127 protein-coding genes, 2 tRNA genes, 2 pseudogenes and 2 riboswitches are annotated in these 169,663 nt (G+C 60.8%); of the genes and pseudogenes, 81 read left to right on the forward strand and 50 right to left on the reverse strand.

Annotated features, from left to right (window positions below):
- Positions 1 to 77 precede the first annotated feature (77 nt).
- The gene (locus FPK30_RS05940; RefSeq protein ID WP_144085730.1) at positions 78 to 1,010 is read right to left on the reverse strand and encodes an ABC transporter ATP-binding protein; all 933 of its coding nucleotides are present in this window, start codon (positions 1,008 to 1,010) and stop codon (positions 78 to 80) included.
- A 157-nt stretch (positions 1,011 to 1,167) separates the two neighbouring features.
- Here FPK30_RS05940 and FPK30_RS05945 point away from each other — a divergent pair, with 157 nt between their 5' ends.
- Both FPK30_RS05945 and FPK30_RS05950 read left to right on the forward strand, forming a co-directional pair.
- Positions 1,168 to 1,860, forward strand: coding sequence for a response regulator transcription factor (locus FPK30_RS05945; RefSeq protein ID WP_015022157.1), 693 nt, complete (start codon positions 1,168 to 1,170; stop codon positions 1,858 to 1,860).
- Positions 1,861 to 1,909: 49 nt separating this feature from the next.
- On the forward strand, positions 1,910 to 2,815 hold the full coding sequence (locus FPK30_RS05950; protein ID WP_198199098.1) for a sensor histidine kinase: 906 nt from the start codon (positions 1,910 to 1,912) through the stop codon (positions 2,813 to 2,815).
- Positions 2,816 to 3,005: 190 nt separating this feature from the next.
- On the opposite strand, the gene FPK30_RS05955 is transcribed toward FPK30_RS05950, so the two are convergent.
- The 9 genes from FPK30_RS05955 to FPK30_RS05995 form a co-directional block, all read right to left on the reverse strand.
- Positions 3,006 to 4,055 (reverse strand): NAD(P)-dependent alcohol dehydrogenase, encoded by a 1,050-nt coding sequence (locus FPK30_RS05955; protein WP_101432632.1) that lies wholly within the window; start codon positions 4,053 to 4,055, stop codon positions 3,006 to 3,008.
- A 267-nt stretch (positions 4,056 to 4,322) separates the two neighbouring features.
- Positions 4,323 to 5,348 carry a threonine aldolase family protein gene (locus FPK30_RS05960; RefSeq protein ID WP_144085731.1) on the reverse strand — a complete coding sequence of 342 codons (1,026 nt, stop codon included), beginning with the start codon at positions 5,346 to 5,348 and terminating at the stop codon, positions 4,323 to 4,325.
- Positions 5,349 to 5,429: 81 nt separating this feature from the next.
- Entirely contained in the window at positions 5,430 to 6,839 is a 1,410-nt protein-coding gene (locus tag FPK30_RS05965; protein ID WP_144085732.1) for an NAD(P)(+) transhydrogenase (Re/Si-specific) subunit beta, read from the reverse strand.
- Positions 6,836 to 7,204 (reverse strand): NAD(P) transhydrogenase subunit alpha part 2, encoded by a 369-nt coding sequence (locus tag FPK30_RS05970; protein ID WP_045924660.1) that lies wholly within the window; start codon positions 7,202 to 7,204, stop codon positions 6,836 to 6,838. Before FPK30_RS05970 ends, FPK30_RS05965 begins: the two co-directional genes overlap by 4 nt.
- The gene (locus FPK30_RS05975; protein WP_144085733.1) at positions 7,201 to 8,391 is read right to left on the reverse strand and encodes an NAD(P) transhydrogenase subunit alpha; all 1,191 of its coding nucleotides are present in this window, start codon (positions 8,389 to 8,391) and stop codon (positions 7,201 to 7,203) included. The genes FPK30_RS05970 and FPK30_RS05975 overlap by 4 nt, the downstream gene beginning before the upstream one ends.
- Before the next feature lie 556 nt (positions 8,392 to 8,947).
- Entirely contained in the window at positions 8,948 to 9,856 is a 909-nt protein-coding gene (locus FPK30_RS05980) for a hypothetical protein (RefSeq protein WP_144085734.1), read from the reverse strand.
- Positions 9,857 to 10,137: 281 nt separating this feature from the next.
- Positions 10,138 to 10,210, reverse strand: a tRNA-His gene (locus FPK30_RS05985).
- Between the two features lie 559 nt (positions 10,211 to 10,769).
- On the reverse strand, positions 10,770 to 11,339 hold the full coding sequence (locus tag FPK30_RS05990) for a DNA-deoxyinosine glycosylase (RefSeq protein ID WP_144085735.1): 570 nt from the start codon (positions 11,337 to 11,339) through the stop codon (positions 10,770 to 10,772).
- Positions 11,336 to 12,334, reverse strand: coding sequence for a YwiC-like family protein (locus tag FPK30_RS05995; RefSeq protein WP_144085736.1), 999 nt, complete (start codon positions 12,332 to 12,334; stop codon positions 11,336 to 11,338). Before FPK30_RS05995 ends, FPK30_RS05990 begins: the two co-directional genes overlap by 4 nt.
- Before the next feature lie 112 nt (positions 12,335 to 12,446).
- On the opposite strand from FPK30_RS05995, the gene FPK30_RS06000 reads away from it, so the two are divergent.
- The 10 genes from FPK30_RS06000 to gmk all read left to right on the forward strand — a co-directional run bounded on the left by FPK30_RS06000 (position 12,447) and on the right by gmk (position 24,749).
- On the forward strand, positions 12,447 to 12,815 hold the full coding sequence (locus tag FPK30_RS06000) for a DUF488 domain-containing protein (protein ID WP_144085737.1): 369 nt from the start codon (positions 12,447 to 12,449) through the stop codon (positions 12,813 to 12,815).
- A 540-nt stretch (positions 12,816 to 13,355) separates the two neighbouring features.
- The gene (gene rpsL, locus FPK30_RS06005; protein WP_015022141.1) at positions 13,356 to 13,727 is read left to right on the forward strand and encodes a 30S ribosomal protein S12; all 372 of its coding nucleotides are present in this window, start codon (positions 13,356 to 13,358) and stop codon (positions 13,725 to 13,727) included.
- Between the two features lie 3 nt (positions 13,728 to 13,730).
- Positions 13,731 to 14,201, forward strand: coding sequence for a 30S ribosomal protein S7 (rpsG, locus tag FPK30_RS06010; protein ID WP_015022140.1), 471 nt, complete (start codon positions 13,731 to 13,733; stop codon positions 14,199 to 14,201).
- A 26-nt stretch (positions 14,202 to 14,227) separates the two neighbouring features.
- On the forward strand, positions 14,228 to 16,354 hold the full coding sequence (gene fusA / locus FPK30_RS06015; RefSeq protein ID WP_045924656.1) for an elongation factor G: 2,127 nt from the start codon (positions 14,228 to 14,230) through the stop codon (positions 16,352 to 16,354).
- A gap of 195 nt (positions 16,355 to 16,549) precedes the next feature.
- On the forward strand, positions 16,550 to 17,749 hold the full coding sequence (gene tuf / locus FPK30_RS06025; protein ID WP_101432623.1) for an elongation factor Tu: 1,200 nt from the start codon (positions 16,550 to 16,552) through the stop codon (positions 17,747 to 17,749).
- A gap of 236 nt (positions 17,750 to 17,985) precedes the next feature.
- A complete protein-coding gene (gene efp / locus FPK30_RS06030) occupies positions 17,986 to 18,549 on the forward strand; it encodes an elongation factor P (protein WP_144085739.1) in 564 nt (187 codons plus the stop codon).
- Positions 18,550 to 18,571: 22 nt separating this feature from the next.
- Positions 18,572 to 19,252 carry a transcription antitermination factor NusB gene (gene nusB / locus FPK30_RS06035; protein ID WP_144085740.1) on the forward strand — a complete coding sequence of 227 codons (681 nt, stop codon included), beginning with the start codon at positions 18,572 to 18,574 and terminating at the stop codon, positions 19,250 to 19,252.
- 196 nt (positions 19,253 to 19,448) lie between these two features.
- On the forward strand, positions 19,449 to 20,660 hold the full coding sequence (gene carA / locus FPK30_RS06040) for a glutamine-hydrolyzing carbamoyl-phosphate synthase small subunit (RefSeq protein ID WP_415873693.1): 1,212 nt from the start codon (positions 19,449 to 19,451) through the stop codon (positions 20,658 to 20,660).
- Positions 20,653 to 24,027, forward strand: coding sequence for a carbamoyl-phosphate synthase large subunit (gene carB / locus FPK30_RS06045; protein WP_144085742.1), 3,375 nt, complete (start codon positions 20,653 to 20,655; stop codon positions 24,025 to 24,027). The genes carA and carB overlap by 8 nt, the downstream gene beginning before the upstream one ends.
- Positions 24,028 to 24,125: 98 nt before the next feature.
- The gene (gene gmk / locus FPK30_RS06050; protein ID WP_144085819.1) at positions 24,126 to 24,749 is read left to right on the forward strand and encodes a guanylate kinase; all 624 of its coding nucleotides are present in this window, start codon (positions 24,126 to 24,128) and stop codon (positions 24,747 to 24,749) included.
- 79 nt (positions 24,750 to 24,828) lie between these two features.
- Here the strand turns inward: gmk and ilvD are convergent, their stop codons facing one another.
- Positions 24,829 to 26,688, reverse strand: a complete 1,860-nt coding sequence (gene ilvD / locus FPK30_RS06055) for a dihydroxy-acid dehydratase (RefSeq protein ID WP_101432618.1) — start codon at positions 26,686 to 26,688, stop codon at positions 24,829 to 24,831.
- Positions 26,689 to 26,866: 178 nt separating this feature from the next.
- Here ilvD and rpoZ point away from each other — a divergent pair, with 178 nt between their 5' ends.
- The 10 genes from rpoZ to FPK30_RS06105 all read left to right on the forward strand — a co-directional run bounded on the left by rpoZ (position 26,867) and on the right by FPK30_RS06105 (position 38,389).
- On the forward strand, positions 26,867 to 27,151 hold the full coding sequence (gene rpoZ, locus FPK30_RS06060; protein WP_015022131.1) for a DNA-directed RNA polymerase subunit omega: 285 nt from the start codon (positions 26,867 to 26,869) through the stop codon (positions 27,149 to 27,151).
- A 61-nt stretch (positions 27,152 to 27,212) separates the two neighbouring features.
- Positions 27,213 to 28,433: a methionine adenosyltransferase gene (metK, locus tag FPK30_RS06065; protein ID WP_144085743.1), complete on the forward strand. Its 1,221-nt coding sequence runs from the start codon at positions 27,213 to 27,215 to the stop codon at positions 28,431 to 28,433.
- A 92-nt stretch (positions 28,434 to 28,525) separates the two neighbouring features.
- Positions 28,526 to 30,829: a primosomal protein N' family DNA-binding protein gene (locus FPK30_RS06070; RefSeq protein ID WP_144085744.1), complete on the forward strand. Its 2,304-nt coding sequence runs from the start codon at positions 28,526 to 28,528 to the stop codon at positions 30,827 to 30,829.
- Between the two features lie 101 nt (positions 30,830 to 30,930).
- Positions 30,931 to 31,635: an HAD family hydrolase gene (locus FPK30_RS06075; RefSeq protein ID WP_045924649.1), complete on the forward strand. Its 705-nt coding sequence runs from the start codon at positions 30,931 to 30,933 to the stop codon at positions 31,633 to 31,635.
- Positions 31,636 to 31,680: 45 nt separating this feature from the next.
- Positions 31,681 to 32,655: a methionyl-tRNA formyltransferase gene (gene fmt, locus FPK30_RS06080; protein WP_144085745.1), complete on the forward strand. Its 975-nt coding sequence runs from the start codon at positions 31,681 to 31,683 to the stop codon at positions 32,653 to 32,655.
- Positions 32,656 to 32,720: 65 nt separating this feature from the next.
- Positions 32,721 to 34,298, forward strand: coding sequence for a proteasome ATPase (arc, locus tag FPK30_RS06085; protein ID WP_144085746.1), 1,578 nt, complete (start codon positions 32,721 to 32,723; stop codon positions 34,296 to 34,298).
- Positions 34,295 to 35,803: a depupylase/deamidase Dop gene (gene dop / locus FPK30_RS06090; RefSeq protein ID WP_144085747.1), complete on the forward strand. Its 1,509-nt coding sequence runs from the start codon at positions 34,295 to 34,297 to the stop codon at positions 35,801 to 35,803. The genes arc and dop overlap by 4 nt, the downstream gene beginning before the upstream one ends.
- A gap of 90 nt (positions 35,804 to 35,893) precedes the next feature.
- A complete protein-coding gene (locus FPK30_RS06095) occupies positions 35,894 to 36,730 on the forward strand; it encodes an inositol monophosphatase family protein (protein WP_144085748.1) in 837 nt (278 codons plus the stop codon).
- Between the two features lie 24 nt (positions 36,731 to 36,754).
- Positions 36,755 to 36,958 carry a ubiquitin-like protein Pup gene (locus tag FPK30_RS06100; protein ID WP_144085749.1) on the forward strand — a complete coding sequence of 68 codons (204 nt, stop codon included), beginning with the start codon at positions 36,755 to 36,757 and terminating at the stop codon, positions 36,956 to 36,958.
- 3 nt (positions 36,959 to 36,961) lie between these two features.
- Complete coding sequence (locus tag FPK30_RS06105) at positions 36,962 to 38,389, forward strand: proteasome accessory factor PafA2 family protein (protein WP_144085750.1); 1,428 nt, start codon at positions 36,962 to 36,964, stop codon at positions 38,387 to 38,389.
- 97 nt (positions 38,390 to 38,486) lie between these two features.
- Here FPK30_RS06105 and FPK30_RS06110 read toward each other — a convergent pair whose 3' ends face one another.
- The 12 genes from FPK30_RS06110 to FPK30_RS06165 all read right to left on the reverse strand — a co-directional run bounded on the left by FPK30_RS06110 (position 38,487) and on the right by FPK30_RS06165 (position 50,793).
- Entirely contained in the window at positions 38,487 to 38,774 is a 288-nt protein-coding gene (locus FPK30_RS06110) for an HU family DNA-binding protein (protein ID WP_015022121.1), read from the reverse strand.
- Positions 38,775 to 38,943: 169 nt separating this feature from the next.
- The gene (locus FPK30_RS06115) at positions 38,944 to 41,415 is read right to left on the reverse strand and encodes a lysylphosphatidylglycerol synthase transmembrane domain-containing protein (RefSeq protein ID WP_144085751.1); all 2,472 of its coding nucleotides are present in this window, start codon (positions 41,413 to 41,415) and stop codon (positions 38,944 to 38,946) included.
- A 2-nt stretch (positions 41,416 to 41,417) separates the two neighbouring features.
- Entirely contained in the window at positions 41,418 to 42,863 is a 1,446-nt protein-coding gene (gene purB, locus FPK30_RS06120; RefSeq protein WP_144085752.1) for an adenylosuccinate lyase, read from the reverse strand.
- 72 nt (positions 42,864 to 42,935) lie between these two features.
- Positions 42,936 to 44,363: an alpha/beta hydrolase gene (locus FPK30_RS06125; protein WP_144085753.1), complete on the reverse strand. Its 1,428-nt coding sequence runs from the start codon at positions 44,361 to 44,363 to the stop codon at positions 42,936 to 42,938.
- Positions 44,360 to 44,689 carry a hypothetical protein gene (locus tag FPK30_RS06130; RefSeq protein ID WP_144085754.1) on the reverse strand — a complete coding sequence of 110 codons (330 nt, stop codon included), beginning with the start codon at positions 44,687 to 44,689 and terminating at the stop codon, positions 44,360 to 44,362. The genes FPK30_RS06125 and FPK30_RS06130 overlap by 4 nt, the downstream gene beginning before the upstream one ends.
- Positions 44,690 to 44,816: 127 nt before the next feature.
- On the reverse strand, positions 44,817 to 45,350 hold the full coding sequence (locus FPK30_RS06135) for a DUF6466 family protein (protein WP_144085755.1): 534 nt from the start codon (positions 45,348 to 45,350) through the stop codon (positions 44,817 to 44,819).
- Entirely contained in the window at positions 45,347 to 46,375 is a 1,029-nt protein-coding gene (locus tag FPK30_RS06140; RefSeq protein ID WP_144085756.1) for a vWA domain-containing protein, read from the reverse strand. The genes FPK30_RS06135 and FPK30_RS06140 overlap by 4 nt, the downstream gene beginning before the upstream one ends.
- Positions 46,372 to 47,448: a vWA domain-containing protein gene (locus tag FPK30_RS06145; RefSeq protein WP_144085757.1), complete on the reverse strand. Its 1,077-nt coding sequence runs from the start codon at positions 47,446 to 47,448 to the stop codon at positions 46,372 to 46,374. Before FPK30_RS06145 ends, FPK30_RS06140 begins: the two co-directional genes overlap by 4 nt.
- Positions 47,445 to 47,978 (reverse strand): hypothetical protein, encoded by a 534-nt coding sequence (locus tag FPK30_RS06150; RefSeq protein WP_144085758.1) that lies wholly within the window; start codon positions 47,976 to 47,978, stop codon positions 47,445 to 47,447. Before FPK30_RS06150 ends, FPK30_RS06145 begins: the two co-directional genes overlap by 4 nt.
- The gene (locus FPK30_RS06155; RefSeq protein ID WP_101432601.1) at positions 47,975 to 48,907 is read right to left on the reverse strand and encodes a DUF58 domain-containing protein; all 933 of its coding nucleotides are present in this window, start codon (positions 48,905 to 48,907) and stop codon (positions 47,975 to 47,977) included. The genes FPK30_RS06150 and FPK30_RS06155 overlap by 4 nt, the downstream gene beginning before the upstream one ends.
- Positions 48,904 to 49,959, reverse strand: coding sequence for an AAA family ATPase (locus FPK30_RS06160; protein WP_144085759.1), 1,056 nt, complete (start codon positions 49,957 to 49,959; stop codon positions 48,904 to 48,906). The genes FPK30_RS06155 and FPK30_RS06160 overlap by 4 nt, the downstream gene beginning before the upstream one ends.
- Positions 49,960 to 50,004: 45 nt before the next feature.
- On the reverse strand, positions 50,005 to 50,793 hold the full coding sequence (locus FPK30_RS06165) for a uracil-DNA glycosylase (protein ID WP_232341819.1): 789 nt from the start codon (positions 50,791 to 50,793) through the stop codon (positions 50,005 to 50,007).
- 149 nt (positions 50,794 to 50,942) lie between these two features.
- On the opposite strand from FPK30_RS06165, the gene FPK30_RS06170 reads away from it, so the two are divergent.
- From FPK30_RS06170 to groL, 3 genes are all read left to right on the forward strand, one after another.
- Complete coding sequence (locus FPK30_RS06170) at positions 50,943 to 51,584, forward strand: LytR C-terminal domain-containing protein (protein ID WP_144085760.1); 642 nt, start codon at positions 50,943 to 50,945, stop codon at positions 51,582 to 51,584.
- 169 nt (positions 51,585 to 51,753) lie between these two features.
- The gene (locus FPK30_RS06175) at positions 51,754 to 51,957 is read left to right on the forward strand and encodes a cold-shock protein (RefSeq protein ID WP_045924634.1); all 204 of its coding nucleotides are present in this window, start codon (positions 51,754 to 51,756) and stop codon (positions 51,955 to 51,957) included.
- 317 nt (positions 51,958 to 52,274) lie between these two features.
- On the forward strand, positions 52,275 to 53,894 hold the full coding sequence (gene groL / locus FPK30_RS06180; protein WP_101432598.1) for a chaperonin GroEL: 1,620 nt from the start codon (positions 52,275 to 52,277) through the stop codon (positions 53,892 to 53,894).
- Between the two features lie 195 nt (positions 53,895 to 54,089).
- Here the strand turns inward: groL and FPK30_RS06185 are convergent, their stop codons facing one another.
- Positions 54,090 to 54,383: a WXG100 family type VII secretion target gene (locus tag FPK30_RS06185; protein ID WP_024626574.1), complete on the reverse strand. Its 294-nt coding sequence runs from the start codon at positions 54,381 to 54,383 to the stop codon at positions 54,090 to 54,092.
- A 69-nt stretch (positions 54,384 to 54,452) separates the two neighbouring features.
- On the opposite strand from FPK30_RS06185, the gene FPK30_RS06190 reads away from it, so the two are divergent.
- The 6 genes from FPK30_RS06190 to FPK30_RS06215 all read left to right on the forward strand — a co-directional run bounded on the left by FPK30_RS06190 (position 54,453) and on the right by FPK30_RS06215 (position 62,231).
- Entirely contained in the window at positions 54,453 to 55,244 is a 792-nt protein-coding gene (locus tag FPK30_RS06190) for a TPM domain-containing protein (RefSeq protein ID WP_186279414.1), read from the forward strand.
- 4 nt (positions 55,245 to 55,248) lie between these two features.
- Positions 55,249 to 56,007 carry a response regulator transcription factor gene (locus FPK30_RS06195; protein WP_144085762.1) on the forward strand — a complete coding sequence of 253 codons (759 nt, stop codon included), beginning with the start codon at positions 55,249 to 55,251 and terminating at the stop codon, positions 56,005 to 56,007.
- Entirely contained in the window at positions 55,997 to 57,931 is a 1,935-nt protein-coding gene (locus tag FPK30_RS06200) for a sensor histidine kinase (protein ID WP_260804472.1), read from the forward strand. Before FPK30_RS06195 ends, FPK30_RS06200 begins: the two co-directional genes overlap by 11 nt.
- An 86-nt stretch (positions 57,932 to 58,017) precedes the next feature.
- The gene (locus tag FPK30_RS06205; RefSeq protein WP_101432595.1) at positions 58,018 to 58,407 is read left to right on the forward strand and encodes a cold-shock protein; all 390 of its coding nucleotides are present in this window, start codon (positions 58,018 to 58,020) and stop codon (positions 58,405 to 58,407) included.
- 68 nt (positions 58,408 to 58,475) lie between these two features.
- The gene (locus FPK30_RS06210) at positions 58,476 to 59,480 is read left to right on the forward strand and encodes a DUF3027 domain-containing protein (protein ID WP_144085763.1); all 1,005 of its coding nucleotides are present in this window, start codon (positions 58,476 to 58,478) and stop codon (positions 59,478 to 59,480) included.
- A gap of 102 nt (positions 59,481 to 59,582) precedes the next feature.
- Positions 59,583 to 62,231 (forward strand): ATP-dependent Clp protease ATP-binding subunit, encoded by a 2,649-nt coding sequence (locus tag FPK30_RS06215; RefSeq protein WP_144085764.1) that lies wholly within the window; start codon positions 59,583 to 59,585, stop codon positions 62,229 to 62,231.
- Between the two features lie 417 nt (positions 62,232 to 62,648).
- On the opposite strand, the gene FPK30_RS06220 is transcribed toward FPK30_RS06215, so the two are convergent.
- Positions 62,649 to 65,093 (reverse strand): energy-coupling factor transporter ATPase, encoded by a 2,445-nt coding sequence (locus tag FPK30_RS06220; RefSeq protein ID WP_260804465.1) that lies wholly within the window; start codon positions 65,091 to 65,093, stop codon positions 62,649 to 62,651.
- A gap of 21 nt (positions 65,094 to 65,114) precedes the next feature.
- Positions 65,115 to 65,741 carry an ECF transporter S component gene (locus tag FPK30_RS06225; RefSeq protein WP_045924627.1) on the reverse strand — a complete coding sequence of 209 codons (627 nt, stop codon included), beginning with the start codon at positions 65,739 to 65,741 and terminating at the stop codon, positions 65,115 to 65,117.
- Positions 65,726 to 65,860, reverse strand: a riboswitch (FMN riboswitch). It overlaps the preceding gene by 16 nt.
- 165 nt (positions 65,861 to 66,025) lie before the next feature.
- Between FPK30_RS06225 and FPK30_RS06230 the strand changes: the two genes are divergently transcribed.
- The 7 genes from FPK30_RS06230 to FPK30_RS06260 all read left to right on the forward strand — a co-directional run bounded on the left by FPK30_RS06230 (position 66,026) and on the right by FPK30_RS06260 (position 73,580).
- On the forward strand, positions 66,026 to 66,676 hold the full coding sequence (locus FPK30_RS06230) for an RNA polymerase sigma factor (RefSeq protein ID WP_186279415.1): 651 nt from the start codon (positions 66,026 to 66,028) through the stop codon (positions 66,674 to 66,676).
- A complete protein-coding gene (locus tag FPK30_RS06235; RefSeq protein ID WP_144085767.1) occupies positions 66,663 to 67,526 on the forward strand; it encodes a hypothetical protein in 864 nt (287 codons plus the stop codon). The genes FPK30_RS06230 and FPK30_RS06235 overlap by 14 nt, the downstream gene beginning before the upstream one ends.
- A 34-nt stretch (positions 67,527 to 67,560) precedes the next feature.
- Positions 67,561 to 68,418 (forward strand): ABC transporter ATP-binding protein, encoded by an 858-nt coding sequence (locus FPK30_RS06240; RefSeq protein WP_260804466.1) that lies wholly within the window; start codon positions 67,561 to 67,563, stop codon positions 68,416 to 68,418.
- Between the two features lie 88 nt (positions 68,419 to 68,506).
- Positions 68,507 to 69,706, forward strand: coding sequence for a hypothetical protein (locus FPK30_RS06245; RefSeq protein ID WP_222102864.1), 1,200 nt, complete (start codon positions 68,507 to 68,509; stop codon positions 69,704 to 69,706).
- A 13-nt stretch (positions 69,707 to 69,719) separates the two neighbouring features.
- A complete protein-coding gene (locus tag FPK30_RS06250) occupies positions 69,720 to 70,436 on the forward strand; it encodes an ABC transporter ATP-binding protein (RefSeq protein WP_260804473.1) in 717 nt (238 codons plus the stop codon).
- Positions 70,437 to 70,621: 185 nt separating this feature from the next.
- The gene (locus FPK30_RS06255) at positions 70,622 to 72,493 is read left to right on the forward strand and encodes an FtsX-like permease family protein (protein WP_222102865.1); all 1,872 of its coding nucleotides are present in this window, start codon (positions 70,622 to 70,624) and stop codon (positions 72,491 to 72,493) included.
- A gap of 61 nt (positions 72,494 to 72,554) precedes the next feature.
- A complete protein-coding gene (locus tag FPK30_RS06260) occupies positions 72,555 to 73,580 on the forward strand; it encodes a glycosyltransferase (RefSeq protein WP_442859984.1) in 1,026 nt (341 codons plus the stop codon).
- Positions 73,581 to 73,592: 12 nt separating this feature from the next.
- Here the strand turns inward: FPK30_RS06260 and FPK30_RS06265 are convergent, their stop codons facing one another.
- Together FPK30_RS06265 and FPK30_RS06270 are read right to left on the reverse strand one after the other, a co-directional pair.
- The gene (locus tag FPK30_RS06265) at positions 73,593 to 74,366 is read right to left on the reverse strand and encodes a histidine phosphatase family protein (protein ID WP_144085772.1); all 774 of its coding nucleotides are present in this window, start codon (positions 74,364 to 74,366) and stop codon (positions 73,593 to 73,595) included.
- Positions 74,367 to 74,418: 52 nt separating this feature from the next.
- A complete protein-coding gene (locus FPK30_RS06270; protein ID WP_144085773.1) occupies positions 74,419 to 75,198 on the reverse strand; it encodes a nitroreductase family protein in 780 nt (259 codons plus the stop codon).
- A 168-nt stretch (positions 75,199 to 75,366) separates the two neighbouring features.
- Here FPK30_RS06270 and ppgK point away from each other — a divergent pair, with 168 nt between their 5' ends.
- The 4 genes from ppgK (at position 75,367) to FPK30_RS06290 (ending at position 81,211) form a co-directional block, all read left to right on the forward strand.
- Positions 75,367 to 76,137: a polyphosphate--glucose phosphotransferase gene (ppgK, locus tag FPK30_RS06275; RefSeq protein ID WP_144085774.1), complete on the forward strand. Its 771-nt coding sequence runs from the start codon at positions 75,367 to 75,369 to the stop codon at positions 76,135 to 76,137.
- A 75-nt stretch (positions 76,138 to 76,212) separates the two neighbouring features.
- Entirely contained in the window at positions 76,213 to 77,394 is a 1,182-nt protein-coding gene (locus tag FPK30_RS06280; protein WP_144085775.1) for a pyridoxal phosphate-dependent aminotransferase, read from the forward strand.
- Positions 77,395 to 77,525: 131 nt separating this feature from the next.
- The gene (locus FPK30_RS06285; RefSeq protein WP_101432570.1) at positions 77,526 to 78,902 is read left to right on the forward strand and encodes an MFS transporter; all 1,377 of its coding nucleotides are present in this window, start codon (positions 77,526 to 77,528) and stop codon (positions 78,900 to 78,902) included.
- Positions 78,903 to 78,973: 71 nt separating this feature from the next.
- Positions 78,974 to 81,211 (forward strand): exo-alpha-(1->6)-L-arabinopyranosidase, encoded by a 2,238-nt coding sequence (locus tag FPK30_RS06290; RefSeq protein ID WP_144085776.1) that lies wholly within the window; start codon positions 78,974 to 78,976, stop codon positions 81,209 to 81,211.
- 18 nt (positions 81,212 to 81,229) lie between these two features.
- On the opposite strand, the gene FPK30_RS06295 is transcribed toward FPK30_RS06290, so the two are convergent.
- A complete protein-coding gene (locus FPK30_RS06295) occupies positions 81,230 to 83,488 on the reverse strand; it encodes a hypothetical protein (protein ID WP_144085777.1) in 2,259 nt (752 codons plus the stop codon).
- A 50-nt stretch (positions 83,489 to 83,538) separates the two neighbouring features.
- Between FPK30_RS06295 and FPK30_RS06300 the strand changes: the two genes are divergently transcribed.
- The 3 genes from FPK30_RS06300 to FPK30_RS06310 all read left to right on the forward strand — a co-directional run bounded on the left by FPK30_RS06300 (position 83,539) and on the right by FPK30_RS06310 (position 90,817).
- Positions 83,539 to 86,970, forward strand: a complete 3,432-nt coding sequence (locus FPK30_RS06300; protein ID WP_232345923.1) for a tetratricopeptide repeat protein — start codon at positions 83,539 to 83,541, stop codon at positions 86,968 to 86,970.
- Positions 86,963 to 89,551: an NAD-dependent DNA ligase LigA gene (gene ligA, locus FPK30_RS06305; protein ID WP_144085778.1), complete on the forward strand. Its 2,589-nt coding sequence runs from the start codon at positions 86,963 to 86,965 to the stop codon at positions 89,549 to 89,551. Before FPK30_RS06300 ends, ligA begins: the two co-directional genes overlap by 8 nt.
- Before the next feature lie 69 nt (positions 89,552 to 89,620).
- Complete coding sequence (locus FPK30_RS06310; RefSeq protein WP_144085779.1) at positions 89,621 to 90,817, forward strand: Mrp/NBP35 family ATP-binding protein; 1,197 nt, start codon at positions 89,621 to 89,623, stop codon at positions 90,815 to 90,817.
- 44 nt (positions 90,818 to 90,861) lie between these two features.
- Here FPK30_RS06310 and FPK30_RS06315 read toward each other — a convergent pair whose 3' ends face one another.
- From FPK30_RS06315 to FPK30_RS06335, 5 genes are all read right to left on the reverse strand, one after another.
- On the reverse strand, positions 90,862 to 92,208 hold the full coding sequence (locus tag FPK30_RS06315; protein WP_186279419.1) for an MFS transporter: 1,347 nt from the start codon (positions 92,206 to 92,208) through the stop codon (positions 90,862 to 90,864).
- Positions 92,209 to 92,410: 202 nt separating this feature from the next.
- The gene (gene glnA, locus FPK30_RS06320) at positions 92,411 to 93,847 is read right to left on the reverse strand and encodes a type I glutamate--ammonia ligase (protein WP_144085781.1); all 1,437 of its coding nucleotides are present in this window, start codon (positions 93,845 to 93,847) and stop codon (positions 92,411 to 92,413) included.
- A gap of 143 nt (positions 93,848 to 93,990) precedes the next feature.
- Positions 93,991 to 94,725, reverse strand: a complete 735-nt coding sequence (locus FPK30_RS06325; RefSeq protein WP_144085782.1) for a DUF4191 domain-containing protein — start codon at positions 94,723 to 94,725, stop codon at positions 93,991 to 93,993.
- A gap of 48 nt (positions 94,726 to 94,773) precedes the next feature.
- Positions 94,774 to 96,261 carry a dihydrolipoyl dehydrogenase family protein gene (locus tag FPK30_RS06330; protein WP_144085783.1) on the reverse strand — a complete coding sequence of 496 codons (1,488 nt, stop codon included), beginning with the start codon at positions 96,259 to 96,261 and terminating at the stop codon, positions 94,774 to 94,776.
- A gap of 139 nt (positions 96,262 to 96,400) precedes the next feature.
- The gene (locus FPK30_RS06335) at positions 96,401 to 97,027 is read right to left on the reverse strand and encodes a DUF3043 domain-containing protein (RefSeq protein WP_144085784.1); all 627 of its coding nucleotides are present in this window, start codon (positions 97,025 to 97,027) and stop codon (positions 96,401 to 96,403) included.
- A gap of 66 nt (positions 97,028 to 97,093) precedes the next feature.
- Here FPK30_RS06335 and FPK30_RS06340 point away from each other — a divergent pair, with 66 nt between their 5' ends.
- From FPK30_RS06340 to FPK30_RS06350, 3 genes are all read left to right on the forward strand, one after another.
- Positions 97,094 to 98,470 carry a dipeptidase gene (locus FPK30_RS06340; protein ID WP_144085785.1) on the forward strand — a complete coding sequence of 459 codons (1,377 nt, stop codon included), beginning with the start codon at positions 97,094 to 97,096 and terminating at the stop codon, positions 98,468 to 98,470.
- Between the two features lie 3 nt (positions 98,471 to 98,473).
- Positions 98,474 to 98,589: riboswitch (TPP riboswitch) on the forward strand.
- 49 nt (positions 98,590 to 98,638) lie between these two features.
- A complete protein-coding gene (locus tag FPK30_RS06345; protein ID WP_144085823.1) occupies positions 98,639 to 99,313 on the forward strand; it encodes an ECF transporter S component in 675 nt (224 codons plus the stop codon).
- Between the two features lie 10 nt (positions 99,314 to 99,323).
- A complete protein-coding gene (locus FPK30_RS06350; protein ID WP_144085786.1) occupies positions 99,324 to 101,819 on the forward strand; it encodes an ATP-binding cassette domain-containing protein in 2,496 nt (831 codons plus the stop codon).
- A gap of 109 nt (positions 101,820 to 101,928) precedes the next feature.
- Here the strand turns inward: FPK30_RS06350 and FPK30_RS06355 are convergent, their stop codons facing one another.
- Positions 101,929 to 102,549, reverse strand: coding sequence for a superoxide dismutase (locus FPK30_RS06355; RefSeq protein ID WP_015022073.1), 621 nt, complete (start codon positions 102,547 to 102,549; stop codon positions 101,929 to 101,931).
- Between the two features lie 235 nt (positions 102,550 to 102,784).
- On the opposite strand from FPK30_RS06355, the gene FPK30_RS06360 reads away from it, so the two are divergent.
- From FPK30_RS06360 to FPK30_RS06450, 21 genes are all read left to right on the forward strand, one after another.
- Positions 102,785 to 103,705 carry a TrmH family RNA methyltransferase gene (locus FPK30_RS06360; RefSeq protein WP_144085787.1) on the forward strand — a complete coding sequence of 307 codons (921 nt, stop codon included), beginning with the start codon at positions 102,785 to 102,787 and terminating at the stop codon, positions 103,703 to 103,705.
- A 69-nt stretch (positions 103,706 to 103,774) separates the two neighbouring features.
- Positions 103,775 to 104,842: a phenylalanine--tRNA ligase subunit alpha gene (gene pheS, locus FPK30_RS06365; protein WP_144085788.1), complete on the forward strand. Its 1,068-nt coding sequence runs from the start codon at positions 103,775 to 103,777 to the stop codon at positions 104,840 to 104,842.
- Positions 104,843 to 104,849: 7 nt separating this feature from the next.
- On the forward strand, positions 104,850 to 107,456 hold the full coding sequence (pheT, locus tag FPK30_RS06370) for a phenylalanine--tRNA ligase subunit beta (RefSeq protein ID WP_144085789.1): 2,607 nt from the start codon (positions 104,850 to 104,852) through the stop codon (positions 107,454 to 107,456).
- Between the two features lie 25 nt (positions 107,457 to 107,481).
- Positions 107,482 to 108,090, forward strand: coding sequence for a DUF4190 domain-containing protein (locus tag FPK30_RS08155; protein WP_186279420.1), 609 nt, complete (start codon positions 107,482 to 107,484; stop codon positions 108,088 to 108,090).
- A 23-nt stretch (positions 108,091 to 108,113) separates the two neighbouring features.
- Positions 108,114 to 108,707, forward strand: a complete 594-nt coding sequence (locus FPK30_RS08160; protein WP_186279421.1) for a DJ-1/PfpI family protein — start codon at positions 108,114 to 108,116, stop codon at positions 108,705 to 108,707.
- A gap of 104 nt (positions 108,708 to 108,811) precedes the next feature.
- Positions 108,812 to 109,903, forward strand: a complete 1,092-nt coding sequence (gene argC, locus FPK30_RS06380; RefSeq protein WP_144085791.1) for an N-acetyl-gamma-glutamyl-phosphate reductase — start codon at positions 108,812 to 108,814, stop codon at positions 109,901 to 109,903.
- Positions 109,900 to 111,069, forward strand: coding sequence for a bifunctional glutamate N-acetyltransferase/amino-acid acetyltransferase ArgJ (gene argJ, locus FPK30_RS06385; protein WP_144085792.1), 1,170 nt, complete (start codon positions 109,900 to 109,902; stop codon positions 111,067 to 111,069). The genes argC and argJ overlap by 4 nt, the downstream gene beginning before the upstream one ends.
- A gap of 71 nt (positions 111,070 to 111,140) precedes the next feature.
- Complete coding sequence (argB, locus tag FPK30_RS06390) at positions 111,141 to 112,088, forward strand: acetylglutamate kinase (protein ID WP_144085793.1); 948 nt, start codon at positions 111,141 to 111,143, stop codon at positions 112,086 to 112,088.
- A gap of 7 nt (positions 112,089 to 112,095) precedes the next feature.
- On the forward strand, positions 112,096 to 113,370 hold the full coding sequence (locus FPK30_RS06395) for an acetylornithine transaminase (RefSeq protein ID WP_144085824.1): 1,275 nt from the start codon (positions 112,096 to 112,098) through the stop codon (positions 113,368 to 113,370).
- A gap of 47 nt (positions 113,371 to 113,417) precedes the next feature.
- Positions 113,418 to 114,392 carry an ornithine carbamoyltransferase gene (gene argF, locus FPK30_RS06400; protein WP_144085794.1) on the forward strand — a complete coding sequence of 325 codons (975 nt, stop codon included), beginning with the start codon at positions 113,418 to 113,420 and terminating at the stop codon, positions 114,390 to 114,392.
- Entirely contained in the window at positions 114,392 to 114,928 is a 537-nt protein-coding gene (locus tag FPK30_RS06405; protein ID WP_144085795.1) for an arginine repressor, read from the forward strand. Before argF ends, FPK30_RS06405 begins: the two co-directional genes overlap by 1 nt.
- A 59-nt stretch (positions 114,929 to 114,987) precedes the next feature.
- Positions 114,988 to 116,223, forward strand: a complete 1,236-nt coding sequence (locus FPK30_RS06410) for an argininosuccinate synthase (RefSeq protein WP_045924607.1) — start codon at positions 114,988 to 114,990, stop codon at positions 116,221 to 116,223.
- Positions 116,224 to 116,240: 17 nt separating this feature from the next.
- Positions 116,241 to 117,686, forward strand: coding sequence for an argininosuccinate lyase (argH, locus tag FPK30_RS06415; protein ID WP_144085825.1), 1,446 nt, complete (start codon positions 116,241 to 116,243; stop codon positions 117,684 to 117,686).
- A gap of 93 nt (positions 117,687 to 117,779) precedes the next feature.
- Complete coding sequence (locus tag FPK30_RS06420) at positions 117,780 to 118,511, forward strand: SGNH/GDSL hydrolase family protein (RefSeq protein WP_144085796.1); 732 nt, start codon at positions 117,780 to 117,782, stop codon at positions 118,509 to 118,511.
- Positions 118,512 to 118,757: 246 nt separating this feature from the next.
- A complete protein-coding gene (tyrS, locus tag FPK30_RS06425) occupies positions 118,758 to 120,089 on the forward strand; it encodes a tyrosine--tRNA ligase (RefSeq protein ID WP_144085797.1) in 1,332 nt (443 codons plus the stop codon).
- Between the two features lie 23 nt (positions 120,090 to 120,112).
- Positions 120,113 to 122,245: a helicase gene (locus FPK30_RS06430; protein ID WP_144085798.1), complete on the forward strand. Its 2,133-nt coding sequence runs from the start codon at positions 120,113 to 120,115 to the stop codon at positions 122,243 to 122,245.
- On the forward strand, positions 122,245 to 123,309 hold the full coding sequence (locus FPK30_RS06435; protein WP_144085799.1) for an HAD-IIA family hydrolase: 1,065 nt from the start codon (positions 122,245 to 122,247) through the stop codon (positions 123,307 to 123,309). The genes FPK30_RS06430 and FPK30_RS06435 overlap by 1 nt, the downstream gene beginning before the upstream one ends.
- Before the next feature lie 182 nt (positions 123,310 to 123,491).
- Positions 123,492 to 123,635 (forward strand): hypothetical protein, encoded by a 144-nt coding sequence (locus tag FPK30_RS08165; protein WP_186279422.1) that lies wholly within the window; start codon positions 123,492 to 123,494, stop codon positions 123,633 to 123,635.
- Positions 123,632 to 124,441 (forward strand): TlyA family RNA methyltransferase, encoded by an 810-nt coding sequence (locus FPK30_RS06440; protein WP_144085800.1) that lies wholly within the window; start codon positions 123,632 to 123,634, stop codon positions 124,439 to 124,441. Before FPK30_RS08165 ends, FPK30_RS06440 begins: the two co-directional genes overlap by 4 nt.
- Positions 124,442 to 124,547: 106 nt before the next feature.
- Positions 124,548 to 124,621: transfer RNA gene (locus FPK30_RS06445), tRNA-Arg, on the forward strand.
- A gap of 2,713 nt (positions 124,622 to 127,334) precedes the next feature.
- Positions 127,335 to 127,529 (forward strand): hypothetical protein, encoded by a 195-nt coding sequence (locus FPK30_RS06450; protein ID WP_144085801.1) that lies wholly within the window; start codon positions 127,335 to 127,337, stop codon positions 127,527 to 127,529.
- A 1,740-nt stretch (positions 127,530 to 129,269) separates the two neighbouring features.
- Here FPK30_RS06450 and FPK30_RS06455 read toward each other — a convergent pair.
- The gene (locus FPK30_RS06455; protein WP_144085802.1) at positions 129,270 to 130,244 is read right to left on the reverse strand and encodes a helix-turn-helix domain-containing protein; all 975 of its coding nucleotides are present in this window, start codon (positions 130,242 to 130,244) and stop codon (positions 129,270 to 129,272) included.
- Between the two features lie 175 nt (positions 130,245 to 130,419).
- On the opposite strand from FPK30_RS06455, the gene FPK30_RS06460 reads away from it, so the two are divergent.
- From FPK30_RS06460 to FPK30_RS06475, 5 genes are all read left to right on the forward strand, one after another.
- Positions 130,420 to 132,438 (forward strand): ABC transporter ATP-binding protein, encoded by a 2,019-nt coding sequence (locus FPK30_RS06460; RefSeq protein WP_144085803.1) that lies wholly within the window; start codon positions 130,420 to 130,422, stop codon positions 132,436 to 132,438.
- The gene (locus tag FPK30_RS06465; RefSeq protein WP_186279423.1) at positions 132,439 to 134,196 is read left to right on the forward strand and encodes an ABC transporter ATP-binding protein; all 1,758 of its coding nucleotides are present in this window, start codon (positions 132,439 to 132,441) and stop codon (positions 134,194 to 134,196) included.
- Between the two features lie 442 nt (positions 134,197 to 134,638).
- A complete protein-coding gene (locus tag FPK30_RS08170; RefSeq protein ID WP_186279424.1) occupies positions 134,639 to 134,788 on the forward strand; it encodes a hypothetical protein in 150 nt (49 codons plus the stop codon).
- 473 nt (positions 134,789 to 135,261) lie between these two features.
- Entirely contained in the window at positions 135,262 to 135,408 is a 147-nt protein-coding gene (locus FPK30_RS08210; RefSeq protein ID WP_222102866.1) for a hypothetical protein, read from the forward strand.
- Positions 135,409 to 135,732: 324 nt separating this feature from the next.
- Positions 135,733 to 136,500, forward strand: coding sequence for an LOG family protein (locus tag FPK30_RS06475; protein ID WP_144085804.1), 768 nt, complete (start codon positions 135,733 to 135,735; stop codon positions 136,498 to 136,500).
- 18 nt (positions 136,501 to 136,518) lie between these two features.
- On the opposite strand, the gene FPK30_RS06480 is transcribed toward FPK30_RS06475, so the two are convergent.
- The 3 genes from FPK30_RS06480 to FPK30_RS06490 form a co-directional block, all read right to left on the reverse strand.
- Entirely contained in the window at positions 136,519 to 137,196 is a 678-nt protein-coding gene (locus FPK30_RS06480) for an O-methyltransferase (protein WP_186279425.1), read from the reverse strand.
- 73 nt (positions 137,197 to 137,269) lie between these two features.
- Positions 137,270 to 138,352: a succinate dehydrogenase/fumarate reductase iron-sulfur subunit gene (locus FPK30_RS06485; protein WP_260804475.1), complete on the reverse strand. Its 1,083-nt coding sequence runs from the start codon at positions 138,350 to 138,352 to the stop codon at positions 137,270 to 137,272.
- A gap of 207 nt (positions 138,353 to 138,559) precedes the next feature.
- Positions 138,560 to 140,461, reverse strand: coding sequence for an FAD-dependent oxidoreductase (locus FPK30_RS06490; protein ID WP_144085807.1), 1,902 nt, complete (start codon positions 140,459 to 140,461; stop codon positions 138,560 to 138,562).
- Between the two features lie 78 nt (positions 140,462 to 140,539).
- Between FPK30_RS06490 and FPK30_RS06495 the strand changes: the two genes are divergently transcribed.
- Entirely contained in the window at positions 140,540 to 140,884 is a 345-nt protein-coding gene (locus FPK30_RS06495) for an MGMT family protein (protein WP_024626499.1), read from the forward strand.
- Here FPK30_RS06495 and FPK30_RS06500 read toward each other — a convergent pair.
- From FPK30_RS06500 to FPK30_RS06515, 4 genes are all read right to left on the reverse strand, one after another.
- Positions 140,800 to 142,461 carry a DNA-processing protein DprA gene (locus tag FPK30_RS06500; RefSeq protein ID WP_232341816.1) on the reverse strand — a complete coding sequence of 554 codons (1,662 nt, stop codon included), beginning with the start codon at positions 142,459 to 142,461 and terminating at the stop codon, positions 140,800 to 140,802. The genes FPK30_RS06495 and FPK30_RS06500 overlap by 85 nt on opposite strands.
- 1 nt (position 142,462) lies before the next feature.
- Positions 142,463 to 144,049: a YifB family Mg chelatase-like AAA ATPase gene (locus tag FPK30_RS06505; protein ID WP_144085808.1), complete on the reverse strand. Its 1,587-nt coding sequence runs from the start codon at positions 144,047 to 144,049 to the stop codon at positions 142,463 to 142,465.
- Positions 144,049 to 144,567 (reverse strand): YraN family protein, encoded by a 519-nt coding sequence (locus FPK30_RS06510; RefSeq protein WP_144085809.1) that lies wholly within the window; start codon positions 144,565 to 144,567, stop codon positions 144,049 to 144,051. Before FPK30_RS06510 ends, FPK30_RS06505 begins: the two co-directional genes overlap by 1 nt.
- Before the next feature lie 701 nt (positions 144,568 to 145,268).
- Positions 145,269 to 146,165 carry a pyridoxamine kinase gene (locus FPK30_RS06515; RefSeq protein ID WP_144085810.1) on the reverse strand — a complete coding sequence of 299 codons (897 nt, stop codon included), beginning with the start codon at positions 146,163 to 146,165 and terminating at the stop codon, positions 145,269 to 145,271.
- 266 nt (positions 146,166 to 146,431) lie between these two features.
- Here FPK30_RS06515 and FPK30_RS06520 point away from each other — a divergent pair, with 266 nt between their 5' ends.
- The 3 genes from FPK30_RS06520 to FPK30_RS06530 all read left to right on the forward strand — a co-directional run bounded on the left by FPK30_RS06520 (position 146,432) and on the right by FPK30_RS06530 (position 151,542).
- Positions 146,432 to 147,751 carry an O-acetylhomoserine aminocarboxypropyltransferase/cysteine synthase family protein gene (locus FPK30_RS06520; RefSeq protein WP_121914310.1) on the forward strand — a complete coding sequence of 440 codons (1,320 nt, stop codon included), beginning with the start codon at positions 146,432 to 146,434 and terminating at the stop codon, positions 147,749 to 147,751.
- 195 nt (positions 147,752 to 147,946) lie between these two features.
- On the forward strand, positions 147,947 to 148,837 hold the full coding sequence (locus FPK30_RS06525) for an ABC transporter ATP-binding protein (RefSeq protein ID WP_232345922.1): 891 nt from the start codon (positions 147,947 to 147,949) through the stop codon (positions 148,835 to 148,837).
- Between the two features lie 11 nt (positions 148,838 to 148,848).
- On the forward strand, positions 148,849 to 151,542 hold the full coding sequence (locus tag FPK30_RS06530; protein WP_183129724.1) for an ABC transporter permease: 2,694 nt from the start codon (positions 148,849 to 148,851) through the stop codon (positions 151,540 to 151,542).
- A gap of 160 nt (positions 151,543 to 151,702) precedes the next feature.
- Here the strand turns inward: FPK30_RS06530 and FPK30_RS06535 are convergent, their stop codons facing one another.
- Positions 151,703 to 151,897, reverse strand: coding sequence for a hypothetical protein (locus FPK30_RS06535; protein WP_121914279.1), 195 nt, complete (start codon positions 151,895 to 151,897; stop codon positions 151,703 to 151,705).
- 88 nt (positions 151,898 to 151,985) lie between these two features.
- Here FPK30_RS06535 and FPK30_RS06540 point away from each other — a divergent pair, with 88 nt between their 5' ends.
- From FPK30_RS06540 to FPK30_RS06545, 3 genes and pseudogenes are all read left to right on the forward strand, one after another.
- Positions 151,986 to 152,870 carry an ABC transporter ATP-binding protein gene (locus FPK30_RS06540; protein WP_144085811.1) on the forward strand — a complete coding sequence of 295 codons (885 nt, stop codon included), beginning with the start codon at positions 151,986 to 151,988 and terminating at the stop codon, positions 152,868 to 152,870.
- Between the two features lie 58 nt (positions 152,871 to 152,928).
- Positions 152,929 to 153,576 (forward strand): annotated as a pseudogene (locus tag FPK30_RS08360) (ABC transporter permease); the annotation flags it as partial.
- 99 nt (positions 153,577 to 153,675) lie between these two features.
- Complete coding sequence (locus tag FPK30_RS06545) at positions 153,676 to 155,550, forward strand: FtsX-like permease family protein (protein ID WP_260804471.1); 1,875 nt, start codon at positions 153,676 to 153,678, stop codon at positions 155,548 to 155,550.
- A 19-nt stretch (positions 155,551 to 155,569) separates the two neighbouring features.
- Here FPK30_RS06545 and FPK30_RS06550 read toward each other — a convergent pair whose 3' ends face one another.
- The 6 genes and pseudogenes from FPK30_RS06550 to FPK30_RS06575 form a co-directional block, all read right to left on the reverse strand.
- Positions 155,570 to 156,259: a response regulator gene (locus FPK30_RS06550; RefSeq protein ID WP_144085813.1), complete on the reverse strand. Its 690-nt coding sequence runs from the start codon at positions 156,257 to 156,259 to the stop codon at positions 155,570 to 155,572.
- A gap of 383 nt (positions 156,260 to 156,642) precedes the next feature.
- Complete coding sequence (locus FPK30_RS06555) at positions 156,643 to 159,375, reverse strand: sensor histidine kinase (protein ID WP_144085814.1); 2,733 nt, start codon at positions 159,373 to 159,375, stop codon at positions 156,643 to 156,645.
- A gap of 619 nt (positions 159,376 to 159,994) precedes the next feature.
- A complete protein-coding gene (locus tag FPK30_RS06560; RefSeq protein ID WP_420809430.1) occupies positions 159,995 to 160,978 on the reverse strand; it encodes a ribokinase in 984 nt (327 codons plus the stop codon).
- A gap of 54 nt (positions 160,979 to 161,032) precedes the next feature.
- Positions 161,033 to 162,070, reverse strand: coding sequence for a LacI family DNA-binding transcriptional regulator (locus FPK30_RS06565; protein ID WP_198199097.1), 1,038 nt, complete (start codon positions 162,068 to 162,070; stop codon positions 161,033 to 161,035).
- Positions 162,071 to 162,542: 472 nt separating this feature from the next.
- Positions 162,543 to 165,597: pseudogene (locus FPK30_RS06570) on the reverse strand (RCC1 domain-containing protein).
- Between the two features lie 511 nt (positions 165,598 to 166,108).
- On the reverse strand, positions 166,109 to 169,663 hold a 3,555-nt coding region (locus FPK30_RS06575; protein WP_476695619.1), incomplete at its 5' end, for an RCC1 domain-containing protein.

Genomic DNA, 169,663 nt, shown 5'->3' on the forward strand with positions numbered 1-169,663 from the left:
TGCCATAGTGGCAATGAGCAGAATCAGCATGCCGATGGATCTCCGCTGCCTGTAAAAGTCGGCCCTGATCTGGTTAATCATTGTTGTTTCCTCGACTCTTGAGAATCCTTGTTGAGCAGATCTGTGAAATATTCCTCCAACGATCCCTTCTGCTGGCTGATTTGATTGACCAGGATACCTTCCTGAATCAGAAGTCTGTTGATGGGGCCCGGCTCCAGGTTCTCCTGCCTGATCAGAATCTGATGGTCGTCAAGGACTTGGAAGGGGCCGATTCCCCGGCGATCCAGAATCATGGCGGCCCTGGAGCTCTGGTCCACGTCTATCAACAGTCCATTTTGATTGATCCGGTCCAGTTCATCCTTGTTTACTTCCTTGATCAGGCGACCGTGGCTGATGAACCCAAACCGGGAGGAGACCAGGTAGAGTTCGCTCAGAATGTGACTGGAGATGAGGATGGTCGTCCGGCGCTCCTTGTTGAGCCTGTCCAGGAGTGTTCTGAATTCCATGATTCCTCCCGGGTCCAGGCCGTTGATGGGTTCGTCCAGAATCAGGAAATCGGGTCGTGTGAGGATGGCCATGGCCAACCCCAGGCGCTGACGCTGGCCCAGAGAGAGGTGACCGGCACGAGTCTTGGCCTTTTCGCTCAGGCCGACGAAGTCGATGGTCTGAGCGATGGCCTTGTCGTCGGTCAGCCCGTGCTGGATGGCTGTCAGTTCCATGTTCTGGCTGACGGTGAGTTTTTTAAAGGCGGCCGGAGCCTCAATGATCGAGCCTATTCTGCTTAGTATCCGGCTGTCCTTGCCAATTGTGTGCCCCATCAGCCTTATGGTTCCCTCCTGGATGGGGGAGAGCCCGGTGATCAGACGCATAAGAGTGGTTTTGCCGGCGCCGTTCTCACCGATCAGCCCGTAGACCTCGCCCTTGTTTATGGAAAGGCTGACATCGTCCAGTGCCTGAAAGCGTCCGAACCGTTTGCTGGCATGGCTAATATCCAGAATGGTATCGTCCATGGGGTTCCTTTCTCTATGTCGCTATCAGAGAATCTAAAGTGCCTTTCTTAATTGCATGGCTAAGAAATCATTAAGAATTGCATAAATCCGCTTGGGCGAGACCGGCCTCGTTAGGTGGCTTCAGTAACATGAGAGTGACCTGCGAAAGGAAGACAGTATGCCGACGATTCTGGTCGTGGAGGATCAGGAGGACATCCAGTCCCTGCTCAAGGATGTGCTGGGCGAGACCTACAGGATTATCCAGGCGACGACGGGCGCCCAGGCCTTGGCCCGCTTTCAGCAGGAGGAACCCGACCTGATCCTTCTGGATCTGATGCTCCCTGTAGTCACCGGGGACAGCGTCCTCAAGGCCATTCGGCATATGTCGTCGGTGCCGGTCATCATCCTCACGGCCATTCAGGATAAGACCAGAACCGTCAGCCTCCTGGAGCAGGGCGCCAATGATTATGTGACCAAGCCTTTCGACATTGACGAGCTCCGCGCTCGTGTCCAGGTCCAGCTGCGCCAATCCGGGGCACTGAAAGCCGATGCGGATGCAGCAGGTGAATCCGACGCCAAGATTTGTTTTCAGGGGATCGAGCTGGACCGGATGGAGCACACGGTCAGCGTTGATGGGCACAGGGTCGAACTGGCACGCAAGGAATTCGCCATCCTTGAGCTTCTGATGGACCATCCACATCGGGTCTTCGAGAAGGAGGACCTCTACAGGCAGGTTTGGAACCAGCCATACATCAATGCCGAGAATACTCTCAATGTGCACCTGAGCACCTTGCGGACCAGTCTGAACAGATACGCCGGCAGTCAGCGCTACATCGTGTCGGTCTGGGGCATCGGCGTTCGCCTGGTCTGAATTCGGATGGAAGAAAGAACGATGAATAAGGGTCGTCGGAGGTGAATTCGTGAAGGTGGCCGCACTTGTTTTGGGTCTTGTCGCCCTCGCCCTGGCGATTGGCCTGATAATGCTGATTGTCGACCTCAAACGGATCAGTGACGATCTGGACTTCATCAACCATGCCGACACTAACGCCTTGGTAACCACTGGGTCCAATATCGGGCTCATCCGCACTCTGGCGGATAGGATCAATGCCGTTCTGAACAAGACCAGACGGCTGCAGATCACCCAGGCTGAGCAGAACAAGCAAGTCCGGCAGATGCTGACCAACCTAACCCATGACATCAAGACCCCGCTGACCGTGGCCAGGGGATACGCCCAACTGCTCAAGGAAGGATCGGCTGATCAGGAGCAATTGAGCAGGATCCTCAATAACCTGCAGTCGGTGGATCACTATCTGCATTACCTGATGGATTTCAATCTGATACAGGAAAAGAGCGTGAGCCTGGATCTGACCAGGGTGAACCTATCGGCATTGGTTCAGCAGGAGCTCTTCAATGCTTTCGATTCTCTGACTGCGCGGTCCGTCACGGTGGAGCCCAGAATTCAAACTGGTGTGGAAATTACGACGGATCAGATCATGATGAGTCGAATAATTCAGAACCTGATCGGTAACTGGCTCAAGTATGCGGAGGAATCAGCCTGGGTGGACCTATGCAAGAGTGAAGATGGACGAATCCATCTGGACTTCGGCAACAAAACTACGAGTGGAGCAGTCGATGTGGACAGGTTCATGGAACGGTTCCAGACAGAGGACCAATCACGAACCAAGATCAGAAGTACAGGTCTGGGTCTCAGTATTGTCGATTCCCTGGTGGATTCGCTGGGTGGCTCCATGCGGCTGGAATCCGCCAACGGTATTTTCTTGGTCCACTTGCTGCTGAGTGATGCTCCGCAATCGAAGGAGCTGTAAATAACTAAGATCCGAGGCAGCTTGGTGAGATGCTGTGGCCTGTCACGGCCTTCATGACAAGACCGTGACAGGCCACAGCGCATGTAGGCGGAGAAATGGGGTCAGGACATGAATCTGACAGTACCTAAATCTGATCGTGCTTAAACCCGGCCGACAGATGAGTCGCTTCTCCGCCAACAATCAAGGAAAATCAAGCCTTGGTGTGGGGGACTATGACGGCCCTGGCTGAGAGCTTGTTGTCGACCAGCTTGTGGTAGGCATCCAGAGCGTTGTCCAGCGAGTAGGTTTCAATCTCGGTCTGGATCTGGCCGTGGCGATACATGTTGGCCACATCGTAGAGCTCAGGAATGGAGCCCCAGTACACGCCCAGCAGCTCCTGCTCCCAGGGCTTGGAGTACCAGTCGTATTCCGCCTTGCCGCCGGCGATGCCGACCACGGTCACCCTGGATCCCGGGCCGCCCGAAGCCTGTGCGGCAGCAATGGTCGGGGCCACACCCACGAAATCGAAGGCAGCATCCACGCCCTCGCCATGGGTGATCTTCCTGATGTTCTCCACCTGGTGCTCGTCGCTCATAACGGGAATGGCACCCTTGGCCTCAGCCTTGGCCAGAGCCTCCGGCTTGGTGTCAGTGGCGATCACGGTAGCGCCGGTCAGCGCGTGCAGAATCTGAATGGCGATCTGGCCCAGCCCGCCCAGGCCAATGACCAGAGCATACTTTCCACCACCGTTCAGGTGAGGCATGGCAGCCCGGATGGCATGGTAGGGAGTCAGAGCCGCATCAGCCAGGGGTGCTGCGCCGATTGGATCCGCATCGCCCAGGGGCACCAGGTTGCGGGCAGGGACAGTCATGTACTCAGCCATGCCGCCATCGCGTCCCAGTCCCAGGGCCAGTGACTTATTGGTCGCGGCGCTGGAGCAGTAGTTCTCCTGGCCGGCCACGCAGTGAGGGCAGTGGCCGCATCCGGTGGGCCCGTAGACGATGTAGGCATCGCCCTTCTTGAAGCCCGTGACGTCGGGTCCTACCTCTTCGACCCAGCCGGTGGTCTCGTGCCCCAGAATGAATGGCGGCTTGGTGTGGCTACCAGTTTCTGGTGTGTAGTCCTGGAAGACGGATACGTCGGAATGGCAGCAACCTGCTCCGGCCACCTTGAGCAGAACTTCGCCGCTCCCAGGGGTCGGCTCCGGCACTTCCTTGAGGGTGGGGAAGGTATTGAATTGTTCGAAAACAACGGCTTTCATAAGCTTCCTTTCATCGTTGAAACATTTCGACCCCCTATGCTCAGGGCGGGGGTGTGTGCATCAGCATTGTTGCAATAAAGATCTTACTGAACGAGAGCTTTGCACTCACCCGAACGAGTGTGATATGTCCAACAATGTGGGATTGGTCGTGTTTGCAGGGCGGATGAAAAGTTCACGTACATATGCGAATACCCCTCCCTAAGGAAGACCAGCAGGGGAGGGGTAGCAGGATGACCGTGGTTTGTCTTGGTTGAGCTCGGAGGGCCTTTACAGCAAATTGATCAGAGCTTGGGTGTCCTCAACAGTCGTCGCCCATGAGGTGGCCAGTCGGATCACGGTGTGGGTGGCATCGCTGCGTTCCCAGAAGTCGAAGGCGACCTGCTTGGATAGCTCTTCCATGCGCTCATTGTCCAAGCGGACGAAGGTCTGATTGGTGGGGGAGTCCATGACAATCTGATACCCCTTCTCATGCAGGGCCTTCTTGATCATCGCTGCTGTCTGGATGGCGTTTCGGCTGATTCGTGAATAGAGGTCATCGGTGAAAAGAGCGTCGAACTGCACACCCAAGAGTCTTCCCTTGGCCAGAAGGGCACCTCTTCTTTTGACCATGGTGCTGAAATGCTCGGGAGCGTTCCCTCTGGGGAAGACCACCGCTTCCCCACAGAGTGCTCCGACTTTGGTCCCTCCGATGTAGAAGACGTCGCAAAGACGGGCTATGTCCGTCAGATCGACGTCGGTTCCGGGGGCCACCAGTCCGTACCCCAGCCTGGCCCCGTCCAGGTAGAACGGAATCTTGTGTTCCCGACAGGTCTGCGAAAGGTCTTCCAGCTCCTCGCGGGTATAGAGGGTTCCATACTCGGTGGGATGGGAGATGTAGACCATGCCGGGGAAGACCATCTGCTCATGGTTTTCGTCGGCGTAGAAGCCTTCCAGGAAGGCCTTAAGGTCCTCGGCGCGAATCTTGCCCTGTTCGCCGGGAATGGTCAGAACCTTATGGCCTACGGCTTCAATGGCGCCGGCCTCGTGGACGTTGACATGGCCCGTATCTGCAGCGACTACTCCCTGGTAGGACTCCAACAGACAGGAAGCGACGACCTGGTTGGTCTGGGTCCCTCCGGCCATGAAAAAGACCTGGGCCTGGGGGCAGTTACAGGCTTGGGCGATCTTCTGAACGGCGGAGAGGCAGTACCGATCCTTGCCATAGCCGGGAAGGTGCTCCATGTTGGTGTCGATCAGCCGCTGCAGGACTGCGGGGTGAGCGCCCTCGGAATAGTCGTTGACGAATGACAGCATGTGGGTCCTTCCGGTTCGACGATAATTGGCTCCGGACCAGCCAAGCCGATCCGGAGCCAGGGTACTCACTACAGCATATGCTCAGGCGATGAGTTCCTTGACGGAGGCGATGATCGCTTGCAGGCTGGCCTTGGCATCATTGAAGAGCATCTGCGTGTTCGGGTTGAAGTAGAGCTCGTTCTCGATGCCGGCGTACCCCTTGCCCCTGCCTCTCTTGAGGACGACAACATGCTGGGCCTTGTCAACGTCCAGGATGGGCATGCCAGACACCGCGGTCCCCGGTCGGCGTGCAGCCGGGTTGGTCACGTCATTGGCGCCCACTACCAAGGCGACGTTGGCTGAGGGGAACTGGGGGTTGATGTCATCAAGGTCAATCAATTCCTCATAGGGGACGTTGGCCTCGGCCAAGAGGACGTTCATGTGTCCGGGCATACGTCCAGCCACGGGATGGATGGCATAGGAGACCTCCACGCCTCGGCCCTTGAGCAGCTCGCCCAGGTCGGCCAGTTCGCGCTGGGCCTGGGCCTGGGCCAGACCGAAGCCGGGGACGAAGATGACCTTGTCGGCATAGACCAGCTGGACGGCCACATCGTCGGGTGTGGTCTCCTTCATGGTCCCCTGGGTACCTTGATCCTGGCTGGCGCTGACAGAGGAACCGCCGAACCCTCCGGCCAACACGCTCAGGAGCGGCCTGTTCATGGCCTGGGCCATCAGGACGGATAGAGTGGCACCTGCTGCACCAACCAAAGCGCCTGCCACAATCAGAGCCACGTTGTCGATGGCCAGGCCGTTCATCGCGACAGCTGTGCCGGTGCAGGCGTTCAGGACGGAGATGACCACGGGCATGTCGGCACCGCCAATGGGGATGACAAAGACCAGTCCATAGCCCAGGGCGAAGATGGCCGTGAGGATGGCCCATAGGGTTCGATTGCCGGGATTCAGGCAGAGCATGACCAGGCTGAGGACCGTCAACAGGGCGAAAAGCACATTCCAGACGGCCTTTGCTGGTAGTTTCAGATTTTTGATCAGGCTGATGCCCTGGAGCTTGCCGGCAGCTATCAGGGAGCCGGTGAAGGTGATGGAACCGATGACCACGCCCAGGCCGGCGGTGATCAGCACCACCAGAGTCGGGGTGCCCTCGGAAGTCAGTATGTCGTTCAGGGCGACTAGGGCTGCAGCGCCGCCGCCGACCGTGTTGAAGACGGAAACCAGCTGAGGCATGTCCGTCATTTTGACCTTCCTGGCCGAGTAGACCCCTGCTGCGGATCCGATCAGGATACCAAGCACGAGCAGAACGATGGCCAGGGATGAGGTGAAACCGGTGGCGAACAGGTGGATGAAGGCCATGGCCACGGCGATGACCATGCCTGCTGCCGAAATTCGGTTACCTGTACGGGCCGTCTTGGGGGAATTCATGTAGTGCAGGCCCATGACGAACATGACCGAGGAAAGGAGATAGACGAACCAGGTGATGATATCGAGGGTATTCACTTGTCGGCTCCCTGGTCCTTAGCGCTCTCGGTCGTGAGGGACGAAGCCTGTTCGTCCTGGCTGGCCTTATCCTTTCCCTTGTCGGGTTTGGAGGACTTGAACATCTCCAGCATCCTGTCGGTCACCACGTAGCCGCCTACCACATTCATGGCGCCGAGGACGGCAGCCAGGAATATGAGTACATAGGAAAGCGGGGAGTGAGCCTCTGCCGCGATGATGACTACTCCGACGATCACAATGCCATGAATGGAGTTGGCGCCTGACATGAGCGGTGTGTGAAGCGTGGCCGGAACCTTGCCGATCACCTCCACGCCGATCAGCAGGGCCAGAATGAAAAGCGTAATTGCTATAACCACAGAATTCATTGCTCTTGACCTTTCTCTTCGGTCTTTTCGGCATCTGGGGTATCAGCGCTTCCTTGCGCGCCGGAATCGGATGCATTAGATACAACCAGTGCTTGATCGATCTCGTCGTCTGCTTTGATGCTGAGCGCGCCATCACGAAGGAAGTGCACCAATACGTCCGCTACATTTCTGGACAGGAGGTTGGAGGCCGTCGTGGCTACACCGCTGGCCAGGTATGGTGCCCCGATCATGATGACCCCCTTGTCGGTGGTCCTGGTTCCCACCTGTGATCCCTCGACGTTGCCGCCCAGATCGCTGGCGGCGCAGTCCACGATCACTGCTCCGGGGTGCAGATTGGCCACACCCTTGGCGCTCAGGAGGCGAGGAGGCTTTCCGCCTGGAACCTTGGCCGTGGTGATGACCACATCGAAGCCTGCTGCTTTGGCATCCACCGCAGCCTGCTGCTGGGCCTGTTCCTGGTCGGTCAGCTGCCGTGCATAGCCGCCCTGGCCCTGTCCCTTGGAGAAGTCCAGCCCCAAGTCGAGGAACTTGGCTCCCAAGGATTCCACCTCCTGCCTGGAAGCGGGCCTGACATCATAGGCGGTGACCACGGCTCCCAGACGTTTTGCGGTCCCGATGGCCTGCAGGCCTGCAATCCCCGCACCCAGGACCAGGACCTTGGCTGGTCGAATGGTTCCTGCTGCAGTGGTCATCATGGGGAAGAAGGATCCATAGGCATCGGCAGCCACCAGGGCCGCCTTGTATCCCATGACCGAGTTTTGTGAGGTCATCTCATCCATGGACTGGGCCGAGCTGAGCTGTCGGGGGAGCCGCTCCATGGCGATTCCCGTAAGCCCGGCCGCTTCCAGGGATTTGATGTAGTCCCTGTCGCTCAAGGACCCCAGCATGCCGATGATCCATGTTCCGGCTGGAATCCTCTTCAGCAAGGAGCTATCCGGTCTGTTGACGAAACCCAGGACTTCTGATTTGGATAGGACGGTATCCCTGTCGGTGACTGTGGCTCCCGTCCGCTGGTAGTTCTCATCCCGGAAGCCGGCTCGAGCCCCGGCCCCGGACTCCAATAGGCAGGTGATGCCTTGCCTGGTCAGCCGGGTCGCGATGTCTGGCGTTAGGGCCACACGAGACTCTTCCTCGTTTGTCTCTTTGAGGACCCCGAAGGTTACGGGAGATTGTTCTGGTCCACTCATGTCTTTCCTTTTTCAAACACAACTGTGTGTGAGCAATTTCACCATTGATTCTAGTTGCTGCACCTTGCTGTTGGGAGGTTAGCGCAGCCTGTATGTGCTTGCGCTTTATAAGTATCAGTCGAGAAGGGACCAACCTCAAGGTATTTTTCGAATGTGGACGAGAAATAGAAGGAGCATGAAGCTGTGCCCGCATAGTTGCACCCGCGCAACCTATGCAATGTCTGAAGAGTTGTAACGTCCGAAAAATGGGCTCACGGTTTTGTTACCGAATTTTTTGGGAGCCGGTCGGCATAGCACATGGCATCGCAGCCCTGTCCATCCGACAGTTTCCAGCTATGACCAGCTACGGCATGTGGGTTGATCATGCTAGGGTGCCGCGCGTCTTCAAGAATGATACGCGGCACCATGAGATGCAAAACATCAATGAGCACAAGACCTTGGCGACAGAACGACTTGGTGAGCTGATTTGTTCGTCTGCTGAGGCGGTCTCACATTGACGGCCAGTCCGCCTTTCTGGACTTGTGTGTCATCTCTGATTGATGTGCGCTGTGGCGCCTTATTCCCTTCCCTCATGCTTGTCGTTTGCCGCGGAATCCTTGGGCTTGGACTGCAGGGGATTGTGATGGTAGATAAGGGCGAAGGCAGCCAGGGTCTCGATCATGCTGGCGATGATCCAGGTGATCACGATGGCGTTCTGGTGTTTGCCGACTGTTCCCATTCGGGTGAAGATGAAGACATCCATGATGAAGGTCTGCAGCACCAGAAGGACCGTCGCCACGACTACCGTCCTGGTATGCCTGTCCGTCTCCGTTCCCTCTCCCTCCGGCTTGCCGGGAGACTTGAAGCTGGCATAGGAGAGGAGCCAGATACCGATTCCGAAGAGGACGGCGGCAAGAGGCAGGGAGAAGAAGATCGGCATGGTGCTCAGGCTGAGGCCCAGAGCTGCGACCAGGACTGCCGAGGCTAGGCCCAGATAGAAGGAGTCATGGTTCTTCGCCTTGGGTGGTTTGGGTACGCTGGCAACGTTCATCGGCTGAGACGGCTTATCGACAGGTTTACTAGGTTGGTTCGGCTTATGATCATGGGAAGGGTCATGGCCGCTGTCTGGATGGCCGGCCTGCGAATGATCGGCGGTTGGTGCCTGTTCCTGCTTATGTTGTGCTTCAGGCCTGTCATGATCAGCGTCCTTGGTGGATGAATCTCTGCCTTCCTTCTCGCCTGTTTGTTCAGATGTAGGCTTCGGCTTGGGTGAATTTTCTACTTGGTTCTCTTTTCTGGCCTCGGCATCGTCCACTGGTTTTGGCATGTGGTTTTTGCTGTTCATTGTTGTCTGTTGGGAACTTCCCCGAGTGCTGTTGCTCTGTGAGGAGTTGCCCTCATGCCTCTTCTGCTGGTTGTCGGGCACCCGCGATTCCTCATGCTTGCCTTGGTTCTTATTCGCTCGTTCGTTTCGATTGTTGCTCATCTGACCCTCCAAGCTTGTTCTTCCCTGATGCTTGCGGCAGGTCATTTGGCGGCCCACCTACTTTTAGGAAGCAACCTCCGTTGAGGCCAGTCTATGTGTGCTTTTCTCGTACAAGTGGCATTGACCGGCATCAAGCCAATATCGTTCCGCTATTGACCTTTATGTGATAAGCAATCGTGCACTGTATACCCGCAATGGAGCTTTTTCAGGCCGGTGGCTTCATAGGCGAAGCAATTCAATGTAATAGCTCATAGGAAATTTGGAAGCATACGAACAAAACGGGTGGCTAACGCGGCTCGAACGCGCGACCTCCTGAACCACAATCAGGTGCTCTACCGACTGAGCTATAGCCACCATGGTGAATCGACCCGCATGGCGGATCAATGCAACAGATGAAACTATACACGATGGCATGACATGGCACGCCGGTGAAGCCTGACCCATGTGGCAAAGGTTGTGCTTCGCCTTTGGGCTTTCAGTTCACGACCATGGCCTCTATGTAAAGTCTCTGGCACAACTGGGCTCTGGTTGTCGACTTGAAGTCCGGATCATTCAACGCTTGTCGCGCGCTCTTTGACATGCAGAATATGAGCCTTGCGCCAATTCATCAGACTTTTATAGCCTTCTCCTTCATGCAGAACATGCTGCCACGTGACCAAACCCGGTCGGGTTACCTTCACCGAGGCATATCTAAGGACGGCGGCTGGCTGGTCATCTGAGTTCACTAGAACCGTTCGTCGGTCGGAGTAGGGCAGTGATTCATGATCGTGGATGTACTCTGCATCAGGCAGGCCATAGCAGTTTCGCGCCCATTCAGAATTGCGTTTACCAGCCGATTGCGTTCTGGACCCGGGAGGCGAATCCATCTTTGGGAAGGTTCCCAACATTTCCGGCTTTGACCGTCGGTATTTGTCTACTTGCCAAAGTCGATGCGAGTGTCTTGCCTATTGGGCTCTTCGTCGTCCAGCACTTTTCTTATTGGGTGGTAGGCCTTGATTAGATCAGCCAGATTCATGGCGGCATTGGCAGGGCTGGTGGATGGCAGATTGATCATGGTCGGTCGATACCCCTTTTTCTCCAGATTCGGCAGGCAGTAGCGACGGTAAAGCTGTCCGGCCTTTCGTCCTGTAGTGAATACGGTGCCGATGGGCGCACGGTCCAGCAGGCCGGCGATGTCGGTAGGCACGACATTGGTGATTGAAGCGTCAGAGGCACCATGGATGTCGCATTCCTGAATGACATCCCAGAGGGCAATGCGGTGATTGAGCGCAAACTTGGCGCGGACAGCCGGATCGGGCTCTGGAACAGGCTGGTCGAAGAGCGCGGCCAGCACGGGCCAGAAGCGGTTGCGCGGAAACATGTAGTAGAAGCCAGCCTCACGCGAGCTCGGGCTGGGAATGGATCCCAGGATCAGCGCACGAGACCGGTCATTCCAGACAGGCCCGAACTCATGAGTGACGTGTGAGGACGAACCTGCAGTCATGCGCCGAGCAGGCTTGTCAGAGCCGCAGTCATCACGTCAGCCTGAGCGATCACCAGGATGAAGACCAGCAGGCTGGTGGCGCATTCGACCAGTCCCACATACAGAATGGGGATGCGGCGCCGACGGGAGATTGCGGGCAGCAGGGCCGCGCGCACCAACAGAACTAGGGCGGTCAATAAAGGCCACCATCCTGCGGTGCGTATCATGGCGACCCCGATCAGGCAGAGGGCCAGGTTCCAAGCCAGCGAAAGCAGGTAGCACCAGGTCTTGCCGCGCTCGCGGATCATGGTCTTGACGAAGATGACCGAACCGAATTGGGTCACGGCGAAGACCGCTGCACTGACCACTCCAACCGATGGCAGGGCGGCACTTGGCAGGAATCCGCTGGCGAAACAGTCCACAGCAGGATTTGGTTGGCATCCGAAGTAGCCAGAGTTGGCTCCTTCCAGTCCTGATCCAGGCTTTTGGAATCGTGACCCTAGGGAGACGGCGATCAGACAAAGCGTGCAGGCCGCAGTCACGGCCACCGTATCGTTCCACCAGGAGCGTTCCGTTCGCATCCAGGCGGCGGCAAAGTTCAGCACACCCAGCACCAGGTAGAGCGGGGCCCATCGCAGGAGCCCAGGGGTACCGACCAATAGGATTAGCCCGGTAACGGCCGTGAGCAGGGCGTATCCCAAAGCCGGTGGTGCGAATCTGGCAGCTCGGTGCGAAACCATCCACCGTGAACCGGTGAATTCAAAGCAGTAGCAGAAGGCCCAGGCGACCATGAGCAGCAGGCTCCTCCAGGTCGGGCCTCCGACCAGCAGCCCAGCCAAGCCCGGCATCAAGGCCATGGCCCAGCCGCCTATCTGGTCGGGTATCCATAGGCGCCGCCACTGCCGTCCCTTGGATCCTGGTCCGGTCGGTTTTGCCGAATTGCGGGCTTGAGGGCTTGGTCTGCTGCCGTTTGATCCGGCTGCCTTGCCCTTGTCTGCGTCTGTAAGCATACTCATCAGCCTACGCCCTGGTATGGCAGTCGCTGCCTCTTCCGTAATGCCGATTCCGTCAATATCATGGTTCAAGGAGACATGAATCACACGGGTCCTTGGTTTCAGGAGGCAGATGATGGGTCAGGTGGATATCAAGCGCGTATACGAGCAGGCCGCTGACGAGGACGGGATCCGCATTCTGGTCGACAGGCTCTGGCCGCGCGGCGTCAGCAAGGAGCGGGCAGCCCTGTCCGGCTGGATCAAGGATGTCGCACCCAGTTCGGATCTGCGGCGTTGGTGGCATCATGGTCCGGACCGTTTCGAGGAATTCGCCCGCCGCTACCGCACTGAGTTGGATGACAATCCCGCCTTGGAGGATCTGCTGAGCATTGTGCGCGAACACGATCGGACGACACTGGTCTATGCGGCCAAGGATCCGGCCGTCAACCATGCCCTGATCCTGCGCGACTACATTCGCCATGCTCTTGAGAAGGACAATAAGTAGACGGCCGGCCACCCACGAATCCCAGGGCATCCCCGCACGCTGATGCTTACGTGACCGAACGCAGGCATTGATGTTTCTGGCATCTCTATTTGCTGATACAGATATGCTATGTCTTTTCCGACACCTGTATATTAGGAAGCTGTTATAGGCGGGCGCCCGTTCCTTTATTGGAATCTGTGAGCGGTGCATGCAAAAGCCAGCCAAAGGTCTCTTGCAAGGGGCTTCGTATCGACGGTTCCGGCGCGGCATCACAGTGAGCAAAGCTCAGAGCATACTTCCGAGTGCTAGACGTGGCCGTGTCTGCCCCGGTGATATACTTTTCCTCGTGTGTGCCGACAGCATGCCTTATGTTACAGGTGAGCTTGTCGGGATATCCCCGAATCCGAAGAATGCAGGCAGCAATGCCCGGCAGGAGGATCAGGGGCCATCGGGCCGGTGGACAGTGGCTGATCTCTCCTCCTGGGAGCGACTGCGGCTGCGGTGCGGCGGTCTCGCAGTGCAAACGAAGACAAGTTCATCGAAGGAATCGGAGAGAGTCAGTTGCCAACAATTGAACAGCTCGTCCGCAAAGGGCGCAAAGCCAAGCCTCGCAAGTCGAAGACTTTGGCACTCAAGGGCAGCCCGCTGCGTCGCGGCGTGTGCACCCGTGTCTACACCACCACCCCCAAGAAGCCGAATTCGGCTCTGCGGAAGGTCGCCCGTGTCCGTCTGAGCTCCGGCATCGAGGTATCCGCCTACATCCCCGGCGAGGGCCACAACCTGCAGGAGCACTCCATCGTGCTGGTGCGCGGCGGACGTGTCAAGGATCTGCCCGGCGTGCGCTACCACATCGTGCGCGGTGCGCTGGATACCCAGGGAGTCAAGGATCGCAAGCAGGGCCGTTCCCTGTACGGAGCAAAGAAGGCCAAGTAACACATGTCACGCAAAGGACCAGCCAAAAAGCACCAGCTCCTGCCCGATCCCATCTACGGTTCCACCGTGGTGGCCCAGCTGATCAACAAGATCCTGCTGGACGGCAAGAAGTCCATCGCCGAGAACATCGTCTACACTGCTCTGGAGCAGGTCAAGGAGAAGACCGACCAGGAGCCTGTGGCCGTGCTCAAGCGCGCCCTGGACAATATTCGTCCCAGCCTGGAGGTCCGCAGCCGTCGTGTCGGCGGCGCCACCTACCAGGTCCCCGTCGAGGTCAAGCCGAACCGCGCCAATACGCTCTCGTTGCGGTGGCTGACCGATTACAGCCGTGCCCGTCGCGAGAAGACCATGTCGGAGCGGCTGGCCAACGAGATCCTTGATGCCTCCAACGGCCTGGGTGCTGCGGTCAAGCGCCGCGAGGACACCCACAAGATGGCCGAGGCCAACAAGGCGTTCGCCCACTATCGCTGGTAATCCCAAGAGAGCGAGAACAAGGAATTATGGCACAAGACGTGCTCACGGACCTGACCAAGGTCCGCAACATCGGCATCATGGCCCACATCGATGCCGGCAAGACAACGACGACCGAGCGTATCCTCTACTACACCGGCGTCAACTACAAGATCGGCGAGACCCACGATGGCGCCTCCACCATGGACTGGATGGATCAGGAGAAGGAACGTGGCATCACGATCACCTCCGCCGCCATCACGGCCTTCTGGAACCGCCAGTCCCACGATCCTGAGGACCGCTACCAGATCAACATCATCGACACCCCCGGCCACGTGGACTTCACCGCCGAGGTGGAGCGCTCCCTGCGCGTGCTCGATGGCGCTGTGGCGGTGTTCGACGGCAAGGAGGGCGTGGAGCCCCAGTCCGAGACCGTCTGGCGTCAGGCCGACAAGTATGGCGTGCCCCGCATCTGCTTCATCAACAAGATGGACAAGCTGGGCGCCGACTTCTACTACTCGGTGGACACCATCAAGGACAAGCTGGGCGTCAAGCCGCTGGTCATGCAGCTGCCCATCGGCGCTGAAAGCGACTTCCACGGCGTGGTCGACCTGGTGCGCATGGTGGCCTACTACTGGAAGGACGAGGCCGACCTGGGCGCCAAGTACGAGACCATCGACATCCCCGATGATCTCAAGGACAAGGCCGAGCAGTACCACACCGAGCTGCTCGAGGCCGTGGCCGAGTCGGACGAGGATCTGCTCGAGAAGTACCTGGGCGGCGAGGAGATCTCCCAGCAGGAGATCCGCACCGCTGTGCGCAAGATGACCATCGAGCAGTCGGCCTTCCCGGTCTTCTGCGGGTCCGCCTTCAAGGACAAGGGCGTGCAGCCCATGCTGGACGCGGTCGTGGACTACCTGCCCAGCCCCGAGGACGTGCCGGCCATCAAGGGCTACAAGATCGGCGACGAGTCCGTCGAGATCGATCGCAAGCCCACCGTGGACGAGCCTTTCTCGGCTCTGGCCTTCAAGGTGGCCACCCACCCCTTCTACGGCAAGCTGATCTACGTGCGTGTCTACTCCGGCAAGGTGGCCCAGGGCGAAACGGTTCTGGACTCCACCAAGGACAAGAAGGAGCGCGTCGGCAAGCTCTTCCAGATGCACTCCAACAAGGAGAATCCGGTCGACGAGGCCATCGCCGGCAACATCTACGCCTTCGTCGGGCTCAAGAACGTCACCACTGGTGACACCCTGTGCGACGAGAAGGCGCCGCTGGTGCTGGAATCCATGACCTTCCCCGATCCTGTGATCGAGGTGGCCGTGGAGCCCAAGACCAAGGCCGACCAGGAGAAGATGGGCATCGCCCTGCAGAAGCTCTCCGAGGAGGATCCCACCTTCCAGGTCAAGACCGACGAGGAGTCCGGCCAGACCCTGATCTCCGGCATGGGCGAGCTCCAGCTGGACATCCTGGTGGACCGCATGCGCCGCGAGTTCCACGTGGAATGCAACGTGGGCAAGCCTCAGGTGGCTTACCGCGAGACCATCCGCAAGCCCGTCATGAACCAGGAGTACACCCACAAGAAGCAGACCGGCGGTTCCGGCCAGTTCGCCAAGGTGCTCATGAACTTCGAGCCTCTGGACACTTCCGAGGGCGAATCCTACATCTTCGAGAACAAGGTCACCGGCGGCCACATCACCAAGGAGTTCATCCCCTCGGTCGATGCAGGTGTGCAGGAGGCCATGGAGTCCGGCGTGCTGGCGGGCTTCCCGGTCGTGGGCGTCAAGGCGACCCTGACCGATGGCCAGATCCACGAGGTCGACTCTTCGGAGATGGCCTTCAAGATCGCCGGCTCCATGTGCTTCAAGGAGGCCGCTCCCAAGGCCAAGCCCGTTATCCTCGAGCCCATCATGGCTGTCGAGGTCCGTACTCCCGAGGAGTACATGGGCGACGTCATGGGCGACATCAACTCCCGCCGTGGCTCCATCCAGTCCATGACCGACGCCACCGGCGTCAAGGTCATCGACGCCAAGGTGCCCCTGTCGGAGATGTTCGGCTACATCGGCGACCTCCGGTCCAAGACCCAGGGGCGCGCCATGTTCACCATGCAGATGGACTCCTACGCTGAGGTTCCCAAGGCTGTCAGCGACGAGATCATCAAGGCCCAGCGGGGCGAGTAATACCGGTCCGGTCCGCCGCCATGGCGGGCCGCCGCCAAAAGGCTCTTCTGTCACAAGTCGGCGTTACACTCTTGTAGCGCTGACTGGGCGGAGGGCAAAAGTGGCAAAGAACCCGATAACCCAGTAATATGTAGCGAGTGCTCTGTGCGTGGTTCGTGCAGGCAACCTACGAGACGTCCAGGAGGACAAAATACAATGGCAAAGGAAAAGTACGAGCGGAACAAGCCGCACGTTAACATTGGCACCATCGGCCACGTCGATCACGGCAAGACCACCCTGACCGCGGCCATCTCCAAGGTGCTGCATGAGGAGTACCCGGACGTCAACCCCGAGTACGATTTCGCTCAGATCGACGCTGCTCCTGAGGAGAAGGAGCGCGGCATCACCATCAACATCGCGCACATCGAGTACCAGACCGCCAAGCGCCATTACGCCCACGTGGACTGCCCCGGACACGCCGACTTCGTCAAGAACATGATCACCGGCGCTGCTCAGATGGATGGCGCCATCCTGGTGGTCGCCGCCACTGACGGCCCCATGGCCCAGACTCGCGAGCACGTGCTGCTGGCCCGCCAGGTCGGCGTGCCGAAGATCCTGGTCGCCCTGAACAAGTGCGATATGGTCGACGACGAAGAGCTGATCGAGCTGGTCGAGGAGGAAGTCCGCGATCTGCTGGATGAGAACGGCTTCGACCGCGACTGCCCCGTCATCCGCACCTCCGCCTACGGCGCCCTGCACGACGATGCCCCTGACCACGACAAGTGGGTTCAGACCATCAAGGACCTCATGGATGCCGTCGACGACTACATCCCCACTCCGGTCCACGACCTGGACAAGCCCTTCCTGATGCCCATCGAGGATGTCTTCACCATCTCCGGCCGTGGCACCGTGGTGACCGGTCGTGTCGAGCGCGGCAAGCTGCCCGTGAACACGAACGTGGAGATCGTCGGTCTGCGGGACACCCAGTCCACCACCGTCACCTCCATCGAGACCTTCCACAAGCAGATGGACGAGGCCGAGGCTGGCGACAACACCGGTCTGCTGCTGCGCGGCATCGGCCGTGAGGACGTTGAGCGCGGCCAGGTCGTGGCTGCTCCCGGCACCGTGACCCCTCACCACAAGTTCGAGGGCGAGGTCTACGTGCTGACCAAGGACGAGGGTGGACGCCACTCGCCGTTCTTCTCCAACTACCGTCCGCAGTTCTACTTCCGGACTACCGACGTCACCGGCGTCATCACCCTGCCCGAGGGCGTGGAGATGGTTCAGCCCGGCGATCACGCCACCTTCTCCGTCGAGCTGATTCAGCCCGTCGCCATGGAGGAGGGCCTGACCTTCGCTGTTCGTGAAGGCGGCCACACGGTCGGCTCAGGTCGAGTCACCAAGGTCATCGAGTAGGATTGCCTGTCGCTTATCGGCACAATTCAATGACGGGGCCCGGAATCCTTCCTGTGATTCCGGGCCCCGCCCATATCCGGCCAGATTCGCCACTGAGCCGATTGCGGTGTTCATGCGCCGTGGCATAATAGGCGAGGATTTATCGCGAGCGGGCCGGATCCTGTGTGGCCCGGTGCTTTCGGCAGATGGCCAAGAGCCCTCCGAAGGAACGTTCATCAGAATGAGGTGGTATCAAGGTGGCACAGACTTCCAACGACATCAAGAACGGATCGGTCATCAACCTGGACGGCAAGCTGTGGACCGTCATCAAGTTCCAGCACGTGAAGCCGGGCAAGGGGCCGGCCTTCGTGCGCACGACCATCAAGGACGTCCTCTCGGGCAAGATAGTGGATCGCACCTTCAACGCAGGCATGAAGATGGACTTCGAGACCGTCGACAACCGGACCATGCAGTACTCCTACCGGGACGGCGACTCCTTCGTCTTCATGGACATGAGCACCTACGAGCAGGTCAACATCTCCGAGGCCCTGGTCGGCGATCAGGAGCGCTTCCTGCTCGAGGGCACCGACTGCATCATCAGCTTCCATGACGGCAACCCCCTGTCTGTGGAGCTGCCCGCATCCGTGGTGCTGACCGTGACCGAAACCGAGCCCGGCGTCCAGGGCAACCGCTCCAACGCCGGCACCAAGCCCGCCACCGTGGAGACCGGGGCCGAGATCCAGGTGCCCCTCTTCGTAGGCGAGGGCGAGAAGGTCAAGGTGGACACCCGCGACGGCTCCTACCTGGGCCGCGAGAACTGAGCAAGGCGGAAACCACACATCCATGGCACGTTCCACAGCCCGCAAGCGGGCCTTGAACACCCTGTATGAGGCCGATGAGAAGAGCCAGGATTTCCTCTCCCTGCTGGAGGAGCGCAAGGTTCGGCCGGGGGCGCAGACGCCTTTGCCCGCCTATGCCGTGACCCTTGTTGAGGGTGTGGCGGAGCATCGTCGAGATATCGATGAGGCTCTGCAGACCCACTCCACCCGGTGGCCGTTGAGCCGCATGCATGCCATCGACCGCAACATACTGCGTATCGCCGCCTGGGAGATGCTCTACAACCCTGACGTTCCCGACAAGGTGGCCATCGATGAGGCCCTGTCCTTGGCCAAGACCCTCTCGGATGCCGATGCCCCCTCCTTCATTCACGGCGTTCTGAGCGCCCTGGAGCAGGAGAAGGACGAGCACCAGGCTCGTCGTCAGCAAGCCGATCGTATCGCTGCCTTGGCTGATGCCGAGGCCGATGCGGACGTTTCGGATGATGAATCAGATAAGGCAAAAGCGGAGGTCGCATCCGCAGAGTCTGTCTCCTCTGGGGATGCCCATGCTGACAGCGATTCGGAATCGGCAACGAGCAGACCTGAAGATGGGGGTTCCGATCAGTCCGCCCCTAGTCTGGACCAGCTGAAACTGACCATGCCGGAGGAACTGGCCCCGGATGCGGATCACCCGTCAGGAAACTGAGCAATGATCTATGTAAAGGCCGACCGATGTCCGCTGGCTGTCAGGGCATCGGGTCGGCCTTTTGCCATATGCAGACCGGGAGATCAGCTGGGCTCGCGGCAAGAGCTGCTCAACCGTTCTTTGAACAATCCGTTCGGCATGATCCATGGGGGTCATTAATATGAGTGCGAATATCCACGGCAAACAAGGGGGTTCGGTGAACCTGAAGGACACCAACGCCATCGCCTCCGATCGTCGTTTCTCCGATTCCGCCATCCTTCTGCTGGAGGACGGCCAGGTCTATAAGGGGAAGGCCTTCGGGGCACTGGGCAGCACTATCGGTGAGGTCGTATTCGCCACGGGGATGACCGGATACCAGGAGACCCTGACCGATCCCAGCTATGACAGACAGATCGTAGTCCAGACATTTCCCCACATCGGCAATACCGGCGTCAACGGGGAGGACGGCGAGTCGTCACGGATATGGGTGGCCGGATATGTGGTCCGGGAGCCCAGTCCCACTTTCAGCAACTGGCGGGCTACTGGCGGTCTCCAAGGGGAGATGATCGACCAAGGCATCGTCGGCATCAGCGGCATAGACACTCGCCGGCTCGTGCGGCACCTGCGTTCTGCGGGCGTCATGCGGGCCGGTATTTTTTCTGGCTCGGCCTTGGACGATGCCAGCATCCAGAGTCTCTTGGATCAGGTCAGACAGGCGCCGACCATGGGCGGCTCCCACCTGACCGGCGAAGTCAGCACAGAGCACATTTACACGGTGGAGCCTTGTGGTCAGTACCAGGATCAGGAGCCGCTCTGCACGGTGGCTGCCGTCGATCTGGGCATCAAGGCCATGACCCCTCATCGGCTGGCCGAACGCGGATGCCGGGTCCACCTGCTGCCCGTGGGCACCACCATGGAGACCGTCCGCTCGCTCAATCCTGATGGCGTCTTCTTCTCCAACGGTCCCGGCGATCCCTCTACGGCCGACCAGGAGGTGGCCCTCCTGCGCCAGGTGCTTGATGCAAGGCTGCCCTTCTTCGGCATCTGCCTAGGCAACCAGCTTCTGGGCCGTGCCCTGGGCTTCGAGACCTACAAGCTGAAATTCGGTCATCGCGGCATCAATCAGCCGGTCATGGATCTGAAAACTCGCAAGGTTGAGATCACTGCCCATAATCACGGATTCGCAGTCAAGGCGCCCAAGGGGGATCCAGTGCCCTCACCCTATGGTGAAGGCCGCTATGGTCGTGTCCGGGTATCTCACGTCGATCTCAACGACGGCGTGGTCGAGGGTCTGGAGTGCCTTGATATTCCGGCCTTCTCCGTTCAATACCATCCGGAGGCGGCGGCTGGTCCGCACGATGCCTCCTACCTGTTCGACAGGTTCGTCACTCTGATGCAGGACGCCAAGGAAGGGAAGGCACATGCCTAAGCGGCAGGACATCCATTCGGTCATGGTCATCGGCTCGGGGCCCATCGTCATCGGACAGGCGGCCGAGTTCGACTATTCGGGGACCCAGGCCTGCCGGGTGCTGCGCGAAGAGGGGATTCGCGTCATCCTGGTCAATTCCAATCCCGCCACCATCATGACGGATCCAGAGATGGCCGATGCCACCTACATCGAGCCCATCGCCCTGCCCTTCCTGGAGCGGATCATCGCCAAGGAGCGTCCGGATGCGCTGCTGCCCACCCTGGGCGGCCAAACCGCTCTGAACGCTGCCGTGGAGCTGGGCAAGGCCGGCGTGCTGGAGCGCTACGGGGTTGAGCTGATCGGTGCTTCGCTGGAGGCCATCGACAGGGGAGAGGACCGCGAGCTCTTCAAGCAGGTGGTGGACCAGGCCGGTGCCGAGTCGGCCAGGTCCCGCATCGCCCACAGTCTGGATGAGGCCGAGGCAGTAGCTGCCGAACTGGGCTACCCTCTGGTTGTTCGTCCTTCCTTTACCATGGGCGGCCTGGGCTCTGGAATCGCCCATGATCGCGAGGAGCTGAGGCGGATCGCCGGTGCAGGAATCCACTATTCGCCCACCGATGAGATACTTCTGGAGGAGGGCATCGAGGGGTGGAAGGAGTATGAGCTGGAGCTCATGCGCGACCGCTTGGACAATGTGGTTGTGGTCTGCCCCATCGAGAATGTGGATCCGGTCGGCGTGCACACCGGCGACTCCATCACCGTGGCCCCGGTCTTCACTCTGACCGACCGGGAGTATCAGCGGATGCGTGACATCGGCATCGCCATCATCCGCGGCGTGGGGGTGGACACTGGCGGCTGCAACATCCAGTTCGCCGTCAACCCGAAGAACGGACGGATCATCGTCATCGAAATGAATCCGCGTGTTTCGCGCTCCTCGGCTCTGGCCTCCAAGGCCACCGGCTTCCCCATCGCCAAGATCGCGGTCAAGCTGGCCCTTGGATACACCTTGGATGAGATCGAGAACGACATCACCCGTTCAACGCCTGCCTCCTTCGAGCCGACCATCGACTATGTGGTCACCAAGATCCCGCGCTTCACCTTCGAGAAATTCCCCGGGGCGGACACGACCCTGACAACCTCGATGAAGTCCGTGGGCGAGGCCATGGCCCTGGCCGGCAACTTCCGCGAGTCCCTGGGCAAGGCCATGCGCTCCATCGACAAGCGGCATATGACCTTCTCCTGGGATGGTCCCCGGCCCGACCAGGCCGAGACGGACCAGCTGCTGGAGGCCATGCACACTCCCACAGAGCACCGCTACCTGCAGATTCAGCGGGCCTTCTGGGGCGGAGCCACCGTTGAGCAGGTCCACCAGGCCACTAGGATCGATCCCTGGTTCCTGGAGCAGATCAGCATGATCAATGACCTGGCCCTGCAGGTGCGTCAGTCCGAGGTCCTGGACGAGGACCTGCTGCGCCGGGCCAAGCAATCGGGGCTGAGCGACCTGCAGATCGCCCACCTGCGTGGCATGGGCGACCAGGGCGAGGCAGTCGTCAGGGAGCTTCGCTGGGCTTTTGGTCTTCATCCTGTCTACAAGACTGTGGACACCTGTGCAGCTGAGTTCGATGCGGTCACGCCCTACTACTACTCCTGCTACGCCGACGAGTCCGAGCTGCGCCCCCGCCAACGCGAGGCAGTCATCATCCTGGGTTCCGGGCCCAACCGGATAGGCCAGGGGGTGGAGTTCGACTACACCTGCGTGCACGCCGTCCAGGAGCTGGGCAAGGACTATGACACCATCATGGTCAACTGCAATCCCGAGACGGTCTCCACCGACTATGACATGTCGGACAGGCTCTATTTCGAGCCGCTGACCTTCGAGGACGTTCTGGAGATCTACCGGGCTGAGAAAGCCATGGGACCGGTCAAGGGGGTCATCGTCCAGCTGGGCGGTCAGACACCCCTGTCGCTAGCAGCCAGGCTCAAGGCGGCCGGGGTGCCCATTCTGGGAACCAGTCCCGAGTCCATCGACCTGGCCGAGAACCGCGAACTCTTCGGCCAGGTGCTCAGCAAGGAGCATTTGAACGCCCCCCGGTACGGCACTGCTCTTTCCCTGGATGAGGCCAGAGATGCGGCACATGCCATCGGCTATCCGGTTCTGGTCAGGCCCTCCTATGTGCTGGGCGGACGAGGCATGGAGATCGTCTACGATGACCAGCAGCTGGGCACCTACGTGGATCGCGCCCTGGAGGAAGCCAAGGCCGATACGGTGGTCTCTGGCCGCCTGCCCTCGCCCCTGCTGATCGACAAGTTCCTCCAGGATGCCATCGAGATCGATGTGGACGCCCTTTATGACGGCCAGGAGCTCTATATTGGCGGGATCATGGAGCACGTAGAGGAGGCAGGCGTCCATTCCGGTGATGCCGCCTGCACCCTGCCGCCCTCGACGCTCTCTGACGACCAGATCAACCGGTTGCGGCAGGCCACCCTGGCAATCGCCCAAGGGTGCGGGGTCCAGGGGCTGATCAATGTTCAGTATGCCTTCATGGCCAACACCCTCTATGTGATCGAAGCCAACCCCCGCGCATCCCGGACCGTCCCCTTCGCCTCCAAGGCCACGGGTACGGCGCTGGCCAAGGCCGCGGCGCGGATCATGGTGGGGGAGTCCATCGCACAGCAACGAGCCAATGGCCTGCTCCTGCCTGTCGGCGACGGCGGCATGGTCCGTGTCGGCCAGCCTGTGGCGGTCAAGGAGTCCGTTCTGCCCTTCAAGCGCTTCCGCACTCCAGTGGGTCGTACCGTGGACATTCTGCTGGGCCCGGAGATGCGTTCCACGGGAGAGGTCATGGGCTTCGATCGGGACTTCCCCCACGCCTTCGCCAAGAGCCAGCTGGCCGCCTACCAAGGAGGTCTGCCCACCAGCGGGGTCGTCTTCCTGTCGGTCAATGACGCGGACAAGCGGCAGCTGCCCATGTTGGCAGCGCGTCTGCTGGAGCAGGGCTTCAGCATCTGCGCCACCCGTGGCACGGCCTCTGTCCTGCGTCGGTACGGTTTTGATGTGGCCGTTGTCGACAAGATCAGCGATGCTGAAGAGCCGGGTCAGGCCTTCACAGATGCCGACGGAGTAAGGCATATGGGCCGAAATCCTGTCCAGTTGATTGAGGATGGGGCCATTGACATGATCCTCAACACGCCCAGCTCCAGGGGTTCGCGCTCCGACGGCTATCTGATCCGGGTGGCCGCCATTGCCGCCGATCTGCCGCAGTTCACTACCATCACCGAATTCTCAGCCGCTCTGATGGCCATTGATGTGGTCAAAAAGGACGACTACGAGGTCATGAGCATACAGGAGCACGCGGCCCGGCTGCTGGAGCTGGAGAAGGCCAGGTAGGTGCTCGCTATATGATTGACCCATGTTCCGGTCCAGCTAGGCCGGAGGGTGACCTTTAAGGAAAGGAAGTGGCCGTGTCAGCGATCAACGGTGCCGACATGTCGATTCAGGACTCTTCGGGAGAGCAGACCGGGGGGCCAGGGAAGACGGGTGGCCGGCTGATCGTGTTGACGGGGCCTACGGCAGTTGGCAAGGGCACTGTGGAGGCGGCCCTGCGTCATGCCCACCCGGAGGTCTGGGTCTCCGTCTCGGCCACCACCCGCGCTCCGCGTCCGGGCGAAAAGGACGGCATCACCTACTGGTTCATGGACGAGCAGGAGTTTGCCCGCAGGGAGGCAGCCGGAGATTTTCTGGAGACCGCCCTGGTCCATGGCATGTCCCACTATGGCACCCCGTTGCAGCCGGTCCTGGATCATTTGGCAGCAGGGGTGCCCACGATTTTGGAGATTGACCTGCAGGGGGCGCATCGTGTCCGCCAGCGGGCGGGGGAGCTGGGCCTGGAAGTGTTTTACGTCTTCCTGGCGCCGCCGTCATTCCAAGACCTGGTCACCAGGCTGAACATGCGGGGCACCGAAAATGAGGAGCAGCGGGCCCGCAGGCTGGAGACCGCCAAGGTGGAGCTGGCCTCCGAGGGGCAGTTCGACCAGGTCATAGTCAACGACAATGTGGATAAGGCCGCGCAGGCGCTCTGGTCGGTAATCGCCAAGGAATACGGCCTCTGAGCACCTTCCTAGGCTCTGCCTCAGCAGAGTCAAAAAATCCCCCAATTGAGTGAGAGCCGGATTGGGGGATTTTGGTCTATCAGTCCAGCCCCGACAGTCGGTTGATCAGGTCGGGGTCGCGGGTGGCGCCCTTGTCTGCTGAGCGGGCGAAGGCGGCGTAGGCCTTCAGTGCCAGGGAGACCTTGCGGTCCCTGTGGGCCACATAGCCTTCGCCGGCCTCCAGTTCAGCGCGGCGCTGGGCGAGTTCCTCATCGCTCAGCTCGACGTCTACACGCCGGTTGGGGATATCGATGCGGATCATGTCGCCGTTGCGGATCAGGGCGATGGGGCCCTTGTTGGCTGCTTCAGGAGCGATATGGCCGATGGCCAGGCCTGATGAGCCGCCGGAGTAGCGGCCGTCGGTCAGCAGGGCCACGTCCTTGCCGATGCCCTTGCCCTTGACGAATGAGGTGGGGTAGAGCATCTCCTGCATGCCAGGGCCACCCTTGGGTCCCTCGTAGCGGATGACCAGGGCTTGGCCCTTGTGCAGGGTGCCATTGAGTATGACCTCCACAGCCTGCTCCTGCGATTCGACCACCAGGGCCGGTCCGCGGAAGTTCCAGATCTCCTTGGGTACGCCTGCGGTCTTGACCACGCAGCCATCGGGGGCCAGATTGCCGCGCAGTATGGCCAGACCGCCTTCGGAGACGGCCGGGTGATCCAGGTCGTGAATGGCACCATTGACGCGGTCGGTGTCCAGATCCTCCCACTCCTTGGACTGGTTGAAGGGCTCGGGGGAGGTGATGTGGCCGGGCGCTGCGTGGTAGAGATCCTTGGCCTGGTCCAGGCAGGTGGGGCGCATGATGTCCCAGTCGTTGAGCTTGGACTCCAGATCCGGGTAGTCGATGGAATGCGTGTCCTTGTGCAGCACTCCGCCACGGTCCAGCTCACCCAGAATGCCGCAGATGCCGCCGGCCCGATGGACGTCCGATATCTCCCAGTCTCCGGAGGGAGAGGCCTTGCAGATGCAGGGGACCGTGTGTGAGATGCGCTCGATGTCGTCCAGGGTGAAGTCCACATCCGCCGACTGTGCGGCGGCAAGGATGTGTAGGACGGTGTTGGTTGATCCGCCCATGGCCACATCCATGGTCATGGCGTTTTCGAAGGCCTTCTTGGTGGCGATGGAACGCGGCAGGACTGAGTCGTCATCATCCTGGTAGTACCGGTTGGCAATCTCCACGACCAGCTTGCCGGCCCGCTCGAAGAGCATCTTCCGGGCCGTGTGCGAGGCCAAGGTGGTGCCGTTGCCGGGCAGGGCCAGACCCATGGCCTCGGTCAGGCAGTTCATGGAGTTGGCCGTGAACATGCCGGCGCAGGACCCGCAGGTGGGGCAGACCGTCTTCTCCAGGGCCAGCAGACCCGCATCATCGATGCTGTCATCCGCTGAAGCGTACATGACGTCGATCAGATCCGTGCTCTCCTGGACTGTCCCGTCGGGCATGACCGTCCGTCCGGCCTCCATGGGGCCGCCGGAGACGAAGACCGTGGGAATGTTCAGACGCAGAGCGGCCATGAGCATGCCAGGGGTGATCTTGTCACAGTTGGAAATGCAGATCAGCGCATCGGCGCAGTGGGCGTTGACCGAGTACTCCACAGCGTCCGCAATCAGGTCACGGCTGGGCAGAGAGTAGAGCATGCCCGTATGGCCCATGGCGATGCCGTCGTCCACGGCGATGGTGTTGAACTCGCGGGGGATGCCGCCCGCTTCCTTGACGGCCTTGGAGACCAGGCGCCCCACCTTGTTCAGGTGGACGTGGCCGGGCACGAACTCGGAGAAGGAATTGGCGATGGCCACGATGGGCTTGCCGAAGTCCTCACCCTTGACGCCAGCGGCACGATAGAGAGCACGGGCGCCCGCGAACTCTCGTTCCTTCATTAATTTGGCTGATCGCATCTGCATAGTTTTATTCAAGTGATCGCAGGCATCAACGGTTCGAACATGACCACATGTTGGAATTTCTGAGGTTTCCGCCTTGCTTTCCCCAGCAGAGAAGTATCCCAGGCTAAAATCGAGCCCGGGCGGTAAAATCATTCAGATTGAATGAATGGTTCATCCAGTTGAATTGGAGAAACATCTTATGGCATTCGGTACCGAGCCCCATCCGCAGGGATTTGCGAATCCTCCCATCGACGACCTCATGAAGCACGCCGATTCGAAGTATGCGCTCTCTATCTTCGCGGCCAAGCGGGCCCGTCAGATCAATTCCTATTTCACACAGCTCAATGAGGGCCTGCTGCAGAACGTCGGTCCGCTGGTTGAGTACCAGAACCAGGAGAAGCCCCTGTCCATCGCCTTCCGGGAGATCAATGAGGGCCTGCTTGAAGAGACCCTGGGCGAGGACGATCTGAGCGAAGGCAACTGAGCTTTCGACTCTCAGTGCAGGGTCCTCGGACGGTGACGGTTTCTAGACAAAGGTGAATGAAATGACAGAGCGACGGCTGATTTCGGCTGAATCAGTGACCGAGGGCCATCCAGACAAGGTCTGCGACCAGATTTCCGATGCCATTCTGGACGATCTGATCGCCCAGGATCCGCATTCGCATGTGGCTGTGGAGACCTCTGCGGCCACTGGCCTCTTCTTCGTCTTCGGAGAGGTCTCATCCCAGGGCTACACGGACATTCAGTCCCAGGTCCGGTCGGTGCTGCGCAGGATCGGCTACACATCGTCAGAAATTGGTCTGGACGCGGATTCCTGCGGCGTGACCGTGGCTCTGAGCGAGCAGAGCAAGGAAATCAACCAGGGTGTGGAACGGCTGTCGGCCAGCCAGGAGAGTGCTGCCACCCGTGAGGAGCGTTACCAGTCCCAGGGGGCCGGCGACCAGGGCGTCATGTTCGGGTACGCCTGTGATGAGACCGACACGCTCATGCCCCTGCCCATCTATCTGGCCCATCAGCTGGCCTTCCGGCTGGCACAGGTGCGCAAGGAGGGGATCATCCCCCATCTGCGGCCCGACGGCAAGACCCAGGTCACCATCGAATACGATCAGGATGACCGTCCCCGCCGGGTGGACACGGTCCTCATCTCCACTCAGCACGATCCCGAGGTGGGTCATGACTGGCTGCAGGAGCAGTTGATGGAGCATGTCCTCACGCCCGTGCTGGATCGCGTCTGCGGCCAGGCCGTCGAGCACCAGGGCTACCGGGTGCTGGTCAATCCTACCGGTTCCTTTATTCTGGGCGGCCCCGCGGCTGACGCAGGACTGACCGGGCGCAAGATCATTGTGGACACCTACGGAGGTGCGGCCCATCATGGAGGCGGCGCCTTCTCCGGCAAGGATCCCAGCAAGGTCGACCGGTCCGCCGCCTACGCCGCGCGTTGGGTGGCTAAGAACATCGTGGCCGCTGGACTGGCGCACAAGGTCGAGGTCCAGGTGGCCTATGCCATTGGAGTGGCCGAACCGGTCAGCGTCAACGTGGAGACCTACGGCACCGAGCAGGGGGTCAGCCGGGAGCAGATCCAGGAGGCTGTGCGCGAGGTCTTCGACCTGCGGCCTGCTGCCATCATCGATGAGCTGGATCTGTTGAGGCCCATTTACGCCAAGACTGCAGCCTATGGGCACTTCGGCCGGGAGGATCCCGACTTCACCTGGGAGCAGGTGGACAAGGTGGGCGAGCTCAAGGCCGCCATCGGCATGACCAGGTAGCAGCTGTTCATCAAGAGCCGCGGCGGTTTCCCGGGTCATCGACTGGGGAATCCGCCGCGGCTCTCTTCATTGTAAAAGCGAGGGGAGGAGCCATGGATTCGCAGGACGTCAGTCAGCCCGCCCTGGACGGTCTCGCTCCGCGCCGTCGTTCGAGCAGCAGTCGAAAGAAACCTCCGCGCCGACCGGCCGATGAACTCCCTGTGGCACGGGTGGTGCTGGACGTGCAGGCCACTCATCTGGGCGGGACCTTCGATTATCTGGTGGATGCGGACCAGGACGATCATGCACAGCCGGGATGCCTGGTTCGCGTCAGGTTCGGAGCGCGCAGGGTCAACGGCATCATCTGGGAACGTGTGGCAGACAGCCAGGTTCCCCGCGCCTCCCTGCGTTTCCTGGAGCGAGTGGTGCTGGATCGCAGCCTGATCTCACCTTCCCTGCGCGCGGACATCACTGCTATCGCCAAGGCCTACGGGGGAACCGAGGCCAACATTCTGCGGCTGGCTTTGCCCCCTCGTGTGGCCCGCATCGACAAGGAGCAGCAGCTGGTTCCCGGTCAGCCTCGGTTGGCCTCTGACCCCGCCTGGGTGGCCGGGCTGGACCAGCGGCAGCGGGATCTGAAACAGAGGCTTGATTCGGGCTATCAGGGGCTGGAGAAACTGGATCAGTCACTGGAAGAGGATACGTTCACCGCCTATCTGATCGACATTCTGCCCGGTATGGACCAGGCCGCACTCCTGGCTGCCAGGGTGCTGATAGGTGCCCTGCTGGCCGGACGGTCGGCAGTTATGGTGCTGCCAGGCACCCGTCAGGTGGCCCATCTGTCCGCAGTCCTTCAGCAGCTGGGGTTGCGCCCCTTCGGTCCATCTGTTGCCGCCGGTCCTGGTCAACAGGAGGCTCACGGCTGGTCTGGTGATTTCGCCATTCTGGACAGCGGCATGGCTCCTGCCGAGCGCTACAGGGCCTACCTTGCGCTGGCCTCCGGCCAAGTCCGCTGCGCTATTGGGCTGCGGGCAGCCATGTACGCCCCGGTGGAGGGTCCCGCCCTCTTCGCTCTGATGGACGATGCGAGCTACCAGTACGCCGATGGGATGATGCCCTACGCCAACGCCCGCGGAGTGCTGAGGTTGCGGGCACGCGCCCACGGCGGCGTCTTCCTGGCCATGGCGCGTGCCAGAAGCGTGCGTTCTCACTGGGAGAGTCAGCCAGAGGCCACCGAAGCGGACTCTGGCGTGACCGGTCCAGGCACTGCTCTGACACTTGATCGGTCTGCAGTGACGACCCTGCTGCCCTGGATCCGTTGGCTGAACAGGGAGGAGCTGAGCCATCTGGCCGACCCGACCATGGGCGCCCGGGTTCCTCATACCGCCGTCGCTGTCATCAACAAAGCCTTGGAGCGTGGTCCGGTTCTGCTGTCCATCCCGCAGGATGGCATCTTCGAAAGCCTGAGCTGCGCTCGCTGCCATCATCAGGCTCGTTGCCCGTGTTGCACCGGACCTTTGCGGGCCAGGCGGCCTGGCGCGCCCCGATGCGCTTGGTGCGGGGCTGCGGCTACGGACTGGTCCTGTCCTGACTGCGGGGGTTCACGGCTTCGGGTGGTCAGGGTAGGCGCCGCTGGGACGGCCCAGGAGCTGCGCATGCTCTTCAGAAATGTGCCCATCGTCATCTCTTCGCCCAGTCAGCCCCGCGGGGTGGTCGAGCGTGTACAGGATCGTCCCAGTCTGGTTATCGCCACTCCAGGTGCCGAGCCCAGAGTGGTCGCCCCGAGTATGGAAGGCAACAACAAGGGCACCAACGATTCGGATCTGCCCCGGTTGTCGCGAGGATACCGGGCCGTGGCCATTCTGGATGCCTGGACCAGTCTGTATGCCCCTGGCGTCGATGCGCGTATGGATACCCTGGGAGCTTGGATGCGCGTGTCCTCCTTCTGTCGCTCCCGGGCCCAGGGCGGTCAGGTGCTCCTGCTGGGGGAATGCGATCCCCAGCTGGCCCAGGCGCTGATGACCTGGCAGGGGCCGGTACTGGCCGCTGCCGATCTGGAGGATCGTCGGCTGACGGCCATGCCCCCTGCGGTCGGTATGGCTGCAATATGGGGTGAAAGGGAGGCCGTCGTCTCGATGCTGGACGCCGTCGGGATTGCACCGGGTCAGGAGGCAGTAACCGATGCCGGTCCTGAGTCTGTTCCTGCCCTGCTTGGGCCTGTGCCCATACCGGCGCCATCCACACTGAAAGCCGGCTATTTGGAGGGAACCCAGGATAGGGTCCAAGCTCTGGTTCGGGTACCCATCAGCTCCAGGGATAAGCTGGCTGATGATCTCAAGCAGGCTCAGGCCAGGTACGTGGCCGGCCGCGGGCGAGGGGAGTTGCGCTTCCGGATGGATCCCAAGGATCTGACCTGATTGTCGCTCCAAGCGAATATCTGCAGGGTCTATGCGGCGTGGTTTCATGAGAGGGCGCAGGCAGAGGCGCAGATGAACGAATTCGGGAAAGGCGGAGAGCCATGAAGGGCTGGCCGGGCGAGGTCCAGATTGAAGCAGATGTGATCCAGGCTGAGCAGGAAGCAGCTCAGTGCCAGGGTCAGCCCATTGAACAGGTCATCTTCGACTTCGGCAACGTCCTGATTCGTTGGCAGCCCGAGATGGCCATGGTGGCCCGGTACGGGCGCAAGAGCATCGAAGCCATGCTGGATGACAGCCGTTCCGGCTTTTACCGGGCCAACGACATGATGGACGGCGGAGCCACCTGCGCCCAGGCCCGTGACTGGGTGGCCGCCAACTGCGGATCCCCCTGGGATGCCATGTTCGCCTACTACTGTGACCACTTCGTCGATTCGCTGGCCGGCCCGGTGCCTGGTGCCCGCATGCTGGTGGAGGATCTGAAGGCGGCAGGCCTGGGTGTCTGGGGGTTGACCAACTGGGGTGCCGAGCTCTTCCATCACGCCTGGGACGGCGACTCCTTCCTGCATAGGCTGGACGGGGTGGTGGTCTCCGGGCCCATCCACATGCGCAAGCCTGACCCGGCCATCTACCGGTACGCCCTGGATCAGTTCGGAATCCAGGCTGGCAGGACCCTCTTCGTGGATGACAAGGGTATGAATGTAGTCGGCGCCAACAAGGCCGGCATCCGCAGCTTGCGATTCAGCAACCCCTACGGGCTGCGCACTGCCCTGATTGAGGCAGGGGTGAACATTCCTCAGGTCCAGTGAAGGCGCGGAGGTCCGAAGCCGTCAGATGAAAAGGAGATTGCCGATATGGTCATGACATTGCTGTTTGCAGGCACACCCCAGGTCGCCTTGCCATCGCTGAGACTGCTGGCGGCCGATCAGGAGCATTTCCGGGTTGCTGCCGTGCTCACCAGACCCGACGCCCCCCAGGGGCGTGGAAGGCATCTGCATCCCAGTCCGGTCAAGGCTGAGGCCCTCAGGCTGGGGATCCCCGTTCTTGAGAACAATCCATCCGATCCGGATTTTCCGGCGCGGCTGCAGGATACAGGCGCCAGATGTGCGGCCGTCGTGGCCTACGGACGGATCCTGCGTCAGCCGGTCCTGGATGCCTTTGATGGTGGATGGTACAACCTGCACTTTTCCCTGCTGCCGCAGTGGCGGGGGGCAGCTCCGGTCCAACGGGCCATCTGGGCCGGGGATACCATCACTGGCGCCACGGTCTTCAGGCTGACGGCCGGCATGGATGAGGGGCCCGTCCTGGCCCAGTCAACGGTGGAAATCGGGCCGCACGAGACATCGGGCGAGCTGCTGGATCGCCTGGCCGAGGATGGGTCCCACCTGCTGGCTGCCAGCCTGGAGGCCCTTGCGGAAGGTCGGATTCAACCCAAGGAGCAGACGCAGGGCGCCTACCAGGTGGCCGCCAAAATCACCCACCAGGATGCCCACATGCGTTTTGATGTGCCCGTCTTTGCCCTGGATCGGCAGGTTCGGGCCTGCAGCCCGGAACCGGGAGCCTGGTGTCTGTATCGGCAAGGCGATGACCCGCAGGACAGGCAGACAGGGCTGACCGTGCTCAGGGCGGCTCCGGCCCGAGGGGATGAGCCTGGTCTTCCCTCGCATCTGGAGCCGGGTCGGCTGGCAATGGATCGTCGCCACCTCTGGGTGGGCACCAAGACCCTGCCTCTGGAGCTGCAGGTGGTCAAGGCTGCCGGCAAGCGCGCCATGCAGGCCATGGACTGGGCCCGTGGCGCTCGCTTGGAAGACGGGGCCCGCTGCAGCTGAATTCTTCCACCGGCTGGCTGTCCAGGCCATGCGGGGATTCCAGGGGCGAATGAAGGAGGAAAGCCATGCAGTCTGATGATGCTGACCAGGCCGACAAGGAGCAGGCCGAGGATGCAAATGACCAGGATCTGGCCGGGGATCGGCGCAACCGTGCGCTGGCTGCGGCGCTGACCAGGGCTGCGAAAGAGCTGTCCAAGGCCAAGAGCCAGCTGGCCCAGTTGGCTCAGCCGCCCCTGACAATCGCCCTGGCCTTGGGGGTGGATTCTGTGGCCTACGACAGCCAGGGGGTGCAACAGGCCCGGCTGCTGATCCTGAACGGCTCGCGTCGGATGGTGGTGCCCCTGGCGCCCAATATCCACGCCGAGCGGATCAGGGCCGGCCAGGAGGTTCTGCTCAACGCCGACATGGTGGTGGTGCGTGTGGGCGATCAGCCGGTGACCGGGCAGGTCCGCACGCTGCGGGAGACCTTGGAATCCGGTGCTCTGCTGGTGGAAGACCCCTCCGGGCAGACCCGCGTCGCTGCGCGTGCGGGCTCTCTGCAGGACCAGCCCATTGAGGCGGGCAGTGCCTTGCTCATGGACGAAAGCTGTTCGATGGCCCTGGCTGTGCTGCCTGAGTCGGACCAGTCCGACATGCTGCTGGAGGAGACTCCTGACGTGGACTTCTCTGATATTGGCGGCCTGGACAGGCAGATCGAGCGCATCCGTGATGCGGTCCAGCTGCCCTTCCAGCATGCCGATCTGATGCGTCGTTATGGGCTTCAGGCCCCCAAGGGTGTTCTGCTTTACGGGCCGCCCGGCAATGGCAAGACCATGATCGCCAAGGCCCTGGCCCGCGCCCTGGCCCAGGAGAGCGACGGTCACGGGGTCTTCCTGTCGGTCAAGGGCCCCGAGGTGCTCAACAAGTTCGTGGGCGAGTCGGAACGGCTGATCCGCCGCCTGTTCGCGCGAGCCCGCAGCCTGGCAGGCCAGGGTGGACCAGTGGTGGTCTTCATCGACGAGATGGATGCCCTGCTCCGCACCCGAGGATCGGGCATCTCATCGGATGTGGAGACCACCATCGTCCCCCAGTTCCTGACCGAGCTGGACGGTGTCGAGTCCCTGGACCAGGTCATGGTCATCGGCGCCTCCAACCGCATCGACATGATCGACCCGGCGGTTCTGCGCCCAGGACGGCTGGATGTCAAGATCCGCATCGATCGGCCCGACAGGACCAGGTCGGCCGCTATCTTGGGCAAGTACCTGGGCTCCGACATGCCCATGCAGGATGATGCCGGGCCGGAGGAGCTGATCCAGGTGCTGGTTGACGGACTCTTCGCCCGGGATGATGACCACCTGCTGGGCAAGGTCATGGATGCCACGGGCCGCTGGCAGCCGCTCTACCTGGAGTCTGTGGTCTCCGGCGCCATGCTGCACAACCTGGTTGATCGGGTCAAGACCATGGCGGTCAAGGCCTCCATCGAACAGGGTCGACAGGTGGGTCTCGACCGTGGATTCTGCTTGAGGGCGGTCCGTGGGCAGTACGAGGACACTCTGGAGGAGCTCAGCGGACAGGATCCGGACCGGTGGGCCGATCTGGCAGGACTGCGCCCCGGGCAGGTTCAGGAGGTTCGCCCGGTAGACGGGCCAGGGGAGCGATCATGAATGCCGGGCGGGTTATGGGTACCGAGACGGAGTACGCCATTGCCGACCCCCAGGATCCCGGCGCTGATCCACGTGCTCTGGCTCTGCGTCTGGTAAGGGCTGCCGCCCAGCCGGCCTTGGCGCACATCCGCTGGGACTATGGGGAAGAGGACCCGGTCAATGATGCCAGGGGAGGTCGGCTGCCGCGTTCCGCTGCCGCTCCGAGCATGCTCACTGATGCGCCCGGCGCCCGGCTGATCGATGTGGCAGCTCCCAATGGCGCGCGGATTTACGTGGATCATGCCCACCCAGAGTATGCCTCGGCGGAAACGGTGAATGCCTTCGACGCGCTGGTTCAGGATCGTGCGGGTGACCGTTTGATGGCCCAGGCCGCGGAAAAGGCTGGAGGTCTGGCTCTCTACAAGAACAACGTGGACGGCAAGGGCGCCGCCTGGGGATCCCATGAGAACTATCTGATGGACAGGGCGGTGCCCTTCGCCAGGGTGGCGGCCCTGATGACCATTCATTTCGTCACCCGCCAGATCTACACCGGCTCGGGCAGAGTGGGCCTGGGGCCCAGGAGCGAGGAGGCCGGCTTCCAGCTCAGCCAGCGCGCCGACTATCTGACCAGCCGGATTGGACTGCAGACCACCTTCGGGCGGCCAATCATCAATACCCGGGACGAGTCACATGCTGGGCCGGGCAGCCGTCGCCTCCACGTGATCGTGGGTGATGCCAACCGGCTGGATGCGCCCCTGGTCCTCAAGCTGGGGACCACTGATTTACTGCTGGGCCTCTTGGAATCCGAGGACGATTCGACCCGTCAGATCGATGAGCTGTTGGATCGCTGGACGCTGGATGATCCGGTGGCGGCCCTGCACACGGTCTCCCGTGATGTCGCTCTGACCAAGCCGCTGGCCTTGGCAAACGGGGGGTTCGCCGATGCGCTGACCATCCAAAAGGCATTGCTGGATGCGGCCCGCCAGGCCAGAAGGGGTATCGACCGGCCAGGTTGTGCCGACGATCGGGTTCTGAACCTCTGGGACCAGGTGCTCGCGGATCTGGCTGCCGTGCGTTCGGGCGACGAGGAGGCTCGTCTGGCCATGCACGATCAGGCAGGCAGGTTGGAATGGCTGCTCAAGTGGCAGCTCTTGGAGCGACTGCGCCGCCGCCGTGCCATGCCCGACTGGTCGGATCCCCGTCTGGCGGCGCTGGATCTGGCCTGGGCACGGGTGGACCCCGGCCGTGATCTGCCATGGCGACTGCAAGGATCTATCCAGCGACTGGCTGATCCCGACCAGATCACCAGGGCCATGGACCAGGGGCCGGAGCAGACTCGTGCCTGGTGCCGTTCCCAGCTGCTGCACCGCTGCCCTGATGCGGTCAAAGCCGTCTCCTGGAGTCGTGTCATTCTTGAGGAGCAGGGATCGGAGGGGGAGCCTCAAACCAGGATGGTGGACTTGTCCGATCCGCTGGGTCACACACGGTCTTCCTGCCGGGATGGCCGCGACATATACTGCAGATAGCGCAGAAAACAGTCCGATATCCAACCGGACGACCACCGGTGGACCACAGTTGGCAATGCCTCGACCACCCGTTTGAAAGAGAAGAGAAGTATGGAATTGCGCGATTTGGCCATGCAAGCCGCCACCATTGCTGTGGAGGCCGGCCGTCATGCCCTCCAGGACCAGATCAATCCCCACGATCCCCGCTCCACCTCAGCCATCGGCCAGGGCACCCAGTTTTCGCCGGGCATTGACACGCGGCTGATTCGTTACTGCCGGACCAAGATCGCTGCCCTGGACCCTATGGACGGCTTCTGGGAGGAGGAGGCCGGCAACCGTCGTCCGGGCGGCCGCTACTGGTGCCTGGGCCACATCGACGGTCCGGTCAACTATGTGCGCAACATGGCCGAGTGGACGCTGACCATTTCCCTCTTTGCCGTGGACGAGAAGGGCCACGCTTCACCGGTCCTGGGCATCGTCCATGCACCGGTCCTGGGCCTGACCTACCTAGCCGCCAAGGGCGAAGGCGCCATCAGGATCCGACGGACCATTGTGGGCGACAAGCGTGAGAAGATCATCCCCTCCACGATGACCACCCTGAACGGGTCAGTGATCAGCTTCGGCATGTCCTACTTCCCCAACGAATCCGAAAAGGTCCTGCAGATTGTTTCGCGCATGGCCGGCAAGCCTGCCGACATCAAGCGTGTCGGTCCGGTCTCGCTGGATCTGTGCCGGGTGGCGGACGGCAGCTACGATGCCTACTTCGAACCGGCCCTGCACTCCTGGGACATCCCTGCTGTCTCTGCGGCGGCTGTCGTGGTCCGGGAGGCCAAGGGTACCCTCTGGCGCTGGGACGGCGGGCACGTGCGCTGGGAGGGCAGCAACGACGTGGTGGCCACCAACGGGCTTATCGCCGAGGATTTGAACACGTATCTGAGCGGGCGCTGATCCGCGCCGGAAAGGAGGGCGACCATGGCTGAGGCATCCCAGCAGGGACGGCATGTGGCAGCCGGGCAGCGGCAGGAGCAGGAAGAGAATCTGCCGCAGACCGGGGCGCATAAACAGGGTCAGACGGCTGAGTCCGACCTGGATGCGGTCCTTGATGACATCGAGACCACCCTGGAGACCAACGCCAAGGAGTATGTGCAGGGCTTTGTCCAGAAGGGCGGCCAGTGATCCATGGCGGACGGGCAGGGGGCTGACTCGGACTTTCGCAGGATATTCGGCATCGAGACCGAATACGGACTGAGCCTGACCGGCGCCAGTGGACCCTACGCTGCCGGCCGGGTCGCCATGGCCATGTTCCGCCCTCTGATTGAGAAGCACGGGTCAACCAACATCTATCTGCCCAATGGCGCCCGACTCTACCTGGACGTGGGCTCCCACCCGGAGTATGCCACGGCGGAGGCCCGCGATCCGCTGACGGCCCTGACCCAGGTGCTGGCCGGTGAGCGGATCGTGACCGACCTTGCGGAGCGCGCCGGGAAACGCCTGGCGGAGGACCTGGGCAGGCCGGTGAAGGTTCACCTCTTTGCCAACAATGTGGATGCCCAAGGCCATGCCTTCGGCTGCCATGAGAACTATTTGCTGGACCGGCGAGTCCCCCTGGACATGATCGGAGCCTGCCTGGTCCCCTTTCTGGTCACCCGACAGCTGATCACCGGGGCGGGTCGTCTGAGTCCCGATGGGTTCCAGCTCAGCCAGCGGGCCGATTTTCTGGACGAAGGGGTCTCCTCGGCCACCACCCGTGCCCGTCCTATGGTCAACACCCGTGACGAGCCGCTGGCTGATCCTGAACGATGGCGGCGTCTGCATGTGATCGTTGGGGACACCAACCGGTCGCCCTTGGTCACTTGGTTTAAGATGGCCAGCACCCACCTGGTCCTGAACCTGATCGAGCAAGCCTGCCGCCGGGACCGACGGCCGGATCTGGCCGACTGGGCCCTGGCTGATCCTGGTGCAGCGGTCCGAGCCGTCAGCCGGGATCGGACTGGCCGGGTCACCCTGGATCTGCAGGCTTCCACGAAGACGGGCGGCATCAGCGCTCTGGGTCTGCAAGAGGCCTATTGGTCGGCCTGCAAGGCCTTGGTGGACCAGCAGGAAGATATAGGCATCGACCGGTCCCAAGCACTGCGGGCCCTGGAACTGTGGAGAGCGGCCTTGGATGCGTTGGATGCGGGGCGTTGGCAGGATCTGGCTGACTGGGTGGACTGGGCCGCCAAGCTGCGGTTGCTCCAGGGCCTGAGTCGGCGAGGCGCCGGACGGGATCTGGACAAGGCGCTGGACCTGGACTATCACGATCTGAGCGCGGGAAGGTCCTTCCCTGGCCTGGTCAGGCATGGGCTCATGCACTCGCCGGTCGACGACTCTGAGATACGTCGCGCCATGGATCAACCTCCAGAGGATACCCGGGCCCGTCTGCGTGGCAATTTCGTCCGTGCCGCGGACCGGGGAACGCGCACCTGGTCTTGCGACTGGAGCCACCTGGTCCTGGGCGGCTCTCACCGCGTCGAGGTAACCCTGCCTGACCCCTTCGACCATCTGGGCCCACCCCGATACCACTCCCTGATGGATTTCCTGAGAGGTACAGCGGAGCCGCATGCCTAGGGATGGTTTGCATATGGGACATCGGTCAAGTCTGCTGTAAAAAGAAGGGCCCCGGCATCCGTGGATGGATGCCGGGGCCCTTGCAGAAAGGCTGGTTTCACTTCTTGTTGGTGACGGCCTTCTTCAGCAGCGAGCCGGCAGAGATCCGCACGCCATAGCTGGCCGGAATCTTGATGGTCTCACCGGTGCGGGGGTTGCGTCCGGTGCGGGCGGCACGCTTGACGCGCTCGGCCGAGAACAGACCGGTCAGCTTCAGACCCTCACCGGACTTCATGGCCTCGACGAAGACATCCTGGAAGGCGTTGACAGCAGCTTCCGCCTGAGCCTTGGTCAGGTTGGACTTCTGCGCAATCTTCGAAACGAGATCAGACTTGTTGTATGCCATAGAACATCCTTCTTTCGGGGGCCTCCCACTGCTTGATTTGGGGAAAGCCCAACGGTCAATGACTGATATTAGCGCAGATTAGGCCCAAACACCGCATTTTCCGGGGGTTTTCGACATTTCACCACGCGATTTTTGAGGCCCTTGGGAATGAAAGTGTCCGAGGGGCCCTTTAGATGCGATTATGGTTGCTCAGCCAGCGCATGGCCAAGGCTCCCAAGGGGATGCGCAGCCAATAGGTGGCCACCCGGAAGACCAGAGTGGCCGAGATGGCTACGCCCGAGGGAACGCCTGCCAGGCGGAAGGCGGAGAAGAGCACCGCCTCTATGGCTCCCAGGCCGCCGGGTGTGGGGACAGCCGAACCCAGCGTATTGGCCAGGAGGAAGACGAAGGTGGTCTCGAAAACGTTGGTCCGGCAGCCGAAGGCCATCAGGGCGGCCCAGAAACTCATGCCCAGGGCGGCTGACTGCATCACAGCCCCAAGCACGGCCACCACCAGCTGCCTGGGCTGAGTCAGAATCTCTATAAGGTGGCGGGCGTAGGAGGCCACGATGGGCATCAGGCGTTCCATGACCAGTCGCCGTGTGTAAGGCACGGCCATGATCAGGGCTGCGATGATGGCCACTGTCCCGATGACGATGACCAGGGTGTTGGTGGGGATCATCCCGGATAGGGTGTTGCGCCCGGTGAACAGCCCGATGCCGATCAGCAGACAGAAGGTGGTAGCGAACTGGACGGCCACCACGGCGCTCATGATGGCCGTGGCCATGGTGTTGTCATAGCCGTCCCGCCGCAGGAACTGCAGGTTGACGAAGGCCGGCCCCACCCCGGCGGGCATGGAGACCGAGGTGAACGAGGAGGCCACCTGGGATAGGAAGATGCCCTTAAAGTCGCGCTTGGCCGGGTCGATGAAGACTCCTAGGGTAATGGCGCAGCCCACCCAGGACAGTGATCCCAGCAGGAAGGAGAGGCCAGCCATCCAAGGGTTGGCATTGCGGACGGCGCTGATGACCTGGGGCAGATTGAACTGGGTGACGATGACGGCGACAGCTACTACCAGCAAGGCCAGGGCCACGAAGCTGCGCAGACTGAAACGTGAGAGGGTTACCTGGCCGGTATCAGCCACCGACTCAGGAGGAGCCAAGGTCTGCAGCTGTTTGCGCAGATCAGTCAGAATCTGTCGATTCCAGCCAGGCAGGGCCTGGGTCTGTGACGGAATGGCCACCATCTGGCAGAATGGCGATAGCCCCGCCAGGGTCTTGACCCCCCAGGAGGCGCGGGCAGCTGTGATGGCTTGGTCCACGCCGATCATCGCGGCGATCAGGGCGAGAAGCTGGACCCGGTCCAGGGCGATGTTGGCCTGGGAGCTGGCGCTGTCGCCGTTCTCCCAGCCGGCGATGACCGCGGAGCCTGACTGGTCCACGGCCAGAGTCTCTGGGCGTATGCGGCGGTGTGTGAAGCCGCGCTCGTTGGCCCGGCGAAGATAGTCCATCAGCTGCTTGGCCCTGTCGGCGTCCAGGTTCTCAGGTTCCAAAGGCCCAAGATGGACATCATCCTCAAGGACCAGAATTGAGGATTCGGCGCTCTCCGCCAGACCATAGGGGTGCAGGGTGGTCAGTCCCAGGTCCCGCAATTCAGTCAGCATGGCCATATGGTGTTGCATGGAGTTTCTGACCGACCGGTCCCGGCGCATGGAGACTCCGGACAGTTTGATCCACTGCCAGAGCTGCATCAGATAGCCCATGGTGTGCAGCTGGCCGTCCATGACCGAAACCGTGTAGGTGCGGCCATCCCTGTCACGGGCCCTGTAGATGCGGGAGGCCTCGATAAGGTCGTCGTCGAGGGCGGGCAGTGGCTGGCCATCGTTGTCTAGACTGGGATCCTGACGCTCCAGGCTGGCGGCATGGATGCCGATGGAGGCTATGGCCTGCACCACGCCCTGCCCCCAAGCGCCCTTGTTCTGTGTGCCCGCCAGGTATCGGACGACCATGCCCATGATTCGGCCAAGGATCAGCGAGACCAGAACCCCGCTGGCCGAATTGGAGGATATGGCGACCATGATGATGGCCACGACGTATAGAGCGTTCCATCCCCACTTGACCGAGCTGCGTAGTCGACGGGGTCCTGCTGCACTCAGGAAGGCAGCCAGACCGGCATAGAAGTCAGGCAGCAGGACGGGAGACCCTATGGCGTTCTGGGAGCTGAATGAGGCGATCAGGGTCGGGTTGCCCGCCTTCAGGATCAGGTTGGAGGTCAGCATGACCAGCCCGAAGCCCAGGAACATGGCCAAGGGGGCAGTGATGGCCTGGATCCATTCCCTGTTGACCAGCAGATGGACAAGCACCGCCAGGACGACGGTCACGGTCACTGCTTGCTGAAGGAAGGCCGTGGGCACGTCCATGAGCCAGTCCATGGCATTGCCGGCCTGGCGCATGTCCGACTCGACCCCGGCGGCTATGCCCTTCAGATAGACAGCTGCCAGAGTGACCAGGATTCCCAGGATCAGTGCTGCCAGGGCTCGAAGCAGGTCTTCGGCATCATGAACCCGCTGGGGTGGGGTATCCCGAATGACGACCTGGTCTTCCTGCACAGGGTCGGCGGAATCGGTGTCCTCGGGGGTGATGGTCGACTGGGACGGGGTCATGGTCAGTCGCGATCGAAGTCCACCAAGGTTCCGGCTGCACCGGTGTAGGTTGCCGGCGTCAAGGCCTTGAGCCGGCTCGCCGTGTCCTGGTCCAGGTCCAAGCCGTCGATGAAGTGCTCGACATCCTCCCGGCCGATCCTCTTGCCCCTCATCAGCTCCTTGACCTGCTCATAGGGGTGATCCATGCCTGAGCGTCCAGCCAGTCCGGCGGCCCGCATGGCCGTCTGTATGGGCTCGCCCAGGACCTCCCAGTTGCTGTCAAGCTCGTGGGCCATTAGGGCCTTGTCGGGGTGGATGGTCTGCAGGCCGCCGTCCAGGTTGTCCAGAGCCAGCAGGCTGTAGCCCAGGGCCGAACCGATGTTGCGCTGGGTGGTGGAGTCAGTCAGGTCCCGCTGCCAGCGGGTTTCGGTCAGGGTGGTGGCCAGGGTGTCCAGCAGGGCTCCTGAGATCTCCAGATTGGCTTCGGCGTTCTCGAAGCGTATGGGGTTGACCTTGTGGGGCATGGTGCTGGAGCCGGTGGCGCCTTTGACGGGTTCCTGGGCGAAGACGCCGCGGGAGATGTACATCCAGACATCCACGGCCAGGTTGTGCAGGATCCGGCCTAGGTGGGCGATGTTGCCGAAGAGCTCGGCCTGCCAGTCGTGGGACTCGATCTGAGTGGTCAGTGGGTTCCAGACCAGGCCCATCCGTTCTGTGACGAAGGCCCGGGTCAGATCGATCCAATCCACCTGCGGCAGGGCGGCCAGATGGGCGCCAAAGGTTCCAGTGGCGCCATTCATCTTGCCCATGTAGTCCTGATGGCGGATCCGATCCAGCTGCCGGTGCAGCCGGTGGACGTAGACCGCCATCTCCTTGCCCAGGGTGGTGGGTGTGGCAGGCTGGCCGTGGGTCAAGGCGAGCATGGGCAGATCCCGGTATTGCTCCGCCATGGTCGCCAGATGGCTCTCGATTCGGGTGGCCTTGGGGAGCCAGACCTGTTCGACCCCGCCTCGGATGCAGCGGGCATAGGCCAGATTGTTGATGTCTTCGCTGGTGCAGGCGAAGTGGACCAGGGGTGTCAACCCGGGAAGTTGGGACTCAGGGCCAAGGGCTGTGGCTGAAGCCTCCAGACGGCGGTCGATGTAATATTCCACAGCTTTGACGTCGTGGTGGGTCTGAGCTTCAATGCCTGCCAGTTCGGTGATGCCATCGGCATCGAAATCCTCGGGGATGGCTCGCAGGTAGGCCTGTTCTGTCTCTGTCAGAGGCTCTACGCCCGGCAGGACCGGGTGCTGGCCGTTGCCCTGGTAGCCGTTGGCCAGCATGATCATCCATTCGACCTCGACCCGCATACGCTCGCGGTTCAAGGCAGGTTCGCTCAGATAGTCCACCAGATCGGCGGTCTGCCTGCGGTAACGTCCGTCCAAGGGATTGAGGGGGATGACTGGGGTGATTCGGCTCAGGTTCATGCCTCCAGCCTAGACGACCGGGTCAACCAGCAGGAATCGATATGGGTGCTCTTGGGGGTCCGCGTGTCCCGCTCATCGGCGTAGCCTGCCGCGGTAGTAGCGGGTCTCCTGCAGATCGCCCTCGATGGCATGGGCGAAGTGGTTGTCCTGACGTCGTACTGCTGGTGAGTTCTGATCTCGGGCATCGGCCCAGGCCGCCCGCTGGTAGGCCATGCCATGGGTGGATTCCTTGCCGGATCCGGCAGTGGTCACTGTCCGGCCAGTTTGGCTGCCGCCTGGAGGGGGAGATCCGCCTGCCCTTCCCCTGACGGTCAGTTGATTGGGCCGTGAGGGGTTGTCGGCTCCATCGAGGCTGGAGACCAGCTCTTCGCGCATTTCCACGCTGGTGACCCAGGTGCTTGACCCTATCTGGCGATGGGCGATGGGCGATCCGACGGTCACGATGTGGTCGAAGTGGTAGCGGTTGGAAAGATCCGAGGCCATGGTGGCGGCCACGATACCGCCCTGGGAATGACCCACCAGGCTGACCGGATCGTCCGGGCGCACCCCAGCCTCGCGCATGGCCTGGTCCACCAGACGCAGCGAGGCCGCCCTTTCGCGTACTGAAGCCTTGTCGCTCATGAGCTGGATGTTTTGGAACCAGCCGATGGGGGAATCGAGATGGGAGCTGGTGCCGGGTATGTAGACCAGCCAACGGTCCCTGCCGTCCGCCTCCCGATATCGTTGTACAGCGATGGTTGCGTAAGGAATGCCGTCCTGGCAGGATCCCAGGCTCTCCAGATTTTGCAGGGCGGTGGCAATGTCATGAGCCTCGCCCAACCCCTTGCCCTGTGGCTGTATAGGATCCATCGTGAGCTGGTCACCCTGAAGATGAGCGAGGATGAAGGGCACCAGCAGGCCTGGATCGGTGACCAATCTGCCAATAGGATCGCGGTGGTCCGAGGTCAGGTCGGATGCGGCGGCGGCCAGCAGAGGCTGATGGATGCCGGCCGTAGTTTCCAGAAATTCCTGGAATTGCGAGGCATCCAGTTTGCCGGTCAGTTTAGCTGCTCCCAGGCTCAGACCGATGGTTCCCAACATATACGGGGCGATGGGCTGAAAGAGGGTCACGGCCGTGGATATCAGGGAGTCCATCAGCTTTTCCATGAATGATTCCGCCTGCGAGTACAACCCATAGGCCTTGGTCAGCCGATCGGCCACAGACTGGAGCTTGGTGCGTAGGTCTTCGCAGGCCTGAGCTTGGTCACTGCAGAAGGTCACCATCAGGTCCAGGGGCAGACGGGCGTGACCTGGCGGCGGCACGGCAGCCTGGGTGCAGGGGAGGGCGGGCAACCCTGGCATGGTTCTGCGGATAGCCTGATTGGTGAGAATCCATTGCGTCTGCAGGGTGGCCAGGGCACCGCCTGCCTGGTTGAGCCGGTCAGCCATGCCGGTCAGATGATCCAATTCGGTGCTGGTGTAACCGTTGGCGTCGGGTGCCGCGGTGACCGTCCGCTTCATGGTCGGCTCTCTTGATCGATCAGGTTCAGGGTGCGTCCTGCCTGGACACGCTGATCCTGGCAGAGTGCATCCATGGCCCGTACCTGGGCCCGGTAGGCGTGAGCGGCCTTTCCCTGCCAGTCGACCCTTAGGGCCTGGTCGGCTAATTCGCTCAGGTGGACCAGGGTTGTTCGCGACTGCCGAGCCATATCGGCCAGCATGGTCCGGCAACGGGCCACCCGTGCGTGGCAGGGGCAGGCTCCGGCCGCCTCAGGATCGGACAGGTAGGAGGACTGCTCGAGGAAGGGGGCCAGGGTGGGTAGTGACGATGGTGATGACTTGTCCATGCGTCTACTTCATCACTGCAGTCATGCTTGCATGGCGTCGATTGGGCCATGTGGTCGAATGTTGCCTGATCCGTTTTGATGGGGACAGGTCTTCGAAAAATGATCGAGCAATGCCTGGTGAGGCCGGTCACCAGGGTTTGACGCCCTTTTCCCGATCCTGGTGGCCGCCCGTATTGCCTGTTGGGCTGGGGGATGAGGAGGGATCGCTCTGTTCCTGGTTGCGCTTGAGCAGATCCTCTACCTCAGCTTCCTGCTGCTTGGTCAGCCCGGAGGATGCGCCCTTGCCTGATCCGCTCTTTCCGCCCTGCTCGTTCTTGGTTGTGTCTGCTTGTTGTTTTTTGAGAATCCGTTCCGTACGTTTGGTCAGCGCAGTGCTGGTCGCTTGGTTGGCTTGCGCGGCCTGCCTGGTCTTCGGCAGAAGCAAGGGGCCCGGCCGCGCCGCTTGGGCGAAAAGGCGGTCTGCCTGATCTTGCAGCGCCTTGATTGCTGCCGGGTCTGCCTGTGGGTTTCGGGCCTGCCGGATGCTGGTGTTCAGTGTGCGCGTGGCCTCGTTGTAAGTGGCGATGGCTCTGACGTTGATCAGGCCCCATGCCCCGGTCAGCGCTGCTATCAGGGCTAAAACGATAAGGACCAGACGCGTTCGAAGGGTGTTCCTGCTCATAGCAATCTCCTCGAAGTACGGACCCATTGCCCTGCCTCAACCAGGATCAGGACCAGTTCCACCAGTGCCAAGGGCCAGACCAGCGGGGTGACATGTCGGCGCACCTGATCGACCGTGGTCACCCGGTAGCGCTTGGAGACCGAAGCTGTAGCGCCCTCGCGGACAGTGACCCCCTTGGCCAGGGCCTGATAGTGGCCGCTCATCTCGTCGGCCATGGCCTTGAGAGTGTCCGGATCCATGGCCGAGATGCCCGGCTGGCCGGTCTGCGGATCCGTCACCCAGCCTCCGGCGCCGCTGCCGCCGACATCCGAGGTCAAGGGCACCGGGCCTCCCTTGGCTGAGCCGGTTCCCAGGATAAAGGCCTCATCCAGCCCCTCTCTAAGAACGCTGAAGGATCGCCGTTCGTCTCTGCCAGTCTGCTCTCCATCGCTGATCAGATAGAGCAGGATCCGGTCGTTGGGATGCTGGTCCTTGGTCTGCTTCAATGCCAGAGTCAGCCGATCCAGAGGAGCATCCAAGCTGGAGCCGGAGGAACGGGAGGTGGGCTCTGTGGCCAGCCCGCGGGCCCAGTTGTCCACAGCTCGCACGTCGGGGGTCAGGGGCAGATCGACGCTGGCCGAGGCGCCGAAACTCAGGGCCGAGAAGGATGCATCCGGATAGGTGTCGACCAGCCCGCGGACGGCTGCTTTGGCCGCCTCCAACCGGCTGATGCCGTCCTGGGCCCCATATCCGGCATCCTTGACTGCCATGGATCCGGTCACGTCAACCGCAATGAAGACATCAGTGGCGTTGACGGCTTTATTGGTGGTTCTGCTGACGGTGCTTGGGGTCAGGACCATGAGGGCCAGGATCAGGACCATGGCGGTGCGCCGGGCCAAGGCCCAGCGATCGGCATCCGTATCCCGGCCCTTGCGCAGTCCATGGATGACCAGCGCAATAGCCAGGAGCAGCAGCAGGCCCGACAATAGGCCGCCGGCCACCCAGCCCAGGGCAGGCTCAAAGGTCAGGGACTTGAGTATGTTCATCGCTTCAGCCTCCAGGCCAGGAGCAGATATCCGGATAGCGCCAGGGCCAGGGCCAGGGTCCACCAGCCGGGTGCATCCACCAGGCTGGACTGCTCCTGCTGGCGTGGGTCGGCTCCATGGCGATGTTCGATCCGGCGGACCAGCGCGTTGATGGAGTTCCCGTCCTGCCGTTGCAGGAAGATACCGCCACGGGCTTCGATCAGCCGCTGCATCTGCCGGGTGCTCTCCGCCTCGGTGCCTTGGTCCGGTCCCGAATAGAGTCCGTCCACCGCGATTCCTGCGGCCGAGGTCAGCTTGAGCGCCTCCTCCAGGGTGTATGTGGGTTTGCCGGAGACCACGTTATCGGTGGCCAGGACCAGGGAGCTCGAACGTTGGTCGGCCTTTGCCGGTTCGGGTTGGCCCTTGGGAGTGAATTGCGGCAGGAGCGCAGCGCAACCCACCAGCCCGTCGCCGATCAGTGAGGTGGTGTCCCGGCGGTTCTGCGTGCCCTCCAGCCAGTCGCTGATGTCCTGGTACTGTCGTCCGCTCATGGCATCGATGCGGTCCTGGGACTGCACCCCGTCCAGGATCCGTCGCGCCTTGCTCAATTCGGCGGTGATCATGCCATAGTCGTCGGTCAGGGGGAAGACGGTGCGCGAGGTGGAGTTGAAGATGCTCAGAGCCATGCGTTCGCCCCGGAAGCTGCGGACCAGATCGAGGTAGGAGGCGATCACCTGCCGGTCGTAGGGCAGGGTGGAGCCGGACACATCCAGACATAGCACGATATCGCGGTTGTGCCCCTGCTCCAGTGTCCGATCGACCCGGGCGGGCCTGGCAGCAAGGCTCAAAACCATCAGCAGGGCCAGAGCGAGCAGGATTGCGGCGCAACGGTTCAATCGTCGCCAGCGCCGCAGGGACTCGTGGCCCTCCTCGGTGTCCAAGTCGCTGTCCAAGGTCCAGATCCGGGCGCCCCGTTCCTGATCCAGCTTGCGACGACGCGCCGCACGGGAGGCCAGCAGGCCGAACGCCAGGGCCAGGAACAGGGCCAGCACCGGCAGCCAGGGCCACCTCCAGGACAGATTGCCTATGCTCATCGCGGCCACCGTTCAATCAACTCCCGTACCCAGTCGGCTGCCTGATCCACCGTGGCGTCGGTTCCTGTGCTGTCCCGGGGAAGGGCAAATTCAGGCGGGTAAAGGGCATCTATGGTCTGCCGAAGCAGGTCCAGACCCTGCCGGGTGCTCGGCGTACGGGGCTGAGCCTGGATTTCGGCCAAAGTCTTGGACTTCATATCACTGTTCCAGGAGCGGGAGGCGAATCCACGAGCGATGGTGGCCAGTGCTGTCATGGCCTGGTCGCGGTTCAGTTGGCCCTTGTCGTACTGGGCCACCACCTGATCAATCCGCTGACGCCATGCATCGAGGGAGTCAGGGCTCGCTTGGATCGGATGCTCTTCCTGCTGACGGCTGAACCTGGGCAGGAGAATGGCCGCTCCGGCCAGGGCCAGGGCCAGTATGATGGCGGTCGCCGTCAGAGCCAGCAGCCAGGTGGGCTGGGTCATGGCGGGCATGATCTGGATTTGACCATGACCGGACGCAAGACGAATCAGGACGACAGCACTCATGCCGCCATCACCGTCTGCCGCATGGGAATGCCTGGTCGGCCGGCTGAGAGCAGGTGGATGAACCTGTTGAACATGGCTGTGCTGGAGTCGGCCCTGATCAGCGAGGCTCCGATTCTGGTCAATTCCCGGCTAAAGGCCTCAATCTGATAGCGCCTGTGCAGGTCCACGGCTTGCGTCCCGTTCGCGGTACGCAGGAAGGCCGGGATCTTGCGTCCGCTGGGCGCATCCGTTACCGAGCCCATGGCGGGCTGTTGCCGCAGGGGATTCATGGTCTCCACTCCGATGAAATTCAAGGGGTGGGTGGTTGCCAACTGTCGGATGGTCGGCATCAGGTCAACATGCAAGGCCGACTGGTCGGTGGCAATGACCAGCATGGCCTGCCGGTCCTGGATGCCGGCGGCGTAGCCCAGCAGGGCCTCAAGGTTGCGTGGCTGATCCAGCGGCGACTCCAGAGCCCGGTCCAGGGTCTGTTCGAATCGGGCGAACCCCCCCTGGCATGGTATGCGGCGGATGGCGGATGAATCGACCAGGACCAGGTCCACCTCATCGCTGCGGCGCAGGCAGAGGGAAGCGAACATGCACAGGGCGTTGGCAGCCACCTGGATGGCCTGCTCCCCGTCAGGGCATGTTCCGGACATCTCGCGGCCGACATCCAGCAGCAGCCAGACCTTGCTGGTAACCAGGCGCTCGCGCTCAACCACCATGGGTCGACCCATCCGTGCACTGGCGTGCCAGTCGATCATGCGGGTTTCGTCTCCGAACTCATAGGCGCGCAGGTCGGCACGTTCGTCTCCACCGCCGCGTCGGCCAGAGGAGTGCTCGCCCTCCAGCAGTCCAAGGGCCCTGCGCACCGTGGGAAGCCGGAGGCTGGTGTCCAAGGACTCGATCCGTCTGCGGACCGGGTCGCGATTCGAGCGTCGGCGGCTCATGGCACCGGCACCGTGTCGACGATCTGGTCGATGATGTCGTCGCTGCTGATGCCGTCGGCCTGAGCCTCAAAGGTCAGCAGGATCCGGTGGCGGAGTACCGAATGGGCCCAGTCCTTCAGATCCTCGGGAATGACGTAATCCCTGCCAGTCAGCAGGGCCCTGGCCTGGCCGATGCGCACCAGGGCGATGGAGGCACGCGGGCTGGCTCCCAGCCTCACCTGCTCGGCCAGCCCTTGGATGGGTCGCGATCCAGCCCCCCTGCTGGTGGCCGCCAGATCGACTGCATATCGCATGATGGGCTGTGCCACGTGGACCTGCCGGGCCTTCTGCCTCAGGAAGTCCACATCGGCGATGGTCAAGGCGTCCCGATCGTCCTTGCCGGGCATATCGGTGCCTCGGCTGGTCAGCATCTGCAGCATTCGGGTCTCCTGGTCGGCATCAGGATAGGTCATGACGGCCTTGAGCATGAACCGGTCCATTTGGGCCTCGGGCAGGTTGTAGGTGCCCTCCTCCTCGATGGGGTTCTGGGTGGCTATCACCATGAAGGGCCGGGGCAGGGCTATGCGTTCGCCGCCGATGGTGGTGGCGCCCTCGGCCATGGCCTCCAGCATGGCTGACTGGGTCTTGGCGTTGGAGCGGTTGATCTCGTCCATGAGGACGAAGTTGGCGTGAATGGGACCCAGCTGTGTCGAGAAGCGCTGTGTGGAGAAGTCGTAGACCTGGGTGCCTACCAGATCCGAGGGCATCAGGTCGGGCGTGCACTGGATCCGCTTGAAGCTGCCGGAGACCGAGGTGGCCAGAGTCTGGGCGGCGGTGGTCTTGGCCAGGCCGGGCACGGATTCGATCAGGATGTGTCCTGAGGCCACCAGCGTCAGGATCAGGGCCTCGCGCAGGTTCTCCTGGCCTACCAGAGTCCTGGAAAAGCGGGTTCGAATCCGGTCGGCCAACTGACGGCAACGTTGCAGGTCGTCCTGGCTGATTGGCGGAACCTGCCGGTCCTGACCGGGCTGAACAGATGGGGACTGACTGGGTCGAGGTGGGAATAATGCCATAGCAGATATGGTAACGGCATTTCCTGACGACTCAGCCAGCAGGACTCAGGTCAGGGACCAGTCCACCGGCTGGGCGCCCATGGCCTCCAGCGCTTGGTTGGCCTTGGAGAATGGGCGGGATCCGAAGAAGCCGTATCGGGCCGACATGGGGCTGGGATGCGGGGATTTGATGATGGCCGCATTGGTCAGCAGGGGCTCCAGGCTCTGGGCCTGTCGTCCCCAAAGAATGGCCACCAGGGGCCGGACCTTGCCCTCCTGGTCGCGTCGGTCGTTCAGAGCTCGGATGGCGGCGTCGGTGATCTCCTCCCAACCCTTGTTCCGGTGGCTGGCCGGCTTGCCCACCCGTACCGTCAGGCAGCGGTTGAGCAGCATGACCCCTCGCCTGGTCCAAGGCGTCAGATCGCCGTTGGAGGGCGTGGGCAGGCCCAGGTCGGAGCTGAGCTCGGTGTAAATATTGCGCAGGGAGCCGGGAATGGGGCTGACTGCAGGGTCCACGCAGAAGCTCAGGCCCACCGGATGGCCGGGCGTCGGATAGGGATCTTGGCCCACGATCAGAACCTTGATGGAGTCGAAGGGGATGGTAAAGGCGCGCAGGATGTTCTTGCTGGCAGGCAGATAGCGGTGGCCCTGGGCCAGCTCGGATCTGAGGAAGTCGCCCATACGGTGAATGTTGGGCTCGACAGGAGCGAGAGCCTCGGCCCAGCCGGGGTCCACCAAGGCGCTCAGAGGTTTGCGATGGGTTCGGCCCTGGCCTCCTGCTATGGTCGGAGGGTTGGTACCGGTTCCGTTCGTCGGCGCGGGGGAGGTTGCGGCAATAGGCTGGCTGCTGTTCATAAGGTCACTATATCGCTTGGTGATATGAGCCGGTCAGGGTTGTCATGGCTCTCTTAGGCTTGCGGGGAACGTCGGATGGTCAGCGGGATGCTGCTCCGGCGTCCCATTACATATAATGGTTCAGGATCCGGTGGAGCGGAGGAGAGTTCATGGCTAGCACGCGCGACAATGGGACGCAGGCGCGCCCCCAGGTTCATGATGCGTTCGACAACCCTCCCAAGGGGCCGGTCGGTGTGCATCGGGGGCCGCGTTCCCTGCCGGTCAGGGCTCTGCCCTACCTGCTGGTGGTGGTCTTGGCCGTGCTGTGCGGACTGGGCTTATGGGCTGCAGTCAGCGGCTCCCTGCCCTGGCAACAGACCCACACCGATGCCTCCCGGGTCATCAGCAGCCATCTGCCCAAGCGGTCCGCCTCCTCCTCCTCAGACAGCAAGCCCTCTGCTGAAACATCATCCCAGGAGCAGGCTTCACAGGAGCCCTCGCAGTCGCCTTCAGCGAGCGCATCCAGCAGCAGCCCGGCACCTGTGGTCAACAGGGGCACACAGGTGGCCGTCATCAACGGAACCAGGATCACCGGGCATGCAGGCAGCAAGCGCCAGGTCCTGGTCAACGCCGGTTACACTGCGGTCACGGCAACCAACCCGCAGGGGGCTCTGCCTGGCGTAAGTACGGTCCGCTACCGTGACGAGGCCGACAAAGCTACTGCCCAGGAGGTGGCCAGCCTGTTGGGCATCACCCAGGTGGAGCAGTCCTCCGTGGCCTCCACACCGGTGGAAGCCATCCTCATGCAATGAGGTTCAGCCAACCGGACGACCAAAGAAATTCGAGGGCAAAAGTTCCCGAATTTCGGCTCGGCGTTTTGCAATTGCCCTATCAATAGGCCTAAACTGACCTTGCCGACCAGGCAGATGCGGTCAGTCTCGTATCTGTTGTGACGCGGCACCTATGTTAAGGAAGTTAGTTATGGCACAAGGCACTGTGAAATTCTTCAGCGCTGGCAAGGGTTACGGATTCATCAATCCCGACGATGGCGGCGAGGACGTGTTCGTGCACTACTCGGCCATTCAGTCCGACGGGTTCAAGACCCTTGATGAGGGAGATAAGGTCGAATATCAGGTGGAAGAGGGCCCCAAGGGTCTGCAGGCAACCAAGGTCACCAAGCTCTGATTGTCGTCTTCTGTATTCGTCATGGTGGATCCCGGTTATTCCGGGGTCCATTTTTTGTAGCATGTATTTTGAATTACAGTGCTGAGCCGGGACTGTGCAGGGTGCGGATTGCCTGTGGGCGGGGCCGATGTCAGGGCCGATACGACATACAGCCTGCAGCGTATTTTCCCCTCAGGTTGGCACTCGGCTCCACCGAGTGCTAATCTGCTGAATTAGCACTCGAGGTGCGGGAGTGATAACACGACAGCTGACGGTCGGGTTCCGTTCCACGCCGACGGTGGGTCATGAAACCTCAAGCCATGACGGAGGAAGCAACAATGGCAAAAATCATCGAGTATGACGAGGAAGCTCGTCAGGGCATGCTTGCCGGCCTGGACAAGCTGGCCGACACAGTCAAGGTCACCTTGGGCCCCAAGGGTCGCAATGTGGTGCTGGACAAGTCCTACGGGGCCCCGACCATCACCAACGACGGCGTCTCCATCGCCAAGGAGATCGACCTGGAGGATCCTTACGAGCGCATCGGCGCCGAGCTGGTCAAGGAAGTCGCCAAGAAGACTGACGACGTAGCCGGAGACGGCACCACCACCGCCACCGTACTGGCCCAGTCCCTGGTGCATGAGGGCCTGAAGAACGTGGCTGCCGGGTCCAACCCCATCGCTCTGCGTCGCGGCATCGAGAAGGCCGCCGACGCCATCGTCAAGGAGCTCGTGGCTCAGTCCAAGGAAGTCGAGACCAAGGACCAGATCGCTGCCACTGCCACCATCTCTGCAGGCGACCCCGAGATCGGCAATGAGATCGCCGAGGCCCTGGACAAGGTCGGCCAGGACGGCGTGGTCACCGTCGAGGACAACAACCGCTTCGGCCTGGACCTGGAGTTCACCGAGGGCATGCGCTTCGACAAGGGCTACATCGCTCCCTACTTCGTCACCAACAATGACGACCAGACCGCCGTTCTGGATGATCCCTACATTCTGCTGACCTCGGGCAAGGTTTCCAGCCAGCAGGACGTGGTCCACATCGCCGAGCTGGTCATGAAGACCGGCAAGCCGCTGCTGATCGTCGCTGAGGATGTGGACGGCGAGGCGCTGCCCACCCTGATCCTCAACAAGATCCGCGGCACCTTCAACTCCTGCGCCGTCAAGGCTCCTGGCTTCGGCGACCGCCGCAAGGCCATGCTGCAGGATATGGCCATTCTGACCGGCGCACAGGTGGTGTCCGATGAGCTCGGCCTCAAGCTGGACTCCATCGACATGAGCGTGCTGGGCACCGCCAAGAAGGTCATCGTCTCCAAGGACGAGACCACCATCGTCTCCGGCGGTGGTTCCAAGGATGAGGTCTCCGCTCGCGTGGGCCAGATCCGCACCGAGATCGAGAACACCGACTCCGACTACGACCGCGAGAAGCTGCAGGAGCGGCTGGCCAAGCTGGCCGGCGGCGTGGCCGTCATCAAGGTCGGCGCGGCCACCGAGGTCGAGGCCAAGGAGCGCAAGCACCGCATCGAGGATGCTGTCCGCAACGCCAAGGCCGCCATCGAAGAGGGCCTGCTGCCTGGAGGCGGCGTGGCTCTGGTTCAGGCCGCTGCCAAGGCTGAGAAGGATGTCAAGCTGGATGGCGACGAGTCCACCGGCGCATCCATCGTCTTCCGCGCTATCGAGGCCCCCATCAAGCAGATTGCCGAGAACAGCGGCATCTCCGGTGACGTGGTCATCAACAAGGTCCGTTCGCTGCCTGCTGGCCAGGGCTTCAATGCCGCCAACAACGAGTACCAGGACCTGCTGGAGGCCGGCGTGGCCGACCCCGTCAAGGTGACCCGTTCTGCCCTGCAGAACGCGGCCTCCATCGCCGGGCTCTTCCTGACCACCGAGGCTGTCGTGGCCAACAAGCCTGAGCCTCCGGCACCTGCCGCCGCTCAGCCTCAGGGCGACATGGGCTACTGATCCTTATAGGTTCGGCCGAGGGCTTTCCGGCTGAACCTGGTGATCGCCGAGGACAGGGGCCTGCACACCGGACTATGGTGTGCAGGCCCCTGTTTGCTTGTTCGTTTACTGCGCCATGAGTTTTCACGATCCGGGTTTGGCAGCAGGTACTCATGGTGAACCGGTTGAAAGCTGCCAACATCCATGGTCTGGTGCTCAGGCTCCGGCGAAGAGGCGGGTGGCCTGGGCCTCGGTGTCCGCATAGAGCGACGATGCCTGTGTCAGAGCTGCCTGGATACCTTCAAGCGCCTGTTCCATCTGAGCCTGTGAGGCGCGCCACTGCTGGGCCACTGTGGCGAATTGGCTGGCCGCCGAACCCTGCCAGACGCTTTGAAGATTGTCCAGATTGGTGTACATTCCCGCCACGGCATCTCTGATGGCCCCTATTGAGCCACTGACCGCGCCGGAGGCCGTCTGTATCTGATCCGAATCAACTTGGAACCGTGTCATGATTGTCCTTTCCGTGAATGGCGGTGATGGTGGGGGAGTCCAATGCCGTCAACCGCTACTGTGGACACTATGACAGTGTTCACGCAGTTGCCCCGTCCGCGGACCCATGTGGTCGAACGAGTCCCCCTCCACAAGACGAATCCGGTCGGCGTCTCATCCATGAGGCGGGTGCTGGCTTTCCTGCTCTTGATGATTTTGACGGTCGGCGTTCTGGGGCCGACCAAGGCTATTGCTGATGAGCCTCAGACGGGGGCCGGAACCATGACCGACACGATCACCGATCCGCAGAATCTGCTGGGTTCGGATGTGGGCTCCGTCAAGGATGCTATCCAGGAAACCGCCGAGCAGACAGGAGTATCGGTCCGACTGCTCTACCTTCCGCATTTCTATCAGGGCGTCAAGCCTGAGACCTGGGCGTCCAGGGTGCTCGAATCGATGAAGCCCACCCACGACACGGTTCTGCTGGCGGTGGCCTCTCAGGACGGCAAATTGGTCGTGGCGGTCTCCAGCAACTCGCAGGCCTGGCTCAAGGATCAGTCCAGCGTGGATCAGCTCTCGCAGGCTGCTCTGGAGCCGGTCACCAAGGGCCGCAATCCCGACTGGGTGGGCTCGGCCAAGGCCATGATGGACCAGGTTGAGACTCTTGACCAAAACCACCGGCATCACCGGGTGATGATCATTGCTCTTTCAGTGACGGTTGTCGTCCTGGTCATGCTGGGCGTAGCGGTTTGGATTTGGTGGCGTCGCAGTAGCCGCACCGGGGCCCATCATCGCAAGTCCAGCTCTGGGAAGAAACAATCGCGCCCGACAGAGACGGTCAGCAAACTATCAGATAATACCCAGAAAGACGCGGCAAGCTGAAACCATGAGCAAACCGACGCAAGCACAACTGGTCGTGGTCGACGACGAACCGTCCATCAGGGATCTGCTGGTGGCCTCTCTGCACTTCGCAGGCTTTGCGGTTGAGACCGCGGCGTCCGGCTCCGAGGCCATTCAGGTCATTGAGCGCACCCAGCCGGATCTGATCGTCCTGGATGTCATGCTGCCTGACATCGATGGATTCACGGTCACCTCTCGTATCCGTCAGGAGGGAATCGAGGCGCCGGTGCTCTTCCTGACGGCCAGGGATGATACCCAGGACAAGGTCATGGGGCTGACTGTGGGCGGCGACGACTACGTGACCAAACCGTTCAGCCTGGAGGAGGTTGTGGCCAGGATCAAGGCCATATTGCGCAGGACGCGCGAGCATCAGGAGGACGATCCGATCATCCGGGTGGGGGATCTGGAGATCAACGAGGATTCGCACGACGTCACCAGGGCCGGGCGACCCATCGACCTGAGTCCGACCGAATACAAGCTGCTGCGCTACCTGATGGACAATGAGGGTCGTGTGCTCAGCAAGGCGCAGATTCTGGACCATGTCTGGCAGTACGACTGGGGCGGGGATGCAGCCATTGTGGAGTCCTACATCTCCTACCTGCGCAAGAAGGTGGATGGCATCACCATCAGCGACGGACACGGCGGGGAGCGCAAGGTGACCCCGCTGATCGAGACCAAGCGGGGCATCGGCTACATGATTCGGGCCCCTAGGCAGAACGCATCGGATGGCGGCGATGGCGACTAGTCCCTTGGGCTCGACTCCCATGGCAGAACCGTCGGCTGACAGGACCAACTCCGTCATGGGTTCGGATTCTGACAAGGGCAAGGGCTCCGGCAGACCGAGGGGTCGGTCCATGCGCAGGTCGCCGCTGGCTGCCATTCCCCTGAGTACAAAACTTGTAGCCAGCATGCTCATCCTGCTCATCGTGGGCACGGTGGGTGTCTCTGTGGCCATCTGCCAGATGGCCGACGACTATCTGATGAAGCGCACGGACTCCCAGCTGATCCGCCAGGCCAACCTGGGCATCCGCAACGCCACCCTGCTGCGCCAGGAGGATCTGAGCAAGAATGGCCTTGGCCCCACTGACTACTTCCTGCAGATCCGCGACGACAAGCTGCACATTATTTCGGACGATCTGAATCCTATGCAGGTCAACGGGGTCATTTCCCGCCCGCGTCTGCCCGCCGACGGCAGCCTGGACTCGATACCCCTGGGCAAGCCGACCACGGTGCCAGCCTATGTGCGCGTCTCGCGACAGGCCTCGCCAGACCGGGACACCATGAAGCGAGCCCGGGCCTCGTGGCGGGTGGTAGCCATGCAGTGGAAGCTGCGCAACGAACTGGACGGCTCCGAAATCAGCGGCATCCTCTTCATCGGTCTGTCCATGAGCGACCAGGACGAGGCCGTGCACGATCTGACGGCTTTCTGCATGATCATTTCCGTTGTTGTGGTCCTTCTGGGCGGAGTCATCTCGGTCCTGCTGATCCAGTCCACCTTGGTTCCCCTCAAACGCATCGAGAAGACTGCTGCCAAGATAGCGGCCGGTGACCTATCCCAACGCATTCCCAGCTTCCCGGAGAATACCGAGGTGGGTTCCCTGGCAGCATCCCTGAATGCCATGCTGGCGCGAATCGAGCATTCCTTCGACGAGCAGCGCCAGACCACCGAGAAAATGAAGCAGTTCGTTTCGGATGCCAGCCATGAGCTTCGTACCCCTCTGGCCGCCATCCACGGCTACGCAGAGCTCTACAGGATGCAGCGCGACTATCCCGGGGCTCTGGAGCGGGCCGACAAGTCCATCCAGCACATCGAAGACTCTTCGACCAGGATGACGGTCCTGGTCACGGATCTGCTTTCGCTTGCACGTCTGGATGAGGGCAGGGGGATCGACACGACCCTGCCGGTCGATCTGACTGGGTTGGTGCGAGACGGGGTGGACGATCTGCATGCCTTGGACCCGGGCAGAGAAGTGGCTACAGGAAGGGTTTGCCTGCATACCGAAGACCAGCCCGCCCCCCAGGAGAAGCCGGTCACGCCCAACAAGGGTCTGCCAGGCCTCAAGGGACGCAACAAGGAAAAGATCACCGTGGGCGGGCACCTGGGCCCAGCCGTCAGTCTGGACATCCAGGAGGGTCCCCTGCCCTTGGTGCCAGTGACTGGTGACCCCAGCCGCCTGCGTCAGGTGATTACCAATATCGTAGGCAATATCCACCGCTACACCCCAGCTGATTCGCCGGTCCAGGTGGGAGTGGGCCTGGTCAAGGCGACCATCGCACCGGCGGATCTGACCAGGTTGGAGGCCACTGAGTCCTCGCTGGGACACCTGACCGAGGCGATCCAGGTGGCAGAGAACAGCCATGTGGGCACCGACTATGCCATCATCCGGGTGGTTGACCACGGGCCAGGCGTCCCGGAGGAATCCAGGTCCAGGCTCTTTGAGCGCTTCTACACGGCCGACCCGTCCAGGGCTCGGGAGAAGGGCGGCACGGGGCTTGGACTGGCCATTGTCCAGTCCATTGTCAAGGCTCATCAGGGGTTCATCTGCGCCTCGCAGACCCCGGGGGGCGGTTTGACTTTCACCATCGTCATACCCCAGGGCGGCAGCCGGGATCAGGGGCACGCTGAGGACCAGGCCAATTCTGCCGCCAATCGTCCCGTACGCCTATGACAAGATGGGTCGTCCTGCCCCTTCCGTTCAGGTAGACTGAACTCGGATATATCAGTTCAAGAAGCAACGTAAGGAAGTGGCAGAGCATGCCCAGCGGGAGAGTACGGTGGTACGACGCCAAGCGGGGGTTCGGGTTCATCACGGATGAACAAGGTGAGGATGTCTTCCTGCCCTCATCGGCCCTGCCCGCCGGGGTGTCCACCATACGCAAGGGATCCCGGGTGGAGTTCTCAGTGGCTGAGGGCCGCAAGGGCCCCCAGGCCCTGGATCTGAAGCTGGTGGGGCCGACCCCCTCCATTCTGCGTGCCAAGCGACCTGATCCGGACGACATGGCCGCCATCGTGGAGGACTTGATCAAGCTGCTGGACTCCGCGGGCAATGGCCTGCGTCGACACCACTATCCAGGTCGGGCTGAATCCGCCAAGCTGGCCACCCTCTTGAGGGCCGTGGCCGATGACTTCGACGTGCCGGACTGAGCAGACGGCGAGAAAAATCCGACGTGGATCGGTCTGATCCGGTCCCACTGATGATGAAGGTGTGATAGATGGTTCAAGAGGACTTGGATCCTGAGGAACTGGCTAGGCGAGTGGCTCTGAGCGTGGCCGCCGACAGCGATGAGGTCGGTGGGCTGGTCGGCCGCACCCTGATTGGTGACGGAGTCTGGGACTACCGGTTCGCCTCGGCCATCAAGGGCTATGAGGGCTGGCAGTGGTCGGTCACCCTCTACTGCGATGAGGATGCCGATACCTGGACTGTGGATGAATCGTCTTTGGTGCCTACTGATGCGGCCCTGCAGCCACCCGCTTGGGTTCCTTGGAAGGATCGCCTGCTGCCCTCGGATCTGAGCGTGACCGATGCCATGGGAACCGAGCCGGACGACCCCAGGCTGACAGCCGGATACAAGCCAGCGCAAGCTAGCCATCAGAATTCTCAAGTACAGCAGAACCCCGGAGATGATGAAGAAGGTCAGCAAGAATCGAGTTCCCCTGCTGTTGATGGGGCCGATCAGGAGACTGACGGCGTGGTCTTCCGCCTGGCAGACCGTCCAAGTGGAGAAAAAGACGTTCACGAGCAGGAATCGAATGATCAGATTCCCCTCGGTGCACAGACCTCTTCCGATGACCTGGATGAGGCCGTCGACCGCTTCGCTCTGAGCCGCCGGCACGTGATGACCGCCGAGGCCAGGACGGCCACCGCCAAGCGCTGGTACGAGGGGCAGCACGGCCCCAAGTCCCTGTCGACCCGGACAGCCAAGGGCAAGGCCTGCGAGACCTGCGGCTTCATGATTCCTCTGGCAGGTGATCTGGGGACCATGTTTGGCGTCTGTGCCAATCGTTGGAGCCCGGACGACGGGCGCGTGGTCTCCCTGGATCATGGCTGCGGCGAGCATTCCGAGATCGAGCCCCAGGAGGAGTCCCATCTCTGGGTCCAGTCCCAGCCGGCCTATGACGATCTTCATATTGACGTGGTCAGGCAGAAGCCCCGTGAGGAGCGCCCAGAGGTGGAACTCATGGAGCAGATGCAGTCAGAAGACGGCTCAGAGGACTGATTCCAAGGCCTCGTTGCGTTCAGAGCGCAATCACCGGCGGGCCGAGAATAAACGTCACCGTAAATCTGTAGAGTGAATTACGGATCAAAGGGAAGGACAAGTATGTTCGAACGGTTTACCGACCGTGCGCGGCGGGTGATTGTGCTGGCGCAGGAAGAGGCCCGCACCCTGCAGCACAATTACATCGGCACCGAGCACCTCCTCCTGGGCCTGATCAGGGAGGGTGACGGTGTTGCCGCCAAGGCCCTGGCCTCCAAGGGCGTGGAACTGGATGCCACCCGCAAACAGGTTGAGGAGATGATCGGTAAGGGCAATGCGGTCCCCAATGGGCATATCCCATTCACGCCGCACGCCCGTCAGGTCCTGGAGCTGTCGCTGCGCGAGGCGCTTCAGCTGGGCCACTCTTACATTGGCACTGAGCACATTCTGCTAGGACTCATCCGCGAGGGTGAGGGCGTCGGCACCCAGGTGCTGATCAAGATGGGTGTGGACCTGGGCGATCTGCGGACCGCCACTATTGACATGATTCGCGGCAATCACGAGGGCGGCGATGCCGGCAAGGGGGATCTGGCCAATGCCGGCGGCGTTTCCAACAAGGGCGGACAGACCGGTTCGGCCATTCTGGACCAGTTTGGCAGGAACCTGACCCAGGAGGCCGCTGAAGGCAAGCTGGATCCGGTCATCGGCCGAGCCAACGAAATCGAGCGGGTCATGGTCGTCCTTTCCAGGAGGACCAAGAACAACCCCGTGCTGATCGGCGAACCTGGCGTAGGCAAGACCGCTGTGGTCGAGGGCCTGGCGCAGAAGATTCATGAGGGCGATGTGCCCGAGACCCTCAAGGGCAAGCAGGTCTACTCGCTGGATCTGGGCTCCATGGTGGCCGGTTCACGCTACCGGGGCGACTTCGAGGAGCGCCTGAAGAAGGTGCTCAAGGAGATCAAGACCCGCGGCGACATCATCCTCTTCATCGACGAGATTCACACCATCGTCGGCGCGGGTTCGGCTGACGGGGCCCTGGGCGCCTCTGACATGCTCAAGCCCCTGTTGGCCCGCGGCGAGCTGCAGACCATCGGTGCCACCACCACCGACGAGTACCGCAAGTACATCGAGAAGGATGCGGCCCTGGAGCGGCGCTTCCAGCCCATTCAGGTCTCCGAGCCCACCATCGCCCAGACCATCGAGATCCTCAAGGGTCTGCGTGGCCGTTATGAGCATCACCACCATGTCACTATCACTGACAAGGCCCTGCAGTCGGCGGCTGAGCTTTCTGCACGCTACATCCAGGACAGGAACCTGCCTGACAAGGCTATCGACCTGATCGATGAGGCCGGCGCACGCCTGCGCATCAAGCGGCTGACCGCCCCGCCGGAGCTCAAGGAGCTGGATGCCAAGGTGGATCGCATCTCGGCCCAGAAGGACCAGGCCATCAAGGACCAGGACTTCGAGAAGGCCGCTCAGCTGCGCGACAGCCAGGAGAAGCTGGAGGCCGAGCGCAAGGAAAAGGAGCAAGCCTGGCACGAGGGTGAGTCCGACGTCAAGATGGTTGTCGACGAGGATGTAATCGCCGAGGTGGTCTCTTCGACCACCGGCATCCCGGTCTTCAAGCTGACCCAGGCCGAGTCCAAGAAGCTCTTGGGCATGGAGAAGGAGCTGCACAAGCGGATCATTGGCCAGGATGAGGCCGTCTCCGCCCTGTCCCGCTCCATCCGCCGTACACGTGTAGGCCTCAAGGATCCCAAGCGTCCCGCAGGTTCCTTCATCTTCGCCGGCCCCACCGGCGTGGGCAAGACCGAGCTGGCCAAGGCTCTGGCCCAGTTCCTCTTTGACGATGAGGATGCCCTGATCCGGGTGGATATGTCCGAGTTCTCGGAGAAGTACTCCACCTCCCGTCTCTTCGGCGCTCCTCCGGGGTACGTCGGATATGAAGAGGGCGGCGAGCTGACTGAGAAGGTCAGGCGCAAGCCGTTCTCCGTGGTCCTCTTCGACGAGATCGAGAAGGCTCATCCGGACATCTTCAACACCCTTCTGCAGGTGCTGGACGACGGCCACCTGACTGATGGGCAGGGTCGCATGGTGGACTTCAAGAACACCATCATCATCCTGACCACCAACCTGGGAACCCGCGACATCGCCAAGGCGGCCAACACCGGCTTCAACGTGAGCGGCAACACCGAGACCTCCTATCAGAGGATGAAGGACCAGGTGACCAGCGAGCTCAAGCAGCAGTTCAGGCCCGAGTTCCTGAACCGCCTGGATGACATCATTGTCTTCCAGCAGCTGACCGAGCCCCAGGTCCGTCAGATTGTCGATCTGGACATCGCTCAGCTCAACGATCGTCTCTTCGAGCGCCATATGTCCTTGGATCTGACCGACAAGGCCAAGGACCTGCTGGCCGAGAAGGGCTTTGACCCGCTCCTGGGTGCCCGGCCTCTGCGCCGCGTCATCCAGCGGGACATCGAGGATGCGGTCTCCGAGAAGATCCTTATGGGCGACCTTACGGACAACGAGTCCGTCCAGGTCGATGCCGAAGGCGAGGGCATCCTGGGTGAGTTCACCTTCACCGGCAAGCCCTTCGAAGGACCCCGTCATGCGGCCAGCTCCGCTGATAAACAGGACCAGAAGTCTGAACTGGTCGGAGCTTCGGTGAGCTCTTCCGACGCTGATGTTCCGCCAGCAGGCGAGGCCGACAGCCAGAGCCAGGATGGTCAAGGTTCTGAGCAGTCCGCTCAGAGTTCGCCTGCCAGTGACTGAGATAAGGGTTGAGGCCCGACGCAGCTGACTGAAGAGGGGTTGGAGCAGATTACAGTGCTCCAACCCCTCTTATTCTGTACTGCCGGGGATTTGCGTCGATCTCTGTAATGCAGTTTCTGAAACGTCACTTGGAATCCATGGCTTCTATTGGCAGTGTGAGCTCGGCATTTGCTTTTGCTTACGAGTCCATCGAATGGTTCGATCATTCTCTTATATCAGGCTTAAGGCAGCGATGGAATTGGCAGGTAATTGACATCAGTGTTTGCCAGGTCAGCATTCCATGCATAACGGTTCGTTTACCCCAAACGGCCGGCGACTCAGGCAGTTGCGTGATGAAGAACTCAGGCCAGGCGTGGAAGAAGGCCTTGTTGACCTTGAAGGAACAAGGAACCTAAATGCTTGACGTAGCCGGACCCCTCAGAACAGGGGATGCAGCAGCAGGGCCAGCAGATAGAGAGCCATAAGAGCGATGAACAGGATGTCCATCCTGCCCAGTTGCAGCAGGCGGTAGTGGGTGCGCTGTTGACGGCTGCCCTCATAGCACCGGGCATCCAAGGCCCGGCTCAGGTTGTCAGCGTGGCGCAGGGCTCCGGCGAAGACGGGAACCGTGATAGCCATGGCCGCATGCAGGCGTTGCGAGAGCGAGCCGGACTCGATGGATCCGCCACGGGCTGCCTGGGCTTCCACGATGGCCTGAACCTCACGTCCTAGGGTAGGGATGAAACGCAGAGCCAGTGACAGGACCAGGGCGATTTCATTGGTGTGGATGCCCAGCCTGGACAGTGGGCTCAGCAGGGATTCACAAGCATCGGTCATCTGTGTTGGGGTGGTGGTCTCCACCAGGAGCGCTCCCAGAAAGATGATCAGCATGAAGCGGCAGGCATAGAGTACAGCCACCCAAATGCCGCCGGTGGTCAGCACGAATGGACCCCAGGCAGCCAGTCTGCGGCCGGTCTGAGTGACCAAGAGATTGAACAGGGCCAGCAGAAGCATGAGGGCCAGAAAGCCCTTGACTGATTTCATAATGGAATGCAGTGGTGCCCGGGCGGCGGCAAAGAGGCCTACAGTGACCACCAGCGCCAGAACAAGCTGCGCAGGCGTGGAAATGGCGAAAGCGGTGAACATGGCTAGAAGGAAGGTCACCAGCTTGGCTCGCGGGTCCAGCCTCGCCAGCAAGGATAAGGGTTTCTGGTCGGCTTGGGTGCGATCCGCTTTCCTGCCTGAAGTTTCTTTGCCGGCAGCCTCCTTCTCCGCTGCATCTGTGGCGAGCAGCTGATGGTAGCGCTCCACGACTTCGGCAGTAGGCCCATAGGCTAGCGTTTCTCCATGCTCCAGGAGCAGGGTCTGGTCGGCCAGATCCAGGGCCTCGCGATCGGCGTGGGTGCTCATGACGATGGTGACGCCGCGCTGATGGAGCACTCGGAGCAATGCCATAATTCGTGCGCAGGCCTGGGGGTCGAGACTGGCGGTGACCTCGTCCAAAACCAGCAGTTGTGGGCTGCAGGCTACGACGCCGGCGATGGCCACCAGGCGCCGCTGACCCCCCGAGAGGTCGAAGGGGGAGCGGTCGGCCAGATCACCGATGCCCAGAAGCTTCATGGCATCATCCACCCGCTGCTGCACCTGTTCGGGCCCATAGCCCAGGTTGTGTGGACCATAGGCGATGTCCTGACTAACAGTATCCGCAAAAAGCTGATGTTCGGGGTATTGCATGACATAGCCGACCCTTTGGCGCAGAAGCTTCAGATTCTGGCGTCGCAGATGCTTGGCCTTGGGCCGGTCGGATCCGGCCAGGGGCAGGCCGGCCACCTGGATGGATCCGCTGTCGGGATCTGCCAGGGCACAGATGAGCCTGGCCAGAGTTGACTTGCCGGATCCGTTGCGCCCAATAATGGCTAGGGTATGTCCTCCAGCGAGCTCCAGATTCACCTGGCTGAGGGCTTTGCTGCCTGCGTCAGGAAAGCTGTAAGAGACATCCGAGAACTTGACCATGGGGATAGCGTGGTCATCGACTGCGGTCTTTGCGCCCGTATCCGATGCCCTGCTTCGGGTCAGCGAATTCTGGTCAGGTTCGCCAACAAGGGCAGGCAGATCCTGCCTGGTCAGAATCTGATCAGGTCTTCCGGAGGCCACGATGCGCCCATGGTCAAGTACCAGGACCCGATCAGCCTGTCTGGCTTGCTCGAGCAGGTGGGTGATGTGGACGACAGCTGTGCCCTGGGCTGTCAGCCGACAGAGGATTGATTGAATCTCCTGTCGGCCGGCCGCATCGAGCATGGCACCTGGCTCGTCCAGCACCATCATGCCTGGATTCATGGCCAGGCTGCCGGCCAGGGCCAGTCGTTGCTGCTGTCCGCCCGACATGAGGGTGGGATCATCATTCATCCGCGTCTGCAAGTCGACCTGTTCCAGGGCCGCTGGCACGCAGGAGAGCATCTTCTGGCGGGGCAGGCCCAGATTCTCGGGTCCGAAAGCCACATCGTCCTGGACGACGGTGGTCACGATCTGGTCCTCAGGGTTCTGAAAGACCATACCGATGCTCCGCCGTGCCTGCCGGTAAGCCTCAGCGTCGATCTGGCGGCCCTGATCCTGGGTGTCGGAGCAGACCGCTCGGCCCATAAGCTCGACCTGGCCGTGGTCAGGTGCCGTCGCGCCCGAGAGAATGCTTCCCAGCGTGGATTTGCCGGAGCCATTCGCTCCCAGGATGCACAGATGTTCGCCTGCATGCACCTCCATGGACAGGTGGTCCAAGGCCCAGGTCTCGCCTCCGTCATAGGAGAATGAGACCTGGCTGAGCCGGGCGACCGTTGTCTTCGAATCCGCTGAATCCAAGACGGCGGATTGGGTCATGGGTGCTGCCATGACGTGCCGAACCGCCGTGGCCTACTTGTTGATCAGCGTGGAGATGGGCTTGTAGATCAGGAAGGTGACCACGCCGTGGATGGCGAACTTCATCAGGTTGAAGGGCAGGAGGATGGGCACGATCATGGCGACTACCTTGGCCATGGACATGTGCGCGTAGAAGGGGGTGATCACCACGTTGCATAGGATGGCTGCAATCACACCCAGAATGGCGCCGGAGACAATCCCGATGACCGCCCCCTTGCGGCTGTGCATCCTGCGGTAGACCAAGGCTGCCGGCACGCTCAGGGCCAGGGCCACGATCATCGAGATCAGAGCACCGAAGGGGTTGGTGAACAGGTGCGGGACGAATCCCAGAATGGAGATGATTGCTGCAGCAGCAGGGCCGAAGGCGAAGCCGCATACCAGGACGACGATGCCGGAGGGGTCGTATTTGAGCCAGGGAGCGGCAGGAAAGATCGGGAATGAGAAGAAGCTCAGAACCATGGCCAAGGCTACGAAGAGTGCGTAGACCGCAATCCGTTTGGTCGACCAGCGTCCTGAACCGCCTGCACCTGTGGAGTGGACATCGTTGAAGCGCGTGTCCTTGTTTGCAGTGGTGTGTGAATGAGAATTGGGCATGCTCATAGAGGGCCTCGTTTCTTCCATCCGGACTGTAACCGTTGGCTTCGGACTTGAACCGATATCCACCGCTTGCGCGGGTCGCGGGCTCCCGGCATTCAGCCGGATACCGCCAGTAAGGACTTTCACCTTCCCTGAAACTGACGATTTCAATATAGCTGCGGTCCTTGGAATGGTCAATTCTTTCTCACTGATAGTGCATTTCTAGACACGCCAGGAAGGAAATAAAACCGCCTTCCATGCAACTATTGCAGCCTGCACAACGAATATGAGGTTGTCGAAAGTTCACAATGCTGCAAGGAGGCTGGAGCATGGCGAGGATGGGTGACCATCTGCTGCCTGCGGATGAAGCTATACATCCGGCCTTGGTCAGACAAACCAGTGACGGAGACGCTGATGGTGGCCAATCCCAGGCAGAGGACCTGGAATGGATCAGAAACATACTGTCAACTAGATCCTTTCGCGCAGCCGATGACCTAGTTCGCAAGTACTACGACGACATCCTGGCCTACATCCGAGCTCAAGTAGGCGATAAGGAGGAGTCGCTGAACCTTGCCCAGGATGCCTTTGTTGCCATTCTGCGGTCTTTGGGCAGCTACGATTCGCACAAGTCCAGCTTCCGTACCTGGATCCACCGCATCGCAACCTACAAGGTTATTGACTACTGGCGTATCCGTCGCAGACGGCAGCGGCAGGAGGCACAAGTATTTGTGGCATCCGGCCACGATCAACATGACGACCCCGCCGACCAGACCTTCAAGGACGACCTAGTTGGTCGGATTGAAGACAAGATTTCACAAGCCCCGGTCCCGGCGCAGGAAGTTTTGCGTCTCCATCTGTATGCCGGCTATGGGTTCGCGCAGATTGCCGAGGCCTGCGGAGAGCCTGAAAATACGGTCAAGGCTCGGTATTACCGACTTTTGGACAATTTGAGGAAGGAGTTTGATCATGAATCGGTCTGAACCTGATATCCGTCCCGTTCTGGCGGCTCTTCAGGGTAGCGACCTTGAGCGCGATGATTTTGCTGAATCGCCAATCGGCAGTTCCCGGATGCGCGAGCGAACCATAAAAACGATTGTCCGCAAAGGGATGGGAAGACGTCCTGGGCTGATCTGGACCCTTGTAGCCATGGTTCGTTCCCTAGGCCTGAGAAATCTGCTCTTTGGCCTCTGGGACTGCGTCTTTATCGGCTTGATTCTGACGGTGGCAGTTTGGGCGACCGTCTTTGGTTCCTTCGTGAAGACTGCTTGGCCCAGCAGAGTCGATAGAATCTTCGGTCTGGTTGTCCCCATATTCGTCTGCTCGCCTGCTCTTTTCCTGGTGGTGCACCTTTTGGTAGTGCTCAAGGAACGGAATCTGAATACCCTGAATCTGATCAGAACCTGCAGGTGGTCATTCCGTCAGATAGCCGCAGTCAGGATGCTTCTGTTCGGCATGGTCAGCATGATGATTTCATCCTTGGCTACGGTCTTGCTGGCGCGGACGACCAATCCGGGGCTGTCCACCATGACCCTTCTGGGGATCAGCTTCTCCTCCCTCTTTCTCTTTTCCCTGGCACAGATCTGGGTGGAGGAGCATATGCATGGAGAACTGTCCATCTATCTGGTTCTCGGACTCTGGATTGTGCTCGGCATGATGCTTTATCTGACTCGATTCGCCACCGCCCCCATCCTTGTCTCCATTCCGCCGGCCTTGAGCCTGGCGACGGGCCTTGTTCTTCTGGCGGTCTTCCTGCTTGTTCTGCATGGACGCTGCGTAGGGTCACCTCTGCCAAGGTGGGTATGGCATATGAAAAGACCGGCGACGGCATGAGGGCGGAATCTTACATGTTTAGCGTGAAAGGACGGTGAGTTTCGTGCTGCACTTGGACCATGTGTCAAAGAGCTTCAGGAACAAGCGGGTTATCAACGATCTGAGCCTTTCTATTGGAACCGGTGTCCATGGGCTCCTGGCACCCAACGGAGCAGGCAAGACCACGCTGATCCAAATGATCGCTACCCTGATCCGCCTGGATTCGGGAAACATCACTTGGAACGGGCAGGACATCATGGTTATGGACGAGGACTATCGCGGCCTCTTGGGGTATCTGCCTCAAAAATTCGGCTATTACCCAGACTACAGCGCTGAAGATTTTTTGATGTACATAGCAGCCCTTCAGGGAATCGGCCGGAAACGGGCCAAGCCCCTGGCGAAAGATCTCCTGAAGACCGTGGGGCTTAAAGACCAGGGTAAGCAGAAGATGAAGACGCTCTCTGGGGGCATGATTCAGCGCGTGGGGCTGGCACAGGCCATGATCAACGACCCGGAACTGATGATTTTGGACGAGCCGACCGCTGGTTTGGATCCACGGGAACGTGTCCGCTTCCGCAACCTGGTCCATGCTCTTTCGCGCGACCGGATCGTTATCCTGTCCACTCATATCGTCTCTGACCTGGAGACCATCGCCGACCGGGTCATCATGCTCAAGGATGGGCAGATCTGCTGCAACCAGTCCCCAAGGCAGATAAGCCGCTGGCTGGAAGGCAAAATATTCCTGGTTCCTGCGGATTATCGCTTAGGGCAGGGGCAGCTGCTCCTTGAGGACGAGCTGGATGGGGATGCGACCCGGCTCAGAATTTACTCACCTGAGCCGCCGTCCCAGGGCCAGGCTGTTCCTGCCAACTTGGAGGATGCCTTCCTGGTGATCTACGGGGACGAGGAGTAGCGATGCAGCATACCCCGCCGAATCGGGCTCGCAATCTTATTTCTTGCTAGGGATGTCTTCAATGAGATGGACGGTAGTCAGGAACGAAATGCGGCACCTTCTGGGTACCTCTTTTTGGGTGGTGCTCAGTCTGTCTCTTGGATTCGTTTTCTGTATGAATCTAGCTATGTATGACCAAATTCCCACTGACGAAGCCCATCATGACCTAGCTAGCTACGGACCGTATGTCAGTCAGTCCACCATTGCTGGATTCAAGCGTGAGGCTGACAGACTTGAACCGGTGGTATCCAAAGATCTGATGGCACTTGGTCCTCAGGCTGTTCAACTGGGCGTCAAGAATTATCAGTCGGCCAGGGACCTGGTCGATTCGGTCGAGAGCTCGCGCTGGACAAATCCTTCAGTACTGAATACAGACCGGGGCAAACTGACCGGCCGCATCAATGCCTTGCCTAGCTATCGTCGGCTTGCTCATTGCCATGATGTCATGGATGCCTATCGTGGATGCAACCGGGAAGCCCTGACCGCAAGAGCCGAGAAACAGTTGCGTAAGGGCGGTAGTAATGGCATCGAACTGCCTGAATCGGTGACGAAGCGGCTTGACATCTTAAGTGGACAGTGCAGGGCGGGTATGGGCCTGGCCGCTCCTGAATTACTGGACTACACTCAGAGCAACTTCAGACTTTCAGTCTATCTGGTCCCGCTTCTGGCAGCCTTGGTTGTCGTGGCCCCACGCCTTGTTAAAGACCAGGTCCATGGGGTCCGGCAGACGCAGTTGACGACGAGGACCGGACGCTTCTTGCCTGGGCTGCAGGTGTTCGCCATGGTCTGTGCGGGCCTGCTGATGATGCTCATGGTGGCAGCGGGATCATTCCTGATGTGGGTGCCCAAGATCGCGGGTTTGCAGGATCTTCCGGTTTTTGATGTACATGCATTGCCTTGGTTCACCTGGTCCTTGGGGGAGTATCTGGCTGTGTTCGTATTGCTCTGCCTGGGGTCCGCCTTTCTTGTTTTTCTCTTGGTTCTCTGGATTTCCATGCACTGCAGGACCTACACCCGCTTGGTCTTGCTTGCAGTTCCGGTGGTGTTGCTGGCCGTTCATGTCTTTGTCGTCTGGCTTCTCGTGGATCCATGCTGTATTGGCAGTGTGGTGACTCGGATTGTGCCATTGCCCGGCATTGAGCTCTACCTAATCCTGGGACTGCTGGTTTTGACCCTTTGTCTTTGCTGGTGGTCGGCCAGAAAGCTTTGTTGCCTAGGTGATCTGAATGAAAGGAAGATCAATGAATGAACTGCCACTGAAAATGGAGGGGGTGTCCTTCCATTACAAGGCTGGTGAAGCTGGAATAGACCAAGTCGGCCTGGAATGCTCGACAGGATCTTGGACCGCAGTTATGGGTCCTTCCGGAGCGGGGAAAACCACCTTGCTTTATTGCGCCTCAGGGCTCTTGCCAGTACAGCAGGGATCGGTCGAGATAGCCGGCCAGAACATAGCCAGGATGAAGGAGTCCGCCCTAACCAGGATGCGCCGCGACCATATCGGTTTCGTTTTTCAGGATTACAACCTGGTCGAGGCCTTCACCTGCTTGCAGAACGTCATGCTGCCCCAGCTCTTCGGCGGTCCCAAAGTTGGTGTCGTCCAATCGCTGCAGGCCTTGAAGATTTTGGGTCTAGATGGGTATGCGCAGCAATATCCGTCTGACATATCTGGCGGTCAAAGGCAACGCGTGGCCATTGCCAGAGCGCTGGCCGCCCAGCCAGATATGATTTTCGCGGACGAGCCCACCGGGGCACTGGATACGCGCAGCTCGGAAATGGTTCTGGATGCCCTTTCGACCTTGGTGGAGAGCGGACGGACCGTGCTCATGGTGACCCATGACCCCAATGTGGCGGCCTGGGCGCAGCGCACGGTCTTCTTGGTGGACGGCACAGTGCATTCGATATGCCAAGGATATACGGCCGAGCAGCTGTCCACTCACCTGACCAGCATGACTCAGGTCGGCCAGGGGGTAGGACGATGATGCATGCGGGTAAAGGCCAAGCAGGAAGAGGAGAAGTTCCCGGACGGGATTCCCTGCATGCATTCTCCTCGATCAGTCGACCGACCCTGTTCTCCTTGGTCTTGTCCCTGATCAGGAAGCATCGAGCATCGTACGCGGTCATGGGTCTATCCACCTTCCTGGCATCCCTGCTGACCACTTCGACCATGCAGGTCTACCAAGCGGGAAAGTCCTTTGACAATATCGGCGATCTGAATAGGTTGAACACCTACCAGCGTCTCCAAGCCAAGGTACCTTATTCAAATCTCTCTATGGTCACTATTCCGGCGCTGGCTTGCTGCCTGCTGGTGTCGGTCTTTTTGGTCCTCTCGTCGGTCACTTTTCTGATTCATGAACGCCGACGCGAGTATGCAATGATGCGGTTGAACGGAGCCTCACGCAGGAGAATCCTGATCATAGGTATCTTGGAATTCTCGATCCCCCTGGCCCTCTCGAATCTCATTGGCTGCCTGGTCGGATCTCTCCTGACCATACCAGTTGGACGGTTTTACGCGCGCTCTGCCGAGTTCAGCGACAGTGGCATGGTTTTCACACCGCGGATTCGACCTTCCATTGCAGTTGTCACCTTCATCGTGATGATGGTCGCCTGCCTGTTGGGAGTATGGATGGCTATGCGCAAGGTGGGCGGGGCAGCTCCGCTCCAGCTCATGACGGAGACCAGTGACAAAACCAAGCGGATCGGATGGATTCGTTCTTCGGCAGCCCTGGTCTTCCTGATCCTGACCTTGGTGGTCGGGTTCGCCCCACTGCCTTCTATGACCCTGGACCTGCGTATTATGCTCGAGGTCATTCTTGTCATCACTACGGTCTATTTGGCGGCTCCGATCCTGGTTGTCCTGACTGTGTCAGTCATTGGTCTGATCCCGGCGAAGGTGGCCGGGGGGCCAGGTCTTCTGGCCCTGCAGCGTGCTCGAAAGGAGAGCGCAGGCTCAACCGCTATAGCCCTCCCCGCCATGATGATCCTGACCATCGTCATTTCCCTTGTGGCAGCCATGCAGGCTGGCTCCATCGGAGGGGCGGTTCTGAGCCTATATCCGCTGAAGGCCGATGTTATGGCTACTTCCCTTGATTCGGATGCCCAAAACCGCAACCCATCCGATCTGATCGGTGGGATGCCTGAGGTTCGAGACTTTGTTACCTACCAGACTCAGCAATGGGCTATGGAAGGATCACCGGGCCAGACGGCAACGGTGGTATGGGAACCTGCCGAGCAATTGCAGGGTCAGAAAGTTCAGAGTTCGCCGAGCATTCATTTCTCCTTTGTCCAAGGGAATTCGTCTGATCTCGGTTCAGACCGCGTCGCTGTGAATCAGGATTCCTCCTATTCCATAGGCGACACCGTTCGTCTTCTTGATCGCCATGATCAACCACATGAGGTGCGGGTCGTTGCCCTTGTTCAGTCGCCTGAGGGCATTCCAGAACTATCTGCAGGCAATAACTATCCTCTGTTTCTGACGGCGGAGGATGACCTGCCTCAATTGGGTGAAGACGCACATACGATCATTCCCATATCGGCTGTCAATCCAACAGATGCGCACGGGATTACCTCCCGTCTGAAGAGTGGCCTTCAGGGCGATTTCGCGGTGCAGACCAGGCAGGAGTATATAGATGACTTCATTCAACGAGGCCTGTCCGGGCAGACGGCCATGACGGTCATGATCGTCGGCGGGACCGTTCTTGCCCTAATTTTCATGATGCAGTCCATCGCCATTTCGGCTTGGGAGCGCAAGCGGCAGAACCAGCGGCTCAATCAGATCGGGGTGGCCTGGAGGTCAATAGCCTGGTCGGGAGTGATGGAGACACTGACCGATGTGGCCGGCGGTGCAGTGATGGCGCTGCTGGGGATCGCCATTGTCGAGGGCTGTATTGCCTTGAGTTTTGTCCAGGCTGGCATGTCTATGGCTCTGACCCCTGTGCCCGTCGGCCGGTTCCTTCTGGTGACTGTGGTTCTGCTGCTGGTGGCGGTGTTCACATCCTGGGTGTGCAGCCTGCGATCCAGGAAGGCGGAAGAAGGCTGAACTTACTAGGAGGATTTTGCTTCAGTAAGCAAAGTTGCGGGGCGGTGTCACAATGGAGAGCATGGGAAAGACCTTGAATAAGGCGGCTATGGTCGTCGTAACCTATAAGCGTCAGGAATTGCTGACAGGCCTGTTCGACTCCATCCTCCAGCTCACCCAGGCCCCCTGGCGGATCGTGGTGGTGGATAACGAGAATTCGGCAGACACGCGAACCATGGTCGAGCAGTTTTCTGAACGTGTGACAGGACGTTGGGGCAGGACGATCATCGACGGCTCCGGCAATCAGGATCGTGTCGTGTATCTGCCGCAGGACCACAATGGCGGCGGCGCGGGAGGCTTCTCCGCCGGGGTTGGGAAAGCATACGAGCTGGGCGCCAAATGGTTCTGGGTCATGGATGATGACGTTGCCGTGGAGCCTGAAGGACTTGATTTGCTGGCTAAGTGGAGTGAACGCTATCAGGTGGTGCAGGGTTCCCGGCTGGATTATGATGGCGGCCCCTTCTATTGGCAGTATCATTTTCTTACCGCCTTGGGCATTCCAGACCCGATAGCACCGGGGGAGTTCGGTCCATCGGGCTGTCGTCCCATGAACACCATGTGCTTTGAAGGAGGGTTCTTCTCCCGGCAGGTTGTGGAGCAAATCGGTCTGCCTGACCCGCGCTTCTTTATCTATTGGGATGACACCATCTATGGGTATTTGGCATCCAAGGTCACACAGCCTGTGGTCGTCTCCGATGTAGTCATGCGTCGGACTCGTAACATCGCCAATTGGAACATTGCCGGGGTGCGCCAGCTCAATTCCACCTCGGATATGAATCGTTACCACATCATGCGCAACAGGGGCTTTATGGCCAGGTATTTCATGGTTCATGGGGACTATCGGCCTCTGGCTTTCGCCCTAGGGACCCTGGCTACAGCTCTCAAGGAAATCATCCGCCTTCTGGCTGTTGATCGCAGTCACATCATGACTGGTATTCCTGCCATCCTGAAGGGATGGGTGGATTCGCGCCAGATATTGCATGATCCCGACTGGAGGCCCATGGAGCCCCTCAAGGGCCAACCAGCCGGGGAAATACAGGGCGCCTGAAAGTTTTGCCTGCTACTTTTCCTGACTTCCTGCCTGGAAGTACTCCATGGAACCGATGGGCCCTGCCAGATGGAAACCGTCATCCTGGTAGACGACCTTGGTGACAGCGGTGTTGTCCATATCAGGGATGGGGCAGTGGTCATCGATGGCCACCAGGAACTGTTGCAGGCACATGCCCGAGGAAACAACCAGGACAGGCCCGCCACCTTCTTCGATGGCAGACTGGGCGATGCGCGTCAGCACCGCGATCATTCTGTTGCGGACCTGGGCGGTGGTCTCAGCCCGATCCTGTTCCTTAAGTCCGGCGGAAAGGACGTCCTGGGCATCCAGCCGGTGGAAGGTGTCCTGCATATGGACGGAGATGCTCCTGCCGTAGGTTGCCTTGGCCGTAACGAAGTCCTTAAAACCCATGGCGGCGCAGACCTGATCCAGAGTGGTGCGCTCGTCCCGGCCCTCGAAACTGCCGAAATTATCCTCACGCAGGTCGGGGTCCACACCCACGGGCAGGTCCCCGTTGCCTGACATGTCAAGGGCCAGGCGGGCCGTTTCATACTGACGACTCAGATTGCCGCTCCAGGCCGCCCGGAAACGAATGGGCCGCAGGCCTCGGCCGAACTGGCGCACGTCCTCGCGGCCTTGCTTGGTCAGGGGGAAATCTGACCAGCCCTGCATCAGATGCATGACATTGGCCGTGGTTCTGCCGTGACGGGTCAGGTACAGGGTTGTCGAACCTGCTTCAGTGCTCGGTTCGGCGGCGGATTGTGATGATGATGCTCCATTGTTCATAGTTCATCACCCTACACGGCCCCCTTGCCGGAGCACTATGGCACATCCATGGTCAGGACCTGATGAAACGGCCTCCGTTGCCCCAGGTCCATGTGCCGCCGCTGGCGCCAACCTGGAAGTTCATTTTGGCTATGCCCAGATCGACTGCGGATCCGTAGGCGACCGAGGGATCCAGAGTGGCGATCGCATCGCCCGAGTCCTTGTCCCAGGCGAAAACCACTGGCTGTCCGTTCATGGCCGAAGGTGCCTTGGCGGCGGCTGCAACGCCGGCCTTGAACCATTCCGGCGCATCCTGGCGGTCCTGCGTGCTCATGGCTGAAGTCAGTTCCTCATAGCTCTTGGATGTTCGATGTTCGGCTTGACGTTGGCAAAGCATGGCGAAGTCCTGGTTGCCGTAGCCGATCTGGTCGGCCGGATAGCCGATGGTGACCACCAGGTAGAGCGACTGGCTGGGGGTGATCCGGCAGTGGCGCTCGGCTGCCTGACGGTCCCAGCTGCCCGACACCCATCCTGTCCCCAGTCCGTACAGGGTGGCGGCAAGGACCATGCGCTCGCCATAGAAGCCGGCTTTCTCCAGGCTCTCCTGATCGTCCTTGGGTCCGACCAGTGCCAGGTAGTTGGCCGCATTGGCCAGATGGCCGGAGGCGTTGTCGGCCGCGAAGGCGTCGGGCTTGCCCAGGACCAGCTGCATGTCCAGACCGCTCAACGTGTTCAGAGCGTTCAGGGTGCTGCCCAGCTGCCTGGCCAGGTCGGGATCGATGGGCTTGGGGTCATATTCTCTAGTGGTGATGCGCACGTTGACTGCGTCGATGAGCTGTGTATGTTCGGTCATAACTTCAATTATCCCACCCAATCCTTCTTCCTGCAGTCTGCAGCACACGGCCAGCGAGACTGCCCTGGGTTGGCTTATGCCGCTCCCAGGGCTGCAGAGGCATGCCTTGGGGTACAATCGCTACCGTGCCGGTTCGGACCCTCATCTTTGATCAGCTAAGGAGCAGCAATGATTGAAACAGCGCAGGCTTTCGGAGTGGATATTGGTGGATCCGGCATCAAGGCTGCCCCTGTTGACCTGACGATCGGAGATTTTGCAGAGCCTCGCAAGAAAATTCTCACTCCCGAGCACTCCACGCCTGAGGCTGTGGGGATTGTCGTCAAGGAGCTCCTGGACCGCTTCGAAGTTTCCTCGGACGTGCCTGTGGGCATCGCCTTCCCGGCCCCTGTCAAGCCTGACAAGCCGCTGGATTTCATGGCCAACTTGGACCAGGCCTGGGTGGGTACCAATGTCCAAGAGGTTCTTTCCAAGGCCTGCGGCAGGCCCGTCAGCGTTGTCAACGACGCGGATGCGGCCGGTCTCGCCGAGGTGCAGTACGGGGCGGCCAAGGGCCAGAAGGGTCTGGTTATCGCCACCACATTGGGCACCGGAATCGGCACGGCGCTGATTTATAACGGCGTGCTGATTCCCAACAGCGAGCTGGGCCACCTGACGCTGGACGGCAAGGACGCAGAGAAGTACGCAGCCTCATCGGTGCGTGACCGCAAGAAGCTGAGCTACAAGAAGTGGGCCAATCGTCTGACCAAGTACTACCGCCTGCTTGAGCACTACTTCAACCCTGACTTCTTCGTCGTCGGCGGCGGTGTCAGCCGGATGAGCGAGAAGTTCCTGCCCCACATCGACATCAAGACCCCCATCGTAGCTGCCAAGCTGCGCAACCAGGCCGGCATCGTAGGCGCCGCCTATCTGGCTGATCTTCGGCAGAAGCACCTGGGGTGAAGCGGGGCTTTTCCTGCGACCAACCTGTTTGGGGCGTTCTGGCTATCGCTGGATCGGATGAGGAGCTGAGAAATCGTGCATTTTTCTCACCGTACAGGGTCTGACCGCCCCAATCGCATTGCTCTGGCCGAGTCGGAAGCCCGAGCTCATGGCCTCAAGCTGGGCAGGCTGAATGATTCCAACCCAACCCGCTTCGGGCTGGCCCCGTCATTCCTGCCACAAGTCTATGAGGCTGAACCCAGGGGGCCTCGTAAGGCCCGTCAAGCCCTGGCTGAGTTTCTGACCAGGCATCAAGAATTGGGTCAGAGCGCGGGCGGTAGAGTGGTCAGTCCTGATGACCTCTACCTGCTCTCATCGACATCCGAGGCTTATTCCTGGCTGATGAAGCTCCTCTGCGACCCGGGTGATGCCATTCTGGAGCCCAGGCCCGGATATCCCCTGATTGAATCCATCGCCGGTCTGGAATGCGTCCGAACTATCCCCTACCGTCTGTCCTACGACGGATCCTGGGTTCTTGACTTGGCCACAGTCAGGCAGGCCTTGGAAGGATCTGAGGGCGACCGTATCCGTGCCTTGGTCCTTATCAACCCCAACAACCCCACCGGTTCCTACATTCATCTTGAAGAACGCCAGTCACTGCTGGAACTCTGTCAGCGGCATGGGGTGGCCATCATAGCGGACGAGGTCTTCTTCGACTACCCTCTGGACCCTCTGCCGGGTCGTGCCCGGCTGGCCGGTGAGGAGCAGGTGCTGACCTTTGCCCTGGACGGGTTTTCGAAGAGCCTGGCAGCTCCCCACGCCAAGGTGGGCTGGATCCAGGTTTCCGGGCCAGCCGATCAGGTTGCCCAGGCCAAGCGCCATCTTGACCTGATAGCCGACGATTACCTGCCCATGAGTCTTCTGATCACCAGGGACATGGAATCCATGCTGGCAAGTATTCCCAGTCAAACCAGCCGAGTGGGGGAGCGTGTCAGGGGCAATCTTGAAACCCTCAGACAGCTATTGGTCCAAAAGGAGTCCTGTGTCTCCCTGCTCAGGCCCGAGGGAGGCTGGAACGTTCTGTTGCGCTTCCCCGAGGTCATTGACGAGGAGGAACTGATTCTCCGTCTGATCGGATCCTACAGGTTGACTGGTCAGCCCGGATACTTTTTCGACATGCCAGGCAACGGATACCTGGCCCTGTCACTCCTACCGGAAACCTTGGAATTCCGCCGAAATGTTGACTCAGTCGTCTCAGCTATCGAAAAAATGCTGTGATGAAAACCCTCCTCTTGCCTAGTTTGCTCCGATAATAAGTGCGGAATGATCACCCGTCATGGAAGGGGGAGATTGGTGGGGCTCAATGATGAGCCACTGATTGCAAGGTTGCACACAAAGGAGCAGTAACGATGGGGAACGGAAATAAGGATCGAAGGGGAGACTCGGCCGATGGGGTTGGCCCTCGAATCGGGGAGGACATCAAAGCCATGGCCTCTGCAGATGAAACCGGAGGTGCCGTCGCAGGCCAAGGCATGGATGCGAGCCTGGCTCCGGATACGGGCAGAAGGCTCAACAGCATGGAGAAGGTTCGTTTCGCCATCGGGTTCGCCCTGGTATCCCTGCTCTGGGCCGCGCCCTTTTCCATGGGTTCGGGGGTTCTTCTGCCTCAGATCTTCAATACCCTGCACGGGGTCAGCGCCGAAGCGGCCCTAGGGACGATGAATTCGATTGGCTGCGTATTCGCCTTGGTAGCCAACGTTGTTTTCGGCGCTCTCTCGGATATGTCCAGGTTCCGCGTCGGCAAGCGCACCCCCTGGATCGTGCTGGGCGGTATCATAGGTGCCCTCGGTTTTCTGATGATCATCCAGTCGCATACCCTTTTCATGATCATCTTTGGCTGGTGCATCGTCCAGGTGGGCATCAACTGCCTGATAGCCCCGGCTGTGGCGGTCCTCTCAGACAGGATTCCCGAATCGACTAGGGGAACCTATTCGGCACTGTATGGGGCCAGCCAGGTGGTCGGCCAGCAACTGGGAAATATCATCGGCAGCTCGTTTCTGACCAACATTCGCACCGGCCTGGTAGTCGGCATGATCATCTTCCTCTTTTCGGGCATCCTCACCGTGCTGATCTGGCCCCGGGAGAAGTCGGCAGCCAACACAGTCGTGGAGCGCACCTGGGCTGATGTCGGCCGGTCCTTCATACCGCCCACCAAGAACAGCCGGGACTTCTACATGGCGCTTCTAGGCAGGTTCACTTTCATCGTCGGCTGTTACATGATCCAGGGCTACCAGCTCTACATTCTGCAGAAGTACTGCCATTTGAGCAATGACCAGGCTGCCTCCACACTCAAGGTCATGGCTCTGCTCTCGGTAATCACCACCATCCTGGCCGCTGTGGTCTCAGGCCCCCTCTCGGACTTCCTGCAGAAGCGGAAAGTGATCGTGGCCATCAGCTGTCTGATCATTGCTCTCGGGATGGTTTTCCCCTTCCTGATGCCGACCGCAACGGGCATGTACATTTATGCCGCCCTGGCTGGAATCGGCAACGGCTGCTACATGTCAGTGGATCAGGCGTTGAATGTCGATGTGCTGCCGAATGCCAAGGAGGCCGGCAAGGACCTGGGCATCCTCAACCTGGCCAATACCATAGGTCAGGTGATCGCTCCCGGGTGCACCACTCTGGTCATCGGCATCTTTGGCGGCTACAGGATGATCTTCCCCGTCGCCATCGTCTGCCTGCTGGCGGGGACCTTCTTTATCATGATGATCCGTAAGGTCAAGTGAGTCTGAAAACCTGTAATCCGGACCTGTGATGAGCGGCGGCCCGGGCAATCGAATCCGAAAGGACAATAGACATGACTGAAGAATCGCATACCACAGCTAAGGATTTGGATCTGCAAGAGGAGGCCTCGCTGACCTCGGGATCCGACTCCTGGCACCTGCAGGGGCTTCCCGACAAGGGCTATGAAGGCTATATGATCACCGACGGCCCCTACGGCCTGCGCAAGGCCACTGGCTCCGACGTCTACGGCTCGGTTCCGGCCACCTGCTTCCCTCCGACCGCCGGGCTGGCCTCCTCCTGGAACCCGGATCTGACCTACCAGGTGGGCCAGGCCATGGGCGAAGAGTGCATCCAGGAGAAGGTCGCCGTGATTCTGGGCCCCGGCATCAACATCAAGCGCAGCCCGCTGGGCGGCCGCAACTTCGAGTTTTACTCAGAGGACCCGGTCCTGGCTGGGCATGAAGCCGCAGGTATGGTCGAAGGGGTTCAATCCAAGGGCGTGGGAACCTCTCTGAAGCACTTCGCAGCCAACAACCAGGAGACCGACCGGCTCAGGGTCAGCTCTGACGTCGACGCACGCACCCTGCGCGAGATCTACCTGCCGGCCTTCGAATACGTGGTCAGGAAGGCCAAGCCCTGGACCATCATGTGCGCCTACAACAAGATCAACGGGGTCTTCAGCTCGGAGAATCGCTGGCTGCTGACGGACGTGCTGCGCGGGGAGTGGGGCTACCAGGGCATGGTCATGTCCGACTGGGGTGCCGTCCACAACAGGGTCAACGCCCTGCAGGCCGGGCTCAATCTGGAGATGCCGCCCTCCCGCACTGACGACCAGGTGGTCCAGGCCGTGCAGGCTGGCAACTTGGACAAGGAACAGCTGGACCGGATGGCCCAGGGGATCCTGGACCTGATCGACAAGGCCCGTCCGGCCATGTCCCAGCAGGAGTATCGCTACGACGTCCAGGAGCACAACAACGTGGCCCGTCGCGCGGCCCAGGAGTCCATCGTGCTGCTGCGCAACGAGGATCGGATCCTGCCGCTTGATCCGAAGAAGAAGGTCGCTGTCATCGGCGAATTCGCCCGGACTCCGCGCTACCAGGGCGGTGGTTCCTCGCACATCACACCGACCGAGGTCTCCTCAGCGCTGGATGGCTTCAAGGAGGCCGGTATGAACGTGGACTTCGCGCCAGGGTTCACGCTGGACGACAAGGAGCAGGATCCCGCTCTGACCCAGCAGGCGCTTGAGGCTGCGCGCGGAGCCGACACTGTGGTGCTCTTCCTGGGGTTGCCTGAATACGCCGAGTCCGAAGGCTTCGACCGCACCAGCATGGATCTTCCCGACAAGCAGGTGGCTCTGCTCAAGGCTGTCTCCGAGGTCAACGACCGGGTGGTCGCCGTCCTCTCCAATGGAGCCGTGGTGACAGTTGCCAACTGGATGGACAAGACCAAGGGTCTGCTGGAGACCTGGCTGCTGGGCCAGGAGGGAGGACGCGCCGTGGTGGATGTGCTGACCGGCGCCGCCAATCCCTCAGGCCATCTGCCTGAAACCATCCCGGTCCGGCTGGAGGACAACCCCACTATCACCTCCTTCCCCGGCGAGGAGGGTCACTCCCGCTATGGCGAGGGCGTCTACGTGGGCTACCGCTACTATGACACCTTCCAGCGTCCGGTGGCCTTCCCCTTCGGGTTCGGGCTGTCCTATGCCGACTTTGACCTGGATCAGGTTGCGGTGACCAAGACCGGAGCCAACTCGGCTCGGGTGGAGGTGACGGTGACCAACACCTCGCAGGTGGACGGCGCTCAGACCGTGCAGGTCTATGTGGCCCCCTGCGCCAGCCGGGTGAACCGGCCCAGCCATGAGCTCAAGGCCTTCGCCAAGGTCTTCCTGAAGGCCGGGCAGTCCCGCCGAGTGAGCATGGACCTGACTGAACGCGACTTCGCCTACTGGTCCACAGCCATGGATACCTGGCATGTGGAGGCGGGCACCTACCGTATCCAGGTGGGTACCTCCAGCCGCGATCTGGTTGCGGAGCAGGACCTGCAGGTGGACGGCGACGGCAGGTTCATTCCGTTGAATGCCGAATCGACCATGGCCGAGTGGCGTGAGAATTCGATCGGCGGGCCCATCCTGCGTGACCGTGTCGAGCAGGATGGCATACCGCTGCCCGACGATCCCAATACGGCCCAGCTTTTCGACACCATGCCTCTGGCCTCGGTCATCACCCTGTCGGGCGGCGATGGCAATGGCATCGTGGCCGACATGGTCGACCGGTATCGCCAGGCACTCAAGCAACAGGGTCTGGACTCCTGACACCGAGGTCTGCTGGGTTCAGGGTCCTAGGAACCAGACGGCCACGTTCATGGCCTGGCTGGAGTCGAAGTGCTCCAGCAGGACCATGGCGTTGACAAATGTCAGGATCAGACCAGCCAGGCAGGCCAGTGTCAGCAGGCTCATGACGGCCACTCCCACTGTGGAGCGGCCGTCTTCGTATGTTGCGGATGCAGCGGCCATGACCACCACGGCGGCCAGGCAGATCAGCCAAGCGAAATCGATGGTATAGCGCACTGAGAATCCGCCAATATAGGAGTCTGCGGCCATGACCAGGACCGCCAGGGCCAGGACCAGGATCAAGGCGGGCATCCATCCCCGGCGGTGCAGATAGTTTCGCACTCGAGGCAGGGCGACAAGGGCCATGGCCAGCAAGAGTACCGGGGAGGTGACCAGGAGCCCGCCCAGGCCAGGTTCGGTGAAGTGCCAGATCCGCATGGGAGCCGGGGAGAATTGCAGGTAGGGGAAGAGGGGCAGACTGGTCAACGGCTGCAACAGGTAGTAGCCAAAGATCTGAAGCAGGCCCTGGGTGCCGGGATGATAGTTGGTCAGGTCCAGGACGGTCATTTGATACCGGTTGCCGAAGTCCAGCAGGGATCCGAATCGCCAGCGGTTGTACCAGAGCAGGGGAGCGGCCACCAGGAGGACCGGCAAGAAGCCGCAGATCAGCAGGGACAGCGCCCGCCCCCGGGACAGGTCGTCAGGATGGCTGCCACGTGTGAACAGGGTACTGAATACTGCCTGTATTTCCTGGGCAAACAGGGGTAGTGCCAACAGACCGGCGGCCAGGAAGGTGGGTCGGCAACCCAGGGTGGCAGCCATTGACAGCGATCCCCAAAAGAGCCGGGTTCGGGACAGATGCCAGGAGTGGTCCCCGTCTTCTACGGTCCACATACGTGTTGACCGATGACTCGGATGTTCACCAGCGTCCGCAGACTGTTGCTGGACCCGTCTGGCCCCCATCCAGAGCCAGAGTCCGGTCATCACGGCCAGCAAGGAGGCATCGAACGGAATCGTATAGAAATTGCGGCGGCACCAGAGGTAGACCATGCCGGATCCTCCCAGCATGGTTATCAGGGCCATGCCGACCACGGCCAAGTTGACCCGAGGGAACCAGCGGGCCAGCAGGCGGATGGTGGCCAGAGTCGTCATGATGGTGGCCGCCGCAACCAGCAGGGCTGCAGCCGAACTGGTGGGAAGGGCATAGCCGCCTGGATGCGCCAGGCCGGTGATCACTCGGTAGGGCAGGAAGAGCAGCAGCACCGGCAGGACACCGAAGTAGGAGTACCAGTGGCCGCCCCGGTAGACATAGTCCCAATATATGGGTTGCTGGTCCTGGGCCAGCAGTGCGTTGCGGGTGGCTATGTCATAGGGGTTGGCTGCCTTGGCCAGACCTGGCGCCTGGCCCAGATCCAGCCAGGGGCGTCCATGAAGAAGGGCCTGGGCTACGTGATCGTACTGGTTGAAGTCGTAGACGTAGGCATGCGGCTGGTGGTAGGCCATGGGGGTGAAGGTGGACAGATCATGTTGGATGTTCCAGCAGGACCAGGCTGCCAGTGGGGCCAGAATCAGGGCCAGGACCAGGCGCTGGCTCGCTGAGCCCGTATCCAGCCGGGTCCGCCAGAGGATCGAGCCGGGCAGGTAGCCCAGGATCAGCGCCGCCAGACAGGCCAGCATCAGTATCCGTGCCAGGTTGAGATCCAGGGGGACTACCTTGGCCGGGGTCATACCGGTCAGCTCCAGCCGGGATCCGGCGGGTTCCTGTATCCACAGGCGCAGGGACTGGATCCGGGCGCCGCTGGGTTTCCCTCGTATGCGCAGGTAGTGGCTGCGGGCCTGACCGGGGCAGACCAGCCCTCGGGTGCCCTGGGTCCATCCCTTGTCGCCGGCCAGGCGCAGGTCCAGACGTACATGGATCTGCGACAGGAATGAACCCTCGATGTCTTCTGCCAGATGGGCCTGAAGAAAGGAGGCCCGTCCATCGGCGACAGGGACATCCATCCAAGCGCCAGCCGGATCGGTGATTTTCAGGCCCCCGCCTGGCAGAGGGGACAGCCCTGGTCCCAGCCGGCCTGGTGGGGAGTGGGCATCGCCCGTCGTCCGTGCCGGAGAGTTTGACCTGGAGCCCATCAGCGACTGCCAATGGGCCAGGTTGAATACTCCCAGTTCGAGGATGAGCACAACAACAAGCGCTACCAGCAGCCGGACGGTCGTGCCCCTGGCCGGGGTGGGTCGTCGCAGGGCTGGCAGAGTCATCACGGTTTTATTCTAACGGCGACATGTCGCGCTGGATTGGGAGAATCAAAAGTATGTCCAAGAACGCGAAGAAGTCCCGGGGGCTCGGGGATCTGTCCGGCCTGGGCCGTTCCATTCTTTCCGCACTGGAGGGATTGGTGGGCTCCTCTCGGCCGACCACAGGGGGTCGCGGGGATCGTCCCCTGGATTCTTCGGTGGCCGACATGGTCGATCTGATCAACCGGACGGGAGGCCATCCGGATGATCGGCAGATGCGCGAATTCCTGGCCTCTCACAGCCGTATTTTAGGTATTGCTGTCAAGCGCCGGCTTTTTCCCCGCCTGCAGGGCGTGCCCGAGGGGCTGACGCTGGGCTGGGTCCAGTGGCCCGATGCCCCTGGCCGGGGCTTCGCATTGGGAATCTTCACCGATCGCCGTCACTTTGCCCAGACCGCTCTGGCTGACGACCATGGCCGGGTTTTCATTGGCGAGCAGAGCCGGATGGACTTGCAGAACATGGAGCCTGCCTTCCTGCTGGGCCGGGAGGAGGAGGTGACCTTGGCCGACGGTCGTCGGCTGGGCCTTAATCCAGAACAGGGTTCGGGACCGGTGCGCGCCCTGCAGGGTGCTGTAGTAGGTCGTGACGATGCCGGCCACCTGCGCTGGTTGGCCTCCTGGCTGCGATCCAATGGCCGCTATTGCCTGGAGCAGCTGCGGCCCCTGCTGCCTCCGGAGATGCGTCTGGACCTGGAGTATCGGGATGCTGTGGCCATCGCCTTCTTCGCTGCCTACCTGCTGCCGCGCATCCAGGGGACCTTCACTGGGTTCGGCTCGGGCAACATCTTCTACCGGCTCAACCGGGAGGCACCGATGGGAGCTATCCGACGCAGCGTGGGCGACATGATCCAGGCACGCTCCCATGGGCAGCGGGTCTCCGGGCTGGAGGATCTGTTCGCCGACCTGATGCGTGAGGCCGGGGCCCTGTCGCCCGTCTCGGGTTTGGAGGCCGTTCACGGGGCGGAGCCCCTGCATCTGTATGCTTCCTCCTACTCCGGCGCCTACTTCCTGAGCTGGGATAACGGACTGGAGTTCACCGCCGCCTTGGCGGCCCTGCGCATCGAAGGCAATCTGAACAGGTTTGCCGCTGTCAGCGCCTGGCTGGAGCGCAATGCTCGCCTGGGGACGCTGCCCACCGAGGACTCGATCAACCGCGTCCAGGCTACCCGGCTGGACCAGGCCCTCTTGGACGATCCTGCCATTGTCGCCCTGCTGCGCCCGGGTGACTATCCGATTCGCTTCGACCCGCTGGAGGACGACGGGCGGACCGCCATCAACGCCATGGTCGACAAGGCCGCAGCCACCGCTGTCATGGTGCGTCAACAGGCTCCCCAGGCGCTGCCGGTGCGGGCGGACGGCCAGGGTCAGGAGCCCGTGCAATCCGAGTGGGTCTACCGGCAGACGCTGGCCATGCTCATGCGATCCCTGCGGCTGCCCTTCCGTTTTGATGTGGAGTTCAGGTCCAATCTGGCCCAGGGGCAGGTGGCTCTGGCCTTCACTGCGGCAGGGCGCACCATGATGCCCTCCAGCCGCTACGAGGACAAGTCACGGGCCTGGCGGGACCTGGACGAGGGCGAACGTTCCGCCATGAGCGCTGATTACAACTTGCGCGTTGGACTGATGATGGCCGCACTGGCCTTCGGTGCGGATCCAGCTGTGCGCGAGGTCAGCCTGCAGATCGACTCCATCGGTCTGGAAGAGGCTGTCGACCAGCAGAACTCGGCCATCAGGACCATGATGGGACAGGCTTTGGAGGCCTTTGAACGCATGCGTTCGGGTGAGGTGGCTCCCACTGGGTCCAAGGCTGATCCCAAGGATGGCGACGTACACGGCGATCCCACCAAGCCCATCGCCTCCCGGATGGCTCCTGAGCAAGGACAGGACGAAGAGGAAGACAAGGCCGAGGATCAGGGTGAAAAGGAATCCGTGGACCGCGAGTTCAAGGATCTCATGCAAGGCGTGGACCTTGACTCTGCAGCCTTTGCAGCGCCGTCGTCAGCCAATGGATCCGACAAGGACGAGTCTGCCACCGATGGAGCCTCGAACGGGGATATCTCCAATGATGATGCCTCCACAGACCAGACCGAGGACGACGCATCCCAGAATCCACTGAGTGCCCTGCAGAGCAATCCGACCATCCGAACCCTGGTCTCGGTGGTCTTCAGCAGGGAACTCTTCCTCTCCCGCATCCGTTCACAAGGTCTGAAGGATCCACGTGCCATCTACCGCTTCTTCGACGCGGCCATGCAGGTGGATTCCCAGGGAGGGCTCAAGCCCACTGAGGCTGTGTTCGACATGCGCGATGACCACTTCAGCCCCCATGGCAGCCAGGAGGAGCCCGAGTTTTCCGAGGTGACCTTTGCCGACAAGTCAGCCCAGGCCCTGGGCGCGCATAAGGCCGTGGACCTGTCCATCCAGCGGGCCGACCTGCTGCAGAGGGCTGTAGGCGGCTTCCATCAGCTGGCCTCGGACCGGACCATGACTTCGGCAGCCAAGGCCCAGGAGGCCACAGGCATCATCCAGAGCATCGGCGACCCGGAGCTGGAACAGCTGGCCCCTCAGGTTGCCAGCGCCATGATCGACGGCACCCCTGTTCCCGACTTTGACTTCTCCCTGTCCTCCCAGCTGGACAAGGAGCGCGTCAAAGCCCGCGATCTGCTCTTTTCCGGCGGCGCGGCCCAGGGCATACAGGTTGAGCAGGATGCCATCGCCCATATGGATGCCGTCTTTGCGGCCGAGGGCCAGGTGCCCCGCTACTTCAACTCCTACGCCGAGCGGGTGGTCTACAACCGCCTCTTCGCCACCCCGGGGGAGCGGACCCTGCTCATTCCTGACAACCTCTTCTACGCCCACCTTGAGATAGCCGACCTGCTGGCCCAGCTCAAGGAGGACCAGGCAGCCCTCAAGCATCTGAACGCCATGGTGGCCTATGCGCCCGCCTACCCGCTCTCCCACCTGAAGCTGGCGGTCATGCTGGCCAACCGGGAGGACTGGGATTCGGCCCGGGCCGCCACCCTGAACGCTCTGCGGGTGGCCCTGGACCGGGACGATGCCTCCTTCGCCTACTACCGTCTGGCCTATGCTTCATGGATGCGCGACGAGTTCGACGTGGCTGCTGCGGCCTATTTGATGAGCGAGCATATCAGTCCCGACCGGATACCGGCCCTCAAGACCGAGCTGGCCGAGCTGCAGGCCAGGGCCCGCTCCCAGTGCGTGGTCCTGCCCGAAGACCACCGGCAGGCCCGTCGGGTGCTGGCCGAACATGGCCTGCCGGTCTGGCCTCATACCGAGGTGGCCTCCATAGTGCGCCAGGCTGCGCGCATCTGTGTGGACGGCGGGCTCTTTGTCCCGGCCCGGACCCTGTCAATGGCGGCCGCCAGGATGAACGACGACGATAATGAAGGTGTTGATGTGGTACAGGCACAGTTCATGAGGTCGCTCAATGCATGACAAAACAGCTCAGGAAGATAATCAGCAAACCAGTGATGAGGACGGGAATGCCCAGTCCAGGCCCAGGCCGGGCACTGACCGATGGATAGCCTCCCTTCAGCCCGACGATGCCGATGCCATGCGGCTGGGGGAGCTGGATCTTGACTCCCTGGGAGCCCAACAGGCCCAGCGTCTCTGGTCCAGGCTGGCCGCCTGGGTGGAGTCCGACCAGGTCGCCTATTACATAGACGATGCTCCGGTCTCCTCCGACGCGGCCTACGATGCCAGGATGCGTTGCCTGCAGGAGCTGGAGTCCCGCTTCCCCAGCCTGGACACCTCCCAGTCGCCGACGCACCGGGTCGGAGGGACCTTCTCCAACGACTTCGCCTCGGTCCGCCACCCCTCCCAGATGCTCAGCCTGGATGATGTCTTCAGCGTCGCTGAGCTGCGCCAGTGGTATGAGGGGCTGCGCAGCGAGCTTGACTGGCCGCAGGACAAGGCCCTGCCCATGACCAGCGAGGTCAAGATCGACGGCCTGGCCCTCAACCTTCTCTATCGCAACGGGGTGCTGGAGCAGGGGCTGACCAGGGGGGACGGGGTGACCGGGGAGGATATCACCCTGAACGTCCGGACCATCCCAAGCATTCCGCAGAACCTGTCCGGCCCGGCCCGCGACATCCCTGAGTTCGTGGAGGTCCGCGGCGAGGTCTTCATGCGGTTCGACGACTTCAACGCTCTCAATGAGCAGCAGGAGAAGGAGGGCAAGGCGCCCTTTGCCAACCCCCGCAACGCCGCCGCCGGGTCTCTTCGGCAGAAGGATCCGCGCATTACAGCCAGCCGTCGTCTGAGCTTCTACGCCCATGGCCTGGGCTCCCTGAGGTGGGGCCCGGCCCATCCCAAGGGGACACACGACGAGGTCATCGACCAGTCCCAGGCCTACGACCTCTACAAGCAGTGGGGGATTCCGGTCTCCCCCCACAACCGGGTCGTCACCTCCTTCGACCAGATCCTGGACATGATCGACTATTACGGCCAGCACCGCAATGACATCGAGCACGCCCTGGACGGCATCGTGGTCAAGCTGCAGGACCGGGATCTTCAACGCAGGCTGGGGGCCACCTCCCGTGCCCCCCGCTGGGCCGTGGCCTACAAGTACCCCCCGGAAGAGGTCAATACCCGGCTTCTGGACATCACCGTCCAGGTGGGCAGGACCGGGCGGATCACCCCGGTGGCTGTGCTCACCCCGGTCACCGTGGCCGGGTCCACGGTCTCCAGAACCACCCTCCACAACGCCTCTGAGGTCAAGCGCAAGGGCATTCTGATCGGGGACACGGTCGTGGTCCGCAAGGCGGGCGATGTGATCCCCGAGCTGGTCGGACCGGTCGTCGAGGCCAGGAAGGGGCGCGAGAAGGAGCTGAGACCCTTCGTCATGCCCGAGACCTGCCCCAGCTGTGGCGCCCGTCTGGCTCCGGCCAAGGAGGGCGATGTGGACATCCGCTGCCCCAACGTGGAGTCCTGCCCGGCCCAGCTGACCGAGCGGATCATCCATATGGCCTCGCGAAAGGCCCTGGACATCGAGCATCTGGGGGAGCAGAGCGCCATAGCCCTGACCAACCCCGATGAGAACCGGCCTGATTCCGTTGAGGTCTACGCGCCCGGCCTGCGTGAGGTTCTGGTTGACCAGGGCGGCCAGGCAGCCCCCTACCAGCCGGATCCGGACCTGAAGCTTCCGCCACGTCAGGATCCGGTCCTGACCAGCGAGGCAGGACTCTTCGACCTGAAGGTGGAGGATCTGCGTCAGGTCTATGTCTGGCGTGAGGTTCCTCTGATGGAGCAGGTGGAGGTCGAAGGCCGGCAGGGGCGTGCCGCAACCAAGCGCAGGACTGGCGGCAGCGGCCTCTGGTACCGGGTGCCGGCCTTCTATAATCTGCCCAAGGGCGCCCAGGCTGGACAAGGCGAGCGGGCCATGAACAGTCATGAGACCCAGATCCAGGAGGCCGCACTGGACAGTGCCGACGCCCAACCCTCCAGGAACACCCTGCAGATGCTTGAAGAGATCGACAAGGCCAAGCATGCCGACCTGTGGAGGGTCTTGGTCGCCTTGTCCATTCGGCACCTGGGACCGACCTCGGCTCGGGCCATCGCCACCCGATTCCCGTCACTCAAGGCCGTGGAGGAGGCCAGCGTAGAGGACCTGTCCGAGCTGGACGGGGTGGGCCCCGAGATTGCGCACTCCATCCACGACTGGTTCCAGGGCGCCCGACAGCTCGGTGACTGGCGCGGTCGCATCCTGGATGCCTGGCAGGCCGCCGGAGTGGGCGCCCACGTCGAACGCAGCACCAAGCCCCAGACCCTGAAAGGCATGACCGTGGTGGTCACCGGCAGCTTGGAGGACTTCTCCAGGGACTCTGCCAAGGAGGCCATCGTGGAGCGCGGCGGCAAGGCCTCAGGGTCCGTCAGCAAGAAGACCACCTATGTGGTGGTCGGTGCCAACCCGGGCTCCAAAGCCGACAAGGCTGAGAGTCTGGGCCTGCCTATCCTGGACGAGGCGGCTTTCCATCGCCTGCTTGACACTGGCGACCCCAGCCCGGCCCAAGGCTGATTGTGACATTCGCAATATCCGACCAGCCGCGCCCTAGCAGCCGATGGCTGGGCGCGATATGGTGACGGCATGGAACAAGTAGAGCATCGCAAGGAAGGGACCCGGAATCTGGAGGAGCTGCCTCGAAGAATCAAGGGGGAGGTCTATGAGCGGCTCAGCAGGGTCATCGATCCAGAGCTGGGGCGGTCCATCACCGATCTGGGCATGATCACCGACATCATTGTCGAGCCGGCCAGGGATGCCCAGGCCGACTACGAGGTGACCGTGCGGGTGGAGCTGACCATCAAGGGATGCCCGCTGTCGACCACCATCACCAACCAGATCAACGGGACCGTGACCTCCTACCCGCGAGCCCGGCTGCGCCCGCATATCGATGTCTCCTCCATGAGCCGGGAGAAGCTGGACAACCTGGTGGCCGACCTCAAGGCCGCCCGGCGCAGCAACCCATTCTCCAAACCAGGCGTGGGCACCCGCATCTTTGCCATCGCCTCGGGCAAGGGGGGCGTGGGCAAGTCCTCGGTGACCGTCAACCTGGCGGCCACGCTGGCTGCCCTGGGCTATGACACGGCCGCCATTGACGCGGACATCTATGGATTCTCCCTGCCTGGGCTCTTCGGCGTACACAGCCGGCCTACCAACTTGCACGGCATGCTGATGCCGGTGACCGCCTGGGGGGTCAAGCTGATCTCCATCGGCATGTTCGCCGGGTCGGACCGGGCCATCCTCTGGAGAGGTCCTCGCCTGCAGCGCTCGCTGGAACAGTTCCTCTCCGATGTCTGGTGGGGGGACCCCGACGTGCTCCTGCTGGATCTGGCTCCTGGCACCGGGGACATGGCCCTCTCGGTGGCCCAGGCCCTGCCCAACAGCCGGCTGATTGTGGTGACCACCCCCCAGCCATCGGCCTCGCAGGTGGCCGTGCGTTCAGGGCTGGTGGCCCTCCAACTGCCCACCAAGGTCCAGGGTGTAATCGAGAACATGTCCTGGTACGAGCACAATGGTGAGCGACTGCGCATTTTCGGCCAGGGAGGCGGCCAGCGGGTGGCTGACCAGCTGACCCGGGATCTGGGATACCAAGTGCCCCTGCTGGAACAGCTGCCCCTGCAGACCGACCTGCGCGAGTCGGGGGAGTCCGGTCGGCCGGCCGTGCTCAGACCGGATGGCTCCCTGGATGATTCGCCGCTGACCAAGAGATTCGTAGATCTGGCCAAGACCCTGATGGAAGGTTCGGAGCCAGGCGATGCTCGTCGGGCGGCCGGCGAAGACTGACTCTTAAACAAGGGTAGCAATCCGACGCGGTGCCTTCTCTGAGGCTAAAGGGCAGCCGGGCTCTGCTGGCTGGTGTTCTGCCGCGAGGGGATGGCCAGGAACCAGGGGACTGCCAGCACGACCAGGCCGATGGCGCACATGGCCAGGAAGGGAATGACCTCATGTCCGGCCAGGATGTAGGAGGCGAACATGGGTCCCACGATGTAGCCCAGGGAGGCGGCCGTGTTGAGCAGGCCGAACATGCGTCCGCTGAAGGATGGACCGGCCAGTTCGGCGGCCACAACCGGCTGGGAGATGCCCATCATGACCTCGCCCAGCCCGAAGATGGTGATGCCCAGGGAGGCCACGCTCAGGGCGCCGGGGGTGGAATCCAGGCGCAGGCCCAGGACGATGATCACCCAGGCCGCAGCCCAGAAGACCGGCACGGTGCGCAGCAGGCGCACATGGTTGGCGTCCTTGAGCCGGGGCAGCAGCACGATGTTCATGATCACCACCGAGAAGGTGTTGACCACGTCCACCACTGACAGGGACCAGCGGGGAATGTGCGGATCGGAGATCAGGGTGGTGACCAGGCCGGCGTCGAACTGGGAGTAGCCGAACAGGTCCATGAAGAAGGTTCCCATGGTCAGCAGGGCCATTGAGGCCAGCACCCTGGTCAGGGAGCTGGTGCGTCCGCCGAAGGTGCCGTTGACGGCCATGCTTGCTGTGCCGTCTTTCTGGCTGGCTTTCAGGGCTTGGGTTGCCCCTGCGGATTCCTGGACGACCTCCCGCTCTGCCTGGGCCTTGAGCTCAGCTGTCAGGCGGCGCAGCTGCCAGTGTCGTTCGATGACCAGCAGGGACAGGCTAAGCAAGGCGAATCCCAGTGCCCTGCCGCCGAAGCCAATCCGATAGAGGAAGTCCTGACCTCCCGCAGCCAGCAGGCCGCCCACGGCTGCACCGAGGCCTATGCCCAGGTTGAGCTCGGCCTGATTGATTCCATAGACAATCCGATGCTGCTCCCTGGTGGAGATCTGTGTCAGAATACTGGCCCAGGAGGTCTGCATGCCCATCCCCAAGCCTGAGACGAAGGCTCCCGCCACTGCTGCCCGGTAGTCGTGGGCCACGGTGAAGATCAGGGGGCCGATGACCGAGAAGATCATGGCCGTATGCATAGCCAGCCAGGAGGAGCGCCGGTCTGAGACCCAGCCGATGATGGGGTTGGAGATCAGGGACCCTGCTGAACTGATGGTCACCAGGAGGGCGGCCTCGCTCATGGTGGCACCCAGGGAATGGGTGGCGAAGAGCAGCTCGATGGGCATGACCAGGCCGATGCCGAAGTTGCACATGAGGTCCACGATGAGCATGGCTCGCAGATAGACGGGCAACTCCATGAATTCGCGCAGCCAGCGCATCGGTCTCCACCTCCATCGGATCCGTTTTTCAAACCTCTCCTCATTCTGGCCTGACCGCCTGCCGGGATGCCGGTGCTGGCGTGTTGCCGTCAATGGGTGGATGCCGATAGTCCTGACGACGCAAAGAGGCCCGACCCTTCTGCAGGAAGGATCGGGCCACATGTGACCTGGCCGGTCAGCCAGCCTCAGTCATCAGGCGAACTCAGATGTGGAAGTAGAGCTCATACTCCAGGGGGGTGGGGGCCAGACGGGTCTGGTCCAGTTCACCGCGCTTCAAGTCCAGCCAGGTCTGGATCAGATCGTCGGTGAAGACGTCGCCCTCGCTCAGGAAGTCGTGATCCTCCTCCAAGGCGTTCAGGGCCTCCTCCAGGGAGCCGGGCACCTGCTTGATCTGGGCGTGCTCCTCCGGGGGCAGCTCATAGAGATCCTTGTCGATAGGGGCCGGGGGCTCGGTGTGGTTGAGAATGCCGTCCAGTCCTGCCATCAGCTGGGCCGAGAAGGCCAGGAAGGGGTTGCAGGAGGGGTCGGGGGCACGGAACTCGATCCGCTTGGCAGCTGGTGAGGTGCCTGCCAGGGGGATGCGGATGGCCGCCGAACGGTTCCGGGCGGAGTAGACCAGGTTGACCGGGGCCTCGTAGCCGGGCACCAGCCGCTTGTAGGAGTTGGTGGAGGGGTTGGTGAAGGCCAGGACGGACGAAGCATGCTCGATCAGGCCGCCCACATACCAGCGGGCGATGTCGGAGAGTCCGCCGTAGCCGTTCTCGTCATAGAAGAGGGGCTTGCCATCCTTCCAGAGGGACTGATGGCAGTGCATGCCGGTCCCGTTGTCCCCGGCGATGGGCTTGGGCATGAAGGTGGCAGCCTTGCCGGCCAGGGCGGCGGTCTCGTGGACCACGTACTTGTACTTCATCAGGTCGTCGCCTGCATGCAGCAGGGTGTTGAAGCGATAGTTGATCTCCTGCTGGCCGGCGCCGCCCACCTCGTGATGGGAGCGCTCCAGAATCAGGCCCACCTTCTGCAGGTTGGCCACCATGTCGTCGCGCAGATCCTGGTAGTGGTCGATGGGCGGTACAGGGAAGTAGCCCTTCTTGACCCGGTTCTTGAAGCCGATGTTGTCGGAGCCGTCCTCCTCGATGTCGACGCCCGAGTTCCAAGGAGCCTCGATGGAATCGACCTCGTAGAAGGAGCGCTGCATGCTGTTCTCGAAGCGGACCTTGTCGAAGATGAAGAACTCGGCCTCGGGGGCGAAGGATGCCGTGTCGGCGATGCCGGTGGAGCGCAGGTAGGCCTCCGCCTTGGCGGCAATCTGCCGGGGGTCGCGCGAGTAGGGCTCATCGGTCACCGGGTCAACAATGGAGAAGGCCACATTCAGGGTGCGATGGCGGCGGAAGGGATCCAGGTAAGCAGTCTCTGGATCCGGAATCAGCTTCATATCCGATTCGTTGATGGCTTGGAAGCCTTGGACGGAGGAGCCGTCGAAGGCCATGCCGTCCGTGAAGGCGTCCTTGAGGAATTCGCTGGCGGGCACGGTGAAGTGCTGCTGGACCCCGATCAGGTCCGTGAACCTGACTGAGACATATTCCACGCCCTCCTGGTTGATCAGAGCTTCACAATCGGCCTTTGACTTCAGTTCGCTCACTGAACTGCTCCTTTCGTGGAAACCGTAACGGTCACCCAGTCTAGGGGACCGGTTTTTTCGGCAATGCGCCGCTGAGGTTACGGGGGTGTTTCATGCGAAGGTCCCGGCGCCTTCCTGGTGGAAGATGCCGGGACCTTGAAACATCAGCGCCCGCGCATGGCCTTGCGGCTGACGTGTATCTTGGTCGGATCGATGCCCTTGGGCATCCCCAGGGCGCTCTGCCGCTTTTGCAGGGTGACCAGCCGGTCGTTCAGGGTCTCCAGCTCGGTGGCGGTCAGCTTGACTTTCTTCTTGATCACGGTTCGCTGAAGTTTGTTGAGCGGAACCTGGTCGGGTCCGTGGCCCACGCTGATCCGGTAGATGGGGATGGCTGATCCACGGGTGATGCGGCGGATCTTTTCCTCCTCGCGGTTCATGGCCTTGTTGACGCGGTTGTAGTCGCCTTCGGCGATCAGGTAGACCCCGGTGCGGCCGGTGCCCCTCCAGACGGCATCTTTGGTTTTGGCATCGATCCAGACGGGTTCCTGGGGGAAGGAGAAGCCTGCCTTGGAGATGCTGCTCAGCACGGCGGCGGCAGCGCCTGGACGGCCCTCCATCTTGGCGTAGCCGACCCTGTCTGAGCGCCTGGTCAGGGTCATGGTAGCCAGGAGCAGGCCGACCATGATGCCCAGAAGCACGGTCAGGATCCAGGACAGCCAGCTGAAGTGGGCCAGCAGGCAGATCACCACCGCTATCAGTGTGGGCACCAGAATGGCCGCAGTCAGCAGCCAGGGAAGCGCCTTGTCCTCTGCGTAAGTGAATTGGTAGATCTTGACGATCTGACTGATCGTGCTGTTCTTCTTTTTTGCTTTTTTGCCCTTGCTGTCCTCTGTAGCCATGCCATCCTCACTCGGAAACGTTCACTGGTTGACCAGTCTACCGCATGCCTAACGCATGTTCAGGGGTCTGCCGTCAGCCTTGAGCAGGGCCTCTCCAATGGCTTCCGAGAAGGTGGGATGGGGGTGGATGAGCCCGGCCGCCCGGTGCAGGGGGATCTGGTTGCCCACCAGCTGCTGGGCCTCGGCAATATTCTCAGAGGCCTGTGGGGAGACCATCTCCAGGCCGACGACTATCTGATTCTCCAGATCGGTGGCTTGGCAGGCGGTGATCAGGCTGAGGGTGCCCTGCAGGCCGCTCATGCGCATGCGCGAGTTGGCCATCATGGGGTAGATGGTCTCCTTGACCTGGTTCAGCGATGGATCGTCCTCGGCCTCCTGCCGGCTGAAGCCCACAGCTGCGGCCTGGGGGGAGGAGAAGACCACGCGGGGGATGGTGGCCTCATTGACAGGTTCAGGATCCAGACCAGAGGCGGCATCGGCCAGGGTGATGCCCTGCTGGAAGGCCCTGTGGGCCAGATGGTGACCAGGGGTGATGTCGCCCAGGGCCCAAACCCGGTCGCGGCTGGTGCGCCCTTGGGAGTCGGTCAGGACCTGACCTTGCTCGTCCAGGTCGATGCCCAGCTCCTTCATATGCTGGGGGTTGGTATTGGGATCCCTGCCGATGGCCACCAGAACCAGATCGGTCTCGAGCGCTCCCGCCTGGCCCTTGTCGTCGGTCGGCTGGTAGTCGACCTGCATGCCTCCATCTGCGGGCAGACGGTGTCCGCCCGAGCAGCGGGCATGGGTGATGATCTGAATTCCCTGACGCTCCAGCTCCCGGGTCATGATCTGGCCGGTCCGTCGACCCCAGTGGGAGAGCACCCGGTCCCGTCTGACCAGCAGGGTCACCTGGCAGCCGGCTTGGTTCCAAATGGTGGCGAATTCCAGGGCCACCGCACCTGAGCCGATAATCAGCGCCCGGCGGGGAAAGGGCTTGAGGGTCAGCGCCCGGTCGGTGTCGATGACCAGATCATCGAAGGGGAGCTCCTCCAAGGGCCTGGCGTGTGACCCGGTGGCCAGGATGGTGTCGCAGGTGGTCAGCCGGGTTCGATTGCCGTCATCGTCGGTCACTTCCACCAGGCCGTCGCCGACGATGGTGCCGTGGCCGTGCACCACGGTGATGCCACGCTGCTTCAGCAGGCTGGACAGGCCGCCGGTCATGGCGTCCACCATCCGGTCCTGATAATCCTGGAGCTTATGGTAGTCGATGCTGGCCGACCCGATATTGATGCCCATGGCGGCCCCGAGATCAGCCTGTTCGAGAACCTGGGTGGCTGTCAGCAGGGCCTTGGTGGGGATGCATCCGCGGTTCAGGCAGACGCCGCCGACCACAGGGTCCTGCTCGACCAGGGCCACCCGTCCGCCCAGCTCTGCCGTGCGCAGGGCTGTGGCATACCCGCCTGGGCCGGATCCGATAATGATGGTGTCGTACTGGCGGCTGTCGGCGTCCCATGGGTCAAGAGACTCTGTGCCGGCTTGGTTGATCGATTGCTGCATAACAATCCATGCTAGCCGTACCGGCTGGGAGAATGAAGAGCATTCGCACAATGCGGAGTGAGTGCAAAGACCGCCCGGAACCCAAGGGCACCGGGCGGCATGACTACTTCACCGTTTGGTATGTCAGGATAATCGGCTGTCAGTCGGGCCAGTGCCCGCGCTTGCTCTGATTGGGCTTGGGAACCCGCCACCGCCGGACCATCATGGCCCGTTGCCAGGCGTAGGAGGCCGAACGCGAACCCTTGGCCACCGAGCGCTCGCCGAACTTGTCGATCAGCAGGCGCTTGAGCTTGCGCCACATCAGCCAGGTATCGATCAGGGCAATGATCAGGTAGCCATAGAGCAGGACGGTCACCATCATGGTGAAGGTTGCATAGTGCTGAGGGCCCACGAACATGCCCATCAGGGTGGCGACGAACATAAGGATGATGGCCGGGAATATCCATTCCAGCAGATTGAAGCGGGCATCCACATAGTCGCGGATGTAGATCCTCCAGGGCAGGCGCTCCGACTTGGGCATGTGGTCGAGGTCGCCGGTTCTCATGGCCTCGTACTGGGCATCCTCACGGGCTCGGATCCGGGCCTTGGCGGCCTTGCGAGAGGCCTTGCGGTCCTTGGGGACCAGCGGGCGCAGGTTCCGGGCCTCAGCCTGCTTGCGCTTGGGTGTGGGGCGTCCCTTGCCTCGTGCTTCTTCAGTGGAGGCCGTCTGGTCCGCCTCCGCCTCTTTGTCCCGTCGATCCTTGCGTGAGAAGGGGTTCCATGTCATGCGAACAGGTTACGGTGACGCCTAGACTCGCAAGCATTGATTCGCAAGCAATCACAGGAGGTAACGATGGCGGAGCTGGGCCTGGAGACGATCCGCACACGTGTGCAGGACGATAGGAGCCGGATCGTCGATCTGCTCAAGGACAAGATCGCCCTGGCTTCGGTTTCGGCCAAGGGGATCACCGGGGATCACATGCGGCGATCGGCCGACTATGTGGCCGGGCAACTGCGGCAGGTGGGTGTAGATGCCCGGGTGGTCCAGGCGACCAATCCTGACGGGACCCCGGGCGCCTTCGAGGTGATCGGATCCCGGCAGGTGGATGACAAGGCCCCGACCGTCCTGCTCTACGCTCATCACGATGTGCAGCCGGTGCCCGATCCCTCCCAGTGGTCCACTGACCCCTTTGCCGGCGTGGAGAAGGAGGGACGGCTCTACGGACGCGGATCGGCCGACGACGGCGGCGGCATCGCCATCCACTCGGGTGCCCTGCACGCCCTGGGCAAGGACCTGCGCGTCAACGTCAAGGTCTTCATCGAGGGTGAGGAGGAGATGGGCTCGCGCAGCTTCATCCCCTTCCTCCAGGCTCATCGGGACGATTTCGCCTCGGAACTGATCATCGTGGCCGACTCGGGCAACTGGTCGGCGGACACCCCCAGCCTGACCACCTCCCTGCGAGGGAATGCGGACCTGGATGTCACGGTCACAGTCCTTGAGCACCCGGTTCACTCCGGGCAGTTCGGCGGGCCCATCCTGGATGCCAACACCCTGTCCGCCATGCTGATCGCCTCCATGTATGACGACCAGGGTCAGCTGGCGGTGCCCGGCCTGGAGGGCGGACAGCCCATAGGCGGCCTGCAGCGTGACCTGGACCAGGCCCAGCTGCGTGCGGATGCCGGCGTAGTGGACTCCTACCGGCTGGCCGGAACCGAATCCCTGGCCTCCCGGCTCTGGACCAAGCCTGCAGCGGCGGTGATCGGCTTCGATGCCCACCCGGTGGAGGGCTCCTTCAACGTGCTGGCTGATACGACCCGCTTCCGCATTTCCCTGCGCACTGCGCCCACCCAGCGCCCTGAGCAGGCCGCGCAGGCCTTGGCTGATTTTTTGATCGCCCATGCTCCTCAGGGGGCCAGGGTGGAGGTCACGCCCGGCGACATGGGCATGGGATGGGCCATGGATGCCGGCAGCCCGGTGGTCCGGCAGGCCGAGGAGGCCATGCGGCAGGCCTTCGGACGGGACCCGGTCAACAAGGGCGAGGGCGGATCCATCCCCTTCATCCCCGAGCTCAAGCGGCTCTTCCCTGAGGCCCAGGTCCTGGTGACCGGCCCAGAGGATCCCCAGTCCAACGCCCACAGCCCGAACGAGTCCATCTCCCTGCAGGGGCTGGTCGACAACATCATCACCGAGGCCCTGCTGCTGGATTCCCTTGACCACCGTACGTTCTAAGATGGCAAGTGACACGGGGGCCGTATGCCTATGGGCGTGCGGCTGAGAGGAGGCTCAGCCTCAACCGGACGAACGTTTACCGGGTAATGCCGGCGCACGGATGTCACTGGACCCGTGCCTGAACGGGATGGCGCTCATAGGGAGCGCCCCGAGGAAAGGCACAAGATCATGACCGATGGTCATTTCATCAACAACACTGCTTCCGGATCGGAGCCGGAGTCCGAGCGGACTCCCTCCCAGGTCAGGACCCCCTCCCGACGGTGGAGGGTGGTGGATATCGCCGTAGCTTCGGTCATCGGGGTGGCCTCCGCAGTAATCTACTGGGTGGTCGCCATGGTGACCACCATTCCCTGGTCGTTCCTGGATGGGGTCGTGCCCGGTCTGGGCGGCATCCTCAACGGTCTCTACCTATTTGCCGGGCCTCTGGCCTCGGTCATCGTGCGCAAGCCGGGTGCGGCCGTCTATGCCGAGTTGGTCGCAGCCATCCTGGAGTCGCTGCTGGGCAGCCTTTGGGTGCCTGTGGAGACCATACTGATCGGTCTGCTTCAGGGCTTCATGGCCGAGCTGGTCTTCATACTGCTGCGTTACCGGCGCTGGAACATGTCCACGGTGGCACTGTCGGGCGCTGCCGCCGGTTTCGGCTGCTGGCTGTACTCCTTCTGCACGCACCTGCAGGCCATCAACCTGACCGGTCCCTACGGGGTGATCTATCTGATAGCCACCCTGATTTCGGGCGCGCTGATCGCCGGAGTGCTGGTTTGGTACCTCTATAAGGCCATTGCCGCCACCGGGGCTCTGGACCGCTTCGCCTCCGGCCGCGATATTCGTACGACCGGGAAGTAGAGGTCTGGGCGTGGACCAGAGCATCGAGGATAATCCCTACCGACCCGCAGCCTTGGAACTGCGCGGTTGGGGTTATCGGCATGCCTATCGGAACCACTTCGCCGTCAGGGATCTTTCCCTGAGCATTCCTGCAGGTCAGCGGGTGCTGTTGCTGGGAGCCTCCGGCATCGGCAAATCGACCATCCTCGAGGGTGTGGCCGGGCTGCTGGGCGATCATGCCCCGCAGAACGGCCAGGACCAGGTCGAGGATGATGAAGGCGGGGTGACCCAGGGCCAGGTCTTGATTGACGGCAATCCGGCCGTCTCCAGCCGGGGGCGTGTGGGTCTGGTCCTGCAGGATCCGGATGCTCAGGCCATCTTTCAGCGGCTTGGTGACAATGTGGCCTTCGGGCCCGAGAACATGGGGCTGCCCCGCCAGGAAATCTGGCCACGGGTACAGAAGGCCATGGCCGAGGTAGGTTTGGCTGACTTGCAGCTGACCCGGTCCACCGTGCATTTGAGCGGAGGGCAGATGCAGCGTCTGGCCCTGGCCGGCGCCCTGGCCATGCAGCCTGGGCTGCTCCTGCTGGATGAGCCAACGGCCAACCTGGATCCGGTCGGTGTCGAGCAGATTGTCGGCGCCGTCAGGAAGGTCCTGGACCGGCAGGGCTCCACGATGGTTCTGGTCGAGCACCGGGCAGGTCCATGGATGGATATGATCGACCGGGTCATCGTGCTTGGGCTGGGCGAGGTTGAAGATAGCACCAGCGGATCGGGCGCTGCGACCTATCGCAAGACGGTGATCATGGCCGACGGCAGCCCCCGGGAGGTCTTCACTGATCCTGGTTTGGACCTGGCCTCCCTGGGCGTCTGGGTTCCCGAAGCGTATAGGAGCGCCAGGGATTCGCTCCCCGAGCTTGGACGGTCCCGGGTTAGGTCCGGGCAATCTGAATCGGGCCGCAATGATCATCCCGTCCTGCTGGCCACTCGGGATCTGGTGGTGGGCCGTCAGGGCCGGGCGGTTGCCGAGCATATCGATCTGGAATTCAGGGCCGGGCAGGTCACCGCTTTGGTCGGGGCCAACGGAGCCGGCAAGTCCACGCTGGCCATGACCCTGGCCGGTCTGCTGGAGCCGGTGGCCGGTTCGGTTCTTGCCCAGGACCGCCTGCTTCGGGGATCACAGGGGCAGGTGCCTGCTGAGTCCGAGCCCATCCGATGGACCTCATCCCAGCTGGCGGCGCGCATCGCCTACGTTTTTCAGAATCCCGAGCATCAGTTCGCCCGTGGCACGGTCCTGGATGAGGTCAAACTGGCCCCCCTGCGCACCGGCATGAGCGAGGACCGGGCCCAGATCCGCGCCCTGGAGCTGCTGGGCCGTTTCAGGCTGAGGCAGTACGCGCATGCCAACCCTTACACGCTCTCGGGCGGTGAGAAGCGGCGGCTCACCGTGGCCTCGGCCCTGGCCGCCGCACCGCAGATGCTGATTCTTGACGAGCCTACCTTCGGTCAGGACAGGAACACCTGGGTCAGCATGGCCCAGCTGATTGCAGACCTGCGCGACCAGGGAGCCTGCATAATCCTGGTCACCCACGACCGGGAGCTGGTCCAGGCCCTGGATGCCCGTCTGGTGGAGATGACGCCTCCGGGAGCCCAGAAGGCCGTCTGGCCTGTATCAGAGTCAGATTTGCAGGCCCGTCAGAAGACTGTTGCGGCCAGACTGACCGTCACGCCCATGGATCAGCGGGACGAGCCGGTCAAGCCGGCCAGCCGGTCGCCATACATAGCCTCCATCAATCCGGCCTTCCGTCTGATCGGGGCCTTTCTGGCCGCATTGCCCTTGCTGATCAGTTTGGACCCGGTCTCGGCCACGACGGCCCTGATCCTGGAGTTCCTGCTATTGGGCGCGGCAGGCTTCACGCCTCTGCGCGTGGTCAGATCCACCTGGCCTATCTTCCTGGGGGCGCCTGGCTCAGCCTTGGCGATCATCCTTTATGGCAAGAGCGGTGGCGCCACCTTCTGGCAGTGGGGGATGATTCATATCACCCAGCGGTCGCTGGATCTGGCCCTGGCTACGGCGCTGCGGATTCTGGCCATCGGGATCCCGGCTATCATTACCGTCCTGGGAATAGACGCCACTGACCTGGCCGATGCCTTCAGCCAAGTGCTCCACCTGCCTGATCGCTTCGTCTACGGAGGGCTGGCCGGCATGCGACTCTTCACCGTCCTTAAGGATGATTGGTCGGCCCTGACCGCCTCCCGCCGGAGTCGAGGGCTGGGCGATGAGAACCGTTTCAAGGCCTTTATGCCCCAGGCCTTCGCCCTGCTGGTCCTGTCCATCAGGCGTTCGACGACCTTAGCCACGGCCATGGAGGCCAGGGGCTTTGGGGGCAGCACGCCACGCACCCATGCCCGGGTCTCCCAGGTCAGACCACGTGATGCGGGCTTCCTGCTCATCTGCCTGGCTGTGCCTGCCATCTCCCTGACCGCGGCTGCGCTGACCGGCTCCATCGCCTTCTTCGGCAACTGACCGCCAGGGTTTCTCGAAGGCTCCAGATACGGAGGAACCCCGGTCCTTTCCGCCTCCCGCAGAGAGGGGAAAGGACCGGGATCCACCTGTGGTTGGAAGCGCTGGCCTCTTACCTGGCCAGAGTGGTGTTGATGTTGCGCACCTCGTCGAAGCGCTTGGAGGCATCCTCCCAGTTGACGATGTGCCACCAGGCCTTGACGTAGCTGGCCCGGTCGTTCAGGTACTCCAGGTAGTAGGCATGCTCCCAGAGGTCCAGCAGAACCAGCGGGAAGATGGTGACGGGCAGGTTACCCTGGTGGTCGTACATCTGCAGGGTGACCAGGCGCTCGCCCAGGGTATCCCAGGCCAGGACGGCCCAGCCGGAGCCCTGGATGCCTGCGCACATGGACTCGAAGTAGGTCTGGAAGCCCTGGAAGGACCCAAACTGGTCCTCGATGGCGGCCTTGAGCTCGCCAGTTGGCTCCTGGCCGATGGCCGGGGCCATGTTCTTCCAGAAGATGGAGTGGTTCTTGTGCCCGGCCAGGTTGAAGGCCAGGTTCTTCTCCAGCAGGTTGGACTGAGCCACGTTGCCGGACTCGGCCGCGTCGTGGATCTGCTCCAGGGCCTTGTTGGCACCGTTCACATAAGCCTGATGGTGCTTGTCATGGTGCAGCTCCATGATCTTGCCGGACACGTACGGCTCCAGCGCCGAGTAGTCGTAGGGCAGATCGGGAAGTGTGTATACGGGCATATCGTCTCCTCACAATGATTCTGGCCAAGCCAGACGAGTGATGGTCGGTCTGCGCCATACCAACAACGGATGTGGTCGACCCGACCGGTTCTTTTACCCTAGCCCCTTGTCCGAGGAGCACAAGGGGCGCAGGCCTTTCTTTCAGTGAACTTTCCCACAGATGTAGATTCACCGAGGTGAAGCCGCAGGCTTCTGGACTGCGGGGCTCTCGGCTGGCGGGGCTAGAGTGGTGCCCATGCCCTTTGATGACACCCTTCTTGACAATCCCCATGCCCAACGCGTTCATCGCTTGGCTGAACTGCAGGATCGGCGGGCCCGGCAGCGTCATGGCCGCTTCCTGATAGAGGGGCCGCAGAGCGTGCGCGAGGCGGTCCGCTGGCGTCCCGACCTGCTGACTGACCTCTATATTCAGGCCGATGAGTCCTCTCCTGCAGCCCAGGGCGGCCATCGGCGCCCGCTCAACGAGACTGTAGGCGCCATCATGGAGCAGGCTCGGGAGCTGCCTGACTGCTACGGGCACTTCGTCTCCGCTCGGGTCATGCGTGCCATCAGCAGCAATGCCCAGGGGATCCTGGCGCAGGCCCATACGGACGGATTTCTGGCCCAGCCGACGAACCTCAGCGATCCCCGCAGCCTGACCGGGGAGGGCCCCGACCTGGTGGCGGCCTTCTGGCAGATTCGTGATCCAGGCAATGCCGGAACCGTGATCCGCACCGCCGATGCCGCCGGTTGCAGGGCGGTCATCCTGGTGGATCAGTGTGTGGAACCCACCAATCCCAAGGTCATTCGCTCCACGGCTGGATCGGCCTTTCATATACCCCTGATGACCATGGACACTGATGACTTCCTGGCCCTGTGCAGACGGCAGGGACGGATCATGGTGGCGGCTGATGTCTATGGCACGCCGGACAAACCGGTCCGCTCCCTGACTGATTTGATGGCAAGCGGCGCCCTGTCACAGCCGGATTCAGCGGGTCAGCCCATGGCCCTGCTCTTCGGCAATGAGGCACGTGGACTGCCCAATGAGTTGCTGCAGTCCATGGATCAGATCGTCCGCATACCCATATACGGGCGGGCTGAATCACTCAATCTGGCTACTTCGGCAGCAGTGCTGCTTTACGCCATGGCCATGTCGAGTCGTATTGAAAGAATGTGAAGGCGTCAACGACCGGGATTTCCGCTGATTTGCGGCCCGGACACGGCATTGGCAACAGTGGAAAGGTCCATGGTGGCACAGGAAGAATTCGACCCCGCGGCGATGACCGACGAGGTCAACGAGGGCATCGGCAGGATTCGCGAAGCCTCCGATTTGGCAGAACTCAAGGAGATCAAGGCCAAGTATGCGGGGACAGGTTCAGCCCTGGCCGGATCAGGCCGGATGATCGGACGGCTGCCAGCGGATCAGAAGAAGACCGCTGGGCGTCTGGCAGGCAAGCTCAAGGCTGACTTCGGCCGTGCCTACGGGCTCAAGGACCGGCAGTTGCGTCAGGAGGAAGAGTCCCGCCGTCTTGCTGCCGAGCAGGTGGATATGACCCTTCCGGTCGAGCGTAAACCTCAGGGCGCACGTCATCCGCTGTCCAAGCTCATGGAGGATGTGGAGGATTTCTTCGTCTCCATGGGTTGGAGCATCGCCCAGGGCCCCGAGCTGGAAGCCGAGTGGTACAACTTCGATGCCCTCAACTTTGGCCCGGATCATCCTGCCCGCCAGATGCAGGACACCTTCTACGTCAAGGGCAGCCAGGCCAGGGACGCCGCCGGCTTCGTCGGATCCAACATGGTCATGCGCACCCATACTTCGCCCGACCAGGCCCGTTCCCTGATAACCCGTGGTGTACCGCTCTACGTGGCCTGCACGGGCAGGGTCTTCCGTACCGACGAACTGGATGCCACCCACACCCCGGTATTCCACCAGTGCGAGGCCATCGCCGTCGATGAGCACCTGACCATGGCCGACCTCAAGGGCACCCTGGACAAGCTCGCCGTGGCCATGTTCGGTCCCGAGGCCCGGACCAGACTGCGGCCCTCATACTTCCCCTTCACCGAACCCAGCGCCGAGATGGACCTCTGGTTCCCCGACAAGAAGGGTGGCCCCGGATGGATCGAATGGGGAGGCTGCGGCATGGTCAACCCCAACGTTCTGAGGTCGGCCGGCGTAGATCCGCAGCGGTACTCAGGCTTCGCCTTCGGCGTGGGCATGGAGCGCACCCTGCTCCTGCGCCACGACATCAACGACATGCACGACCTGGTCGAGGGCGACGTGCGGTTCAGCCAGCAGTTCGAGATGGGGGAGTGACCGTCAGATGCCAATGGTAGATATCGACTGGCTCAAGGAGCATGTGCAGGTCCCCGAGGATCTGACCTATGAACAGTTGGCCAAGGACCTGGTCCGGGTCGGCCTGGAGGAGGAGGACATCCATCAGTCCACGGTGACCGGCCCCATTGTGGTCGGCTATGTGGTGGATGCCGAGCCCGAGCCTCAGAAGAACGGCAAGACCATCAACTGGTGCCATGTGGATGTAGGCGAGCAGTACAACGCCGTGGACGACCAGGGCCGCAAGGTGCCCCGGGGCATTGTCTGCGGGGCCCCCAACATGGCTGCGGGCGAAAAGGTGGTGGTGACCCTGCCAGGGGCTGTCCTGCCTGGAGACTTCCGCATCGAACCGCGCAAGACCTATGGCCACATCTCGGATGGCATGTGCGCCTCCGAGCGTGAGTTGGGGCTGGGTTCGGACCATCAGGGCATCATCCTGCTACGCAACTACGGGTTCACCCCCGAGCAGTACGAGCAGCTCAAGCCCGGTGACGATGCCATGAGCCTCCTGCATATGAATAGGCCCGTGCTTGAAATCAACATCACCCCTGACCGTGGCTACGCCTTCTCCTACCGGGGGGTTGCCCGCGAATACCACCACTCCACGGGCGCCGAATACACGGATCCGGTAATTGAGCTGAACAAGACGGTGCCGGACTCAGCAGCTCAGGAGGATCAGGCTCCGCTGGCCGTACATGTTGAGGATGAGAACCCCATTCACGGTCAGCCCGGGTGCGACCGCTACTACCTGCGTGCCTTGACCGGGTGCGACCCCAAGGCCGCCACTCCCAGCTGGATGCGTCGTCGGCTGGTTCGGGCCGGCATGCGCTCCATCAGCCTGCCGGTGGACATCACCAACTACGTCATGCTGGACCTGGGCCAGCCCCTGCACGCCTATGATCTGGACAAGCTCAGCGGCCCCATCGTCGTCCGCAGGGCCAGGCAGGGCGAGCACCTGACCACCCTTGATGGCAAGGATCGCGAGCTCAGCACCGAAGATCTGCTCATCACCGACTCGCCCGAGGGGCACGAGGGTTCCCGAATCCTGGGTCTGGCCGGAGTCATGGGCGGTCTATACGGGGAGGTGACCGATCTGACGCGGAACATCCTGATCGAGTCCGCTCACTTCGACCAGGTGACCATCGCCCGGACCGCCCGTCGCCACAAGCTGCCCTCGGAGGCCTCCAAGCGCTTTGAGCGCGGGGTCGATCCGCAGATGCAGCCGGCCGCCGCAGCCATGGCCGCTGACCTGCTGCATCGCCTTGCCGGTGGCCAGGACCTGGATGCTCCGCTGGATATGAACCAGACCAAGCCAATGCCGGTCATCGACTTTGCCGTCAGCGAGGTGGCACGTCTGACCGGACTGGAGGTGGAGCCCCAGCGCATCGTTGCTATTCTGCGTGACATCGGCTGCACGGTCCAGGGCGATCCTCAGGACCGGCTGTCGGTGACCCCGCCAACCTGGAGGCCTGACCTGGGCGAGGGCTGTGATCTGGTCGAGGAGGTGGCCCGCCTGGTGGGCTATGACCGCATCCCTGTCACTGTGCCATCACCCAAGGTGTCCGGAGCGGTTGGTCTGACCGATCGTCAGCAGCGTCGTCGTTGGGTGGCTGACACCCTGGCCGAGTATGGGCTGACCGAGGTCCTGGACTACCCGTTCGTTGGCGACAATGATTTCAAGGCCTTCGGCATGGACCCTGACCAGGTCCATGTCAACAGCGTGGAACTGGCCAACCCCATGGCAGCTGACAGGCCCTATCTGAGGCAGAGCCTGCTGCTGCCGCTGGCCAACACCGTGGAGCGCAACCTGCGACGTGGCAACACGGACGTGCGCCTCTTCGAGATCGGCTATGTTTTCCGTCGCGATCCCAAGGCTCCAGCGGTGCCCACTCTTCCGGGCGGCGTGCGTCCCAGCGACGAGGATCTGGCCCGCCTGGACCAGGGTCTGCCAGAGCAACGGCTGCATGTGGCGGCCTTGCTGACCGGCCGCGCCCAGGAGGACGGCTGGCTCAAGGACAGCAGGGATGTGGACTGGACCGATGCAGTCGAATCGGCTCGTCGTGTCCTGGACAGGCTGGGGGCACACTATCGGCTGGAGCAGCTCCCGGCCGAGCAGGTGCCCGACCAGTGGCATCCGGGCCGTACCGCCAGGCTGGTCCTGGATGACGGCACGCTTGTCGGCATGGTGGGCGAGCTGCATCCTCGGGTTGATCAGGCCCTGGGCTTCCCTGCCCACTCGGCCGCCTTCGAGCTGAGTCTGGACATGGTGCTGGACCAACTGGACTACACCCCCCTGCAGGCCAAGCCCGTGTCGACCTTCCCTCCGGTCCGTCAGGATCTGGCCTTCACCGTGCCGGACACGGTCTCGGCAGCCGACCTGACTTCCGCCATCAGAGAAGCGGCTGGGTCTAGTCTTGAATCCATCGAGCTGTTCGACGTTTTCACTGGCGATCAGATCGGTGAGCATGCAAAATCGCTGGCCTTCGCAGTCACCTTCCGCGCCCCGGACCGTACCTTGACGTCCGAGGACAGCGAATCCCTGCGCCAGGCCATCGTTGACAAGACTGCAGGTCTGGGCGCCGTGCTGCGTGCCTGACCGGGCATCTAGGGGACCGAGGGACATGACGGATTCTCAAGAACAGGGCACAGCCGGTGGACCCGACCGCCAGGATCATGATGGGGGCGACCAGCCCTTGTATGGCGCCCGTGCCGATCGTTATCCAGGATGGAATCCGTACGTATACGGTCGCCCAGACCCCGAACCCAAGGCCAAGGAATCCGATTCGTCCCAGGGCAACCCCGCCAATAGGCCTATGCCCATGGCGGGGCAGCCGGGTCCCGGTCGCGGCGGAAATCCTGGGAATCCTCAGACCCGTCCCGGTGCGCCAGGATGGCCTCCCCAGGGCATGCCCGATCTGAACGATCCCTCCCAAAATCCGGTCTACGGCCACTGGGATCCCTGCGCCATCATCGCCTTCCTTATGGCCCTCTTCCTGCCCATGCCTGTGATTCCCGCCTTGCTGGGTGGCGTTTCCATGTATCGGACCCGCAAATTGCACATGAAGGGCTATGGATTGGCCATGGCTGCCCTGATCATCAACCTGCTCTTCACCTTGGCCTGGATCTGGCTTCTGGTCAACGGGGTCTCCCTGAACGACTTCTACCAACAGATGGTGCCGTCGCCCTCAACGGGTGGCGGCGGCTCGGGCGGGGATGGTGTCAGCGCCTGAGATCTAAGCAGGGGGTCATTCAGATGGGCTTGGATATCAATATTGTCGTATTCGACGGGTTTGAGCCCTTGGATGTCTTCGGCCCCTTTGAGGTGTTCATCAATACTGATGGCGCCCGGGTGCGGCTCTTCTCCTTGGACGGCCCTGGAGTGAAAGTCGGGGAGGGCGGTGTCAGGGTCGAAGCTCTAGGATCCGAAGCGATCGATCCCAAGGGAGTTTTGCTGATACCTGGCGGGTCCGGCACGCGAACTCTGGTTAGAAGCGACCGATGGATTGGGCAGTTGGCAAGCCTGGCCGCCCAGTCGCCGCAGGTAATGACGGTATGCACAGGCTCGGCTCTCTTGGCTGCCGCCGGTGTGCTCGACGGTCGGCGTGCGACCTCCAATGACTTGGCCTTTGACTGGGTCGTCGGCACGGGGGACCGCGTGGATTGGATCAAGGATGCCCGCTGGGTGGTCGATGGCAAGTTTCGTACCTCTTCGGGCATCTCGGCCGGTATTGACATGGCACTGGCCTTTGTGGAGGACACATGCGGGCCCGAGGCGTCGGACAGGGCCAGTAGGCAAATGGAATACATCCGCAACCGAGACTCCGGTTATGACCCCTTCGCATATTGAAAGTGCAACGCAGCGAAAGCAGACGCATAGCGACACGCCGAATTGCATAAATATGCGTTTCACTGCATGAGTATGTATGATGGTGCCCGATGAAGGGAGCACTCATGCGGCAATACACGGTGGCTGTAGCGGGAGCTTCGGGGTATGCCGGCTCGGAAATGATCCGTCTGTTGGCGGCCCATCCAGCCTTTCAGGTATGCACGGTCACCGGTCACGGCTCGGCTGGCCGGTTGCTGGGGGAGTTCTCTCCCAACCTTCCGGAGTCGCTGGCCTCGTTGCAGATTCAGGATACGAAGCCGGATATCTTGGCCGGCCATGATCTGGTGGTTCTGGCCCTGCCTCACGGGGCTTCTGGCCCCCTGGCCGAGCAGCTGGATCCGCAATCGCTGATGGTCGACTTGGGGGCTGATCACCGGCTGGAGGATCCAGGCGACTGGCAAGACTACTACGGCGGGCCTTTCTCAAGCCCGTGGACCTACGGGATGCCTGAGCTGCTCAATCCGGGTGGCGGCCGCCAGCGTCAGCTGCTTGGACAGACCCATCGGATCGCTGGTCCTGGGTGCAATGTCACAGCAGTCACTCTGGCCTTCCAGCCTGCCCTGTCAGCCGGACTGGTCCAGACTGATGATCTGGTGGCCGACCTGGCAGTCGGTTATTCGGGTGCCGGACGCTCGAGCGGCAGAATGGATCTGCTGGCAGCCCAGGCCATCAATTCGGCCCATCCCTACTCGGTCGGAGGCACCCACCGGCATATCCCTGAGATTCTGCAGAACCTGCGCAAGGCCGCTGCGGTGGATCCGAGCTTCGCCCAGTCTCAGAAACCCATCCGCCTGGGGCTGACCCCCATACTCGTCCCCATGTCAAGGGGGATTCTGGCTGTGGTCTCAGCCAGGCTGAGCGCGCTTGGCCGGAGCATGGGGATGGCTGATATTCGTGCCGTCTGGGAAGGGATCTATGCCAAGGAGCCGTTTGTCGATCTGCTCCCCGAGGGCAAGCTTCCCTCGACAGCTGACGTGTACGGCTCCAACCGGGCCCAGGTCCAGGTCGCTGTGGACCAGCGTGCCGACCGCCTCTACGCTTTCGCCGCCATTGACAACCTGACCCGGGGCACCGCAGGCCAGGCCCTTCAGGCCGTGAATCTGGCCCTGGGCCTGCCTGAGGAGACCGGACTGACAACCATAGGAGTGGCACCATGAGCATCACCTACCCTGCAGGCTTCCGGACCGGCACCGCCATCGCCCACCGTCCGGGAGGTTCGCAGCGCCGAAATCTGGCCTTGGTCGTCAACAGCGGACCCATGGACACGGCTGTGGGGGTCTTCACCCCCAATCGGTTCCGGGCTGCTCCGGTCATCTGGACCAGTCGGATCTTGGAAGAAGGCCATGCTGGAGCCGTGGTCATCAACTCCGGCAATGCCAACGCCTGCACGGGTCCCGAGGGCCTGGACCAGGCCAGGGCCATGGCCGAGCGGACAGGAGAGCAATTGGGCCTGCCCACCGAGCAGGTTGCCGTCTGCTCAACCGGGATCATCGGCCATCTTCTGCATCTGGACTCCATCTTGACCGGCATCGACCAGGCTGCCCAGGGGCTGTCGGCCAGTCAGGAGGCTGGCGAAGAGGCCGCCAAGGCCATATTGACCACCGACACCTGCACCAAGACCGTGGCTGTGGACGGCTCTGGCTGGCGGCTGGGCGGCATGGTCAAGGGTTCCGGGATGATCGCTCCGCAGTTGGCCACCATGATCTGCGTAATCACCACCGATGCCATTCTGGAGCCGGCACAGGCTCGCCAAGCCCTGTCCGAGGCTTGCCGGTTCAGCTTCAACCGGATCGACGTGGACGGGTGCATGTCCACCAACGACACCGTCCTGCTGATGGCCTCCGGGGCCTCTGGCGTGCGGCCTGACCCCGACCAGTTCCAGGAGAAGCTGGGTCAGGCCTGCGCGGATCTGGCCCATCGGATCGTGGCTGACGGTGAGGGCAGCAGGCATCGGATCCGCATCCGGGTGGACGGTGCTGACAATGAGGATGCAGCCCTTGCCTGCGCACGGGCGGTCTCCGGCTCTACGCTGCTCAAGTGCGCGGTGGCCGGCGAGGACCCCAACTGGGGCCGAGTGGTGTCCTCCCTGGGCACCGTCCCGGCTGCGACGGCGGCCTATGATCCGGCCCATGTGGATGTCAGCTTCAATGGCATCAAGGTCTGCCGGGGAGGCCGTCCCGGGCAGGACCCGGAACTGGTCGACCTGCACGTTCCCGAAGTCCATATCGACATCGACCTTGGTCAGGGCGACAGCCAGGCCACGGTATGGACCGATGATCTGACCCACGAATACGTGACCATCAATGCCGACTACCACACCTGACAGGAAGCCTGATCGGACACGGTGCCAAGAGCTGCAGCAATTGGAAGATGGTCATAAGGAAGGGGAAGAGGATGGCGGATGACGAGCAGGATGCCGAAGCCGAAAAGGCCCTGGACGATGCCCACAAGGCCCAGGTGCTCATCGAGGCCCTGCCTTGGCTGGAGGAGTTCGCCGGTCAGAGGATCGTAGTCAAATACGGTGGCCATGCCATGGTGGACGACCACCTGCGTCAGTGCTTTGCCCAGGACATGGTCTTCCTGAGGCAGGTGGGCATGCATCCGGTGGTGGTGCACGGTGGCGGCCCGCAGATCTCCAGCATGCTCCAGGCTCTGGGCATCCCCTCAGTCTTCCGCGGCGGGCTACGGGTGACCACCCCCGAAACCATGAAGGTGGTCCGCATGGTGCTGACCGGACAGGTAGGCAGGAATCTGGTCGGTGCCATCAATGCCCACGGTCCCATGGCGGTCGGCCTGTCAGGGGAGGATGCCGGCCTGTTCAGTGCGGCCCGCCGCACCGGCATGGCGGATGGCCGACCAGTCGACCTGGGACTGGTGGGCGAGGTCGTGGGCGTGGATGCCTCAGCCGTCGAAGATCTGATCGATGCCGGGCGTATCCCCGTGGTCTCCTCCGTGGCTCCTGACGAGCAGGATCCCACCCAGGTGCTCAACGTGAATGCCGACGCGGCCGCATCGGCTCTGGCAGTAGCTCTGGAGGCCCGGAAACTGGTCATTCTCACTGACGTGGAGGGACTGTATGCCAACTGGCCCCAGGCTGACTCCCTGGTCTCCAGCATCGGCGTGGACCGTCTTGAGGATATGTTGGAGGACATGCATGAGGGGATGCGCCCCAAGATGGAGGCCTGCCTGCAGGCCGTGCGCTCCGGGGTGGGCGAGGCCCACGTCATCGACGGACGGCGGCCGCATTCCATGCTCAACGAGATATTCACCCGCAACGGCATCGGCACAGTGGTCGTGCCGGGCCGGGACATGATCATGAGGAGGAGCCATGACGAATGCTGATGCACCTATGAGGACCCCCGAGGGGCCGCAGAGCAGTCAATGGGCAGACCGCTATGACCGCGTCCACATGCAGGTCTTCGGACGCCCGGGCAGGGTCATGGACCATGGCCAAGGCGTCTGGATCTGGGACCTGGACGGCAACCGCTATCTGGACATGATGGCCGGGATCGCGGTCAACGCCTTGGGCTACGCCCATCCGGCCTGGAACAAGGCCCTGGCTGAGCAGGCCGGGAAGATGGCCCACATCAGCAACTTCTTCGCCTCCCAGCCTCAGATCGAGCTGGCCGAACGACTGCTGGACCTGGCTCAGGCTCCGGAGGGATCCCGTGTCTTCTTCGCCAACTCGGGAACCGAGGCCAATGAGGCGGCCATCAAGCTGGCCCGGCTGCATGGCGCTCGCATGGGCGGTCACCCTGGCCGGATCCTGGCGCTGACCCATAGTTTCCACGGCCGCAGCATGGGCTCCTTGAGCCTGACTTGGAAGCCGGCCATCCGTGAGCCCTTCCAGCCCTTGGTTCCGGGCATGGGCTTTCTGCCGGCAGAAGACGGCGAGGCTCTAGAGGAGGCCTTCGCACAGGGGGAGACCTCAGGGGAGCCGGTGGCGGCTGTCATTCTGGAGCTCATCCAGGGGGAGGCCGGGGTGCTGCCGCTGGATCCTGACTACGTTCGGCAGGTGCGTGAGCTCTGCACTCGTCATGGGGCCCTGATGATTCTGGACGAGGTGCAGACCGGCATGGGCAGGACCGGCCACTGGTTCGCCTTCCAGGACCAGAGCCTGTCCGGAGGAGCCAGCCCAGACGTGCTCACCTTCGCCAAAGGGGTGGCAGGCGGCTTTCCCATGGGCGGGATGATCACCTTCGGCCCTGAGCCATCGGGCCTGCTGACCCCGGGCATGCACGGGTCCACCTTCGGTGGCAATCCCCTGGGATCGGCCCTGGCGCTGACCACCCTGGAGACCATTCAGCGGGAGGGCCTGCTGGAACAGGCGCAGCAAATGGGGGAGAGGCTGCGCGCTGGCCTCGCCGCCTGCGGCAATCCCCTCTATGGCCAGGTCAGAGGCCGGGGGCTGCTGGATGCGGTCCAGCTGAGCGCTCCCTGTGCCGGGGATCTGGCCTCCTGGGCCCTGGACCATGGGCTGATCGTCAACGCAGTGGCCCCTGATGCCCTGCGTCTAGCCCCGCCCCTGATCATCCAGGCCGACCAGATCGACCTGGCCGTGGATATCCTGGCTAAGGCTCCCGCCAGTCTCGCGGACGAGGCCTTGCGGCAGGATGATCAGTGAGATCAGCCCTCAATGACGTGCATCACCATAGCGATAGGGAGGCAGAGATGAACAAGGGTTTGCGGCACATGCTGCGTGACGACGACCTCAACCACGAGGAGCAGCTGGAGGTGCTTCGGCTGGGCATGGCCTTCAGGACCAATCCCTATTTGTCCCAGCCCTATCAGGGGCCTCAGGCCGTGGCGATCATCTTCGACAAGCCCAGCACGCGCACCAGAACCAGCTTCTGCGTAGGCGTGGCCCAGCTGGGCGGCTATCCCATGGTCATCGACAGCTCTGGCTCACAGCTTGGCCGTGGCGAGCCCGTGGCGGACACCGCCAAGGTGCTGACAAGGATGACGTCCACCATCGTCTGGCGCACCTTCGGCCAGGATCGGGTGGAGACCATGGCTGCCCATGCCACCGTGCCCGTCATCAACGCGCTGACCGACTCCTTCCATCCCTGCCAGGTTCTGGCCGACTTCCTGACTCTGGCCCAGCACCGGGGCGGGGTCGATGCCTTGGCCGGCATGACCATCGCCTACCTGGGCGACGCAGCCAACAACATGGCCAACTCCTATCTGCTGGGCGGGGCAGTGGCCGGCATGAACGTGCGGATTGCCGGGCCCCATGGCTTCCTGCCCGATCCAAGCCTGGTGGATCAGGCGCGGACCCTGGCCGCTGAAAACGGCGGATCCATTCTGGTCACCACGGATCCGGTTCAGGCTGTCGAGGACGCCGACTGCGTCTTCACCGACACCTGGGTCTCCATGGGCGAGGAGGACCAGTATGAAATCCGCTCCCATCCCTTCCTGCCCTATCAGGTCAACGCCGCACTTATGGCCCATGCCCGCCCGGATGCCCTCTTCCAGCACTGCCTGCCAGCCTACAGGGGCCGGGAGGTGACGGCCGAGGTCATCGACGGCCCCCAGTCCGTGGTCTGGGACGAGGCCGAAAACCGGCTGCACGCCCAGAAGGCCCTGATGACCTGGCTGGTGGCCCGCTCCCGGGGTGACGAATCCCTCCTGCAGGGGGTGTGCTGATGCGTCCGACGACCAAGGTGGCCCGGCTGGATGCCATCCGCCAGGCCCTGAACCGACATAGGGTCAACTCCCAGCAGCAGCTGTCGGCCCTCTTGGCTGAGCAGGGCATCGAGGTGACCCAGGCCACCCTGAGCCGGGATCTGGACGACCTGCATGCCACCAAGCTGCGGTACGCAGACGGCAGCATGGCCTACTGGATTCCCGCCACCACCGACCAGCAGGCCATGGAAGCCGCTGTCGCAGAGGGGCCTGAAGTCGAGGGGGAGAACAAGACCGATGCCTACCTGGCCAAGATTCTGACCGGGCTGATCACCTCGGTGGCCCGGGCCCGCAACCTGCTGGTGGTCAGAACCCCGGCCGGCGCCGCCCAATATGCAGCTTCCGCCCTGGACCGCCAGCCCATCAAGGGGATCCTAGGCACCATAGCCGGAGACGACACGATTCTGATCATCGCTGCAGACGATGAATCGGCTTCATCCCGGGCCGACTGGCTCATGACCATCGTCTCCGGCCAGGAGGATGCCAGGGCCCGATGACGGCGGAAGGCACGAACTGGAAATCGACAAGTGTGAAATTACAAGGAAAGAGGATCGCCATGACCGAAAACAATCGCATCGTGCTGGCCTACTCAGGTGGCCTGGACACCTCAGTGTCCATTCCCTACCTCAAGGAGCGCACCGGCAAGGATGTGGTGGCCGTCTCCCTGGATGTGGGCCAGGGCGGGGAGCGTCTGCAGACCATCCGCCAGCGGGCCCTGGACTGCGGGGCCGTCGAGTCCGTCGTGGTGGATGCCCGGGACGAGTTCGCCAGGGATTACTGCATGCTGGCGCTCAAGGCCAATGCCATGTACGAGGGCGTCTACCCGCTGGTATCGGCCATCTCCAGGCCGCTGATCACCAAGCATCTGGTCCAGGCGGCCCACCAGTACGGTGCCGACACCATAGCCCACGGCTGCACCGGCAAGGGCAACGATCAGGTCCGTTTCGAGGTCTCCATCATGTCCATCGACCCCTCGCTGAAGGCCATCAGCCCCATTCGCGATCTGGGATTGATGAGGGATGTGGAGATTGCCTACGCCAAGGAGCACCGCCTGCCCATCGAGCAGACCGAGGAGAGCCCTTATTCCATCGATCAGAACGTCTGGGGGCGGGCCATCGAGACCGGCTACCTGGAGGATCCCTGGAACGGGCCCACCAAGGACGTCTATTCCTACACCGACGACCCGGCTTTCCCGCCGGTCGAGGATGAGGTGACCATCGACTTCGAGCAGGGCATCCCTGTGCGCATCGACGGCAGGGCCGTCACTCCTCTGGAGGCCATCGAGGAGATGAACCGCCGCGCCGGAGCCCAGGGGATCGGACGTGTGGATCTGATCGAGGACCGGCTGGTGGGCATCAAGTCCCGCGAGCTCTATGAGGCTCCGGGGGCCGTGGCCCTGATCACCGCCCACCAGGAGCTGGAGAACTGCTGCCTGGAGCGCGAACAGCACCGGATCAAGCGCGACATCGACAAGCGCTGGGGCGAGCTGGTCTACGACGCCCAGTGGTACTCGCCGGCCGTCCGCTCTCTGAACGCTTTCATCGAGGAGACCCAGCGCTACGTCTCCGGCCGCATCCGTATGGTTATGCATGGGGGACGGGCCGTGGTCACCGGCCGGCACTCCGACAGCTCCCTCTACGACTACAGCCTGGCCACCTACGAGTCCGGCGACAGCTTCGACCAGAACGCCTCCAATGGGTTCATCGCCATCTATGGTCTGGCCGACAAGGTGGCCGCCGCCCGCGATATGCGCTTCGGCAACGGCATCGCGCAGGACGGGCAAGAGCAGTGAGCACCGGCGACAAGCCCATGGCCCTCTGGGGCGGGCGCTTCAGCGGAGGTCCCTCGCCGGCCTTGGTCGAGCTCAGCCGGTCCACCCAGTTCGACTGGCGGTTGGCCGATGACGACCTGGCCGGTTCCCGGGCCCACGCTCGGGCCCTCAACCGTGCTGGATTGCTGGACGATGATGAGCTGGCACGCATGGAGCAGGCCCTGGATGAGCTTCAGGACCAGGTGGACTCCGACGCCTTCGCCCCTGAACCTGACGATGAGGACGAGGCCACGGCCCTGGAGCGCGGCCTGATCGACATTGCGGGGGACCAGCTGGGCGGCAAGCTGCGTGCCGGGCGCTCGCGCAACGATCAGATCGCCACCCTGATTCGGATCTGGCTGCGTCGTCACGCCCGGGTGCTGGCCAAGGACCTGCTGCGCACGGCCCAGGCTCTGATGGATCAGGCCCGGGCGGCGGGGACCACGGTCATGCCTGGCCGCACACACATGCAGCATGCCCAGCCTGTTCTGCTGGCCCACCAGCTTATGGCCCATGTCTGGCCCCTGATCCGTGACCTGGAGCGCCTGAGGGACTGGGATCAGCGTGCCGATGCCAGTCCATACGGATCGGGCGCGCTCGCGGGCACCACCCTGGGTTTGGATCCCCTGCCAGTGGCCCAGGATCTGGGCTTTAGCCGGGTCTGTGCCAACTCCATCGACGGGACCGCAGCCAGGGATGTGGTGGCCGAGTTCGCCTTCGTCGCCGCCATGATCGGCGTGGACCTGTCCAGGCTGGCCGAGGAGATCATTATCTGGAACACCCAGGAGTTTGCCTTCGTCCGCTTGGACGATGGCTATTCGACCGGGTCCTCCATCATGCCTCAGAAGAAGAATCCGGACGTGGCTGAGCTGGCTCGCGGCAAGGCCGGTCGGCTGGTCGGGGACCTGGCTGGTCTGCTGACTACTCTCAAGGGGCTGCCAACGGCCTATGCGCGCGATCTGCAGGAGGACAAGGAGGCGGTCTTCGACCAGGTGGACACCCTGGAGATCCTGCTGCCCGCCTTTGCCGGCATGGTCGCCACCTTGACCTTCAACAAGGATAGGTTGGAGGAGCAGGCTCCCACAGGCTTTGCTCTGGCTACCGACCTGGCCGAGTGGCTGGTCAGGCAGGGGGTGCCCTTCCGGCATGCCCACGAACTCTCCGGCGCCTGTGTCAAGCTGGCCGAGGGCCGTGGTTGCGAGCTGGCCGACTTGGAAGATGCCGATTTCGTCAGGGTCTTCGCTGACTGGGTGCCCGCCGATCGGGCTCCTGAGGTCCGCTCTGTCCTGACAGCTGGGGGAGCCGTACGCGCTCGCCGGGGCCAGGGTGGCACCGCACCGGAGAGGGTCAAGGAGCAGATGGATCAGGCGGCACATGCGCTGAAGGAGCTGCAGACCTTCGCCGACTCGCAGTCTGATGGGCCTGCCTACCGTCCTCCCAGGTGAAGTTTCTGGTCTCCGCCGGACCGGTGGCCGCGTTAGAATGCCCAACGGCAATTCCTCAAGGGGAGGGGCACAGAGCGAAAGGCGGCGGCGATCATGAATCCGGTGGCACTGGTCCAGGCTTGGTGGGCCAAGCAGCACATCACTCTGGCCAAGGAGCCCCCCGGTTCCCGCCAGGGGCTGTGCTCGCCTCCGGACCAAGGCCGCGACCTGGAGCCGCTGACCATGCTGGTGGTAGGCGACTCCATGGCGGTCGGCTGCGGGGTGAAGGACCAGAGCCAGGGCTTCGTCCCCGATATAGCCGCCTGCCTGGCCGCCCGGCTGGGGCGTCCGGTATCCTGGTCGACCCAGGGGCGGCTGGGGGCCACCATCCGCAGGGTGCGCTACCGGTTCCTGCCCGCCCTGCAGGACCATCCTGATCTGCTGGTTCTGTGTGCAGGATCCAACGACATCATGGCCAACCGCACCGATGAGCAGTGGCGGGATGACCTGGCTGCCAGCATCGAGCTGGCCAAAAACAAGGGCCGCCATGTGCTGGTCCTGAGCTCCGGTCAACTTTATCGGGATCCTGCCTTGGGCCGGGCACTCAGGGCCGAGGTGGAGCGTCGGATAGCCCGCCAGACACAAACCAGCCAGCAGGTCTGCCAAGAGGCCTCGGTGCCTTTCGTGGATGCCACCCGTGACGACGTTGGCACTGACCGGCCCGACTTCTGGGGCACTGACCACTTCCATCCGGGAGTTGAGGGGTACCGGCGCATGGCCGCCTGCGTGGTTGACCACATCCCTCAAGACCTGATCAATCAGTTGTCTGTGTCTGCGCGTTCCTGACTTAGACGCGGTGGTTTTGCTGAGAGGATTCAGCCGGCCGCCCCGTCTTGGCAAAAGCAGCCAGCGGTTAATCGCCAATCCGCAGTGGTCGATTCATCGTGATTAATCTGGTCTCGTCCCCTGGGGATTCTGGTTTTGTGCGGCCTTGTCTGCGGCAGTCCGGGACTCTGCCGTGTCGGTATCTGTTGCAAGAATAGTAGGGTTTAGCATACATTCATCCAAATATTCGATAGGGAGTAGCCTCTCATGTCGCAGGTCACCGATTTCAGGCAGGCGGGTTTCGACTCGCTTTTCGACGAACTCAAGTGGCGCGGTCTCATTGCCCAGTGCACGGACGAGTCCGAGCTCAGGAAGGTGCTGGCCGACCCCTCGGTGACCTATTATTGCGGATTCGACCCCACAGCTCCCTCACTGCACGTGGGCAATCTGGTCCAGCTGCTCAACATGCGCCACCTGCAGGCGGCCGGTCTGCATCCCATCGCCGTTGTGGGCGGGGCCACCGGGCTTATTGGCGACCCTCGGCAGTCGGGGGAGCGCACCCTGAATCCCAAGCAGACCGTGGCTGAGTGGACCGAGCGCCTGCGTGGCCAGATCGGGCGTTTCCTGGATACCGAAGGCGAGAATCCTGTCCGGTTCGTCAATAATTATGAGTGGACCGGGTCCATGAGCACCATCGACTTCCTGCGCGATGTGGGCAAGAACTTCCGCATGGGCACCATGCTGGCCAAGGACACAGTGGCCCGCCGCCTGGACTCCGACGAGGGCATCTCCTTTACCGAGTTCAGCTACCAGGTGCTCCAGGGCAACGACTTCCTGGAGCTCTTCGACCGCTACGGATGCAGTCTGCAGTTGGGCGGCAGCGACCAGTGGGGGAACCTGACCAGCGGTCTGGATCTGATCCGCAAGGTGCGCAATGCCTCTGTCAACGTGATGACCAGCCCGTTGATCACCGACTCCCAGGGCAAGAAGTTCGGCAAGTCCGAGGGCAACGCGGTCTGGCTGGATCCCACCATGTTCAGCCCCTACCGCTTCTACCAGTTCTGGTTCAACCAGCCCGATGACCAGGTGGTCAAGCTGCTGAAGACCTTCACCTTCCTGCCCAAGGCGGAGATCGAGCGTCTGGAGGAGCGGACCGCCCAGGATCCGGGCGCTCGCGAGGCCCAGAAGGTTCTGGCCTGGCAGGTGACCTCCTATGTGCACGGCGAACATGCCGCCCAGGGGGCCATTGACGCCTCTGGCGCCCTCTTCGGCCGCGGCAAGACCCTGGAGGAGCTAGACGAGGATGTGCTGGATTCCGCACTGGACGGCCTCAAGGTCGATGATGGTCAAGGCGGGCGAGCTCTGCCCGCAGCCAGCGAGGGTCAGCGTCTGGTGGAGGCCGGTGTTGCGGCCGGGCTCTTCCGTTCGGTCTCCGAGGCGCGCAAGACTGTGGCCTCGGGCGGCTTCTACCTGAATAACCAGCGGGTCGAGGATCCAGATCAAGTGTTGGAGAACAAGGACTTTCTGCATGGGCGCTTCGCCCTGGTTCGCAGAGGAAAGAAGGCCCTGGGCGCGCTTGAGCGTCGGGCCGGCAAGTAGGAACGCAGGAATTAAGGACACTGATGGCAGAAGAACACAATCATTCCCGGGGCGATCGCGGACGGGGCCGGGGCGGTTCGCGCCCGGGCGGCTTCCGGTCGGGCGGCCGTCGCTCTTCGGGCTTCCACAAGGGCGGTTCGCGCTCGGGCGGATATCGCTCCGGAGGCTATCGTTCGGGAGGTCACCGCTCCGGCAACTTCCACAACCATGACGGCGAGGGCGGCGAAGAGCGTCGTTCCGAGGGCAGGAATGGACAGCGGCCTTTCCGCGGACGCGGGCACGACCGGTTCGACCGCGACCATCGCGGATACAGGCATGACCGTCAGGATGGCCACGGCGGCTTCCGCAGGGATTCCGACCGGGATCGCCATTTCGACAGGCGTGATGATCGCCACGGCCGTCGGCGGGATGGCGACCGTCCACGTCGCGACTTCCATGCCAACGGTCATGGTGGATACGGGCATCATGATCATGACAACGACCGCGGTCGGTCGGGGTATGGCGATCGTCGTTCCGAGCGCGGCTACCAGCGGCATGACCGTGACCGTGATCGTGGACAGGGCTTCCACGGGGACCGCCGTCGAGGTGACGACCGGAGGTTTGATCGTCGGCAGGATGAGCGGTCCGGCGGGGATCGTCCATGGAACAATCGTTCCCGGGATGACCGTCCACGCCACGACCGTTCACATGGGGACCGTCCCTACGGCAACCGCTCCTACGGCGACCGTTCCCGTGATGACCATCGTCAAGGCGGCTATCGAGGCTACAGGTACCAGGGCCAGCATGGTCGCGATGACCGTCGCCATGACGACCGCCGCGGGACTTATCAGCGTGACCGCCAGAATGGCTATGACCGCGGTCGCCGCAACTCAGACGGGACCATTTCCTACCCATCGCAGAACCCCTACACGGATCGTCGGCCTGGAGAGCCCAAGATGCCCAAGGGCCTGGAGTGGTCCATGCTCTCCAAGGATGATCGCCTGCGTCTGCGCGGACTGAGCAAGGAGCATGCTGAGAACATTGGTCTGCACATTCTGGCCGCCTATGCGCTGGAGGAGACCGACCCCCAGGGGGCCCTGGCTCATGCCAAGTGGGCTGCACGGCAGGCTTCGCGGATCGATCTTGCCCGTGAGACTCTGGCCCTGGTGGCTTATCGTCAGGGCGACTACAAGCTGGCCTTGAAGGAGTTCCGCACTGCACACCGTATGAACGGCTATTCCGATTACCTGCCCTTCATCGCCGACTGCGAGCGTGGTCTGGGCAATCCCCGCAAGGCCATTGAGGAGGCCACCTCTGAGGAGGGCAGCCAGCTGCAGGGCGAGTCAAAGGCAGAGATGTTCCTGGTTTATGCCGGAGCGCTGGGCGATCTGGGCCTGTGGGACAAGGCCATCGAGACCGTTCAGGCCCTGGTCAAAGCCCGGGGGCTCAGCGGCGACTACCGGATGCGTGCCGTGCAGGCCGAGCAGAACTTCCTCGAACAGGCTGGTCGCAGTCAGGAGGCCTTGGAGCTGGAACCCCTGCTGGATCGGCTCGAAGCGGAGTATGCCGACGAGGATGAGGACGAGGATGGCCAGAAGGACGGACAGTCCGAGGAGATCCTGATCGACTACGACCTGGAGCACCTGGATTCGGCCATGATGGAGGATCTCTCCATCGACCCGGATGGCGGTGAGGAGGACTCGGATGAGACTGAAGCTGAGACTGAGGCCGCCGAGTCTGATGTCACCGATGTATCCGATCAGGGTGCCGATGACAGCGAGGTTGAGGAATCTCCTGAATCAACAGCTTCAAACGATTCAGCGGACTCAACTGACACTGGTAACTCGGCTGACTCATCTGATTCAGCTGGTTCGTCCGACTCAGCTGGTTCATCCGAAATGCCGGAATCTGAAATACAGGAATCGTCAGATGCTGTGGAGCAACCCGGTGAAGATCCTTCTAGCCTTGATGCGCAAACTTCGGGGGATGGTTCTCAAAGCGACCAGACTGGTGACGAAACCGGCACAGCTGTTGCCGATGAACCGGCTGCTGACGACGGTGATGTGTCTGTCCAGGACGCAGGATCCGAAACCGATACTGCGGATCATCAAGATGAACAGGCCAAAGATGAGCAGGTCAATGAGCCCGATACGTCTGATGAAACTAGGACCGAATAGTGACTGTCTTCCTCAAAGGAACTGATGACGCTCCGGCAAAGACCTACCGTCTGGCCCTGCTGGACCTGGACGGGGTGGTCTACCGGGGCGCTGATCCTGTCGAGCATGCGGCCGAGGGCATCGACCGCGCTCAGACGCTCGGCATGCGCATGGCCTACACCACCAACAATGCATCTCGGTTTCCCCATGTGGTGGCCGATCAGCTGCGCGGGTTCGGGCTGACCCTGGACGATGGCCAGGTCATTACCTCGGCCGTAGTCGCCGCACGAATGCTGCGCCGACATTTGCAGGAGGGCGCCAGGGTGCTGGTCATCGGATCCGATCATCTACGTGATCAGATCCGCATCAACGGGATGGTGCCGGTAGACAAGGCTGCAGATCAGCCAGAGGCCGTCATTCAGGCCTGGTATCCCGAACTGAGCTGGCAGGACCTGGCCCAGGCCGCCTTTGCCATCGAAGGCGGTGCACGTTACTTCACTACCAACAAGGATCAGACCCTGCCCCGCGAAGGTGGCATGGCACCCGGGAACGGGGCCATGCTTCAAGCGGTGATTCTGGCCACTGGCAAGCAACCGGAGGATTCGGCCGGGAAGCCGGAATCGGCCATGTACGACGAGGCTCGGCTGCTCTTGGCCGATGACCAGAAGAAGATCTTGGACATTGACCGATGCCTGCCTGTGGGCGATCGTCTGGACACTGACATCGAGGCAGCCAACCGGGGCGGGTACGACTCCATGCTCGTCCTGACGGGCGTGGCCCGAACACCCGCCATTCTGACTGCACCGGCCAAATGGCGGCCAACCTATCTGGCTGAAGACCTGCGTGGCCTCACTGCGCCGCAACCTCAGCCCAGTAAGGAGGCCGACCAGACCTGGCACTGCGGAGGCCAAACCGCAAAGGTGGGTGACGACGGGCATGTCACTTTGCGTGCTCTTGAGGGTAGCGGCGATCCCCTGTCCGATCTGGATGCTGTGCGAGCCTGCGCCTGTGCGCTCTGGGAGTACCAGGATCGTGGTGGAGACATGGACGCGCTGAATCTGCCCGCCTTCGTCGTAGGGGCATAGCGGCCATGTCGGAAGAGGTCAAGCCCGGACAGCTGGGAGCGAGTGGACCATCCCAGGAATCCAATCACTACGGGCTACCTGAGCAGACCGGCCAGAATGAGCAGTCTGTAGAGTCTGAGCCTTCTGGACGGTCCTCACAGACAGATGATGAGGATACAACTGCGTCAGCACCTGAGGAGCCCATGGATAAGCAAGCCATGGCCCCTCTTTTGGAACGTTTCCCTGATTTGGCTCAATTGGACGACCTGGACAATGCCCAACAGGTTGAGCTGCTCGGCAAGGTGCTGGCCGGGCTCCAGCAGGATCTGAACCGGGAGGGCAAGTGAACGATGAGGATACGGTCGTCAGCGCTGGGTCCGGTCGGCGAAGAACCGTGGCTCTTGCCCGCGACCGACTTGACCGCATCCTGTCTGCGCAAGGGCTGACGGATTCGCGGGCCAGAGCCCAGGGGCTGATTCGACAGGGCCGGGTTACGGTCAACGATCATCTGGTATCAAGGCCTGCTCAGATCGTCCAGCCAGGCGATGTGATTCTTCTGGACCCGGGCGATGACTATGCTTCCCGGGGAGCGCTGAAGCTGGAGGGTGCTCTGACGACTTTTGCGGCGCAGGGGATGCCAGATCCGCGTGACTGGCTCTGTCTCGATATCGGGGCCTCCACGGGTGGTTTCACCGACGTTCTGCTCAGACATGGCGCAAGGCGAGTTATCGCCCTTGATGTGGGCCACGGACAGTTGCTGGAACGGATTGCCGCTGATCCTAGGGTGATTGACATGAGCGGTGTCAACATACGCGAAGTCCAGCCGGGGGACCTGCCGTATCGCCCGGAATATGTTGTTTCGGATGTGTCCTTCATCTCGCTGACTTATGTCATTCCTGTCCTCCCCGCCTTGTTGGCGCCTGCTGCCAACTGTCTGCTGCTGGTCAAGCCCCAGTTCGAGGTCGGACGCAGTCTTCTTGGCCACCATGGCATTGTGACGGACGAGGACCGCAGGCAAGAGGCTCTGGAGCGTGTCCTGGCCTGTGCACGTGAGCATGGATTCGCTGTACGTGCCACTATGACATCGCCCATAACCGGAGCTCATGGCAACGTAGAATATCTACTCTGGCTATCTTGGTCACAGTCAGCCTGAAGCCTGCGGCTTCCCGCTTCTCGCGCGACACACCAGACTGGACAGAATCCACAGTTGCGGTAATATAAGTGAGTTGTCAAAAACGAGTTCCTCGTCAAGATGACATGCGCCAGTAGCCCAACGGATTAGAGCAGCTGACTACGGATCAGCAGGTTGCAGGTTCGAATCCTGTCTGGCGCACAACGTGGAAGTCCTACAGCCACAAAAGCTGTGGGGCTTTTCCATTACTTAAAGAATTCTCACAAAATACGATTTTGTGTGTCATTTGAGTGACAAAAGTCATCGCAAAAGACAACCCCGTCGGAGTGGAGCCTATTTGTTACTTATCGAGGTGCTGGACCTCGTACACTGCTTAGTCAGGCGTGAACGATCCGTCTCGCTGCTGAGCTGAGTATGGATGCCTTCTGGGTTCTTGTCAATCGTCTGCTGAAACGTTTGTTTTCGGTAAAACATTACCGTTCTGGCTAACTTGTAAGTTGTATATATAATAATGGGTAGTTTTCGGCTTGAACCGGTTTGCTTCGCTGGTTATCTGTGGGTAGATAAATGCGCTCTTGCACATAAGAGCACAGTTGGGTCCGGCCTTGGCAAGGATCGACTTGCATACCCAGGGCTTTTTGGCGTGGCTGGAGCCGGTGAAGCTTTTGCGGCATTGTCAGACTGACTCTGCTGCAGCGAAGACGCATTTGTTTCTGACTCGTGATTGCTGCAAGTCGTCTTATTGCAGAAGCTCTAACTTACAGCATAGATATCGTACAGTGGATCCGGTGGACGACCGAATGATTACGAGCTTGGTAGCGTTGGAGCAGTCTACGACACACCTTCCGTCATCGTCTAGGGTGTGACTATCCCCCGCCGCCAGTCTGTTATGGCTATAAAGGGTGTCCAGTTTCAGAGGCCTACTGTTGGACAGCACCTGTTACGCGCGCGTGACTAGAGCCTTGTGCAGCGGTAGGCTTATCAGGGAGTTTCCATACGAACAGTCTATTTGTGCTAGTCTGCTAATTGTGAATTGCTGGGAAGTAGCCTCGGATGTGGAAGTCTGATGAGCTCCGATTAACTGGATCGAGTCTGATTGCTAACCGCGATCGGAGAGCTTAAGATTATTTTAAAGACCACAGAGCCAGCCATGGGGCTTGTCTCATATTTGGTTAGGGGCTATCGGAGCACCCGGTAGTCGTAAAATTGCATGATGACCGACCTGCTGATTTGAATGGTGAGGCTGCTCTAACATTGTTGCAATGGTATGGGTGGTGGAACAATTGGCTGCAAAAAGCTATAAGAGAAGGAAATGCCGGACTGTGCCCACACAAGAGTCGAGCTGCTGAATCGCATCGAGTTTAAGGTGAAATACGAGCTTTGGAGTATGTCCTTCTAGGACAAGTGCTACCTAATCTATCGCAGCCCAAAAGACAACGGTACTGGTATCAATGATACACAGAAAATCATATGCACTGATGCCTATCGAAATGAGGAAGGTTTTGAAGATGCTTAGCCTGCTTGCTGCCTGGTGTACCAACTGTTCTGTTGCCTGCTCGGGGGATTTTACTAGTCTAGTCCAGAGAGGACTACATACGGTGTCTCATGCCAGCATGCGTTCGCCAACTAGGGTATACGGGGAATCCTGTTGACAGGGGGAGCTAACTTGTCCCATCTTTGCCAGCCCAAGCGCTCCAGACGCTTACGAGGTTTCTATGATGCTCTCCATCAGAGGTGTTACATCACTCAGGATGCCTCTGGCTCGGAAGACAGTTTTCATTACTGGAATTAAAGAGAAATCGGATTACCTCATTTTGGTCGTAGATTGTGTGCTTACAGAGAACCGCCCTATGGGCCAGTGTATTGGAGCTTGCTCCTACGCGCGGTCTGAGTATGAAGGCAGTTCGAAAGCGGTGTCCAATCCTTCAGCTTGTAGACTAGAGCCAAAACTTGGTGCATGCGAGGATGACCCCATCTCACAGCCCAGTAATCCCATTGCTAACTTCGGTCATTCAGTTGCGGCAGAAAGCTATAGGCAACGGTTCTCTTTTTAAAGAATGCTATTTTTCTCGAGCAACGAATGGAAGAGATAACCATATATAGTGAATCAGAACGCTTCAATAAAATTGGGCGCATTAATATCCATAGTTCCCCATGTACTCAAATTGATCTGTTATTTTCGAATAAAGTTGAATAATGAACTGCTATAGATTATCGCTATTGTTTTTTATTATAGTATATAAGAGGTTGTTGGAGTTGCGATATTATATCTCATGGCCTCAATGCCGAATCAGTATTGCTTGATTCTGAGTCAAATAATTTAGCTCGTCGCTTTTACTTCTTATCGGGTTAAAAGTGTGTGTGATACAAGATGTATTTGTATGAAACTAAATATGAAATATGCTAAAATTGCATTAAAATTATAGTAACCCGCCCCATCTGATCAGAACAGGCCAAGGGGGAAAATCAGGAATATCAGATTTAATTATCGCATCACAATGAAAAATGGTTTTTAGAATTTGATGCAGTAAGAATTTTGTCTAGAAGCAACTATGTCGAAAGTCAGTATAGAAAATAGCTGGATTGTGTAACCCAAAACCTTGAGGTGTTATATAAATATTTGAAACAAAAAACAGAAAAGCTTGAACACAATTCCGAAAATCTCAGTAAAGATGTTTGAAAACATAAAAAATGGTATAACATTCATACAAAAGCTAAAAACCCTAAATTTACAAGGTAAGGTGAATGCTGGACAATAATTCCAATTAATCGGCAAATAGTAGTATACATAAAGTAGCGAAGACTAAAATATATAAGTTTGATTTATTAACATAGAGAGGAGTAAAAGGCTTAATGACAACTTGATTAATCTCATAGAAATGATGCTTTAGATAAAGGTAAAGGGGCTAGGAAAATGAGTGAAACAAACGATAATATGGATAAATTAAATAAAATGCCTCATGGGGATCTTGAGGAGATTGAGAAAATAGCTCAAGAAGAGGTTAAGAAAGAACAAAAGGTTGAAAAGCTAAGCGCAAAAACACAAGAGGAATCTGCAAGAATATTGGAAGAGGCTGTTACTCTTTGCAAAGAAATCAACGATGCGTGATTCAGCGCGTGTACTTTGCAGGATGACACCCAAAATATCTCGAGAATTACCAATTTTGGTGTGTCTTGGAGTCCATGGCTGCAGATTATGTCAAATAAAGGTCTTTCTCATTTTGGTAGGCAAGGTCTTTGCATAAGTGTGAGCTATGCCATAACCTTTGTAAGATGATTATATAAATAGGGGGTTATGAAGGTGAAGGTTAAGTTTTATGCAGGTATTGTTCCAACGACTAGTTATATAAGCTGTCGATCAAGAATCTAAAAGGGTATAGTGCACAATTGCTGGGCTTCTTCTTAGCTTGAGCGGTGGCATCTCTCAGGGGTATTTTGTGGGGATGGTAGATCTTAATGCTCAGATAGTCGCCAAGGATTTTGAGTAATATCTGTTTTCTTTTAAGGATTGACATTGTCCCGCAGTCTCGGAATTTTGTGTATGAATACTATTTGGCCATTTTGGTCAAATAATTCGTGTGAATATTCTATCCCCGTTCAAAATTATTAGAAGGAGAGTGTGAAAATTTACAAGGCTCTTTCCGTAATTTTTATCGAAATTTAATGATAAAACTGATTGCGTCAACTTTTTAGGTTCCTTCTCTACATCATGAATTACCGTTTCATTAATGCCGCTCATGTTGAGAATACTTTACAGATGGCTTTAAAAGGCCTGTCTTTGTTGCTTCGGTGGTTGAGGCATCGTTAGACCTGAATGTACGAATGACATGATATACAAATAATCGTCAATAAGTCTCCCAGTTCCAGCTGGAGCACCAAATTTTTTTTGTAAGTGTTTGATATTGACTATATATCACTCTCGGGGGTCTAAGAGTGTGGCTGAAAGCCGAGCATTTATCCCCCCACTATTCTCTCAGCCGATGTCAGTTCTCCTGATATTGTAAGGTTGCATTACTCCGATCGGCACTGATAGCGATTTCTCATAAGATTTAAGATTCTCTAACCTAAACTGGTATGTTAAACAATGAACATGTTGATAAACGGTTATAGCAGTACAACAAAGCGATAGAAAATAAAAGCTATATTGTCAAAGCAATGCCTGCAATTGTGTCTTAATAGGATAATTCATCATAAAATTGACGGGACTCTGTTAAAGACGGCATTGAACAAATTAAGTGACATGCTGAAGCCATAGATCAGAAACGAGCGCTCTGCTCAAGACATGGCTAGACGGTTAGAAACAAATATACATAGATGAGTCGAAGGCAAAAGCTGTTAAGTTTTGCAAAAAGATATTGTCCAGACTTGTACAGAAATTTCCAGACTCTGCTCAGGAGACATGAGCGATAAATGAGTCAATATCTAAATAAATATACAGAATTCAAATTCTGTGATATAAAGTGTGGCACTGATATATCATTCACCGCTGGGACTATTCCATGTCCGAAGAAGAGACCCATGGATGCCCTGCACGAGCTGGTGAATGTGCGCAAATTACACAAGCCATATACGCTGGTAGTTAGACAAGGCACAGTCCATGACAGCAAGTCAAAGATAGCCACCCATCGTTTCCATACAGAACTATATGAACTGCTCTACAGGTAGAGGAACGTAAGATGGTGCCCCTCTGCTTGGACGAGAGCATCGCCTTCATTCTATAGAACACCTTATTTTTGAGTTAAGCCTTGGCAAAGGTCTCAGTAAAGGAACGTACATAAAGCATCAGGCCAGCAATTTCGTGACCATCTGCCTGACCTTTGCAACTGCGGACACAACGATTGCAGCGAGCTCACTCGACACGGTTGCAGTGCTCGCGCCAAGCGATTGGAGAGATCCTGGTTTTTCTGGTAAAAGCGGCGCTGAATGAGCTGGGGCGCATGTATCCGACCTGCCGGCCAATCCAGGCAACGTCCTCCTCGGTGGACGAGAGAAAATGACGGGCCCGGTCCATTCTTTGCTCTCTGATGTACCTGGCCAGACTTGTGCCGGTCTCACGCTTGAATGCCAGGCATAGACGTGTGCGTCCCACATACAGGGATTGGGCTATCCGATCAATGGAGAGGTCGCCGCCCAAGTGGGATCGGATGTGGGCTTTGACCTGCTGGACCAGGTCGCGGTCGTGTGACGGTTCGTGGCTCTGTACAAAGGCAGAGGAAGATTGGGCCAGCCTTGCAAGGAGTAGGTCGATGTGTGCTTTGATGAGGAACTCTGTCTGGCCCTGCCTCCCTGGGGCAAACTTTGACAGGGCGGTTGAAGCGGCCAGTGCAATATCGGATGGCCAGGGTTGGCAGAAGGCGTCAAAGAGTCCCTTGACCTGGCCGGGCCATTGGTTTTCCAGCTCCATGAAATAGTCGGGGAGGATGCAGATGCTCCGGGTCCGCGAGCGGAAGCCTGCCGGCATATGGTTGGTGACTGTTCCCGCCTGCTGTACCAAGGAGACCATATTGCCCTCCTGCTTCGTACATGGCTGCAACCCATAGGGAGCGTGGTTGGATGCCGGGCTTTCATCCAGGGTCAGGCAGGCGTAGTCGGTCACGGCGTACTCGTTGAAATCCATCTCGCGCAGGAAGGTGATGTCGTGCCATATGACCAGGCAATGAGGACCCGCTGGATTGGCTTGGAATCTTCCCTGACAGATGTCGCCATCGACCTGCCCTTCCAATCCTCCCGATCGGTGATGGAGTTCCATGCCGAGTTGCTCCGCCTGGGGGCGATAGAGGGTCTGAATCTCGCGGGATTCGGAGTATATCGTGTGGTCTGTCATGGCTCACCTGGTTTCATTTTGCCGGCTTTATGGCGATCTCGGCGGACTTTCGTTTTCGTTCGCACCTTTTATGGATTCATCCGTCGCTCTGTGACGGTCTTCCGGGCATTGACTTCTCAGATTACGTTCGATGGCAGCGAACGACAAGAGTTTTGGATGAACCTGGAGGAAAGAGATGACCACAGATCAGGCGGATTCGGGAAGCAAACCGGATCCTGCAGAAGGTAAAGCACAGGGCGGGGAAGGTGCGTCTAATCGTGAGAGGTCGCATGGGCGTAGTTCCCTCAGGCGGCTGCTTGATTTCGCCGGCCCTCGTAAGGTGTTCTCCTATCTCGGCTGTAGTCTGTCAGCCCTCTCCACGATTGCCGGTCTTGGACCCTACATCTGCATATGGCTGGCGGTAAAAGACCTCCTCGCCGTTGCTCCGGGGTGGTCTCAGGCTACGGAAATCGCCATTTATGGATGGCTGGGATTCGGGTTTGCGGCAGCTTCCGTCGTTCTGTACTGTGCAGGGCTGCTGATGACGCATCTGGCGGCTTTCAGGAGCGCATCCAACATGCGCAAAGCGGCCATAGGCCACCTGCTGAGCCTTCCCTTGGGGTATTTCGACCTCCATGCCTCCGGCGAGCTGCGTCGCACCATTGATGGCTCGGCGGGCGATACCGAGAATCTGCTCGCCCATATCCTCCCCGACGCGGCTGGATCCTTCGCCATGATTCTAGGCATGCCGATACTGATGCTGGTCTTCGACTGGCGTATGGGCCTGGCCTGCCTTTTTCCCATTCTGATAGCCCTGGTCTGTATCCGCATGATGATGAACGATCAGGGACAGTCCTTTATGACGGAATACCAGGATGCGCTGGTGCGGATGTCGAAGACCGGGACAGAATATGTCCGTGGTATTCCGGTCGTCAAGGTCTTCCAACAGACGGTGTACTCCTTCAAGGCGTTCCATGAGGCCATCGAGCATTACAGCCGAATAGCCAGGAACTATGCCATGCAAATCTGCCACCTGCCCCAGACCATTCAGATGACGGCCCTGAACGGGACCGTGATCTTCCTGATTCCTGTGGCCATCCTGCTGGCTTCGGGGCAGAGTGACTTCACCTCTTTTGTGGCCGATTTCGCCTTCTACGCCGTCTTCTCGGGCATGGTCCCCACGGCCATGATTCGTCTGCAGTTCTCCAGTGAGTCCTTCAGCAAGGCCGACGATGCCTTGGACAGGATTGCCGGCGTGCTCAGCAGTGATCCTCTGACGGTAGCTGACGAACCGGAACGCCCGAAGTCGGCAGATGCTTCCCTGGAACATGTGTCATATACCTATCCAGGTGCTGATCTCCCGGCACTGGATCGGATTGATTTCAAGGTGCCGGAGGGTGGAATGGTCGCTCTGGTCGGTCCCTCGGGAGGCGGCAAATCGACCTGTGCCAGTCTGTTGCCACGTTTTTGGGATGTGGATTCGGGCAGGGTCGCTGTGGGTGGCATTGATGTCAGATCCATCGATCCACATGATCTGATGGGGCAGGTCGCCTTTGTCTTCCAGACCAACAGGCTCTTTTCGACCACCCTCCTGGAGAACGTTCGCGCAGCCAGACCGGACGCCGCTCCTGAGCAGGTTATGGAGGCATTGAGAGCGGCCCAATGCATGGACATCGTTGACAAGCTTCCCGAGGGGCTGGATACTATGCTCGGCTCAGGTGGAACCTACCTTTCCGGGGGAGAGGTCCAGCGTGTGGCCCTGGCCAGGGCAATCCTCAAGGAGTCTCCCATTGTGGTCCTGGATGAGGCGACTGCTTTTGCCGATCCCGAGAATGAATTCTTGATACAGAAGGCGCTGGCCGAATTGACACGCGGCGAAGGGGGCCGACGGCGAACCGTTCTCATGATCGCCCACCGTCTATCGACTGTGGCTCATGTCGATCGAATCCTGGTGCTGGATGGGGGTCACCTGGTTGAGCAGGGCACTCACCGCCAGCTTCTTGATGCGCAGGGTACCTATGCCCGTATCTGGTCTGATTATGAACGGGCGGTCTCCTGGAAGGTCGACAACTCTCCGAAGGCTGCCGCCGGAACGGGTCAAAATCCCGCAGGCCCCATTGCGGGTGAGAAGCACGTCGTTCCCGGTGTCGGGCCATTCGCTACGGACTCGTCTACCGGTGATTCCGACATCCAGAGGAAAGGAGGTGAGGCATAAGTGTTCGCCTCATTCAAGAAGAAGTACGCCCTGTCCGACCGAGGCATGAAGATCGTGGTTTTGGGAACGCTGTGGACCACACTGACCAATCTGATTATCATGGCGGGAACGGCCTCCCTTCTGCTGGTCATGAACGCTTTTGTTGAGCACCTGACGGCAGGGGCGCCTCTGCCGAAAGTCCTGCCCTATCTGGCCGGTCTCCTGGTCTTTGCGCTTATTCTCTTCGGCACCTCCTGGTTCCAGTACAGTTATTCCTACGGTGCGGTCTTCAGCCAGACCGGAACCCAGCGGATCGACCTGGCCGAGAGACTGCGCAAACTGCCGCTCTCATTTTTCGGGCGGCGTGACCTGGCTGATCTGACCGATACCATTCTGGGTGACGTGGCCACCATGGAACATGCCTACGCCCATGCGCTGAGCCAGCTCTATGGCGCAGTCGTTTCATCCGTCCTGATATTCCTGTCGCTTCTGCCCATCAATTGGGCACTTGATTTGGCTGCATTCTGGAGCGTGCCGGTGGCTTTCACCATCATCTTTGCCACTCGACGATTCGTTGAAGCTTCGTCACGGCGTACGAGGCAGGCCCAGATTCGGGTCAGTGACGGCATTCAGGAGGCGCTTGACTGCGTTCGGGAGATTCACGCCACCAACCAGGAAGAGAGGTATCTGGAAAGGCTCTCCTCGACCATCGATGACACCGAAGCCACTACGGTCCGAACCGAGATGACCAATGGCCTTATATTGAACTCCGCCATGGTGGTTTTGAGGTTGGGTGTGGCAACGACCTTCCTGGTGGCTGCCGGATTGATCATCCAGGGCAGGATCGACTTCATGGTCATGTTCCTATTCCTCCTGATGGTCTCACGGATTTACTCGCCCTTTGATCAGGCGCTGATGCTGGTTTCGGAGCTCTTCCAATCCCAGGGCTCAGCCCGGCGGATTCGCTCCATCAACGAGGAACCTGTAACCGAGGGGAGTACGGAATTTCATCCCGATGGGCACGATATCGTCTTCGACCACGTTGCCTTCTCCTATCCCGGCCTTGCTGGTAAGGCGGCGGGTGAGCCGGTTCTTGAAGATGTTGGTTTCACTGCCAAGGAGGGGGAGATTACGGCCCTGGTTGGCCCCTCGGGGTCCGGTAAATCGACCTGTGCTCGGTTGGCGGCTCGTTTCTGGGATACCGCTTCAGGTTCCATCACCGTAGGAGGGGTGGATGTGAGCAAGGTGGATCCGGAGGTTCTCCTGCGGGACTATGCCGTGGTCTTCCAGGACGTGATGCTCTTTGACGACACGGTCATGGGCAATATTCGGATGGGGCGGTGCGGTGCCAGTGACGAGGAGGTGTTGGCTGCGGCCAGGGCCGCCAACTGCGACCAGTTTGTATCGCGCCTGCCACAGGGGTACGAGACGATGATTGGTGAAAACGGTTCCAGGCTTTCCGGAGGTGAGCGGCAACGAATCTCCATTGCCAGAGCCATTCTCAAGGACGCCCCGATTGTCCTGCTTGACGAGGCCACTGCCTCCCTGGATGTGGAGAACGAGACGCAGGTGCAGGAAGCCCTGTCGCAATTACTGGTGGAGAAGACCGTCATGGTCATTGCCCACCGGATGCGCACTGTTGAGCAGGCCGACAAGATTGTCGTTCTTGACCATGGGCGTGTGGTCGAGCAGGGTTCTCCGCAGGAGCTTATGGCTGCAGATGGTGAGTTTGCGCGGATGGTTCGCTTGCAGGGCGAGAGCGCAGACTGGTCCTTATAGAAAAAGCTTGAATCGGCTGCATGGAGGAGCCAGGAAATCAGGTTCGTTTTGCAGGAATCAAGGCTCGTCAGCTCCTTGAGCAACGTGGGCAACATCAAGCTGCCCCTGCTCTATGCAGGGGCACTAGGCAAGGAGCATTCCGAAAGATTCGGCCAGGTGGCGGACTCTCTGGGCATTGGGTCTATATTTGGCAAAAACCGCTTGAATATTCCGGTGGGGAAAAGCAAGAGCAGTCTTCGCATGGGTCGTTATTCTGAATTCCGAGCCTGTTTTTGCTGATGAGCCTGCTGCCGCTCTCGATTCAGCGAACAGGTCGAGGATCATCGCTCTGCTCTTTGCCCTGAACCACGATTCGGGATCCACAATCGTCACCGTTGCGCATGACGCCTCATTGGCTGACCAGCATGATCGAATCATCAAACTTCAACGTAAGGTCTAGAACATGGGTTTCTGGATTATGGTATTCGCGGCTTTGCTCGGCTTGGCACTGATGGTTCGGGGATTCGTATTGGGCAAGAAGGACAAGCGCTGGTTTGCGCTGTGCATATTGGGCGCAGCAAGCCTGGCATTCGCCGTTTGGCTTGCTATATGAGCACCCGGTGAAACAATGCCGACTGCCAGCATCAGGTAAGTATGAGTACAGATCGCTGTCGGGCGGGATTGAGTGTGCCCAGTATGTGGCTGGACATACTGCGCAGGGGGAAACCTGATAGGTTCAAGCAACTTGTAGTTCTGCCTGGGGTGCTTCGTGGGAGGGATCGATCCTTCCCAGTATAAAAAGAGTCTGACATGGCCTCTTCCATCTGTAGAAGTCGGATAACGGTTCTCGTTGTGGCAAAAGCAACGCCCAACAACCTGCGAGACACATTGTTTCCGCTCGGGGAACTCCAGCATTTGAGATTCAGGCATTTGAGCAAATCGCTTGCTGAAGCCATGGATGAGGAAACCAGGTTCTGGGAGATAGTGTTTTGTTTTGCCAGAGAGGCTGCGGGGGGGGGGGCTGCAGATGTCTTATTAGGGGAACCGCAGAGATTCCGTATTGCCGATGGCTGATCGAATTAATAAGTGAGTTTTTTATCTTTATATGAATGTGTGGCAGAAAAAAATCCTCTGCAGCAAACGGGCGCCATGCTTTCAACTTCCATCGTGCTTGCTGTTACTGCAGTGCTTGTGTTTTTGGCAGTTCGTGGTTTCAAATGGGATGTGGAGTGAGTTTGGAACCCAAAGTGTCATTGATTAAACATGTTTGAAAGTTGAAATATTCAAGCAAGTTGTAAGTCATCCATGCCACCAGCCATAGGACGGTTGGAGGGCCAAACTCGGTTTTTCTCTTAGTTGTTTGTCCATGTCTGGGACTGTAACACCATACTCTGTTGATTTGATTTAGCTCGTCCACGCTACCCTCAACTCCTGCGGTTATTTCTCCTGATATGAATCCGGTCTTGCCGTCAGCCGGGCGGCGGGGGCCGCTATCATGAGAGCCGGAACAGGATCGAGCGGGTCCTTCGAATCGGGGCCCGATGAAGGAATGCGTGTATGGCGGATATGGTTGACGATCACAATGACGACGAAGGCCCGGACCTGGGCAGGACCTACCACAGCGGTCCGGTCATCATGCGCGGGCCCATGATTCCCGAGGCGGACGCCAATGCTGGTTTGCTCTCGTCTGGCGGTGACACAGACTGGCTGCATATGGATCCTTGGCGTGTGCTGCGCATCCAGGCTGAGTTCGTCGACGGGTTCGGCGCGCTGGCGGAGCTGGGGCCAGCTGCTGCAATCTTTGGATCAGCCCGGACCGGCCGTGATGATCCCAACTACGCTGCTGCGCGCAAGATGGGCGGCGACCTGGCCAAGGCCGGTATGGCGGTCATCACCGGGGGAGGGCCTGGCATCATGGAGGCGGCCAACAAGGGCGCTGCTGAGGTCGGTGGCAAGTCCGTCGGCCTGGGCATCGAATTGCCCATGGAGCAGGGACTAAACCGCTGGGTGAATCTGGGCATCACCTTCCGCTACTTCTTCGTACGCAAGATGATGTTCATGAAATACTCCTCGGGCATCATCGTCTGCCCCGGCGGGTTCGGCACCCTGGATGAGATGTTTGAAGTGCTGACCCTGGTCCAAACCCATAAGGCACCCAGCATGCCCATCGTCCTCTTCGACAGGGCCTACTGGCAGGGGCTCTTCGATTGGATCTCAGACACGGTGAGGCAGCGGGGCATGATCTCTGATCTGGACCCCGATCTGGTCATCCGCACTGATGATCCCGATGAGGCTGTGCAGGCCATTCTGCGTCACCGTGCCTGAATAATAGGTGAGCGGCGGTCAGCGGGCGCGGGTGGCCATGATCATGCCCGTGCCGATGGGCAGCAGGCAGGATTCCCAGGCATCGTCCTTGCTCATGGCCTCCATGATGGTGCGTAAGGTGGTCGTTTTGTCGGATCTATTGGCCGGGTTGAGCACGCCGCCCTTGTCAGGCTCGTCCAGCAGGTCAAAGGCATCCGTGAAGATCAGCTGTCCCCGGTCCTTGAGCAGGCGTGGAGCCTGGTCCATAACCTGTTGGTAGTTGTCCCCATTGCCTGAGACGACGATAAGGTCGTAGTCGCTGGGGTTGAGTCTGGGGAAGTAGGTTCGGGCAGCAGCGTTGACCGCCCGCAGCCTCATGCCTGGGTGGGCTTTCTCCATGCCCGCGAATATTTTTTTGACCAGAGAGGTGCCTTGGGCTGTGGAGTCGACGGCGGTGAACTGGCCATGACCATGCAGGCCTGTCATCAGGCGCAGGGCTTCGACCACGGAGCCGTTGCCGACCAGGATGATGGATGCCGGAGCGTTCCGGCCAGCCAAAAACTGCAGGAAGGCGCCTTGAGACCGGGAACATTGGGCGAATCCGGCCTCCGAAGCCTTGTCTCGCAAGGTCTGCAACTTGTCGGATTCGACGTTCAGAGCGCTTGCCTCGGCGAATTCCCATCCTCTGGCGATGTTGTTGTACGAGGTTTTGTCCATGCTAACCATGGTAACGACTAGAGGGCACAAGCCTGTCGCCAGCTCATGCTGCCCTGTGTATGCATGAGTCTGACTATTCCTTGACGGCTTCGACCAGCTTCCACATCTCTTCACCCACGTCGATCCCTCGGGGGCAGGGTCGGGTGCAGGCTCGTATGGACTGGCATGCCTGGATTCCGTCCACCTGGTCAATGGCCTCAAGTCGTTCCTGGCGATGGCTGTCGCGCGAATCGTTGATGAATCGAGCCGCTGCGATCATGGCTGCCGGGCCGGCAAAGGCTTCACCGCCCGCATAAATAGGGCAGGCGCCCTGGCATAGCCCGCAGGCGATGCAGGTGCTGAGCAGTTCATACCGGGCCAGCTCTTCCGGGGTTTGCCGGTATTCCGACGATGGCTTTGTGTCGACCGCCTTTGCCTGGGCCGATTGGTTGCCATCAGCCGAGGAATCATTATGGAGCAGATACGGCTTGAAGCGTCGAATCTGCTCAAACATGGCATCGGTGTCCACTATCAGGTCTCTGAGCGGGGTGAAGCCGGGAAGCGGGCGGATCTCCACTGCTGAAGATTCTGCAATGTTTGAAGTTTTTGTAAGGTGCGTGGCATCTATAAGGCCTGTAGCTTCTGAAAGTTCTGCAGGGCCTGCTGTGCCCACAGGATCCGTAGCCGAGAAGTCTGAGGCCGTTGAGTCTGAGACCGAATCCGGATGTGATGCCGACGGGGGTATGGCCGTTTTGGGTGTCGCTGTGCCGGTGCGACGGAAGGCTGGAGACTGTTGGACCTGCGGAGTTCCATTAACTACACCGGGTGAGGCGTAGGCGTTCGGCATGGTCTTGGATGCAGACAGGCAGTCGGCGATGGTAGCTGTGCAGAGCAGATCCGGGCGGCCGTTGATGAGCACGGCATCCGACCCACACATGCCATGGCCACAGGAGTACCGGAAGTTCAGTGTGGGGTCCACCTCTCGCTTGATCTGCAGAAGGGCATCCAGAACGGTGCGCTGTGGGGCGATTCGAATCGTGTACTCCTGCGTCCAGCGGCGACCTCGAGCCCGTCGACTGCCTGTTGTGGCGAAAGGATTGCTTTTGGAGAATGGGTTGGTTCGTGCCGGCCGCTCTGATTGAGGTCGTGGGGTAAACCGGGCTATTCGGAAGGTCACCGGGCGGGGATCGCGGTCCGATCCGGATGCCTTGGATCCGTCTGATTCCGTGGACTGTGATGTCACGGTTGCTCCTGTCCTTGTTCGGGAAACGGCCCGATGCCCACTGATATGCGCGGACTCCATCCTATCCCTGCCTGATCTGGATAGGTGTCGAGCGGTTGCCTGTCTGAACAGATTGGGCTCAGAGTTCATCATCAGAGCCCATCAGTAGTTGCGACCCTTGGGAGGCATGTCGACGATATGAACGGGCTGCCAGGAGACGTTTTCATTGGCATCGATCATGGTGTGAGCCAGGTAGTGTTCGTCATCACGCTGCGGATAATCGCTCCGGTACAGGGCGCCGCGGGATTCCTGACGCCGTAGGCTGGCGTTCAACACAGCCCGAGCCAGGGTCAGCAGGTTGTCCACCTCCATGATGGCGGTCACCTCCTGGTTAAGCACTGCCGTGTCACTGTGTGCATGCAGCTGTCTGGCATCGGCATCCAGGTGATCCAGGCCGCGCAAACCCCTTTCGATGCTGCTCTGATCGCATCGGACGGCAACGGCCTCCTCCATCAGCCGTCCCAGTCGGCCCATCAGTGCGTAAGGGTTGTTCAGGCTGGCATCGTCACCGGTGTCGGGTTCTTCGCCTTGGTTGTCGGCCAATGCTGGTTCCGTGGGCTCCGCCTTGCTTGCGCCAGCCAGCAACACGTCCATGAAGGCCTGACGCCTTTGCAGGGCTGGTGCGAGCGGAGACGTGTCGGTCATGTCGTTTGGCTCGTCGGCTTTGGGCATGGCGGCGGCGATGGTCTGTCCGGTTCTGGTGCCGAAGAGGCAGGCATCCAGCAGGGAGTTGCCGCCCAGTCGGTTGGCTCCGTGAACGCTGACACAGGAGCATTCCCCGGCCGCGAACAGTCCGTCGACGACTCGACGGCGTCCATCCTGCCAGCGATAGACACGGCCGCGATCCGTGATGGGGATGCCTCCCATGGTGTAGTGGGCGGTGGGTTTGACCGGAACCATGTCCACAGTGGGATCCAGTTGGGCGTAGCGATGGATGGTCTCGGTGACCTGGGGGAGCAGGGCGGTCATGCGCTGGCCGTCAATGCCGGTCATGTCCAGCCAGACGCAATCATGAGGCCCGTCCGGGTCCGATGGATCGGCCACCCCGCGACCTGCATCAATCTCGGCCATGATGGAACGGCTGACCACATCCCTGGCGGCCAGGTCGCCGTGTCCCGGCGCGTAGTCCTGCATGAAGGCCCGGCCCTGACTGTTCCTGAGCACGCCGCCTTCTGCGCGGGAGGCTTCTGAAAGCAGGATGCCCGTGTGGCCCAGGCCGGTGGGGTGGAATTGGATGAACTCCACATCCTCCAGCTGCAGGCCGGCCTGCAGGGCGAGCGCCATGCCGTCGCCGGTCAGATCCCAGGAGTTGGAGGTCGTATGGAAGAGTCGGCCGGCCCCGCCCGTGCACAGGACGATATTGTCGGCTTGGATGGCCTGCAGTTTGCCGGCGTGGGTGTCCAGGACGATCAGTCCACGGGCCTGGCCGCCGGATTCCTCATCAGCAGGAGGGTCGACGACCAGATCAGTCACATACCATTCCTCAGCGAACTCGACTCCCAGGTGCAGGCACTGCTGCCAAAGGGCGTGCAGGATCTGATGGCCGATACGGTCGGCTGCATAGGCTGCTCTCCGGACTGGATGGCCGCCATAATCGGCGGTATGGCCGCCAAACTTCCGCTGGGCGATGTGCCCGTCTTCGGTTCTTGAGAAGGCCACCCCGTCATGCTCCAGCTCGATGACGATCCCCGGGGCCTGCTCGGCCAGAATCCGCACGGCATCCTGGTCAGCCAGCCAGTCGCTGCCCTTGATGGTGTCGTAGTAGTGCCAATGCCAGTCGTCTTTCTCCTGGTTGCCCAGACTGGCCGCGATGCCGCCCTCCGCTGATCCGGTGTGGGAGCGCAGGGGTTGCAGCTTGGAGACGACCAGGACCTTTGGCGATAAGCTGCTTTCGCTCCGGTTGCTCTCCAGAGCCCTGTACAGTCCCAGGGCGGTTGACAACCCGGCCGCTCCGGCTCCGACGATGACGGCATCATAGCGGTTTCTGACCTTCTGCGGATTCATACCATTGATACTGTCACAACCCGTTGATAGTGGTGGCCCTTCGGGTCCATGTCTGCTTACGCGGGCAGAATGGGTCTTATGACCGAACTTTCCTTCTCCCAGCAGGTGTATCAGGTCGTCAGGCGGATCCCTCGCGGCAAGGTAGCCACCTACGGTCAGGTCGCCTCCCTGACTGGTCATCCGCGCAACGCCAGGTTCGTAGGTTATGCGCTTCATGACAACCCCGAACCCGGGGTGATTCCCTGTCATCGCGTGGTCTTCCGCGATGGTTCTCTGGCGCCGGGATTCGCCTTTGGCGGTCCGGAACGTCAGCGTCAGCTGCTGGAGGATGAGGGCGTTCATTTTGTTCCTCCGCGTAGTGACGAATCGGCTGGTGCAGACGGCTGGGTGGTGGATTTGGACCGCTGCCGCTGGCAGGCCTGACTCTTCGGGTGCTCAGCTACGACGCATCCGTCCTGCATGTTGATGAGACCACGAATCTCTAGGGATCCCAGCAGTTGCATCAGATGCCTGACAGAGAACTCATGTCCCTGATCGGCCAGTTCCGCGCGAAGCTGTCCCGTCATGGGAGGACCATTCCGACGCTGGCAGATGCGGATAGCCGCCAGCACGGTTGCCTCTTCCTTGGTTAGACACTCGTCATCTGCTTTTTTGCATTCACTGTCAGTCCCCGAATTTGATGGCTGGGTTGAAGAATCCTCTCTGTTCTGAGAGTGGGTTGAAGGTCCGTCTCTATCAGTCCGGGACTGTTCGAGCGCGGTTGGGTCCGATTGACCACCGTTGATGGTCTGGGCCGGATGATCCGAACCAACCGTCGGTATGCGTCGCGCGTTCTGCCTGTTGATTTGGTTATCACACGATTCGGTGGAACTGACTGAAGCGGAGGCTTCTTGACGGACGGACTTGCCGGGGTGAACCGGTCCATGGGCAGGGTGGCAAATGTCTCGGATGTCGGATGCAGATAGGAGTAGCTCCGCCTTGCCCTCATGGATGAGCCGGTTGCAGCCAGTGTTTTCCGGTTGATCGATTCTGCCAGGAGCGGCCAGTACGCGACGACCCAATTCGACGCCCCAGTTGGCTGTGTTCAACGCGCCTGATCTGTGCCGTGCCTGTGCCACCACGATGTCGGAGGCTAGGGCGGCGATGATCCGGTTCCGCAGCAGGAACCGACGCGCCTCGGGGATGGTTCCGGGCGGCAACTCGCTGATCAGTGCGCCGCCATCTGCCTCGATGTTTTCGAACAGACGACTGTTGCGTTTGGGACCCATGTGCAGCAAGCCTCCGGCAAAAACGGCGACCGTGCGTCCGCCGCCAGCAGCCAGGGCTCCCCAGTGGGCGGCGGCATCCGTGCCCATGGCCCCGCCGGAGACGACCAGGTGGCCTTCGCCGGCAGCCTTCCTGGCTATCTGGTGAGCAGTGGACCGACCATACTCGTCACATGTCCTTGACCCGACCACGGCCAAGGGTCGGTCACAGCAGATCAATGTTTCGGGATTGCCTTGCCCCCACAGGCAGAGGGGAGGGGCCCAATCAGAGCGGCGTGCCAGGTCATCCACCTGGCCTGGCCAGCAGGGATCGCTTGGGGTCAACACCCAGAATCGTCCACCGCCAGTCATTATGGTCCGCACCTGGTCGGTGTCCATGGCAAGCAAGGGTGTCAGGCGTCTTCGCCAGGAGTTGCTGATCTTGTGGAACCGGGTGAGATCCTCGGGGCTCGTTTGTCGTCCCCACCGAGCCGTCCCCTTCAGAAAGCGTTCATCCAGTCTCGTGCGAGCAGCATCATGATGGCTGTCAGTCCCTGCCTGGTTTGGCGCTCTTAGTTCGATCAGATTTCGACAAAGATCGGCCGCCTGGTCTGAGCCCAGAAGACAAGCAATCATAAAAGCATCGGGGCCATCTGCCGCTAGAGTCAGCACGGTTCTGGCAAGCCAGTCGCTTTCGACCATGGCCATCGGCTGCGGCTGGCTCTCGGGCATGGTCTTCATCATGGGTTGGGCCATCTCAGACGGCCCTTGTTCTGAGCAGGATGCCGGTGGTCACATCGTCGGCACCGGGGCTGGTCCGTCCGTCCAGGTCTGACAGAGTCCATGCCAGGCGCATGGTTCGGTCGGCCCCGCGCAGACTGATCCGCTGCCTGCGCAGGGCCTGGTCGACGACCAAACGTGCCTTGGCTGATGTGTTCTGGCGCAGCCATTCGCCGCTGATCTGGGCGTTGCAGGTCCAGCCTTCCTTGTGGAAACGCTCTGTTGCCGTCTGGCGGGCGCGGGTCACACGCTGGCGGATCTGAGCGCTGTGCTGGCGCGGACGGTGGTCGTCGAATCCCGGGTCGGTCACCGGGGGGACCGTGGTCTGGATGTCGATGCGGTCCATGATGGGTCCTGAGAGCCTGTTCCAGTAGCGGAGGCGTTCGCGGGGCGTGCAGGTGCAGCGCTCGCCGGTGCCGTATCCGTATCCGCAGGGGCAGGGGTTGGCAGCCATGACCAGCTGGAAACGAGCCGGGAAGGTGGTGCTGCCCTTGGCGCGGGATAGGAAGATTCGCCCGATCTCCAGGGGCTCGCGCAGGGATTGGATCACCCTTGGGGAGAATTCCGGGGCTTCATCCATGAAGAGGACGCCGCGGTGGGCACGGGTGATGGCGCCAGGCGTGGCCAGTCCGGCGCCGCCACCAACCATGGCCGCCATGGAGATCGTATGATGAGGAGCCTCGAAGGGCGGCACATCGGAGATCCCATACTGGCTCAGCGTGCCGCACAGGGATCGGATGGAGGCCACCTCCAGTTGTTGAACAGCATCCAGGACGGGCATGATGCTGGGAAGCCGTGCAGCCAGCATGCTTTTGCCGGCTCCTGGAGGACCGACCATGAGCATGTGATGGCCGCCGGCTGCAGCTACCATCATGGCCCACTTGGTCTCCTCCTGGCCGATCACATCAGCCATGTCCGGCTTGGGCGGAGACGGGTCGGCATTGGCGGGTGAGTTGTCTTCATGACCTGAGTTATTGGGATCCACACTCGCTATGGCGGTTGACTTGTCGGTGTCTAGGTGGCTGTCTAGCTCAGGGGCGGTGATCCTGCTTCGCCCGCCCAAGGCCTGGATAAGCTGGCCCAGGTGGCGTAGTCCCACGACCTCGATATCGGGTACCAGATGAGCCTCGTCCAGGTTGTCTGCAGGGACGAAAGCCCGCGTGATCCCCTGGGATCTGGCCTGCGTCAGGATGGGCAGCAGACCGTTGATGGGCAGAATCGTGCCATCCAGGTTGAGTTCGCCCAATATGACCGTATGGTCCAGGCCTTCCGTCGGCAGCGCACCGCCGGCTTCGAGAACGCTGGTCGCAATGGCCAGGTCGTGTGAGGAGCCGTGCTTGGGTTTTGAAGCTGGGGACATGTTGACGGTGACCCTGGTCTGCGGCCATCGGAATCCGCAGGCTGAGCAGGCGGATTTGACCCGTTCCCGCGACTCGGACAAGGAGGCATCCGGCAGGCCGATGATGGAGAAGTAGGGCAGACCTGGCGAGATGAAGGACTGCACGTGGATCAGGAAGGCCTTGAGACCTATCAGTCCCACGGATTCAGCGGATCCGAGACGCATCAGAAGGCCTCCCTGGTGTGTCTGAGGAAGACCGATCCCGGATTCCATCCGCCCCTGCCCGAACGGTTGGATCCCCTGACGGCCTCGGCGGATGCCGGACAGGAAGCCGGGGGATGGGAGCCCTCGGAATGCATGCTTCTGCCAGGGTCGGACTTGACTGACAGGCTGATGACATCGAAACGGGTGCCGCGATGCCGTGTGCTGGGATCTCGGTCATGGCTGATCAGCCATTGGACTGCAGCGCGACGAAGGTGGGTCTGTTTGCGCGGGCCGACAGCCTGTTCTGGGGATCCGAACCGGCCGGTGCGTCTGGTTTTGACCTCAACGAATACCAAAGTCGCCTCCGGATCCAGGGCGATGATGTCCAGCTCGCCGAACCGGCTTCTCCAATTCCGGGACAGGATTCTCCAGTTCCGTTGTCTCAGCCACTGGCAGGCGTAGTCCTCGCCCAAACGTCCGAGTTCTCGGCTGCTTACGCCCTTGGCCCTGATCTGTCGCTCAACATCTGCCAGCTCCATGTCGATGGATTCATGGTTGCTCGTATTTAACCTTGTTCTTCCAGGCCGCCTGGTTTCTGGATTGTCGGCGGACCTTGTGGAAGCAGGCAGAGCGCTTATGGGCTGCGCGACCGTTGAGTCTGGGATCTTAATATCGGCATCAGTGCTGCCACCCCGGTCGTTGAAAATTGTGCGGAGATTACTTGGTCTAGTCAGTGCTTGTGTGTCCATGTTTCTAGGAGACCACTGGAAGGAGGTCGGCGACTAATAGAACCGGGCATGTGGTCGAATGAACCTGCGCACGCACGAAAGTGGATGAACGAGTGGATTGACGATGCAGACGCTGTACCTATTGCGCTTATCTCTGCATCAGGCAGAGGCGGCAAAGGCAAGAAGGACTGAGACAGAAACCAAGCAAAGCGGAATCAAGAAAAGCAGAACCAAGGAAGCAGCAACGAGTGACACCAAGTAAAGCAAATAAGCAAAGGGAGCAGGGCAACAGGCAGATAAAAAGACCGGAAGACACCGCCGGCGAATTCGCTGGCAACGCCTTCCGGTCTGCTGTGGTCAACCCATCTCTATGACTGATTTATCAGCTTGTCGACCGGTTATTTGGTCGGCAACAATAAGGCGATTGAGTTGGTCTGGATTCCATTCATCCACCTTGGTTTTCCAAACTTGACGAATGCTCGGACTTCTAGACTGCTTCACCGACCTTGGGCTTACTGCTCCTGCATCAGAGCAGTCATCTGCCTCAGATCCAGCTCGAAGCTGACACCGCGCTGCTGATAGTCGGGCTGATTGCGTGTGTGCTGCATGGCCGAGCGGACGAATTCGCCGGCGATCCGGGAGGCATCAGCCAGGCCTCGTCCTGCAAAGAGCGCCCCGCAGAGGCTGGAGGCGAAGGCATCGCCGGTTCCGTGAATCATGAAGGGGAGCTTGTCGTGGATCAGCTCGGTGCGCTCGCTGACTCCACCATGATCTGCCGAGGCCACGAAGTTGCGCAGCTTGCCGTCCTTCCGGTCGATGCCCTTGATGATGACGTTTTTCGCGCCCATGTCCAGCAGGCGGCCCAGACGCTCGCCAACCTGGGCATCGTCGAGGTCCTGGCCTTCGTAGTCGATGCCGGTCAGCAGACTGACCTCGGTCAAGTTGGGCATGAGCAGGTCGGCCCCATCGACCAGGTTGGTCACGGCCCGGCACATTTCCTCGGTGTAGGTGGGGTACATGGACCCGCCGTCGCCCATGACCGGGTCGACCAGCCGCAGGGCCTTGGGGTATTCGCGATACATGCGCTGAATAATGTCGACCTGCTCGGCGCTGCCCAGGAACCCGCTGTAGATTCCGTCCAGTTCGACGCCCTCCTTTTGCCAGGCATCCAGGTATCCCGGCAGCATCTCGGTGGTGTCATGGAAGGTGTAGTCCTTGAACATGGTGTGCGCGCTGAACAGGGCGGTGGGCACCGGGCAAACGTCGCATCCTGCTGCCGAAAGGATGGGAATGGCGGCCGTCAGCGAGCACTTGCCATACCCGCACATGTCATGCACAGCGGCGACTCGGGGGATGTACTTGCTGTCGCGCTGGTAGAGCCTGTTCTGATCGTCCGTCTGTCCGGCCATCTTTGAACTCCTTCATGCCTGCTGAGGCTGTTCGCAGCGGAGTCTTCTCCGTCGCTTACTCGACTCTACAGCGGAGGAGTTAAACGGGAACCGCCGCGTGTGGAATACCGAGATAAAAAAGGCCAGTTTTCAACCTTTTGGAAGCTGTTATAAAAAAGGACGATACCGAAAAGTCCCTTCTGGCTTGAACAGGTGGGCTTGTGCCGCTTATGGTCACATTCGAGAACATGGACGAAGACGCACGTCACCAACAGATAGGAATCGACATGACCGACCAGAACCCGCACAAGTACCATTTCGAGACGCTTCAGCTTCACGTGGGCCAGGAGCAGGCCGACCCAGCCACTGATTCCCGGGCCGTGCCCATCTACGCCACCACCAGCTATGTCTTCCACGACTTCGATCACGCCGAGGCCCGGTTCGCGCTGAAGGACCCGGGCAACATCTACGGCCGTCTGACCAACTCCACCCAGGGGGTCTTCGAGGACAGGATCGCCGCCCTGGAGAACGGCACCGCTGGTTTGGCTGTGGCTTCGGGAGCGGCAGCGGTGGAGTATGCCTTCCGGAACATCACCCAGACCGGGGACCATATCGTGTCCTCCAAGAACATCTACGGCGGAACCTTCAACCTCCTCAAGCACACTCTGCCCCGCGATGGTGTCGAGACCACCTTCGTGGATCCTTCGGACCCGTCCAACTTCGAGTCGGCCATCCAGGACAACACCAAGCTGGTCTTCTTCGAGACCTTCGGCAACCCCAATGCCGACCTGCCCGACTTTGAGGCCATCTCCAAGATCGCCCATGACCATAACCTCCCGGTGATCGTCGACAACACTTTCGCCACTCCTTACCTGTTCCGTCCGTTGGAGCACGGGGCTGACATCGTCGTGGAATCGGCCACCAAGTTCATCGGCGGCCATGGCACCACCCTGGGCGGGGTCGTCGTTGAAGGCGGACAGTTCGACTGGGCGGCAGTGCCCGGCAAGTTCCCCACTCTGACCGAGCCTGACCCCAGCTATCACGGCCTGCGCTTCTACCAGGATCTGGGCGCTGCGGCCTTCGTCACCCGCATTCGCGCCATCCTCCTGCGCGACACCGGCGCCGTCATCTCGCCCTTTGCAGCCTTCCTCCTCCTGCAGGGGACCGAGACGCTCTCGCTGAGGGTTGAGCGCCACGTTGAGAACGCCCTGAAGGTAGTGGATTACTTGCAGACCGTTCCGGAGGTGGAGTCGGTCAGCCATCCGGCTATCGAGGGGCGTCCCGACCACGAGCTCTACAAGCGCTACTTCCCCAACGGCGCCGGCTCCATCTTCACCTTCGATCTGAAGGGCGGCAAGGATGCGGCCAGGGTCTTCATCAACAACCTGCACCTCTTCTCCCTCCTGGCCAACGTGGCTGATGTGAAGTCGTTGGCCATCCATCCGGCATCGACCACCCACTCCCAGGAGACGCCGGAGGAGCTGGAGGATCAGGCCATCCATCCCGGTACCATCAGGCTCTCCATCGGCACGGAGAACATCGAGGACATTCTGGATGACCTCAAGGGTGCCTTCCAGGCATTGAAGGAGTCCGGTCTGGCCGAGTAACCGGCAATCACACTTCCTTCTTGGTGCCATATCTGCGCGATATATGACCGAGAAGGCACAGAAGCAGAAGGTGCCTGTCGAAACCTCATTACGTTTCGATGGGCACCTTTGTATATGCCCTCTCATCCCCTCGCTCCAGTGGGATAGAACACCTGACCAGTCAGGCGGAAACGTTCTGGTGGGTAAGATGGGAGTATGAAACATGGAGCAAAGACGAGGGCGTCTTCCGATTCGTCGTCCGGTGCGGGGAAACCGAGGCAGATCGCTCAGGTGGCCATCAAGGCCAAAGGATTGACCAAGGACTATGGGAGTGGGGAGAACCTGGTCCATGCCCTGCGGGGTGTGGATGTCGAATTCGAACGGGGCAGGTTCACGGTCATCATGGGTCCCTCCGGGTCGGGCAAGTCCACACTCATGCACACCTTGGCGGGCTTGGACACCGTTACCTCCGGACATGTCTACCTGAACGGGACCGATGCCGCCGGCGTGAAGGGCAGCCGGGCCCGTCGTCAAGGAGGGCGGAGGGGAGTGGTCGACCTGACCAAGCTCAACGACAATCAGCTGACCCTCTTGAGGCGCCAGAGCCTGGGCTTCATTTTCCAGAGTTTCAACCTCCTGCCCATGTTTACGGCCAAGCAGAACATCCTCATGCCTCTGATCCTGGATGGGGCCAAGCCAGACACAGCTTGGCTGGACGTTTTGGCCAAGACCCTGGGCTTGGAGGAGAGGCTGAGCCACCGACCCAGCGAGCTTTCGGGTGGTCAGCAGCAACGTGTGGCCATCGCCAGGGCCCTCATCACCAAACCTTCCATTGTCTTTGCTGACGAACCCACGGGAAACCTGGACACTGCATCCTCGACCGAAGTGCTCAGCTTCCTGCGGGATTCGGTTCGCGAGCTGGGGCAGACCATCATCATGGTCACGCATGATGTCTTCGCGGCCTCCTTTGCCGATCGGGCTTTGGTGTTTGCGGATGGGCGAATCGTGGCAGACCAGGACAGACCCACTGTGGATTCCATGAATGCCTTGCTCTCCGAGGAAGTCATGGCCTCTACAGCTACAGCTGACTCGGCTGCTCATCGCTGAGGGGAATGCTCATGTGGTTCGTTGCTAGGAAAATGATGCGGCATGACCTGGGCATGATGGTTCCCGCCGGCATCGCCATTGTCGTCGGAACACTGTTTATCGCCATGACCTTCCTCTTCGGCAACACCATGGACGTTTCCATGCGGCGGATGGTCTCATCCGATGCCGCCCAGGCCAACTACGCCATCATCCCAGCGGAAGGCAACCATTCAGAGCAGAAAAGGGTAAAGGACTTCAAAACCGAGGAGCTGGCAAAAGTCCCAGGTGTTCACGCAGTCAGATCAGACACGCAGCTCATGGCGGATGTCCGCGCCGGCAAGGTCAAGAGCGAGAGCGTGATTGCCATTCCTATGGCGGATTCGTCGCTGATGCCGGTCGGTCTGTCCAAGGGATCCTGGCCTAGCGCTGATGACCAGGTGGTCCTACCCGGGCCGACTGTGTCCAGGCTCAAACTCTCTCTGGGCGACAAGGTGAATCTGAACCTCTCGCCTGACATGCTCTATATTTCCGAGGACCTTGGGCCGAAAGGGCAAGCCAGCGCTGACCAGGTTGCGGGCAGGTTCGTATCGAGGCCGCTGACCTTGTCGGGTGTCAGTTCGAACCAGGGCAACGAGGGCGACAGGTTTGGCGAATCGGGCGGCGCAATCGTGCTGTCCCCCAAGACCATAGATGCCTTGATGACAACAGCAGGTCTTGGCAACATGGGCAACCTGTATGCCCAGAACATCTACCTGAATGTTGGCGGGCAGGGCAGCGACCTCGATGGGAGTCTGGCCTCTCTGCGCAAGCTCATGCCTTCCGGCTACTCCCTTGAGGACCGTCACACTATGGAGGACCGACTGGTCAAGACCGCGCTCGGCGGTTCCCAAAACCCTGTGACCACCTTCCTTCTGGTATTTGGCACGCTGGCCATGTTTGTGGCTGCCACAGTTATCGCCAACACCTTCCAGGTTATGGTGGCTCGGCAACGTCGCTACCTGGCCCTCCTGAGGACGATTGGCGCCAATAAGGGGCAGGTCCGGGCCAGCGTCCTGTTGCGCTCCGTCATCCTGGGGGCTGTGGCCTCCCTGATCGGGGTCGGCGCCGCCATCGGCATCATGGCCATTCTGGGTGTAGCTAAAGCTCATACGAGTTCCCTCTACTTCCAATTGAAGCTGACTCCGGCAGTTATCCTGGTGCCTCTCGTTTTCGGCATCGTCGTTACGGTCTTGGCCTCCCTGGGATCTTCATGGGCCGCCACCAGGGTCAGTCCTTTGGAGGCGCTGAGGCCTGCCGATCTTTTGCAGAACAAGCGGACGAGCAGAATACGACTGTTTGTCAGCGTGGTCATGATTCTGCTGGGCATCACCATGACGGTCTGGTCTCTCTGGCAGGTCAGGCTTAATGTCACGGCAGACAAGGCCAGCAAGGCATCCGGAGATGGGCCCAACATTGTTGCCGCGATGGCTGTCATCGGCATTGTCCTTGCCTTCCTAGGTATCCTTTTCAGCGCCAATCGTTGGATTCCTTTCATGCTCAAGGGAGTCGGGTCCCTGGTTTCGCGGATTGGGCCCTCGTCCACAATCGCCGTGGCTAACATTGCACGGAATCATTCCCGTGTGGCGGCAACAGGTACCGCCCTCCTGATCGGCGTAACGCTGGTCGCCACCCTGACCACGGGCGCCGCCAGCGCCAAGCAGACCATGGCCGACATGATGGATGAGCACTACTCGGTCGATCTGCAGATCAGCGCCGATGGCCTGGATACCAAGGCTCTGAACGCCATTCGACGGATCGACGGGGTCGCGCAGGCCGAACTGGTGCCCCAGTATGCTGCCATGGTCAAATCAGGCGGCGAGAACGGTGCGGGGATGACTATTTTCGCCCTGGATTCAAACAAGATCGATCGCCTCCTGAATGCCCAGGTCGGCAAGGATCTTTCCGGACAAGATGCCCTTCTGCTTCCAAAAAGCCTCATGAATAAACAGAAGGATTTTCATGACGGCGGAAATCTGGGGCTCAATGTACTCAACCCGATTCAAAGCGACGCTCAAGGCGGATCTGCATCGGTGGCTCAAAGACTCTTCGTGACCAGTGTCTATGCGCCCTTCCAGGGGATTGATGCCAGCAATTTATATGGCCTGACCGACTCCTCCTCGCTCAATGGCGTTCAGCCTCAGACCGTGCAGATCTGGGCCAAGGTCGATGGCTCGCCAACAGTCTCGGCGTTCATAGACAAGGTGAAGAGTGCACTTTCTGGGTATTCGGCTGTTTCCGTGAAGGGCGGGCTGGCTGAGAAACAACAGTGGGACCGGACCATCGACAACTTGCTCATGATTATCCTGGCCCTGCTGGCGGTGGCGGTGGCTATCGCCTTGATCGGCGTGGCCAACACGCTTTCCCTTTCGGTGCTGGAACGCCGACGAGAGTCGGCCACCCTGCGTGCCATTGGGATGACTCGCAAGCAGATCAGACGGTCCTTGGCTGTGGAATCAGGGCTGATAGCCTTGGGGTCGTCCTTGTCTGGCATGGTCCTGGGCCTGCTCTTCGGCTGGGCTGCAGCCTATGAGATCTTCTCCTCTCTGGGGACGGTGGCTTTCCCCATTCCCTGGTCCACTGGACTGGTGATTCTGGTGGTGGCACTCGTAGCGGCGATCCTGGCAAGCGTCCTGCCAGCAAGACGCGTCAACCGGACTCCACCGGTTGTGGCTCTTGCTGAGGAATGACGGCAAGCAACCACCGCGCATCATAAGCACCAGCCTTTATCCCAGCGCGCCTTGGTCGGTGCCGGGAATGATTGATTTGTCTCCCCAGATGCCGTCTTCACTGATGCTGCTTGGAAGCGAGCCGGCTTGAGCGAAGGGACCTTGATATTCCCGTAGTCAATCAAGGGGATCGGGGCAATTGTTTCAATCCCTTGGTCCGATGGTTGCATGTCTTGAGGCTCACGTCTTTTGCGCTGAACATGGTGTTCTTCATCTCCCAGATGTCCATCCCCGCCGCCCCGCGTTGATTTGGATGGTGCCAGCCTAACAGGAAGCGTTTTTCAGCGCACTCATCCGTAAGGATGATTGTTTTCATCGCTCCTAGGGACCATATCGCAGCAGCTGATAGCCGCATAGGGTCAGAAGCAGACGGGAGAAAGGCTTCCTGACGGATAAGGAGCACCATGCAGCACAAAACGGATACCGCGTCTTCGCAAGGGTTAATCGACAGTGCGGGCACAGGCGTCGCGGGACCACCGGCCGTCAGCGCCAGGCAGCTGACCAAGGATTATGGGCAAGGTTCGAATGCTGTCCATGCCCTGCGCGGAATTGACGTGAATTTTGAACGTGGCCGGTTCACGGCCATCATGGGGCCTTCAGGTTCGGGCAAGTCAACGCTTATGCACGTTCTTGCCGGTCTGGATACTGTCACCTCTGGTCATGTCTATATGGCCGCTGATCTTCTGTACCCGAAGAGTGGACATCGTCATCATCCATCGATCGATCAGGCTGGCCGAGTCGATCTGACACGACTGGACGACCGTCAGCTGACCCTGATCAGGCGGCGGCATCTGGGATTCATCTTCCAGAGCTTCAACCTGCTGCCTATGTTCACTGCCAAACAGAACATCCTCATGCCGCTGGTACTGGATGGCGTTCGGCCCGACAACTCGTGGATGGAGCAGCTGGTTGAGACGCTGGGTTTGTCGGAGAGGCTGAACCATCTTCCCGGTGAATTATCCGGGGGACAGCAGCAGCGGGTCGCCATCGCCAGAGCGCTGATAACCAAACCCGGTCTGGTCTTCGCGGATGAACCGACGGGGAACCTGGACCTGGCCGCCAGCACTGGTGTTCTGAAGTTCCTGCGCGATTCCGTACGCGAGTTGAACCAGACCGTCATCATGGTCACCCATGATGCCTATGCCGCATCCTATGCCGACCGTGCGCTGGTCTTTGCCGACGGACAGATCGTTGCGGACCGACAGAATCCGACGGTGAAAGCCATGAACGATCTTCTGGCTGAACAAGTTTCGGCTGGCGCTGCTGGCTATTCCCAGGTACAGGACTAGGGGGTGCATTGTGTGGCGGATAACCCGTACGATGATGAAGCGCGAAGCACGAATGATGATGCCGGCTGGTCTGGCCATCGTGATCGGCACCCTCTTTATGTGCCTGACACTTCTTTTTGGCAACGTGGCGAATGCCTCCATGCGTCGCGAGATCAGCATGGATGCCGGCCAAGCCAATTATGCTGTGACCTCCAGAAGGGATCAGGACAAGCCAATTCTGTTCGACGAGTTCGATAGCAGGGGGCTGTCGAAACTGCAGGGGGTTCGTGGTCTGCGCCCCGATGTCAACCTCATGGTGGATACGGAAGCAAACGGTCAGTCCAGCAAGGGGATTCTGGCGATTATGGGTGCCAGCCAGGAGCTCATGCCTATCGATTTGGATCGTGGACAATGGCCGGATTCAGACGATCAGGTGGTACTGCCGCGTTCCGTCGCCGACAGGCTCCGGGCGGGCCTTGGGGATAAGGTGCGCCTCCATCTGTCCCCGTTGATGCTGCCAGGAAGTGATAATGCTCAGGATTCTTCAAATAAAGAGAGCCTTGTTCACCAAGGCACTGTGGACTTGACCATCTCAGGTATCAGCAAGAGCCGTGGTGGACAGTACGACGACTTCGGCGGAGCTGTGGTGCTGACGGGTTCCCGGATTGATCGTCTGCTGACTAAGGCGGGAATGGTTGGACCGGCGTCCCCTCCTGTGGAAAACATCTATCTGCAGGTTGATGGCCAAGGCAAGGAACTTCAGAACACTCTGCATGACATCAGTCGATACGTTCCCGACGGATACCGGCTGGAGGACCGTCGCGCCATGGAGGACAGGCTGCTCAGTGAGCAGACCGGCAATGGTGTGAACATCATGACTGTCTTCCTCATGACTTTCGGTGTACTGGCCATGGTAGTGGCTGCCTTGGTGATTGCCAACACCTTCCAGATCATGGTGGCCCGACAGCGCAGGTATCTGGCCCTGCTGAGGGTCATTGGTGCGGATCGACGGCAAATCAGGTTAGGCGTGCTGCAGCAGGCCCTGCTTCTTGGTGTCATATCGTCCTTGATTGGCATCCTGCTGGCCATGGGTTTGATGGGTCTTGCCGGTTGCCTCGGTTTGCATTCGGGCACCATGAAGCTTGCACTCCTGCCTACCCCTGCCGCCCTTCTTCTTCCGTTTATGCTCGGCGTTCTGGCAACCTTGGTGGCTGCCTTTGGTTCTACTCGTATGGCTATCAGGGTCAGACCGCTTGAAGCCCTGCAACCAGTGGATTATCAGGAGCGAGGAAGCAGGAAACGGATCGGTTTACTGATCAGCATCCTGTTGGCGGTCATTGGCATAGCGTTCGTGATCTGGTCCTCTTGGCGTGTCAGGGAGCTAGTCAGGACAAACACCGGCGACACAGTCCAGACCACTAATCAGCAGGAACTCTTGCTCGGTCTCGCGGTATTGGGTGTTTTGCTGATTTTTCTGGGTGCGCTGATCGGTGCGCGTCGATGGATTCCGGCTCTTCTGCGTTGCCTGGGTAGACCTGTGTCCCGGATTGGACCATCTTGCAGGGTTGGAGTGGCGAATATTGCTCGAAATCCCTCACGAGTCGCTGCCACAGGTGTTGCTCTGCTGATCGGTGTAACCCTGGTCTCCACTCTGGCTACAGGTGCGGTAACCACTAAACGGACCTTGGCTAAGGATATTGATCAGCGTTATTCCTTGGATATTGAAATATCTGGTCAGGGGCTGAATAAGAATAATGTGCGGGCCATTCAGCGTATCAAAGGTGTCGCTGATGCAGAGCTGGTGCAGCGATTCAATGCCAAGGTCGAGTCAGGAGGCCCCTCACAAGATTCCTTGACTGTCTATGCCTTGGATGCTTCACGTATCAGGCGTGTGCTTCATGCCGATCTGGGTCCAGGTATGCAAAAGTCGGATGCACTGCTGGTGTCGACCAGAACGATTTCCAAGCATTCCGGTTACCGGAACGGAAGTCAGTTGAAGTTGTTGATAGCTGATCCTCAGGCGGACGATGAACGTGAAAAAGAGGCAGTTGCGAGAAGAACATTGACCGGGGTCTTTGCAGGATTCGGCGGGCTGGATACCAGTGGCGTCTATGCAATCACGGATTCCCGGAACGTTGCTGGGATAAACACCAAGACGCATGAAATCTGGATCAGGACGCAGGGAGATCGTGATGCCGCACTGCTCTTGGATGACATACGTCAGGCTGTCGGAGAGCATGACGACATGGCTATCAGCGGTGGGCTGACGCAAAAGAGGCTATGGGGCGAAAGAATCGATTCCTTGTTGGCGATCATGGTGGCGTTGCTGGGCGTTGCCGTCATCATTGCCCTCATAGGAGTCTCCAACACTTTGATGATGTCGGTGCTGGAACGCCGTCGTGAGACCGCCACGCTCAGAGCAATCGGTATGAGCAGCGTCCAGGTTCGCCGATCTTTGGGAGTCGAAGCCTGCATGATTGCCCTAGGAGCCAGTCTGGCTGGAATCGTTCTAGGAATGCTATTCGGGTGGATAGGAGCCTATCAGGTCTTTGTGCCCATAGGATCCGTGACCTTCACCGTGCCATGGTCGGCTTTTGCGCTGATACTGCCGGTGGCCTTGCTGGCTGCGGTGGCAGCCAGTGTGCTGCCAGCCAGGGAGGCAGTCAAGGTTTCACCCATTGAGGCGCTCAGTGACGATTGATGCTGGCTGATGGCTTGGTTCATACCAGATGGTTTTCGTAAGCGAAGACCACTGCTTGGACGCGGTCGCGGGCATTGATTTTCTGAAGAATATGAGTGACATGGGTTTTCACTGTGGGCAGTGAGATCCCCAGATTGTCAGCAATCTCCTGGTTGCTCAGGCCCTGGGCTATGTGAACCAGGACCTGCAACTCGCGGTCAGTGAGCAGGTCCGCTTCGGGATCGCGATAGGTTGAACCCGATGGCATGGATCCGGTCGTAGGCATGTCATGAGCCATATGTTCGATCAGTCGTTTTGTAGCCGAAGGGGCGATGATCGCATTGCCCTGGTGAACTGTACGGATGGAGGACAAGAGGGTTTCAGGTTCGGTATCCTTGAGCAGAAATCCTGATGCGCCGGCTTTTATGGCAGCCATGACGTATTCGTCAAGATCGAAGGTGGTCAGCACAATGACCCTGGGTTCCGGACGGTCAGGCGACAGAGCAGTGATCCGGCGGGTGGCTGTCAAACCATTCATACCGGGCATTCGGACATCCATGAGGATCACATCAGGCCGCAGGCGTGAAGCCAGGTCCACCGCTTGCTCACCGTCCGCGCCTTGGCCAACCACGGTCATGTCATCCTGGGAGCCGATGACCATGGCAAAGCCAGCCCGGACCAGATCCTGGTCATCCACGATGGCAACGCTGATGGGTTCGGTCCGTTCCATGACTGCCTGCTTCTTTCCGCTAGATGATGGTCAGCGCCACCATCCGATTTTATCCGAGTCGAGTGTGGCTGGGAATTGCGACTGGTTTCAATTTGTAGCCAAGGTAATCGCTATCTGATTGAGTGTTGCCTAAGCGATGGTTGTCTGATGATTGTTACCGAAATAACTGTTGACGGAGCCACTGTCAAATGTTGAAGTGAGGCGCTTCTGTCGTTGATTCCTGGGCTGGGCTGATCTTCAGGTCCGTGATTCATAGAATGCTCCATTCTTCCGGTGGGCTGATTGCCTGCTGTGTTCGTTTCCTGTGTATCCATTTTCTGTGTGCTCGCCATAGGAGGTGCACATCATCAAGAACGCTCATGTCTGGAGTCCGGTTGGTCCGATCAGACATGCTTTGGTTCCTTATCCTGTTGTGACTGTTGCTGAGGGTTGTCAGGCTGATCGTCAATATCTACTGGAAGGGGTTTGGCTGGGTGAAGAGGCGGCAAAGGTGCGGTCTTGTGGGTAGGATCGACCATATGGTTCCTGTCTGAATCGAGGCTCGTGTCTGAGGAATTGGCGGTGTCAGTGTTTGAGTGCGAATCAGTGCTGGAACTGTGACGCAGGACTGTGAGTAGTTGTCGCATACGAGCCAGGGCCTGGCGTCCGTGGGTTGCAATGTCGCCGAAGGCTTGTGCTACCTGCTCTTGGGGAGGGTCCACCTCCTTGACTTGGTAATCGTTCAACTCGGCGATGGCCTTGCCGGTGGATGTAATGACTGTATTCAGTGTGGCGGCCACCTCTACCTGCATGGTGGCGCCGATAAGTTCACGCTCTTGGTTGGCTGCCAGAGCCTGGCTTTCCTGCAAGGTCTGGTTTAGTGCGCGCTCGCGTTCCTGCTGGAGAAGCAGGACCGAACCACGAGTGCGTCGGCGTGAGGCAATCAGAATGGTCAGCAGGCAGATCAAGGCCGGTGTGGCCATCACTATGAAAAGCGTTAGATGGGATGCAGAGAAAGGTGAACCTGCTGGTCCTTTTGTCATGTAGGACAAAATGGTGGGACACCCTTGGTTATTGACTGCACATCTGACAGCCCACAAAACCATATCCGTGATGACCGCGAACGGAACCCAGCGCCTGGTGGAGTTTTTACCGTAAACCATCGCCGAATAGACGGCGATCGGGGATAAGACTGCAGCTTCCGGCAGCCAGGGCGAGAAGAGCAGCAGCAGGGCGGCGACTGCAGCCACTATGGCGGCGCAAATGTCGGGACGGACCCTGCGCACAATCAGGGGCAAAGTGATAGCTAGTGTGGCAATGATTCTTACTGGCCGACCTGGATCATATTGGGGAGTGACAGGTGCTATGGCGAGAGCTTGACCTGGATTTTCTACCAATACGACTCCGATTACCAGACCCAGGTCGGCCGTCAGCGGATGGCGTTGAAACCAAACGAAGAGCGTGGAGACAATCGAACGCAAGGACCATTGCGTTTGTCGGTTGGCATGTATTACTCCTTCAGGGTCGGATTTTGGCGGAGTAGCAAAAGGAATCCGCGCCTGGAGGTGGTAACCGCCTTTTGACTTGGGACCAGCTTGGAGGCTGCCTCCCAGGGAAGTCAGGCGTTCGCGCATTCCCAAAAGGCCGAAACCTGAATGCTCAGGTCGGTCCATCTGCGGCGGAGAATCTGAATTGGTAGTGGCATGGTCGAGCGGTTGGTCGTCAATGGTTAGGCACAGACCGTCTGTGAGCCACTGTTCTTCAATTAGCACATCCGAAGCTGGAGCGGCATGCTTGCGAACATTGGTCAAGGCTTCTTGAAGGACCCGATAAGCAGTCATGGCGCGGCTTCGATCCAACTTTTCAGGGTGGGGTCGGCCTTTGACACGTCGGTTGAATTGGGATTCGGGCTGAGTGCGTTGGGCAGCATCTATCAGGTCAGACCATGATCCGTAGCTGGTCGGCGGATTGCTTGAAGAGGTGGCAACTGAGGGCCAAATACACGCATTGTCGGCCGTGTCAATGTTGGCCTTGGCAGTGTTAGCAGCTGGAGTCTCTTTGCTTGTATGAAGATAGTCGCTGGCTTGACTTGGCTGAGTGCGATCTGTTCCGGCTGGATCCGGATCATCAGCGTTTGCGGATTGACGAGCGGAATTCGTTTGGGTAGTTGCTTGAGATTGGTCAAGGGGATGGATGTCGGCAGGGTCCATTGGTGGTGGTGAAGACGGGTGCTGATTGGGAGGAGAATCCACAGTTTTTTGGCTGGTTTCGGCCGCTGGGTTGGTCGGTGATTTGAGCTTGCCGAAGAGGGAGCTCAGCTCGCGTAGGGCGCGACGGCTCTCTTGATCGATGGTTCGCATGGTCTTGAAGGCCAGGCTTGCATCGGTAGTGGCTGCGTATCTGCCGGCATCGGCCTGCACGATGACGATGGACAGTGTGTGGGCGACGACATCATGCATGTCACGGGCTATGCGGGCCCGCTCAGCGCTGGCAGACAGGGCGGCGCTCTGTTCTGCCTGCAGGGCCAGGGCGTGGTTGCGTCGACGAGCCTCGTCAAGGGCATCTCGCCTGGTCCGCGTCCAGTAGGCTGCGACGATGGCTAGGAGCAGTAAAAGCCCTTCGATCAGAAAATTCGATAGGAAGGTGGTCGCCAGTTTTCTGAATGAGATCGGCCACATTGAGGTACGGTCCGGCTGTGCTCTGCCAGGAGGCAGAAACCTCAAATCGACCAATGTGAAGATACAGCAGGATAGGGGCGTCATGACCCAGGCCAAGGTCAGGTAGAGTCGACGCAAGGATGGGCGTCCGTAAAGCAGACATGAATAGACCATAACCAGGCAGACTGCATCGGCGGGCATGATGGCTGGTCCCAAGAAAAGCTGAGCCAGAGCCACAGCGACGAAGAGCCAGGCTGCCAGGTCGGGGAATCGACGACGGATAACGACAGGGGCTATGAGCAGGACCGTCCACATCAGGATTAGGTTTTCCTGCAAGGGGATTAGGGCTCCATCTTTGAGATTGGCGGTGGAGCCGCTCATTAGAAGAAGCAGAAGGATGGCGAAGAGAGCGTCAGTCAGCAGCGTTCGATTGTTGGACCTGGTGATTGGTCGCTGCGTTGTTTGACTGGCTGTGCTCATGGAATCAACACTATTCAGGGACGGAGGGAGGTGCCATCAGTCCGAGGGATGATGTGGTCAAATGTGGTCCCAGGCTGTCCGAAAGTGGATAAGTCGGAGCAGTCGCGATCGGGAGTGGGTGCTGAATGGCGATTCGGAAGATAGTGAGTCGGAAGATGGCGGCTTTGCAGATGGCGATTGCCGTTATCAGTCTAGCCGCTTTGGTTTTGGAAGGCCTAGTACCGTTCCTTGCCGTGGTGCTGTAAATACATTCTTACGTACACGCATTCTTACTTGGAATGGCTTTCTGCATAGCATGCACGGCCGAGACGTATGCGTACCCCAATGTACGTCCCAACCCTTGGAGGGCTTTAACTGGCAACAAGCTCGGATTCCGTACTTGGATTCAGCAGGCAGTGAGAGCGGATCGCAGACTTGCACTCAGTCGGCAATGGGTATGGGTTCCATATGGATTCCACATCTGCGCTCAACCGGCACCGGCAATTGGCAACCGGCAACAAGTATGCACCCCATATCCATCCATCCAGCCTGTATTCCACAGATACCAGTCAGGCCGACGAATCGTCGTGCATTCCGCAACGGTTCGTCGGCCTGACAACGCAGGGGAGGGCACCCAATCTCAGGAGAAGCGCAGCCGAATCTGCTCGGCCGTGCCGTAGGAGGCCTGCGCCCCCTGCCCGGTGGCGGCGTAGGCGGAGACGTAGGAGGCCAGCTGGGCGGCCTGCACCAGGGTCATGTCGGAGGCCAGGCCGGCCAGCACGGTGCCCATGAAGGCGTCCCCGCAGCCGGTGGTGTCCACGGCGTCCACATGCACGGCGTGAATCCGGTAGGTCTGGCCCTGGTCCAGCACCATGGATCCTTCGCCGCCCAGGGTGACGATGGCCCGGTGGAAGCCGAAGTCCTGCATGGTCTGGTTGATCCGGTCCCAGTCGGCCCCCAGCCAGTCGCCATCCTCGGGCTCGTCGATGCCCAGCAGCTGAGCCATCTCATGCTCGTTGACCAGGATCAGGTCCGAGTTGGCGATCAGGTCGGCGGGCAGGTCGGCGCGGAAGGGGGAGTCGTTGAGCAGCACGGTCATGCCGGCCTCGTGGCCCATGCGCGCGACCTCGGTGACCGTCTCGATGGGGCTCTCCAGGCACAGGCCCAGCACCTTGGCCGAGGTCAGGGCCTGGCGGGAGCGGTGGGCGTAGTCCACATCCACCTTGCCGTTGGAGCCGGGGGAGTAGACGATGGTGTTCTCGCCGCGCGCGTCCACGGTGATGACTGTGGTTCCGCTGGCTCCCGGCACGGTCATCACATGGGAGACGTCCACCCCGGCGTTGCCCAGCTGCCCCAGTAGGAAGTCGGCGTTGGAGTCGGATCCCACGGCCCCGAAGAGCCTGACCTGGGCGCCGATGCGGGCCGCGGTCGCCGCCTGGTTGGCCGACTTGCCCCCGGGCAGCACCTCCAGGGGACCCCCGTTGATGGTCTCGCCGGGCTTGGGCAGCCGGTCGGTGTTGACGGTGTAGTCCGCATTCATGGACCCGACCACCGAGATGGATCCCGTGATGGTATCCAGTCCCTTGAGCACCTGGTCGGGTGCCGCCGCCATATCTTGAATCATGTTTCTCCGTTCTTTGATGAGCTTGTCCGCCTTGATGATCACGCTGTGACAGGTTCAGGGATCCTGGCCGGTGTGCGCGGGCGGGCGACCCACCGAGGCGCAGTGGCGGTAGCTGGTCTGCAGCCGGACCGACCGCACGGGAGAGCCTGCCATCAGAGCCAAGAGCATGTCAACGCAGCGGGTCCCCATGGTGTCGATCTGCTGGGAGATGGTCGACACGGCTGGGGTCAGGATGCGGAAGACGGGCAGGTCGTCGAAGGTGACCATGGACAGGTCCTCGCCGATGCTGATTCCTCGGGACTGGGCCGTTTTGATGGCGCGTATGGCATCCAGGGAGGATCCGAAGAGCACGCCGGTGATTCCCTGCCGGGCCCAGAGGTCGATCATGTCGGGGTCGAAGGTGCCGGGCTCTACCTGGTCGGCCAGGGGGTCGTCCATGCCCTCGATGCCTGCCAGCAGGTCCCGGTAGACGTTCAGGCGTTCGCGGAAGGTGGCCGATTCCTTGAGGGGTCCGGGCACCAGGGTGATGCGTCGGTGGCCTTGGGTGTGCAGATCTTTAAGGGCCAGCCGCAGGCCGGGCTCGGGGTCGGCGTCCACGCAGGGGATGGCCCGCCCGTCGCGTCCGGCGGCACCCTCGGCGGCACGGTCCACGCAGACCAGGGGCAGTCCGCGTCTGGTCAGCTCCTCCAGGGTGTGCGAGGAACGCGGCCCGGGCACGATGATGGCTCCGTCGATGTGTTGGCCTAGCAGGTTGCGCACCTGGGCCCGGTCCTCGCCGGGGTCGCCTTGGGTGGAGGTGCAGATCAGGGTCTGGAAGCCGTGGTTGAGCAGCTGTCCCTGGATCAGGTAGGCCAGGTCCGCGAAGTAGGAGTTGCGGATGTCGGGGATGAGCAGGCCGATGGTGCGCGAGTGGGCGGAGTGCATGGATCGGGCCCGGGAGTCCGGCACATAGTGCAGGTCGTGGATGACCTGGTTGATGCGCTGTCGTGTGGCGGGGGAGATGCGCCCGGAGTCGTTGAGGGCTCGGGAGACCGTCGATACGGAGACACCGGCCCGTTGGGCCACATCCCTGATCGTCGCGTACGCCATCATGGCCTTTCGTCGAAGTGGTCGGCCGCCGGGCCGTGCTGCCGACCTCGGCGGTTGCCTGACCGACGCCATGGTCAGGCGAACGGTTCTGACAGCTCTCAGTTATATCAGTGCGGTAACGATACCGCAACTTTCACAGCATGGCCGTCGAGGCTCGGTTGCGAGTGAAGGCGAGCGAGGCTAAATGCTGGGTGAAGGGTTACTGCTTGCGCGATTATGCTGGTATTGGGAGGATGAACAGCGGCCGGGCTGGCTGGAGCATGTATGCCCTCGGCCGGCTTGGCCGCTGTTTTCCTCTCTCCCGGGCGGGGGCGGTAGGGCGTGCATGTCTGCTCGCGTGCTTTCGCCTGCGGGAGTGTGGTGGGGGCGCGGGAGGCGTGTCGGCTCTCTTGGGGTTGAGCCTTGGATGGCACTGGCCTCCCTGCTCCCCCTGTACGGGCCGGGGGCGGGGGGATGATATGCCGCCCGGCCGGTCTTACTCGTGCGAAGCGTGAAGTAGTTGGCGTGCTTCCCTCCGGTGGCGGCGTGAGGCCATGACCCCGCCCATGCCGGTCATCCCCGTAGCGAGGGCGAGCAGGATGCCCTCCCCTCCGGCCCTCGGGAGCACGCCCAGCGGCAGGTACGTGTACTTGAGGGTAGTGTCCGGCTTTTGGGGTGCGCCGCCCAACGTGTAGTCGACGCTGACCGTGACCGTGCCCGGCGCGTGTGCAGGTGCTGCCACGCTGACGCTGCCGCCTTCGCCGTGCATCAGCCCTGATGCGGGGGTCTGGTCGAATCTGACGCCGGTGATCACCAGCTGCAGATTGAACGCCACCGGCACCGGAACAGTCGAGCGGCTGGTGCTGTTGTTGCCGAGCTGGCCATAGTGGTTCCATCCCCAGGCGTAGGCGTTTCCGTCGCCGCCCAGGGCCAGCGAATGCCAGCCTCCGGCACTGACCTGCACGTAGGTGAAATCCGCTGGCAGGTCCGGATACGTCTTGGGATCAGGCTTCCTGACCATGACCGGCATGGTCCTATTGGTGGTCGTCCCGTCGCCGAGCTGGCCATACCTGTTGTTTCCCCAGGCGTAGGCGTTTCCGTCGCCGCCCAGGGCCAGCGAATGCCAGCCTCCGGCGCTGACCTGTGTGGCTTGCAGTCCTTTGCTCGCGTCAGCCGGGCTGGCGGGGTCTCGCACGCGCACAGGAACAGACGAATACGTATCTTCGCCACTGTTGTTGTTGCCGAGCTGGCCACTGCTGTTGCTTCCCCAGGCGTAGGCGTACCCGTCGCTGCCCAGGGCCAGTGAATGAGCGCCTCCGGCACTGACCTGCACGTAGGTGAAATCTGCTGGCAGGTCCGGATACGTCTTGGGATCAGGCTTCCTGACCATGACCGGCGTGGTCCGGCTGGTTCTCGTCCCGTCGCCGAGCTGGCCATACCTGTTGTTTCCCCATGCGTAGGCGTTTCCGTCGCTGCCCACCGCCAAGGAGAAACCATAGTTGCTGTTTCTTCCTCCGCTGACCTGGCTGAATCTGATGCCTTGGCTGGCCTTGTCTGGAGGAATGATGGTGGCGGATCCGCCGCCCAGCTGGCTGCCCTTGTCGGGGCTGATGCTCCACTTGTTGTTCTGGCTTTCGGTCCACTTGGCGGTCAGGGTCAGGTCCTTGGTGACGGGCTTGCTGAAGTCGTATGCGACTTCACCTATGAACCATCCGTCGAACAGGAAGCCTTCGCGCGCCGGGTCGGGTGTGGGCCGCTTCACCCTGCCCAACGGGTGGGTCACTTGCTGCGGGTCCGGTTCCGGGCTTCCTCCGTCCGTGTCGAAGCGGACCGTGTATGCGGGTCCTTGTTGGTCGTCTCTGGTCATGGTCTGGTCGACCGTGTAGTTGAGGCTTCTGGTGAAGGGCTGGCCGTCCTGCCTGCCGGTGATGAGGATGGCGGCTTGTCCGGGCTTGCGGGCGGGGATGTCCGTCTGCCAGGCGTCGTTGTTCTTGCTGAGTTTGAGCGGCTGCCCGTCCATGCTGGCTGATTCCAGGCTGGGTGCTTGAGTGGTGGTGATCCCTGCCGGCTTGCCGGGCTGGCCTTGCTTGTCCAGGCTCCACCTGTATATGTTGCCCTGCCTGCTGATGGCGGTGATCCTGTTGCCGGCCTTGGTGGCCTGCATGTACTGCTGGGTTCTGTCGTCCGCCTGGGTGGGCTTGCCGGCTGGCTCCCACGCCCATATGCTGCCGTTCTTGCCGGTGATCATTGCCTGGTCATTGCCGGTGGTGATCCGGCTGGTTTGCACACCGTCCGGCAGGCTGACGGCTGTAGGACTGGTTGTGCTGTCGGCCAGGTACCGGGCCTGTCCCTTTGAATCCAATAGGAGGAATCCTCTGCTGAGGGCTTGCGCTTGGATGATGCGCATGCCCGGATCCTGCTTGATGCGTTCTGGTTCGGCTTTTCCAATCTTGCTTGCGTCCCAGATCCAGGCTTGCCCGTCAGCGTCCACGATGAGGGCCCGGCTGGCGGAGGCGGCAGCGAGGACGGCCTGCGCATGAGCGGGCAGCCTGGTCGTGACCTGTTCGGCGGGTTTCGGGTTCGGGCCCTGGCTGTCGGCCTGGCTGGTTTGGAAGGTGTGGACCTGTCCCTGCCGGTCCACCGCCAGGAGCCTGTCGTCGTTGATGCTGATGCTGGTGAACTGGGTGTTCCGGCCGGTGTCGAGGATGGTGGGCGTTGATTGTCCGTTGTTCCAGGTGTAGATGTGCTGGTCGGATCCGAGGGCGGCCTGCCGGTGGCTGCCGGCTGCGGCCTGCAGGTAGTGGAACCCGTCGGGAGCCTGGGCGGGGAAGGGCACCTGCTTAGATGTGCCGTCTTGCGTCCAGGTGTAGATGCGCCCGTCGCCGGTCAGGCCGATAATTTGGTTGCCTGAAGTTTGGAAGCTGGCGAACTTAGGTTCTTGCATGTCTGGCGGGTTGATGGTCAGCCGTGCGCCGGGGGCGGGCCCGTGGTTCGGGCTCAGCGTCCAGTCCGTGACCTTGGTCCACCGGGCTTTCAGGGTCGTGTCCTGGAGGATGGGAGCCTGGAAGTCTAAGGGCTGGCCGTCATGAGTCCACCCGTCGAATAGGAAGCCTTCGCGTACAGGATTGTGTTGCGGGGGAGCGGCGAGAGTCCCGGTTTGCACGGCTGACTGTGTCGGCTTGCTGCCGTCAACAGGGTCGAATCGCACCGTGTGTGTGGCTTGATCATCCGTCTTATCGGATGGTTTGGTTGAAGTGGATTCTGCACTGCCAGTAGCATCTGTCGTCGATGACGGGGTGCCCGGCTTAGGTGATGCGGGGTTTAATGGTGTGGTGGTTTGTATTGGTGAGGGTGTGGATAGTGTTGTGCTGGTTGTGTTGCTGGGGGAAATGCCGGGGGTTCCGTCAGCTACGCGAGGGGTCTGACGACCCCCCCCCCCCGGTGAGTATGGGAGCGTCCGCCTGTGCGGATGCGACGCCCATGCCTGCCAGCAGTCCCAGCAGGATGGTCGTCATCGCCGTGATGCGACGCAGACGGGAAACCAGATGCATGAAACCAAAACCCCTTCACCAAACACCAAGCGGTATCAACACCGCCTGCCTATTCAAAGTTCTTCCTGTCGGAAAGCCGTGCTGTCTGTCAATGCCAGCCCTGCATCGTATTGCAGTAGCCATGGCGTAAACCAGTCGTCTTTTCGACATCCCCCGCTTTTCACCCTACCACCCAGCCCGCCAACAACACACGAGCCAGTTTCAACCGCTTGGCGTCAATGACTCTGATAGTAGGGGTAGGGCGGCTGATTACAACAATTTTCTGGGATGGTGAGCGCGGACGGCGGCAGGATTAACTTGGGATCGTGTACCCGTGGCGAGTCTGGCCGCGTCTAAATCTGTCTCAGGCGGGAATGAGAGTGGATTGCCCGTGTTCCCGTCGGCAGAAGTGTGGTGGGGGGGGGCAGGAGGGGTGTCGGCTCTTTTGGGGTTTGAGCCTTGAATGACACTTTCCTCCCTGCTCCCCCTGTTCTGGCCGGGGGCGGGGGGATTGATACGCCCCCGGCCGTTCTTACTCGTGCGAAGCGTGTGACAGTTGGTGTGTTTCCCTCCGGTGGCGGCGGGATGCCAGGACCCCGCCCATGCCGGTCATGCCCGTGGCCAGGGCGAGCAGGATGCCCTCCCCTCCGGCTTTGGGAAGCACGCCCAAAGGCGTGTACGTGTAGGTGAGAGACTTGTCGGTTAAAATCTGTCCTGTGCCGCCGAGTGTGTAATCGACGCTCACTGTGACAGGTCCCGGCTCATGTGCAGGAGTCACCACGGTGACGCTGTTGCTGTTGCTGGCTTGGTTCAGGCTCGTGGCTGGGCTTGTGTCGAATCTGACTGCGCTGATTACCGGCTGGAGGTTGAACGCCACCGGCACAGGAACAAGACTCTGAGCTTTACTGTTATTTTCACCTGTATTTTCACCTGTGGGGATGCTGTCGTTGCCGAGCCGGCCAGAGTTGTTTATTCCCCATGCTTTGGTGTTTCCGTCCGTGTCAATGGCCAGCGAATGATGGTCCCCGGCGACTAGTTGCGCGACGTGCAACCAGGGGCCGGCCGTGCTTGTGGATTGCGCGGAGGCGAATACCTTAACAGGGAACGATTGATCTTTTGTGCTTTTGATGCCGAGCTGGCCATGATCGTTGTCTCCCCATGCCCAGGCGTTGCCGTCCTGATCGACTGCCAACGAATGATTTTCTCCACCGCTGACCTGCGTTGCTTTCAGTCCTTTGCTTGAGTCGTATGGGCTGCTAGGGTCGCGTACGGGCATAGGGAAAGACGAATCTATTTTCGTGTTGTTGCCGAGCTGGCCATTGCCGTTGTATCCCCATGCGTAGGCGTTCCCGTCGCTGCCTGCGGCAAGCGAATGAGCGTTCCCACCGCTGACTTGTGTGGCTTTCAGCCCTCTGCTCGTGTCAGTGGGGTTGGCGGGGTCTCGCACACGCACAGGAACGGTCGAATTCGCAGAGTCGCCACTGGTGTTGTTGCCGAGCTGGCCATTGTGGTTGTATCCCCATGCGTATGCGTATCCGTCGCTGCCCACGGCAAGCGAATGCGAGGCTCCGGCACTGACCTGTAGGGCTTTCAGTTGTTTGATCGCATCAGTAGGGCTTTTAGGATCGTGCACTGGCACAGGGAAAGACGAATCCGTTGTGATGTTGTTGCCGAGCTGGCCATATAGGTTGTTTCCCCAGGAGTACACGCATCCGTCGCTGCCCAAGGCCAATGAATGTGAGGCTCCGGCGCTAACCTGTGTGGCTTTCAGCCCTTTGCTTGCATCAGTAGGGTTGTTGGGGTCGCGCACACGCACAGGAACATACGAATATACGCTGTAACCGCTGGTGTTGTTGCCGAGCTGGCCATAGAAGTCCCATCCCCAGGAGTACACGTATCCATCGCTGCCCAGGGCCAAGGAATGCCATCCTCCGGCGCTGACCTGCACATAGGTGAAATCCGGCGGCAGGTCCGGATACGTCTTGCGATCAGGCGTCTTTACTACGGCCGGCGTATGCCGTTCGGTGGTCGTCCCGTCGCCAAGCTCACCATAGGTGTTGTCTCCCCAGGCGTATGCATTCCCGTCGCTGCCTACAGCTAAGGAAAAACCAGAGAAATAGTTTTTTGATCCGCTGATCTGGCTGAATCGTATGCCGCGGCCGGGTGATGGGGTGATGGTGGTCTGCTGCCTGCCCAGCTGGCTGCCCTTGTCGGGGTTGATCTTCCACGTGTTGGTTGAGTCTAAGCGTGTCCATTTGGCGGTGAGGGTGAGGTTGTTGGTGACGGGTTTGCTGAAGTCGTAGGCGACGTTGTTGATGAACCATCCGTCGAATCGGTAGCCTTCGCGCGTTGGGTCGGGGGCGGGGCGCTGGACCCTGCCGTAGGGGTAGTCGACCTGCTGGGGGCCGGGCGTCGGGCTTCCCTTGTCTGTGTTGAAGGTGACTGTGTGGGTGGAGGCCGATCTCGTGTCTCTGGTCAGGGTCTGGTCGACGGTGTAGTTGAGGTTTCTGGTGAAAGTCTGGTTGTCTTGTCTGCCGGTGATGACGATGATGGCTTGTCCGGGTTTGCGGGCCGGGGCTTGCGCCTGCCAAGCATCGTTGGTTTTGTGGAGTGTCAGTGCTTGGCCGTCTATGCTGGCTGATTCCAGGATGGGGACAGTGGTCGTGTGTGTTCTGTCCGCTTTACCGGGCCGGCCTTGGGCATCCAGGCTCCACGTGTATATGCCGCCTTGCCGGTTGATTGCGATGATCCTGCTGGCGGTGCTGACGGCCTGCGTGTACTGCTGGTTCGCGTTGTCGGCGCGCATGGGCTTGCTGCCGGGCTGCCAGGCCCAGAGGCGGCCGTCCTTGCCGGTGATCATGGCCTGGTCCTCGTCGGCGGTGATCCTGCTGGCCTGTACGCCGCCCGGCAGGATCACCGGGGTCATGCCGGCCGTGCTGCCTGCTAGGTAGTGGACCTGCCCCTGTGAATCCAGGATGAGAAAGCCTTTGTTAAGCGCTGCAGTCTGGATGATGCGCGCGCCCGGGTTCTTCCTGATGTGCTCTGGTTGGGTGTTGCCGGTGTTGGTCGCATCCCATGTCCATGCTTGCCCGTCCGTGTCCAAGGCAAGGATCCGGCTGGCAGAGGCGACGGCGAAGACGGCCTGCGCCTGTCCGGGCAGGCGTGATACGGTTTGCTCTTCTGGCTTTGGGTTGGGATCATTCCCGCCGGCCTGGCTGGTCTGATAGGCGTAAACCTGTCCCTGCTGGTCCACGGCCAGGAGCCGGTTCTCGTTGACGCTGATGCTGGTTAACTGGGTGTTCTGGCTGGTCTTGAGGGTGGTGGGCGTGGCTTGTTGGCTGTTCCAGGTGTAGATGTGCTGGTCGGATCCGAGAGCCGCCTGCCATTGGTCGCTTGCTGCGGCCTGCAGGTAGTGGAATCCGTCGGATGCTTGGGCGGGGGCGGAAACCAGTTTGGGTGTGCGGTCTCGCGCCCAGGTGTAGATGCGCCCGTCGCCTGTCATACCGATAAACTGATCTCCTGCGGCTTGGACACTGACGTAGTAAGGCTCCTGCAGGCTGGGCGGGCTGATGGTCAGCCGGGCTCCGGTGGCGGGTCCATGGTCCGGGCTCAGCGTCCAGTTCGTGACCTGGGTCCAACGGGCTTTCAGGGTCATGTCCTGGAGGATGGGGGTCTGAAAGTCAAAAGGCTGGCAGTCGTATGTCCACCCGTCGAACCGGAAGCCTTCACGCACAGGGTTCTGTTGCGGGGGAGCGGCGAGAGTCCCGGTTTTCACGGTTGACTGTGTCGGCTTGCTGCCGTCGGCGGGGTCGAAACGCACTAAGTGCGCGGCTTGATCGTCTGTCTTTTCAGCTGATTTGGACGGAGCTGAGTCTGTATTGTCAGGTGTTCCCGTCGTCGATGACGGGGTGTCTGGGGTTGGTGTTGCGGTGCTTAATGGTGTGGTGGTTTGTATTGGTGATGGCGAGGGCAGTGGTGTGTCTGTTGCGTTGCTGGGGAGAGTGCCGGGGGTTTGCTTAGCTACGCGAGGGGTCTGACGACCCCCCCCCCCCGGTGAGTATGGGAGCGTCCGCCTGGGCGGATGCGA

The organism is Bifidobacterium apousia (genome assembly GCF_007559275.1).
Classification (GTDB): Bacteria; Actinomycetota; Actinomycetes; order Actinomycetales; family Bifidobacteriaceae; genus Bombiscardovia; species Bombiscardovia apousia.

Bases quoted from the DNA above. Each gene is read 5' to 3' on its own strand.
- FPK30_RS06255 (WP_222102865.1), top strand. From the start codon at position 70,622: ATGCAGGTCTACCAAGCGGGAAAGTCCTTTGACAATATCGGCGATCTG.
- FPK30_RS06345 (WP_144085823.1), top strand. From the start codon at position 98,639: ATGACCGATGGTCATTTCATCAACAACACTGCTTCCGGATCGGAGCCG.
- FPK30_RS06535 (WP_121914279.1), bottom strand. From the start codon at position 151,897: ATGAAAACAATCATCCTTACGGATGAGTGCGCTGAAAAACGCTTCCTG.
- FPK30_RS06270 (WP_144085773.1), bottom strand. From the start codon at position 75,198: ATGACCGAACATACACAGCTCATCGACGCAGTCAACGTGCGCATCACC.
- FPK30_RS06505 (WP_144085808.1), bottom strand. From the start codon at position 144,049: ATGCGTCTCGGATCCGCTGAATCCGTGGGACTGATAGGTCTCAAGGCC.
- groL (WP_101432598.1), top strand. From the start codon at position 52,275: ATGGCAAAAATCATCGAGTATGACGAGGAAGCTCGTCAGGGCATGCTT.
- FPK30_RS06165 (WP_232341819.1), bottom strand. From the start codon at position 50,793: ATGAACAGCAGCCAGCCTATTGCCGCAACCTCCCCCGCGCCGACGAAC.
- FPK30_RS06540 (WP_144085811.1), top strand. From the start codon at position 151,986: ATGCAGCACAAAACGGATACCGCGTCTTCGCAAGGGTTAATCGACAGT.
- purB (WP_144085752.1), bottom strand. From the start codon at position 42,863: ATGAACCTGAGCCGAATCACCCCAGTCATCCCCCTCAATCCCTTGGAC.
- FPK30_RS06175 (WP_045924634.1), top strand. From the start codon at position 51,754: ATGGCACAAGGCACTGTGAAATTCTTCAGCGCTGGCAAGGGTTACGGA.
- FPK30_RS06095 (WP_144085748.1), top strand. From the start codon at position 35,894: ATGGAATTGCGCGATTTGGCCATGCAAGCCGCCACCATTGCTGTGGAG.
- ilvD (WP_101432618.1), bottom strand. From the start codon at position 26,688: ATGCAGATGCGATCAGCCAAATTAATGAAGGAACGAGAGTTCGCGGGC.
- FPK30_RS06210 (WP_144085763.1), top strand. From the start codon at position 58,476: ATGGTTCAAGAGGACTTGGATCCTGAGGAACTGGCTAGGCGAGTGGCT.
- FPK30_RS06340 (WP_144085785.1), top strand. From the start codon at position 97,094: ATGGCGGAGCTGGGCCTGGAGACGATCCGCACACGTGTGCAGGACGAT.
- FPK30_RS06420 (WP_144085796.1), top strand. From the start codon at position 117,780: ATGAATCCGGTGGCACTGGTCCAGGCTTGGTGGGCCAAGCAGCACATC.
- FPK30_RS06125 (WP_144085753.1), bottom strand. From the start codon at position 44,363: ATGAAGCGGACGGTCACCGCGGCACCCGACGCCAACGGTTACACCAGC.
- FPK30_RS06500 (WP_232341816.1), bottom strand. From the start codon at position 142,461: ATGGCCCAACCCATGATGAAGACCATGCCCGAGAGCCAGCCGCAGCCG.
- FPK30_RS06185 (WP_024626574.1), bottom strand. From the start codon at position 54,383: ATGACACGGTTCCAAGTTGATTCGGATCAGATACAGACGGCCTCCGGC.
- FPK30_RS06115 (WP_144085751.1), bottom strand. From the start codon at position 41,415: ATGACCCCGTCCCAGTCGACCATCACCCCCGAGGACACCGATTCCGCC.
- FPK30_RS05945 (WP_015022157.1), top strand. From the start codon at position 1,168: ATGCCGACGATTCTGGTCGTGGAGGATCAGGAGGACATCCAGTCCCTG.
- FPK30_RS06475 (WP_144085804.1), top strand. From the start codon at position 135,733: ATGGCGGATATGGTTGACGATCACAATGACGACGAAGGCCCGGACCTG.
- FPK30_RS06205 (WP_101432595.1), top strand. From the start codon at position 58,018: ATGCCCAGCGGGAGAGTACGGTGGTACGACGCCAAGCGGGGGTTCGGG.
- fmt (WP_144085745.1), top strand. From the start codon at position 31,681: ATGGTCATGACATTGCTGTTTGCAGGCACACCCCAGGTCGCCTTGCCA.
- FPK30_RS06530 (WP_183129724.1), top strand. From the start codon at position 148,849: ATGTGGTTCGTTGCTAGGAAAATGATGCGGCATGACCTGGGCATGATG.
- FPK30_RS05940 (WP_144085730.1), bottom strand. From the start codon at position 1,010: ATGGACGATACCATTCTGGATATTAGCCATGCCAGCAAACGGTTCGGA.
- FPK30_RS06000 (WP_144085737.1), top strand. From the start codon at position 12,447: ATGGGTCAGGTGGATATCAAGCGCGTATACGAGCAGGCCGCTGACGAG.
- FPK30_RS06150 (WP_144085758.1), bottom strand. From the start codon at position 47,978: ATGAGTGCTGTCGTCCTGATTCGTCTTGCGTCCGGTCATGGTCAAATC.
- FPK30_RS06070 (WP_144085744.1), top strand. From the start codon at position 28,526: ATGGATTCGCAGGACGTCAGTCAGCCCGCCCTGGACGGTCTCGCTCCG.
- FPK30_RS06335 (WP_144085784.1), bottom strand. From the start codon at position 97,027: ATGACATGGAACCCCTTCTCACGCAAGGATCGACGGGACAAAGAGGCG.
- FPK30_RS05970 (WP_045924660.1), bottom strand. From the start codon at position 7,204: ATGAATTCTGTGGTTATAGCAATTACGCTTTTCATTCTGGCCCTGCTG.
- fusA (WP_045924656.1), top strand. From the start codon at position 14,228: ATGGCACAAGACGTGCTCACGGACCTGACCAAGGTCCGCAACATCGGC.
- FPK30_RS08165 (WP_186279422.1), top strand. From the start codon at position 123,492: ATGGATAAGCAAGCCATGGCCCCTCTTTTGGAACGTTTCCCTGATTTG.
- FPK30_RS08155 (WP_186279420.1), top strand. From the start codon at position 107,482: ATGACGGATTCTCAAGAACAGGGCACAGCCGGTGGACCCGACCGCCAG.
- metK (WP_144085743.1), top strand. From the start codon at position 27,213: ATGACAGAGCGACGGCTGATTTCGGCTGAATCAGTGACCGAGGGCCAT.
- FPK30_RS06450 (WP_144085801.1), top strand. From the start codon at position 127,335: ATGAGTGAAACAAACGATAATATGGATAAATTAAATAAAATGCCTCAT.
- FPK30_RS06220 (WP_260804465.1), bottom strand. From the start codon at position 65,093: ATGGCAGCACCCATGACCCAATCCGCCGTCTTGGATTCAGCGGATTCG.
- FPK30_RS06170 (WP_144085760.1), top strand. From the start codon at position 50,943: ATGGCTAGCACGCGCGACAATGGGACGCAGGCGCGCCCCCAGGTTCAT.
- nusB (WP_144085740.1), top strand. From the start codon at position 18,572: ATGGCACGTTCCACAGCCCGCAAGCGGGCCTTGAACACCCTGTATGAG.
- FPK30_RS06310 (WP_144085779.1), top strand. From the start codon at position 89,621: ATGGAACAAGTAGAGCATCGCAAGGAAGGGACCCGGAATCTGGAGGAG.
- FPK30_RS05975 (WP_144085733.1), bottom strand. From the start codon at position 8,391: ATGAGTGGACCAGAACAATCTCCCGTAACCTTCGGGGTCCTCAAAGAG.
- FPK30_RS06330 (WP_144085783.1), bottom strand. From the start codon at position 96,261: ATGCAGCAATCGATCAACCAAGCCGGCACAGAGTCTCTTGACCCATGG.
- FPK30_RS08170 (WP_186279424.1), top strand. From the start codon at position 134,639: ATGGGTTTCTGGATTATGGTATTCGCGGCTTTGCTCGGCTTGGCACTG.
- FPK30_RS06215 (WP_144085764.1), top strand. From the start codon at position 59,583: ATGTTCGAACGGTTTACCGACCGTGCGCGGCGGGTGATTGTGCTGGCG.
- FPK30_RS06545 (WP_260804471.1), top strand. From the start codon at position 153,676: ATGGAGGACAGGCTGCTCAGTGAGCAGACCGGCAATGGTGTGAACATC.
- FPK30_RS05990 (WP_144085735.1), bottom strand. From the start codon at position 11,339: ATGACTGCAGGTTCGTCCTCACACGTCACTCATGAGTTCGGGCCTGTC.
- FPK30_RS06260 (WP_442859984.1), top strand. From the start codon at position 72,555: ATGGGAAAGACCTTGAATAAGGCGGCTATGGTCGTCGTAACCTATAAG.
- tuf (WP_101432623.1), top strand. From the start codon at position 16,550: ATGGCAAAGGAAAAGTACGAGCGGAACAAGCCGCACGTTAACATTGGC.
- FPK30_RS06135 (WP_144085755.1), bottom strand. From the start codon at position 45,350: ATGAGCAGGAACACCCTTCGAACGCGTCTGGTCCTTATCGTTTTAGCC.
- FPK30_RS06410 (WP_045924607.1), top strand. From the start codon at position 114,988: ATGACCGAAAACAATCGCATCGTGCTGGCCTACTCAGGTGGCCTGGAC.
- FPK30_RS06520 (WP_121914310.1), top strand. From the start codon at position 146,432: ATGACCGACCAGAACCCGCACAAGTACCATTTCGAGACGCTTCAGCTT.
- FPK30_RS06290 (WP_144085776.1), top strand. From the start codon at position 78,974: ATGACTGAAGAATCGCATACCACAGCTAAGGATTTGGATCTGCAAGAG.
- FPK30_RS06360 (WP_144085787.1), top strand. From the start codon at position 102,785: ATGCCCTTTGATGACACCCTTCTTGACAATCCCCATGCCCAACGCGTT.
- FPK30_RS05995 (WP_144085736.1), bottom strand. From the start codon at position 12,334: ATGAGTATGCTTACAGACGCAGACAAGGGCAAGGCAGCCGGATCAAAC.
- FPK30_RS06325 (WP_144085782.1), bottom strand. From the start codon at position 94,725: ATGGCTACAGAGGACAGCAAGGGCAAAAAAGCAAAAAAGAAGAACAGC.
- FPK30_RS06430 (WP_144085798.1), top strand. From the start codon at position 120,113: ATGGCAGAAGAACACAATCATTCCCGGGGCGATCGCGGACGGGGCCGG.
- arc (WP_144085746.1), top strand. From the start codon at position 32,721: ATGCAGTCTGATGATGCTGACCAGGCCGACAAGGAGCAGGCCGAGGAT.
- FPK30_RS05960 (WP_144085731.1), bottom strand. From the start codon at position 5,348: ATGCTGTCATTCGTCAACGACTATTCCGAGGGCGCTCACCCCGCAGTC.
- FPK30_RS08160 (WP_186279421.1), top strand. From the start codon at position 108,114: ATGGGCTTGGATATCAATATTGTCGTATTCGACGGGTTTGAGCCCTTG.
- FPK30_RS06515 (WP_144085810.1), bottom strand. From the start codon at position 146,165: ATGGCCGGACAGACGGACGATCAGAACAGGCTCTACCAGCGCGACAGC.
- FPK30_RS06265 (WP_144085772.1), bottom strand. From the start codon at position 74,366: ATGAACAATGGAGCATCATCATCACAATCCGCCGCCGAACCGAGCACT.
- FPK30_RS06235 (WP_144085767.1), top strand. From the start codon at position 66,663: ATGAATCGGTCTGAACCTGATATCCGTCCCGTTCTGGCGGCTCTTCAG.
- FPK30_RS06200 (WP_260804472.1), top strand. From the start codon at position 55,997: ATGGCGACTAGTCCCTTGGGCTCGACTCCCATGGCAGAACCGTCGGCT.
- ppgK (WP_144085774.1), top strand. From the start codon at position 75,367: ATGATTGAAACAGCGCAGGCTTTCGGAGTGGATATTGGTGGATCCGGC.
- FPK30_RS06565 (WP_198199097.1), bottom strand. From the start codon at position 162,070: ATGATGGCGTACGCGACGATCAGGGATGTGGCCCAACGGGCCGGTGTC.
- ligA (WP_144085778.1), top strand. From the start codon at position 86,963: ATGCATGACAAAACAGCTCAGGAAGATAATCAGCAAACCAGTGATGAG.
- FPK30_RS06285 (WP_101432570.1), top strand. From the start codon at position 77,526: ATGGGGAACGGAAATAAGGATCGAAGGGGAGACTCGGCCGATGGGGTT.
- argF (WP_144085794.1), top strand. From the start codon at position 113,418: ATGAACAAGGGTTTGCGGCACATGCTGCGTGACGACGACCTCAACCAC.
- argC (WP_144085791.1), top strand. From the start codon at position 108,812: ATGCGGCAATACACGGTGGCTGTAGCGGGAGCTTCGGGGTATGCCGGC.
- rpsG (WP_015022140.1), top strand. From the start codon at position 13,731: ATGTCACGCAAAGGACCAGCCAAAAAGCACCAGCTCCTGCCCGATCCC.
- FPK30_RS06195 (WP_144085762.1), top strand. From the start codon at position 55,249: ATGAGCAAACCGACGCAAGCACAACTGGTCGTGGTCGACGACGAACCG.
- FPK30_RS06250 (WP_260804473.1), top strand. From the start codon at position 69,720: ATGGAGGGGGTGTCCTTCCATTACAAGGCTGGTGAAGCTGGAATAGAC.
- pheT (WP_144085789.1), top strand. From the start codon at position 104,850: ATGCCAATGGTAGATATCGACTGGCTCAAGGAGCATGTGCAGGTCCCC.
- FPK30_RS06480 (WP_186279425.1), bottom strand. From the start codon at position 137,196: ATGGACAAAACCTCGTACAACAACATCGCCAGAGGATGGGAATTCGCC.
- argB (WP_144085793.1), top strand. From the start codon at position 111,141: ATGGCGGATGACGAGCAGGATGCCGAAGCCGAAAAGGCCCTGGACGAT.
- FPK30_RS06495 (WP_024626499.1), top strand. From the start codon at position 140,540: ATGACCGAACTTTCCTTCTCCCAGCAGGTGTATCAGGTCGTCAGGCGG.
- FPK30_RS06490 (WP_144085807.1), bottom strand. From the start codon at position 140,461: ATGAATCCGCAGAAGGTCAGAAACCGCTATGATGCCGTCATCGTCGGA.
- FPK30_RS06395 (WP_144085824.1), top strand. From the start codon at position 112,096: ATGAGGACCCCCGAGGGGCCGCAGAGCAGTCAATGGGCAGACCGCTAT.
- FPK30_RS06560 (WP_420809430.1), bottom strand. From the start codon at position 160,978: ATGATTCAAGATATGGCGGCGGCACCCGACCAGGTGCTCAAGGGACTG.
- FPK30_RS06525 (WP_232345922.1), top strand. From the start codon at position 147,947: ATGAAACATGGAGCAAAGACGAGGGCGTCTTCCGATTCGTCGTCCGGT.
- FPK30_RS05955 (WP_101432632.1), bottom strand. From the start codon at position 4,055: ATGAAAGCCGTTGTTTTCGAACAATTCAATACCTTCCCCACCCTCAAG.
- FPK30_RS06300 (WP_232345923.1), top strand. From the start codon at position 83,539: ATGTCCAAGAACGCGAAGAAGTCCCGGGGGCTCGGGGATCTGTCCGGC.
- FPK30_RS06130 (WP_144085754.1), bottom strand. From the start codon at position 44,689: ATGGACAAGTCATCACCATCGTCACTACCCACCCTGGCCCCCTTCCTC.
- FPK30_RS06155 (WP_101432601.1), bottom strand. From the start codon at position 48,907: ATGAGCCGCCGACGCTCGAATCGCGACCCGGTCCGCAGACGGATCGAG.
- FPK30_RS06190 (WP_186279414.1), top strand. From the start codon at position 54,453: ATGACAGTGTTCACGCAGTTGCCCCGTCCGCGGACCCATGTGGTCGAA.
- dop (WP_144085747.1), top strand. From the start codon at position 34,295: ATGAATGCCGGGCGGGTTATGGGTACCGAGACGGAGTACGCCATTGCC.
- FPK30_RS06245 (WP_222102864.1), top strand. From the start codon at position 68,507: ATGCGGCACCTTCTGGGTACCTCTTTTTGGGTGGTGCTCAGTCTGTCT.
- FPK30_RS06405 (WP_144085795.1), top strand. From the start codon at position 114,392: ATGCGTCCGACGACCAAGGTGGCCCGGCTGGATGCCATCCGCCAGGCC.
- FPK30_RS06145 (WP_144085757.1), bottom strand. From the start codon at position 47,448: ATGAGCATAGGCAATCTGTCCTGGAGGTGGCCCTGGCTGCCGGTGCTG.
- FPK30_RS06355 (WP_015022073.1), bottom strand. From the start codon at position 102,549: ATGCCCGTATACACACTTCCCGATCTGCCCTACGACTACTCGGCGCTG.
- argH (WP_144085825.1), top strand. From the start codon at position 116,241: ATGGCCCTCTGGGGCGGGCGCTTCAGCGGAGGTCCCTCGCCGGCCTTG.
- FPK30_RS06555 (WP_144085814.1), bottom strand. From the start codon at position 159,375: ATGAGCACAGCCAGTCAAACAACGCAGCGACCAATCACCAGGTCCAAC.
- FPK30_RS06160 (WP_144085759.1), bottom strand. From the start codon at position 49,959: ATGGCATTATTCCCACCTCGACCCAGTCAGTCCCCATCTGTTCAGCCC.
- carB (WP_144085742.1), top strand. From the start codon at position 20,653: ATGCCTAAGCGGCAGGACATCCATTCGGTCATGGTCATCGGCTCGGGG.
- argJ (WP_144085792.1), top strand. From the start codon at position 109,900: ATGAGCATCACCTACCCTGCAGGCTTCCGGACCGGCACCGCCATCGCC.
- FPK30_RS06225 (WP_045924627.1), bottom strand. From the start codon at position 65,741: ATGGAAGAAACGAGGCCCTCTATGAGCATGCCCAATTCTCATTCACAC.
- FPK30_RS06075 (WP_045924649.1), top strand. From the start codon at position 30,931: ATGAAGGGCTGGCCGGGCGAGGTCCAGATTGAAGCAGATGTGATCCAG.
- FPK30_RS06460 (WP_144085803.1), top strand. From the start codon at position 130,420: ATGACCACAGATCAGGCGGATTCGGGAAGCAAACCGGATCCTGCAGAA.
- FPK30_RS06110 (WP_015022121.1), bottom strand. From the start codon at position 38,774: ATGGCATACAACAAGTCTGATCTCGTTTCGAAGATTGCGCAGAAGTCC.
- FPK30_RS05980 (WP_144085734.1), bottom strand. From the start codon at position 9,856: ATGAGCAACAATCGAAACGAACGAGCGAATAAGAACCAAGGCAAGCAT.
- FPK30_RS06315 (WP_186279419.1), bottom strand. From the start codon at position 92,208: ATGCGCTGGCTGCGCGAATTCATGGAGTTGCCCGTCTATCTGCGAGCC.
- FPK30_RS06140 (WP_144085756.1), bottom strand. From the start codon at position 46,375: ATGAACATACTCAAGTCCCTGACCTTTGAGCCTGCCCTGGGCTGGGTG.
- FPK30_RS06550 (WP_144085813.1), bottom strand. From the start codon at position 156,259: ATGGAACGGACCGAACCCATCAGCGTTGCCATCGTGGATGACCAGGAT.
- FPK30_RS06105 (WP_144085750.1), top strand. From the start codon at position 36,962: ATGGCGGACGGGCAGGGGGCTGACTCGGACTTTCGCAGGATATTCGGC.
- pheS (WP_144085788.1), top strand. From the start codon at position 103,775: ATGGTGGCACAGGAAGAATTCGACCCCGCGGCGATGACCGACGAGGTC.
- FPK30_RS06100 (WP_144085749.1), top strand. From the start codon at position 36,755: ATGGCTGAGGCATCCCAGCAGGGACGGCATGTGGCAGCCGGGCAGCGG.
- gmk (WP_144085819.1), top strand. From the start codon at position 24,126: ATGTCGATTCAGGACTCTTCGGGAGAGCAGACCGGGGGGCCAGGGAAG.
- FPK30_RS06510 (WP_144085809.1), bottom strand. From the start codon at position 144,567: ATGGAGCTGGCAGATGTTGAGCGACAGATCAGGGCCAAGGGCGTAAGC.
- FPK30_RS06230 (WP_186279415.1), top strand. From the start codon at position 66,026: ATGGCGAGGATGGGTGACCATCTGCTGCCTGCGGATGAAGCTATACAT.
- tyrS (WP_144085797.1), top strand. From the start codon at position 118,758: ATGTCGCAGGTCACCGATTTCAGGCAGGCGGGTTTCGACTCGCTTTTC.
- rpoZ (WP_015022131.1), top strand. From the start codon at position 26,867: ATGGCATTCGGTACCGAGCCCCATCCGCAGGGATTTGCGAATCCTCCC.
- FPK30_RS06455 (WP_144085802.1), bottom strand. From the start codon at position 130,244: ATGACAGACCACACGATATACTCCGAATCCCGCGAGATTCAGACCCTC.